The sequence below is a fragment of the Brevibacillus aydinogluensis genome, from assembly GCF_961514395.1.
Taxonomy (GTDB): domain Bacteria; phylum Bacillota; class Bacilli; order Brevibacillales; family Brevibacillaceae; genus Brevibacillus; species Brevibacillus aydinogluensis.
In genome coordinates, this window is sequence record NZ_OY569118.1 from 3,424,096 (window position 1) to 3,654,781 (window position 230,686).

A 230,686-nucleotide genomic window follows, 5' to 3' on the forward strand; every position below is an offset into this window, starting at 1 on the left:
CAGCAGACTTCAGCACAACAGCAGTAACCGACGCACATTGAGCCAGGGACGACAGGTCTCTGGCTTTTTCTGGCTACATTTAGCACCTGGTGTCAAGAGGTAGTAACATCCATCTTTTCTACGCTGACGCGGCTTGTCCGTGCGGGTGCCAGGAATCTGTCCCCCGCATCAGGACGAACCGTGATATTATGATGAAAGAAACAGGACCAGAACACATCTGGTGACTGGGGGAGAGTTCCGGTGAAAGACCATGTTTTGATAGTGGACGACAATGAGGAAATTCTCGAAATGCTGGAAGATATTTTGGGAAGCGAAGGATACGATGTGTCCACGGCAGTAAACGGTGAGCAGGCGTTGGAGCTGTTGAACGCAGGCACCAAGCCCAATCTGATTCTGCTTGACATCATGATGCCCGGCATGAGCGGCTATGAGCTCTGCTCGCAGATTCGCCGCGAGTGGGAACTGCCCATCCTTTTTCTCAGTGCCAAGGGCAAGGCGGTAGACAAGGTGGTCGGCTTTGAGATCGGAGCCGACGACTACATCACCAAGCCGTTTGACACGGAGGAATTGCTTGCCCGCATCCGCGCCCACCTGCGCCGCTACGAACGCATTCGCCGTTACAGTGAGGAGGCGGCAGAGAAAGAGAGAGCAGCATCCTCCATTACTGTCCTGAAGTTCAAGGGGCTGGAAATTCACAAGGAAACGTACTCCGTTTACGTCAACGACCAAAAAGTTGATCTGTCCACCAAGGAGTTTCAACTGCTTACCTTTCTGGCCGAAAACGCGGGCATCGTCTTTACGCGGGAGCAGATTTACGACCGCGTCTGGGGCTACGGATACGGCTCGCTCAATACGGTTACCGTGCACATCAAGAACCTGCGCGAAAAACTGGAGAAGGATCGCCAGTTCATCAAAACGCAATGGGGGACGGGGTACGTGTTCATCGGGGAGAAAGTGTAGATGAGCATCCGAAAGAAGCTGTTCCTCTCGTTTATCGGCTTGATCACACTCAACCTGCTTTTGTTCAAGTTCGTTTTTGAAGACATCATCGTCGAGCAGTTGAAGACGGACCGGCACAACCAGTACCGGTATGAAAAGGAAACGGCGGAAAAGGTGCGGGTCAATCAGTTGTTGAACTCGAGCGTGTTCAAGGACCCGTCCGAGCGTCGGGAGCTGGAGACACAGCTTCCGGAAGACCTGATGTACAAAATGGTCGTCACGGATGCGGACGGCAACGCCATTTACATCAAGACATCTCAGGCTTACAACCTGAAAAACCCGCATACATCCAATCCCGCCGCCCAGGAGAAAAGCGATCTGAAAGTGGTGGCGGAATACCACTTTCAGCACGAACCCCCGCGTCAGGGACATACCATCATCTACTTTTACACGGATGAATCGGACATTCTCGCCACCAAAGGCGTCTCGATGATGCTGTGGTTCATCTACGGCAGCATCGCGCTGGTCGGCCTTATTCTGCTCACCTTCTTTGTCCGTTGGATCTTGCGGCCGGTCAGCGAACTGTCCCGCGTGACCCAGGAAATCCGTGAAGGCAAGCGCTACGTCTCGTTTAGCTACCGCTCGCAGGACGAGTTTGGCCAGCTGTTCGACTACTTTTCCGACATGGTAAACGAGCTTCGCGAGGCCGAAGACCGACAGTCCGAACTGATCTCGGCCATCGCCCACGACTTTCGCACGCCGCTGACGACCATCAAGGGCTATGCCTCCTACATCGGCTCGGGACGCGTCACCGATGTCAAGCGCATTCAAAAACAGATGCGCAAGATCGAGGAAAAAACGGCTGATCTGGAAAAGCTGCTGGACGAGCTGCAGGATTTTAGCCAGCAAAGCTTGGAGATCAAGCTGAACATCAGCCGCATCCACGTAAAAAGTTTTGTCAAAGGCGTCATCGAAGACTACCTGGTGCGCATCAAGGAGGCGGGGCTGTCGTTTCAGTGGAAGCTGCGCGTCTCCAACGAACTGCACATCGAGGCGGACGAGGCCAAACTGCGCCGCGTGCTGGAAAACCTGCTGAACAACGCCATCTACTACAACAAGCCAAATGGGTCCATCCTGCTTACCTGCGATCAGCGGGACGGGCACGTGCTCTTTTCCGTGATCGACAAGGGAGAGGGCATCGCGCCGGAGGACCTGCCCAAGGTGTTCACCAAATTTTACCGCGCAGAAAAATCACGCAACCGGAACAACGGCGGCACCGGCCTGGGTCTGCCCATCTGTCAGAGCATCGTCCAGCGCCACGGCGGCGTGATCACCGCAAGCAGCGAGCTGGGCGTGGGCAGCTGCTTTTCCTTTACGATCCCGTTTTTTCAACCATAATTTATTTCAATTTATTGATGGTTAATATTCACTTTATTTTTATCTGATACAGTATCTCTTGTAAGCAAGCATGTTGCTTTCCGTGATAAATAACCCCCATTTTTGGTATCTGACATCAAGCGGTCATGCTCGGTGGAAAGATGCCTCTTTTTTTATCCCCCTTTATTTCCGCACCTCCAGCCGCATCTTCAACCCGTTTTTCGGACGCAAGGTAACCAGCGGCTCCGGCTCCACCCGCTGTCCCGGTTCGGCCAGCCGCAGGCGGAAGCGCTGGGCGATCGTGGCCAGCAGCAGCGCCGCCTCCATCAGCGCAAAGTTGTTGCCGATGCAGATGCGCGGCCCGCCGCCAAACGGAAAGTAGGCGAATGCGGGAATTCGCTTCAGCAAATCGCCGCCGAACCGTTCCGGGATGAATTGGTCCGGGTTGTCGAAATAGCGGCTGCTGCGGTGCATCACATACTGACTCATCATCAGCGTCTCACCCGGACGGTACACGTGCCCTCCGATCTCCACTTCGTCCACCACTTCCCGGTTAATCACCCAGGCCGCGGGATAAAGCCGCAGGGTTTCGCTGATGATCTGATTGGTATAGACAAGCCGCGGGACATCCTCTGCCGTCGGCAGCCGTCCGCCCAGCACCTCGTCCAGTTCTGTCCACAGCTTTCGTTCCGCTTCGGGATGGGTGGCCAGCAGGTACCAGATCCACGACATGGTGTTGGCGGTCGTCTCGTGGCCGGCGACAAAAATGGTCATCACCTCGTCACGTACCTGCTCGTCTGTCATGCCCTGCCCGTCCTCTTCGTCACGCGCGGCCAGCAGCATGGCCAACAGGTCGTTCCGTCCTTCCCCGCCATTCCTCCGCCGTTCCTCGATGATCTCGTATATGGTTTTGTCCAGCGTCTTCGCCGCCTCCTGAAACTTCTGGTTTTGCGGCGTCGGCACGCCGAGCGGAATGTCGATTATCGCCGAAGCCTTGTTCGACACGTACTGCAGCCCGATTTCGATGGCGCGGCCGATCTTCTCGACACCTTCCGTCAACCCTTTGCCGAACATCGTCTCGGTGATAATCGCCAGCGTTACTTTCATCATGTCTTGGTGCACGTCACGGATATCGCCGTCTTTCCACCGGTCCATCATGGCGAGCCCCTGACGGACCATCACGTCGGCGTAAGCGGCGATCCGCTCCCGGCGAAAAGCAGGCTGCATCAGCCGGCGCTGCCGCATGTGCTTTTGTCCCTCGCTGGTGAGAATGCCGTCTCCCACCACTGCACGCGCCACCTGCAGTCCTTTGGCCTTGCGAAAGTGGGACTGTTTGGTGACCAGCACTTCCTTGATGTGTTCGGGATTGGTCAAGAGATACATGTGCCGGCTGGGACCAAAACGAAAATGGACGACATCGCCGTGCTGTTCCGCAGCCCTCTGCAAAAAGCCGAGTGGATCGCGGCGAAAGGCGAGCAAATGGCCGGATATGGGCAGCCCTTTGGGGGCGGGAATCGTTGTCAGGTTCATCGCAGACATCCTTTCCCAGTATCAGTGCTCGTCTCTAGTATCCATCCGGCCCGGCACCTTATACCACAAACGCCCTTGGGCAGCGTCAAAAAAACAAACCGCCTGAATTATCAGGCGGTCTCTCTTCTGTTTACGAAAGGGTCGGCTTGTCCACCTGCACCAGCCGGTTGGACACCAGCCGCTCGCGCACCTTGATGCCGATCCAGGCGGCCAGCACGGCCTTGATGACTCCCACCAGCAAAAAGGAAACGCCGCCGCTCATGATCGCGGCGCTCCACGGAATGTCCAGCACGTACTTGAGCTGAATCACGCCGCAAACCAGTGTCACAACCATGCCGACGTGGTTGGCCACCAGCGCCCAGCCAATGGAGAATCGGGTTTTCTCCAGGATCAGGCCGGTAATGTAGGCAGTCAGAATGAAACCGAAAATGTATCCACCGGATTTGCCGGCCAGCACCTGGAGTCCGCCGCTCGCCCCCGAGAAAACCGGCAGACCGACCGCGCCCAGCAGCACGTAAATGATCATCGCCAGCGTGCCGTACCGACTGCCGAGAATGGTGGCGGCCAAACCGACCGCCAGTGTCTGTCCGGTAATCGGAATCAGCGGCAGGGGAATTGTGATTTGCGAAAAAACGGCCGTCACAGCGGCAAACACAGCAGATAAGAGCATCCATCTCAATCGTTCGTTTCTCATGGTAACCTCCCGTTTTTGTCAACCAAAACATAAGATGAGTTAACACTTTAATCATAATGCCTGTCCGAACAAATGTAAATGGCAAAACGGGAGGTATTGAGGCACGCCGAATCGTCAGGCAGACAGGCGGGAGGCTCGCGCTTTCCATTCCCGATCGTTTCGGCTATGCGCGGCGGTCGCAGTACGCCTGGAGGTGAATCAGCGAATCGACCGTGTGATCGATCAGGCGGCGCAAGTCCTCTATGTTGCCCTCGTCGATCTTGCGGTGAAAATCGAGCGTGATCTGATTGGCAAAGCGCTGCGGCGGCCACTCCTGCCGATGCTCGTCTAAACGCGCCTTGACCGTCTGCGTGATGTGCGGCCGGTGTCCCCACACCTCGTTGAGAATCGCGGTGATCGCTTCTGTCTCCCGCGGCACGTCGCTGATCTCCAGGAAATAATGGATGCAGATCGTGCAGCCCACATGCTCTGTCAGCGGCTTGTCCAGCTGCTCCGCCGCAATGTCTGCCAGCGAGGTGCGCAGCTGGATCTGCGCCGTCACCGCCGTGTCACCATCAGCCTTACCTGCCTGACGGAATTCAATCTGAAACAGCCGCTCAAATGTAGCCAGGTCCATCACGTCGGAGCGGCCCGTGATGATGATGGCTCCCTCGAAATCCCGATCGTACACCACTCCTTCCAGCACGACCCGGATATTGTCGAACACCAGCGGATGAAACACCTCCGCTCCTCCTTTCCATCCGAATGGCACACGCTACTAGGATGCCCGTCTTTTTTCCGTTTGGCAAGAACGACTTATACTCCATTATCTATACACAATCCATAAACTGGTATAGTATTAAAACAACATCCAGTTATCTGACTGCCTGTCTGCCAACACTACATATTCTGACGAGGAGGTTTTTCATGAACGCTGCTGATCGCATGCTTGATCGCTACGCCGAATTGGCTGTGAAAATCGGCGTCAATGTCCAGCCGGGGCAAACCCTTGTCATCAACGCCCCCCTCTGCACGGCCGAACTGGTCCGCAAGATTGCCAAAACAGCTTACCTGACCGGAGCCAAACACGTGTATACCGAATGGACGGACGATGAACTAACCCGGCTCCAGTACGATCTCGCCCCGTATGAAGCGCTGACGGAATACCCGATGTGGAGAGCAAAAGCGTACGAGGAGCTGGCCGAGAACGGGGCTGCGTTTCTTTTTATCATCGCGACCGACCCCGATCTGCTCAAGGGAGTCAATCCGGAGCGGATCGCCGCTGCCGACAAAGCGATGAGAACTGCCATGTACACGTTTCGCAACTACACGATGAACAACAGCGTCAGCTGGTCGGTGATCGCCGCTCCCTCTCCTGCATGGGCCGCAAAAGTCTTCCCGAACCTGCCCGAAAGCGAGCAGGTGAGCGCCCTGTGGAATGCCATCTTCCGCGCCACCCGGACAGACGTGGACGACCCGGTGACAGCCTGGCGGAACCATCAAGCAGCACTGAACGAAAAGGTGACCTACTTGAACGGCAAGCAGTACCGCTGCCTTCACTTTAAAGCGCCCGGCACCGACCTGTCGGTCCAACTGCCGCCCGGTCACCGCTGGCAAGGAGGAGCCAGTGTGACCGCAAACGGCGTACCGTTTACAGCCAACATCCCGACGGAAGAAGTCTACACCGCTCCGTTGAAAGACGGGGTGAACGGCGTCGTTTCCAGCACGATGCCGTTGAGCCACAACGGCAATCTGATCGAGAACTTTACACTCCGTTTCGAGCGGGGACGCATCGTGGAAGTGACGGCAGAGACGGGCTTTGACGTATTGCAGAAGCTGATCGAGACGGATGAAGGCTCCCGCTACCTGGGAGAAGTGGCCCTGGTGCCGCATCAATCGCCCATCTCCCAGTCCAACCTGATTTTTTACAACACGCTGATCGACGAAAATGCCTCCAACCATTTGGCGATCGGGAATGCCTATCCGGTCTGCCTGGAGGGCGGAGACAACCTCTCCCCCGAGGAAATGGAGCAGCGCGGTCTCAACACCAGCCTCATGCACGTCGATTTCATGATCGGTTCGGCGGAAATGGACATCGACGGGGAACTGGCCGACGGCACACGCGAGCCCATCTTCCGAAACGGAAACTGGGCGTTCTAAACAACATCCTTCCTGCTTCCGGGCCGACGTCGGTCCGGGAGCAGACAAAAAAAAAAAAAAGCCGCCCGGCTGCGGCTGTCTCCCTGCACTTCTCCGCTTGCGCGAAAGACTGATACGGGAACGGCTGCCCTGGCGGCTCTCCTCTCTTAAACGGATGGATGCTTACCGCTTGTTGTAATGGCGCAGGTAGGCATCCTTCGCTATTTTTTCCTGGCAGTCAAAGCACTCGGTCATGTAGGATTCAGCCTGCTCTGTCATCGCTTGGCCGCACACGGTGCAACATTTGGCTTCCAGATTGCGGAAAAAGGTGGCGATCGGCGTCATGATTATAACCTCCCGACGTGTTCGTTGAGGTTATTGTATTATAACAGGGGTTGTTTTATAAAACGTTGTTATAAAACATTACGGCGCATTTTCGCTCGCTTGCTTCTGTTTTCTGTCCGTTTCTCCTGCTTTCGCTGTATTAATACTTTTTTGATTTTTCCGCGCTGTTTTACAACACAAGCGCACCCTGGACATGTTTTGATCAGATCAGCAGGTTAAACAGTGTCGGGTCCTTGGTTACCTCCACGTAGCGAATGCCATGCTTATTCATCCGGTCCACCAACGGCTGATAGTCCTCTCTGCACTTCAGCTCGATTCCGACAAGTGCCGGCCCGTTATCCTTGTTGTTCTTTTTCGTGTACTCGAAACGGACGATGTCATCGTGCGGCCCCAGCACTTTGTCGATAAACTCGCGCAGCGCTCCGGCCCGCTGCGGAAAATTGATGATGAAGTAATGTTTCAAGCCTTCATACAGCAGGGAACGCTCCTTGATTTCCTGCATCCGGTCGATGTCGTTGTTGCCCCCGCTGATGACGCAGACGACGTTTTTCCCTGCAATCTGCTCGCGGCAGGCGTCAAGCGCGGCAATCGGCAGGGCCCCGGCTGGTTCGACGACGATGGCGTTCTCGTTGTACAGTTCCAAAATCGTGGTGCATACTTTTCCTTCCGGCACCAGCACGATGTCGTCCACGATCTCTTTGCAGATTTCGCGGGTGAGCTGTCCCACCTGTTTGACCGCCGCCCCGTCCACGAACTTGTCGATCTCCTCCAGCGTGACGACGTCTCCCCTGGCCAGCGCCTCCGTCATCGAGGGAGCGCCGGCCGGTTCCACCCCGATTATGCGGGTGGACGGACTGACTCCCTTCACGTACGTGCCGACGCCCGCAGCCAGTCCCCCGCCGCCGATGCTCACAAACAGGTAATCGATCGGCTCCGCCATATCGTTCATGATTTCCGCTCCGACCGTGCCCTGTCCGGCAATCACCAGCGGATCGTCAAACGGATGGACGAACGTCATGTTCTGTTCCAGACAGTAGGACATCGCCTCCGCAAACGAATCGTCAAACGTGTCGCCGACCAGCACTACGTCGACATACTCACCTCCGAACAGCTTGACCTGCGACACTTTCTGCCGCGGCGTCGTAGCCGGCATGAAAATATGGCCGCGAATCTGCAGCAGCCGGCAGGAGTAGGCCACGCCCTGCGCGTGGTTTCCGGCGCTGGCGCAGACCACTCCCTTTGCCGCTGTTCATCCGAAAGGTGGCGGATCAGGTTGTAGGCGCCGCGAATTTTGAACGAGCGCACTACCTGCAAATCTTCCCGCTTCAAGTAGACGTTGCAGCCATACCGCTCGGACAGGAGCTTGTTTCGCTGCAGCGGCGTTTTCTCGATTACGTCTTTGAGCAAATGGTTGGCGACGATGATGTCTTCCATGTTGACAGCAGGCATGTGTTTTTTGCTCCTCCCCTGATGGTGATATCGGCAGCGCGGAACATGCAAAAGCCCCCGCCTCCAGCCTTCGGCGCATCGCGCACGACTGGCTGAGGCGAGGGCATCGCGGTACCACTCAGCTTCTCTGCTTTCCTCGCGAAAAACAGACTCGGCGAGTTCCCCTGAGCAGAACTCCCGCCCGGTAACGGGGGCGTGACCGTTGCCCTGTACTCAAATCGGCGATCCCGTTCTTTCCAAGGCACAGCTCCAAGGTGATATTCAAAACAGGCCAGCGGCTGTCCTTTCAGCACGAGGGACAGCTCTCTGTGCGCCGCTTCTGTTTTTACTCGTCCTTTTCCGCGCTGTTCAACCAAAAAGAACTATTTAAATTAGTAAGAAATTATAGTCATTTTGCCATGCATTGTCAATGCTTTGCCACTTCCCCCGCCAAATAAAAAAGCGGGGTCCGCCGTCCCCACTTGGTTTTGCTAAGATAGTTACACCGCTTCGTAGATCGCTTCGTAGCGCTTGCCGATCTCCTCATCGCTCATGCCGGCATCGCGCAGACGCTTGATCAGCGCAGTAGCCCAGATTTCCGAACGCTGTGCCATCTTGGCGTACTTTTTCGCCTCTTTTTCCTTGCGCTTGGCGCGATCCTCGCCGTTGGACTTCAGGTTGTCGAGGATGAACAGCATGTGCAGCGTCTCGTCCTCGTTCAAACTGGTCCAGTTGTCGTTCAGAAACGCAACCACTTTCTTATAGTATCCGTCAAACTCTTCAAAGGAAATCTCCGTATCCATGTTCAGATATTCCTTCATTTTGTCAAACAGCTCTTGCATCTTTCGTCACAACTCCCTCGTTTTTTTCTGCCCTATTATAGCAAAAAACGGGACAAGGGAGAAAGCCGCATCATGGTCAGATTGGCGGCGCTGTCCCTTCGGATTGTGATGACAAAAACGGGACGGAAAAATTCTGCCGGAAAAGCAGGTGTGGAGCGAATTCATTTTGGCACAGGTCCAGGCAGCGGTATAATGAAGGGACAACCACCTGTGAAGGAGATCGGCACGCATGAACAAATCGTCGCAAAAGGAAGCCGCCATTCGCGTCGGCCAGCAGATAACCCTGACGATCAAAAGTCTCGGCATCAACGGCGAAGGCATCGGCTATTACAAACGAAAAATCGTCTTTGTGGATAAGGCCTTGCCCGGGGAGGTGGTGCACGCCGAAGTGACGGACGTCAAGGAAACGTACGCCATCGCCCGACTGGTGCGCGTGGTGGAGCGCTCCCCTGCGCGGGTCGAGCCGCCCTGTCCGGTCTATGAGGAATGCGGCGGCTGCAGCCTGCAGCACATGGATTACCAGGCCCAATTGGCCAGCAAGCGGGAGCTGGTGATCGAATCGCTGCGCAAGTACGCCCGGCTGGAGAATCCGCCGGTGGCGGAGACGATCGGCATGGACAACCCCTGGGGCTACCGCAACAAGGCGCAGTTTCAGGTAGGACGGCAGAACGGCCGGCTGGTGGCCGGCCTGTACCAGACCGGCAGCCACCGCCTCGTTGACCTGGAGGAATGCCGCGTGCAGCACGAGGCGACGAACGAGATCGTCCGCACGGCGCGGCAGATCATGGAGGAGCTGGGCATTCCCGCGTACGATGAACGAAAACGGACCGGTGTCATCCGCACCATCGTCGCCCGCGTGGCCTTTGCCACAGGCGAGACGCAGCTCACGCTGGTGACGGCGACCGAGGAGTTTCCGCGCGTCAAGGAACTGATCCTGGAACTGCGCACCCGTCTGCCCGGCCTGGTCAGCATCGTGCAGAACGTCAATCGAAAAAAGACGTCGCTGATCTTCGGCGACTCCACCCGCCAGCTCTGGGGAAAACCGTCGATCGCGGAGCAGTTGGGGGAGCTGTCGTTTGACCTGTCGGCCCGCGCCTTTTTCCAGCTGAACCCGGAGCAGACGCGCAAGCTGTACGAGGAAGTGAAAAAAGCCGCCGGGCTGACCGGCAGCGAACTGGTGCTGGACCTCTACTGCGGCACGGGGACAATCGCCCTCTGGCTGGCGCCGTACGCCCGGGAAGTCCGGGGCATCGAATTGATTCCCGATGCAGTCGAGGATGCCCGCCGCAACGCCGAGAAAAACGGGGCCGCCAACGCCACCTTCCACGTCGGCCGCGCCGAGGTGCTGATGCCGAAGTGGGCCAAGCAGGGCGTAAAACCGGACGTGGTCGTGGTTGACCCGCCCCGCACCGGACTGGACGACGCCCTGATCCGCTCCCTCCTGGAGGTGCAGCCACAGCGGATCGTCTACGTCTCCTGCAATCCGTCCACTCTGGGCAAAGACGTGGCGAAGCTGCTGGCCCGCTATGAGCTTGTCAGCGTCCAGCCGTTGGATATGTTTCCGCATACGAGTCATGTGGAGAGTGTGGTGTTGCTTACTTTGAGAGGGGCAAAAGAGTAAGTCCGTTGTTTTTCTGACACCCCTGATACCAAGGGGCTGTTTGCCCCCTGCCCGCGTCGCGTTTTGGTGCGGACGCGATCTGCTTCTTTGCGGGGCGTCAAGAGAGCGAGCAGTCCCTACCACCCATGCGCCATGGACTTTGTCTGCACACGGAGACACGGAATTGCTGTTCCGTGTCTTTTTGCTGTAATTACAACGTTTTATATTAAATAACGGTTGCATGGAGTTCCCCGTTTGCTGATTGGGCGTATCGAGGGATTCGTCCCGCTTCGACAAAACCGATCGACGTATAGAGGTAATTGGACCGATCTCCTTCCCTCGTGTCGAGCATCAAAAGCGAGCGGCCTTCCTGTATTGCCCGCTCTTCCGCTTTTTGCATGAGCGAGCGGTTGCTATACTCTGGCAGCCCATATTTCGATTTCAATTTTAATTTCAGGCAAGCCCAGTGCAGTAATATAGCCAACGGTCATCGCAGGATAGTCATTTCCGAATAACTTGTCCCACTCGGCGTAGAAGAAATCCCAATCAAGTTTTTCCGTGGCCCAGATATTCACTTTAATAATATGTTCGCTTGTCAAGTTTTCCGATTCCAGAATTGCCTTGATATTGGCAAATGTATGAACCACCTGCTCATTCAAAGCCGCTGGTATCTCCCCTTGAGGGGTTACGCCGATTTGTCCTGATGCCACAAACAGTTCGGCACCTCTCGGGATTTTGGTGATGTGCGTGTACTTCCCAACTGGCGCCGGGACAGTTGCGGGATTGGTTCTGGTAATTTTTCCGCTCATTACAGCAACACCTCGTCATGTTGGATTGTTTACCGTGATGACACGCATGTTCGCGATCTCTATTTTGAGTGCGGACACTCCCTTTCTCTTAAAAAGTAAGTTTTCTACAGTATACATAAATCATGGGGTATAATAAACAATCATCTGCCAAAAAATGCCATATTTTCAAACCTTACACCGCTGTCGGCATTCATGGAAAGACGGCAATGAAAAAAGAAAGGAGTGGTACTGTGCATGAAAAAAAGAAAACCCGCCTGGTATAAATGGGCGGCTCTCACGGCTTGTGTCGCATTGCTGGTTGGCATTAGTCTTTTGGTTCCCAAACCAGGCAGTGAACAGCCTCGTACAGGCGCCATCTTGGATGTCGTTTATCCCAAGGCTTATGCCTTTGACGACCATGACACATGGAGTGAGGTTCGCGAGCAAAATCCTGTTGCGGATGATTTTATTGAGGCCGTCAATGAATTCGCGTATAAGACTAGCCCCCATATCCTGAATAACGGCGGCAAAAACGTAAATTACTCCCCTCTCTCGCTCTACTTTGCGCTGTCGCTTGCCGCATCCGGTGCTAAGAACGAGACACAGGCACAATTGCTTCATGTATTGGGTGTTTCCGATCCGGCATTTCTTTTGGAACAGTCAGGAAATTTATACCGCACGCTTTACAGGGACAATGACATTGGCAAGCTGAAAATCGCCAATTCCATCTGGATGAATCAAGAGCACGATGGGAACCCGGTTCAATTCAAACATGACTTTGTAAAACACGCAGCAGAACATTTCTATGCAAGTTCCCACATTGTCGACTTTGCCAAGGAAGAAGCCGGAAAAGCGATGGCTGCCTGGATATCAGCCAATACGAACGGTACACTGTCTCCCAGGCTGGAAACGAGTCCGGATCAAATCCTGTCAATCCTGAATACCGTATACTTCTATGACGAATGGGTTGATCAATTTGATAAAGAGAAAACAGCCGTGGATGTGTTCCACCTCGCAGATGGTCATGATGTACACGTCGAGTTTATGAATCAGACGTTTGGGACCGGAAGCTATGCAAAAGGAAAGGGGTTTACTCGCGCCGGCCTGGGGCTCAAAAATGGGGGACAAATGGTATTTATCCTGCCGGATCGCGGGGTATCTCCGTACGAGTTGCTTTCATCCCCCGAGCAAATGCGGAAGACGTTTGAAGAAGGCGAGGACAGCTATGGGCAAATCATCTGGAAAATCCCCAAATTCAGCTTTCAGTCAAACCTTGACCTGGCCAACGTTCTCAAAAAACTTGACGTGATTTCAGCCTTCACACCCAGGGCAGACTTTAGCGGTATTACCGAATACACAGCGTTTTTTTCTAGAGTCCTTCAAGGAACACATATCGCGATTGACGAAAACGGCGTGGAAGCGTCCGCCTATACGCTGATCGCCTATGCCGGTTCTAGGCCGCCGGAAAGCCGGGCAGAAATGATTCTTGACCGGCCCTTTATCTACGGGATTACGGCGCCAAACGGCAGCCTGCTGTTTGTGGGGATATGCGAAAATCCTGCTGAATAACAGCGATTCATTTGCTCCTTTCGAGCTGCGTGGAACGTGTGGCACTGTATGGATTTGTCTGTTTGAAGCCAGATTGTTAAGATAGTACCAACGTCATAATCAGGAGGCTGCCAGATGTTGAACATCATTATTACGAGTGTATTGGTTGACGATCAAGAGAAGGCATTGCAGTTTTATACAGAAACACTGGGGTTTGTCAAAAAGCAGGACGTTCCCATGGGGAAATTCAGGTGGATCACGCTTGTTTCTCCCGATCAGCAAGACGGTACCGAGCTGTTGCTCGAGCCAAATGATCATCCTGCCGCCAAAGCGTATCAGCAGAAGATCTATGCCGATGGCATCCCCGCAACCATGTTTGGCGTTGCAGATATTCAGAAAGAATACAATCGATTGGTGGAACAAGGCGTGAAGTTTACGAAGGAGCCGACCAAAGTCGGTGACGTCACAATCGCCGTCTTCGACGATACATGCGGCAACCTTATTCAACTGGTACAGAAGTAACTGTGTTAAACGAACGGGCCGCACCATCGCTGGAGTGGCTTTCACTAGACCCTGTGTTTTACCAACTACCAGATGAAAGTCGCGATCGTCGGTGATTTCAGCAGCTACCAAAGCAACAGCCTGAACGCCTTCATGTACGAATCCAATCAGGGAAACATGGTCTTATTCAAGGAGACCGAATCCGACGCCCTAGAGGCACTTCACCAGATATCAGCGTGAAAGCCAAAAAGTGGGAGAAAGAATATATTGAAGTGGAAAAAGCCGGTTTGAAAGTGAATGTGAAACAGAATGCAGAACCACGAACGGGAGCATGTGCAACACAGGCTCCCATTTTTTCGTGTAAAGCAGGGGGGCCCGCATGGCCAGACGCAAAAAAAGGGCCTAATAGCCCCTTTTTTGCGTCTCATGATTCACCGGCCGTGTCAGCGCAGCTTGGCCGGGTCCACCTCCGGCACAAGACCTTCCGCCGCTGCCCGCGTGAGCAGAGCGGTGACCGCCTCATACCCTTCTTCGCCCAGGTCGGCGGTAAACTCGTTTACGTACAGGTTGATGTGCGCTTTTGCCACATCGGGGTCCATCTCTTGCGCGTGGTGCAGCACGTACTCACGCGACGCTTCCGGGTGAGCCCATGCGTATTCGACTGACGCGCGGATCCAGCCGGCGATGGCCTTTTGATCGAGCGAACGGCGAGCGATGATCGCCCCCAGCGGAATCGGCAGGCCGGTATCTTCTTCCCACCAGCTTCCCATGTCGGCCAATAGGCTGAGTCCGTACGAGGGGTACGTAAAACGCGCCTCGTGGATGACCAGTCCGGCGTCGATCAAGCCGTCACGCACCGCCGGCATGATTTCGTGAAAGGGCATCACTACGATCTCGCCAACACCTCCCGGCACGTTGCGGGCGGCCCACAGGCGGAACAGGAGGTAGGCGGTTGAGCGTTCGCTGGGGACCGCCACGCGACGACCGGACAGCACCCCCGGATCGTTGCTGCCAGTCTTGGTCAGCACCAGCGGTCCGCACCCCCGGCCCAACGCCCCTCCGCACGGGAGCAGCGCGTACTCGTTGAGCACCCACGGCAGGGCTGCATACGAAATCTTGAGTACGTCCGGCCCGTTGGGTGCCGCTGCCAGGCCGTTGGTAATGTCGATGTCGGCGTATGTGACATCCAGCTTGGGTGCGCCGGGGATCAGGCCGTGCACCCAGGCGTGGAATACAAACGTGTCGTTGGGACAAGGCGAAAAGGCAATTCTCATCGTAGCACCTCCAGGAATACTGAGCTTGCTGCCTCCAATGCGTTCAGCGCCTCCGCGATGCGCCAGGAGGCACGGTCACGCGGTCCGACCGGGTTGGAAATGGCACGGACCTCCAGGACGGGGAGGCCGCATTGACGGGCGGCAACAGCCACGCCATAGCCCTCCATCGCTTCAGCAGCCGCCCCGGGCACACGCACGCCCAATGTACGAGCGGTCTCAGCGGTGCCTGTCACAGTCGTTACCGTCAGGACGGGGCCGGTGCTGACGGGCAGCCCCGCCTCGCGCAGCGCCTCAGTCACACGGGCCGCCCACTCAGCGGGGACCTGGATGCGGGCAGAACCGAATCCCAGCTCGTCCACGCTCAAGAAGCCGTCCGGAGTCTCCGCCCCCAGGTCTGCGGCGATAATCTCGTTCGCCACCACCAGGGAGCCCACTTCCGCCCGTCCCGTAAATCCGCCGCCGATGCCGGCAGACACGACCAGGTCGTACTGGCCAACAGCCAGGGCCCGCGCCGTACTGGCTGCCGCTGCCGCCGCGCCGACGCCCCCTGCCAGCACGTCAAAGCGGCGGTCGCCGCGCAGTCCGCGCAAGACCGCGTCTCTCTCTGCCGGAACAGCGGTCATCACGAGCACGCGCATGTCCGCTTTCCGCCGTTCGTGACCGATACCTTCAAGCGATCCCGTTTGCGGGTCCATCTTCATCTCTCTGATCTCTCCTCATTCATGATGCGTATATCCTTCCAACCTTCATGCACGTTCACACTCTTCCTCAACGTTATCGCTATCTCGTCTTCCTGTAAAGTTGTTTGCCAAAAACGATGTGCTCGGCCAGCGGTACGATCAACGCCATCAAGTCTTCCGTGAAACATGTGCCGAACCAGGAAACGATCACCATAGGACACAAGACCCATCTTTGCCGTTTTTTGCAGTCCGAAAGCAACGAATGTCTCTCTCAAACGTCTACTAGATTGGTAGATTTCTTCCGCCTACACGGCAGATCGTGTACGGGAACATTTTTCACGCAATAAGGAGGATTGTGAATTGAAACGATACCGCTTGCTGATGAGTCTGCTCCTCCTGCTGTTTGGGCTGCAGCCGATCGCAACGGCAGCTCAGCCGCAGACGAGCACAGGGGTGACCGCCAATGCTGCCGTCAGCCAATCGATTCCCCCGACAGCCCCGCCGGACATCGTCAATGGAACGGCTCCGCAACCTGTCATCAATCCGAACGCCGGTGCCGAGGGGAGCAGCACCGCTGTGAACCAGTCCCAGCAGGAGATGCGCGCCGCATGGGTGAGCACGGTGTACAACATCGACTGGCCGTCGAAACAGGGCCTGAGCATCGACGCGCAAAAACAGGAGTACATACGCTTGCTGGACGAGCTGAAAGCGACCGGCATGAACGCCATCATCGTCCAGGTGAGAGCGGAATCGGACGCCATCTACCCTTCCGCTCTCGTTCCCTGGTCCAAATGGCTGACCGGCACGCAGGGAAAACACCCGGGCTATGATCCGCTCGCCTTCATGATCGAAGAAACGCATAAGCGCGGCATGGCGTTTCACGCCTGGTTCAACCCGTTCCGGGCCAGCACGAACAAAGATCCGGGAAAACTGGCGGCAAATCACCCCGCCAGACTGCATCCGAATTGGGTCGTGCCTCACAATAACCAACTGATCTTCAACCCGGGCATTCCGGAAGTGAGGCAGCACGTGATCGCCACCATTCTGGAAGTGGTGAACAAGTACGATGTTGACGGCGTGCACCTGGACGATTATTTTTATCCGTACGGGCAGGAAGCGTTTAAGGACGATGCGACGTATGCCGCCTACAATCAAGGGAGATTTGCCAATAAAGGCGATTGGCGCCGCGACAACATCAACACCTTCGTCCGCGACCTGTACCAGTCGATTAAACGCGTAAAGCCGCAGGTGGAGTTCGGGATCAGCCCGTTCGGCATCTGGCGCAACGCGAAGGACGACCCCACCGGTTCGGACACGAACGGCCAAAGCTCCTACGACAACCTGTACGCCGACGTCCGCACGTGGATTCGCAGCGGCTGGCTCGATTACGTAGCGCCTCAGCTCTACTGGAGCATCGGGTACAAGCCGGCCGCGTACGACAAGCTCGTCCACTGGTGGGCGGCGGAAACAAACGGCACCCCCGTCAAACTCTACATCGGTCACGCCGCGTACCGCGTGGGCAGCAACACGACCGACTGGGCGACCAGCGATGCGCTGATCAAGCAGCTCCAACTCAACAAGGCGTATCCCCAGGTAAAAGGCAGCATCTTTTTCAGCGCCAAAACGCTGCTGAACAATACCGCAGGGGTGGGTTCCAGCCTGAAACAGTACTATGCGGCGCAAACCCCGTAACAACGGGCCAAGAGCCGAAGCGGCGCGGTTCACGTCACCTGCAGCCGACGGCTTTGCTGACACACATAGTGCCTCTGTAGACAACCTGCGGAAAAATCAACAAGGATCGTGCGGACATCCCGCAACGATCCTTGTTTTTTGACGGGAACGGCGGTTGCCGCCCCCCTAGTGATAGCCCCGTTCGCCAAACGGCTGCAGCTTTTCCATCCAGGTTTCCTCCAGCTTTTTCAGCTTGTCCTTGGTCTCCTGGTATTTGTCCTGCTTCACTTCCAGGCGCTCCACCACCTCAATGTCAAAGGCGTCTTTCCCGTATTCGTTCCACTCCTGCTGCAGCTTACTGTTTTTGTGACTGCCGTAATTCAGCTGGAATTGCGTGCCGTTTATGGTCTTCAGGTTCATGGTGCTGCCGATGAACACTTTCCCGTTTTGTCGGTTGGTAATCCGGTAGACACCCGCCTCAGTCTTCATTTCCTTGTACAGTTGTTTCAGTTCCGCTCGTCGATCCATCGGTATCTCTTCCTTTCCCTCAAAATCACGCTTTCAGCCAGTATTGGCTGCCGTCGTCCTTTCGATCCAGAAACCCGTAGTCGATCAAATACCGTCTGACGGTAACGTAGTCGTCATACACCGCCTGCAAGATCTGATTGACTTCTTTTTCCGTGTAGATGCGCTCAGGCTGAAACCGCTTGGCGATTTCCCGCAGCACCACCAGTCTGTGTTTTTCCTTCGAGGGGAAAGTCTTCAATGATCCATCGGTTCCTGCCGGGAAGTACTTTTTCAATAACTTGTCGTACTCGTCCAGCGTCACATTGTACCGATCGTCCACCATTCTGGCGGTGTGATGCACATCAATGAAGGTCGGCGCGTACTTGTCCCGTTCTTTCAACAGCTCCATCAACGTCAAAAACACCTTGGCCTGACGCTCCTTCTCCTTCAAGGCAAAGCGGTGATTCCGGATCGTGGAAGCGCTGCCGATGCCCAGCTCCTTCTGCACGTCCGCGTCGCTATTTCCCTGGTAAAACAGGCGCAGCAGACGGTTTTGATGGTCCGTCAGGCCGGTCAGCTTTTTGTCCAGCCGGATCAGGTAGTCAAACACGGACTGATGCGCCTGTTCAATGTGAACGCGCATATACCGCTCCGCTTCATAGAAAACGCCGTCAGCCGGATAGACGACGCCTTTCTCCAGCCGCTTGCCGCAAAGCAGGCATACAACATGGTCGTCCTGCAGAATGTACCCGCGTTTCAATTCCTCCAACGAGGCGTTCCAAAACAGTTCCGATACGCCAATCACACAAACACACCCTTGTTTTGTTTATATTTTTATAGACATTTTATTGTTTTGTCTATAATTTTGTCAAGGTGTGCTTGTATCCATTCGCAGGCTGACGGAGAAAAGATCGTGTCTCCGTCTATTTTTTCTATTCTGAACATATCTGAAAATGCGCAAGCGATTGGACAGTTAATGGTATAATAAAAACATAATTATTATCGTAGGAGGGGAATGAATGGAAGAAACGCTCAAACAACATGCCACTCATAAAAAATTGACCCTCGGCAAACTGCTCAAGAGGGCGCTGTTCATCCTGATCGGGTCTGGCCTCGTCTCCGTCGGGCTGGAAATCTTTCTGGTCCCAAATCACATCATTGACGGTGGAATAGTCGGGATATCTATCATCTTGTCCCACTTGACAGGCTGGACGCTCGGGTTGTTCCTGTTCCTGCTCAATCTGCCGTTTTTGATCGTCGGCTATAAACAAATCGGAAAAACGTTTGCAATTTCAACGCTGTTGGGCGTTACAGCCATGTCGATAGGAACCACGATGCTGCACGACGTTCGTCCGTTGACGGAAGACCCGCTCCTGGCAACCGTATTTGGCGGCATCATTCTCGGCATTGGTGTGGGCTTGGTCATCCGCTACGGAGGATCGTTGGACGGCACGGAGATTGTGGCGATCCTGTTTAACAAAAAGACACCGTTTTCCGTCGGTGAGATCGTCATGTTCTTCAACGTGTTTATTCTCGGAAGCGCCGGTTTCGTGTTCGGCTGGGACCGTGCCATGTATTCGCTGATGGCGTACTACATCGCCTTTAAGATGATTGATTTGACGATTGAAGGGTTTGAAGGCTCCAAATCGGTCTGGATCATCAGCGACAACTACAAGGAAATTGGAGACGCCATCGTCGCCCGGCTGGGACGGGGTGTAACGTACCTCCGCGGAGAAGGCGGATATACCGGCGACGACAAAAAAGTGGTGTTCTGCATCATCACTCGCCTGGAGGAAGCCAAGCTGAAGCTGATTGTCGAGGAAGTGGACCCCGGCGCATTTCTCGCCGTCGGCAACATTCACGACGTTCGCGGCGGGCAGTTTAAAAAGAGGGATATTCACTAACCGTTTGACAGGAAAACCGTGCCTGCTGGTGCAGAGGGGCACGGTTTTCGTTTTTTCCTGTCTTGTATTCTTTATAATTTGATTTGTAAGTCCGCCCGTCTTCTGCGGCAGCATCGACACCACCCGGCTCGCCTGTTCCAATGCCTGCGGAGACAGATTCAGCATCCAGAGCGGATCACCCGCTCCTGTTTCACCTCGTCCCGTTCCTTCAGATCATCGGCGGGCGGAAACAGCATCGCCACTGTCGTCCCCCTGCCCGGTTCGCTCTCGACGCGTATCTTTCCACCGTGCGCCAGCACCAACTGCTTGGCAATCGCCATGCCCAGGCCGGACCCGCTGGCGTCTTCCTGCGTGTGACCTCCCCGGTAGTACCGTTCAAACAGGTTTTCCTTCGTCTCTTCGTCCATTCCCGGGCCGTCGTCTGCCACCTTCACGACAAACCCGCCGCCGCTGTTTGGTCCGACTGACACCAGCACGTTGGTTCCGGGCGGCGTATGCTTCACCGCGTTGGCCAGGACGTTGGCGACGATCCGCCGGAACCATTTGCCGTCCACCTGCCCCAACAGCGACGCCACCTCCGGTTGAAAGCGGATGACGTGCCGCTCCGCCCCGGGGTCGTTGACCGTATCGACGACGATGCGCCGCACCTGTTCCACGATCTCCGCTGTTTTCTTCACCATCGGCAGGGCGTTGTTCTTGAGCCGGTACGTCAGGTTCAAATCCTCGATCAACCCGGTCATGTAGTCGGCCTTTTCCCGAATAATCCCGCCGAACCGGCGAATCTCGCCGGGCCCCCATTCGTACTGGTCCGATTCCAGGATGGCCGCGTAGCCGTAAATGGAACTGAGCGGCGTCTTCAAATCGTGGGACAGGCCGGTGATCCACTCTTCCCGGGTCCGTTCCATGTCCTTTCTCCGCCGTTCGCTGTCGCTCAGGACGACCGTCAAATGCTGCAGAGCGTCAAAGATGTCCTGAAACACGGCAAACGACTTCTTCCGCCTGCCCCTGCGTGTGGTGCCCACGAGCCTGCCGTTTCGGCCTGTCGGTTCTTGATAGCGTCCGTTTGCCAACTGTTCCAGCCAGTTCATCATGTGCAAGAGCGGCTGACCCACCCTGCGCCCGTACCACAGAGCAGCTGCGAGCACAACCAGCACCAGGATCAGCACGATTTTTAACAACGCCTCCTGCACCAGGCGATCGCTGTTCTCGGCGGCGGAGGTGCCGGGGCGGTAGAGCGGATTGGGGACGCCGACAACAAACGTGCGGCCGGTAGCCTCATCGTAGCGGCTGATGATATTGACCGGCCGGCTTCTCCGCTCCTGTTCCGCCTGCAGTATCTCAGCCGCCTCCAGCCGTTTGGCCGCCTGCGGATTGTTCCACTGCTCCACAAGGCTCCCCTGTCTGTCGTACACGGCCAGCCAGGCGTTGTGTTGGCGAAACGCCTCCTGCACTTCGCTCCCTGGCGCCGGACGGGAGACAGCATTTTCACCGGCCTCCCGCGGCAGCACCAGATGCAGCAGCCGAACCTCCGGCGCCGGGGTGCCGTACAGCACCAAATAGCTCTCCTCTCCCGACCGGATCGTCCAGATACGGGTGTGATGCGGAAAGCCGCTTTCGGGCTGAGCAAGCCCCACCAGTTCGCCCGGCGTGTACCGGCGCGGCACATCAGGCGGACAGTTGTAGGCGTAGACCGCTTCGCCGTTTCTGTCGATGACCTGCAGCCAGCCGTTTTGATTTTTTACGCTGTGCTCCACGTCCTCGTCGACGCGGACGCCATTTTTGTCCACAGCAATGAAGAACAAGGACAAGTCGCTGGCGCTGAGGAGGCTTAAATCGGTTGCCATTTCCCTTTTTGTGAGCTGGTAGCCTAACAATGCGAGCGAGATCACCAGCACGACGATCAGCACCACAAAAAACAGGAGCAGCTGGCGGAAGTGATGGACGATCATTTTGCGGCGCAGCCTCATCGCTTCCTCCCGTCAGCCACCAGTTTGTAGCCCAAGCCTCTTACCGTGACCAAGTATTTCGGCTGGCTCGGATTTTCTTCAATTTTCTGCCGCAGCTTGTGAATGTGGACCATGACCGTGTTTTCGTCAAAGAAGCCGTACTCGTTCCAGACGTGCTCGTATATCTGTTGCTTGGTGAGGACGCGGTTGGGACGCTCACAAAAAAAGAGCAGCAGGCGAAAGACCTGGGCGGAGCATTCCACCGGCTTGCCGTCGACGATCAGTTCGGCCGCCGCGACGTTTACCTGAAACCGGCCGAAATCGTATACGCGGCCGGAATCGTATGGCTGCTCCCTGGACTGGGACAGCGTCCGGCGCAAGTGTGCCTTCATCCGCGCCACCACTTCCAGCGGATGAAACGGCTTGGTGATGTAATCGTCCGCTCCGTACGCAAAGCCGCTCAGCTTGTCATAATCGGAGTCGCGGGCGGTCAGGAAAAAAATCGGCGCCTGCGTTCGCTGCCGTATCGCGGTGCACAGCTCAAACCCGCTCCTGTCCGGCAGCATCACGTCCAGAATCAGCAGGTCGTAAGCCTTCTTCTCGATGAGCCGGATGGCCTCTTCCGCACGCGTGCAGGTGTCCACGTTGCGGAACCCCTCTTTTTCAAGCACGGTTTTGAGCATCTGCAAAATCGCTTCTTCATCATCGACCAGCAATATGTGCGCTTGGTGTTCCACAGCCGTTCCCTCCTTGTGTTTTCATCATACCACGTGATGGAGCGCGGGCGGGTGACGACCGACATGTTTAAGAAAACGATAAGGAAGCGATTGGGGAGAAATAAGGCTCTCCTTTTACACTGAATCGTGAAAGGAGAGGAATCAACATGTGGGCAGTTTGCTTTCAAGAGTGTACCCGTCTGTTGCGGAGCGTGAAGTCGCTCATTACCGTCGCTGTGATCGTCGGGATCTCCTATTGGGTCTCCGATCTGGTCAATCAGGTAGCAGACATATTCTCGGAAAAGGAGCTGGCGCACGGACATGCGCTGGGCGTGTTCGTGCTGGTGATGCTTTTCGGGCCGCTGTTTGTGTTTGGCCTGTCCCATGACATCATGAACCGGGAACTGTCCAGCCGGACGATCCGGTTTTTGCTTACCCGTACCTCGCGGGCGAGCATCGTGCTCGGCAAATGGTTCGGTGTCCTGCTGTTCTGGACGTGCTGCATGCTGGTCACGTTTGGCGTCCTGTTCGCCTCCGTCCGCACGTTTGACGCCAACACGCTGTGGCAGTGCATGACACTGTTGGTGTACAGCACGTCCCTCGCGCTGTTGATGTCCATCGCGGTGCCGCGCCCCAGCTACACGATGTTTGCGGGGATCGTCCTGGGGTTGGGACTGCCCTTTCTCGGCCTCTGGACGCTCGTCTCCTCCCATGCCACGGCGAAGTGGATCGGCTATCTGACCCCCTACTTCTACATCGAAAAAGGGGGCGCGTTCACCGGCGTCATCTGGCTGTACGCACTGCTCTTTCTCAGTGCGTCCGTCTATCTGTTTCAACGGAGGGATTGCTAGTGGCACTCGTGGAAACCAACCAGTTGACCAAGCGTTTTGGCGAGCGAACGGTCGTCGACGGCGTCACCCTGTCCGTAAACGCCGGCGAAATCTTCGGGTTTTTGGGAAAAAACGGGGCTGGCAAGTCGACGTTCATCAACATGCTGACGGGCATTATCCGCCCCACTTCCGGTACGATCCGCATGTTTGACGGCGTCGGCCAGCCGGATGACTGGAAGCGGCGGATCGGCGTCCTGCCCGACTACTCCACCTTTTACGACTCACTGACGGCTCTGGACCACCTGCGCTATCTGGCACGGGTCAAAGGCATCCGTCTCAGCAAAAAGGAGTGCGAGCGCATCCTGGAGGACGTCGGTCTGGCGGAACACGCCGGACGAAAGGCAAAGACGTTTTCCTTCGGGATGAAGAAAAAGCTGGGCATCGCCCAGGCGCTGGCGGGCGATCCGGAGCTGCTGTTTCTCGACGAGCCGACCTCCGGCGTGGACGTGGAGTCGGCGCTGCAGATTCAGCAACTGCTGCTCAGGCTGCACAAGCAGGGAAAAACCATATTCATGACCTCGCACAACCTGCATGAGGTGGAAAAAATCTGTACGCGGATCGCGATTATGAAGGCGGGGAAGATTGCCTCCCTGGGCAGTCTGGCTGAACTGCAGGCGGCGCATCGCTCCTGGCGCACCGTCCGTGTCCGCCACTCCCAATTGGCCGCAGAACAGAAGCCCGAGCTGGTCGCCTTCGCCGAATGCATCGGCCGCCATCTTCAGTGGGAAGAGGGCCGGTTCTCCCTGCAGGTGGACGACGACCAGAACGTGGCTGCGCTGGTGCGGGCGCTGGTGCAGGCCCGCGTGGACATTTACGGCGTCCACGTGGAGGAGCCGTCCCTGGAGCGCATTTTTCTCGAGGAATGACGAAGGAGAGGGATTATCCCTCTCCTAACGTTTGCTTTATAAAGACCGGCAGATGAAAACACTGATGGATGATGCCCTCATCGACATACCGCGTATCCTTTCCGGAGACGCGCCCGGCTACCGGCTGATCGTACGTCTTCGACCCGAGGGTAAAGCTCCACAAGCCTCCCGGGTACGTGGGCACAACTGCCGTGTACATGCGGGTGATCGGAAACAGTTGGCTGATGTTGCGGTACGTCTGCCCCATCACATCGGCGTGAAAGATGGGGGACTGGCTCTGGCAGACCATCAGCCCGTCCGCTTTCAGCGCCTGTTGCACATGCTCGTAAAACGAATAGGAAAACAACTGCTCCGCCGGGCCGATGGGATCGGACGAATCGACGATGATCACGTCGTAGGTATCTTTCATCTCGCGGACAAACTCCACCCCGTCGCGATACAGGAAACGGACGCGGGGGTCCGACAAGCCGCCCGACACTTCGGGCAGATGCTGTTTGCACACCTGCACAACGCACTCGTCTATCTCCACCAAATCAACCTGTTCCACTTCCGGATATTTGCACACTTCACGGGCCGCCCCGCAATCTCCACCGCCAATCACCAGAACGCGGCGAGGCTGGGGATGAAACGCCAGCGGCACATGGGCAATCATTTCATTGTAAATAAATCCATCCATTGATGTTGTTTGCACAACTCCGTCCAAGACAAGCATCCGGCCAAAATCGTAGGAATCGAGAATCATCACATGCTGAAACGCTGACTGTTCCTCGTGGATCACTTCACGAATCCGGTAACGAATCATCAGGTTCTCCCGTTCGTTCTCGGTCAGCCAGCACGAACCGGCGCTGTTTTGAACAAACTTGGGCAATACGCTCATTTCTCACCCTCCTGAAAAACAAATAGAATCATTATCACCCTATCGAAAAATCGAATGATTTTCAAGGATGCGCGCGCTGCCCCCCCTCAGGCGACAATTTCCCAAAGCTCTTCCAACCGTTTGATCACAGCGAGGGGCTTGTGATCCGTAGCAGGCGGCACGCCGGCGGGATTCAGCCATACTGCCGAGAGGCCTGCATCCATCGCGCCGGCGATGTCAGCTGTCCAGTTGTCCCCGACGAACAGCGCTTCCGCCGGGGAAGCCCCCAAGCGCTCAAGTACAGCCGCGAAAATGCGCCGGTCCGGCTTGTGCCAGCCAATCTGCTCGGAGACGAACACCCTCTCAGCGGGAAAGAGGGGGGTGAGCCCCAGGCGTTCAATTTTTTCAAACGCCATGTCCGCAGGTCCATTGGTGACAATTGCCAGGGTGTACCGTTCTTCAAGCTGCGTCAGCAGCGACTGAACGGCGCGGTCGGGAACGACGGCTGCCATGCAGGCGGCCACATACTGCTCCTGAAAGTCGTCCAGCCGGTCTGTCTCCGCCCGGCGCCCAAATTCGGCGAGGGTGCGCGACAGCCGCAGGCGGCGCAGTTGGTCAAAGTTGATCCGCTTCTCCCGGATGTCCGCCCACAAGGCGTCGCTGTGCCGCTGCAGCGCCTCGTACACGGCATCGGGGTCAAGCCCGATCGTCAGCGGGTGGGATGCGATCGTCTGCCGCATGCCCTTTTCCCAGCAAGCTGAAAAATCAAACAGCGTGTCGTCCAAATCAAACAAGATCAGCTGAAAGTCCGGCATGGCCCTCCTCCTTTGCAAGCGTTTCATCGATGCGCCGGTTGTGCGCAAAAAAACAGCCCCCATCTTACCCATTGTAGAAGAAAAACGGGTAAAATGGAGAGGCCATTGTTGTCAGGCTGACCATGTTGTTGGTTATCCGCTGGTCTGCCCGCTCGGCATCGCCTCAGCCAGCGCGCGGGCCAGATCGTCCGGCAGCGGGACCGAGCGTCGCGCAACCGTGTCGATCATCACCATCGTCACGTCGGCGTCTGCCGCCCGTTCGTCCTGCTGATTGTACAGCTCCTGGCGGATGACGAAACTTTTCTCCCCGATTTTCACCACGGAAGTGCGCACCTGCACCTGCTCCAGCATCCGCAGTTCCTTGCGGTAGTTGATCTGGATGCTGACCACGACCGGCATGATCTGCCGCCGCTTCAGCTCCTCCAACGTAAACCCCTGCTGAAACATCCAGTCAAACCGGGCCCACTCCATGTACTCCAGGTATTTGGCGTTGTTGACGTGCCCGATCACGTCGATGTCGGTCGAACGAACGACCAGATCAAACAGATGCAGCATCCCCATCGCCCCTCTCTTCCTTCGCCTGTCTTTTTTCCAGTATAGCGAATGACCGCCGCTGAGTGAATATTCATTCGCAATATTCAGAAGGATTCTGCTGTTTTTTCTTCTCACATTCCTTATAATGAAAGCGTACAGACACATGAGGGAACCGCACGCTGAAAGGGACCTGATCCCTGTCAGGCGGGCGTTGGGACAGCTTGGTTACCACACCGGTTGCACGCCGGCCGGATCGGCGTGATGCGCCGGTGCGCAGGCAGCCGGACGTTTTCCCATCTTCCGGGAGGTGAAACACAATGGCACGTACCCTGTTTGAATGCGATGTACCCGGCGTTCCCCTCACCTAGCCGGTGCGGGAACGATCCTCGGATGTCCCCCCGGCACGCGACACGCAACACACCACATTTCCGGGAGGGGCTAACATGATGAATCCACAGTGGAAACAGCAGTTGATTGGAGGCGTGTGCCTCACGCTTGCCGCCGCTATCTGGGGCGGCGTATACGTCGTCAGCAAAGTGGTATTGGATGTAATTCCGCCGTTTACGCTCCTGATCATCCGCTTCACCATCGCGCTGGTGGTACTGGGCGCCTTTGTCGCAGCGCGGCGGGAGTTTATTGCGAGACGGGATTTTCCGCTCATCATGACCGTCGCGTTTGTCGGCGTCACGATTTCGATTGCCGCCCAGTTTGTCGGCACCAAACTCTCTACCGCCCACATGGGAGCGCTGATTACCTCGGCGTCGCCCGCCTTCATCGCCCTGTTTGCCGTCTGGCTGTTGAAGGAACGGATAAATGGACGGCAGTTGACCGGCATCCTGCTGGCCACCGTGGGCGTGCTGATCGTGATCGGCGTCCCGGACGAGGCTGATGCCCAATCGTCCCTGATCGGCAACCTGATACTGCTGCTGGCGGCGGTCAGTTGGGGATTGTACACGGTGTTGAGCAAAAAGGCGACGCTCCGCTACTCATCCCTGTCGGTGACGACTTACGTGGCCTTGTTTGGCATCATCTTTACCAGTCCGTTGATGGTGTGGGAACTGTCGGTGACGCCCGTCACCTGGGGGTTCGGCTGGGAGATTTGGGCCGGCGTGCTCTACATCGGCATCATCTCCACGGCGGGGGCGTTTTACCTGTGGAACAAAGGATTTGAGCTGATGCAGGCGGGCAGCGGGGCAGGATTTTTCTTCATCCAGCCAGTCGTGGGCGCGCTGCTCGGCTGGCTGCTGTTGAACGAGCATCTGGGCCTCGGCTTTTTTGCGGGAGCCGCGTTCATCTTTGGCGGCGTCGCCCTGTCCAACCTGCAGCAAGCGGAATCGTACGAGAAAAACGAAGGCACACCCCATTAGGGTGTGCCGCTTGTTGTTTCCTGGTATTTCGCGCCCCCTGGCTGACGAACGCATCCCACGAGGAAGCCGATCGCAGCTCCGCATACTGCGGGGAGCAGCCAGCCGATGCCTTCGTTGTAAAGCGGAAGGTGTGCAAATACCGACGTGATCCCGTCAAGCGAAAGCCCGAACTGTTTGAGCCCATCGACGATGCTGATAATTGCGGTAGCGATGGTGGCTCCGACGTACACTTCCGAGTATCCGCGGAACAGGCGATGCAGGAAGGAGAGCAGCATCAGCACAATCGCGATCGGATAGATCATCAGCAGCACGGGAACGGAAATGGCAATCAACTGGGTCAAGCCGACGTTGGCCACTGCCGCGCTGAACAGGCTCAGGATCAGCGCCATGGTTTTGTAGGACACGCCCGGCAGCCGTTCCGAAAAGAAATGGCTGCAGGCGGTCACCAGACCGACCGACGTCGTCAGGCAGGCGAGTATGACACCGGCTCCGAGCAGCAGCAGTCCCTTCCCGCCAAACAGGTGCTGAACCACCGTTGTCAGGATTTGCCCGCCATTTTCAGACTGACCCAGCGAGTGGCTGGTCACCCCCAGGTACGCAAGGGCGAGATAGACCAGCGCCAATCCGGTGGCGGCGATCACTCCCGCCTTGACAGTGGCCCACCCGAGCTTTTTGCGTCCGGTGATGCCGCGGTCCTCGATCGCGGACGTGACAACGATGCCGAACACCAGCGCAGCCAGGGCGTCAAGGGTGAGATACCCTTCCACGAAGCCCTTGAAGAACGGCGCCGATTGGTACGCTTCGGCAGGCTCGCCCGCTGATCCAATGGGATGCAGGAACGATTGGACAAACATCACGGCAATGATCAGCAGCAGGGCCGGCGTCAGCACCTTTCCGATGCGGTCCACCAGTTTGGAAGGACGCAAACTCAGCCAGAAGGTGACGGCAAAATAGACCAGTGTGGTGAGAAACAGCGGCACCCAGCTCGTCTTCGCGCTTTCAGGGAGAAACGGCAGCACGCCCATCTCGAAGGCAACCGTTCCGGTCCGAGGAATCGCCAGAAACGGCCCGATGGCCAAATAGACGACAACGGTAAATACGGCGCCAAATACCGGGTGAACCCGGCCCGCCAACATCTGCAAATTTCCTCCGCTCATCCCGGTGGCAATGACACCCAGGAGCGGCAACCCCACACCAGTGATGATAAACCCGGCCATGGCCTCCCATGCATGGGTACCCGCGGCTTGCCCCAAGGCCGGCGGGAAGATCATGTTGCCCGCTCCGAAGAACAGGGCAAACAGCATCAGCCCGATGGTCAGGGTTTCTCTATGGGTTAATTCTCTCATGGTTTTCCTCCCCAACTCTCAGGTAAATTGAAATTTTTTGAAATTTTTTAAAGTCCCTGTGAAACGCTCAGGTATCACACGAGTGTTAACTATATACCTTACGTTCGTTTTTTTCAAGTCCAAATAATGACAAAAAAAGACGCCCAGAGGCGTCATGCGTTCTGATCTTCCTTTCGTTTGACAGCGCCGACCGCTTCCCACACATAAAGCGACACATAGCTGCGCCAGGGTGCCCAGCTCTCGCCAATCCGGCGGATTTCCTGTTCGTCCGGCTTGCCCGGCAGGCTGTACACCAACTGGATGCCGTTGCGCAGTCCAATGTCGGCCGCGGGGAGCAGATCCGGCCGGCCCATGCCAAACATCATTAGGCACTCCACCGTCCATCTGCCGATACCGCGCAGCGGTGTGAGATATGCAAAAATCTCCTCGTCCTCCATCCTCCACAAACTGTCCAGATCGACACGGCCATCCACTACGGCGCGGGCGAAGTCGATGATGTATTCCGCCTTGCGCTGACTGAACTGCAGCGGCCGCAGTTCTGCCGGCTCCAGGCGGGCGACCGCCTCGGCCGTGGGAAAAGCAAAATAAGTGCGGCCTTGATCGTCCTGCAGCTTCTCTCCCGCCAACTCCAGCAACCGACGGGTCAAAGCAGCGGCAAACGGCAGATTCACCTGCTGTCCGATGATCGTCCGGACCATCGACTGAAACAAGTCGGCGTCCAACAGAAAGCGAAGCCCGCGAAAGCGCTCCGTCAGCGGGCGCAGGACATCATCCTGCCGCATGTGCCGGTACAGCGGCTCCAGGTCCACGTCGACACTGAACATGTGCCGGATCGTCGCTTCGAGCGCCATCTTTTCACTGGCGGTCAAGGCTGCATCCGTCCGCCATGTGATCGCCGGTTGTTCCACATCCCCGGTAAAATGCAGGGCCGCCACCACGGGCCGCTGTCCGACGCGAAACACGCGGCGGATCATTCGCGCTTCCGCCTCCACCTGCATCTGCGGGTCCGGGTGCGTTTCCAGCCTCTTCAGCAGCCGTTCAAACGAATACGGCGGTTTCACGGCAATTATGGAACCATCCATCGACACACATCGCTCCTCTCTGCGCGGACATCCAGCCCGTCGTGCTTGTATCCAGCCTACACCAAAAAAGGCCGTATGTCACACGGTTGGTGACAACACGGCAACAAAACGTAAAAGGACTCCTGAACCATGCCTGTGGGAAAAAACATCCTCGCCCGCCCAACGCGGGGCAGGCGAGGATCGTTTGGCGGCTTCTTACTTGCTGAACAGCCCTTTGATCACAAACGCCACGTTGGCCGGACGCTCGGCCAGACGGCGCATGAAGTATCCGTACCAGTCGTTGCCGTACGGCACGTAGACGCGCATTGTGTATCCTTCGCGCGCCAGCTCGATCTGGGACTGCGGACGAATGCCGTAGAGCATCTGGAACTCAAACTGCGTGCGCGGAATGTTGTACTCTTTTTCCAATTGCTTCACGTAGGCAATGATGTTGTCGTCGTGCGTGGCGATCGCGGCGTAGCAGCCGTTCAGCAGGTGCTGCTTGATGATCTTCTTGTAGTTTTCATCGACGTCTGCCTTGTTCGGGAAAGCCACTTCCGGCGATTCCTTGTACGCCCCTTTGACCAGTCGCAGGTTGACCTTCTTTTCTTTCAGCTTTTCGACGTCTTCGCTGGACTTGTACAGGTAGGCCTGGATGACGGTGCCCACGTTGTCGTAGTCTTCCAGGAGTTCGTCCAGAATCTCCAGCGTCACTTCGTTGTGTGCGTAGTCCTCCATGTCAATCCGCACGAAAATGTTGCCGTTTTTCTTGGCTGCGTCCAAAATCCGCCGCATGTTGTTCATGCACAGATCGCGGCTGATGTCCAGGCCAAGCTGGGTCATTTTCAGCGACAGGTTGCAGTCCACGCCGGATTGGTGAATCGCTTCCAGCGTTTTGATGCAGTAGTCTGCCGACTCGTTGGCCTCTTCCACGCTGTAGACGAACTCGCCCAGGTGGTCCAGCGTGCAGACAAGCCCCTTTTGGTTCAACTGGCGAACGGTTTTGATCGCTTCGGCAATCGTTTCACCGGCGACGACGCGGCTCGCGCCGAACCGCAGGCCCCACTTTTTCGCCGCAGCGTTCAGCGTCTTGTTTTTGGACAGGAACAGGAAAAAGTCTTTCATGAGTTGTTCCATGAGAAATCGGTCTCCTCCTCAACAGGGATCTGTGTCCATATACCTAGCAGGAATCGTGCCAAACGGGATGAACAGGACAGATGCCAGCGATTCAGCTTGCTGACACACAGGAAATTACACACATATGTACAGATTGTGTCCATTCTTGTACACTTTTGATTACAAGGTAAAACACTGCCCATCCGGTGGTTGGCCTGTACCATGCGTGTACTTCTTAGTTTGGATAGGAAGTGATTTTTTGAAACCGTTATTTTCTCTCGATTGTCCATTGGCTTGTCTGGCCGAGCCAATCGGCTCCGCTGCTGTCAGTATACGTGATGGCGAAACGGAAGGTGTGCTGCACCTCGGCGATCGCGACGCTGCTGTTCTCGTCGTCCCGGAGAAGGAGACGCTGCTGAAGGCGGGTGAACAGCTGCTTGCCTGGAAACGCCCCTCTGTGCCCGATCTGGTGACGCTCAACGAGGCAAACACTCCCTCCGGCCTGGTGACTGCTCATCGGCTGTTCAGCGCTTTCGTCACGTTGGCGCAAAACCAGTCCGCCCTGCTGCACACGCTGCTGGACACGATGAGCGAGGCCATTACGATTGTCGATATGCACAACGTGGTTCATTACTGGAACAAGGCTGCCGAGAACATTTACGAAATCGACCGCGCGCAGGTGGTGGGCACGCCGCTGGACGCCCATTTCGACAGCGAGTCCATCCGCCTTCTGGACGCGCTCAAGCAGGGCACCTCGGTGCAGCGGGTCTACCACATCCCCCGGCCGGACCGGCACGTGCTGATCAACGCCGCCCCGATCCGGCAGGAAGGGGATATTATCGGCGCGATATCCATCGAACAGGATATTACCGAACTGGTGCGGCTCAACGAGGAACTGTCCCACACCACCGCCCACCTGCACAATCTGCAACAGGAGATGAGCCGCTTTCAGGCGGCCGACGACCCGTTTTTCACGATCAAGGGACATTCCGCAGCCATTCAATCGGCGATTCAAGCGGCGCGCAAGGTGGCTCAGACGGACGCTACCGTCCTCATCTACGGCGAGAGCGGCGTGGGCAAGGAACTGTTCGCCCAGGCCATCCACCAGGCCAGCCGACGGCGGGAGAAGCCGTTTATCGCCATCAACTGCGGGGCCATCCCGGCTGCGCTGTTTGAAAGCGAGCTGTTCGGCTACCAGGGCGGAGCGTTTACCGGAGCGGAGAAAAAGGGAAAGCCCGGCAAGCTGGAACTGGCCCACGGCGGAACGCTGTTTTTGGATGAAATCGGCGAACTCCCGTTGGAACTGCAGGTCAAGCTGCTGCGCGCCCTGCAGGAGCGGCAGTTTTACCGCGTGGGCGGCACCGAGCCGATCACCGTCAACACCCGGATCGTCGCCGCTACCAATCGCCAGTTGGAACACATGGTGGCGGAGGGCCGCTTTCGCGAAGACCTCTACTACCGTCTGAACGTCTTTACGCTGGAGATTCCGCCGCTTCGGGAGCGGCGTGAGGACATTCCCGAGCTGGTGCAGTTGTTCCTGCACGAGTACGCCATCGCCAACGATCAGCCTGTCCCGCGCATCACTCCGGACGTGATGCAGGCCCTGATTGACCACACCTGGCCGGGCAACATCCGCCAGCTTCGCAACGTCATCGAGCGCCTGTCCATCCTGCAGGAAGGAGGTGTCATTCTGCCGGAGCACCTGCCTTCCGCCATCCGCTCCCTGACGTTGGCAGCGCCGCCTGCCGTGCCGCTGACACCCCCGTATGCGCCCGTTTCCCAGACTTCACCGGCGGGCTACCCGTTCGCTCCAGACTCGGCCCTGTCGGAACGGGAACGCATCCTGGCCGCGCTTGATCGCACCTACGGAAACAAAAAGGCGGCGGCCGACCTGCTCGGCATCTCGCGCGGCACGCTGTACAACAAAATGAGAAAGTACGGGATCAGCCATGAGCGGTAAGGGGACGCTGCAGCTTAGTACCTGTTCATGATCGCATCTGCTTGCCTGCTGCAAAAAGAAACGCCCAATCATAAACGATTGGGCATCAGACTGAAGACAAACGGTTCATTGAGTTAGCGTCCACAAAAAATGATTTCCAGGCCGAAAGGCCTGCCCATTCATCAACCGAAGCGGAAGACAATGTGCATCGCATGGCGGGATGGGCCAAGCGAGCTCCTTTGACGACCTACTCAGCGGAAAAACGAAGACGCGGGAATCAACAGGGGACACAAGTCTCACTTCCTCGAAATACCCAGATGTTTGTCCCCTGCCCGCGTCTCGTTTTGGAGCGGACATCATTCGCTTCTGTGCTGGGCGTCAAGCGAGCGAGCGGGCCCGCTCTCCCATGCGCCGCGGACTTGTCTACACGCTGAACGCCCAATCATAAACGATTGGGCATTTTTGTCGATCATCGCCGCACCGAAGCAGCTAACGTCCAGGTCTCAGCCGAATGATGCGGTCGTCTCCGGGCCCAGGCTCACCGCGTCCATCCCGGTTGCTGGTCAGGAGGTAAAGCGAACCGTCCGGCCCTTCCACGACATCGCGAAGCCGACCGTATTTGTTTTGGTAAAACACCGAAAACGATTGGACGACAGAAGGGTTCCCCGGGTCCAGGGCGACATTCAGGAGTTGTTCACCGCGCAAATTGGCGACCAACAGCCGTCCTCGCCACGGGCCTCTGGTCACAAATGTCATTCCCGCAGGGGCCCAGGTGGTGTCGCCGCTGTGCAGGATCGGCGCTGTCATACCGGCAGCCTGCTGATCCCCCTGGATGACCGGCCAGCCGTAGTTGCCCCCCGGCTCGATCAGGTTGAGCTCGTCGTGAGCGAAAGGGCCGTGCTCCGAACTGTACATGCGGCCAGAGGACGGACTCCAGCCAATCCCCTGCGGATTGCGGTGACCCCAACTGTACACCGGTGATTGCGGAAACGGATTGTCTGCCGGTATCGTACCGTCCAGGTTGAGGCGCAGGATTTTCCCCGCCAGACTGGAGAGGTCCTGTGCCCGTTCCGGGACGCGGGCATCGCCGGTGGTGATGTACAGCCGACGGTCCGGGCCGATTTTCAGTCGTCCGCCGTTGTGAATCACGTCCCCCGGAATCCCGTCGATCAGCACCTTGTCCACCCGTGCCCGATTGTTCTCCTCCCGCAGCCGCACGACACGGTTGTAGGTGCTGTCTCCCTGACGATAGGTGTGGTACACGTACAGCCAGTGGTTGGCGGCAAAATCCGGATCGACGGCCAGCCCCAACAGACCGCCTTCCCCTTCGCTCGTGAACGGCGCGGGAAAGGTGATAAGCGGTTCCGGAAGCAGCCTGCCCTGCTGGATCACGCGCACGCTCCCTGGCCGTTCTGTAAAAAGATGCGCCCGTCCGGGGCGACGTCCAGCGCCCAGGGCACGTTCACGTTGTCTGCCAGCGTCTCCGGCGTATACGGCACCTCCTCATCCGCCAGCACCGTGGGACGGGGCGCCGCGACGACCGGTTCCACAGCTGGTCTTTCCTGCCGTTCTGCGTTATTTGCTTCACACCCGCCGGCAGCCGTCAAGGCGATAGCCGCAGCAGCTGCCATCATCCACTTCCTCATCTCATCCCTCCGACAGCCATCTTCTCAGTCAGTTTGGTCATTCCGCCTCCTGAACAAAACTCCCGCAGGCTTTTTATACTTTTTTCCAGCCTTTTCTGCTACGCTCCCTTTCGGAAGGAGCGTGATTCATGGTGCATTCCTGCTTCTACTTGGTGCGGAAAAGTCGTCTTCCCCGCTATACGCGCAAATTGATCCGCCTGCGGATTCCGTTTGTGCTGGAAGAGACACACCGCATCATCAGCATCCCAGACGGCTACGTAGCCCTGGTGTTTCCGGAGTTGCCCGCACGCCAATACCAACTTGTTTTCCGGACATTCGGCTTTGACGGCCTTCCGTATCCGCATGTGTAATGACCTCTCTCTCGGAAAGGAGGTGATTGCCATGACGAAGCATCTGTACTTTGCCGTTCGTCTCCAGGACGCGGTGCACTTCATCCGGGTGTTGACCAGCCACGGCATTACGCGTTACCATCTGGAGCCGCACGAGGATCACGTTGCCTTCGTGTTCCGCAGCGTCTCTGCTGTCCGGTACACCATGCTCCGGCATGTCTTTGGTGCAGATGGCAAGTCTCGTCAAAGCCGTTGACAAGCGGACCGGCGTTCCCATGAGGGGCGCCGGCCCCCTAACCTTCTCTTTTAGGCAGACAGAAAAAAATTGGTTCCCTGTCAGAACCAATTTGCATTCCGCTATTCCGGTTGAGCCACCCTCCGTTCTGCCAACTGCCGCTGCAGCAGGTACTTGCGCAACGTGTGAAAATATCTGGAGCCAATGCCGACAATTTTGCAGCCGTAGAAGTAATGCGGTCCCTCGACACGCTCGTGGATCACCTGCAGGTCAGCCTGAACGATGCCATCGGCGCGATTGCGGCCGTACAGCTCCACGTAGAAGCACAGCTTCCGTTCGTCGGGAACGGGCTTGTTGGCGCGGATCGCCAATCCCCCCAGACTCAGGTTGACGAGATTCACCTTTTGATAGAAAAAGGCATTGGGCGCTGCGGAATCGACGGACTGATACTGGACCCATCCCTGGACGTCCATGTCAAACCGCGGATATCGACGGCGCTGCTCGCGAAATTCCATGACGGTCGGCGAGTGGAACAGAAAGAGACGATTGCGTTCTTTTGCCAGCACCACCGCCTCAAAATTGTTGATGGTGTCGTAGTCGCTGGTTCGCACACAAGGCAGTTGGTCCCCCACCGTCACGTCCACCTGGTCGGGAAAGACAGCCTCGATGAGGTCGCCCTCTTCATAGATAACGCTGCCTTCAAATAATTGCTTGCCTTTTCGAATTTGCAAGATGCATTCCATCTGCAGTCTCCACCACTTCACACAAAAATTTGCCGGCTTTTCCGGAAAGACTCACGCGATCGTTTTCACGGAAAATGAGGTATAATGGGAACATTGACAGATAGGAGGTTACAGAACCCATGAGTCGTTATCAATGGATTACATTGGCGTTGGCACTTGCCGTGGCCGCATGCTTCATCGGAGTAGGCGTGGCCATCAGTGAACGCAGTTGGCTCGGCGTGGTGGTCGGAATCGTCGGGGCGATCGTCCTGATGGGACTCGGCTTTACCTACAAGCGCAAACACATGCGCTGACCCTATGGCCTCAACGCCGAACGAGCAGGCTGTTCACGTAAAACAGCACGGAAGTAAACCCCTTGGCCTGTTTCAACAGCTCTCTGGCAATGGTGTAAATGTGCGGCTGGCTCCGGTTTACCTTGCGATCGGCGAGGTAAAAGGCGACCAAGCCGTCTACGATCATACGGTGAAACGCAGGATTGGGCAAGTGGTCGACGCTTGCCTTTGCTTGTTGTATAAAGTACCGCATCCGCTCCGTCGCTTCCTGCTCCGAGGCGTAATAGCTGACAAAATTGAGATCGCCGCCCAAGCGATCCTCTTCCAGATCGATCAGGTAATCCAGCAGGATGTGCAGCCCGCACACCCATGGAAAGTAAGCCGCGGTGACCGCCTCGATCTCTTCGTCCGGGACGTGCGGCTCCGTCGCCAGGCAAAACAGGGCAAAGATGCCGATGGTCGATCCGGTAACGGCGGCAAACTCCTGCCAGTACAGATCCCGGTGCCGCTCCTTGTGCCCGTCCCACCAGGCGAGCAGTTGTTTCTCCCGCTGATCGGGAGCGATGTGCTTGTACACCTGCAGGTCGCTGTAAAGGCGGGACAGTTCCAGCACGCGCGGCATGATTTTGCTGTAGCCGGGAAGCTGCCGGGCATGGCGCTGGCTGGTCAGCACGAGGTCGGCCAAAAAACCCCCGTCGTCCTTTTCCTTGTGAAACCGGTAGTAATCCTGCAGCGGAGCACCGGGTGTCAAGGCGTCCTGCATGGACAGATGAAGCTGCCGGAAGTCTTCGGGATCGAGCGACGTGCTGCGGTCGCAGAGATTGTCCAGGTAATCGCTGATCGTTTGGTAGGCTACGATGAGCGGTACGACGACCTCAACGTGAGGGACCACCTGAGCGGCGTAGACGGACCCGCCCTCGCAGTGGAATTTTTTGGTCTCCATGCTGGACAGCGCCTGCTTGCGGAGTTCCGGGTCCGGAATCGTCTGCGCCCGCCGGTACCAGGCGGCAAACTCCCGTTCCAGCACAGGACGAACATGACGGTAGATCCTGTACAACAGCTGCCACGGATGTCGTAGTTCCCTCACGTCATTCCCTCCTTATACACATAGCACTATCTTACCACAAATACCCTCTCTTCTCCTCATTGTTGCCGCGTGCGTGCCAATTTCTTCACACCTTCCGAAAAGAAGGGGAACACCTTCTGCCACCAGGCATGAACGGAAGAATGGACGGAGGAAAGAACGCCATGCGGGGAAAGGCAAACTATCCGATCAGCCGTTTGGCCTCCAGATACAGCACCAGGATGAATTTTTTTGCGTTGATCCGGATGGACGACGGAGCCGGTTCGATATGGGTCTCCAACTCCTTCATCCGTTTGCGCACTTCGGTAAAGTCAAAAAAGGTAGTCGCGTAGCTTTCAAACTTCGGGTGGGCGTAGTCGGTCAACCCGAGTGACGCGAGGTGGGTCAGCGCCTGATAGATTGCCCGGCGCACCCGCTGTTCCGCAGCCTTTACCTCTTTTTGCACGTCGGCGGCCGCCGCCTGCCAGCCCAATTTCTCCGCAGCCACGCTGGCAAAGATGTCTTTCAGGGCGGGAAACTTGTAATCGCCGGCTTCTTCTTTTTCCATCCGGTAGAGGTAGTCCAGCATGTCCAGCAAATCCTTGCTGCCGCTTTCCCCGATCATCCCCAATTCCGTCAGCAGGAATTTGCCCGCCGTGCGGATCGTCCTGTCCGGCACTGGCTGCTCTTTTCGCTCGCCGCCCGCGCCTTGGGTCAAGACACTGAGCGATCGCTGGATGCCCTCGATGGAGCGCTGCAGCAGGATGCGCTCCCGCACCTTTTGCAGGACGCTGATCACCTCCAGTCGGTTGATTGGCTTGGTGATGTAGTATTCGATGCCCTGGGAGTACGCCTCCGCAATCATGTCTTTGGATTCGACCTGGGAAATCATCACGACGCGGCCGGAAAAGCCGGACAAGTGGCGAACCGTCTCAATCCCGTCGCGGTTCGGCATCAACAGGTCGATCAGCAGGATGTCGACTCCCTTCAACTCCAGGTAGTTTTTGTCTATCAGCGAACCGTCCTCCGCTTCACCGGCCACTTCCCCCAGATCTGCATCCTCGATGATGTGAGCCAGCATCGAACGGATGGCCGGATCGTCATCTACAATAAAATAGCGCATGTCATCATCCTTTCTGCACGAGATGGGCCGCCGGCAGGCGAATGATAAAGACAGTGGCGTACCCGTCTGTGTTTTCGCAAATCTCGATGTTTCCCTGCAGGGTTTCCACCACTTCCCTGACATACGAAAGTCCAATTCCGGTGGACGGATGGCCCGACACATCGTACTTCGTGGTAAATCCGGGCTTGAACAGCAGTTCCTTGTCTTTGACAGCAATGCCCGGGCCGTCGTCGCTGACCGATAACCGCAGCCACTCCTGCCTCTCGTCCATTGTGGCGGAGACGGCCACCGTGCCGCGCTCCCGGATCGCTTCCACGGCGTTGGCAACGAGGTTGTTCACCAACGACAAGGTCGTGTAGATGTGACAGGATAAATGGGGCATATCCACGCGAGCCTCGAAGCGGATGTCCTTGCCCAGCAGGCGGGCATACTTTTCGTTGGCGCGGACGATGATGTGGATCAGCTCTCTCAGCGGCAGGTAGTCCCTGGCGTTTTCATCGGAAATCAGCTTGGACAGACCGGCGTAAATCCGCTGGTTGTCCTTTTTCACCTCGTGCACCTGCCCGGCGATGCGCAGCGCCTGCCGGGCGAAGGCCTCGTCGTTCTCGTCGCGGGCGGTGTCCTTCATTTTGCGGTACAGATCGTAACACTCCCGCGTGATTTCCTCCACTTGCTGCAAGGTTTTTTTCAGATGAATCGACTCCTCGTACAGGCTGGCGATCAGCATCAGCATGCGCTCGCTGCGGATGCGCTGCTGCTCCTCCATCCACTTCGCCTGACGGAGCTGGATCACGTTGAAAAAGCTGAGCACGAAAAAGCTGCGAATCAGCGCAATCGCCGACACCGGCCAGATTACCGAAAGTTGAAGCACCGCCTCCCACGACGACGCGCGAAACCAGAGTTCCACCAGATTGCCCCCAATCTCCGCCAGCGTCGCCAGCCCGCCGACCAACAGCGGGCGGTGGTGCCATTCATTGACACGAAACAGGGAGAAGAGACAGGAATACGTCACGTAAAAGAAAAAGGCGGGCAGGTGCATGTGAATGGAGGAAACCAGATCAAACCGATCGGACACAGCCCAATCCAGTGCAACCCGAAACAGCACCACCAGGCAGCCCGTCAGCCCCCCACTCACATACGCCGGAACCTTGCGCAGCCACAACAGGAAAAAGAAAAAAGCAGTCGTGCCAAAACTCACACGAAAATCGTCCTGAAACGGATGAAATTTCAACTCGCCTGCGATTGGCACGGCGATCAGCATCAGCATCAAAATGTATACGCTTTCTCTCATCGGTTTTCCACTTTCGTTGCAAGAAGGTTTCGACATTATTTTATTTTACTATAACTTTTGCATAGATTTTTGTAGTTTTTTGTAGGGAAGCGCTTACACTCGTGGGTAGATAGTCCCTTTCATCCCGCAAAATGATTGTATTCTGACAAAAAAAGGGTACTATAAGGTTATGGAAAGACTATTTGCATAAGGGGGAATTTTCATGAAAAAACGCAGTCTGCTTCTCTCGCTGACGCTGCTCCTCACGATGTCGCTCGTGACGGCATGTGGCGGCGGGAACAATGCGCAAGGGGGCCAGGACGGCAATGCCGGCGGTGGCAGTAGTGATCCGAGCCAACTGATCATCGCAACCGGCGGTACCGGCGGCACCTACTATCCGCTTGGCGGGGGCATGGCCGATCTCATCAAGAAAAACACCGGGGTAACGGCCACAGCGACTGCAACCGGCGCTTCGGCAGAAAACGTCCGTCTCATCCGCGACAATCAAGCAGATATTGCTTTTATCCAAAACGACATCGCCGAATACGCAAGCCAAGGCACCAACATGTTCCAGCAGGACGGCAAAATCGACAAGTTCCAGGCGTTGGGCGCCCTCTACAACGAGACCATTCAGATCGTCGTCGCCAAAGACAGCAACATTAAAAGTGTCGCTGACCTGAAAGGCAAGCGCGTCTCCGTCGGCTCTCCGGGCAGCGGAACGGAAATGAACGCCCAGCAAATCCTCGAGGTGTACGGCCTGACTTTTGACGATCTGAAGCTGCAGCGCCTCTCCTTTGCCGACTCTGCGCGAGCCATTCAGGACGGCCAATTGGACGCCGCGTTCCAGACGGCCGGCACACCGACTGCAGCCATTACCGAACTGGCCGCTACGACAGGCGTGACGATCATTCCGGTTGACGATGACAAGATTGACGCACTGATCCAGAAGTATCCGTTCTACGTAAAAACGACAATCCCGGCCAACACCTACCAGACCGTACCGGAAGAAGTCAACACCGTCTCCGTCAAGTCGATGCTCATCGTCCGCTCTGACTTAAGTGAAGACCTGGTGTACAAGGTGACCAAGGCGATCTTTGAGAACACGGACAAACTGGGACATGCCAAGGCAAAAGAAATCAAGATTGAGGACGCGCTGAAAGGCGTCAGCCTGCCGGTACACCCGGGCGCGAAAAAGTTCTTTGACGAAAAAGGCGTACAGTAAGACCCCATGTTTCTGCACAACCAGGTAGGAACCGGGAAAGGGCGGACGTCGTTCCGCCTTTTCTCCTTCCTTTTATTGACCACTGTGATTCTGGCGACTCTCATCCCCATTTTCCCCGCTCTGGTCATCCGCGACACGGAGACGAACCGGCTGGTGTGGAGCAGCCAAATCGCCGACGACGGCACATTTGCCATACGCTGGACTCATTCCATCAACCGCACGCCCGTCGTGGAGACGTACCGCGTCCAAAACGGGCAGATCATTTTATCCGAATTGACCTTTCAGGATTACGGGATCGGCATGGAAACCCAACTGGCTGACGATGAACAACTGATCAGCGAAAATGGTTTGTTTCGCATCGTCAACATGCACCGCGCCTACCCCGCCCTCCATCTGTTCATCGGACAGGTAAGGGCTAATCATACACTGCTTTTTTCCGGACGGGAAATTCCGCTCGCCGACGTGGACAATCCCGGCGCGGCGGTAACGATCCGGGTGGAGAAGCGCTCCATTTTGCAAGCGATTGGAGGGTACTAGATGAGCACGCAACAGATGAGTCAACAGGAAATGGAACGATTGATTGCTCAGTACGACAAGGAATCCGCCGTGCGTCAGCTGTCCGGGCCGATGAAATGGATCACCTTTGTCCTGCTGGTTCTGTTTTCCGTCTACCAACTGGTCAGCACGCTCTTCCTGACGCTGCCGCCGCAAATTCACCGCCCCATCCACCTGGCGTTTGGCCTGGGGCTGGTCTATCTGCTCTACGCCGGACGTTCGAAAGGGCAAGCTGACGGCAAGGTGGGAATCGTCAACATCATCCTGTCCATCGTCGCCGTCCTGGTGTCGCTGTACTGGGTTTTCGACTACGACGGGCTGGTGTTGCGCACCGGGAACTACACCACGTTTGACCTGGTAATCGGAGGCGCGGCCATCCTCCTGGTGCTGGAGGCCGCACGCCGTGTCGTGGGCCTGCCCATCACCATCATCGCCGCTTTCTTTTTGCTGTACACCTACTTCGGGCCGTACATGCCCGGCTTTTTGGAGCACCGCGGCAATGACGTCAGCCGGATTATCGGTCATTCCTTCTACACGCTGGAAGGGATTCTCGGCACGCCGCTCGGGGTGTCGTCCACGTTCATCTTTCTCTTCATCCTGTTTGGCGCCTTCCTGGAAAAGACCGGCGTAGGCGAATACTTTAACGATCTGGCGCTCGTCATCGCCGGGCGCCGCATCGGCGGACCGGCAAAGGTGGCCGTCTTCTCCAGCGCCTTGCAGGGAACGATCAGCGGAAGCTCCGTCGCCAACGTGGTGACGTCCGGCGCCTTCACCATTCCGATGATGAAACGCCTGGGCTACCGCTCCGAGTTTGCCGCCGCCGTCGAAGCGTCATCCTCCACCGGCGGTCAGATCATGCCGCCGATCATGGGCGCCGCCGCCTTCCTGATGGCGGAGTTCATCAACGTTCCGTACATGGAGATCGCCAAATCGGCTGCGCTGCCGGCAATTCTGTTCTTCACCGGCATTTGGATCATGACGCACTTTGAAGCCAAGCGCCTCGGGCTGCGCGGTCTGACCCCGGAAGAGCTGCCGAACAAAAAAGAGGTGCTGAAGAAACTGTATCTGCTGCTGCCGATTCTGGTGATCATCGTCGTACTGATGATGGGCGTCTCTGCCGAGCGTTCCGCCATCATCGGAATCGCGTCCACAATCGTGGTCAGCGCATTCCGCAAAGAGACGCGCTTGTCGCTTGCGGACATTCTGGAAGCGTTCGCTTCCGGCGCCCGCACCGCTCTGGGTGTGGTGGCGGCAACGGCTTGTGCCGGCATTATTGTCGGGATGGTCACGCTGACCGGTATCGGGCTGAAACTGGCCAACGGCTTGATCGACCTGGCGGGCGGCATTCTGCTGCTCACCCTGTTCTTCACCATGATCGCGTCGCTGATCCTGGGGATGGGCACACCGACCACGGCCAACTACATCATTACATCGACGATTGCCGCTCCCGCCCTCATCCAGATGGGTGTGCCGGACATCGCCGCGCACATGTTCACCTTCTACTTCGGGATTATTGCCGACATTACCCCGCCAGTTGCGTTGGCGGCGTTCGCTGCGGCCGGTATCGCCAAATCAAAACCGATCCAGACTGGGGTGGAATCAACGAGGCTGTCCATCGCAGCCTTTATGGCGCCCTACATCTTCGTCCTGTCGCCGCAGTTGCTGTTGATCGACACCACGTTTTGGGAATCGGTGTGGGTGTTGATCACCTCCACGCTCGGCATGATTGGCGTTGGCGCCGGTCTGATCGGCTTCTGGATGTCGAAGCTGAATCCGCTGGAGCGTATCCTGGCTGTCGCAGGCGGCGTTTTGGCCGTAATGCCCGGACTTGCCACCGACTTGTCAGGTTTCGCCCTGCTGGCGCTCGTGTTTGGTCTCTCCTACTTCAGGGGGCGCAAGGAAAATCAGCAGATTCAGATCGCTTCCTAAGCCAGGTGCTAGATGGTTTTATAAAACTACAGGCTGTCGATGCCATTTCGACAGCCTGTTTCTTTTTTACGCGAAGCAGTCAAAAAAATAGCTCTCCTCTTATCCCAGACGGGCCAAGTCGGAGAGCTACATTTTTTTATCACGCTGCATCAGTATTGTCCAATGGGGTGAGACTTCGTTTCCCTTTTTGACTACTTTTCTTCCGGTTGGCCGTCAACAAACCATTCCTTACCGTTGTCGCCAGTCTTGGACTTCAATTCTATTTTCACTGATGTTTTGTCGTCCCCACGTTGGAAAAGGATCGTTGTTTGGGTTACATCCTTATCGACTAACAAAAGAGGCTCATAGTCGCCAATCTTATGGTGAGACATTGCTTGATGCAATGCTTCCGTGTAGCTGACCTGTTCGCGCGTATCAAGTTTGTCCCAAATATGATGGTTGTCCGCATAATCTACCTGCTCCAAGCCATTTGTATCGATGTTGAATTTTTTCATTGCGGTATTCCAGGTCTTTTCCAGCAACTTGTTTGTCTTCTCTGATCGATGATTCTTTATTTTGTCTTCATGTTTGATTTTTTTGCTTTCCTTCTTTTGCGCTTCAACATAGTAGGGTGCAATTCCAATTCCGACACCTGTTAGTATTGCCACTGTGAGCAGTGAAGGTAAAAGTACCATGCGCTTTTTCAACGAAAAAACCTCCTCTTTTCTAAGTGATTTCACGAAATTTGCCTAACTGTCAACGCCGACTTTATTTTGACCCACCATCGCCGGTTTAGAATTGACCCACCCGGCGATTTTTTGTTGGTTAGGTGGTAGAGGGGGAGCCGTAGGCTCCAGTCCTCATCTTCTCACGAAGGCGGTAACTATTCCCCCTAATGTTGACGATGTGGGAATGGTGTAAGAGTCGATCCAGAATAGCTGTAGCAAGGATCGGATCGCCCATCAGTTCCCCCCATTCACCGAAACTCTTGTTGCTGGTCAACAGAATACTCCCTTTCTCGTATCTTGCACTTACTACCTGGAAAAAGAGGTTAGCTGCCAAACTGTCAAACGGTAAGTAGCCAATCTCGTCAATAACGAGGAGCTTTGGTCGAATATAGATACGGATGCGTTTATCCAGCCTGTTTTCCGTGTAAGCTTTTCGCAGATCTTCGATGAGTTGCGAGAGACTGACAAAGTAAACGGATATCCCTTGCGAGATGGCTTCTACAGCCAACGCCACCGCCAGATGACTTTTTCCTACTCCGGGAGGCCCTAAGAACAAGACATTCTCGTGTCGGGTTACAAAAGTCATCGTGGCCAGCTCTCGAATCAACCGTTCGTCAATGCTGGGTTGGAAAGCAAAATCAAAATCCTCCAGCGTTTTTCGGTAAGGCAAGTGTGCAAGTTTGGTGCGTACCTCCATATTCCGTTTTTGACGTTCCGCTATCTCGGCATCAAGGAGCGTGTTGAGAAAGGACAGATAGGTGGGCTGTCCATGACTTGCCGCTTCCAAGTGAGCATCCAAGAGTAGAGCCGCTTGCTGAAGTCCAAGTTCCTCGAGACGTAGCCGTGCCTGTTCCAGTTCGATCATGCTCCCACCCCTGTTAGCTGCTCATAGACATCCAGCGAACGCACTTCCACTTGCTGCGATGAAATCTGTCGGGCTTGCGGACGCGGATAGGCATATCCTTGAGCGGTCGAAAGACCTGCATACTGGTTTTCACAAAAAACAGTTGCGCGGGATCGATAGGCCTTTTGGTGTCGAGCAATACATGTGCCGTCGGCCCAGATTTCCACCCACCCATTCACTTCTCGAACGGTTACCTCACGTCCACTGTACCTCCATGGAACTCCATATCGCACACCATCGTAGCTAACAAATCCGTCTCGGCTGACCTGTCTTGGTTCATGCAAGTATTTTTCCCATCGTTCAGCTGAAGGGATAGGCGACAGATTTTCCTCACGGAGTCGGTCGATGGGACGTTCGCCGGTTGTTCCATGAATACGGCGGTTAATCCGCTCGCACCAGTGTAGGGCTTGTTGATTGAGATCCTGTAAATCAACGAAGCGTTTGCCAGGAAGAAAGTTGTTTTTTACGTATTGAACGCCTCGTTCCACTTTTCCCTTTGTTTCGGGGCGTCGAACTTTGCATACTTTTGGAACAAGCCCAATCGCTGCAGCAAAGTCGGCAAAAAGCGGATGCCAGCGAGGTTTTCGATCGTCTCCCATACCAAGTACGACGGTTTTCATCTGATCAGTCAGCATTACCTTTGGGATGCCTCCAAAATATTCAAAAGCATGAATCAAGCAACGAAGAAAGCTGTAGATGTCACAACGTTTTGTAAACTCGATATACGTAGCACGAGAGTACCCCAATACCATGACAAATACCGGCACTTTCCGGACGTTGCCGTCCAAATCTACGTAATCACACAGTCCCCAGTCGACCTGTGCATATTCACCAGGTTTCGTCTCGTAACGAAGAACAGCGGGAATGTGTTTGGGAGGACGGAAGTTCTTCACATAGTCTTTCAAGATGGTGCGTCCACCGGTGTATCCCTTTTCTTGTAGAAGATCGAATAAAACCTCGCAGTTATAGATACCTTCTTGAAGACGTTCCTGCAGGAACGGTTTATACGGATCAAGCTTGGAACCACGAGATTTACGGGTTCCCTTTTCGGGGGAGGATTCACCCCGGAGATATCGGCGAACTGTATTTCGAGAATGTCCAGTTAGACGGGCAATTTCACGAATACTCTTGCCTTCTGCCCTCATGGTATGTAACGATATCACTATCCCACTCCTTAGCATGTGTCTCCCTCCGAAATTAACTTGCCGGTTAAATCCGAAGGGGATATATTCGCTAAGGGTGGGTCATTTTCATTCCGGCGAACCTGGGTCAATTATATCCCGGCGGTGACACTAACTAAAGTTCTGTTCGATCCGACGTAGTAATTGAATCAGCGTCACTAGAAGACCACCAAATTCTATGATTCGATGTGGCATAAGTGTCATCCAATCCAATTGGGCAGTATGCACTAGCATAAGCTGTTGTCCCTGATTCTTTCTTGCTTTCTTTGTATCCTCGCTTTTTACCGCCCCCCCATATTTCTGTATAGGCTCTAGCATACTTTGTCCCATACGAACCAATGGTAACTGCATCACTTCTCCATTGTGTATTATCACTGTCGTATGAGATACTAACTCCTGTTCCCTGTTCAAAATAAATATTGGCCGCATATGCTGAAGTAGCTACGACACTGGTTAGACTTATGGCCAGCATCATCATCTTCATTTTTTTCACATAAACCCCTCCAGTATTTTTACAAAATTTACATATAAAAGGTTATCACATCCATGATGAGTGTGTGAATCCTATATTTTCAAAATAACCAAAAATTTGTAATTTGTTTACGACACCGTTGCCGTCTGTACACATCCTCCAATGGAACTAGATGTACCAATTTCTGGATCAACAAAGCAACGATTCGATATGTATTTCTTTGATGCAAAGGGGATTCTGAAAAATGTGTTCGCGAAATGTTTCCGGGACAGGGAACAAAAGCGGAATGTACAGCTTGTGGAATGAGAGACATTCATTTAGGTTCCAGGTGCATCCTTTAGTGCGATACTATTTACAATTTTTGACGGACACAAGACCACTTTCGTTTCATCATAAGTGTGTGATGCCTGTCTTTCTCCATCTACAGGCGCGTTTCGGGGGATCATCCTGTTTGCAGAACCACCACAATTTACACCCGACATGGAAAACGGGTCCCCTCTCCAGGGACCCGTCCAGACTGAAGACAAACCGATTGTGCCGAAGGAGAATCACGTTTCCAGACAGAGCGACTTGTGAGCCCTACCGAGCGGAGCAGCGATTTGCGGAAAAAAGGAGCGCCACCTCTGAATGGGCCGCGTAGTGATGCGGCTTTGGCGCTCCCCCGCAAATCGATGAGGAGCGTGCAGTTTGTGCTTCCCCGCTGGGCGAGCACGGGCCCCGCCGAACGCGAGCATTAGCTTGTGTTCGGTGGGTAAAGCACGGAGCGAATGACGGAAACGTGTTCTCCCCGCAACGGACATTTTGTCTAATCGAGTAGGAGGGGGTGGCTAACCCCCGTCCTCTCACACCACCGTACGTACCGACCGGTATACGGCGGTTCACCAAGCTTGACGAAGTGTGAAATATCGCTGTATCAAACTCATCAGCCCTTGTTGTTGCCAGTAGGCAATACCAAGGGCTTTGTGCATGTGCGGGGATTTTGTTGTCCGCCATGCCCCCTTTCGGGTGTTTGCGATTTCCAGTGCTCTTTTGTGAGAAAGGCCAAGCGAACGAAGTTCGCGGTACCTCGTACGAACTCGTTTCCACTGCGTCCATAGACAGAGTCGGAGCCTTCGGCGAATCCATTCCTCTATTCGCAGGAGATGGGTTTTCGCCTCGGCTAGCGCAAAATACCCGATCCATCCCATGAGGTACTGGTTGAGTTTTTGAATCCGCTCCTGCATGGTCATGCTCCAATGTGGGTTGGTTAATTGGCGAATCTGTTCTTTCAACCGGGTGATCGATTTGGGGTGCAGGCGTATCCGTGCTTTCTTTCCCAGAGTAAAGCTAAAGCCGAGAAACTTCCGATTGCACGGGCGATCCACCGCACTTTTCTGTTGATTTACCTTGAGTTTGAGAACCCTGGTCAAGTATCGCTCCACGCTTGCCTTTACACGTTCACCCGCACGTTTGGAGCGGACATAGATGTTGAATAGCTCTCCTCTTATCCCAGACGGGCCAAGTCGGAGAGCTACATTTTTTTATCACGCTGCATCAGTATTGTCCAATGGGGTGAATAAGGGTCTTGGATTTCCCTTCATGTTTCACGGGGTGGTTTGGCCAAATCGGAAGCTGAAAACGGTTAAACACAGCTTGTTACTCTAACATTTGCTCAAGAATTTTTTCACCTTTTTTATAAACGGATCCGTCGAGTGTAAATCGGTACAGAACCATCTTTTTGCTCTTGGTGTCATATATCCATAAAAACCTGCTGCCATCTTCCAAAGTGGAATGCAAGATGACAGCATCACCACTGGACAACGCCCCATCCTGAGCGAAGAGCGGCTCTGATAACTGCGGTTTCGTCTGAAGATGATAGATGATTTCTCTTGACGTCTCTTTTGCAGTCTCTGCAATCGAAACAATTCCGTAAACAACCGCCACTGTAAGTATCGAAAGTAAAATACCTACCCATATTTGAAACCAGTTGCTTTTCATTGCCAACCTCCTCCTCTCGTGGTCACTATTAAAATATCAAAATTTGTAATCTATTCCATTAATGAATTTTTCCGGGGGGGTATGACTTTTATGAAATGTCCCGAATGCAGCTACGAATTGAATCTGAATGAAAAACATTGGAGTCATGAGGGGGAAAATGTCTACGTTATACACTCACAGTTGCATCATGAAACGATGTACCACGAAATCGTTGAGCATTACTTGGCGTTGCCTGGCAAAGCTCCCGATGGGAACCGCTCATACACTCACATTATCATTGATGATGGTATGTCGCAAATTTGCGGTTGCTCTACCTGCTTTATTCAGAGCCACAGAGTACAAAGCAGAGTGGAGAAGCTCTATAGCGAACAGAATATATATTTTGGTTTTACTTTTTGACAATGTATTATCGCACGGCGGGATGGGCCAAGCGAGTCGCCCCCATCACCCCATGCACCACGGACTTCGTCTACACACTGACGGGCCCCTGTTTAGGGACCCGTCTTTTTACTTGCGAATCAATCTTGTCCAGCCTTCGTCCTGCTCCACCTTTTGCTCCTTCATCAGCTTGCCCAGGGCCCGCTTGAAGGCTGACTTGCTCATCGCGAACTTCTCCCGGATGATGTCGGCCGGGGTGTCGTCCGTGTACGGCATCGCTCCGCCCCGGTCGATCAGGTAGTGGAGAAGCTTGTCCGCGTCTTCTGCGTACCGGACTTCCTTGCGCGCATGCATCGAGCCGTTCAACCGGCCGTCTGCGCGCACGTAGCTCACTCGGCAGCGGACCGACTGCCCCAGGCGAAGCGGTTCCGTCATCTCGTCGCGGTGGACGAACAGCACGTGCTCGTCGTCCGTAAACAGGAACGCTCCCTCCTGGATCACTTTGTAGACCGTGCCTTCCACCCACTTGTTGTGCATGTCGTTGTCGGCCGGGACCGCAATCCGGCTGATTTCCTCCTCCGACACCGGCCTGGCCAGCAGACGTCCCTGCTTGTCCCGCTTCAGCGTCACCAGCAGGCGGTCACCCGCGCGAGGCCATTCCTGCCGCATCTTGGGGAGATCGTCCACGAACAGCAGCAGGTGCTTCTTGATGCCGTTATCCAAAAATACGCCCAGGCGCGGGGACACATCCACCACTTCCAGCCAGCCGTACTCGCCCCACGATACATAGGGCATCTGCATGGTAGCCGCCAATCGATTTTCATGGTCGTGGTAGAGAAAGACGTCCACCTCTTCACCGACCCGGAGCGGACCGTCTGCTTCGCTCCGGTGGAGAAACACCTCCGCCTCTCCCTCGTGAAGAAAATAGCCGAAATCCGTCTGCCGCGCCACCGTCATCGTCACGGTCATGCCCGCCTGGAGGTGGGTCAGAGCGGTGTGCACCCGGTTTTTGTTGTGCCTCTTGTTCATTTGCGTCCTTTCCTCTCTCTCCTGTTTGCATCCTAACTATACCCAACCGGCGGCAATCCATTCCACACCTTTTTGCCCATCCCGCAGAAAATTCGGCTAATCAGGCAAGTCCGGCCGACGGTTGCAATATGTATGGATTGTACCGGTTGTACCTGTTTTGATGTGTAACCAACTGATGACGACTGTCGTAATTACCAGCAGTTATTTCCAGTCTAAATAGATGGGAGCGACTCGTGATGCTTGTGCTTCTGGAACATATCATTCTCGGCATTGTTCAGGGGTTGACGGAGTTCCTGCCGATTTCCAGCACTGGTCATCTGGTGCTGTTCCGCAAGCTGTTCGGTCTGCAGGAAGCCGGCCTGCTCTTTGACACGATGCTTCACTTTGGGACGCTGATCGCCGTCGTCATTGTGTTTTGGCCGGAGATTCGTCACGTCCTGATTAACCCGACCGGCAAACTGGCCCGCCTGCTGGTCGTCGGCACCATTCCCACTGCCGTCATCGGCCTGACATTTGAAGACTATTTTGAGGAGATTTCCCGGACCGGTGTGACGATCGGGTGGGAGTTTCTCGCCACCGGCGTGATTATCTGGGGAGTGGAATCAATGCGCAGGGGGACGCGGAAGTTCGACGAGATCAACTACACAGACGCCCTGATCATCGGTACGCTGCAAGGCGCCGCCATCCTGCCCGCCATCTCCCGCTCCGGCCTGACAATTGCCGGTTCGCTTATGCGCGGCATCAATCGCGCCGATGCAGCTCGCTTTTCTTTTTGCTTTCGCTTCCGGCCATTCTGGGAGCTACCGGACTGCAGACGCTCAAGCTGGTCAGGCAACCGGTGGAAACGGACGCGATGATTCCGATGCTGGTGGGTACGATGTGTGCCGCCATCGCCGGATACGTGGCCATACGCTGGATGCTGAAGATCATCAGCACCGGCTCGATGAAAGGCTTTGCCGTTTACGTCTGGATCCTGGGCATTATCATCCTCGGCATGCAGTATTTCGGCGGATAGCCAAACAATAAGCCGGCGCTGCCGCCGGCTCTTTCACTTTATGTGCTCCTTGTCTCCGTACCGGCTGGCCACCAGTTTGGCCACCAGCAGCACGAGGCCGTAAAACGCCGTAGCCAGGAGCGATGTGGCCAGCCAGGTGGCGGTCCCCAATAACAGGTAGAGCAGGACGTGAGCAACAAAAATGCCCAACAGCCAGATCCCGATGTTCATCCGGTTGATAAAGGCGACCAGACTGCGCAACCAACAGACACCTCCCACTTGTGCAGATACTGTTGTTATTGCCCCTGCGGCCGCTTCTTATCCCCGTCCGGCCAAACTTCCGGGTCCCGCTGTCGGTCCTGCACCTGAAAGCCCGCCCGCTCCAGAATTTCGGCCAGCACATCCAACGGTGTGTTGGCCACCTGGGCAAACATCCGCCTTGTATGCAAATGCTGGGCGTGGGGAAAATCGTCCGATAGCTGCCTGCGCAATTTTTTTCCGCTGTGGTCCTCATCCGTAAACACGTACACCTCGTCGGCCGTCTCCAGTTTTTCCGCAAGCCGCCCCGCCTTGTCCGCGCTGTACGACCCGTATGTGCAGTAAATCAATACCGGTTCGGCCAAAACCTGCAGAAGCCGCTCCCTGTCCGTTTTTCCCTCGACAATAATGACACGTTCTTCCACGCGGCCACGCCTCCTTTTCCAGCGAGGTGATACGTTTAGTATACCCGTTCCAAAAGCGGCCGGAAATAGACCGCCGGGAACATCTGGCTGCGTAACACAGACGCCTGCCGGGGGAAGCTAGAGGTGAACCAGGGGGAAAGGAGCGTGCACCATGGCACAGTGGAAAAGCGCCAAAAATTTGAACCAGAAAGGCTTGGCTGTCACCGGCCTGACGAGCAGCACAATCGCTGACGACACGCACACGGAAGACAACCAGGGAACTTCGCAGCAGCGCAAGCAGAAGGAGCAGCCCGAGCCCCGGCCCATGTAAGGACCGCTTGTCTCTCAAACAGCCGTCTTATACAAGGCGGCTGTTTTGGTACCGAGGGAGCGAATCGCTTCCCGCAGTTACCCGGTTTGTCAGCCTTCCCACACCCTGCTGACCTCCCGCAATTCTGTGCCGTCAAATGACAATCGGTAGATATCGGGCATGGAAAGTTGTTGCCAGAATGCTCGTCTTCCCACACCCGTGCGACGGCGTATTGAAAATCCTCCACGGGTTTTTCAGACAAGATTCTTTCCTTGAACCCTTCCTCGATCTCCACCGCTTTCCCAATGGAATGGGCTATGCCTTCGACGGTTTGAATCGCTCGTCTGTACGGACTTGATATGACATGATCGACGTTTTTCCGCTTGAGCAATTCGGTTACTTTTTTCGCGTCCAGGCAGCCGCGCTCGGACAATGGCCGGTTTCTTTCATCCGGCGTATAAACGGAATGGGCGTGCCGCACAAGATACAGATTGGTTCCCATCAGATGCTCCCCCCAGGGATTCCCATATTTTGTTTTATTGTATCATTTCGAATCCATCTTGACGTGTACCTTAACCCGACACCGACATGTTCGTCCCGGACGGTGCAGTGATTGTCATCATTTCATTTCTTTGCAGAGATGTACGAGCCTTGCGAAAAAATGATTGCATTCCACCATCTCACGTCATATAATCTAACATAAAAATTAACATGTCAGATTATCTGACACAGAAAAGGAGTGGATTGCATGGAACCGACACTGCCTCTTCTCGCTTCCGCAGTGGATGCCACCTGGGTGATGGTCTCCGCCATTTTGGTGATCTTCATGCAGGCCGGATTCGCGCTGTTGGAGGCTGGGTCGACGCGCATGAAAAACGCCGGACACATCGCCGGCAAGACGGTCCTGACGTTTGGAATCTGCACCTTGGCGTTTTGGGCCCTGGGCTTCGGCCTGACGTTTGGCAACGGCAATTCGTTCATCGGACTGACCGGCTTTTTCTTCAACGGAACGGAGGAACAGGCGGCTGCGGCCTACGAATCCCTTTCCTTCGCCAACATTCCGGTCGGGATCAAGTTCCTGTTTCAACTGGCTTTTGCCGGCGTCTCCCTCTCCATCGCCTGGGGCGGCTTCGCCGAGCGCGCCAAACTTTCTGTCTACGTCGTTTTCGGAATATTGTATACGATCTTAATTTATCCGGTTGTCGGCCATTGGATCTGGGGGGGCGGATGGCTGGCGGACCACGGCAAACAGGATTTTGCCGGATCGACGGTCGTCCACCTGACCGGAGCAACCGCCGCTCTCGTCGCCACCATCCTGCTCAAGCCGCGCCTCGGCAAGTACAACAAAGACGGCAGTTCCAACTTGATACCCGGTCACAATCAGGTCTACACCACGCTGGGGGTCATCATCTTGTGGATTGGCTGGTTTGGCTTCAACGCGGGGTCTGCGTTTGGCTCCGTCTCCGGCCTCTTTGGCCATGTGGCGCTGACGACCAACCTCGCGGCCGCGTCCGGTGCGGTTGCCGCTCTGGGCATCGCGTGGGCTGTCACGGGGAAAGCAGACATCCCGAGCATGCTGAACGGCGTGCTGGCCGCCCTGGTGGCAATCACCGCTTCCTGCGCGTTTGTGGAACCGTGGGCTGCGATTGTCATCGGGTCCGTGGCAGGTATTCTTACATTCTATACTGCCATCTGGTTTGATCGGATGGGCATTGACGATCCAATCTACGCCTTCTCCGTCCACGGCATCGCCGGCATCTGGGGAACGCTGTCCAACGGCTTTTTTGCCGCTCCCGCCCTGGTAGAAAAAGTGGGCGTCGGGATGCCGGGCCTGTTCTACGGCGGCGGCTTCCACCAACTGGGCGTTCAGGCGTTGGGTGTATTTGCCGCGCTGGTGTATGTGCTTGTCGCTTCGTACGTCATTCTCGCCATCATGAAGAAAACGATGGGACTTCGCGTAACCGAAGAAGAAGAGGTGATGGGCCTTGACCTTAGCGAACACGGGGGATACGGATATCCCGAACTGCTGCAATCGGAACGCCCTTACGTTTCCGCCCCACAAAGGCGATCCACTCATTCTCTCACTTGAGGATTGTCACCGCATCGCGGACGCCGGTTCGTTTCAGGAACTGCTCTCCCTGCGCCGGGAGCTCTTGAACCTGTCCCGGTTGGAAGGGATGAATCGGGCCGGGGAAATGGCACCGTACGCCGTGACTGTCAATCTGATCCACGACAAGGTGATCCGCCAGGGCGTGCTGCTCGCCGTGCGCCACCTGGCGAAAATGGGCGTAGGCACGCCGCCCGTCCCGTTCGCCTTTCTCCAGTTTGGCAGCGGCGGGCGAAGCGAACAGGCCGTCATCAGCGATCAGGACAACGGACTTGTCTACCGGATTCTTGACGGCATGGACAAACGGGAGATGGAGCGTGTGGAAAACTACTTTCACCTGCTGGGGGCTGCCATCGTGCAGGGCTTGGAACAAGTAGGCTATCCGCCCTGCCGGGGCAACGTCACCTGCGTGTCGGCCCGCTGGCGCGGCAGCACGGACCAATGGATGGAGCGCCTCGCCGCCTGGGCTGCCGATCCGGTGTGGGAGCACGCCCGCTATCTCCTGTTGGTGGGCGACGCCCGCATCCTCTGGGGGGAGCCGGATGTGGTCGCCCCGCTGATCAAGCAGTACCGGAGGCTGCTCGCCCACAACCCGATTCTGATCGGCAGGCTTGTGAGCAACACCCGCTTCCACCGGATTCCGCTCACGTGGCTGGGCCGGATCGCTCCGGACATCACCGGCCGCTACCAGGGCGCGATCAACCTAAAATACGGCGTGTATCTGCCGATCGTCAACGTCGTCCGCCACTTCGCCCTGGCTCACGGCATTCACGCCGCCTCCACGCTGGAGCGGCTGGCTGCCCTGCGGGAAGCAGGCATCTGGCCGGTGGCGTTTTGCCGGGAGGTGGAGCACCACTTCCGGCTGCTGCTGGGCCTTAGGCTGATCGCTCCGCTGCACTGGCGGGACGGCACCTACGCCAGCAACAGCTACGTCAAACTGTCGGAGTTGTCGTCGGATACGCTCTCAATGCTGCGCGAGGCAATGAAGCTGGCGCTGCGGTTGCAGAAATGGACAAAAAAAATGCTGGCCGCGTACCCGGAATAGGGAGGTGCCGGCATGCACACCAGAGACCTGTGGGAACGCTTGCGGCAGATGAGCCGGGCCGCTGAGACAGTTCGAATGCCGTCAGCGGACCGGGACCTTGGCAATCCGGGGCTAATCGCCTTTCTCCGCTCGCTGCGGCGCGAACGAAAGGAAGCGGAGGGCCGGCTGCCGCTCGCCGATTTGGAAGTGGTCGTCGTCGATCTGGAGACGACTGGCTTTTCCCCTGACCGCGGTGACACCATCCTCTCCATCGGTGCCGTGGCGATGCGGGGAGACCAACTGCTTTTGGGAGAATCATTTTACAGCCTGGTCGACCCCGGCCGGCCGATTCCTCCCCACATCGCCTCCCTTACCGGGATACGCGACGAGATGGTTCGCACCGCGCCCGATCCGGCTGCCGCGCTCCAGCGCTTTTTCCAGTTTGTCGGCGACCGGCCGCTGGTCGCCCACCACTCCCGCCACGAGCGGCAGTTTTTTCGGGCGGCGTTATGGAAACATGGCCGCCGGCGGTTTACGCATCGGCTGCTGGACACCATGCTGTTGGTCCGCGTGTCGGGCGAGGTGATCGGCAACAGCTCGCTGGACGCCCTGTGCGCCGCCCACGGCATTCACATCTCCCGCCGTCACCACGCCTACTGCGATGCCGTCGCCGCCGCCTCGCTCTGGGGGATCTACCTGAGAAAGGCGATTGAGCAGGGATATACCGATTTGGGGGAGATCTACGAGGAACTCAGATAAAAAGGCTGTCCGTCAGTCTTGTCGGACAGCCTTCCGTCATGGTTCTTCCACAAATACCTCGTCGCCTTCCGACACCCGCCCCTGGGTGACGACGGACGCGTACACGCCGAAGTGGTTGCGGTGCCGCTTTACCACCGTTTTCAGCACAGCCGGATGCAGCTCCAGCGTATCCGGGTCGATGTTGATGGAGATGCAGCGTTCGCAAGGCTTGTTCACCTGCAGTTCCACGTCATTGATGCGCAGCCGCCTGCCCAGCCAGGCATCCTCGGCAAACGGCGTGTCCTCATCCAGCACGACTACAAAATTGGCCCGAAAGCGGCGAGGGTCCAGACTCTCCCGGCCAATCAGGCGGGCGATCTCCCGCAGCGAGGCATCGGTCACCAGCAGGATGTGATCTTCCCAGTTTTCTCCGCCTTCACGCGGTGTGCTGCGCACAGCAGTCACCGGCCGTCCCGTCGTCTCAGCCACCCTGGCGAACAGCGTCTCCTCCCAGCCGTACACGGTACCGTCCGGCGCGGTCACGCGCACCTCCGGATAGGCGTCCTCGCCGCTCTCCGCTGCCAGCCGGGCGGTGAAGCCCAAGACGCCCGGAACTGCATCCGCACTGAGATACTTGCCGTTCCTGTCCCGGAAGTAATAGCCCCGGTCGCCGTACACGCCAAATGCGTCCACGCGGCACGTCGTCAGCCGCTCGCCGCCCATAGCCTTGACGGGATGACGAAAAATCGCCGCAAGCGTCCCCGCTTTTTTCATCCCAGCCGCCTCCTCCGCCTGTTTTCCAGCGTTTCTCTATCCCGTAATGAACGAATTGCGCACCCGGCTCCAAAACGTGAGCCGCTTGTAGCGGGCAAACTTCACTTTGTCCACGCCGACGCGGCAGGTGATGGAGCACACGTCCTGCCAGACTGCCTGCTCCCGGTCCAACCCGATCATGATCTGTGGATTCATCACGATCAGTTCGACCTCGTGGTGCTTGGGCAGCACCAGCGAGCTGTTGATCGTCCGGTAGGCCTGATTGTTGATCGATGCGATCTCCGAGAGCTGAATCGCTTCGATGGAAGGATGGACGAGCGCTCCGTTCACCGCTTTGTTGTACGCCGTGCTTCCAGACGGGGAAGAGACGATCAGGCCGTCTCCGCGAAACGTCTCAAACTCGTCGCCGTTTATGTACACACAGGCCACCAGCGTGGACAGGGACGCATTGCGGATCACCAGTTCGTTGAGCGCCCATTTGTGAATGATGCGGCCGTCGCGGGTCAGAATGCGGCACGAAACGGTGGGGTATTCGGCGACAAACGGCTTCGTCTGCTCTTTGAGAGCCTGTACGAACGCATCCAGCTCGTTTGGCCGCCAGTCCGCGTAAAAGCCCAAATGGCCGGTGTGGATGCCGACGTATGTCGGTTCAAAGCCGTATTGATGCACCGCTTCCAACAGCGTTCCGTCCCCGCCGATGGAGAGCACGAGATCAGGCGTCTCGCCCTCTTCCCGGACAAAGCAGTACGGGCTGTCCTCGCCCAGCAGTTTTTCCTTCAGCTCCCGTTCTACCTCCCGGGAGTAGTCGTCATTCCGCAGTACGGTGGCAATTTTCATGGTGGTCTACCCTCACTTTACGCACATACATGCCTGCTATTCACAATGTTACAGGAACACTCCGGTGGCCGGGATGCCGACGCGGGCTACCAGCGCTCCGCCGCAAAACGGCCGGAGCGAAACTCCTCCAGCCGCCGCCTCGTCGCAGGCGACAACTGCTCCGGCAATTCTGACCAAGCAAAAAAGCGCATATCCGCCACTTCCGGGTCAGACTTTGGCCGTTCATGCTGGCGGTACCGGGTGACGTGGAACAGCGCGATGTGATCCCGCTTCCCTTCCCGCTCGCTGTAGTAGAGGTGGCAGATCCTCATCTCGCTCGCCTCTATGCCGCACTCTTCCCACAGCTCACGCCGGGCCGCCTCCAAAAACGTCTCTCCCTTTTTCACTCCTCCGCCCGGCAAATACCATCCGCTCACATACGTGTGGCGCACCAGCAGCACGCCTTTTTCATCGTCCGTGACAATCAGCCGGACACCCAGCGTCAGCGGCCTGCGGATACGCCAATACAGTTTGAGCAGCGGGTAGTACCAGGCCATCGTTTTCCACTCCCTGTGATTCCATTCCTGTTGCTACCATTCTACACTACCGCGAAATCCACCGCCATAGCAGGCACACGGCAGGTCAGCGCAGTGCCAGATGGCAGAATCAGGAATTGCAATCCGGTGTTATTCGCAAAAAAACGGGCCCTATTCTGGGCCCGTTAATGCTAGGCAAACCGTTTTTCCAACTCCCGGACAATCGCCTCCGCCTTGCGCATCCAGACCTGTTCCACAGGTGCGTCCTTGTCCACCGGCTCCTGAAACTGGTTCATGGCAGCCGAGGCGACAGGCGAGTAATATCCGATGTCTTCCTCCACACCGGTCTGGTAGACGTGTTTCAGCACAAACGGCGTCCCCAGTTCCAACCAGGCGTCCGGGCTGTCCAGTTCCCCTTCCATGACCGTCACCGGCAGCCGCAGATACACCATCCCCTGATCGTCCAGCTTGCGGTCAAAATACCCCCGGTGGTAATCCCAGTTGGCCAGGGTAAAGCCGTCCGGTTCGAGCGATTCGCGAAAGAATCCAAACGTGCCTCTCGTACCCGCCAAACTGCTTTCAATCGGTTGCATCTCCATCCCTGCCTTTTTCGGATTCTACCCGGTAGTGTGCGACAAACGGCGCGGTTGTACTCAAACATCGGTGAAAATGGAAAAAGCCTCCCGCCGGATACAGCCCGGCAGAGGCTTCGTGCTGGTGTTATGGTCAAATGAGGGAAATCGACAGCAGGGTAAACAGCGCCAGAGGAATCACCTTGCGGCGGCAACGGCGCTTTTTCTTCTTGTGAACAGGCACTCTGAACACGCCGAACGGAACAGGGTAGAAGTATGGATAGCTGGGGTATGGGTATGGACTGAAATCAGTATACGGGCTTACCTGGGAATACGGGTTGCCGTACAAATTGATGTTGTTTTGCAGCGTGACGTTGCCCTGGGGTCCAGCGGTTTCGTAGGGACTGACCGCTTCGTACGGACTTACCATTTCGGCAGGTTGTTCAAACGGTGCGGTTTGCTCGTAGGGGCTCACCACTCCCTCAGATTTGCCGGACGGACCGGCTGACTCAAAGGGACTCACCATCCCGTACGGACTCTCAGCGGGGCCGGTCTCGTAGGGACTTACCATCCCGTACGGACTGACGTTGGGCCCCACCTCGTAGGGACTTACCATCCCGTACGGACTGACGTCAGGCCCCATCTCGTATGGGCTTACCATCCCATATGGACTGACATTCGGCCCCACCTCGTAGGGACTCACCATCCCGTACGGACTGACGCCGGGCCCCATCTCGTAGGGACTTACCATCCCGTACGGACTGACGTTGGGACCTGTCGTACCGTATGGACTGACGGCACTCTCCCGAGGCGGACATCCGTCTTGCGGTCGTGATTTTTGCGGATACCGGCTGGAGACCGGCTCCACAGCTCCCATAACATCGGCCGGCCCCTCATCGTTTTCCTCAATTTCCACGTAGACGTGGAAATCGTCAACATCGAGAATTTTGCCCTCGTACACGCGGCCGTCCATCGCTTCGATCCGTACCTTTTGCCGCGCGTGCTTCTTGCAAATCTCCTGCACGGTTTCACGCATATCCTTTAACATGCTGACCGCCGCCGGTTCAGCCTGAAACAGTTGTTTTTGCGACGACTCCATGAAAACTCCTCCCCTTTTGTCGTTTCTGTATTACGATATACGCCTGCGTGTGGGGAGGTGTCTATTTTTCCAGGCAAGTCTAGCCCATTTTGCGGCCTTGTGACACGACACTCGTAAAGCGTTCGGGCAAAAACGGTTCCAGCCGTTCTGTCCGTCCCTGTTCCAGATAATCCGCCATCAGCTTGGCTGTGATCGGAGAAAGCAGAATGCCGTTGCGAAAGTGTCCGCCGGCGAGCGACAATCCCGACCATCCCGGCACCGGCCCCAACAATGGTTTGCCGTCGGCGGTAGCCGGGCGCAGTCCCGCCCATGCTTCCAAAAACGGGGCCGATGAGAGCGCCGGCACATACGGCATCACGCCGTTCAGCACGCCGGTCAAGCCTTCCAGCGTGACCTCCCGCTGGAAGCCGGCCTCGTCTTCCGTAGCGCCGAGGACGATTTTGCCGTCCCGTTTGGGCGTGATATAGCCCGTGCTGCCAAAAATCACTGTCTGCAGCGGAATCCCCGCCGAGTCGACCGCTGCGATCTGTCCACGCACCGGGAGAACGGGAATGGACAGCCCCAGCCAGCCCATCGCGATGCCGGCCCACGCCCCGGAGGCGATAATGGTTTCGTCGGCAAAGAGCGATCCCGCAGTCGTCTCGACGCCCACCACCCGGCTTCCTTCCGCGACGAAGCCCGTCACCACGCAGCCGGAAAGCAGCGTCACGCCCCGCCGCTTGCACGCCGTCACCAGTGCCTGCAGCAGCATCCGGTTGTTGACATGCCCTTCGGATGGCGAGTGGATCGCCGCGATCGCCCGATCCGTCAACAGCGGTTCAACGTCGCGGATGGCCGCTCCGGTCAGCCAGCGGACATCGTAACCGCTCTCCCGCTGCCAGGTGAACTTTGCGCGCAACTGCTCCGCTTCCTCTTCCGTCAACGCCACGGTCAACAGCCCGTCGATGCAAAGCTGCACATCTCTGCCCGCCTCTGCTTCCAGCTCCGCCGCCCATTCCGGGTAGAGGCGAAGCGACTCGATGCCCAAATCAAGCAGCGGGCCTGGCTGGGAAAATTCCTTGAGCGGAGCCAGCATGCCGGCCGCTGCGGAAGACGCCTGGCCGCCCCACGCCCCCTGCTCTGCCACCGTGACGGACAACCCGCGCCGCGACAGCTCGTAAGCCAAACTTAATCCGATGATGCCTCCGCCTACAATCAAACAATTCGTCATGGTTCTTCCTCTCCTCGATGGAACTGCGCCCCGCCCTGCTCAAGCGGCGAAGCCTGGGTAAACGCGCTGTTCTCCTGCCACCCCGCTGATGCCGCCCCACCGGACGAAAGCATGCAAAAAGCCCACCTTCCCCGGCAGGAAAGGTGGGCCGATGCACATCCGCAAACACAGACAGCTCTTTTGCTTGCAACCACTTCCCTGCGCCAGCATGATCTGGATCAGGTGCAAAGGGTCGACGGTCATCGCTTCCGTCCTCTCAGCCCTGCGTGATGGACTCCCCCAGTAGCTTTCCGTTATGTCGTTTACACCCTTCAGTATAGACTTGCGGCCGCTCCCTGGCAAGAGCGCGGCGCTCAGTCCTCGTCTTTCACATCGTAGCTTTCAGGAATGGGCTCGTTTCGGGTCGCCTCCTCCCATTCCCTCAGTTTGCGGATCTGTTCCAGATGATGTTGAAACTGGTCCTTGTTGATCAGGTATTCTTCGCCGTTGTGAACGGCACGGATGCGTCCCTCGCGGATTTTTTCCAGAATAAACGTCTCCGGCAGTTCCAGGTAGGCAGCGGTCTCGGACACAGTCAGGTACGTCTTATTGCTTTCCACGCAGTCTCGCTTCCAGTGCTGCTTTTTGCTGTTCATACCCCGGTTTGCCCAGCAGGGCGAACATGTTCGCCTTGTAGGCTTCCACTCCGGGTTGGTCAAACGGGTTGACCCCGAGCAGATATCCGCTAATGCCGCATGCCTTTTCAAAGAAGTAGATCAGCTCACCGAGATGGTAGGCCGTCGCTTCCGGAATTTCCACCACGAGGTTGGGCACGCCGCCGTCCACATGGGCCAGGAGCGTTCCTTCAAACGCTTTTTTGTTGACGAAGTCCATGCCCTTGCCTGCGAGAAAATTCAACCCGTCGAGATCGTCCGGATCTTCGCTGATCGTAACGTCCACCGCCGGCTTGGACACAGCCACCACTGTTTCAAACAGGTGGCGCATGCCGTCCTGGATGTATTGTCCCAGCGAGTGCAGATCGGCGGAGAACTCGGCAGATGCAGGAAAAATCCCCTTGCCGTCCTTGCCCTCCGACTCGCCGAACAGCTGCTTCCACCACTCGGCAAAATAGCGGAACTGCGGCTCGTAGCTGACCAGCAGCTCGACGGTTTTGCCTTTGCGGTAGAGCGCGTTGCGGACAGCCGCGTACTGGTAGCACGGATTGTCTTCCAGAACAGGCGTCAGGTAACGCTCGCGGGCAGCAGCAGCGCCCTGCATCAGTGCATCGATATCGGCGCCGCTCACGGCAATCGGCAAAAGACCTACTGCAGTCAGCACGGAGTAGCGTCCGCCGACGTCGTCGGGGATGACGAACGTTTCGTACCCTTCCTCGTCAGCCAGCCGTTTCAACGCGCCTTTCGCCTTGTCCGTAGTCGCGTAGATGCGTTTTTTCGCTTCCTCACGTCCGTATTTTTTCTCCAACCAGGCGCGGAACAGACGAAACGCGATGGCCGGTTCCGTCGTGGTGCCCGATTTGGAGATGACATTAATGGACACGTCTTTCCCTTCGAGAACATCCATCAGATGGGAGACGTAGACCGGGCTGATATTGTTGCCGACGAAGTAAATCTCCGGCGTGCGCCGTTTGGACTTGGGCAGCAGGTTGTAAAAGTGGTGGCCCAGCACATCCACGACGGCTTTGGCCCCCAGGTACGAACCGCCGATCCCGATGACCAGCAGCACATCAGACTCCGCTTGAATTTTCGCGGCTGCCTGTTTGATCCGTTCATATTCATCCTTGTCATAGTGAATGGGCAAATCGACCCAGCCGAGAAAATCACTGCCAGCCCCCGTCTTGTTGTGCAACAACTCGTGTGCCTGTTTGATTGCAGGGGCAAGCTGTGTCCATTCGTGCGGCCGGACAAAGCCCAGAGCATTCGAGCAGTCGAAACGAAGAACTTGGTTCATGGTTCCCTCCATAAAAAGACATGTTTGTATCTGTTTCTCATCTTATCATGTTTACCTTTGAGCCGGCAGAGAAAGAAGTCGGATCTGTCCTGCGGCGAAGAAATCTGCCGCATAATTGTGAACATTTTGTGAACGATTCCAACCCAATTGTTACCTTTTCCCTTCAGCCGCGTAAAACCATTCGAATCTTATCATTTGAATCTTATATCATGATGGATCAAGGAGACAGGATCGTATGAAAAAACGCTGGTGGATCGTCGGCTCCGTCGCTGTCGTACTGGGCGTGGGAGCCGCAAGCATGGCCCTGTTGGGCTCACCGCAGGGAGCAGGAATGCCTGTAAGCGTGGGAAAGGTCACCACGGCCGCGCTGGAGACCAAGGTACTCACCTCCGGGATCGTCACTGTCGCAGACAAGCAACGGGTATACGCCAATGTCAGCGGAATCCTGCGCGAGTTTGCCGTGAAGGAGGGGGATGTCGTCAAAAAGGGACAGGTCATCGGCAAGATCGACACGTCTGACGTGGAAAGCCGGATCATGGAGATCGACGCGCAGATCGAACTGGCCCGGGCCAACCTGTCCAAGGCACAGGCCGGCAGCGAACCGGAAGAACTGGCGCAGGAGCGGGAGCGCGTCGCCCAGGCGGAGCGGGATTACGACAATGCCAAACGGGAGTACGAGCGCATCCGGCAGCTGCATGAGTCAGGCGCCACTACCCAGCAGGAGCTGGACAAGGCGAAGGCGCAGCTGGACTCGGCGCTGTCTCAACTCAACGTGACCAGGCAGCAGTACGCGCTGAAACAAAAAGGGCCGCGCAAGGAAGAGATCGCCTCCCTGCAGGCACAGATCAACTCCCGCCTGGCGGAGAAGGCCCTGTTGGAAAAAGAACGCGTGCAAAGCGTGCTGGTCGCCCCGACCGACGGCACAGTCATCGACCGGGCCGCAGAAAACAGCCAATACGTGAACAAGGGAACGGAAATCCTGACGATCGCCAATCTGAACCACCTGTTGATCGAAGCGGACATCAACGAGTCCGACGTCAGCAAGATCAAACTCGGGCAGACTGCGGTGATCGAAGGCAGCGCGCTGGGCAAGCAAAGGCTGAACGCCAAGGTGATCCGCATCTCCCCGATCGCCGTCACGACGCCAAACAGCTCGGGACAAGGAGAAAAGACCCGGGTAAAAGTGACGCTGGAACCAAGCGGAGACTTGTCCGCCTTGAAACCTGGCTTTCACGTCGACATCGACATATCCGTGCAAAAGATCGACAACGCCCGGCAGGTGCCGATCGAAGCGGTGCAGCAGGAAGCGGACGGCAGCACGTTTGTCTGGGTGGCGGAAAACGGCGCGGCGAAAAAGCGGAAAGTGACCGTGGGCGTGGAAAACGAGCTGTTCGCTGAGATCACGTCGGGATTGAAAGGGGACGAACAAGTGATTCTCGGTCCGTTTGACACCCTCCAGGAGAACGCACCGGTCCTCCCATCCGAGGAACCGCAGAATTCGGGCATCTAACCTGTTCGGAAGAAAGGAGGTCGACCGATGCTGCACGTCGAAGGCCTGACAAAATCGTACAAGACGGGCGAGTCGGTACTGCCCATCCTGAAAGGTGTCTCGCTCACCGTGGAAAAAGGGGAATTCGTCGCCATCATGGGGCCGTCCGGCTCCGGCAAATCGACATTCATGAACATGCTCGGCTGCCTCGACAGACCTGATTCCGGCACCTACACGCTGGACGGGATTGAAGTCAGCAAACTGTCCGACAAGCAGCTCGCGCAGGTGCGCAATCAAAAAATCGGCTTCGTCTTTCAATCCTTTAATCTCCTGCCCCGTTCCACGGCGCTGCACAACGTGGAACTGCCGATGATGTACGCCGGTGTAGGACGGTCGGAACGGCGAAAACGGGCACTGGAAGCGCTGGAGCGGGTCGGACTGGCTGAACGCGTCCACCACAAGCCGACACAGCTCTCCGGGGGGCAGCGGCAGCGCGTGGCCATTGCCCGCGCGCTGGTAAATCGGCCGTCCATCCTGTTGGCTGACGAGCCGACCGGCAACCTGGACAGCCGCTCCGGCACCGAAATCATGGCCATGTTTCAGGAACTGCACAGCCAGGGCGTCACCATCATCCTGGTTACGCACGAGCCGGACATCGCCCAGCACGCGGAACGCATCGTCACATTCAAGGACGGCGTCATCATCCGCGACGAACGGGTGGAAAACCGGCTGATTGCCGTTCCGTCCGACGAGGTGATCACGACATGAACGTCTGGGAAAGTTTTCGCACCGCCCTGGAAGGCATTTGGGCAAACAAGATGCGCTCCGGCTTGACTATGCTGGGGATCGTGATCGGGATTACTTCAGTGATCGCCGTCACCGCCCTGGGGGAAGGCGGACAGAAAGCCATCATCAGCGAGATGGAGAAATTCGGTCAAAACTCGTTCAACGTCTTTGTTGATTACAACAGCAAGCAAGAGCATGCGCCGGAAGACCTTACGGTAGAGGACGCCGACGTGCTGAGCAAAATCAGTCCCAACATCGAACACATCGTGCCGATGAACCAATCCATGGCAATGCTCAAGGGACCAAAAAAGGAAGAGCGCGTCAACCTGTATGCCACGACGGCCGATTTTCCCAAGGTGCAGCCGACCATTAAAGTGTCCAAAGGACGTTTTTTCAGCGCCGCCGATGACAAGGAACTGCGGGCGGTGATCGTTCTGGAGGAAGAACTGGCACAGAAGCTGTTCGGCCAGATGAACCCGTTGGGCCAGCGCGTCCGCATGGGCAGCACCTCGCTGGTGGTGATCGGCACGTTCAAGGAAGACAAGTTTCGCTTTGACGTGGAGCAGTCCTACAGCGCCTACCTGCCCATCCGGTTTGACCAGAGCCGCTACGAAGAGCCATGGGTCAGCTACCTGATCGGCAAGGCCACCGACAAGGAGTCGGTCAATGCCGCCATGCAGCAGGCGATCCAGTACCTGAGCCGCAAGCACCAGAAAGAAAGCCACTACCGGGCCGTGAGCATGCAGCAGCAGGTCAGCCAGTTCAACCAGGTGACCGGCATACTGACGACGGTGTTCAGCGTGATCGCGGGCATTTCGCTGGTCGTCGGCGGCGTGGGCGTCATGAACATCATGCTCGTCTCCGTCACCGAGCGGACCCGCGAGATTGGCATTCGCAAAGCGCTGGGAGCGCGACGAAGTGACATTCTCGTCCAGTTTCTGATCGAGTCGGTGATCGTCTGCCTGATTGGCGGGCTGATCGGCGTCCTGTTCGGTCTTGGCACCGCCGCGCTGATTTCCTACTTTGCCAAACTGCCGCCGCTCATGTCCTGGAACAGCGTGTTGATCGCCTTTGCCTTTTCCAGCGCGATCGGCATCTTCTTTGGCCTCTACCCGGCCAACAAGGCCGCCAAGCTGGACCCGATCGAGGCGCTGCGATACGAATAACGACGCCTTCGCGGGGCACTTTCGCCCAACCGCACGGAAGCGTCCGCCTGCCTGATGGACATATCCCGAATCGAACGCAAAAAAAGCACCTGTAAGCGCTGAAGTGCACTCCATATTGCAGACTGATCAGATCAGCATGTCTCGCCGCCGCACGAAGAACGTCTTCAGCTCAACAAAAAAGCAAACGCCTGCAGCGTACAGGCGTCAGCTTGCTGCCCAACGGCAGGGCGTTTCTTCATGTCTGCATCTATGGGAGTTTGACCATAGCGCTTGCAGGTGCTTTTTCAATAGAGCGCCGGAGTGTCCGTGACCAGTTTCAGGAGAAAAAAGAGCGTTATCCCCACGCTGGCCACCGTCCACCAGAGCCATTTGCTTTCGGGCTTGCCCTCCTTGTATATGCCGATCAGCCGCCAAGTGCCTACCGCCACGCAGAAGATGCTGACAAACAGCAGGATTGTCCCCATGGGGCTCCCCCCTTCCCTTCTTATAGCTATATGGGAAAGGCGGGGAAAAAATCCCTGTACGCCTATCTGTCCTTTTTCCCCAGTCGGGACAAGATTTCGCGTCCCCGCTCCTTGAGTGATTCATCCTTGAGTGTGAGCTGCCGCTTTTTCATCAGGCCGTTTTTCGACGTGTCCGGCCGCTGCCTCCGTCCGTCCGCGCCCGCCGTCAATTGTACTTGCCTCCGCCTTTTTTCTCATACTCTTCCAGCAGTTCGGCAAAGCTCTTGTTGCGCTCCCGCTCTTCCTGCTCCCGCCGTCTGCGCTCCGCTGCTTCCTGTTCTTCCCGCTCGCGGGCCGCTTTTACCTCCCGCTCCAGCATTTTCAGCTTGTCTAACGCTTCCTGGCTCAGCATCTCTTTCAGGTTCAGACCCGTTTTCACCTCCGCGGCAGCCGGTTGTGCCGTCGGCCGCTGCGGTTGGCGCCGCTGTTTCTTCGCCATGGTCCATTCTCTCCTTTCACCGTTTGCTTGTTCATCATTACTGCTGCTTCCGGTCATACTAACACCAAGCGACACAAGAGGAGGGCAGATGATGGTACGCAATAAGGAAAAAGATTTCGGCAAGTCCCCCGGAATCAGCAGGCCGAAAGCCCAGTCCGAAGCGATCCGCTCTGACGGCTCCATCAATAGTGAACCACAAGAGCGGCTAAAAGAAAACCGGTAAGAGCAACAGGCGCAAAACCTTCGCCCGGAGGAGATGCTCACGATGGACCGCAAGCAAAAGACGGAACAAAAGACGGAAGTGAATAAAGACGTCTCGATCGATGGCACGCTTCCCCATCAGATTAACGCACCTGATTTTAAAAACTCGACCCGCTCCATGCAAAAACCGTTCGTCAACGAACACGGCGTCGTGATCGGCGACAGCTTTTACAATTCACCCGAATCGCCGCTCAACCAGTGGAGCACAGAGACAGACCCGTTCGTCATGGCCGGCGACAAATGGGTTCACCCGACCAATGACATCGGCTGGAATACGACGGAAAACAAGGAGCTGCTGGAAGACAAGCCGCCCAAAGGAGTGCCGTTCATGCACCCGACTCACGACGTCAGCATGGGCAAGGATTGACGAGAACATGCGCCGCTGTGCCATCAGCGGCGCTTTTTCCCGTATATGGTACAATAGATGGACATGATCTGTGAGAGAGGAGTTCCATCATGAGCATCCACGTGACCATCGAACCGGCGTTTGCCCAGGCCTACCAGCGATACGCTGGATTCCGCCCCGGCGACACGCTGCGCTTGTACGTCCGCACGGGCGGTCCCGGCACCGGCGGCCTGTTTTATGCGATTGAAAAAGACGAGGAGCAGCCGGGCGACGCAATCTTTGAGGTGGAGGGTATGCGCTTTGTCATTCGCCCGAACGACTTCTGGTACTTTGACGGCGCCGAACTGCGCTACAACGCCTTGTACGGGGAATACGGCTTTACCTTTCACAATCCGCGGCTGGACACATAGACACTTCAGCAGCCGCCCGACCGGGCCCGAGATCAGCCGCCCCCTTGCCGGGAAACTTTTCCCGCCGTTGTACGTATACCGAATAGAGTCTAGCATTACCGTTCGGGAGGAACTGGCATGAACAAAACCAGGTCAGCTCTGGTAATCCTTGGCGTTTTTCTGCTGACCAAACTGAAATGGGTTGTAGGACTGTTAAAATTTTCAAAGTTCGGCACGACGCTGCTGTCGATGCTCATCAGCCTGTGGGTGTACGCCTGGATGTACGGGTGGAAATTCGCAGCGGCTCTCGTCTATTTGATATTTGTCCATGAAATGGGGCACGTCATCGCTGCCAAACGCAAGGGGATCAAGGTATCGCCTGCGGTGTTCATTCCCTTTGCCGGCGCGTTTATTGCGATAAAGGACCAGCCGCGTGACGCCGCCACTGAAGCGTATTTGGCATACGGCGGACCGCTGGCTGGCATGCTTGCCTTTTTGCCTGCCCTTCCCCTTTATTGGTGGACGCATGATCCGTTCTGGGTGCTGGTCATCTATCTCGGTGCGTTGCTCAACCTGTTTAACCTGCTGCCCGTATCGCCGCTGGACGGCGGACGGGTCGTCTCTGTGCTGTCCACCAAAATCTGGTTGATCGGCCTGCTGGCGCTGGGGTTCATGATGTTTGTCAGCCCCAGCCCGATGATCGTCATCATTTTTATCTTCGGAGCGATGACCTGGTGGAGCCGTGCGCGGGAAGGGTACCGGCAGCGCGTGCTGCGTTATGAAAAGGAAAAGCTGGAAGGCGTACTGCAGGAGATTGCCCACTGGCCGCAGCTCGACTCGTCGATTGAGACCCGGGAACGGCTCAGCGCCGAAAAACAGAAGGCTTTTGCCATCCCGGTTCCCAAAGGGTTCGCTATCCCGTTTTTGCAGGATGACAAACGTTTTGTCCGCGAACGCATCGCCATGGACAAAGAGTATGCGGAGCGGATCTGGGAATTGTTCCGGAAGTGGGAGCACGAACCGGTGCTGTTTGTAGACGGTGATCCGTCCCGTCCCGCTCCCTCTCCGCTGCTCACCGAAGCAGAACAGACCACCCGCCAACAGCTGGCCCGGGTGGAGGAGCAGCTGCACCGTCTGACCACGTATTACGAGGCACCTGCCTCCACCAAGTGGAAAGTGCTGGTCGCCTATCTCGCCCTGGCCGGCGTACTCTCCGCCTTTTTCGTCTACGGCCAGCACCTGCTGGGCGTGCGCTGACAAGCTGCTTTTTTCCGTACAGGCCTCTGCGGTCGGTTGCGGGAGCAAAAACGGGTGAGACGGCCACCTTACCGCTGTTTTTTCCGGACAGCGGGTCCCCAGGGGGCGGAATGACGGTTTTTCGGCTTTGTGCATCAGGGTTCCAATTTTGTAACATAAAAGTATACATCAAAATATTCCAGAGAGGATGACTGTTTACTTGGAGAGTATTCCGCTAGTGCTGAACCTTTTGCTTGTCGCTTTTCTCGTCTTTCTGAACGGTTTTTTCGTTGCGGCTGAATTTGCCCTCGTCAAAGTGCGCCAGACGCGTTTGACCCAACTGGTCAATGAAGGACACAAACGGGCCGGCTTCGCGCAAAAAGTGACGCAACAGCTGGACGCCTACCTGTCCGCCTGCCAGGTGGGAATTACGCTGGCCTCGCTTGGACTGGGCTGGGTCGGGGAACCGGCCATTGCACACATGATTGTCGAGCCGCTGCTGCACAACTTCGCACTGCCCGACTACGTCATTTCCGCGATTTCGTTCGGCGTGGCCTTTGCCTTCATCACGTTCCTGCACATCGTATTGGGCGAACTGGCGCCGAAATCGCTGGCCATTCAGAAAGCGGAAGCGACCTCGCTGTGGGTGGCAGCACCGTTGATGCTGTTTTACAAGATAATGTACCCGGCCATCTGGGTGCTGAACGGAACGGCCAACCGGCTGCTGAAGTGGGCCGGACTGGAACCGGTGTCCGAACACGAAGCGGCCCACACGGAAGAGGAGATTCGCCTGCTGGTCACGCAGAGCCATCAAAGCGGCCACATCGACCAGACCGAACTTTCGCTCGTGGAGCACGTGTTTGACTTTTCCGAAACCCTGGCCCGGGAAGTCATGATCCCGCGCATCGACATGGTTTGCCTGTATACCTCCAACACGTTTGAGGAAAACCTTGAAATTATTCGCACGGAGCGCCACACGCGCTTTCCGGTGGCGAACGAAGATAAGGACAACATCATCGGGTTTGTCCACGCGACCGACTTTTACCTGGCCGCCCTGGAAAACAAGGACGTGCGGCTGGAGAATTACCTCCGCCCCGTGCTGACCGTGCCGGAATCGATGGAGATCAGCCATGTGCTGCGGCTGATGCAGAAAAGACGCTCGCAGTTGGCAATCGTCATCGACGAATACGGCGGGACGGCGGGTCTGGTCACCATGGAAGACATCCTGGAAGAGATTGTCGGCGACATTCAGGACGAGTTTGACACGGATGAACGTCCCGACATCGAAAAAACGCCGGAAGGCCTGTCCGTCGCGGGAAAAACCCTGTTGGCTGATCTAAACGATCACCTGCCCTTTGAACTGGTGTCCGATGACGTCGATACCATTGGCGGCTGGCTGTACAGTCAGCTTGAAGAGGAGATTGCCGTCGGCGCTTCCGTCGAGTGGGAAAACCACCTGTTTACGGTGACCGACATGGACAATCACCGCGTGACGCGGATCGCCATCACACAGTTGGTTCCCCCCGAAGCAGACCAACAAGAATCGCCATTGACCGCAGTGTAACAGCATACGACCGAAAGCCGGCATCTGCATGTGACAGATGCCGGCTTTTTCATGGGGACAGACGTATTCGACCGGATGGATAGCGTGTATGTGTCGCGGGATGCTAAAACAGCAGGAACCCCAGGCTGATAATCGCGCCGGTGACGAACAGCATCATCAGGCAGTACCCCATGATGTCCCGCGCCCCCAGCCCCGCCAGGGCCAGTACCGGCAGCGCCCAGAACGGCTGGATCAGGTTCGTCCAGGCATCTCCCCAGGCGATCGCCATCGCCACTTTGGCATGGGAAACGCCCAGTTCCGTGGCGACCGGCATCATGATCGGCCCCTGCACTGCCCACTGACCGCCTCCGGAGGGGATAAACACGTTGAGCAGACCCGCGCTCCAGAAGGTAAACAGCGGGAAAGTGGCTGGCGTGGAGATGCTGATGAACCACTGGGAGATGCTGGCGGCCAGCCCCGATCCGGTCATCATCCCAATGATGCCGGCGTAAAACGGAAATTGCACAACGATCCCGGCGGTCGCCTTGACCGCTTCGTTCATGGCGTCGAGAAACTTGCGCGGTGTGCCGTGCAGCAATATGCCGAGGAACAAAAATCCGAAGTTGACGATGTCCAGGTTGAGTTTGAAGCCGTTTTTCACAAAGTAGGCAATCAGGAAGATCAGACCCAACGCGGAGACGAGCATGGACACGATGCGGCTGTTCTCCAGCCTGGCGGCGGGGCTGTCCATTGCTGTCGCATCAGACGCGGCTGCCGTCTCCTCATGATCGATGCCCGGCCCTTTGTACACCACCGTATCCTCTTTCGCCGGCATCATCATCCGGTTGATCAGCGGCAGGGCGATCATGATCGCGATGACGATCGTCAGGTTCATCGGCGAAAAGAGCGTTTCCGACGTGGGAATCACGCCGATGACGTCCTGCAGGCTGTGGTTCTCCGTGGCCACCGTCAACGGGACGGAGCCGGACAGTCCGCCGTGCCAGACGACAAAACCGCCATACGCGCTGGCGATGAGCAGACGGTAATCCACGTTTTCCACCCGCCGGGCGATTTCCCGGGCCAGCAGAGCGCTGATGACGATCCCGAATCCCCAGTTGATCCACGCCGCCAAACAGGAGATCAGGCTGGTCAGAACGATTGCCTGCCCCGGTGTTTTGACCGAGGAAGCGACCGCGCGCAATCCCCGCTTGCACAGGTCCGTGCTGGCCAAGGTATGACCGGTGACAAGAATCAGCACCATCTGCATGGTGAAGCTGAGCAGTCCCCAGAAGCCGTCTCCCCAGTACGTTACCATCTCCAGCGGCGACTTTCCGTTGACAGCCATCCCGGCAAAAAACACGACGAATGTAAGGATGATGGCGAAGATGAAGGCGTCGGGCAGGTAGCGCTGCACCAATCGGACCGACGCGTTGGTCAAGGCTTGAAACACGTGACGTTTCCCCCTTTTCAAAAGAATTGGCTGCCTTTCATTTTTGGAAGTAGCAAAAGACATGCCAATCGTCAGGGAGGACAGGAGCCGCAAAAATGTATGCGCTTTCATAACGATGCTTGCGCATCATTGACTACTTTTTGCACACATTGACTCCAGTTTGCACAGTTCGTGTTTGTAACGGTGCAGCCCGTGTGCATGCGGTCGGCGCTCTACTCCCACTCCTGACCGTCCAGCCCATACGCTTCCAGCTTGTACAGGAGCGCGCGACGGGAGATGCCCAGCCGTTTGGCCGTCCGCAGCCGGTTGCCCCGCTCTTTGCGCAGCGCGCGGACGATCGCTTCCCGCTCCACCTCTGAAATGATGTCCCGCATCGTCCGATTCTCGATGCGGATCGCGGTAAGCCCGTCTGCTGCGCCGACCGGTTCGTTTTCCATCGGGTGCACCTCCACGTGCTCCGGCAAGATGGCCGAGCCGGCGGCCAGCACCAGTGCGCGTTCGATGGTGTTCTCCAGTTGGCGGACGTTGCCCGGCCAGTCATACGCCATCAGGACGTCCAGCGCAGCGGGCGAGAGATAACAGCCCTCCTTGCCCAGTTCCCGACCGTATTTGGCGAGAAAATGCTGCACCAACAGCGGGATGTCTTCCTTGCGTTCCCGCAGCGACGGCATGTGAATGGGAACAACATTCAGCCGGTAGTACAGGTCTTCGCGAAACCGCCCCCGCCGAATCAGCTCCCGCAGGTCCCGGTTGGTGGCCGCGATGATCCGGACGTCGACCGGCACGGGTTCCACGCCGCCCAGCCGAACCAGCGTCCGATCCTGCAGCACGCGCAGCAGCTTGACCTGCAGCGGCATGCTCAGTTCGCCCACCTCGTCGAGAAACAGCGTACCGCCGTCCGCCAGCTCAAACAGCCCCGGTTTGCGGCCGGCCGCTCCCGTAAACGCGCCCCGTTCGTACCCGAACAGTTCGCTTTCCAGCAGGGTTTCCGGGATGGCGCCGCAGTTGACGGGAATCAGCGGCTTGGCCGCGCGTGGGCTGTTGGCGTGTATCGCCCTGGCGATCAGCTCCTTGCCCGTTCCGCTCTCTCCCTGGATCAGCACTGTTGCTTTGGTCGTGCTGACCCGCCCGACCAGCTTGTACACCTCCTGCATCGCCGGACTCAATCCCACCAGCCCCGGTTGGTCCGTCCGTTCCTCTGTCTGCCTCCTGGCCACCCCTGCCGATTCGTTCGGCTCGCGCTGATGCATCGCCCTGGCCACCACCTGCTTGATCCGGGCCACGTCAAATGGCTTTTGCACGTAGTCAAACGCTCCCAGCTTCATCGCTTCCATCACGTCTGCGGCTGACCCGTAGGCGGTCATCATCACCACGCTGGGACGCGGCCCATCCACCTGCTGCAGCCGCCTCAGCGTCTCCATGCCATCCGGCTCCGGCATCCGCAGATCCAGGAGCATCACCTCGGGCTGAAAGCTGCGCACCAGTTCCAGCGCTTCCGCTCCGCCAGACGCTTCTCTCGTCTCGTACCCCGCTCTGCGCAGCGCCGTCGTCAGCGCCTTTCGCACATTGGCCTCGTCATCCACCAGCAGCACCCGTTTTTTCATTCTCTTCCTCCTTTCTGTCGGTCCCCGGCAGCATCACAGTAAACCGGACGCCTCCCGGCACGTTGCCTGCGCTGATCTGTCCCCCGAACGCCTGGACGATTCGTTGGGAGATCGCCAACCCCAGCCCCGTCCCGGCCGGTTTGGTGGTAAAAAACGGCTCAAACACGGACAGCAGGTGTTCTTCGGCGATGGGCGGGCCGTCGTTGGTTACGTGAATGCGCGCCTCCCGCTCGTCTCCCTCCGCCTCCACCCTGAGGCTGCCGCCGTTTGGCATCGCCTGTTGTGCGTTGATCAATATGTTGAGAAACACTTGTTTCAACAGTTCGGGCGAGGCCAATACAGCCGGCAGCGAAGCGGCGTACGACTTTTGTACCGAGATGCCCTGCTTGGCCATGCCCGGCTCCACCAGCGCCAACGTCTGGTCCAGCACGTCGCACACGGACGAGGGGACGTGCCGCTCTTCATTGGGGCGGGCGAACAGCAGCAGTTCGTCGGCAAATCGGTTCAGCCGTTCCACTTCTTCCACGATGATACCGGTGTACTCGCGGTTGTCGTGTCCGGGCGGCCATTCTTCCTCGAGGATTTGCGCAAACGCCTTGATCGAGGTCAGCGGATTGCGCACCTCGTGGGCGATGCTGGCGGCCAGCTCCCCCACCACGGCCAGACGTTTCGCCTGCGCCAGTTTGGCCTCCATCCGCTTCCACTCCGTCCGGTCGTCCAGCAGTGCGATGGCTCCCAGCATCTCTCCGGCCGGGCTCCGCCAGATGGAGGTGGTGACGTTGACAACCTGTGCTCCCTGCCCGCTGCGGGCGGGCCGCCACTCCGCGTCCCGGACCGTCCGACCGTGATGCAGGGCATCGGTCAGCGCAGCCACCAGCACCTCTTCCTCGGCAAAGATGTCCGTATAGGTCTGCCCCACCGCCTGCTCTACTGCCAGTCCCGTCATCCGGGCTGCGGCACCGTTCCAGGCCGTGATCCGTCCGCAATGGTCCAGGGCGACGATGCCGCTGTCCATGCTCTGCACGATCGTCTCCGTATGGCTGCGGCTCGCCTGCAGGTCACTGGCCAGCTTGTTGATCGCGTCAGAAATCTCCCCCGGCTCTCCGTCCAGCCGTTTCATGCGAAAGGACAGGTCAAACCGCAGCCGCCTCAATCCCGCCTTGATCTCGGCCAGAATCGTTTCCAGACGGTGCATGAGCAGGCCGCTGGCCGCAGCCGCCACCACGCAGCCGATCCCCAGAATGGCGTAGATGCTCCTCCGCATGCCTGCCAGCTGCACGTCGATGCTGCTCATCAGTTCGTTGGCCCAGGCGTATCCGATGATCCGGCCGTCACGGATCAGGGGAAGCATCGCGTTCATGATGTTTCCCCGCACCTGTTGGCCGACCGCCACCTCGATGACGCCGTCGCGCAGTACCCGCCGCCCGGGGTGGTCGGGAGGGATCGGCTCGCCCACGTAACGACCCGTCTCCTCGCTGGGACCGTACGTCACGATCGCATCCAGGCCCGCCGCGTAATAGCCGACCCCGACCCCCGGATGTGCAGCGGCGAGGCGGTCCGTCAGGGGTGCCAGCGCCCGGTTTAACGCTTCGATCTGCTGCTCCCGCGGCGCCGTCAGCATCCCTCGTTCCCGGAGCACGGCGTCAAAATCTTTCGACAATACGTAGTCGAGCTGTTCCGTTACCGCGATCAGTTTTTGCTTTTTCTCCTCCAGCAGCGCCTGCTCGGCCGCTCTCAGCAGCACCGCACCGGTAACGAGAATCGGCAGCACGGTCACGGCGATGACGGAGGCGACAAAGCGGATCCGGTACAGGTATGCTTTCACGCATCAATCACGTCCCTTTTTGCTTTTGCCTTTGGTGTGATCCTATTCTATCATAACAACTGTATCGGAGATTGAGATGCGCGAAAGGAGTTTGTCCATGATTCGAGTCTTGTTTGTCTGTCTCGGCAACATCTGCCGTTCGCCGATGGCGGAAGCCGTCTTCCGCCGGCTGGTGGAGGAGAAAGGGCTGGCGGAGCAAATCGCCATCGATTCGGCAGGCATCGGCGGTTGGCATGCCGGTGAGCCGCCGCACGCCGGCACACGCAAAGTCCTGAGTGAAAAGGGCATCCCGCATGACACCCTGCGGGCCCGTCAGATCACGCCAGCAGATTTTACTGAATTTGACTATATCGTCTGCATGGACGAGGAAAACCTGTCCGCGCTGAAGCGCATGGCCCCGCCCGGCAAAGCTGTTTACCGTCTGATGGACTTCGCGCCGCACCTGCCGGAGAGCGACGTGGAAGACCCGTATTACACCGGCCGGTTCGACTACGTCTACCAGCTGGTGGAGGCAGGCTGCCGCGGCCTGCTCGACCACATCCAGGCAAACGAAAGCCCCTCTGAGTGAGGGGCTTTTGCCTTTATACGGGTTAGTTGCACGTACAGAAACAATTTCCATTTTTATCCGTCCTAACTGGTGAATGGGATTCAAAAGGTGGTCAATTCCAGGCTTTTAATGATTGTTTGCACAATACATCCCTGATCTAATTAGACTTGTATTTTGAAAATAAAAGTATTGTAATTATATACCATTTTTGTTAATATGCGGACGAAAGTGTGTTGTTAGGAGGTAGAATATGTTCAAGAGAAAATCTTATAATTTTGCACTGTCGGGTAAAAAATTATTATCTATATCTATAGTTGCTGGATTGATAATTCTTGCAAAAACGGCAAATGCTTATCCTTCTACATATTCATTGGATGTACCGAATATAAAACAAGAAAAAGATCAATGGTGTTGGGCTGGAACTTCAGTGTCTGTCTTAAAATATTATGGAAAAAGTATCAGCCAAACAAGTTTCGTGAATAAGGTGAAAGGAGCTACTCTAAATCTGCCTGCAACGATGTACGAAGTGAAAAGAGGGCTCAATGCCTACGGGGTAAATTCAAGTGTATCCGAATCTCCAATGTCTTTTTCTAGCCTGATCTCCAATATCTATAGCAATGACAATCCTGTCATGGCACTAATTCAATGGACAAGTGGCGGTGGACACTATGTGAATATCGATGGGTATGACGAGGGATCAACTGATTATATCACTTACATGGATCCATGGTATGGAGATCATTTTGTTAAGTCTTACAAATCTTTTAAAAGTAGCAGTTCTCAAACATGGTATGGTCAAGTATTGTCAACGCCGACTTTATTTTGACCCACCATCGCCGGTTTAGAATTGACCCACCCGGCGATTTTTTGTTGGTTAGGTGGTAGAGGGGGAGCCGTAGGCTCCAGTCCTCATCTTCTCACGAAGGCGGTAACTATTCCCCCTAATGTTGACGATGTGGGAATGGTGTAAGAGTCGATCCAGAATAGCTGTAGCAAGGATCGGATCGCCCATCAGTTCCCCCCATTCACCGAAACTCTTGTTGCTGGTCAACAGAATACTCCCTTTCTCGTATCTTGCACTTACTACCTGGAAAAAGAGGTTAGCTGCCAAACTGTCAAACGGTAAGTAGCCAATCTCGTCAATAACGAGGAGCTTTGGTCGAATATAGATACGGATGCGTTTATCCAGCCTGTTTTCCGTGTAAGCTTTTCGCAGATCTTCGATGAGTTGCGAGAGACTGACAAAGTAAACGGATATCCCTTGCGAGATGGCTTCTACAGCCAACGCCACCGCCAGATGACTTTTTCCTACTCCGGGAGGCCCTAAGAACAAGACATTCTCGTGTCGGGTTACAAAAGTCATCGTGGCCAGCTCTCGAATCAACCGTTCGTCAATGCTGGGTTGGAAAGCAAAATCAAAATCCTCCAGCGTTTTTCGGTAAGGCAAGTGTGCAAGTTTGGTGCGTACCTCCATATTCCGTTTTTGACGTTCCGCTATCTCGGCATCAAGGAGCGTGTTGAGAAAGGACAGATAGGTGGGCTGTCCATGACTTGCCGCTTCCAAGTGAGCATCCAAGAGTAGAGCCGCTTGCTGAAGTCCAAGTTCCTCGAGACGTAGCCGTGCCTGTTCCAGTTCGATCATGCTCCCACCCCTGTTAGCTGCTCATAGACATCCAGCGAACGCACTTCCACTTGCTGCGATGAAATCTGTCGGGCTTGCGGACGCGGATAGGCATATCCTTGAGCGGTCGAAAGACCTGCATACTGGTTTTCACAAAAAACAGTTGCGCGGGATCGATAGGCCTTTTGGTGTCGAGCAATACATGTGCCGTCGGCCCAGATTTCCACCCACCCATTCACTTCTCGAACGGTTACCTCACGTCCACTGTACCTCCATGGAACTCCATATCGCACACCATCGTAGCTAACAAATCCGTCTCGGCTGACCTGTCTTGGTTCATGCAAGTATTTTTCCCATCGTTCAGCTGAAGGGATAGGCGACAGATTTTCCTCACGGAGTCGGTCGATGGGACGTTCGCCGGTTGTTCCATGAATACGGCGGTTAATCCGCTCGCACCAGTGTAGGGCTTGTTGATTGAGATCCTGTAAATCAACGAAGCGTTTGCCAGGAAGAAAGTTGTTTTTTACGTATTGAACGCCTCGTTCCACTTTTCCCTTTGTTTCGGGGCGTCGAACTTTGCATACTTTTGGAACAAGCCCAATCGCTGCAGCAAAGTCGGCAAAAAGCGGATGCCAGCGAGGTTTTCGATCGTCTCCCATACCAAGTACGACGGTTTTCATCTGATCAGTCAGCATTACCTTTGGGATGCCTCCAAAATATTCAAAAGCATGAATCAAGCAACGAAGAAAGCTGTAGATGTCACAACGTTTTGTAAACTCGATATACGTAGCACGAGAGTACCCCAATACCATGACAAATACCGGCACTTTCCGGACGTTGCCGTCCAAATCTACGTAATCACACAGTCCCCAGTCGACCTGTGCATATTCACCAGGTTTCGTCTCGTAACGAAGAACAGCGGGAATGTGTTTGGGAGGACGGAAGTTCTTCACATAGTCTTTCAAGATGGTGCGTCCACCGGTGTATCCCTTTTCTTGTAGAAGATCGAATAAAACCTCGCAGTTATAGATACCTTCTTGAAGACGTTCCTGCAGGAACGGTTTATACGGATCAAGCTTGGAACCACGAGATTTACGGGTTCCCTTTTCGGGGGAGGATTCACCCCGGAGATATCGGCGAACTGTATTTCGAGAATGTCCAGTTAGACGGGCAATTTCACGAATACTCTTGCCTTCTGCCCTCATGGTATGTAACGATATCACTATCCCACTCCTTAGCATGTGTCTCCCTCCGAAATTAACTTGCCGGTTAAATCCGAAGGGGATATATTCGCTAAGGGTGGGTCATTTTCATTCCGGCGAACCTGGGTCAATTATATCCCGGCGGTGACAAGTATACAACTTTAGATCCTTTTAGGTTTGGAAATATTTAAAATAAGGAGGTACAAATGTGCGAAAAATCCTTTTCACATCTGTAATCGTATTGCTCGCTATTGGCTTCTTTGCAATCGGTTATGCCTCTGACAAACCGGAACAGCAGGCGTTGAAGGATTATCAACGTATTCAGAAACAATTTGAAAAAAGCGTGTCAGCGCAAGCATCAATAGACAATCTGAAACTGTCCAACTTTTCGATCCCCATTTTCTTCACACTCACTGCGGAAGAAATCGCTTCATACGAGGGAAAGGAACTGTCAGATATTCTACAGCCATCGGACCAGTGGCTGTGGTTTATGCAGGACAACGGTGAGACAAAAGGTATCGTAATTGCGGACAGCAAGGAGCCGATTCAGATGGGGGGTGAAAATTACAGTAAAGACTTGATGAAATTGTATAAGGCGATTCAACAAAATGATTCAAAAGACAATGATGTTCGTTACTTTGAATTCCAGGGCGGCGGAATCTTTTTGAGCGTCGACAAGAATAAAGAGGAAGTGTGGTTGACCAGCCGGGCAGCCGAGCTATTGAACTTATCACCGTACAAAAAATTGTCACCGGAGACGGTCTTGAAGAAGATGAAAGAGCGAATCACAAATACAAAAGATTTATGGGAAGATATATGGGTAAACTCAAGCGAACAAGAGGGCACTGGCGAACAGTATGAATGAGTTCGGGTTACCATTTTCCCCGTCAGCCTCTTCTTCCAACCGTGCTGTCACTTCGCCCGATTTTGCTGTGTCGGCTGCCGCGGCCTGCTCGACCACATCCAGGCAAACGAAAGCCCCTCTGAGTGAGGGGCTCAGCGTGTAGACAATGTTCGCGGCGCATGGGAGATCGGGCCCGCTCGCTCGCTTGACGCCCAGCACAGAAGCGGATGAAGTCCGCTCCAAAACGAGACGCGGGCAGGGGACAAACATCTGGGTGTTTCGATGAAGTGAGACTTGTGTCCCCTGTTGGTCCCCGCGTCTTCGTTTTTCCGCTGAGCCGGTCGTCAAAGGAGCTCGCTTGGCCCATCTCTCCATGCGATGTACGTTGTCTACAGTTTCGGTTGATGAATGGGCACGCCTTTCGGCCTGGAAATCATTTTCTTATGGACGCTTATTCAATGAACCGTTTGTCTTCAGTCTGAGCCCCTCCAAGTGAGGGGCTTTTGCCGATTGTCCCTTAGTGTCCGACACCCGTATCTAGTCGGTGCTGCCCTTTACAGAAGAAAATAAATCACGAGGGCAACAAGATACAAGTAAACAACTCTTATATTGAATCTTTCGCAAACCTTTTGCAACCAACCTGATACGTATTTGTCGACGACTTTCACCACAAGATACAGGATTGCTGCTGCTATTGTTATACTAATAAATCTATTTTGAACTATGAAATCGAACCATTCATGGGACTTAAACGTTACCAATAAGGAAGCAAAATACAAAAACTTGAAATATGGTTCTTTTGCGTTTTCCATTATTTGAATTTGTTTTAATTCCTTCCTGATCTTCTTCTACCGAATGTTTTTGTAGCAATTTATAGAATTCTTCTACCACTTTTCAGAAAGAGGTGAATTACCTGAAAAGTTAATGCCCTTGTAAAAGTAAGAATATTTTTGTTCTATTTGTTGTTCATTCTTCTGAGATGTACTTACTTTAGAAACTGCAGGGGTAGCATTCACAACAACTGGTGCTGTGAGAGAAAATACCGTTATTAAGGTTAGCACAGATAATGAAACTGTCTTTTTCAAAACATTCCCTCCTTATTTTGGGATTTTTCCATTCCAAATTGTATATATATTACAATAATTTGTAAATATCTTGGTAAGTGGATTTACAATTTTGTCATACCGTTAAACACTTGCGGTCATCAGAAAACCGACGTCAGCTTGCTATTAGTCCGCGATGATGGTCAAGACTCAGGTGGTACTGCTCATCACAAAAAAGGACAGGACAGCGTGTTTTGACGCTGTCCTTTCTCCTGCGTGTCTATCAGGAAGCTTGTACCTGTTTGATAAACTCTTTCATCAACTGCGGCAGATCGTTCCAGGCATGGCCGGAGATCAGGTTGCGGTCCACATGGAAGCGGGTTTCCACGTAAGTCGCCCCGGCTGCTTCCACCTCCGGACGGCAAGCAATGTAGGCGGTCATCTGACGCCCCTTGATCTGGTCAGCGATCACCGTCAAGGCCACGCTGGCGTGACACAGAATCATGATCGGCTTATCCTGTTGGAAGAAATGACGGGCGATGCGGGGAAAATCCTTGTGCATCCGGATGTGTTCCGGAGCGCGCCCGCCCGGAATGATCAGCGCGTCGTATTCTTCCGGGTTGATCTGTTCAAACGAAGCGTGGGCTTCCACCTGGTAGCCCCGTTTTTCCGTAAACGTCTGCCAGTCTTCAAAGTCGTGCACGACAGTATGGAGCACCTTTTTATCCGTAGGGGAAGCGATCGTTACCTCAAATCCTTCCTCCAGGCATCGATAGTACGGGTAGTACACTTCCAGTGCTTCGACGGCGTCACCGGTCAGGATCAGCACTTTTTTCGACATTCTGGCTCCACTCCTTTACAATGTGTTTATGTGACAAGCAATATTATAGTCACGTATGCCATACGTCGAAAGCATGCACTTTTTCGTGCGATGGTTACAAAAAGGATACTATTGACGAATTTCAAGCAAACGAGGAGAAGGACATGTCTGACATTCGCAAGGAGATTCAGGAGAAGATCCGCAACGGAGACTTTAACTGCGAGAAGGAACTGACGCTGTCCATTATCAGCGGCAAGTGGAAAATCGTCATCCTGTGGCATCTCGGGGTAGAAGGGCCGCACCGCTTCAGCGAACTGCAGCGGCTGTTCCCCAAAATTACGCACAAGATGCTGACCAACCAATTGAAAGAACTAATCGAGGACGGCATCGTTCATCGGGAAGTCTACCCGGAAGTGCCTCCGCGTGTGGAGTATTCCATGACGGAGCTGGGGATGACCCTGCTGCCCATCATTCAGATGATGTACGAATGGGGGAAAAAACGCATGGCTGCGATCAAAAAAGAGATGGGGCTTGCGGAAGCGGAAGCTGAAACTGAAGAGGTGTCAAAAAAGGGATAGACGCTTGTCGCGCTATCCCTTTGCCTTTGCTTATGGTGATGGTGATGGCTGAACACTGTTTTTCGGCGGTGCCATCAGGTCGCGCAAAATGGCCACTTCCACCCGTCTGTTTTTGGCCCGTCCTTCCGGTGTATCGTTGCTGGCCACCGGATGGTACTCGCCCATGCCGGTCGCGCTGAACTTGCGCGGATCGAGCTGTTTGTTTTCCAGCAGGACTTTTAGGAAGTTGACTGCCCGTTTGACGCTCAAATCCCAGTTGGAAGGAAACTCCGCGCGATGAATCGGGACGTTGTCCGTATGTCCGGTGACGGTCACCTTTTTGGGGTGAGGCACCAGCATCGCTGCCAGTTCCGTCGCCAGCTTCCGCGCTTCCGGCTTAAGGTCGGCCTTGCCGGAATCAAACAGCGCGTTGTCCAGAATGGTGATCAGGAGCCCTTCTTCGGTCATTTGGGTCTGCAGCTTGTCTCCCAGCTTGTTGCTGATAATGTACGCTTCCATCTGCTGCTGCAGCTTTTTCAGGTCTTCCGTTTCCTTGTGAAACGCCTCTTCCAGCTTTCGCTCTTCTTCCGTCTTGTTACGTTCGGCCTGCTGCCCCTTGTGCAGCGTCTGCTGGGGGAGGGTGGGATCGAGCGGCACCGGGCTCGGCTGATCCAGTACGCTGATCCCGCCGTTTAGTGCGACGTTGAAGGAGCGGACCAGTTGGTCAAATTTTTGCGCATCCAGCTTGCTGGACGCAAACAGGACAATGAACAGCGCGAGCAAAAGCGTCAGCAGGTCTGCATACGGAATCAGCCAGGTTTCGTCCATGTGCTCTTCGTGACGTACCTGACGTTTGAGTCGTCTAGCCATTTACCACGGCCTCCTCCTCCTTCTTCACATCCCTCGCCTCCACGCGTTCCTGGGTCGGGATGTAGACCAGGAGCTTTTGCTCAATAGCCGCCGGGGATACGCCCGCCTGAATGGAGAGCAGCCCCTCCACCATGATTTTCTTAATTTCGATTTCCTGTTTGGATTTGCGCTTCAGCTTGTTGGAGAACGGGTGCCACAGCACGTAACCCGTAAAAATACCGAGCAGCGTAGCGACGAACGCCGCCGCGATGGATTGCCCCAGCACATCTACGTCGCTCATGTTGGTCAGCGCGGCAATCAGGCCGACCACCGCCCCCAATACCCCGAGAGTCGGGGCGTAGCTGCCCGCCTGGGAAAAAATTTGCGCGCCCGCTTGATGGCGCTCCTCGATCGAATGAATTTCTTCATTGAGCACGTCGCGAACAAACTCCGGTTCGCCACCGTCAATGATCATCTTCATGCCGTTTCTCAGGAACGGATCTTCAATCTCGTCGGAGGTGTTTTCCAGCGCCAGCAGGCCTTCGCGGCGGGCAATGGATGCCCAGTGCATGAACTGGTCGATCAACTCCCGCTTGGACGGCAGCTTTTGTTCGGTAAACAGCACGCGAAACAGCGCCGGTATCCGTTTGATCTCCGACAGGGGAAACGCGTTGAACACGGAGGCAGCCGTACCCACGATGATAATCATAAATGCTGCCGGATTGATTAACGATGTCAGGCTGGCGTTTTTCAGCACCATTCCGACACCAACTGCGAGGATGCCTAGTACAATACCGATCCAGGTCGACTTTTCCATGGTGACACTCCCTACTTCCCGTAATCAAAAATCTCTCTATATATGGTTTCGGTATTTCTGCTCCGGGTTGTGAGAGGAAGTTGAGGAAAAATCGAAACTCTTTGTTACACCGCTAACGCAAAACGGCTTTAGGCAAACCACTGGGTCAGCCCGATCATGACCAGGAGGCCGAGAATAAACGAAAAGGTGGCCGACCGCGCGTGCCCGTCTCCATGACTCTCGGGAATCAGTTCCTTGTAGACAATAAACAGCATCGCGCCGGCGGCAAACGACAGGCCGTAAGGGACCAGCCCCTCCACAAGCGCCGTCAGATGGTAGCCGACCAAGGCAGAGACAACCTCCACCGATCCGGTCAGCGTGGCGAGCAGGAACGCCTTGAAGCGGCTTACCTGCTGATTAATCAGAAACAGCGCGACGAGGAAGCCCTCCGGGGCATTTTGCACCCCGATCGCAAAAGCGATCAGACCGCCCAGTCCGGGATGCTCGGCAGAGTAGCTCACTCCTACGGAGAGCCCCTCCGGTATGTTGTGCAGCGTGATGGCTGACAGAATCAACACCGCCTGCGTATCCATCGAGATGTTGACGCGCGTGTGCTCCAGGTCAATGTGCGGAATGAGGCTTTCCAGCACGGTCAGCACAAGCGTTCCGGTCAACACGCCGAGACAGACGACGACAAACTGCTCGTTCGCCAGCGCCTGCGGAATGAGACTGAAGGTGGCGGCCGCCATCATGATGCCCGCTGTAAAGGCGAGCAGGATATCTCGCCAGCGGTGTGTCACCGAATGAAAGAAGAGAATCGGCAAGGCTCCTAAACCCGTCGCCAACGCCGACAGCAAACTGCCGATGACCAGTTGTTCCATTCCCACTCCTCCAGCGCTTTGAGTCCACGATACCCACATGATACCACGGAGAGCGGACCAGAAGGAAACACTTGGCTGCCCGTCAATCCCGGGTCCTCCCGGCTCCCGCTTGCAGGCAGAAACAGCGCCGTAATAACGGCGCTGTCAGCGTGTAGACAAAGTCCGTGGTGCATGGGTAATGGGGCCCACTCGCTCTCTTGACGACCAGCAACGAAGTCGATAGAGTCCGCTCCAAAACGCGACGCGGGCAGGGGGCAAACATCTGGGTATTTCGACGAAGTGAGACTTGTGCCCCCTGTATTCCCCGCGTCTTGCGTCTTTTCGCTTTGCAGGTCGTCAAAGGAGCTCGCTTTGCCCCATCACCCCATGCCATGTACTTTTTCTCCACCTTCGGTTGATTAATGTGCAGGCCTTGCGGCCTGGAAACGATGGGAAGATCGGTTCCTTGGGAAACTACATCATAATAAAAGCAGTTTGTCTTCAGTCTGACAGCCCCGTAATAACGGCGCTGTCAGTGTCCGAGAGCAAGTATCTGCTGAATCCGCGATTCTTCGTTCAAAAGCGGGCAGGTGTAGCAGTACCGGCCGCTCGCCAGGCAGTGCTGGAAGCAGCATTGGCGGCGAATGCGAATCTGCCGGTCCGGCTGCTTGGGATGCGAGACGACGGTAAAGTTGGTGTCAAGCGGATTGCCTGTGGTGAGGCCAAACAGGTCCGGCCCGGCTTGACGGCACAGAAAACGAAAATCGGCGGCAAGCTGACCGCGAAGCGCAGCCAGTTCTTCCCGCTGCTGCCACTCCTCGTAATAGTAGTGCACGATGTAGGCGGTATGCGCCCACAAAACCTTGGCGTGAATGCCGGTAACCGCAGACAGGGTCGCAATCAGCGGGTGAATTGTCTCCGCAAAAAAGCGGCGCAGCACCTGTTCCCGCCAGACGTCCCGCCCCTGTCCGCCGGGCGTGCTGACACTCCCATCCCGCAGGACAAACCGGGGAAGGGCCCAGTTTTTCTCAGCAGTCAAAAGAATGTTGCCCAGCGATAAATCAAGCCCGGCCGAATAGACGGACATGGCGTACAAGCCGCCGCACAGTACGGTCAGGAAGCGTTTGAAGAAGATGGACGCGGTCACCACGGGCGTGGGGGAACCGATCTGTTCACCCAGCTGGCGCAAAAACGGCTTGACGGTCTCTTTCTGCAGCAGACCGTCTGCGGCAAACACCAGCGGCGCAGTCACTTCGCCTGCGATCGAGAGGCGGTACGTTTGTTCCAAGACGGACAGATTCAATTCGGCGGACATGGGCGACTTCCTTTCGTGTTCTCTCCTTGGCATTATATTCAGCTATAATGATTTTCATTATCATCTTTCTTGCTGACATCCATTATAAGCCGCCCCCCCTCCCGGCACAAGGGCACGACGACGAAATCAGCACAATCGATGCATACGATTGCCATATACCGCCAGAATAACAATGTAAGCACGTAAAGGAGGGTTGTTATGTCACTGATTCCTTATGAACCATTTCGCCATCTGGAGAACGTGCGCCGCGAGCTGGACCGTTTCTTTACCACCGGAATGCCCGGCCTCTTCGCCGGCACGGAGGGGTTCCTGGCCACTCCCCGCATTGACGTGTACGAAACGGATACGGAAGTGGTCGCGACGTGTGACATCCCCGGTCTGGAAAAAAAGGAAGACGTGCAGATCGATATCGAGAACAACGTCCTGACCATATCCGGCAGCATCAACAAGGTCAACGAGGTGAAGGAAAACCGGATGCACCGGCAGGAGCGGTTCTCCGGCCGCTTTTCCCGCTCCGTCACGCTCCCTGCCCGTGTCTCTTCCGAAGGGGTAAAAGCCACCTACAAAAACGGCGTCCTGGAAGTGCGCATTCCCAAAGCGCATCCGGATGAGAAGCGGCGCATTGACGTGGAGTTTCACTAGGTCCCGCCAGCATGGAAACACGCCTCCCCGCACAGGGAGGCGTAGTTTTTTGGACCAGGCACTCTTTTCAGGAGGCGGAAAACTGTCACGGGAAGTCGTGATGTGCGGCGTACGTTCGTTACATCATGTCTCCGACCGGTACGTTTCCCCCAGTTCCGCATGAGCCCAAATAGTGGCGGAAACTGTTCTTTCCACTACTCCCGCCTCTCCCCACAGATAATCACTGGGGCGAAAGGGAAGCTCGACCTGCGCGCGCTTGTGTAGGATAATGGAACAAACACAAAAGAGACAAAGAATTGCGAAACAGGGTAACGGGAAAAGGAGGAACCCATCGTGCGACACTACGACGCGATTGTCATCGGAGCCGGTTCAATGGGCATGGCAGCGGGGTATTACCTTGCCCGGCAGGGAGTGAAAACACTGCTCCTGGATGCCAGCGATCCGCCTCACCAGTGGGGGAGCCATCACGGGGATACCCGGATCATCCGGTACGCATACGGCGAAGGCAGGCAGTACGTGCCGCTGGCGCTGAGGGCCAAAGAGCTGTGGACTGATCTGGCCGAAGAAACGGGAAAGCGCCTGTTCGTGCAAACGGGCGTACTCAGCGCGGGGCCTGCGGACGCGCCGTTCCTACGAGAGGTGCAGGAGAGTGCAGCGCAATACTCGCTGCCGCTGGAAGTGCTGGACGCGGGGAATGTCGGACAGCGCTGGCCGGGCATCCGTCTGCCCGCAGAGTTTCTCGGTTGTTTTGAACCGACAGCGGGCGTTCTCTACAGCGAAGAGTGCATCCGCGCCTACCGCAATCGGGCGCTGGCTGCCGGAGCGGAGCTGCGCACCGGCGAGCGGGTGACCGGCATTCAGGCAAAGAGCGACAGTGTCAGCGTGCAAACGCAAACCGACACCTACAGCGGGAGCGCGCTGCTGATCAGCGCCGGCGCCTGGAGCGCAGGGCTTTTGGCCTCGCTCGGCCTCTCCCTGCCGCTCACTCCCACCCGCAAAACCGTCTCCTGGTTTGCTGCGGACGAACAGCTGTACAGCAGCGACCGCTTTCCGGCCTTCCTTTTCACGCTGGCCGATTCGATGTTTTACGGTTTTCCCATCCTGGACGGCGCGGGGGTCAAGATAGGGCGGCACGACGGCGGGCAGCCGGCCGACCCGGACCAGCTGGACCGGACCTTTGGCCTTTATCCCTCGGACGAAGCGCATACGCGGTCGTTCCTGGAACGGTATATGCCCCAGGCTGCCGGACCGCTTCGCCAGGGCAAGGTCTGCCTGTACACCTATACGCCTGACGAACACTTCATCATAGATCGTCATCCCGAATATCCCCATATCGTCATCGCCGCCGGTTTTTCCGGTCACGGCTTTAAATTCGCCAGCGCCGTGGGAGAAGCAGCCAGCCAGTTGATCACCCGGGGAACATCAGAGATCGACCTGTCCCTGTTTCGAGTGACCCGCTTCTGAACAAATTGCACGCAAACAGCCTCGCCCAAGTCAGGGGCGAGGCTCAGCGTGCAGACAGCTACACCTCCCAAACGGACGAGCCGATCCGAGCGATAACCAGCTCCCATGCCGGCAGCGGCTCTGCATGTGAAGCCTGGGCGAACGAGCTGCCCTCAAACTGGGACAGGTACGCAAACCCGGGCCGCGTCACCAGATCAGACAGGAAGGCCGACCGGGTGGCGCCCGGTCTCCGCTGCCGGTTGAGATGGCGAATGAACATCTCGGCGGGACCGATGCCGATGCCGTGACCGTAGTACTCCCCTCCTCCCAGCACCACTGCATTCTCTCCCTGCCACTCCGGTGTGGACGGATCGAAGTCGGGATTTTCAAAATACACAATGTCTCCCGGCAGGAAGGACCTCGTCCGAACCGTTGTCAACCGCAGGTCCTGGTCATACCGCCAATCGTACAGAAGCAACCCGGAAAACAGCCGGTCAAAGTCGGACCGCCGTATCGATTGCAGCACGGCGTAGTAGATTATGACCACCATCGCCGTGGCGCATTCCAGCGCGTAGGCCCGGCCGCGGCGGAAAATATCCTCGATGGCGACGGACGGCGGCACGTTTTCCCGGAGCAGGCACCCGCCGTACTCGGTTTTGATCCAAAACTCCTCGTTGCACCTCGTCCGTTCGAAAGTGGCGAATGCCAGTCCGCTGTGGGCAAGTGCCACTGCTGATTTCACCAACCGCTCGCGCAACTTCAGTTCAAACCGCAAGACCTGGGCAGAGGGATAGGCGTATACGTCCCGGCTGCGCGCCATGGCCGTCACCACTTCCCGCTGTCCCCCGGATAACGACCACGCTCCCAGTAACTCGGACGGATCGACCGGCGAACCTGCGATTGTAATCATGCGATCACCCCTCTCTTACCGGATCCTTGTAAATGTCTATGCAACGAGACGGTGAATATCACCCCCATCTCTGCTGCGGATCACAAGTCGAGGAGTGCATTCTCGCTAGGCGAGCCACATCTGAATGGCCGGCAGCAGGAGAAATACCCACACGACCGAGATGAGCGCGCCGGCGATTACGGCCAGCGTCGAGGAGCTTCCCGCCAGATCCCCCCGCTCAAACGCCTTGACCATGCCCAGCACATGTGCCCCCATGCCGTACATCAGCCCGATCGACTCGGGCCGGTTAAGCGCGCAGCGTTTGATGATCATCGGTGCCATAAAAACGCCCGCATAACTGGTCAGCATGCAAAACACGGCTGTCAGCGACGGCACTCCGCCGATCGCCTGCGACAAGCTGACGGCGATCGGCATGGTGACGGAACGGGGGATCACGCTGATGGCCGCCGTTTCCCCCAGGCCCACGAGCATCGTCGTCGAGACACCCGCGATGATGGACACCAGCGATCCGGCAGCCAGACTCAATATGATGATCTGCCAGTTGGCGGCAAGAATCGGCCAATTCCGGTACAGAGGGACGGCAAACGCCACTGTCACGACACCCAGCATTTCGTGTAAAATGGAAGCGTTTTCAATGTACACCTCGTAAGGAAGACCGGAGACAGCCAGCACCCCGATCACCGCCGCCGGAGTCAGCACGGCGGGAGAAAACAGCAGGCCCGGTCTGCGTCGATTTATCCGCTTGCTGAGCCAATAAAAGAGAACAGTCAGCGGCAAACTACACACGCTCCACGCAATCACGCCGCTTCCCCTCCCTCATCCGGTGCAGCCGTTCCGCTATGACACCGGTGGAAACCATCACCAGTGCGGTTCCGCTCAACACGACGAGCAGCACCAACAACCCCTTTGTCCCCAACAGCCACGGGACCTGCACAATCCCGACGATCGTCGGCACAAAGAACAGGATCATCTCGCCAAAGAGCAGCGCCGCTCCCGCTTCCACCCACGTGAGCCGCACCCATCCCGCCTGCAGGGCAACAAACAGTAGCATCATCCCGATCAGGGAGCCGGGCACGTGCAGGTGAAATACCGCCGCGACCGCCTTTCCCAACCAGGAAAACAGGAGCAGAAGCAGCATCTGCGGGATTGCTTGCAGCCATTTTTTCATCGGGACCGCCTCCTACGGACATGCCACATTGTTACGTTCATTCTACGCCGTCCCGATTTCATTCGTACAATACATAATTGTCATCAAATCCATGCCTTGTGGTTATGATGCAAGGTGCTGTTGAACAAAGGCGACAAACGCCCGTGCCGCGCGCGACAAATAGCCGTCCTTGCGGTAGATCAGTGCGTAATGCCAGTCGATCGGCGGCGAAGAGATGCGGACCATTTTCAAAAGACTGTTGTTGAGCCGTCTGGCTACGGAGCGGGGAACCAGTGAGATGCCCAGTCGGGTCGCGACCATTTCCCCGACGAAATCCCAGAGCGAACTCATGTAGGCGACCTGCGGTTCAAACCCGGAGCGCCTGCACGCCTGCCGAACCACATCGTGCAGGGCGTACTCCTCGGTGAACAGGATAAACGACTCGTCCTTCAATTCCGCCAGACTGACCGACTCCCTGGCGGAAAGCCAATGCTCTCGGTGAACGATGGCAACCAGGTCCTCCGCCGCGAGCGGAACGGCGACAAATGATTGCGTGTTGACCGGAAGCACCGTCAGCCCGACGTCGATGTGCCCCTGCTCCACCTGCACCTCCAGCCGCTTGGCGCTGTACTCCCTCATCTCCAGGTCGATGCCGGGGTATTCCTGTTTGAACCGAGCAATCACCTGGGGCAGCAGCAGGGATCCGACCGTCGGCATCATGCCGATTTTGACCCTGCCCCGCTGCAGGTTTCTCATTTCGGCCACAGAGGCATAGAGGCTCTCCATCAGCTGAAGCATTTTGGTCGCATGCTCGTACACCAATTCGCCTGCATCGGTCAGTTTCATCTTCCGGTCGCTTCGCTCCAGAAGCGTCACCCCGAGCTCCGCTTCCAGACTTTTGATCACCTTGCTGATGGACGGCTGGGAGACGTGCAGGACCTCCGCCGCCCGCGTAAAGCTCCGCTGCTTCACCACTTCGGCAAAATACTGAAGCTGCCTGATGTCCATCGCTCTGCCCCCTCTTCGCGCAGCTTGTCTGTCCTTCCAGCTTACCACACATGTCAGCGCGCGCAGAAATCCTCCCGCTCCCGCCTCCAGGTCCGCATCCGATTTCCCGGGGAACTGTCGCGATCTGTCCACGCCCCCAAAAAAGAAACCACCCGCAGTCCGGATGGTTGGCGTCTTCCGGCGCTAGCGGATGGCGTTCCAGTCGTATGGCGTCTCCTGGTAGACGTAGTAGTTGAGCCAGTTGGAAAACAGCAGATTGGCATGGGCACGCCAGTTTACCACCGGCGGCTGGCTGGGATCGTCGTTGGGGAAATAGTTTTTGGGAATGGCGATGTCCAGGCCCTTGCTGCGGTCGCGCTCGTACTCGTCACGCAGCGTCCCCTGATCGTATTCCGAGTGGCCGGTGACGAAGATCTGCCGGCCGTCCTTGGTGGCCACGATGTAAACGCCCGCTTCTTCCGATTCGGAAAGGATCTCCAGCTCGGCCACCTTTTCGATGTCCTCCCGCCGGTTTTCCGTATGGCGCGAGTGGGGGATGTAGAACACGCTGTCAAATCCCCGGCACAGCTTGACGTTTGGCTTGTTTACCGTGTGCGCAAAGACACCGAACAGCTTCTCGGGCAGCGGGTGCTTGGGCACGCCAAAATGATGGTACAACCCCGCCTGCGCCCCCCAACAGATATGCAGCGTGGAGGTGACGTTGGTCAGCTTCCAGTCGAGAATCTGCTGCAGTTCCTTCCAGTAGGTGACCTCGTGAAACGGCAGTTGTTCAACCGGCGCGCCGGTGATGATCATGCCGTCAAACTTTTCGTCCTTGATCTCTTCAAAAGTCTTGTAAAACGTGGACAGGTGCTCAGCCGGGGTGTTTTTGGAGGTGTGGCTGCCGGGATGGAGCAAAACGATTTCCACCTGCAGCGGCGTGTTCCCCAAAAGGCGGAGCAGCTGGGTTTCCGTCGTCTGTTTGACCGGCATCAGATTCAGGATGACGATGCGCAGCGGCCGAATGTCCTGCGTAAAGGCCCTGCTTTCCTTCATGACAAAAATGTTTTCTCTTGCCAATATCTCTGTTGCCGGCAGTTCGTCAGGTAATTTGATTGGCATGGTTCTCCCCCTTCCATCCGTCGCAGTGATGTCCGCAAGACAGTAATCCGACAAATTCGACAAGTATACTTTTCTTTCCTGCTTCCAGAATAGGTTCAAGGAAAGAAAATGATGACAATTTGTGCAGCAAAAACCCCCAACCACCAGCGGGTCAGGGGCAGATGCCATGTTCGTGTGCAATCGCGGGTTCCTTGTCTCTGTGCGGCCGGCCTGCGTGCCTCACGCCTCAGCCGGCAGCTGTTTCGTTTCGTTGTACACGTCATAATCCAGCTCACCGGTCACTCTGCTGGTAAGCAGGCCGGCCGTCATGCTGCCGCTTACGTTGAGAGCCGTCCGGCCCATGTCGATGAGCGGCTCGACGGAGATCAGCAGCCCGACGATCGCCACCGGCAGATTCATCGTCGACAGCACCATCAGAGCGGCAAATGTCGCACCGCCGCCCACGCCCGCTACGCCGAACGAACTGAGCGCAACGACGAGAATCAGCGTCAGAATGAACGACGGCGAAAGCGGATCGACGCCGGCAACAGGAGCCGCCATTACGGCCAGCATCGCCGGATAGATTCCCGCGCAGCCGTTTTGGCCGATGGACAGACCAAACGACCCGGCGAAGTTGGCAATGCCCTCCGGCACTCCCAGTTCGTCCGTCTGCGTCTTGACGTTAAGCGGCAGCGTACCCGCGCTGGTCCTGGATGTAAAGGCGAAAGTCAGCACAGGGAACGCCTTTCTCACAAAGGTGAGGGGATTTAATCCCGCCAGAGCCAGCAGCAGCAAATGAACGGCAAACATGACGAGCAGGGCCGCATACGACGCCACGACAAATTTGCCCAGGTTCCAGATGGCTTCGTAGTCACTGGTGGCGGTCACCCGTGTCATGATCGCCAGCACGCCGTAGGGCGTCAGACGCAAGATGAGCGTCACCACCCTCATCAAGACCGTGTAAAACGTGTCGACGATGCCGGCGAATTGTTCGGCATGGTCAGGATGCTTCCGCTTCACTCCCAAAAACGCCAGGCCAATGATGGCGGCAAAGATGACGACGGCGATCGTCGATGTCGGGCGTGCTCCCGTGAAATCCTGAAACGGGTTGGCCGGCAGCAGCTCCAGGATTTTTTGCGGCAGCGTCATCGTTTGCAGCTCGCCCAGCTTCTGCTCCACCTGCTCGATGCGCGCAGTCTCCGCTGCTCCCTGCTGCAGCTGCACGCCGTCCAGGTCAAACACGAATGTGAAGCCAATCCCGATGGCTGCGGCCACTGCGGTCGTGCCCACCAGGATGACGAGAATCAGCGTGCTGATCCTCCCGATGTTCGCGGACAGCTTCATTTTGGTAAAGGCAGCCAAAATGGAGAGAAAGACCAGCGGCATGACAATCATTTGCAGCAGTTTGACGTAGCCTTTCCCCACAATGTTGAACCAGTCGATCGACGTCTGCAGTACGTCCGACTTGATGCCGTACACAGCCTGCAGGATCAGACCGAAAACGATCCCTGCCCCCAGAGCGGCAAAGACGCGTTTGGAAAACGACACATGCTTCTTCTGCATGGCATACAATCCGGCCATCAGAAGCAGCATGAACACAATGTTTACAATGGACAACAACGTCAGCATGATAATTCCCTCCGATTGTCCGGCATGACTTCCTGATTCCGCTCCGATGCGGAACAATACATTTATATGATACAAAAACCGATAGGTCAAGTAGGATTTACACTTACATACATACGCAACACCAGACGCCTATGTCATTATCTCATCTGGCACATACCAGATTGACAGCAAAGGTTACCATCGGTTATTTTATAACCAACGGTTACTAACCATTGGTTATCATATGTCCAATCACATGAAAGGAGCGAGAATTCCCATGCCGAACAGACAGGAAATCCGTTCCGAGGAGACGCGACGGGCGATATTGGCAGCAGCCGGAACGCTGTTTGCCGAACGCGGTTTTGACGCCGTGACCATGCGGGAGATCGCCAAACAGGCTGGATGCTCCCACACGACCATCTACCTGTACTTCAAGGACAAAGAGGCGCTCCTTCACCATCTCTCCATGGAACCGCTGCAATCCCTGCACCAGCAGATGGAGGCCTTCCTGCGCGACCAAACGCTCGCTCCCGCAGACAGCCTGCAGGCAGTCACCCGGACATTCGTCCGCTTTTGTCTGGCGAACCGGAACATGTACACGATTTTTTTCATGGCAAAAGCGTCCCGCGTTGACGAAGAGACGCCGGCGCTGGAGGTCCAGCAGATTCGGAACCGGTTGTTCGGCCTGCTCAGGCAGGCGGTCCGGGCGTGTCTGCCGCCGGATACGCCGGACGATCGGGTGCTGGCCTACACCCGCATCTATTTCTTTACCCTGCATGGAATCATCGGAACGTACACCCACTCCGCCGAGCCGCTCGACCACCTGCTGAAGCGGCTGGAACCCACGTTTGACCTCGCCTGGGACGTCCTGCTGGCCGGATTTCACCATACCGCGACAAAAGGAAGTGGTGCGTAGATGAAGGCGGAACAAATCTCCGAGCACATTTGGAACCTCAAGGCGTGGCTGCTGATCCCCGTGCGCGTCTGGGTCGTTACCGCTGACGACGGCGTCACGCTTGTCGACGCCGGCCTGCCGTTCATGACCGCCGGCATTTTGCGGTTTATCGACAGGTTGAACGCCGGTCCGCTGCGGCGCATCCTGCTCACGCACGGCCATTCCGACCACGTCGGGGCGATCAGGGGATTCTGGACAAATACGCCGTTCCCGTATACGCACACCGCATCGAGATTCCCTACATGGAAGGAGCGCTGCCGTATCCCCGCCGCAAGAAACCGGAGCGCAACGTTGCCGCAGGACTGGCGGCACCGCTCGCCGAAAGCGCGGACGGACAGCTCCAACCCATCGCCAGCCTGAAGCCGTACCTGACCCCCGGCCACTCCCCCGGTCACGTCGTCTACTATCATGAGCAGGACCGCGTGCTGCTCGCCGGCGACCTGTTTACCTCCAAAAACGGACAGCTCCGCCGACCAATGCCGATGTTCACGGCGGACATGGCGGAAGCGGTGAAAAGCAGCGCCATCGTGCGGGAGCTGATGCCCAGGCGGCTGGAAGTATGTCACGGCGGACCGGTGTTTTCGGCCGGAGAGCAGGTGGCGGCGTATATGCGCAAGTACGGGTAAAGTCTCGAAAAAAATCATTGGAGCGTCCCCTATCCTCCCAGAGTGCAGACAACCGCACCTTGCCATCCACTGCAATGCAGCTCCGCTCGCTTTCTGGCAATTACAGGAATTAACAGCTATAATAGGATTGTCCCTATGCGGTCTATATGTCTATATATGGAAAGCAAGCGAGAGGATGATTCCGATGAAAAAATGGGTAGCGGCTGCATTGTGCGCCTCACTGGCATCTGTCGGCGGTTGGGCACTTGCGAAAAACACGGATAACATCACATTGATCGTCAACGGCAAAAAAGTAGAAACGGATGTGGCCCCGCAGATTATCAACGGACGCGTCATGGTTCCCGTTCGCGCGGTGTCGGAGGCGATGGGCGCTGAAGTGAACTGGGACAGCAAACAAAGGTCGGTGATCGTCAGCAAACCGGAGGGGCCAACACCGATCGCCCGTTTGCCGCATGAGCAGACCACGCTCTATGCCCTGAAACAAAAAGATGACCTGTATACTCCGCTGTTGGCAGAACACCAGGGCCAATTCAAGCTGTTTGACTGGAAAAGCGTAACAAACCCCAGCTACGCGCCAACGATCCAATCCAAAGACCTGACGGGTGACGGAAAAGACGAGCTGATCTTCATTCTGACGACCGGATATGGAACCGGGGCACTGACCCAGGACGTCCACGTCCTCCAACCGGACACATGGGAGGAACGAAAGGTGCCTGATCCGGTCGAGACGCTGAAGCAACACATGACGAGCAAGGTCACCAAGGACCACGTCGAGATTTCAATTGACGGAAAGACAACGGTGATCCCCGCAGACAAAATCCCTGCGGAACCATCCAGCTGGTTTTCGTCTCTTGGAATCGGCGGCATCGTGACCTATGAAACGCAGGGAGACGCGCTGCTCGCCCGTGTTCCCGCCCAGTTGTCACCGGCGCATGTCGTGGGCCAGTTTCACATCACCTATCAGTTTGCCAAGGATCAATTCCAGGTAAAGACTATCGAATTCGTGCAGGACTAGCCTGGTCAAACGAAGTTAAAGAAGAAGTGCTAGAGGACAACATCACCCATGACACCACAGACTTTGTTTACAGACTGAACCGGACAGCGTTTTGCTGCCCGGTTTTGGTTTTTTTAATAGCCCTCCACCCGGAAGAAGGTGTGGTTGCCAATCACTTTTTTCTCCACGACCTTCCTTGCAGTGGAACCAGGGAAGGTGAAGTATTCGACACCGTTATTGTATGACACCCTTGTCGCATAGTACGAGTTGGTCACAAACCACAGGCAGTTGCCGATCGGATTGGGCGTCGTGGACATGTTCATGGCGATATTCAGCGAATCCTTCCAGGCCTGCGAGGAAAGATCCGGCTTCCGAGCCGCTTCCGTCGTCATTCCCTCAAACTGATACTTCTTCAGCAGCACCCCCTCGTACGTATTCCCGCCAAACTCGGAAAGGTTTTTGGCTTTTCGGTTTTTGGCCACGTGCGCACAACCGCGCTTTCCTTCAAGCGATTCCCCACGCGCCTCGGCATATACCATGCGGGCGAGCAAATCAACGCTGTCGCGCCCTTTCATTTCAGTGAGATCCCACGGATCACTGCCGATATTCGTCAACGGTTCACCATACGGATACGCCATGTCTGATACCCCTTTCATGTTTTGGATTTGAAAGAAACGAAGGGGTGTTCAACTTAAGCGGCCCCACCCCAAGCCGCTCTGTTGAATTTCGTTTCATCTCCATAGGCAGGAACAGGGACGAAAATACAACCCTGGCTGCAAAAAAGAAGGAATCTCTGCCCGGCGGCGAAAAAAAAGCCCTCTCCCCTGAGAACAGGCGTTTTTCGCGCATGTGTGAAAAGCGTATCAGCAACAAATTGACGAGTGCGATTCATTCCTGAATAATTATACAAAAACGCATAATAGTGAATCATACGGCAAGCTCAGTGCCTGATGAGCGCACACCATCGGCATCTATTCAAGAATGGATAGGGACAGGGCAAAGGGGGACAGCGACGTGAATGACCAACACACGTGGAGCGAAGATTTGGCCATCCTGCAGTCGCTCAAGGACGATCTGCTGGTCACGAATACGGATGGCATCATCGTGCGGGCCACGGAAAAAACCGGGGAGATTTACGGTGTGGACACGAAAGATTTGATCGGCAAGTCGGTGTACGACCTGGAGAAGGAAGGGCTGTTTACGCCGATTGTCACGCCGATGGTCATCAAGGAACGCAGAAAAGTCACCGTGATACAGACGACAAACAAGCGGAAAAAGCTGCTGGTCACGGGCATTCCGGTGTTTGATCCCAACGGCGAACTGATCTTTATCGTCAGCTACTCCCACGACGTGACCGAGCTGATCAACCTGCAGCACTACCTGCAGGTGCTGGAAGAAGACATCGAGCGCGTGAAAAGCGAGCTGGACATGCTGCGCAACAAGCATCTGCATGCGGACGGAATCATCGCCAACAGCGAGGAAATGAAAACCGTGATCGACACGGCGCTCAGGGTGGCCGAAGTGGACGCCACCATCCTGCTGCTCGGTGAATCCGGGGTGGGCAAATCGCATGTCGCCAAGTTTATTCACAATCACAGCGGACGCGCCAAGGGACCGTTCATCGAAGTAAACTGCGGAGCGATCCCCGATGCGCTGTTTGAGGCGGAACTGTTTGGCTACGAGAGCGGCGCCTTTACCGGGGCCAATCCGAAAGGAAAGCTGGGGCTGGCCGAGCTGGCTTCCGGCGGGACACTGTTTCTCGACGAAGTAGGCGAACTGTCGCTGATCAACCAGGTCAAACTGCTGAAATTGATTCAGGAGCGTCGGTTCTTCCGGCTGGTCGGCACCAAGGAACGGGAGGCGGATTTCCGCCTGATTGCCGCCACCAACAGGGACCTGGAAGCGGCCGTGAGCGAAAAGACGTTTCGCGAAGACCTCTACTTTCGCCTCAATGTCGTGCCAATAACCATTCCGCCGCTGCGCCGGAGAACGGAGGACATCCTGCCGCTGATCCAGCACTTTTTGCGGCAGTTTGAGCAAAAGTACAAGCGAAAACGGACGCTGGACGAAGCCGTGATCCACCGCCTGATCTACTACGAGTGGAAAGGAAACGTGCGGGAACTGATCAACGTCATCGAGCGACTGGTCGTCACCTCTTCCTCCCCGGTGGTGACGGTCGATCTGCTGCCGGCGTACCTCAATCGGCGATACGATCAGCCGCTGTTCGATGTGCATGAAAATCGGCCGCTGCAGGACATCCTGGATCAGGTCGAACGGCAGGTCCTGCTAAAGGCGAAACGAACGCACAAGACCACGGTGAAAATGGCGCAGGCGCTGGGGATCAGCCAGCCGTCCGTGGTGCGGAAATTAAAAAAACACGGAATCACGTAAGGGGTTGGAACGAAACTTGCAGTTCACTCCCGGCAGACAAACGAGGAGGGTTGCTGCATGTCAAGCGATTGGAGTCATTTGGTTGGTCAGATGCATACCTTGCTGGCGCCAAGCATGGCCAAAGACCACCCGAATCTGCCGGTAGTCAAGGCGGAAGGCGTCTACTACTACGGATTGGACGGCAAGACCTATCTGGACTTTACATCCGGCATTGCCGTCGCCAATACCGGTCATCGCCATCCGAAAGTGGTGAAGGCAATCAAGCAGGCGGCGGACCAACTGGTGCACGGTCCGTCCGGCGTAATCATGTACGAGTCGATCCTGCGGCTGGCCAAGGAATTGACCACCGTGCTCCCGGCTGGACTGGACTGCTTTTTCTTTGCCAATTCCGGCACGGAAGCGATCGAAGGGGCCATCAAGCTGGCCAAGCACGTGACGAGGCGCCCCTACGTCCTCTCGTTTCTCGGCTGCTTTCACGGGCGTTCGATGGGTTCCCTTAGTGTGACGACATCGAAAAGCAAGTACCGAAAATTTCTGCAGCCCAGCGGCTTGTCCTACCAGCTCCCCTACGCCAGAGTGGATGAAGTTCCGCCAGGGGCCGATCCTGACGTATATTGCGCCGAACAACTGGAAAAGGATGTGGCGACACTGTTCGCCCATCAGGTAACGCCCGAAGAAGTGGCCTGCGCAATCGTCGAGCCGGTTCTGGGCGAAGGCGGCTATATTGTCCCGCCCAAGGGCTGGCTGAAAAAGCTGAGGGAGATCTGCGACCGGCACGGAATCCTGTTGATTTTCGACGAGGTGCAGACCGGTTTTGGCCGCACCGGCAACTGGTTTGCCGCCCAAACCTTTGAAGTTACCCCTGACATCATGGCGATCGCCAAGGGGATTGCGTCCGGCCTGCCGCTCAGTGCCACGGTCGCTTCCCAGGAGCTGATGAAGCAGTGGCCGCTGGGCAGCCACGGCACCACGTTTGGCGGCAATCCGATCGCCTGTGCGGCAGCTCTGGCCACGCTGGAAGTGATGAAAGAAGAGAACCTGGTGGAAAACGCGCGCGTGATGGGCAGCTACGCTCAGGAACAGCTTTGCCGCCTGCAGCAGAAACACCCGACGATTGGCAGCATTCGCGCCGTCGGACTGATGATCGGCATCGAAATTGTCGATCCGCGCACGAAGGCTCCCAATGGAGAGGGATTGCTGACCATCCTGAACAAGTGCCTGAGCAAAGGCGTGTTGTTTTACCTGTGCGGGAACCGCGGTGAAGTCATCCGCATGATTCCTCCGCTCACGGTGACCAAGGAGCAAATCGACGTTGGCCTGCGCATGCTGGACGAAGCCATTACGGAATACGAACAGGAAATACTGTGCATCGGCAGCAGTGCCGTGTAACCAACTTTCACAGGAGGAGGCCGTCTATGGTAAGGTACAAACCCAAGGATTCATCCCAATCCCCCCGCTTTTGCGGCGTGCGCACGTTCATGCGGTTGGAACAGGTGCTGACGACGGACGGTGTCGACTTTGCGGTGGTGGGCGTCCCTTTTGACACGGGGGCGTCCAACCGAACCGGTCAGCGGTACGGCCCGCAGCATATCCGGAACGCTTCGGTGCTGCTTCGCCCGTACAATCCCGATCAAGACATCCATATCTTTGAATACTGCTCCGGTGTTGATTACGGCGATATCGACGTGGTTCCATTCAACATTCACAAGACGTACGACAACATGGAGCGGGAGCTGTTTTCGCTCATCGCCAACGACGTGACCCCGATCATTTTGGGCGGGGATCACTCCATCTCGCTCGGCAGCCTGCGCGCATTTGCCAGAAAATTCGGTCCAGTCGCCCTGATTCACTTCGACTCCCACGGAGACACATGGGACAGCTATTTTGGCGAAAAGTACACACATGGAACGCCGTTCCGCCGGGCGGTGGAAGAAGGATTGATCGATACGTCCCATTCCATCCAGATCGGGATGCGTGGACCGCTCTACGGACCGGAAGACATCAACGACGCCCGGGCGCTTGGCTTTGAAGTGATGCCGATGAGCGAACTGCGCGCCATCGGCGGTGAACAGGCAATCCGCCGCATTCATCAGCGGGTGGGAAATCGGCCGGCGTACGTGTCATTTGACATTGATTTTGTCGATCCCGCGTACGCGCCGGGCACGGGAACCCCGGAAGTCTGCGGGCCTACCAGCTACGAAGCGATTCAACTGGTGAGAGGGCTGGACAAGCTTCAGCTGGTCGGGTTTGACCTGGTCGAAGTCCTGCCGTCGCACGACCCTGGCGAAATTACAGCCGGACTGGCCGCGGCCGTAGCCTACGAAATGATCAGTCTGATCGCGTGGAAGCACCGCCGTAAACAGGTACATCAGGAGGGATAATGGATGAACAGCATCGATACGATCGTCATTCTGCTGTATTTCGCGCTGCTGATTGCGGTGGGCGTCATCGGCTCCAGGCGCGCCCGGACATCGGAAGAGTACGCATTGGCGGGACGCAATCTGGGCATGTTCATGTTTCTCGGCTGTTTGTCCGCCGTCATTTTGGGCGGAGCTTCCACCATCGGCACGGCGAAGCTGGGCTACACATACGGCATTTCCGGCATCTGGTTTGTCACCATGATTGGTGCTGGCATCATGCTCCTGGGCGCCTTGTTCATCAAGCGGATCTCCCAGTCCAACGTGACGACGATCAGCGAGTTTTTGGGCAAGCGTTACAATGCCGAAACCCGGCTCGTGAGCGCCCTGGTTGCGGCAATTTACACGCTAATGGTAGCCGTGACGCAGGTGATCGGGATGGGCACCATCATCAACGTGCTGCTGGGGTGGGACATGACTCTCTCGATGGTTGTCGGCGGCGGAATCGTGCTGTTCTATACGATTTTGGGCGGCATGTGGAGCGTAACGATGACGGACATCATCCAATTCATCGTCATGACCGTGGGCGTTTTCCTGGTCATGCTGCCGATGAGCCTGTCGCATGTCGGCGGGTGGGATCAACTGGCATCCAGACTGCCGGCCGCCCATTTTGATCTGACTTCCATCGGCGGCGAGCAAATTTTTCAATATTTCCTGCTGTACGCGCTCGGCATGGTGGTCTCCCAGGATATTTGGCAGCGCGTCTTTACCGCCCGCACGATGCAGATTTCCCGTACCGGTTCCGTTTTGGCCGGTGTCTACAGCATGTTGTATGCGGTTTCATTGACCATCATCGGAATGTGCGCATTCGTCGCCTTCCCTCAACTGGAAAACCCGCAAAATGCGTTCACCACCATGGCCATTTCCATTCTGCCCAATGGCGTGCTGGGCCTCGTGCTGGCCAGCGTCTGCTCGGCGCTGATGTCGACCGCCTCCGGGACGCTGCTCGCCTCCTCCACATTGCTTACTCACGACATCATGAAGCCGTACTGGTTTCGGGACATGGACGATCGGCAGCTGCTGCGGCTGTCCAGGGTAACGACGCTGTTCATCGGCGCGCTCGCCATTGTCTTTTCAATCTGGATTCAGGACGTGCTGGTCGCGCTTGACGTGGCGTACGCCATTTTATCCGGTGCGATATTCGTTCCGCTCGTGGTTGGATACTTTTGGAAGCGGGCGACAGCGAAGGCGGCCTTTTCCTCGATCATTGCCGGCACCGTCGTCGTGCTGGCCGGATTGGCGATCGAAGGTCTCAGCTCGACGAATCCGATCATGTACGGCATCGCCGTCAGTTTGGCCGTCATGATCGGCATGTCGTACACAACCGCCCCGAGCGTTTCCGACAACGTCCATTCAATCAAGTGACGGGGCACTTCCACCCGCGAGCCTGCGGCGACGGGACCCGGGACAAGCTCGCCGCGAACGGATATAAATGAGCCACGAGAGAATATGAGGCTGACATCCTCCGTGCATCCGGAGATGTCAGCCTCCTTGTTTTCCGGGCGATGCCGGTTTGTCGTATCAGCGCTCAGGCGCGCTTGCTTTCAACTGAATGGTGGCGGTTCGTTTCTGCTGATCCCACTCGATTTTCCCATCCAGCAGTTCCGCCACCAGCCGGAGCGGGACCATTTCCGTACCGGCAATTGTCCGCTTATCCGCCGACAGGGGCAGCGCCTTTCCATCGCGAAACACCTTGCCCTGTTTCGTGATCCGGATGACCGTGCCCTCTATGGCTGCCACCAGTGCGCCGTCCTGCTGGTCTATGTGAACGGCCGCCCCCAGTTTCTCAAAGGCCTCCATAGTCGGAACGTAGATGCTCCCGCGGATCAGTACGGGCGGCGTGAGGAAGGAAATCTTCTCCGACTGCCGCATGACCTGGATGGGAGCGACTTTGCGGGGGACGACCACCAGGGCGTTGCTCAATTCCCTGCCCGGCGCCGTCAGCAGCTTGCCATGCGCGTAAAGGCCGGATGACGCTCCGCCGTCCAGGTTCATCGCCGCCACCAGCCCCATCGACTGGCAGATGCCGGCCAATTGGGCCAGGGTGACATTGGGGACCGTTCCCATCACCAGTTGATTGTTCGCCGTGTAGCCAATAAACGAGCGCTGCCCGCTTGCCTTGGTCAGCTTGGGATCATTCATTCCCTCTGCGACCGGATTGACGACGATTTTCCCGTCCTTTACCAAAGTGGGGCCCGCACTGGTGACGTGTTGAAACGAATTTGCATCAAACCGGGAGGAACGGTCGATCACCGGCAGGGCGTTTCCGTTGAATCCGATGGACGACCCGCTGACGCCGTCGTGTTTCTTCTCGTAGTCGATGACGATCAATCCCCAGGGCGGCTTGTAATCCCCCTTGTTGTAGGCCATGAAAAACGTTCCGTTAATCGCAGCCAGTGCTCCCGTTCGTTTTGCCATCCCCGCCAGGCTTTCCGTCCGGCCCAGCTCGTCCCGCGCCAGTACCGGACGGACTTCCAGCCGGGGATCGTTCAGATTGATCGTGACGAACTGGACGGTTCTGCTTCCGGCAGACGTGGAAACCTTTTTGCTGCCCGCCATCACACTTTTGGATACATCCTGTGCCGCTCCCTGCGCGGCCAGATGAGCCGGCAAGGCAAGCGCGACGAGCAACACGATGGATATTAGCCATTTCCCTATTTTCATTTCACATTCACCTGTTCCGAAACGTATGTATTTCTGATTAAATTTTATCATAATTTTCCATCGACGAGCAGCGCGTATGACATCCTCTATGTACGCATGGGACGGGCTTGGTTATAATGAAACTCATCATCCGCCGGACACAGAAAGTTCAGGTGATCAATCATGCTGTCGATTCGGGTCGTACGCATGCCGGCCAATCTGCCGCCGGACTACGTGGATCTGTTCCTGTCCAGGGTATCCGCAGAACGAAGGCAGAAAATCGCCCGGTTTGTTCGCAAGGAGGACGCTTACCGCTCCTTGCTGGGCGAGGTGCTGGTCCGCTCAACCCTCTCCGAGCATACCGGTGTGAGGCCCGATGCGCTTCAATTTGTCTACAATCCCTATGGAAAGCCGTTTTTGCAAAACAACCCGGATGTGGGCTTCAATCTCTCCCACTCCGGGAACTGGATTGCCATGATCTGGGGCGACAGCTCTTGTTGCCCGGGTATTGATGTGGAGCGGATCGTGCGCATGGATCTGCACATCGCCGAACACCTCTTTACCCCGCAAGAAAACCGGATGCTTGCCTCCAAAACGGGAGATGCCCGGTTGGAGTATTTCTATCGCGTATGGACGTTGAAGGAAAGCTATGTGAAAGCCGTCGGCAAAGGCTTGTCCATTCCGCTTGATTCGTTTTCCGTGGTGTGTACGGAAGAACAGACGTGGTATTCCCCGGAGGCGGACGGTTTCCATTTTACAAGCATCAGCTTGGACGAGGAGCACATCCTGTCGGCCTGCTCGTGCAAGGCTGCGCTCCCTGATCACGTCCAGCACGTCTCCCTATCGTCCTTGTACGAAACCCTCCTGTAGGGAAATGCAAAACAGCCGGATTGCCTTGGCAACCGGCTCAGTGTGTAGATAATGTAGCTGTTGCGAGGAGAACACGTTTCCGTCAGCCGCTCCGTGCTCGCCCAGCAGGAAAGCCCAAACTGCACGCTTCGCATCGATTTGCGGGGGATCGCCAAAGCCGCATGGCTACGCAGCCTGTTCAACGGTGGCGCTCCCTTTTCCCGCAAATCGCTGCTCCGCTCAGTAGGGCTCACAAGTCGCTCTGCCTGGAAACGTGATTCTCCTTCGGTACAATCGGTTTGTCTTCAGTCTGACAGCCGGATTGCCTTGGCAACCGGCTGTCAGTGTGTAGACGAAGTCCGTGGCGCGGTGGAGGCGCGCCCCATGGAAGCCGGAGGAATGTTGGCGAAGGCGGCGATCTGCACCGCTCCGACCGTATGGCCCGGGAAAACGCCGACGCCGAACAACAGCGTGCGAATCAGCCACGGGTTGGTGCCAGCCCGCCACGTATATGACGCACACGACTGCTTTCGGGTTCAGACGTGCCTTCATTGTCCTTGTCCGACAACAGCCCCTGACCCGGCTTGCAGGCTGCGGGGCCGCAGGTCGGTCCATTGTGAGCGGATGTAGTCCAGGCATTCCTGACGCGTCTGCGGCCCCAGCACAACAGTCCAGCCTTCAGGCACTGCGATGAATGCCGGCCACAGGGAATACTGCCCCTCGTGATTGATCAGCACCAGAAAGGTGCCATCCGCTTTTTCAAAAGGATTGGTCATCGAATCATTCCCTCCTCGAGTGTCCGGATGCCGGACGGTCCAAGGCCTTCAGCTTGGCCGCCAGTATCTGGCCGATTTCGGCAAGCGGGCCGGGCTGACACAAATCCTTGTGCCGGCACGCGATGTCATGCCGTTCGATCCGTCCGCTTACATAGGGAATCCACATATCCGGTTCAATCGGATCAAACCAGTCCGGGATGATCGTGGAGCGGAAAAACAGCAGGTCTCCCTCGTATCGCTCCGGTACATACGCTCCCAGAATGCGGACCGAGTTCACATACGTTTGTTTCAGATTCATGATGGTCGATTCATCCAGGCTGGCCAGTGCGCTGGCGTCGCTGCGGAGGATTTCGAGCGCGCTGGCCATGGTGAGCGGGCCGCCACCCAGGCTGTCCGGATCATAGCCGCCCAAGGCGAGCAGCGCGATCAGGGCCTCCTCTTCATCCGGTTCTCCGCGAAGCGGCAGGAGGTGGCTGGGGTACGAATCGAGCATGGCCAGGAACGAGACTTCTTCTCCCTCTTTCTGAAGCTGCACGGCCATCGCATGCGCTACATTGCCGCCAAACGACCAGCCCAGCAGCCGATACGGACCGGCAGGCTGAACGGAACGAACATGTTGAAGGTAATCGGCCGTCATTTCTCCCAGCGTTTTCGGAAACTCCTCGGTCCGGGCAATGCCTCGGGCCTGCAGGCCGTAGATCGGATATTCCGTGCCGAGATGTTTCATCAGCCCGGCATAGCACCAGCTGAGTCCGCCTGCAGGATGTACGCAGAACAGCGGGAGCTGCTCGCCGTGGGCGCGGAGCGGCAGCAGCACCTGGAGCGCGCTTTTTCCCGTGTCCATGTCAAGCCGTTCAGCAAGCCCGGCAACAGTAGGCGCCTCAAACAGCACGCCGATGCCGATGTCCCGGCCCATGGTCTCGCGGATGCGGCTCATCAGGCGAACGGCCAGCAGCGAATGGCCCCCCAGCTCGAAAAAGCTGTCATCAATACTTACACGCTGCAAACCCAGCACCTCGGCAAACAAATTGCACAAGACCTCTTCCTGCGGCGTTCTGGGGCCGCGCCCGCCTGAAGTCAGGGAGAAATCGGGCGCCGGAAGCGCCTTGCGGTCCAGCTTGCCATTCGGCGTGAGCGGCAGGACATCCATTTCCACGATCGCTGACGGCACCATGTAATCAGGCAGACTGGAGGCGGCAAACCGGCGCAGTACAGCAGGTTCGACGCTTGTGTCCGCGGCCGGAACGACGTAAGCCACCAGGCGTTTGTCTCCCGGCTGATCCTCCCGCACCACTACCGCCACCTGGGCCACAGCGGGATGTCTGGCGAGCACGGCCTCGATCTCGCCCAGTTCGATGCGGAACCCCCGAATCTTCACCTGCTGGTCGGCACGGCCCCAATACTCTAAAGACCCATCGCTGAGCCGCTTGGCAAGATCGCCGGTGCGATACATCCTCGTACCGGGGGGACCGAACGGATCGGCAACAAACCGCTCCGCCGTCAAATCCGGCCGTCCCCCGTAACCGCGGGCCAGTCCGGCACCGGCGACGTACATCTCCCCCGTCACTCCCGGCGGAACAGGCTGCAGGAAATCATCCAACACGTACACCCGCAGATCCGGTATCGGGCGGCCGATCAGGCTGTTGGCACCGGAAGCTGCATGGTGACGGTCAAGCTCGATATAGCTGACATGCACGGTCGTCTCGGTGATACCGTACATGTTGATCAGCTTGGGAGCATCGTCCGGATGGCGCTGATACCAGTCCGCCAGACGTCCCAATTCCAGCGCCTCGCCGCCGAAAATCACGAAGCGCAAGGAGAGCATCTGACCCAGGTCAGGATGTTCCCGATCAGCCTGCATCAATTGATAGAACGCTGACGGCGTCTGGTTCAATACCGTCACGCCCTCCCGCACGAGAAGCTGGAGGAACTCTCCCGGCGACCTGCTGATCGCATGGGGCACCACTACAAGACGTCCGCCATGCAGGAGCGCTCCCCAAATCTCCCACACCGAGAAGTCGAAGGCATAGGAATGGAACAGCGTCCACACATCGTCAGAGCCAAAGCGGAACCAGTGATCGGTGGAAGCAAACAATCTCACCACGTTCTGATGCGGGATGACGACGCCCTTGGGCCTTCCCGTGGAGCCCGAGGTGTAGATGATATACGCCGGGCTGTGTGCAGACAGACGTCCGCGGCGTTCACGGTCACCAGGATTGGCAGGAGAATGCTGCCTGAGCCGCTCTTGCGTCTCCGGTTCATCCAGCACGATCAGGGGCAGACCGCCAGCATCAGGCAGTCTGGTGACCACCTGCGTGCTTGTAATAATGGAAACCGGTCTTGCGTCCTCCAGCATATATGCCAGCCGGTCGGCCGGGTAATCCGGATCGAGAGGCAGGTAGGCGGCTCCGGCCTTCAGCACGGCCAGCACGCCGACAACCATTTCAAACGACCGCTGCAGCGCCAGGGCCACAACCTGCTCCGGACCGACCCCCTCTGCAATCAGCAGATGCGCGAGCCGATTGGCCCGGGTGTTCAGCTCATCGTAGCTCAGGGAGACATCCTCATGGACGACGGCCACAGCCTCAGGACTTCGGACAACCTGTGCCTCGAACAACTCCGGCAGCACGGTCTGCGGCACATCGTTTCCAACCGCGCTCCATTCCTGCAGCATGCTTTGGCGCTCTTCCGGCATCAGAATATCGAGTTCTCCGATCGACTTGCCCGGATCAGCAGCCACAGCCTCCAGTACTCGCAGGAACCGGCCCGCCAATGTTTCAGCCGTACTGCGTTTGAACAGATCGGCGCTGTATTCCAGAATGCCATCCAGACCCGCAGGAGTGCCATCCGCCGAACGGCGCTCCTTCAACTCCACGGTCAGGTCAAATTTGGCCGTGCCCGCACTTTCAATTGTCAGGCTGCTCTCCACACCAGTAAGTTCCAACGCCGCATCAGGCGTGTTCTGGAGCACCAGCATGATCTGAAACAGCGGGTGTCTGGACCGGGAGCGGACGGGGTTCATAACCTCCACCAGCCGCTCGAAAGGCAGGTCCTGATGCTCGTACGCAGCCAGATTTACCTCACGGACTCTGGCCAGCAGTTCTCGGAAGCTGGGGTTTCCAGACGTGTCGGTACGAAGCACCAGCGTGTTGATGAACAATCCGACCAGGCTGTCCAGCGCATCGTCGGTCCGCCCGGCAATCGGACTGCCGATCGGAATATCGGTGCCTGCGCCGAGGCGGGTGAGCAAAGCGGCGAGGGCAGACTGCAGGACCATGAACAGGCTCGCTCTGTTTTCACGGGCCACTTCCAGCAGTCGGCCGTGCAGTTCCTCGCTGATGTGGAACGGAATGACACCGCCCCGGTAGCTGGCTTCTGCCGGTCTTGGATAATCGCACGGCAGTTCCAACTGATCCGGCAGGTTGGCAAGTGTCCGCGTCCAGTACGCAAGCTGTCTGGCGATCAAACTGTCGGGATCGCGCTCACTCCCCAGAAGCTGTTCCTGCCAAACCGCGTAATCCGCATACTGTACCGGCAGCGGCGGCCATGACGGGAGCTCGCCCCGGCAGCGGGCTGCGTAAGCGGTGGAGAGATCGCGGGCCAACGGGGTCAGCGACCAGCCATCTCCGGCGATATGGTGCAGCAGCAGCAAGAGTACGTACTCGTTTTGTCCAAGTACGAACAATTGGGCGCGGAGTGAAGGCTCCGATGAGAGTTGGAAGCTGTAGCGCACGGCGTCGGCAAGCAGCCCGGGCAGTTCAGCCTCGTTCGTTTCCGTCACAATCAGCTCAGGTCGAGCGTCGGCTGCGTCCAAAACCAGCTGGTGCGACGCGCCCGACTTGTCGGGAAAGATGGTGCGCAGGGTTTCATGGCGAGCGACGACATCGCCAATCGCCTCCTCCAGCGCCTGTACATCCAGTTCGCCGGACAGGCGGGCCACGAGCGGAATGTTATAGGCCGGATTGGGTCCATCCAGTCGGTACAGGAACCACAAGCGGCGCTGGGCAAACGAAAGCGGCACTGCCTCCGGACGCGCGACCGGCCGCACAGGCGGTCTGACATCCCGCGCATGATCGAGCCGCTTGACCAGCCCTGCTACCGTGGGTGACTCAAAGAGGCTGCCAATGCTCAATTCGACACCGAAGACATCGCGGATACGGGCGATTACCCGTCCGGCAAGCAGGGAGTGACCGCCCAATACAAAAAAGTCCTCGTCTATCCCCACATGAGCCAGGCCGAGCACTTCGGCGAACAGGTCGCACAACATCTCTTCCTGCGGCGTCCTCGGTCCGCGCCCTGTAACCGTATGGAGATCAGGCGCCGGCAGTGCCTTGCGGTCAATTTTTTTATTCGGCGTCAACGGCATTTCGGCAAGTTGGACAAACGCGGACGGGATCATGTAATCGGGCAGTTCGGCGGAGACATGCCGGCGCAGCTCGGCTGGGTCTATGCCGGCGGATGCATGCGGGACCACATATGCCACCAGCCGTTTGTCCCCTGGCTGGTCTTCCCGGACGACTACTGCAACCTGGGCGATCGCAGGATGCCGGGACAGAAGCGACTCGATCTCGCCGAGTTCGATCCGGAACCCGCGAATTTTCACCTGGTGATCGACACGGCCCACGTACTCAAGGGAGCCGTCCGGCAGCCATCTCACCAGATCTCCCGTGCGGTACATCCGGGAGCCCGGCGCGCCGTACGGGTTGGCCACGAATCGCTCGGCCGTCAGCTCCGGCCGTCCCAGGTAGCCGCGAGCCAAGCCGGCACCGGCAATGTACAGCTCTCCCACCACTCCCGGCGGAACGGGCTTCAGTCCGCCATCCAGCACATACACCCGCGTATTCCAAATCGGCCTGCCAATCGGGGGTGTTCCCGCTCGCTCATCGCCAAGGTGCATGGCAGTGGAATAAATGGTGGTTTCCGTCGGACCGTATTGATTATGGACATCGCACCCCAGTTCCTGCAGGGCGAGTTTGAGCCCGCTGGGGAACGCCTCGCCTCCCGTAATGATGCGCAGGCCGTCAAATTTGTCGGGCCTGCTCGCTGCCAGCTCGTGCCACAGGGTCGGCGTCGCCTGCATGATCGTCGTGCCGGTCTCGCGAATCATTTTCGCCAGAGCCGACGGGTCCATGATCGTATCCTTCGCGGCGATGACAACACGGGCCCCGCTCGTGAGCGGCAGGTACAGCTCCAGAACCGAGATGTCAAATGAAATCGTGGTAACCGACAGCCACGCATCCCGTTCGTCCAGCGCAAACCGATCCTGCATCGCCAGGATCAGGTTGGTCAGATTGCCAAACGTGACCATGACCCCCTTGGGTCTTCCGGTCGAACCGGAGGTGTACAGCACGTAGGCAGGATGAAGCGGCGACAAGCAGTTTGTTCGATCAGCATTGCCGGGATTGTGAATCGCTTGCCGCATCAGCCTGTCGATGGTTTCCGGCTCGTCAAACACGAGTCTTGAGCCCGTACCACAATCCGGCAGCCGATGGGCAACCTGTCTGGATGTGATGACGCATACGGGTCTGGCGTCCTCCAGCATGTAGGCTAACCGGTCGGACGGAAAGTCCGGGTCCAGCGGCAGGTACGCCGCTCCCTCCTTGTGAACCGCCAGTATGGCGACGACCATCTCCGGTGAACGCGGCAGCGCAAGCGCGACCACACGCTCCGGTCCGACACCGTGCGCCATCAGCAGATGGGCAAGCTGATTGGCTCGTTTGTTCAGCTCGGCATAGCTGAGCGAAACGCCTTCAACCTCCACGGCGACAGCCTCAGGCGTGCGGGAGGCCTGCTGCTCAAACTGCTCGTGCGCGCTGGTCGTCGGCAGGTCATGAGCGGTTTCATTCCATTCAAACAGCACCTTCTGGCGTTCCTCCGGCAGGAGCAAGTCAATCTGCGAGACTGGTTGGCCGGGGTCAGCCGACGCCATATTGTCCAGAAAACAAAGAAAGCGCCGCTGATGAACCGCCAGCTCGTCGGCGCCGTAAATCGCCGGATTGGCGTCAAAATTGAAATGCAGCCCGCTGCCGTCTGATCTGTCGTAGACGTTTATCGTCAGGTCGTCCACGGGGCCGGCCGACAGGTTTCGCGTTGTCGCGCGATGGCCGGCAAAGCGCACATCATAGTCAAACGGCATCACATTGATCATCGGACCAAACAATCGCCGGTTGTCCCCCAGCAGTTTCAGATCGCGCCGCAGATCTTCATGCCGGTAACGCTGATGCCGTCTGATCTCGCGGATTTCCTGCGAGACCTGCTGCAGGAGAGCTGCCAGACTCATGTCCGGCCGCACCGTCAACCTTAGCGGCAGCACGTTCATGACCATTCCCGGCACGCGCAGCGATGCAGAGCCGAGTCGGCACATCATGGGCAAGCCGAGAATTACATCGTTTGCGCCGGTCAACCGCTGGACATAAGCCGCCGCAGCGGCAATCACGACGTCAGACCAGGTTGTCCCCGTCTGGCTTGCCAGCCCTTTTAGCGCAGTCATGCTGGTTGGCGGAAGCTGTGCCGACTGACGCAAAAAGCCGCGGGATGTCCTCGCCGCCCTGTCTCCCAGACTGACCACCTCGGGCTCATCGGCGAAGCGTGACAGCCAAAACTGCCGATCCCGCTTTATTTGCTCCGAGCTGCGATAGGCTGCCTCTTCCTCCAGGATGGAGTGAACAGACCCAAAGGCCGCCTCGTCGTACGGCCGGCCATGGACGAGTGCCGTATAGATGTGTGCCACCCTTTGTGCCAACAGCGAATAGCCAAAGCCATCAATCGCAATATGATGGATGCGCTGATACCAGAAGAACCGGTCAGGCGCCAATTTCAACAGCGCTTGTGCAAACAGGGGACCGCGGGTCAGATCAACCGGTTGGGCCATGTCCTGCTTCATCCACGTTTCTGCCGCTTCCTGCGGATCTTCATGGCCGCTGACGTCCTCGAAATGCAGCGGCCAGTCAGCAGACGGGCAGAGGCTCTGCCACGGACCATTCCAATCCTCGCCGAAGCGCAGATGCAGCGTTTCCGCCTCCGTCACGGCCCGGCGCAGGGCAGCCTCGAACAGCGCAGGATCGACGGGGCCATGGATTTCGATGCACTCGGTGGTGTTGAAGATCGGATTGTCCGGGTCGAGCTTTTGTGCAAACCAAATGCCATTCTGCGCACCCGACAAGGGCCAGCGTACATCCTGATGATCCGGCATGAACATCACCTCTTTCATACGACGAAGTAATCCTGATTGGGCAAACTCTGCTTCAATCGTGATGACAACAGCGCCCACCAGGCGGCCAGTGTCGGCTGCTCAGCCAGTTCCACAAAGGTCACCTCTGCACCGCTGCGGCGCCATCTCTCCACCAGCGACATGATCCTGACGGAATCAAGCCCCCACACGTTAATCAGGTCGTCGTTTTCCCCAAGGTTTGCCGGCAGTTCCTGGAGCAAATCAGCTACTTGCGCGCGGATCGCTTCCTGCGTGATCGGCTGCGGGTCACTTTCACGGGCGGCCGGCGCTTCAGCCTGCACGCCGCTCAGCTGATCGATCAGACGCTGCGTCGTGATCGTGACCGCGCAGCGCTCAGCCGCGTAGGTCAGCGCCATCATGTGCTTCTCCCGAGAGAAATCCGCTACCGCATCTGCAACGAAGAACGGCTGCACATCTTTCATGAACGCTTCGCACGCGGTCATCAGGCAGCCGATATGGGCGTAGATGCCGCACACGATAAGCTGATCCCGTCCGCGCTGCTGCAACATCTCCAGAAAATTGGTCTGTTGAAAGGCGCTGTACCGCCACTTGGTCAACACCAGATCCTGCCCGCCCGGCGCAAGCTCATCGACGATCTTCTGCTGATCGGCGCACTTCGTCAGTCCCGGCCCCCAGAAATCCTGCAGCAGTCCGCGCTGCTCTGGGGACTGTTTGCCAGGCTGCGCCGAATAGATGACGGGGATTCCCTGCTCGGCGCAATAGGCTTTGAGCTTTTGGATATTGGCCAGAAGCTCCACGACCGGAGACTCCGTAACGGTGAACGCATTCAGAAAATACTGCTGCATGTCATGAATCAGCAGAGCCGCCCGCTTCGGATCAGGTGTCCACGCCACCCTGTTCTTCGGCAGGTCAGACTCTACAGGCATCGGATACGGCAATATGGCGGGAATCGCCATGCTAACTCCTCCCTTGCTTGTGTTGGTGCGTACGCGACTGCAATTGCTGGGCGATGCGTTCACGCAGCATTTTTTTGCTGATCTTGCCGACTGCCGTCATGGGGAACGAATCGACAAATTCCACTCGATCCGGTATCTTGTAAGCCGCCAATCCACGCTCCCGCAGGAACGCTTTGAGTTCGGCCGCTGTGGGAGCCGGATGATGCGGAATCACGAAGGCGCACGTGCGCTCGCCCAGATAATCGTCCGGCATGGCGACCACGGCGGCGTCATGTACGCCGGGATGAGCGAGCAGATGGTTCTCCACTTCTTCAGCCGCCACCTTGTCTCCGCCCCGGTTGATCTGGTCTTTGGCACGTCCCTCTACGACCAGATGACCTGTTGGAGTCAACCGTGCCAGATCGCCCGTGCGGTAAAAACCGTCAGCAGTGAACGTCTTGGCGTTGTGCTCCTCGGCCTTGTAATAGCCGCGAATGGTATAAGGTCCCCGGGTCAGAAGGTGTCCCACCTGGCCCGGCTCGACTTCGCGATCATTGTCGTCAACCAGGCGAATCTCATCATACGGCGACATGGGTCTGCCCTGGGTGTTCACGATGATCTCCTCGGGATCATCCAGCCGCGTGTAATTAACCAGTCCCTCCGCCATCCCGAACACCTGCTGCAGGGTGCAGCCCATCGTCGGTTTGACCATCCTGGCAGCCTCAGCGGCGAACTTGGCCCCGCCCACCTGCAGGACCTGCAGGCTGGACAGATCATGCCTTCGCGATGCCGCCGCATCCAGCCAGACCAGGGCCAGCGGAGGCACTACGGCCGTAATCGTGACCTGCTCCCGCGCGATCAGCGGAAACGCCTCGTCCGGGCTGCCGCTGCGCGCGAGAACCACTCTGCCGCCGGCGTACAGCGTCCCGAGTACGCCGGGCGAGCTGAGCGGAAAGTTGTGGGCAACAGGCAGTACCGCGAGATACACGCTGCTCTCATCAAGCTGGCAAATCTCGGCGCTGACCCGCAAACTGTAGATGTAATCATCGTGCGTCCGGGGAATCAGCTTGGGCAGTCCGGTGCTGCCGCCGGACAGCTGGAGAAACGCCACATCGCTGGCGCTCGGCCCTTCCGGCAGACTGACGGAATCTGTGCGCATTTCATCCAGCGCGTCAAACTGTCCCGGGTCGCCCGCCACAATCACGTGACGCAAGGTGGGAACGCTCTCCTTGACATGAGCGGCAAGCTCGCGGTAGTCAAACCCCGCTTCAACGTCTGGGATGACGTACGCAACCGCTTCGGTGAACTCGCACAAATAGGTGATCTCACTCTTTCGATGCAGGGGGAGGGCAAACACAGGCAGCGCCCCCAGCCGAAACAGTGCAAAAATCACTTCAAAAAATTCCGGGATATTGGGAAGCTGCACGACGACCCGGTCCATCGGCTTGATTCCCAGCTTCTGAAACCCCGCTGCCAAGCGGTCGGCCCGGGCGTCAAGTTCCGCGTAGCTGATCCGCCTGTCACCGCTGACGATGGCGATGCGGTCCCCGTAAGCGGCGGCACGCTTCCGCAGCATCTCACCAAACGTCTCACCCTGCCAGCACCCTGCCGCCCGGTATCGATCGGCAAATTCCTTGGGCCACGTTGGGCATCCTGACAGCATGACTTACCCCTCCTTTCTTCCGGCCAGCACCGGCTGGTTCAGCCCCATGGCCAGAAGCATGGTGCGAAACTTCGCAGATGTTTCCAAAAGTTCTGCCTCCGGATTTGAGCCGAGGACGATACCTGCTCCCGCAAACAGACGAATCACGCGCCCCTCCACTTCGGCGCAGCGGATGGTGACTGCCCACTCCCCATCGCCGTTTGCATCGCACCATCCGACCATTCCCGTAAAGAACCCTCGATCAAACGGCTCCAACTCCTGAATCACCGCACGCGCCTGATCGACAGGCGTTCCGCATACAGCGGGAGTCGGGTGAAGCGCTGCCGCCAGCTGAAGCGACGAGGTGGAGGGATCGATCAGCTCCCCGTTTATTTCCGTGGAAAGATGCCACATGGTGTTGGTCTGCACCAGCGAAGGCTCCCGGGGAACGTCCAGATGCTTGCAATAGGGACGGAGCGCTTCGACGACTGCCTCGACGACCACCGCATGCTCATGCCGGTCCTTGGCGGAAGCAAGCAGCGAAGCCGCGCGCCGCTCATCCTCGCGGGGATCGTCACTGCGGGCCGCAGAACCTGCCAAGGGATTGGCCATGATGTACGGCCCTGTCTTGGCCACGAGCAGTTCCGGGCTGGCGCCGATCAACGTCCGCGATCCTTCGCTGTCCGCCGCAGCGCTGCGCACGCCCTTTGGCGTCAGGTTTGCCGCGAATGTGTAGCCGCGCGTGTTGTGCCGGGCCAGGTTGCGGAGCAGTTGATGGATATTCACGGAGTCAGAGGAGGTCAGGTGCAGCGATCTCGCCAGCACCACCTTCTGAATGTCACCTTGTTGAAGGCGCGCCAATATCCGGTTTACGCCCTCCTCATATTCCGCCGGCGCCGGTATTTCGCGAATCTCAAAGGCAGATGCAGCGTTCTGTTCAGCCAAAACGTCCGGTGTGAATTCAAGCGGTCCTGCCCATTGGAGGGTTTGCGGCACGACGAGTTGGGCTGGCTTCGTGTGATCAAACGGAACCGCGCCGACTGCGACCGACGTGCCGTGCCCGGACCGCTCGGCGCTGGCAAGCAGCTCGGCAACTCTTCGGGCCAGGCTTCTCAACGCATCCGGTCCCTCGTACTCCGGCAGTCTGGCCCATTCTCCCTCTGCCAGCAGGGTACGCTTGGGCGAAGAGAAAAAGAAGGCGGAGCCCGCTTGATATGCTTCGAGCAGCGCTGTGGCGCTTGCCGCGGAACCAGCAACTTGTTTCAGCATTCATCGTCATCTCCCATCCATTTTTACATTCCCAGGGTTGCACCGCCGTCGACGCACAGGTCGTGCATCGTAATATGCCGCGCCTGGTCGGATACCAGAAACAGCACCGCATCGGCAATGTCCGAGGGCTGGGCCATCCTTCCAAGCGGTATGCCCAGGCGGTACTGCTCCAAATTGCCGGCGATGACAGCCTGCGCGCCATGGTCATCCGCCCATAATGCCCGCTGCATGGCTGTGTCGGTTGAGCCGGGCGATACCACATTGCAGCGGATATTGTACCGGGCGTACTCCAACCCCAGGCACTTGGTGAACATCGTCGCAGCTGCCTTCGAGGCCGCGTAGGCCGACATCTGCATGCGCGGCACCCCAGCGGCGTTTGAAGCGACGGTCACAATCGCACCGGATCGGCGGGAGGCCATGCGCCTGACGACCGCGCGGGAAACATAGAACACTCCGTTTGCATTCACCGCGAACGTGGCCGCCCAATCCTCGTCGCTGAGCGATTCGATTGGCCCTGTGCGCAGCACGCCGGCGACGTTGACCAGTATGTCGATCGGACCGAGCTCCTGTTCGATTCGCTCTACCATCGCTTCGACGGCGCCGCTGTCACGAATGTCTGTGGGAAAAGCTGCTGCCTGATGACCGCCGGCACGCAGTTCTTCCACGAGTGCTTGGACGCCTGCGGCCTGCTTGTCTGCCGCCGCAACCAAGGCTCCACGCTCGGCCAGGGCCGCTGCTACCGCTCTCCCGATCCCCTGCGCGGCTCCTGTGACCAAGGCAACTTTACCCGTAATTCCCGCAATCTCCATAAAGGTCTCTCTCCTCTTACTCCCATCGGGGCTGCAATGATGCGGCGCACTCTCCACTCGTCACGCGCCGCATGGCCTCGTTATTTCTCTGGATACAAGGCAAAACGCAGGGCCCTGCTGATCAGGACCGGCAGCACCGATACATGGTTTTCGTCCTCAAACTCTTTGAACACCACCTGCAGCCCACGTGCAGCATGGGCGGACAGACGTTCTGACAACTCCCGGGCATGATAGCAATTTTGGGATACGTGATCTTTTTCCATTTCTCCGAACCCAAGCAGTACCTTGATGTTCAGCGATTCCTGCTCCAGGCGGGCTGCGAACTGCTTCTCCGCCTGCATCAGATGCTGCCGGTTCCAATGGATCGAGGGGCTGCCGGCGATATAGCACTGAAAGGCATCCGGCTTCGTAAACAGCACGTGCAGGGTGAACAGTCCGCCAAGGGAATGGCCGAAGAGCGTTTGTCTGCTGCGGTCGATCTTGAATTCCCGTGCGATCCGCGGCTTCAGCTCTTCTTCAATGAACTGCAGGAACGCTTCAGCTCCCCCTTGCGGAGGCAGGGCAGCCCCGTTCGGAAGTTGCGTAAATTCCGTGGTGGGCATGGGCGTCAGATCGTAATACCGGGCCGGGGCAAACGGGCCGTCCGTTTCATAGCCGATGCCGACGACCAACGCCGGTACAACCCCTGTCTTCTCCGGGCGGCCGCTCTGCAGGCGAACGGCCTCCACCATCGTTCCGAAAACGGAATTGGCATCCAGCACGTAAATGACCGGATATCCCGAGGGAGGCGGCGCTTCCGCCGGGGTGGCCACCATGATCTGATAGCTGCGGTTTTCCGCGCGCGACTGCATGATCCATCGTTTGGAACGGGGGATTTCCGCCTTGCCGCTCGCGGTCTCCTCGAGCGAGACAGCGCGCTGTTCAGGATGATCGAAAGACATGGATGACATTTCCTACCTTTCTTCACTTACATTTACATCTGGACGGCGTGAAAATCTCCCTTCCAGGCTGCAAGGTGGCCCCATCGATGTGATGTCGTTTCACTTGTTTGCCATACAGGGAGACGTTCAGACATGCGTTTGCTTCCGCTTATTTGGCAAGCAGTTTGACCGTATCGTCAATAATCTTTTCATAGGCGATCAGACCGCTGCCAAGCCAGTACTCGTCGTTCACCTCGTACACGTGCCCCTGCTTCACCGCCGGGATGCTCTTCCAGATGGAACTTTCCGTCATCTCCTTCATGCGCTGTGTCCCTTGACCATACGCATTGATGACAAATATGTAGTCAGCGTCAAGATTCGATAACGTCTCCAGCGTCACGTTCGCACTGTTTGCGTTCTCCACCAGCTTGGACTTTCCGACCCCCAACTGCTGGTGCACAACATTCCCGCACAGATAATTTGCTCCCATCAGGCTGACGCCTTTGGCAGCAAAGCGCATAATCGCGACCTTTTTTCCCCCGACCGCCTGATCCAGCTTTTCTTTGGCCTCCTGCACTTTCTGCCGGTACGCTTTCAGCGCTTGATCGGCTTCGGCAGATTTGCCGAGCAGCTCTCCCAGCGTGACGAGCGACTTTTCGACGTCGCCGGACGCATTCTGAAACACGTAGGTCGGTGCGATCTTGGCATAGTTCTCATAGGTGCCATTGGCGGCGTACGTCGCGGTGTGCAGGATGATCAAATCGGGATTGTAGGACATGATCACCTCTGGAGACGGCAGTCCTCCCGAGAAGTCCAGCTTCGGCACATCCTTCAGCTCCTCTTGCAGATACGCGTGTGCCATGTTGCCGTTGGACCATTGGACCACTGGCTTGATGCCCAGCTTGAGCAGCGAATCCTCGAGATAAGGGGCAAATACCCGCTTGGGTTCCGCTGGCACGGTGATTTCATGGCCAAGTTCGTCCTTGACCGTTCGCTCACCAGACGATGCGGGAGTGTTTGCTCCCGTTGCAGAAGTATCAGCGGCAGTTGACACCGATTGCGGCTGTTCGGACGACTCCGCACGTTGAGCCTGATCGGAGCCGCAGCCGGTCAGCAAACTGACTGCCAGCACCAGGCACAGCCAGACGGTAAACGGAAAACGAAAGACAGTGCCAAACCGATTGGCCAGATGAAACATGGTGTTCCTCCTCTTGTGATAATCATTCTCACCGAGAATGATTATAGATGATGCCGCTCAAGCGTCACCATGGGTTCTATCCAGAAGAACATTTGGACATTTTCCCGTAAACAGGAGCATGGCTTCATCCAGCATCCGGAGAATGGACATCGCCGAGTACTCAAACCACGGATCAGCAGAGATCAGGTGCACATTCAGGTTTGTGACTGCTTTCAACTGGCGCCAGGCCGCCTTGTGCTGCAGCGCCAGCCAGTACGCCCGCGACGATGCCTCGGGACACACCACCAGCAATATCCGGTCAGGATCAAGCTCCGCCACCTGCTCCAGCGTAAGCTGCGCATGTTCGGACGGTTCCGGCCGAAATACGGTCCTGATCCGCAGATCCCGGTGCAGCACGTCCTCCAGCCCGCGGTTCCAGTAGGCATGGATCGCCTGGCCGTAGATACGCAGCACCAGAATGCTGTCGTGTCCCAGCTTTGCCTCAATCTGCTCCCGGGCCGACTGAACCCTCTGTTCATATCGCCGGATCCACATCTCCGCCTGATCCTCCCTGTCCAAAAAACGGGCGATCATGCGGAGCTGGTCTCTCCACCCCAACTTCTCTGTCGGAACGAAAAACGAAGACGCCATGTCCGTCAATTTGTCTTTCTCGGCGGGCAGCAGTTGGTCGGTTCCGACAATGGCGTCCGGTCGAATTCGTATGATCTTGTCCAGGTTTGATTCAAACTGCCAGCTCGTGTACGGGTCGGTCAGCGTTAAATGCGCCTTGATCTGCGTGCGATAGGCGTTGTAGTAATAGGGCGTCCACTTGGGGTCCAGCGGCGCTGCAATCGGCACCACGTTCAACGCAAGCAGATGACCCGTAACCGCAGCGGAGCACGCAGCGATGCGTTTCTTGAAATGTTTCGCGAAATCGGACGGTGATACGCCCACTTCCTTTTTAAACTTGCGGCTAAAGTAAAACTCGTCGCTATACCCAACTTTTGCGGCGATATCCCGCAAGCGCTCCCCGGATTCGGCCAAATAGCGCTTCGCCCGGTTGATGCGCAAATCCGTCAAATATTCCATGGCGCTCTGACCAAATGTCTTTTTGAAAAGATCCACAAAATACTTGGGACTGATGTTCGCCATCTGCGCAAGCTGCTTGATCGAAAGAGGTTCGTTGTAGTGCTGGTCCATGTATTCCTTGATTTTGGCCAGGTTTGCTTTGGGATTCCGTCTCGGCCTGCACGAGCTGATGTCCGCTGCCTGTCCGTTGTCTGTACGCATGAGACGCCTCCTCCTCCCAAACACCAATAATGAGAATCATTATCACTAAAAAGGTAGCACAGGCGGCTCTTCCAGTCAATCCCATTATGGAAAATGAATCATGTGCACCACTGTCTGGACAGCAAAAAAGGCACGGAGCAACTGTTTCCGTGCCTCAGACTGAAGACAAACTGTACTTTTTCATTGAAGTTCCGCAAGGAAACGATCTGTCCATCGTTGTCAGGCCGAAAGGCCTGCACATTCATCAACCGAAGATGGAGAAAAAGTACATCGCATGGAGTGATGGGCCAAGCGAGCTCCTTTGACGACCGGCTCAGCGGAAAAACGAAAGACGCGGGGAAAAACAGGGGACACAAGTCTCACTTCGTCGAAACACCCAGATGTTTGTCCCCTGCCCGCGTCGCGTTTTGGAGCGGACATCATCCATCTTCTATGATGGGCGTCAAGCGAGCGAGCGGGCCCGATCATCCATGCGCCACGGACTTTGTCTACACGCTGAGGCACGGAGCAACTGTTTCCGTGCCTTGTTTCATCTGCTTTTACTTCTCCAAAAGCCGTCCTCCGGCCACCACGACGCGCCCTTTCTTGATCACCGTGTCCACGTGGTTGATGCCGAAGTGATACGGCACATACGCCAGGTTTTCGGCGTTGAACAGCACCAGGTCCGCCAGCTTTCCGGGCTCAAGACTGCCCACCTGGTCTCCGCGGCCAATCGCATAGGCTGCGTTGATCGTCATGGCAGTAAATACTTCCTCCGGTGACATGTTCAGATTCAGGCATGCCAGGGTCATCACCAGCTGCAGCGATTCCGTGGGCGAACTGCCCGGATTGTAGTCAGTGGACAGCGCAACCGGCACTCCCAGCTCGATCATGGTTCGGGCCCGAGCGTGGGACTTGGCGCGCAGGTTGAATGACGTTGCCGGCAGGCAGACGGCGATCACGCCCGCATCCCGCATCGCCTTCAATCCTTCATCGGTAGCGGCCAGCAGATGCTCTGCGGAAATGCAGCCCATCTCTGCGGCCAGCTGCGCCCCGCCGAGCGGTTCAATCTCGTCGGCATGCAGCTTCAACCCGAACCCCAGCTCTTTTGCGGCGGCGAGAATCGCCCGCGACTCATCCACCGAAAACACCCCGTGCTCGCAAAAAACGTCGCAAAACTCGGCCAGTCCCTGCCGCTTTACCTCCGGCAGCATCTCCTCGATCACCAGCTTGACGTATTCGGCGGAGCGGCCCTTGTACTCCGCCGGTACGGCGTGTGCCCCCATAAACGTCGACACCAGGTCGATCGGATGCGTTTCATCCAGCCGCCTGGTCACACGAAGCTGCTTCAGCTCGTCTGCCAGCGTCAGTCCGTAGCCGCTTTTTGCCTCTACAGTCGTCGCCCCGTACAGCATCATGATATCCAGACTCTTCCGTGCCTTTTCGTACAGTTCGTCTTCCGTCGCAGCCCGTGTAGCCCGCACCGTGCTGAGAATCCCGCCGCCCTGGGCGAGGATGTCCAGATACGACATGCCCTTTAGTTTCAACACCAGTTCGTTTTCCCGGGAACCACCATGCACCAGATGGGTGTGCGGGTCCACCAGGCCCGGCGTCACCAGACGCCCATTTGCATCCAGGCTCTGCTCGATGGGCAGCCCGGCGATTTCCGCCCGGACGTCCGCTTCCGCACCGGCGGCCACGATTTTGCCATCCGCAATCGCCACAGCTCCGCCCGTCACGAGCCCGACATCCGACATCTCGACTCCCCGTCGCGGCCCATGCTTGCCGCCCATCGTCACCAGCACACCGATGTTGTGTACCAACAGATCAATCCGTTCCGGCTTCACGCTTTCTCTCCTCCATGGAAGCATCCCGAGGAAAACCTCCCTCGGGATGCCGCTTTTTTCGCGTTGTTTCGCTCGTCTTTCCCCAGACGGTCAGATGTCCAGCATCGGCACGCGAACACCGCGCTCCTTGGCCGTCTGGATCGCCTTGTCGTACCCGGCGTCGGCGTGTCGAATGACCCCCATGCCCGGGTCGGTGGTGAGCACGCGGGAAAGCCGCTCTTCCGCTTCCTGCGAACCGTCAGCCACTACCACCATGCCGGCATGCAGGGAGTAGCCCATCCCCACGCCGCCGCCGTGGTGCACCGACACCCAGCTGGCGCCTGCTGCCGTATTGACCAGCGCGTTGAGGATCGCCCAGTCGCCCACCACATCGCTGCCGTCTTTCATGCTCTCCGTTTCCCGGTTGGGAGACGCCACCGAACCGCAGTCGAGGTGGTCGCGGCCGATGACGATCGGTGCGGATATTTCTCCGCGTCGCACCATCTCGTTGATGGCCAGACCCATTTTGACCCGCTCGCCGTATCCCAGCCAGCAAATGCGCGCAGGCAGGCCCTGGAAGGCCACTTTTTCGCGGGCCATGGTAATCCAGCGGCGCAGGTGCTCGTTTTCCGGGAACAACTTGAGCACCAGTTCGTCCGTCTTGTAGATGTCTTCCGGATCGCCGGACAGCGCTGCCCAGCGGAACGGGCCTTTCCCTTCGCAGAACAGGGGACGGATGTAGGCCGGGACGAAGCCGGGGAAGTTGAACGCGTCTTTCACCCCTTCGTCGTAGGCCACCTGGCGGATGTTGTTGCCGTAGTCGAATACGACAGCTCCCATTTTTTGCAGGTCAAGCATCGCCTGCACGTGCACCGCCATCGACTCGCGAGAAAGGCGGACGTACTTGTCGGGATCGTTCTTGCGCAGTTCGGCCGCCTCTTCCAGCGTAAAGCCGCGGGGCACGTACCCGTTGAGCGGATCGTGCGCGGATGTCTGGTCGGTGACGAAGTCCGGCACGATGCCGCGGCGCACGAATTCGGGATAAATGTCGGCAGCATTGCCAACGAGACCAATGGACAGCGGCTTGCCCTGTTCCTGCGCCTCCCGGGCCAGCTTCAGCGCTTCGTCCAGGTCGTGCACCATCACGTCGCAATACCGGGTGTCTATCCGGCGCTGAATGCGGGACGGATCGACGTCGACGCCAATTACCACCCCTTCATTCATCGTAACGGCAAGCGGCTGAGCTCCACCCATGCCGCCCAACCCGGCTGTCAGGGTGAGCGTCCCTTTCAGCGTGCCGCCGCGGTGCTGGCGGGCCGCTTCCGCAAAGGTTTCATACGTCCCCTGCAGGATGCCCTGAGTGCCGATGTAGATCCAGCTGCCGGCGGTCATCTGGCCGTACATCATCAGCCCCTTTTGCTCCAACTCCCGGAACGTTTCCCAGTTGGCGTACGCCGGCACCAGCACGGAGTTGGAAATCAGCACGCGGGGCGCGAGCGGATGCGTTTTGAAAATGCCGACCGGTTTTCCCGACTGCACCAGCAGGGTCTCATCCCCCTCCAGGTTTTTCAGGCACTCCACGATCTTGTCAAAGCACTCCCAGTTGCGCGCCGCTTTTCCGATCCCCCCGTACACCACGAGGTCTTCCGGACGCTCCGCCACTTCCGGGTCCAGATTGTTCATCAACATCCGCAGGGCTGCTTCCTGCTGCCATCCTTTCGCGTTCAATTGGCTGCCGCGGGGTGCGCGGATGATGCGTGCCTTGGTTTCTGCCATAGGGTCCTCTCTCCTTTTCCTCATTGTTTTCTCGTCATGACGCCTGCCATGAACGTAAGGATTACGTGCAGCGCCGTACGAACCGTCGCCCGGCGCGGGTCCTGCAGGGGATCAATGCAGACCACGTCAAATCCTTTAACTTTCGGGTTTTGGCCAAGCAGGTACACAGCGTCGAGCAGCTGCCACGACGTCATGCCAGCCGGCACCATGGCCGGGACACCCGGTCCAAACGCCTGATCCAGCACGTCCATGTCCACTGTCACGTAGATGGCGTCCGTGCCGCTGCCGGCAATCTCCATCGCCTTGTAAATCAGCGGCTCGATCCCTTCCCGGGCCACCTGCCGGGCGGTAAACTGGGTAATGCCCTGTGAAACCGCGTATTCCCTGTACGCCTTGGAGTTGGCAAAGCTGTGAATCCCCACCTGGGCGATGTGCTTCCCTTCCACCGTCCCCGACTCCAGTAGGCCGCGGATCGGAGTGCCGTTGGTCGGTCCGCCGTCTTCCAGATTCCGTACATCCATATGCGCGTCAATTTGCACGATGCCCACCTTTCCGGCAAACCGCCGCTTAAACGCCTTGACCGACGGGCAGGTGATGGAGTGGTCTCCTCCCGCGATGATCGGGAGCAGGTCGGGCAGCGCTTCGTAGACATTGGTCAGCGCCTGCTCGATGTTGGCGTGGCATCGGTACAAATCCGTAGGATGCATCTGGACGTCCCCCAGGTCGCGTGCCCGCAGCGCCGTCAGGTCGATGTCGTAATCGATGCTGTACGTCGTCACAGTGGGAAACAGCTCCCGCAGCGCATTGGGCGTCATGGAGGCCGCCGACACGCTGATCGACGTCTTGGAGAGCGGCACGCCGATAAACCCGACGTCAATCGGCTCCTCTCCGTCCCACGGTGTCAGCCACTGGGCCACTTTGGTCTCATAGCGGTCCCGCCAGTTGGACTGGCGCACCAGTTCCGGAGGATTCATCAAAGCAATCCTCTTTTTCAATAAAACCCCTCCTTGTCTCACCACGATCCAGCACTAGCCACCGAGATACGCTTTTTTCACGATGCCCTGCTCCTTTAGCTCCTCAGCCGTTCCGTGGAAACGGATCTCCCCGTGCTCCAGGACGTAGCCGCGATCAGCAACAGAGAGAGCCATCGTCGCATTTTGCTCGACCAGGAGGATCGTCATGCCTTGCCGTTTAATCTGCCGGATCGTCTGAAAGATGTCTTTCACTACGATCGGCGCCAGTCCCATAGACGGCTCATCCAGGATGAGCAGACGCGGTTTGGCCATCAGTGCCCGACCGATCGCCAGCATCTGCTGTTCGCCCCCGCTCATCGTGCCGGCGAGCTGGTCTTTTCGCTCGGCCAGCCGGGGAAACAATTCGAACACGCTCTCCATCTCCCGCTCCAGTTCTGCTTTGGAAGCCCGGCGCGAATACGCCCCCATCATGAGGTTATCGGCGACGGTCAGCCTGGGAAAGACCCGCCGTCCTTCTGGCACCATCACGATTCCTTCCTGCACGATGCGGTGGGTGGGAACTCCGTTTAATTCGTTCCCGCCATAACGGATCGAGCCCTTGGCCGGGAGCACCCCGCAGATCGCGTTAAGCGTCGTGGTCTTGCCCGCCCCGTTGGAGCCGATCAGCGTCACCACCTCGCCTTCCTCGACGGAGAGCGACAGGTCGCGCACGGCGTGAATGCTCCCATACCAGACATTCAGCATGTCAATGTGCAGCACCGCTGTCCACCTCCTCTCCCTCTTCCTTGCCGATGTACGCTTCGATTACGGCCGGATGGGAGACCACCGCCTCCGGCACATCGTCGGCGATCTTCACCCCGTGGTCCAGCACGGCGATGCGGTCGCACAACCCGACAACCATGGAGACGTTGTGCTCGATGAGGATGACAGTCGTGCCCTGCTCGCGGATAAGGCGGATGAGCCCCATCATCTCCTGCACTTCCTCGGCGTTCATGCCGGCGGTCGGTTCATCGAGCAGAAGCAGCTTGGGCCGGGAGACGAGCGCACGGGCGATTTCCACCCGCCGCTGGTTGCCGTAAGACAGGTTTCCCGCCTGCTCGTGCTCGCAGCCCGCCAGTCCGACTATCTCCAGCATGCGCAGGCTTTCTTCCGTCACCATCCGCTCTTCGTCCCGGGCGGAACGAAGACCCAGGATCGACGCCCATAGCCCGGCGCCGGTTTTGTGGAACATCCCCACCTTCACGTTGTCCAGCACTGTCTCTTCCTTCAACAGCCGGATATTTTGAAAAGTTCGAGCGATCCCGCACCGGGCGATGCGATAGGGACGCAGCCCTTGAATCTCCCGTCCTTCGAATGCGATCGTTCCTTCATCCGGCTTGTAAATGCCCGTCAAAATATTGAAAAACGTCGTTTTCCCTGCGCCGTTGGGACCGATGAGCCCGACGATTTCTCCCTGGCGGACCTTGAGGCTGACATTGTCCACCGCCGTCAATCCGCCGAACCGCTTGATGATCCCCTGCATATCAAGCAACCCGATCACCGCCTTTGTCCAAGGGTTTGACCGCTGACCGGCGAATATTCACAAGTTTTGCGCCGGTTTTGCCAAATAACCCTTTCGGCCGGTACCGCATGATCAGCACCATGAGAATGCCGTACAGCATCATTTTGTAGGTGTCGAGGTACTTCGGATCGACGAGTTCGAACTCAAAGAGCCGAAACATCTCAGGCAGCATGTACAGGAGCGTTACCCCAAAGAAGGTACCGAAGATGCTGCCAAGCCCTCCCAGCACCACCATGCTCAGTACCGTGGCCGAAACGGTGAAGCCGAATGATTCGCCACTGATAAACGACACCTTGTGAGCAAACAGCGCCCCGGCCGCTCCCGCGTAGGCCCCGCCAATGGCAAACACCAGCACCTTGTAATACGTCGTGTTGATGCCCATTGACTGAGCTACCGTCTCGTCCTCACGAATGGTCATCCAGGCCCGGCCAATGCGCGACCCGGTCATCTTTTTCATGATGACCACGGCGGCAATCAGCACAACCGTCACCAGCAGCAGGTACCCTGTGTTTTTCAGCGCTGTCCCGAACAGGGAAGGCGCCGGGATCGCGTCAATTCCGTAGGCCCCGCCGGTGATCTCCGCGTTCTTGAAGAAGGACTGAGCGATCAGCCCGAGCCCGAGCGTGGTGATCGCCAGAAAGTCTTCCCGTACCCGCAGGCTGGGAAGCCCAAACAGCGCGCTGATAAGGAAGGTGACGACCACGGCGGCTGCCATGGAAAGCCAGGCATTCCACCCGTACTTCACAGACAGGATGGCGGAGGTGTAGGCACCGATGCCGTAGAACGCGGCGTGCCCCAGCGACACCTGTCCTGCGTAGCCCGTGATCAGATTCAGGCCCAACCCGAGCAGCAGGTAGATCATCCAAAAGACAACGATGTCAACGTAATAGGGATTGAAGAGATCGTCCATCGCCACCACCTACACTTTCTCCACGTGCTTGCCGAACAATCCGGACGGCCTCAACAGCAAGATCAGAATCAGGATCACAAAGGCGATCGCATCCTTGTCGACGACCATTTTGGTCATGAAACCGTCGCTAAGCGATTCCACAATACCCAAAATCAGGCCGCCGGCGATGGTTCCCGGGATGGACCCCAATCCGCCGAGGACGACCACGCAGAATGCCTTCAGCCCGGGGATTGCCCCCATTGTGGGAAAGAGCGAGTTAAAATTCCATGCGACCAGCACGCCAGCGACCGCCGCCAGTGCCGATCCGATCATAAACGTTACCGACACCACGCGGTTGACGTTGACGCCCATCAGCGACGCCGCTCGCATGTCCTGAGCGGCTGCCTGGATGGCGATCCCCATTCGGGTACACTTCAGGAACGCGTACAATAGTCCCAGGCCGATCAATCCGGCCAGAATGATGAACAACTTCACGTTGGTAAACGTGACCGATTCCGTTAACGGGATGACGGACACCTCGACACCCGTCTCGGGAAACGCCCGGGTATCGGAGGTGAAGATCACCTGGAACAGGTTTTCGAGGAAAATGGCAACACCTACGCCGCTAATCAAGGTGGCGATGGGATGGGCTCCCCTAAGTGGCCGGTAGGCAAAGCGCTCGACCGCCACTCCGGCCAGGGCAGCCACCGCCATGGCAAACAGGATGGCAAGGATAAACGGCAGGTGCAGATACGTGATGGCAATCATCGCTGCAAACGCGCCGACCATGTAAATGACCCCGTGAGCAAAGTGGAGCAGTTTCAATACCCCGTACACCATGGTCAGCCCGACGGACACCAAAATGTAGATAAAGCCGAGCGCCACTCCGTTCAAAATTTGCTGTGCCAGCACCCGTCTCACTCCTTTCCTGGCGAGAGTCAACGTTGTGAGAAAAAAAGGAGGACCACCGGGCGATCCTCACCTGCATATCACACCAAACCTAAACTCAGACAAAACGATCAGTTAGTGGTACACCTTGGATGTGACAAACTGGAACGTGCCATCCTTCACCGTCATGAAGATGACCGGCTTGATCACCTCGTGATCAGGGCCGAAGGAGATCTTGCCCGACGTGCCCTCAAAGTCCTTCGTCTCGTTGATCGCTTGTGCCAGTTTCTCGCGGTCCGGGCCCGCTTTCTTGAGCGCCTCAAGAATCACCATGGCGGCGTCGTAGCTTTGCGAGGAAAGCATGTCCGGTTCTCCCTGATACTTCTCCTTCCACGCTTTCACAAACTTCTGCACGACCTCGCGCTGGTCGGTGGTGTAGAACGACGTCGTGAAGACCGAATCTTCCGTATTTTCTTTTCCGAGCTCCAGATACTTGGGCGAATCAAACCCGTCCACCCCGAGCAGTTGGGCGGTGATCCCCGCTTCCCTGGCCTGCTTTACAATCGCGGCCGCCTCATTATAGTACCCGACGATATACAAGGCATCCGGGTTGGCTGCCTTGACCGCAGTCAAAAGAGAGCTGAAGTCCTTGTCCCCCATCTTGAACGGACGGTCAATGACGATGTCCGCCCCCAGTTTCTTCGCCTCTTCCTTGAATGCGCCGAAGATGGACTGGCCGTAGTCGATGTCCACATACAGCACAGCGAACTTTTTCTTGCCCAGATCGTTGACGGCGTAATCAGCCATAGCTTTCCCCTGGATCGGGCCGGTGTAGATGATCCGGTTTACGTAATCCCCGCCGTTGGTAATCTCCGGGTGAACTGCGTACGCAACTGTCATGGGTACTTTCGCTTCCTGTACCTTGGGCGCTACCGTCTTCGAGGGGCCGCTGTACGCTCCTCCGACGATTGCCACCACCTTGTTGCTGTTGATCAACTTTTGCACAGCTTTGAGCGCCTCTTCCGGCTTGCCCTGATCGTCTTCAGCAATCAGTTCCACCTTTTTCCCGTCAATCCCGCCTGCCGCATTGACCTGCTCCACAGCAAGCAACGCGGCATCACGGCTGTGCGTCCCGTCGGTCGCTGTGGGGCCGGTCAGCGGGCCGAACCAGCCGATTTTAATCGTGTCGCCACCGCCGCCAGAACCTCCTGTGCCGCCACTGCCAGAACTGTTCCCTCCGCAAGCGCTTACAATCAGAGCCAAACTTACCAATCCCGTCAGCAACAACGAAGCTTTTCTCAAACTCACGCGACCCCCTCTATTGTTTTCCGACAACTCGCCCTACTGCGAATTATCTGAGTCTTACGCGATGTCGTTATCTCGTATTCTACTGCATTGATTGGGCCTCTCCACTAGGCGATATTGTCAACTGTTAGCACAATTTTGCTCGACGGTAGGCAGTGGGGGAACAGTTCGCGTACTTTTTAAACGTCCGGGTAAAGTAGTTGGCGTCCTGAAAGCCGACAACAGCCGCGATCTCCTGGATGGTGCAGTCGGTCGAACTCAGGTAGTACTTGGCTTTTTCCACCCGCAGCCTGTTGAGAAAGTCGATTGGGCTCATGCCTGTCTCCCGCTTGAACAGGCGGCTCAGGTGATACACACTGACGCAGCAATATTGTGCTACTTCTTCCAGCGTGAGCTTCCGGCGCAGGTTTTCTTTCAGGTAGCGGACGGCCTGACGAATGATCGGCGAAACATCGCTCAGGTCGTTTTGCTCCATGTACGCTGTCAAGCGACGGGCGTATTCGCATACTTTTTGCACGAACTTGTCATACCGGATGGTCACGTACAAATCCTGAATAAATCTGGCGTTTTCCGACAGGATGAGGGCGGCATTGGCCCCCGAATCCAGCACCTGACGGGACATCGTAATCACCAATTCCACCGCTTCCGATTTGAACATGTTCACGTCATGGCGGTACGTCTGCGCCATTTTGTCCAGCAGCGCCCGCAGAGAAGCGACCGTTCCCTCTTCATCGCCGATCCGAAGGCGTGCGACCAGTTCCGCCCGCTCTGCCGGCGTGAGCGGCGAGTCCCAGCCGGCTTCCCGTCCCTGCTTCTTTTCGTAGTGGAAAATGAGGGCGTTGCCCTGAAAAAACCGGTCCACCATGGCCTCTTTCGCTTCTTCGTAGGAAAAGTGAAGCTGGTAGGGGTTGTCGTAATAGCTGCCGATCCCGATCGATACGTTTACTCCGCGCTTCTTGCACCGTTCTTGAATCTGTCGGGCTATCCGGCCGGTGACCTGCCGGAATCCCGACTCCTTAGGAGAGTGCAGCGCCAGTTCCACCAGGACTGCGAGAACGCCCTCGGCCACCCACACCCAGACAAACGGTTCGCTGATCGCCTCGCATACGCCTTCCACCACCTGCTGGCCGATCTCCATGCTCCAATGAAACGGCTTGCCGATCACCAGATCGGTATAGCGGTCGATCGAGACCACCATCACCACCTGCGGGTGCACCCGGATGCCGAACGATTCCTGCATCTCTTCAAAACTGCCTTCGTGCACCAGCGTCCCCGACAACAGCAGGTGAGAAAACGTCGCCTGTACAGGGTCCTGTTTCATTGCGCTCACTCCTCGCTTTAGACTGCGATTGTGGCTCGGGCGTGGACCGGTGAACCGTGCCTGCAGCCGCAATCAAGGTCTTAGCCCTATGGTACAGTATTTCCGGCATGTTTGAGGATCGGGAAGCATTGAAAAATCCTGCCAATCGCCAGCCGGAAAGCTTGTCTCCACCGTCACCAACCCCCGTACGACATTCTGTCACACGGGGGTTGGTTTGTTTGCAGTCGCGTTATTTTTCGCGCTTTCTTTTATACTTGTTCAGGAATTCCAGAATGAGGCTTTATAAGTTTCTTATCAGCTTTTCAGCCTTGATATCTTTTTTCACTTCAAGATTCGCATTCTTATAATCGGACCACGATTCCAAAATAATTCTTGGTTCCGCTTCTATGATGTCCTTGGCTTTCTCCAAATCGCCTTGCTTGAACGCATTGATAATTGCGATTAAATCCTGACGATCTAACAATTTTACGTGATTGATGCCCGCTAACGTTTCACATGAAGTTGTGAAACTGGTTGACGCAATCACAATAGACTTTTTTGCTTTGTAATATCTCATTGAGGAATAGACCTGTTGGACAGCAGCGATTCCAACTGGATTATTGATATCTTGGCGCTTAGCCTGAATCACGTTTCGGACTCCGGAACGATCCGTGAAAACAAGGTCAGCGCCAAAATCTCCGCTTCCTACCGTCTTATAGACTCCCGTATACCCCAACGCAACAAAAAGGCGGTAGAGATACAGTTCGAATTCATGACCATCTGTCATCTTGTCAATATCTTTTATATCGATGTTTAACGGGTCAAAATCCTTCTGCACAGGAATAGAAAACTTCTTTGAACCAAATAGTTTGGCACCGGCAATAAAGATCATCATGAGAACAATTACAAAGATGGCTAAGATGGAATAAAACATGCTTCCTCCAAAACTCCTGCTAATTGCTCGTCTTTTCGACAATCAATTCCTTGAATGACCTTATTCCGTTACGTACTATCACATTTTTACGATTTCCGCCAAAACGTTGAACAGTCTGCTTTATCCCGAATGTTAAATTCAATGATTTTCGCAAGCAGATCGTAATGGACCGGCTTATTCCACGGGATTCGAAACAATCCCTTGGTAGCACTGTAGCCGGCCTGTGCAATCTCATCGGCAAACCGCGCAATGCCCGCTTCTTCCGGTGAAACGCTTAAATGCTGCTTCGCTGTGGAAAAGGCGATGATAAATGTGCCGTGATCGGTAAACATGGGCGTATTCCACTTGATATGCGGTTCCAAATTGGGGAATGTATTCGCAACCCACGCCAACACTTCCTTTGTCCGTTCACGGTGGTCAGGGTTATCAATGCCTGCCAAATACGCTGCAAAAACCTCCATGCGTCTGCCTCCCATCATCATGTCGTGCAACGTACTCCAACTTGCCTGTTGGCGTTATGATTGCCGTCAGTCTCACATGTTATGTTCAGCAGAAATACGTCATAAACGTCGACCAACTGGCAGCGATGACATTCGCCTGCTGTACGCCGCCTTTTTAGTGATCGGCATACACATCGCGGTACCTAGAACAAGAGAGGGAGCAGGATCACTTGATTGATGACGTGCGTAGTGACATGTCCGAGCATCGCATATGCCAATCCATGCTTCCAATATAAATAGCCGAACCCAATCCCCGGCAAAACGTTGAGCAGCATCGTACGAGTGACAGTTACCATGCTTACCCCCAGCATTTGTGCATTTGCGGGAAGATGCCCGACAGCAAACAGAAGCGCGGCGATGACAATTCCCGCCACGTACATTCCGCTGCTGATTGCAGATCTCGTCATTTTGCTGACAAGCCATACAATGAGCGTCATTAGTCCGAACCGCAGCAGTATTTCTTCAATGATGCCTCCGAACAATACGCTGCCCAAAAAATAAAGCCAGGAAAATTCAAACTTCTCATCCAGTCCCAACGCTTCGGCAAAGACCAGCTTTTCCGGAATGGCGATCAAGCAGGCAGACAAAAGTCCGATGGCGGCTGCCGCGGCAAGGCTTTTGCTGTTATAAACAAACGGTTTGTTCAAACCTACTTTTGGCGAAGCCCACAAGCCTGCGATCGTGGCAATCCCCGCCAATACTGCTGTTTGCAGCATCGCCACGATGATCATGACGTTTTTTGACCCCAGTTTGGCGACAATTTCTCTTTCCATTTCAGGCGTTAACGACATGACTTGATGGGCGCCGATCACCCCACCGGCCACCAACCCTAAAATGAAAACAGCGATCACTTTTTTCATCGTTACCCTCTCCCAATAATCCCATCGCGCGGCGTTCCTGCTCGATGCCCCCGCAACAAGATTTGATACCTTGCCATATCCTCTGTTGAGTTGCAGCCGCCATAGATGTCGCATACGCCCATTTTGTCATATATTACCTGTATAAAGCAATTCGCGAATGAGAGACTGCGTTACATACGCTCCCGTTCGTTCAAAGGCTTAATCATGCAATCCCTTACCGTTGAGAATATGCGGCACGTATTTTTCAATCCTTGACTCACGCGTTTTGGATTGTTTGGGTTTGGAAAAATAAAGAATGTATGCTCTTTGCCGTCCCGGCGTCAATGCTTCAAAGGCAGTTTTCAAGGCAGGCATTTCAGCAAATTTCTTTTGCAGTTCCTCAGGAATGGTGAGTTCTGCCTTCTTGCTGCCATCCACTTTCAAGCCGGCTTTTTCCACTTCAATCGCTTCATGAATATAGGCTTTCAAGATGGGTTCCATCTCGATGATTTCTTGCACATTGGTGAAGCGAATCTGGCGCGCCGCCTGTACATGTTCCGTTTGTCGGATGAGAATGCCGTGAGTATCCTGCAGCAATGCTCCTTTGTGAAACAGCAGCGCACAGTATTCTTTAAATCCATGTATGAGAACTACGTTTTTGTTCTCATACGTGTAACAAGGATGCATCCACTTAAAATCTTCGGTCAGGCCGCAGTCTAGAACGATATTGCGCAGCGCCTCAAATTCTGCCTTCCATTTCGTCGCGTTCCTGATAAATTCATCGACTTTCGGATTCATGCTGCTGCTGGTCATGAAGTACACCCCTTTTCCATGTTTGATCACTATTGTCCGTTAGTTTCATCCTTTCCGTCAGTCTAACAAGTTATTTGTCCCCGGAAATGTGATAATTTTCGAGCACCTGGCAACTCACTTGTGATCAATTTCTGTACCTCTTTCCCGTGATCAACAGATAAAAAAGAAAACCCTTGAGACATAAGGGTTTTGCTTAAGTGTCAGCAACGCCACACTCTCATGTGGGCTCGATAATAAATAAGGCATAAATACAACATGTATTGAGTTGTTAATTAAGACGGCTTATACATAATGTGCTATCAATAATTTAATCATTGAACTCTTAAACTATTTTATCTTTGATACTCTTACATAATATTGTCAACAATCAATTATATATATCAAACTGATGTATTTTTGAGGCTAATTCTACACGTTGAACAATGATAGTATCAATATTTCATAAGAATTGCTCTCGGTATCCACTAGACTTATTAAATACTAGTGCCCATCCCTCTCGCCACTCATGCAAGTACTTTTCGAAATTACTTTCATATTGTTTTATTGTTTCTGTAAGAGTAAAAATTTCTTTTGGCTCAATGACAACCTCCCTTGAATTGTCATGAAGAGTGGCTTCGAAAAGAGTAAAGTAAAAAACCGGAGTGTTATCACCTGGATCGTGAGCAATACGCTCCATTCGAGCTTGAATTAACTCTCGAAACCGCATCTTCTGTTGCGCATCCATACGAGCCCCAAGTATGACCCCCACTAGTTGATTGGGCAAATAGTAGAATAATCTTTCCTGTTGGGTTAGCTCAACATTCTCTCCAAAAAGCCATGAATCGGGAGAGTCGAGAATTAGTCGAGACTCTTGTTCATAGCTCCAACAATTATGTTTCAACAGATACTGCTCAGACTGCTTTTTATCTAGCTCTAATTTCTCTTGCTCTTCAAGTTCCCTTCCAACAACATATGAGGGAAAATAGTAAAAGGCATTGTTGTGGGTTGTATCTGGGCTATATATTACCTCCTGAAATGGAAATCGATCGGGAAGCGAGAAACTCATTGATTGACCAATGCCTGCTGGAGTATTCCTTCTAATAGCATTTTTCTTTCTTCGCGGACACTGATAGAGACAACCATCAACGGCTTTAAAAATTAGACAGTGTCCTCGATGCATTGAGGCATAATGTGACCACATAAGAATATTATTGCAACTACGCGATAACGAGACAAAGTACTTATTCCTTGGCTTGTACAAGTTTAGAAAACGTTTAATCTGTGCATCGAGAAACATTGCAACTAGTGGTTTTGGTGGAAAAGAAAGCGATCTTAAAATTTCATTGTAATTAAGTCCAAGGGCAGTACCGTAGGTTATTGGTGATATACTGGCCAAGTACTCCGAGAGTTGTTCTTCCCATGCTAATTTGTTTGCAGCGTCAAATCCTTTCCATGCACACTCTAGTAGACGTCTCCATTTTTCCTTATCCGCTTCAAATGATAGGAAGACCTTTCCATCAAATGGATCATTACACTCTATAGCTGATGAGAAGTATATCTCATCGTACATGAATTCCTTAATGGCAAGTTCGCTATAAGGTCTAAAGCGATAATACAGCAACTCTTCCCCTCCTCGACTTACGAGATTGATCATATATTGGTAAGTATTCCTCAAAAATGTTTTTTGTTTAAATTACGTCAATTCTCTCTGAATTTTATCAATATCAAGATCTTTGTAGTTTGTTTAGACATTCATTACCTTCATTGTTCTTGTAAACAATCTTGTACTTCTCATCTAACAAATTAGGTATCTTTTGCATTTCATTAAAACTAAAGTTTTCTATAGCTTTTGCTAATGAATTCGCAAAGGGGTTATCTGCAACTGCTATTGTTGTTTTTTTAGCTACATTTTTTAGGGCTTTATTTTGCAAGATATCATAATCAAGCCCCTTATATAAAAAGACATCTTCAGAATAGCTAAAGATAATATAATTAATGGCTTTTAATTTTTCGTCTTTCGATAGTTTCCTGAACTGTTTAAAAAAATTACGATATCTTTTGTCTCCATTTTTAGTGAAACAAATAATTATACTTTTATCTTTCAAAGGAAACACACATAAATGGAGATCACTCAACTTATAATCTGGTGAAGCATTATATATGTTGTTTATTACGTTGCCTTCAAAATCTGCAACCAATGCAATGCTACTTTGAAACGCTAATGGCACAACGTAATCCAAAATTTCAAAATAGTTAATGAAATAGTAATCATTCCACTTTGATTGGCTAGCTTTTTTGGCATAACTAAACTCTTTAATATACTCATTTAAATCCAAACGATTAATAAATTGGAGAATGCTTAATTCAGAATCTATTTCTTTCTCCAAATTCTTGTACAATACAATTTCCAACTCTCTTTTGGCAATGTTTTTTAAGTAATTTTTCATTGCAATCTGCGATAACATTTTATCAGTTGGATTATTTGAGTAATTATTGGGATTTTCGTAATCACAAAATATTTGGCTGTCACACTCTCTGCAAATTAATTTAAAAGTTCCAGCTTCATTAAGTCCTTTTTCTCTCTCAAACAATGGTATATCAATGAGATTCCCTGAATAATACAAATATCCGTTTAATGAAATATTTTTTAAACAAAACTTAGGGATAGAATGCGAATTACAAAAACTGGAGCACTCTTTTCCACAACAAATACAATGAGTTCTTTTCGCTTCTAATTTACTTTTTTTTACAAAAGAATTAATCAGCATGTTATACGCAACCTTATTTGACTTATATCTCTCAATTTCAGTTTTTGAAAATCCTAAATGAAGCATATGAACATCTTTTTTCATCGTGTAAGACACCTCTAATACTCGATAAGGAATCATAAGATTACTGTCTAATCTTTTCGTTTTTCGGTATTGGGGTCGCTTTAATTCCTAATTCTCTAGAAGGAAAATAAATATTATTATAATTAAGTATCTGCAATATTTCGACCTATTGGTTTGATTTTCCTGCAAATTTATCACTCCAATAATACCATATATATACATATCTCATATATTCTCTCCACTATTTGATGTATTTTTGAATGATATTTGTCGCCTCGGGGGCAAAACCAGCCAAACACGAAAAGGATTGAGCTTCGCCCGAGGCAAAGTTCAATCCCCTCATAGCTTTTCATCTAAATTGACAGACCGCCATCGACAGGTATGACAGCGCCATTGATATAGCTGGCCTCATCACTGGCCAGGAATACATACACATTCGCGACATCCCTTGGTTGTCCCAGCCGTCGGAGAGCGATTTTCTCCTTCATGCCTTGAAGTACAGATTCCGGCATTTTGTCTGTCATCGGGGTCACGATAAAGCCGGGAGCCACAGCGTTCACGAGAATTCCCTTCCTGCCAAGCTCTTTTGCCCACGTTTGGGTCATGGCGATCACCGCTGCTTTCGATGCGGCATAATTCGTTTGTCCGAAATTCCCCATCCTCCCCACAATGCTGCTGGTATTGATGATTCTGCCGGCGCCTTCCCTGATCATATGGGGTACCACCGCTTGCGTGCAGTGAAAGACACCGGTCTGGTTAATGGAAATCACGCGGTCCCACTGTTCCTGCGTCATCTTTACGAGCGTAGCGTCCATGGTGATTCCGGCATTATTGATCAAGACATCAATCTTTCCATAGCGGTTGATTACTTCACTGACCATCCAATCCACTTGCTCGCGGTTGGATACGTCAACGGCCAGTCCGAGGCCATTCACCTCGTTTGCCACTTTATCCACCTGCTGCGGATCACGGTCAACGACAACAACATGTGCCCCTTCGTTTGCAAATATTACACTCGCTTCTTTGCCTATTCCTCCTGCTCCTCCCGTAATGATGACAACTTTCCCTGCCAGTTTCATGCACGACACTCCTCATCACATTTTTGAATCCATTCCTTATGAGTTGCAATCAATTTGTCAAAATTATCCGAACATCATGTCCAATGCCAAAACGCCGAGTATGCCGTAAATCGCGACAAGGGTGTACATGAAACATACAGATTTGATGGTTTGTCCAATCGTCAAATTAAAATACTCCTTTGTCATCCAGAACGAGACATCGCTCGGCGGAGCCCAGGCAATGGAAGCACTTCCGATGGCAAGTACCATCAATTCAGGGCTCACACCTGTTTCTTGGACGATGGGCAGCATAATTCCTGCTGTCGTTAACACCGTTACGGTTGCCGATCCTACAGCCAACCGAATGATCAGCGCAATCAACCATGCCAGGATAAAGGGAGAAATATCCCATCCGTTCGTGACATCGGCAATGTATTGTGCCATGCCGCTGTCAAGGATTACTTGCTTGAAGGCACCGCCGCCACCGAGGATAAAAATGATTCCTCCCATGGAGATCAGTGCACCTTCGGCAATTTTCATGATTTCAACCATCGTCTTTCTCTTTTTACGCAGCCCAAACACGTATACGGCGACAAGCAGGGAAACAAGCAGGGCGATATCCGCATTCCCGATAAAGGTCAGGGTTTGATTGATGATCGACTCTTTCGGAAATGCGAACTCTGCAATCACCCCGATCAAGATCAAGATAACGGGTAACAACGTCGTGAATACTGACGTTGCAAAGGATGGGACCTCAGCCATGTTAAATTCTTTCTTGGTGACCAAATGATTGGGGATGTTGATCTCCCAATTCCGATACAGCTTGGCAATCAACGGACCAAAAATCACCGTAGCGGGAATGGCCAGCAAAAATCCGTATCCCAACACAACACCCAAATTCGCCCCTAACGCAGCGGAGATTGCGGTTGGTCCCGGATGCGGCGGCAAGAAGACGTGGGTAATGGAGATTGCAGCCAGAAAGGGTATGCCCACCTTCATCAACTTCACTTTTGCTTCATTGGCGATTGTATACACGATGGGAATCAGCAAAATGTAACTGACTTCATAAAACAAGATTACCCCCAACACAAATGATGCGATACAAATCGCCCAATCCACCCGTTTTTCCCCGAAAATCTCAATCAAGGTAGAAGCAATTCGGTTCGCTCCGCCGCCTTCCGAGATGATTTTTCCAAAAACCGCTCCCAATCCAATAATAATCGCCAGATGCCCCAGCGTACCGCCAAGTCCCGCTTCAATGGATTTTACGATCGCTAACGGCTCCATTCCCAGGAAAAGTCCGACGAAGATTGCGGACAACATGAGCGATAAAAACGCATTGAACTTGCATACGATAACGAGCAGAAACAACAGGACAATCCCTAAAAACAATGCGACAAGCGGCATACCCGTACACTCCTTTCCATTTTCGAGGATTTCAACATCAGGGGCTTTTCCCGCTTTCCTATAGACGCGAACCAAAATAGACAATATTGTCTTCGAATTTCGGAGGTCTGCCCTTTTTCTCCGCTTCTTTCACCAACTGAACGACCAAATCGTTGTACGGCGTTTTAAGCCCTGCCTCCCTTCCTTTTTTGCTGACGAAGCCGTTGATGTAATCAATTTCTGTCGGTCTCTGTTTCTCCAAATCTTGCAGCATGCTGGCTTTTGTATTGCTGTGCGGTCCCCATACTTCCCGGTAAAAGCTCATTTTATTAGGGACGTCATCGTGATCCCGCAGCTCAAGAAACTCCATGTCTTTTCCCTGCATCGGCTCCAGGCGGATTCCGTGCGCATGTGCCACCTTGATCGTTTCATCGGCGATATGGGCCAAATGAAACATCGCTGCCTCATTCCTCAAAATGTCACCGAAACGGCAGCCCAATGCCGCCGACATTCCGCTAAATGTGGCATTCATCAAGAGTTTTGCCCATTTGATTCCCTGAATGTTGGCTGAAATATGACAATGCCCAACGAGATCCAGCACCTTCTTTACTTCCTGGATGCGAGGCGTTATCGATCCGTCCAGTTCTCCAATGTCAAACGCATAGTTTTGCATCGTATGTACTTCCGTCGCCAGCTCTGAAATCCCAGGTCCCAACCATGTCGCCCCGAACCCGACCACGCCTCCAATCGTTCTTTCGCGCCCGATCACGGACGAGACATAATCTTCAGGCACACCATTTTGCAGCGTACACACGATGCTGTCCTCAGACAGATGGGGGAGCAGTTGTGCCAGCGTCGTCTTGTTATAAACCTGCTTGGTCAGCAGAAAAACCAAATCATACGTACCTGTCATTTCGCTCGGCACAATCGCTTTTACGGGTACACACAGATCCAAAAAGCCGGTAATTCTTGCTCCTGAATTGTTGAGTGCGTCCACATGCTCCTTGTTAATATCGATTAACTCTATCTCTCGCCCCCCTTTCGTAATCAGCGCTCCGATGATCGTCCCCAACGAACCCGCACCCATAATTGCCATTCTCATCTGTTCTCCTCCTCACTCGCTGATTCTCTTCATTGGTCTGGTGTGAAGTCTGGTCCGATGTGAAATCGCTTACATTTTTTCGTGTAAGATCGTTCTCATAACGTGCTCGCTGTTAGTGTTTTGCTGCACGTTTCGATTGCTTCAAGCCCAAAATCTCTCTCGCTTCATTGGGCGTTGCAACGTCTCTCCCCAGCATGTTTGATAACTGGACGATTCGTTCCACAAATTGCGCATTCGTCTTTGCCAGTTCACCCTTCCGAAAATAAACACTGTCCTCCATGCCCACGCGGACATGTCCCCCCAACAGAATGCTCATGGTATTGATCGTCAGTTGATCTTTGCTGGCCCCGATTGCTGACCACGTGGAACCAGGGGGAAGGCTTTCAACCAAAAACATCAGATTTCTCGGGGTAGCCCGCATTCCTCCCTGTATGCCCAGGACAAATTGAAAATGTGCGGGCAAATCAATCAGACCTTTTTCCGCCATCCTCAACGTATTCTCCAGCATGCCGACTTCAAATATTTCAATTTCCGGCTTGATCTGATGTTCTTTCATTTTTAACGCCAACCGCTCCAGAAACTGTGGAGTGTTATAAAAGACATGCGAGCCAAAATTCATCGTACCGGCATCAAAGGTCGCCATCTCCGGTTCCAATTCACAAACCTTCAGCCTGTCTTCATCGTTCATAAACAAACCGCCAGCCGTCGTTAAGTTGATAATGATATCGCACTTGTCCTGAATGCGAGCGACGACTTCCCTGTACGTATCCAAATCCAAGGTATTGTTTCCGTTTTCATCTTTCACATGAATATGTGCGATTGATGCGCCCGCTTGCCAAGCCTCATAAACGGAATCGGCGATTTCTTTCGGAGTAAGCGGCAGATAGGGCGTATGCTCACGAGTCGTCTGAGAACCTGTGGGAGCAACGGTGATAATCAATTTTTCCATCGCAATTCCTCCTCGCATCGTTTTTGAATGCTTGCTCGCCAAAAAGCCTCATCGAAACGTTTCGATAGAAAGCGTAAAAAAAGACGTGAAACCCCTGTGATTTTCAGTCTCACATGTTTGTGAACAAAGTGAAAACATGGATGTTTACTTCTCTTTTTCACTGTTTTCAGCAATCCTCATCGACGGACAGACACTACACTTCTGGCGAAACGTTTCGCTGCTTGTGATTCTGATTATAATGACCACTATGTATAAAATCAATATTTTTTGCAGAAAATTTTTATAATTTCTACTACAACCACAAAAAAACCATTTTCACTTTCACCAAGAAAGGAAAATGGTTAAGACTGAAGACACACAGATTGTTCGAAGGAGAATCACGTTTCCAGGCAGAGCGACTTGTGAGCCCTACCGAGCGGAGCAGCGATTTGCGGGAAAAAGGAGCGCCACCTTTGAATAGACGGCGTAGCAATGCGGCTTTGGCGATCCCCCGCAAATCGATGCGTAGCGTGCCGCCTGGCTTCCCTGCTGGGCGAGCACGGGCCCCGCCGAACGCGAGCGTTAGCTTGTGTTCGGTGGGTAAAGCACGGAGCGGATGACGGAAACGTGTTCTCCCCGCTACGGCTACTTTGTCTACACACTGACCATTTTTCTTTCATAAAGAAAGGAAAATGGTTATTCAGCTCATTTTCTTTTTTGTGCGCCGCAGCTTTCACGGATGACCAGGGATGGCGTGAGGATAATTTGCCGCGCCACCATCTGTTCCTTTTCCTGTATCATCTGCAGCAGCAATTCCATCGATAGTTTCCCCATCTCATACGTGGAGTGATCGACGCTGGACAGGGGGACCAGGAAATTTTCCGAAAAGGAGCTGTTATCATTGCCGATAACGGCAATATCCTCGGGTACGCGAATACCCGCTTCTCTCAGCCCCTTGATCACCCCGAACGCGACAATATCGCTCACCGCACAGATTGCCTCGGGCAATTCCTTCACCTGTTCGAGCATCTTTTTTACATTCCGGTACCCCGATTCCATGGAGTATTCCCCGTCATACAAAAGCATGGGGTCTACCTCTAATCCGTGTTGAGCCATACATGCGATAAATCCGTCTTTTCTCTCCCGTGCCGTGTTGATTTCCAAATTGCCGCCAAAATAGGCAATTCGTTTGTACCCCAGTGAAACCAGGTGATTTACGGCTAATTCAGAGCTGAGCGGATTGTTGATTCCGACGAAATTTTTATCATACCCGGGCGGCTTTCGGTTGATTAACACATACTTTAACCCTGTTTTTTCAATTTCGTTTAAATCCTTTGCTGTAGCAATATTCGCCAGAAGAATGCCGTCGACCTGTTTTTCGACCATCAGCTCCAAATATGCCTGAATGCGATTTCGGTCATTAGAGATATTGCATAAAATTACGTTGATGTTATGGTCAAACGCCACATCTTCAATGCCTTTGATCATCGGCGGGTAAAAGGGATTTAAGATATCTGTCACGATGAAGCCAATGGTATTCGTGGACTTCTTTTTCAGGCTCCGCGCTACTGCATTTGGCCGATAATTCAGTTCCTCAATCGCCTGCATCACTCGCTTCGTCAGTTCCGGACTCACATATGCGGATTGATTAATGACGGCCGAAACGGTCGAAAGTGACACTTTCGCTCTCTTGGAAATGTCCTTCATCGTAGCCATGTGAACCCTCCACGAAAACGTTTCGATACTGTTACTGTATACGAAATGTAGAACAATTGCAATTTTAATACGGTTAAAAAAATACAGTACATGTAATCAACCAGAAGCATTCGTTATGGATTAATGTCAGCATGATTTGCTTTTGAATCCTTTCCTTGGGTGCAGATCACCTATTCAAACCCAAAAAAGACAACCAGAAGACACTCACGGGGAAATCCCCCTGCACGTGCTTCGAGTTGTCGCGTAAGTGCGGATATTATATTGAAGATTTATGTAACGCATCCGGCTATGCTGGATTCGGAATGAGTCCAAGGCTGCGGACCCGCTGTCTGCGCATCCACTGCGTTGCGACCCATTTTTCCCCTCGAACAACGGGAACGCTGCTGTGCAAGGTCAAGTCGTTCAAGGCTTGGTCGCGGTAAAAATATTCAAAGTACACCGCAGAGCCGCGTTTTGGTTTCACCGATAACCGCAGTAACGGAAAGACTGTCTCTCCCCCTTCTTCCACATCGTTCAAATAGATGACCAGCGTGCTGATCCGATTATTCTTGGCCGAAGGAGTATTTGGACGGAAAAAGTCATGATGAGCCTTGTATTCTTGACCGGGAGCGTAGTGAAGCACTTGTAATCCTTCTGCGTGTTCGATCGGCACGTTCATCAATTCGGAAATTCGCCTTTCAATGCGCCGAATCAACGGGTTTTCCTCTTCTTCAAAAAACATCCCGCGGCTCGAGCGAATCTGGCTGACCACCTTGTTGACAAGTCTGGATTCTTTTAGACGGGAGGCGGCTGCCTCAATCAACTGCTGGCATTCGTCGTCACTCAGCACCGGTTCAAACCGCATGACCAACGGCACTTTGTTGAGGAGCTCTGCCGCTACGACGCAATCATTGAGGGAGTAGAACGATTGAATCGGCAAGATGGAAATCTCATCGCTCATATCTCTCACCACTGCTATTCTGAACAGATTGAGATAACGAACTTGCATCAATGATTATACATCAGCAAAGGTTTTTCTGATAATATCCCCTTTTCGTTGATTTTTTCGCATAACGCTGCAGGAACACGCGATTGTAAGCCTCTTTCCCGCATAAGTGGTAATTGCGTTGTGCAGACCGGCGCGGACTTTTGCAGCGGGATGGGCGGATTGCCGTTATCCGTTTTTCCAGATGTACCTCGGCCCCTCAGCTCCAATCACTCCGCTCGGTATAAACCCCGCTTTTTCAAGCACTCTTTGGGAGGCAATATTGTCCGGCTCTGTCTCGGCTTCTATGGATAACACGCCTGGCTGTTTCGATGCCCAGCGAACCGCTGCGGATACTGCTTCCGTCATCAACCCTTTTCCTTCGTATTCCGGATTTATTCCGTAGCCGATTTCAACCATTCCATTGTCGTTCAGTCCTTTGAACGACAAACTGCCAATAATTTTCCCGCTTCCATCGTTCAGCTGCAACACCCACAGCGCATGCCAAATGCGCTGCTCCGGATTCTCCAGGCAACCGGCAAGCATTTCTGAATAGGCGGCTTTCAGCGCTTCGTTTGATTCGTTTTGAATCACGTCACGCATTTCTTCATCAGAAAGCGGATAAATGTTCAGTCTCTCTGTTTGAATCATTAATATACTTCCCTTTCTATCGTTTCATTCAGGGTTATGATGGTTGGCAAGAAACTGTTTCGTTCAAGTATAACGTTACATATAGGATCGTCAGTCCAAATCTCATTACGAACCCAGATGCAGCTTTACTGCATAGATGGCATCATCCCATTCTGCTGGTACAGTGCCTATTTCTTTCCAAACTGTGAGAGCCTTGCACGGGCATCGGCAAAGTCCCCTAGACTCGAATAGCCGTATAGCGTCTCCAGTCTCAGTGCGTCGTCCAATGGGCGTCCGATCAGTTCAAGGATGGTCTCCTTGGCGGAACGAACGGCATTGCGGCTGTTGCGCCGTATCATGTGCGCCGTCTCCTCGGCGGTCTTCATCAGTTCTTCAGGCGGCACGACGCGGGTGACCAGTCTTAGCGCGAGCGCCTCCTGTGCCGAGACCTCCCGTCCTGTCAGGGTGAGATCAAGCGCCACGCCGATTCCGGCTACCGCCACCAGGCGGACAAGGCCGCCATCACCTTGGTGCAGGCCATAGCGCACCTCGAAGATGCCAAATTTGGCCTGTTCGGAAGCGATGCGGATATCACAGGCCAGGGCGATTTCCAGCCCGGCGCCGACGGCATAGCCGTTGATCGCAGCAATGATAGGCTTGTAGATACGGTGCTGCCCACGAGTCAGCCCACCGCCGAGGCCATGGGGGATATTCTTGCGGATATCCAACATGTTGGCCCCCTCCCACTTGGGGATAAAGGTCTTCAGATCGGCGCCGGCGCAAAAAGCCCGCCCACTGCCGGTGAGAATGGCCACATCCACGGCATCGTCGGCGGCGAAATCCCGCCACACTTCCGCCAGTTCTGCGTTGGTGGCCTCGTCAATGGCATTCATCGCCTCGGGGCGGTTGAGGGTGACATAGGCGATGCCATTGCTTTTTTCATAGAGAACATTGCTCATAAGGATGTACCTCCCGGCGTCCCCTGCAAGGGGACATCAACATTTTTTGTCCAGCTTCGCCTTGGCGATGGTCAGGCTGACGTGGGCAACGGTCTTGCCGTTCATACTGCAATGTCCACGGAAGACGCGACCTCGGTGAAAAAGCACCGTGCATCCAGTAGTAATGTGATGATCTCCCCAGTAATGCTACAAGACAGAAGATTGACTATTCAGATAATGAAGTCCCTATAATTTTAAATCCCGCTGGTTTTGTCTGCAACACACACAACCATTTTAGAGATAAAAAAATAAAAACCCTTGATACACAAGGGTTTTCTGCTCTATTTCAGGGTCAGCAGCGCCACACTCTCCACATGCCCCGTATGCGGGAACATATCCACCGGCTGCACTTCCTTCAGCTCGTACAGCTCCGCCAGCACCTTCAAATCCCGGGCCAGCGTCGACGGGTTGCAGGAGACGTACACCACCCGCTGCGGTTTCATCTGCAAAATGGTTGTCAACAGCGCCTCGTCGCAGCCTTTGCGCGGCGGGTCGACGACGATCACGTCGGGGCGGATGCCCTGGTCTTTCCACGCAGGGATGACCACCTCGGCCGGGCCGGTTTCAAAGGTGACGTTGGCGATGCCGTTCAGTTCGGCATTGCGCTTGGCGTCGGCGATCGCTTCCGGCACGATCTCCACGCCGTAGACGTGACGGGATTTTTGCGCCAGAAAGAGCGAAATTGTCCCGATGCCGCAATAGGCGTCGATCACCGTTTCTGTCCCGGTGGCGCCGACGTACTCCAGTGTTTTGTTGTACAGCACTTCCGTCTGCACCGGATTCACCTGGTAGAACGAGCGGGCAGAGATGGCAAATTTGATCGGGCCAATGTAGTCGTAGATCACGTCGCTGCCCCAAAGCGTAATCGACGTTTTGCCGAAAATGACATTGGTCTTGTCCGGGTTGATGTTTTGCACGATGCTGGTCACACCCGGCACCTGGGCGCGGATGGACTCGATCAGCATCTCTCGCTGCGGGATGAATTCCTCTGTCGTCACCAGCACCACCATCACTTCGCCTGTACGCGCCCCCACCTTGGCCACCACATGGCGCAGGAGGCCGGTATGGCGCACTTCATCATACGGCTGGATGCCCAGCCGGGCGGCGATCCGCTTGACGGCGGCGACCGCTTCGTCGTTGGCCGGGTGCTGGATCAGGCATTCGTCCATGTCGACAATCTCGTGGGAGCGCTCGGCGTAAAAGCCGCCCACCAGCGCCCCATTCTGCTCGCCGATCGGCACCTGGGCTTTGTTGCGGTAGCGCCACGGATCGCTCATCCCGATCGTCGGATGGACGACGACCGCTCCTTCCCCGTCCACGGGAAAGCCGCCAATCCGGCGCAGGTTGTCTTTGACGATCTGCTGCTTGTGCCGGATCTGCTCCTCATAGGCGAGGTGCTGCAGCGAACAGCCACCGCAACGGTCATACACCGGACAGGGCGGCTGGGCGCGGTGCGGACTGGCTTCGATCACGTCCAGCAGCGAGGCAAAGCCGTAGCTTTTTTTCACGTGCTCTATCCGTGCACGCACCCGCTCTCCGGCCAGCGCTCCCTGCACGAACAGGGTGTAGCCGTCCACCCGGCCGACGCCTGCACCTTCGTGATTGAGTCCGGTTATCTCCACTTCTACGGTTTGTCCGAGGCGGACCGGCAGGTCAAGCTCCGGCTTGACCGCCGTTCCGCGTCGCTTCTTTGCTGTCTTGGCCACTACTGTTGCTCCTTTTCACTTTCATACTGAAAAACAGAAGGGGTTCCCCGCCGCCTTTGACCGCGTCATGGCGAGGGGCCTGACCTCACTGGCTCACGGTACAAACAATTCGAGATGCCCTGGCAGCGCTTCGCATACGCACGGAAGCTCGCCGCCCAGTTCCCCGTCCAGATTGAGCTGAACCGTCTCGCCTGACGGGGATGTCGCCTTGATGTAGTCGGTTTGAAAATACAGCAGGTTGGGGTCTTTTACATGCTCCCCTCGTATAGCCTGTGCCGCCAGGCGGATAAAATCGCCCAGGCCAACTTTTTTGACGACGATCAAATCCAGCTTGCCGTCGGAGATGTCGGCGTTGGGGGCAAGCCGGTCGAAACCGCCGACCGAATGGCTGTTGGTGATCAGGAAAATCATGATTTCTTCGTCGACCAGCACTTTGTCCCGCGTCTCCAGTTTGACGCGGATGGGATGAAGCGACGGCAGCTTTTCCAGTCCCTTGACATAGTAAGCCAATTGGCCCAGAAGGGTTTTCAGCTTGCTGGGCACTTCGTAGGTCAGGTTGGTCAGCGACCCGCCGCCGGCGATGTTGATAAAATACCGGTTGTTGATGCGGCCGACGTCCACCCGCTTCCGCTTTCCTGCTGCGATGATCTTGCAGGAACGAGTAATTGATTTGGGAATGCCGAGAGCACGCGCAAAATCGTTGCTCGTTCCGCAGGGGATGATGCCGAGAGCGGGCCGTGCGGGCTTTCCGGCCATGCCGTTCACCACCTCGTAGATGGTGCCGTCTCCGCCGGCGGCGATGATCACGTCAAAGCCGCGCTTGACCGCCCGTTCCGCTTCTTCGGTGGCGTCGTCTTCCCCTTTTGTCGCGTAGCACGACGTCTCGTAGCCGGCAGACTCCAGCAGTTCCAGAATGTCCGGCAGCCGCCGGCGCACGATTTCCCGGCCGGAGCTGGGGTTGTAAATCAATCTGGCACGTTTCAACGCATGTCCCTTCTTCCTGTACTCGCTCATGGCTTCTCTCTTTTCATCATATCCTGTATAGCCATTTTTGGGAATCGCTATGCTGTACCCGACATGTTATCATAAGAGGATAGGAAAAGATTACAATCGGAGGAGATAGGAGGAGCTTGTGTGAAACCCATCATCGTAGGCGTTGACGTAGGAGGAACAGCAATCAAAATGGCCCTGCTCGACACGGAGGGCAACATCCTTGCCAAAACCCAGGAGCCGACACCCGTGGCGGACGGCGAAGACAGCGTCCTGCAAAAAGTGGTGGACATGGCAACGAGCATGTTGCACCAGCATGGCTTTTCCAAGGAACAGGTGGCCGGCATCGGCGTAGGGATTCCCGGTCCGGTCGACGCGGCCAACGGCATCGTCTATCAAGCGGTAAACCTGCACTGGAAGCGCCCCGTACCGCTGCGCGACAAACTGCAAGCGCTCATCGGCCTGCCGGTGGCTGTCGACAACGACGCCAACACTGCCGCGCTTGGCGAGATGTGGCGGGGGTCCGGACAGGGTGCCAAAGATATGGTTCTGATCACACTGGGCACTGGCGTTGGCGGCGGCGTGATCCTGCACGGCAAGGTGGTCAACGGCATCCATGGCGTAGGCGGTGAAATCGGCCACATCACGATGGTGCCCGAGGGAGGTCCGGCCTGCAACTGCGGCAAGACCGGCTGTCTGGAGACGTACGCCTCCGCCACCGCGATCATCCGTGAAGGCCTAAAAGCCGCGCAAGAGGGGACAAGCCCGCTCCTGGCAGAAACACTCGCCCGCCAAGGCGACATCAAGGCCAAGGACGTCTTGGATGCTGCCAAGGCGGGAGATGCTGCCGCCCTGGCGATCACCGACCAAGTCGCTTTCTATCTGGGTCTGGCCCTCTCCCATCTGGCGGCTACACTCAACCCGGCCAAGTTCATTATCGGGGGCGGCGTCGCGGCAGCCGGCGAGTTTCTCTTTTCCCGGGTGCGCGAGTCGTTCCGCCGGTTTGTTCCGTTCTCTCACGTAGCGGAGTCGACCGAAATCCTGCCCGCAACGTTGGGCAACGATGCCGGTGTAATCGGCGCCGGTTGGCTGATTCGCGACTCCCTGGTGATAAGCGACTCCGTGGTTAAGTAGGCAGCATGCCGTATCCCCTCTCACCGCAACTGCTGCTGAACGGCGAAGACAAAAAAGGTGCGCCGGGCCAAGCGAACTGCCGACATTGAACGGCATCCGCCGCCCGGCGTCAATATCTCACGAACTATCTCACGACCGCTCCTTCCCGGCGGAACAGACGGGCGGTCGCGGCGATGATGGCGGTCACGTAGAGCAGCGACGTCCCCAGTCCGATCAAGGTGTGCAAGGGATCGACCTCACCGTAAAACGCCTCCTTGCACAAGGCCACCCCGTTGAAGACCGGCAAGACGTAGTACAGCGCAGGAATGTCTACAGGGTGGATGGGCATCAACATGTAGGACGGAATCATCGCCAGGATGACGACGCCGGTCATGTAGGTCTGCCCCTCCTTAAACGATTTGGCGACGGTGCTGAGCGTCAGCTCCAGCCCAGCGAACAAGGCGGCCAGCAGCACAATGGTCGCCGCCAGCACTGCAAGTGAGGCCGGGGACAAAAAGCCGAAAGAAAGGTCGGTCCCGTCCACCTTCAGAGGTCCCCACCGAAACACAAACGAGAGGGACAGCAGCGAGGCGGTGGCGCTGATGCAGCTCATCACCATGACCGCCAGCAGCTTGGCCGTCAGGATCTGGTTGGCAGCAATCGGAGTGGTCAACAGCGATTCCAGCGTGCCCCGCTCTTTTTCGCCGGCGACCAGATCGGTGGCGGCCGCCACCCCGCCGGAAGCGAGCGACAGCACCACCATCAGGGGAATGATCCCGGCCAGAATGCCGCCGGTCTGCCGTTCGTCGGACGCAGCGTTTTCGTACGTCGTTTCAATTGGCTCGATCGCTTCCACAGACAAACCCGCCTGCCTGAGCCGCATGCTGACGATGTCGGAGCTGTACTGCTGCACTGCGCTGTCGATCACGCTTTTTGCGTACACCGACTTTTGGTTGGTGTTGTCGTAGGCGACATGCAGCTGGACTCTCCCCCGCTCCGCAGTACCTGGTCGAAATGATCAGGGATGGTCACAATTGCCCGCAGTTCTCCCGCCTTCAGCGCCTCCATCGGTCTGTCCGGCGACAGGATGCGGACGCCTGGCTGAGAGCGGAGATGATCCACCAGTTTCGACGTGCCTTCAACGGCGATCGGTACGTAGGAGCGCGCTTCCTTTTCCACGTTGCTGTACGACATGCTGAGCAAAAAGAACACAAACGGTATCACGACAAGCGGTATGAGAAACGTGCCGATCAAGGTCTTGCGGTCACGCAGCAGATCGAGCATCTCCTTGGCGAATATGGTCCACACGACATTTTTGTCCATCAATGTCTGCCCTCCTCGACCATCGCCATGAAGATATCGTCCAAGTCATTCATGCCGCAGCGCTCTCGAAGCGCTGCCACCGTACCCGCATAGCGGATGCTTCCCTTGTGAATGATCGCGATGCGGCTGCACAGCTTTTCAATTTCCCCCATATTGTGGCTGGAGAACAGGATAGTCTTTCCCTCTTCCCGGAGCATCGTCACCATGCGCCGAAACATGTTGGCCGCCGTCACATCCAGTCCGGTCGTCGGTTCGTCCAGCAGTATCACGTCAGGATCGTGCACCAGTGTGCGGGCGATCGCTACTTTTTGCTTCATCCCCCGGGAAAACCCGCCGACCCGCCGATCGATAAACGCCTCCATTTGAAGCATCCGGCTCAACTGATCGATGCGTTGGTCCAGGCGCGGCCCCGTCAGACCGTACAGCCTGCCGAAATAGGCGATGTTTTCCCGCGCCGTCAGCCGGTTGTACAGGCCCACGTCACCCCCGAACAGAATGCCGATACGCCGGCGAACTTCCACCGGCTGGGTGCGGACAGAATATCCCCCGATTCGAATATCTCCCTCGGTTGGCTGCAGGATGGTCGCCATCATGCGCATCGTCGTCGTTTTGCCTGCGCCGTTTTCACCGAGCAGCCCGTACACTTCGCCGGAGGAGACGGAAAACGTCACGTTCCGCACTGCCGCGACGTTGCCAAATCGTTTGCTGACCTGATCTACTTCGATCACTGACTGCTCTCCTTTCTGATCCACTAGCAACACCACGAGAATATTTGGCTTATCATCCATTATATATGAAATCAACTGGCCGATGTCCCCTGAGAGTACGGTATACGGACAAATAAAAGAAAACCCTTGCAAGTTACGCAAGGGATAATCCAACGTGTTTTCGTTTGAAATCTTCCAGCGAAAATCCGGCAAACAGCGACAGAAACTTGTCGGTGTCGTTGATGTAGTGGCGGTTTCCCCGCTCATCCGGGTGTTTTTCCAAGAAGAGCACGGCCACCAGCCGGTTGACCGGAATGCCCTCCGCATCCTGATCGTAGATGCCCCGCTCGGCCAGCACCTTTTCAAAGTAGCGAACGTAGGTGACGGTGACCGTTCTCTGCTGTCCGTTCACCTCACAGGTCGCGATGGATCGTTCAAATGTATCGGCAGGCGACCCACCTTTGCTCGGCGGCACGCTTTCTCCCGTGACGGACACGATGTTCATTTCCATGCCCTCCTCCTCCACACATTGTCCCTTTTCATTATAGGGGAGCGGGCACAATCTTACAATTCAAACAAGGACTTCCTGCCTTGACGGCAAACGCTTGTATCAACACAACAGCAGCCGGTCTGTCAGAGATGCTTCTCAGGATTGAAAACGCTCCTCGTTACTTTTTGTTTGCTTTTTTATTATCCAGCCTTGATTTTATGTTAAGAATCAACACAAACAGAAATAGAATTCCGCCGACTGTTCCTGTAATCAGTTGATTGTCAGTCGAAAAATTAACGATCGTCACGATTAACAGGCATATGGCGCCTACCAGGGATAAATTGTCTTTCATTACAAATATCCTCCTTTTCTGTATAATATTATACGAAAAACTCTTGAAAAAATTCTATTTTTATTGATATGTTTAAGTTACGCAGAGTAATAATTTTTAGTAAGGGAGAGAAGGCTTTTGCAGGTTAAAAAGTTTCTGTTGTGTTTCTTGTCATTTTGTCTCTTTGTTACTGTAGTTCCTAACGTTGCCAATGCGGATGAGAATGAAAACCTGCCAGCAGAACAGTTAATTGATAATGAAGTCTTTGATCAAACCACTGTTATTCTTCAAGCGATTGAAGATATTCCACAAAGTGTTTTGGATCAAGGCCCTCAAGCAACTGCGATATGGTTCCAGGAAACAACCGGACTATACGTTACTGTAGACAGTGAAGATAATTTACACTTTAGCGAGGTAAAACCAAATCTTAAAGTTTCCAGAAGCGTTGCAGGATGTATTGCTGCAGTGGGAATAGCTTTGGTAACCAATGCATTTTCATTCACTAAAATAACAAAAATTAAATCAGCTATCAAAGCTCTTGGGGGAACTACAAAAGCAGTAAAGACGATAAAAAAATATTATGATGAATTCCGGTACAATGGTTTTTCCAGAAAGAAATCAATTTCAAAAGCTTTGGACAAAGCTTCTGAAGGATTATCTAAATCTGTGAAGGATGCATTATTAGATTTCTTTAATCTCACGAATGTAGTTGCTAACTGTTTTTAGCATCAAATAATAGGTTCATCTGTAAATGAACGAGAAGGTCCATGCATGCCCTTGATTTATGATTTGTTTACCCGTCGCTCGATTTGATTAAAAAGCACCCAATTAACGGGTGTTATTTTTTTGGGTGAATACTGTTGGATTCCAAAGCGTTGCACACCGACAGGGTCCCGATGATATACATAATGGTTTTCACCTTTATCCTACGATTAACTACTTCTGCCCAGGTGCAAAATGCCCATCGGTCGCTGACAAAATACCAGGAGCGGATCTCTGTTCCCGCGCAACAAAAAGGGACACGCTCCTCAATGAGAAAGCGTGTCCCTGTTTTGTCCGTCTGTATCTTACGCGTTTTGCAGCACTTCCCGCAAGAGCTTGTTGACCATCGGCGGGTTTGCTTTGCCGCGGGTCTGCTTCATTACCTGACCGACGAAAAAGGCGACGGCCTTCTCGTTGCCGGCCTTGTAGTCGGCGACAGCCTGCGGGTTGGCGTTGACCACGTCCTGGACGATCTGGCGCAGGGCGCCTTCGTCGCTGATCTGCACCAGCCCTTTTTCCTCGACGATCTGTTTCGGCTCCTTGCCGGTCTCCACCATCTCCTTGAAGACGGTCTTGGCGATCTTGGAGGAAATCGTGCCGTTTTCGATCAGCTTGATCATCTCGCCCAGTCCGTGCGGCGTAATTTTCACGTCGGCCAACGTCAAGTTGTTGGCGTTCAAATAGCCCAGCAGTTCCACCATCAGCCAGTTGGCGGCCGCTTTGGGATCAGCGCCCGTCTTGACGGTTTCGTCAAAGAAGTCGGCCGTTTCCTTGGACATGGTGATGACGGCGGCGTCGCTTTGCGGAAGGCCGTATTCGTTCACGTAGCGAGCCTGGCGAGCGTCAGGCAGCTCCGGAATGGAAGCCCGCACGGCTTCAATCCACTCTTCGGAAATCTGCATCCGCACCAGGTCCGGGTCCGGGAAGTAGCGGTAGTCGTGCGCCTCTTCCTTGGACCGCATGGAGAGGGTCTTCCGGTTGGTTTCGTCCCAGCGGCGGGTTTCCTGCACGACCGTGCCGCCGGAGAGAACGACCTGCTTCTGCCGCTCCACTTCGTACTCCAGTGCCGCCTGCACGTTGCGGAACGAGTTCATGTTTTTCAATTCCGTCTTGGTGCCGAATTCCTTTTGGCCCACCGGACGGATGGAGACGTTGGCGTCACAGCGCAGCGAGCCCTGCTCCATGCGCACGTCCGACACGCCGGTGTACTGCAGGATGGCCTTCAGCTTTTCCAGATACGCCTTTGCCTCTTCAGGCGAGCGGATGTCCGGTTCGGAGACAATCTCCACCAGCGGCACGCCGACGCGGTTAAAGTCGACCAGCGTATCGCCGAAGTCGCTGTGAGTCAGTTTGCCCGCGTCCTCTTCCAGATGCAGGCGGGTGATGCCGATCCGCTTTTTCTCCCCGTTGACTTCGATCTCGATCCAGCCGTTTTTGCCGATCGGCTGGTCAAATTGGGAGATCTGATACGCCTTGGGCAGGTCCGGGTAGAAGTAGTTTTTCCGGTCAAACTTGGTTTCGCGGGAAATTTCGCAGTTGAGCGCAAGCGCTGCCTTCATCGCGAACTCCACGGCCTGCTTGTTGGTGACGGGCAGGACGCCGGGATGCCCCAGGCAGATCGGGCAGGTATGGGTATTCGGCGGCGCACCGAACTCTGTCGGGCAGCCGCAGAAGATTTTGCTGTTGGTGGAAAGCTCGGCGTGTACTTCCAGGCCGATGACGGTTTCAAACTGGCTCATCTCTCTTACCCCCTCACCCGTTCCGGCTTGCGCAGATAATGGCCGGCAGCCTGTTCGTAAGCGTGGGCCACGCGCAGCACGGTGGATTCGTCAAACGCCTTGCCGACGATCTGCATGCCGATCGGCAGGCCGTTTTGGGCAAATCCGCACGGCACGCTGATGGCCGGCAGCCCTGCCAGGTTGACCGGTACGGTGCAGATGTCTTCCAGGTACATTTTGACCGGATCGTCGATGTTTTCCCCGATCTTGAAGGCCGTGGTCGGTGTGGTCGGGTGCAAAATCACGTCAAAATCGGCAAACACGTTGGTGAAGTCCTGGATAATCAGGGTGCGAACCTGCTGCGCTTTTTTGTAGTAGGCGTCGTAGTAGCCCGACGAGAGCGCGAAGGTTCCCAGCATGATGCGCCGCTTCACTTCCGGTCCGAAGCCCTGGCTGCGCGACTCCTTGTACAACTCGATCAGGTTGTCGGCGTTTTCGGCGCGCACGCCGTAGCGCACCCCGTCAAAGCGGGCCAGGTTGGACGACGCCTCCGAGGACGCGAGCAGGTAGTAGGCCGGCACGGCGTACTCGGTGTGCGGCATGGAGACTTCACTCCAGGTGGCGCCCATGCTCTCCAACTGCTTCAGTGCAGCCAGCACTGCTTCGCGCACCTCGGGGTCGATGCCCTCGCCGATCAGCTCCTTGGGCACGCCGATGCGCAGTCCTTTCACCTCGCCGGTCAATGCGGAAAGGTAGTCAGGCACCTCGACGCTGGCCGACGTGGAGTCGTACTCGTCGTGGCCGGCAATCGCCTGCAGCACGTAGGCGGCGTCTTCCACGTTTTTCGTAATCGGTCCGATCTGGTCCAGCGACGACGCAAACGCCACCAGCCCGAAACGGGAGACGCGGCCATATGTCGGCTTCAGTCCGACGACACCGCAGAAAGCGGCCGGTTGGCGGATGGAGCCGCCGGTGTCAGAGCCGAGCGTGAAAAAGAAGTGGCGGGATGCCATGGCGGCAGCCGAACCGCCGCTGGAACCGCCCGGCACGTACTCGGTATTCCACGGGTTTTTCACCGGGTAAAAGCCGGAGTTTTCGTTGGAGCCGCCCATGGCGAACTCGTCCATGTTCAGCTTGGCCACAATCACAGCGTCCGCTTCCTTCAGCTTTTTCGTGACGGTGGCGTCGTAAATCGGGTCGTAGTTGGACAGGAACTTGCTGGCACAAGTGGTGCGCACGCCTTTGGTGACGATGTTGTCCTTCAAACCGGCAGGCAGGCCGTAGAGCAGGCCCAGCTCCTCTCCTCCCTTGGCCAGACGCTCGTCCAATGCTTTGGCTTGAGCCAGGGCCCCTTCTTCGTCCACGTACAGAACGGAACGGATGTCTTCGTCGTGCTCCTTGACGCTGGCGATGGACGCCTGCACCAGGTCGGTGACGGACAGCTCTTTTTTGCGCAGAGCGCTATGTATTTCCGACAATCGCTTGTCAAACAGCGACACAATGGTGTCCTCCCTTCTCCTGTATGTCTGCGGTTATTCAAATACAGCCGGTACCTTGAACTGGCCGTCTTCGTGGTCGGGCGCGTTTTTCAGCGCATCTTCGCGCGAGAGGGACGGACGGTTCACGTCCTCGCGCATGACATTCTTCACGTCGGTCGCGTGGCTGGTCGGCTCAACGCTGGACGTGTCCAGCTCGTTCAGCTTGGCGGCGAATTCCAAAATGGCGTTCAGGTCTTTCGTGTATCGCTCCGCTTCTTCTTCGGTCAGCTTCAAGCGGGCGAGGTTGGCTACATGCTCCACTTCCCTGCGGGTAATGGCGCTCATCCATTCCACCTCCGAAACTATCACATAACTTTGATCTTACTTGAAAAGAGCAGGTTCAGTCAATTTCAGCCGGGATTTTTCGATTATGAGCGGAGATCATATGAAAAGACAAACAAACCCGAGAGCGTGCTCTCGGGCTTGCGTTTAGCATTCACTGCCTGGTTATTCGCTTGCTTTCAGTTGTGCCAGCTTTTGTCCCATCAGCACCGTGCTGCCGATGGAAACGTTGTCCGCCCATTCCAGCTGTCTGGATTCAAACAGCAGGATGACGGTGGACCCGAATTCAAACCAGCCCAGTTCGTCTCCCTTGTCGAGACAGGGCTCTCCCTGGATCGGACCGCTCGTCTGCCGGCCGTGTTTGACGTTGGTCGTGGCGGTGTTGTACACGACTTTTACGCTGCCGACAAACAGGGCACCCACCTTGACCAGCGCGACGCAGCCCATCTGTTCCGTCTTCATGTAGGTGACGAGGCGCTCGTTGCGGGCGAACAGCCTGTCGACGTGTTCAATCCCCAGTTGGTTGACCGGATACAGGCGCCCCGGCACGTACGTGTAGCGGAGCAGTTTGCCTGTCACCGGCATGTGGATGCGGTGATAGTCACGCGGACTCAAGTAGATCGTGATGAACCTGCCGCCGTAGAAGCGTTCCGCCATTTCCGGAGCGTCGCCCAACAGCTCGGCAAGGCTGTACTGCTTGCCTTTGGCCTGAATCAGCGTCCCCTCGCGAATGTCCCCCATTTGCGATACCGTTCCGTCCACGGGGCTGATGACGACATCCGTTCCCGGAGCAATCGGACGGGCCCCCGGTTTCAGGCGGCGCGTAAAAAATTCCTTCAGCGTGCGATATTCATGAACCGGCTTTTCCATAATGGTCGGATCGATCTTGTAATGGCGGATGTAATGGCGAATCGCCAGCCGGCTGAAACGGGATGCGGTGATTTTCCCCATCGTCCGCGACAGCGCATTCTGCGGCAGGCGGTGTATCAAGCCGGGAAGCAGCTTCTTACGCATATGACAACTCCTCATGGTTCCGTTCAAAGGTCATAACCCTACTGTACCATTTCTTTACACGGGCCGTAAAGCCCGGACTCCGACCATGGTCTCATCATTTTGAGGTGGGCGATTGCTATACTATAATGGCGGTACAAGCTTACCTACAGGAGAGACCGGGGCATGGGACAACAAGACATTGAGGTGCTGATCAATCAGTACGGCAGCGTGCTGACCCGTTTTTTTGAACATATGTCCGATATGGTATTTCTCATGGCAGTCGAAGAAGGACCACGTTTTCGCTACGTGCTGATGAACCCGGCCGCCATGCAGGCGGCTGGTCTGACGGAAGCGGCATACGGAAAGCTGATCGAAGAGGTCAATCCGGAAGAAAAGGCAGCCGTCCTCAACAGCATGTACCGGCAGGCGGTGGCGAGCGGAACGGCAACCCATTTCACCACCTACGGCGAACTCGTCGGTGAAACCATCCTCACCCCGATCTGCGACAGCAATGGCGTTTGCACCCACGTGTTTGCCGTGACGCGGGACATCACTGAACGCAAAAAACTGGAATCACAGCTGGCGCACATGGCGTACCACGACATGCTCACCGGCCTTCCCAACCGACGCTTGCTGCTGGATCGCATGCAGCAGGCCATCGCCAAGGCAAAGCGTTCGAATCAACTCCTGGCCGTCTTGTTCCTCGACTGTGACAACTTCAAGGATATCAACGACACCTGGGGCCACGACGTCGGCGACCAGTTTTTGCAGGTGATGGCCAAACGCCTGACATCGTGCGTACGGGATGTGGACACGGTCGCCCGCCTCGGCGGCGATGAATTCGTTATCCTGCTGACATCCCTGGAATCGGAGACAGAGGCGGCCAAAGTGGCAGCCCGCATCCTGGACGTGCTCCAGCAGCCGTGGTTGATTGCCAAGCAACAGTTTTCCATCACCACCAGCATCGGTATCGCCTTCTTTCCCCACGACGGCACTGACACGGATCAACTGCTGCGCCACGCGGACCAGGCTCTGTACAAGGCCAAGAGCAGCGGGCGAAACAACTATCGCTTCTACTCCCCATCCAAAAAGTAACATGAACAATCACAGAGACATCATTGAAAATGCCAAAATTTTTGGCATCTATGCAAAATAAATGGTCACCAGCCACTCTTTCGTCCGTTTTTCAACGGGCTTGTTTTATTTGCGGGCGAAAAGAGCGGCTGGAGCAGCAAAAAGGCTGCCCCGTATGGGGGCAGCCTTTGTCGTCTCGTTGATTACAGTTTTTCGGAAACAAGTTTGGCCTGCGTAAACAGCAGCAGGTAGTCCGGACCGCCCGCTTTGGAGTCCGTACCGGACATGTTGAAGCCGCCGAACGGATGCACGCCAACCAGAGCACCAGTGCACTTGCGGTTGAAGTACAGGTTGCCCACGTGGAATTCGGTGCGTGCTTTTTCCAGATGCGCGCGATTGCGGCTGATTACGGAGCCGGTCAGGCCGTACTCGGTGTTGTTGGCGATTTCCAGCGCGTGGTCAAAGTCACGTGCCTTGGTAAAGGCCACCACCGGACCGAAGATTTCTTCCTGCATGATGCGCGCCTGCGGATCAACATCGGCAAATACGGTCGGCATGATGAAGTAGCCGCTGTCCGGTCCTTTTTCGCCGCCGACCATCAGCTTGCCTTCCTGTTTACCGATCTCGATGTATTCGAGAATCTTGTTGTATGCTTTTTCGTCAACAACCGGACCGGTGAAGAATTCCGGATTGCGAACATCGCCGACGGTGAGCTGTTTCGTCAGCTCCACGACGCGGTTCAGCACCTGGTCATATACATCCTGGTGAACGATCGCCCGGGAGCATGCGGAACATTTTTGACCGGAGAAGCCAAACGCGGATGTCACGATGGCTTGCGCCGCCAGTTCCAGATCGCAGTCGTTGTCTACGATGATGGAGTCTTTACCGCCCATCTCGGCAACGAGGCGCTTGATCCATTTTTGGCCCGGACGGTGTTTGGCCGCCAGTTCATTAATGCGCAGGCCCACATCGCGGGAACCGGTAAAGCTGATGAAGCGGGTCAGCGGATGCTCCACGAGGAAGTCGCCGATTTCGCTGCCGGAACCAGGCACGAAGTTGACGACACCCGCCGGAACGCCTGCGTCTTCCAGGATTTCCATGAACTTCGCAGCGATGACCGGCGTGGTGGATGCCGGCTTCAGCACAACCGTGTTGCCCGCTACGATTGCAGCCGTGGTCATGCCCACCATGATCGCCAGCGGGAAGTTCCACGGCGGGATCACGATGCCAACGCCCAGCGGGATGTAGTACAGTTCGTTGTCTTCGTCCGGAATGCGGGTCAGCGGATGGCGTTGAGCCAGTTTGTCCATTTGGCGTCCGTAGTATTCCATGAAGTCGATCGCTTCCGCCGTGTCAGCGTCGGCTTCTGCCCAACTCTTGCCTGCTTCCTTGACCAGCCACGCAGAAAATTCGTGTTTGCGGCGGCGCAGAATGGCAGCTGCTTTGTAGAGGTAGCGGGAACGCGCTTCCGCCGGAACAGCTTTCCAGCTCTCAAAGGTTTGAGCGGCAACCTGAATCGCTTTTTCCGCCAGGGCCTGATCGGCCTGGGAAACGATCCCGATCACTTGTTCTTTATTGGAAGGGTTGATGGAGCGGGATTTCTTTTCCGTTTTGATGCGCTCGCCGCCGATGATCAGATCGTACTCGCGGCCCAGCTCGCTTTCCACTTTGGCAAGCGCTTCTTCAAACGCCTTCTTGTTCTCCGGCAAGCTAAAATTGGTAAACGGCTCGTTTTTGAATTCCACTTGCATCTGTGACGCCTCCTTATCATGTTCTCCAAATTGTCATCACAAATTATATGCAAGGATCATACCAACCTTGTACGACCTGCAGACCACTATAGTGTTTGCATTTTTACCGAAAAGCAACAGTCCGTAAATGGAATTGGATATGAACAAAAATGTGCAATTATCTGAACACACGTAGACAAAAGTGTCTCCTTATTTACTTCACTTGATATCTTCATCATGATGAAGTTGCTGCTTGCGAAAACAGAAGCCGGTCATCCCCGTATACGCGGGAAAACCGGCTTTTTCATTTTCATATATGAAGTATTTCTCGCTTTCTTGCCAATAGACAGGACGTTTTTACTGACGATAGATGTGCATGTACGGCTCTCCGCTGGCCGGCCGGATGTAAATCGCCAACGGCCGGTTGATCGACTGCACGTACAGATTGACGTGCACGCTTTTGTCAAACGCCTCATCAATCGCAGCTGCAGCAAATTGTGTGAACTGCAGCACCTCTGTTCGTGAATCGTACTCGGCTGTTGCGGTAATGGTGAGTTCCGTCAACTTGCCGCCCATGAATCGACCAAGTCCGGTCATGCCGATGTATTCTCCGAAGAAGTTTTGCGTTTGCCGCTTAAACTTGTCGAACTGCAGCGATTGCTGTGCATAATTTTTCTCCGCAACATCGCTGGGGAACAGGAAGTATTCCTCGTTAATGGGCTGCCATTTGGAAATGGCAGTCTCATTGGCGTTTACGGTTCCCGACATGATGAAATGGCCCGGCACCAGCGTCGAGTTTTTGTCCGGCACCTGGTAGAGCGCGAGCACGATCGGGATCTGCGGATTGTCTGCGCGGACCGCCTGCACGATGCGGGCGGCCACCTGCTGCCCTTTGGCGCGCAGTTCATCCGTATTGTAGGTCTTCTCCTTGCCCGTCGCGTCCATGTAGATCGGCGACAGGGAGATGCCGAGCACCATGCCGGCCAACTGCTTCTGCTGCTTCTCCAGATAGTCGTGCTCCAGCACATTGACGAGCAAGCCCGTCTTCTTTTTTCCGTCCGGGGCTTTGATATTGTACTGCGCAATCCATTCGCTGACCTGTTCCGCTTTTATCTGCTGCCCTTCCTGAAACAGGTACTCGTCCGTGGGAAACGTATCACGGGCAATTTCCATCAACCCCAGCTCCAGACGGCTGAAATCGATCCGGTAGCTGTTTCCTGCCAGCATGCCGCGTGTCTGGTTGGGTTTGTAAGGAACGATGCTCCCGTAGTAATCTTCCGACACCGCCACCACCGAAGTGATGGTGGGATTGGGCGGCAGGTTGTTTTTCTGGCCGCCCCCGGGCCAAAACGAGCAGCCCGCTGTGACAACCGACAGGAGTGCCGTCAACGCCAGTGAATAGAACTTGGACTGTTTTTTCATTTTCATAACCAGTACTCCCTTGTATTTGCAAACAGGCATAACGCCCTTGTTTCTCGCCTGGGTGGTCAGTTCCACTTCGTCCACTTGTCATCAGTGAGTGCGTACACAAAGGCAGATTCGCCGATGCCCACCCACCTGTACGGGCCTGCTCCGGGCGCAACCACGATCAGCTTTTCCGGAGCCTTGGCCGCAAGCGGTCGCCACTCTCCGTCCTCTTTTTCCATGATGCCCTGTTCGGTGGCTACCGCCAGTATCCCCGTCGTCCGGTCGACGGCCAGACAGTAAATCTGCTGCACATTCGGTACCGTTTCCGTGTACCACTGCCCGCTCTCGTGATAGAGCAGATTGTATTGCGCAGCCACGTACAGGCGGTCTTCCAGCGGATTGTAATCCATCGCGTACACTTCCTGATCCAGCGGCAGCCACATCTTCCACTGGTCACCCTCGTCAGACGACTGGTAAATGCCCTCGCCGGTGACAAAGGCAAACAACCGGATCTGGTCACCCTCACGTGTGCCGATAAAACTGCGAATATTGGCCGGCTTGGGAAGCCCTTCGTCCGCCCGATTCCACGTCTCTCCCCCGTCTGTGGAGCGCATGACCCCGTCACTTCCGGCCATGAAGATCTGCCGTGGGTTCTGCGGATCGACATACCAGCCCGCTACGTCCTCCTGCTCCAACTGCGGGAAGAGAAGTCCCCACAAACCGCCGCCGGCCGAGCTGTACAGACCGGAGTGGGTCCCCACCCAGACCTGCCGGGCATCCGCTGTCATCGCCAGGTTGTGCACCACTTCCCCTTTTTGCAGAACGTCTTGGTAGGTCAAGTCACCCGGTATGGCGGCCGCTGTCACTGCAGGGGTCACCGGCTTGCTCCGCTCGTTCTCGCTGCAGCCTGCCAGAAGCGCCAGCGCCGTTATGACCATTCCCGCACGCAGCAAGCGATACATGCTTACCACACCCTTTCCCGTTCTCAAACACAGGTGGCCGCTGTATGGCTACTTGTTGTTCCCTTCCAAAAGCTGCAAAAAGCCGGCCTCGTCCATGACGGCCACACCCAGTTTTTCCGCTTTTTCCAGTTTGGAGCCTGCCTTTTCACCGGCAATGACCAGGTCGGTCTTTTTGCTGACACTGCCCGTCACTTTGCCGCCCAGGCGCGTTATCGCTTCTTCCGCTTCCTGGCGGGTCATGCTGGACAGCGTGCCGGTGAGGACAATCGTTTTACCGGCCAGCGGCAGGTCGGCTCCGCTTTCCGCCCGTACGCCCTTGTAGGTCATGTTGACGCCTGCCGCCTTCAGCCGTTCGATCACTGCTTCGGCCTGCGGCTGCCGGAAGTAGTTGACGAGGCTGGCAGCCATTTTCGGTCCGATCTCGTTGATCTGCGTCAGTTCTTCCTCACTGGCGCGCATGATGGCGTCCATGTCGCCGAAGTGTTCGGCCAGGACGCGCGCCGCCTTGGCTCCGACGAGGCGGATGCCGAGGCCAAACAGCAGCCGCTCCAGCGAGTTTTCCTTGCTGGCTTCGATTGCCGCCAGCAGGTTGTCGACCGACTTTTCGCCCATCCGCTCCATGCCGAGCAGCACGTCCCGCTGCTGGTGCAGATAGTAGAGGTCGGCGACGCTGTGAATGATGCCGGCGTTAAACAGCTGGGCCACCACTTTCTCTCCGAGCCCCTCGATGTTCATCGCCTGCCGGGAAACGAAGTGGATGATGCCTTCGCGAATCTGCGCCGGACACATCGGATTGATGCAGCGCAGGGCCACCTCATCGTCCAGGCGAACCAGTTCGCTGCCGCATTCCGGACAGTGCGTCGGCATGGAAAACGGCACTTCCCCGCCGGTTCGCCGTTCGGGCAGGACGGCCACAATCTCGGGGATGATGTCCCCCGCCTTCTTGACCACCACGTGGTCGCCGATCAACAGCCCCTTTTCCCGGATGATGTCCTCGTTGTGCAGGGAAGCCCGTTTGACCGTCGTTCCCGCCAGGCTGACCGGCTTCAGCAGGGCGGTCGGAGTGACTGTCCCCGTGCGGCCCACGGACACCTCGATGCCCTCCAGAATCGTGACCGCCTCTTCCGCCGGGAATTTGTAGGCGATCGCCCAGCGCGGGCTTTTGGCGGTAAAGCCCAGTTCCTGCTGCTGGGCGTAGCTGTCCACCTTGATCACCATGCCGTCGATGTCGTACGGCAGGTTCCGCCGCTTGTCCGTCCAGCCGTGGACGAATTCGATCACATCCTCGATGTTGTCAAACACCCGTCGCTCCGGGTTGACCTTGAAGCCCAGCGACTCCAGCAGGTTAAGCCCTTCGCTGTGCGACTCCACGCTCTCCCCCTGCAGCTCGCCGATGCTGTAGATAAACGTGTCCAGTTGGCGGGACGCGGCAATTTTCGGATCGAGCTGGCGCAGCGAACCGGCCGCCGAGTTGCGCGGGTTGGCAAACAGCGCTTCCCCCCGCTCTTCCCGCTCCCGGTTCAGCTTTTCAAACGCGCTGCGCGGCATGTACGCCTCGCCCCGCACCTCCAGTGTCAGCGGCCGGGTCAAGCGCAGCGGGATGGACCGGATCGTCCGGAGATTCTGCGTGATGTCCTCTCCGGTGGTGCCGTCACCGCGGGTCGCCCCCTTGACGAACAAGCCGTTTTCGTAGTGCAGGGAGACGGCCAGCCCGTCGATTTTCAGCTCACAGACGTAGTGGACGGTCTGGCTGCCCACCGTCTGCCGCACGCGCCGGTCAAAGTCGCGCAGGTCCTCGTCGTCAAACGCGTTGCTCAGGCTGAGCATCGGCGTCTTGTGCACCACTTTTTCAAAAAAGGGCAGCGGTTCGCCCCCGATCCGCTGTGTCGGCGAATCGGGCGTCACCATGTCCGGGAACAGGTCTTCCAGATCCTGCAGTTCCCGCATGAGCATGTCGTATTCCTGGTCCGTAATTTCCGGTCGGTCCTCTACGTAATACAGACGGTTATGCCGCTCGATTTGTTCCCGCAGTTCGCGAATTCGTGCTTCTGCCGTCAATCGGTCCATCTCATTCATCCTTTGCTATACCGTTTCATATTTCACTTTTTGTTAAGCTCGTTCAATCGGGGCAAACTTAGCCAGCAGTTTCTTGATGCCGATCGGGCTGGGGAAGGCGATGTCCAGCTCCATGTCGTCTCCGCTTCCCTTCACCTTGACCACTGTTCCGATGCCCCATTTTCCGTGCTTCACCTTTTCGCCCACTTTCCAGTCGATACCTGCGGCCGCGCCGTGACCCGGCAGCTTGGCCGCAGACTGCGCAGGCCGGCCAAACGGCGAGGCACCCGTCCGCATGCCTGTCGCGGATCGCAGCCCCGTCTGTGTCTGCGCGCCAAACGGCCGACCAGCCGCTTCCCGCTGGCCGAACACCCCGATACGGGCAAAGCGTCCCTCGATCACCGGGCTGCCGTCCAATAGTTCTGCGGAAATTTCCTGCAAAAAGCGGGAAGGGGGATTGTTCGTGGTCCGGCCAAACAGGGTGCGCATCCGGGCGCAGGTCAGGTAGAGGCGCTCTTCCGCCCGGGTGATGCCGACGTAGGCGAGGCGGCGCTCCTCCTCCATTTCCCCTTCGTCAAACAGCGCCCGGCTGTGCGGAAACACCCCTTCCTCCATGCCGACCAGAAAGACCACGGGGAACTCCAGCCCCTTGGCGCTGTGCAGGGTCATCAGCACGACCTGGCCTTCCGCGGAGGGGTCTTCTTCTGCTGTCCCGTCCTCCGTCAGCGTGTCAATGTCGGCAATCAGCGCCAGGTCGGTGAGGAAGGCGAGCAGGCTCTTGTCGTCGTTTTTCCGCTCAAACTCCTGGGTAACGGACAACAGCTCCTCAATGTTTTCCAGACGGGCGGTCGCCTCCAGCGTCTTCTCCTCTTTCAAAGCCTCCCGGTAGCCGGTCCGCTTCAGCACCTCTTCCACCAGCTCTGTCACCGTCAGGTAATCGGTCATCTGCATCAGGTTGGTGATCAGCTCGTTAAAGGCGAGGATGGCGTTGGTCGTGCGCGTCGGCAGCCCCATGTAGCCCACTTCCTGAATCGCACCGTAAAGCGACAGGCCGTGCGCGCTGGCGTAGTTCTGCAGTTTTTCCACGGTCGTCTCCCCGATGTTGCGCTTTGGCACATTGATGATCCGCGCCAGGCTGATGTCATCGTCGGGGTTGGAGATGACCCGCAGATAGGCGAGAATGTCCTTGATTTCCTTGCGATCGTAGAATTTCGTGCCGCCCACGATCGTGTACGGAATGTTCGATTTGATAAACACTTCCTCGACCACGCGGGACTGGGCGTTGGTCCGGTAGAGCACGGCGAACTTGTCGTAGCGCTTGTAGGCGGGCATCAGCTTGTTGATCGTGTCCACGATGAAGTACGCCTCGTCGTGCTCGGAATCACCCTGATAGCAGCCGATCTTTTCCCCGGTCGGATTTTCCGTCCAGAGCTTTTTCTCCTTGCGCATGACATTGTGGGCGATTACCTGGTTGGCCGCCTGCAAAATCGTCTTGGTGGAGCGGTAGTTTTGCTCCAGTTTGATCATTTTCGCTTCCGGATAGTCCTTTTCAAAGTTCAAAATGATGGAAATGTCCGCGCCGCGCCACTTGTAAATGCTCTGGTCGGCGTCCCCGACGCAGCAGACGTTGCGGTAGCGGTCGGCCAGCATGGAAATCAGCATGTACTGGGCCCGGTTGGTGTCCTGGTACTCGTCCACATGGATGTAGCGGAACTTTTTCTGGTAGTATTCCAGCACTTCCGGCACTTCCTTGAACAACCGGACCGTCGTCATGATCAGGTCGTCGAAGTCCAGCGACTGGTTGCTCTTCAGCTTTTTCTGGTACGCCTCGTACACCCTGGCCACGACCTGGCTGTACGGATCGGCCGCCCGTTTGGCGTACGCCGCCGGGTCCGTCAGCTCGTTTTTCGCTCCGCTGATTGCCGCCAGGATGGCGCGCGGTTCGTATTTCTTCGGATCGAGATTCAATTCCTTGAGGCATTGCTTGATGACGGACAGCTGGTCGCCCGCGTCAAGAATGGAGAAGCTGCGGCTGATCCCCAGGCGGTCGATGTCCCGCCGCAATATCCGCACGCACAGCGAGTGGAACGTCGAGATCCAGATGTCCTCCGCTCCCGCGCCGACGATGGACGCCACGCGGCTCTGCATTTCCCGCGCCGCCTTGTTGGTGAAGGTAATGGCGAGGATGCTCCACGGCGCCACCTGTTTTTCGCTGATCAGGTAGGCGATGCGCTGGGTCAGCACCTTGGTCTTGCCGCTGCCCGCACCCGCCAGAATCAGCACCGGCCCCTCCGTGGTCAGGACCGCTTCCCGCTGCTGCGGATTCAGTCCAGCTAAAATTCGGTCAATTGTTGCCATATGTATACGTCCACCTTTCTTGCCTGTCAAAGCGCTCCCGAACGAAAGCATATGTTCCTATTTTCGCACAGATCGAAGGCAAGTTCCAGTTGAATCCGATCCCTCGCTCATGCAATCCCTGCCAACGGAAAGACCGCCGTACCCGCGCAGGAGCAGCGGCGGTCCTTTTCATGGCGCATCCAATATCACCGGCAGTCCATAACGTCCCCTCGCATCGCTGTCAGCGGGATTGCTGGGACGACAGCAGCGGTTCGTACATCATCATCGCGCGATTTTCCGCGATAAATTCGTCATCGAGCCATTCTCCGTCCAGCGTGTACACCCGGCGGTGCAGGACATTGGTTCGCTCGTAGCCTCCCCAGATGGCCGGGGTAATGGCATGCTCCTTTTCGTACACTTCGTACCGCCGCGTGGGAGGGTATTCGGCTCTCCACTCGCCGACGAGGTGAGTGTCGGTGAGAAACACGTGCAGCTGGAACGATTGCTGAGTCTGGTTGGCGATTTGCAGATCGAGGTAGTTGTAAAAACAGGTGGCCCCGCTGCCGAACGGCTGGGTCCGGTTGGCGTCGGGAAACACGTCATAGCCGTGCCGATGCCGCTCCGTGACCGTCAGCGGAGTGTGCAGGGTCATCCAGTATACAAGGTTGGACAGCTGGCACAGTCCTCCCCCCACACCGGATATGACGCGGCCGTGTGACAACAGCATGCCCTCCACGTACCCTTTCCTACGCGTCGGCTTGCCGATCAGCCGCCAATAGGAAAAGGTTTCCCCGGGACGAACGATCACCCCGTTCAGCCGTTCGGCAGCCAGGCGCAGATTGATGATTTTGTTGTGCTGCATCCACATGTCCACATTCTTGAGCCGACGCAGGAGCGGCGTCTGATGACGGATGTGCAGATGGGGCAAGAGTTCGCTTTGCTTTTCACGCGAATACTGCTTTCCCCCCAGCAGCCACTCTGCGTACCGTTTCAGGCGGTAGAAGCACACTCCCGCCGCCAGCCGCAACCGACTTCGCGCAACAGGTCTCATTTGCTACCTTCCTTTCCGGCAACTCTTTGGATCATGCACACACGATTACGGATTCGTGTGTGAACAGAATGGGCGATACATTTCTTCCCCCTGCAACCAAAGACCCGCACATTCACATACTGATAATCTAGGGAGGAGATGCGCATGTTTCGCACGGGAATCACCTTGTCCGCCACCCTGTTGACGGCGCTGCTTCAGCCGGCTGCCGTTTTGACCGTCGCATCCGATTTTTCGTACCACCGGACGGAAACGATCGCACACCGGGGGGCTTCCGGCTACGCACCGGAGAACACCATGGCCGCGTTTCGCAAGGCGGTGGAGATGAAGGCGGATTACATCGAGCTTGACGTGCACGTCAGCAAGGACGGTCATCTCGTGGTCATCCACGACAATACGGTCGATCGGACGACCAACGGCACCGGCCGCGTAGGCGCCCTCACCCTCAAGGAGATGCTCAGGCTGGATGCGGGCCGTTTCTTCCACTCCGCCTTTGCCGGGGAACCGATCCCTACCCTTGACCAGGTGCTGGACGAATTCCGCGGCAAAATCGGCATCCTGATCGAGCTGAAGTCGCCGGAGCTGTATCCCGGTGTAGAAAGCAAGGTGGCCGACGCCCTGCAGAAGCGCGGCATGGATAAGGCACGCAGCGCAAAGGTTATCGTGCAGTCCTTCCATTTTGAATCGCTGAAACGGTTTCACAAGCTCCTGCCGGACATACCGATCGGTGTGCTGACCAACAAGGCGAGTCATTTGACAGACGCGATGCTGGACGAGTTTGCGACCTACGCCAACTACGTGAACCCCAGCCGCAATCTGGTGACCGCCGATCTGACCGACCGCATCCACGAACGCGGCATGCAGGTCTTCGCCTGGACCGTGCGCAAACGGGCCGAGGTGAATCCGCTGCTGATTGCGGGCGTTGACGGCATCATTACCGACTTTCCGGATTATGTGCCCTCCAGCCATCGCAGATAAGCGCCATCTGCCACACCCGGCGTCGGGCAAAGCAGACAAAGGGTCGCCCCACGGAATACGGGCGCCCTTTTTTTGGTGCCGGACGGCATTTTGTCTAGTTCATAATCGGCACTTCCCCAATGGAAACACACAGATTTTGGCCGTTTGCCGTTTACCAACATCGTAACACAAAAGTTTGTTGATTATTGGAATTTTTTCCACATTTTCAGGTGAAATAAAAAACCATTTCGCGAGTCCGGCTATCTAATAAATGGGAGGAAGGAGGCAACGAGATGACAGATTTCATCGAGAAGGCAAAAAAAGGAGATGGTGAGCGGACGTTTCTCGTACAAAATCGAACAGGCCCGGATCGTCGGCAAGGAAGAGCGCATGCAGACCGCGATGACAAAGGCTGATCAGGAATTGGTCGAACCGGAAAAGCAATTTTCGCCAGGAACGGCTTACCTTGTCTATCAACGAACGGATCGTCCGGATATGGAATCCCATTACTACCAACAAAAGAGCCTGGTCATTGCCGATTTGTCCGCATTCCAGGACCAGTTGGGCCTGTTTGCAGAGATTCCGGAAGTATTGGCGGGCGGTTACCGATTTGTCGAAGGGTCACTGGACTTTGAAATAGACCGAGCGGGTTACGATGAGCTCCTTTGACGACCTGCCCAGCGGAAAAACGAAAGACGCGGGAAAAACAGGGGGCACAAGTCTCACTTCGTCGAAACACCCAGATGTTTGCCCCCTGCCCGCGTCACGTCTTGGAGCGGACATCATCCACTTCTTTGCTGGGCGTCAAGAGAGCGAGCGGGCCCGATCACCCATGCGCCACGGACTTAGTCTACAAACTGAAAGGAGACTCATCAATGAGTCTCCTTTTCCCTTACCGCTGCTTCTGCACGCCTTTGACAGCGGCAACCGTCGCGAGCGCCGCCTGCAAGTCGTCGTAGATCACGTTGCCCACCACGACCGTGTCGGCGATCGCCGCCATCTCCGCCGCCTGCTGCGGTGTGCGGATGCCGCCGCCGTAAAACAGATGCGCCCCTTCGGCTCCCGCCCGGCACGCCCGGACCAGTTCCGGGTCGCCGTAGGTGCCGCTGTACTCCACATAGACGATGGGCAGGCGGCAAATGTTTGCCGCCACCTGGGCATATGCTTTGGCCTCGTCGCTGTCTGCGATTGGGCGGGCCTTGGTCAACTGCGCCACGCTAGCCTCGGGGTTGGCGATCAGGTAGCCTTCCGTGAAGATCTCTTCCCAGTGGATGTAGGAACCGTACGCCTTCAGGCCGGAGACATGCGGCGCAAAGATCCAGTCCGGATCGCCCGCGTTGAGCACCAGTGGTATGAAATAGGCGTCAAAGCCGGGCACTACCGCATCCAGCGAGGAGATTTCCAACACGGCCGGGACCGCGTAGCGGCGGACCCGTGCCATCAACTCCAGCGTGTTGTCGTACGTCACGCCATAGGTGCCGCCGACGATGATCGCATCCGTCCCCGACTCGCACAACGCTTCCAATGCCTCGTCGCCAATCGTTTTGTCCGGGTCCAGTTTGAAGGTATGGCGCCAGCCACGATAGTCAATCACCGATGTCTGCCTCCCACTCTACTTGCCGATCCGCTCCAGCGCCAGTTGGTAGCCGTCGTTGCCGTAGTTCAGACAGCGCTTCACACGGGAGATGGTCGCCGTGCTCGCTCCTGTCTCCGCTTCGATCTGGTTGTACGTGTACCCCTTGCGCAGCATGCGGGCCACTTCCAGGCGCTGCGCCAGCGACTGCATTTCGTTCACGGTACAGAGATCGTCGAAAAAGCGATAGCACTCCTCGATGGTTTCCAGGGAGAGAATCGCTTCAAAAAGCTGCTCGATCCCTTTGCCTTTCAATTTTTCCAATTGCATCACAATCACCCCATCATTTCGCAGGGAATGTTTTTCACTGTAAAATTTTCAAGCACTAAAGCCCTAAGGCTATTCTAATCTTAGAAGATATGGCGCCACTTCGCAAGCCCTTATTGGTATTTCACATAGTGGGACAGCGATGGTGCGTTGGGGACGATCTCCACCCACGTGTTGCCCGGCAGCAGCGGCAGTTCCTTGGTCATGGCCGCGTCCTCATACGCGCGAATGATGCCGCCCTGCCGCTTCCACTTGATCTTGCGCGCCATTCCCTGTTCAAACAGATAGCCGTCACCCGGGCCGACTACATCCACCTGGCGCCGTCCTTCCTTGTCCAGCACGCGGTGTCGGGCGGCGATAACCAGCACGTTGGTGGCGGATAACTGCTCGCCGGTTGTCAGGTCGAGGTGCGGCTTGCCGTCGGTCAGACGCAGGTATTTTTTCTTTTCATTGTCGTACTGAAAAGCTGCCTTGTTCAGGCGATGGAACGTGATGTCGATCTGACTGGCCGGCTCTCCCCCGGTAATCTCAGCATCAGCCGGCAAAAAGGACATCCGCGGCAGATCGCTGTTCGTCCGCATGCCCTTGTCGCGGATCGCCTGCTCGATCAGGTCGGGCTTGGTGTAGAGATTATGCGGCGGGTTGCGAAACGTTTCCCGCCAAAAATAACGGCCGTTGGGAATCTCGTCCAGATGACTGTAGTCGGAACGTGCCAGCGTCGCCAGTGCTTCCGGGCTGCCGCCCGCGTGTACGAGCACGGCGTCCAGGCCGACGCCAATCTCGATAAAATACTGGCGAATGCTGCGTACCGGGCCGATCACGTCCGGCCGCTGGCTGTGAAAGACAGCGAGAAAACGGGTCATTTCCCCCTCCGCCAGCACCTCGTACACCAGGTCTGCCTGATTCAACCCGGACTGCGGACGCGCAGCCGGCGCGTTGTTGATCATCACCATGATCGGCCGCTGTTCCAGCTTCACCGGGCTTCCCAGACCGGTAAACGGGGCGGTGTAAGCGTATTTCGGCTGTTCGGTCGGAGGTGTTTCTACATGGGGAGCGGGCGGTTGCTCCGGCTGGGGCGTGGTGTCGCCCGGTTTTCCGGTACACGCCGTGAGCAGCGCCAGAGTCAGCAGCGTCAACATGAATGGTGTGCGTCTTCGCATGGGAGCGCTCCTTTCCAGTTTTCTCATTGCCTTCCTCTCTTTTCTGCGCGTGACAGGAGAATCCTGCTTCCACACGTTTTGCACGATTCTCATACGCCCCTCCCACACATCACCAACGGCGCTGTGCTACAATGTTACCAAACGACTGAGGCAAAGCGAGGAATGAACCATGCAGACTCCCTACCTCGTCTATCTCGTGGACGACGAAACCAATCTGCTGGGGCTTTTGCAGTCCTACCTGGAAAGCGCCGGTTTCCGGGTCAGGGCGTTTTCCAGCGGGGCCGACGTGCTGCCGGTGCTGGACGAGCCGGAACAGCCCCACATCTGGATTTTGGACATCATGCTGCCCGACATTGACGGATACGAGCTCCTGCGGTTGATACGCAGCAAATCGGACGTGCCGATCATTTTCATCTCCGCCCGGGATCAGGACATCGACAAAATCATCGGGCTGGAGCTGGGCAGCGACGACTATCTGGCCAAACCGTTTTTGCCCCGGGAACTGGTCATCCGGGTGCAAAAATTGCTGCAGCGCACGTACGAAAAAGGGCCAGTCCTCGCAGCAGCCCAGCCGCAGGCGTACCAGGATTGGGTCGCGGTAGGGCCGTACCTGATTTCGGAGAAAGGCCGGCTGGTCAAGGAAGGGGACAACCTGATCGAGTTGACCACCAAGGAGTTTGAACTGATCATCTACCTCCTGCACAACCAGGGGCTTGCCCTGAACCGGGAACAAATCTTGACGGCCATCTGGGGAGAGGATTACATCGGATCGGACCGGGCGGTGGATGACCTGGTCAAACGCATCCGCAAAAAAATGCCCAAATTCCCGCTGGAGACCGTCTATGGCTTCGGCTACCGTTTGACCCGGCCGTGATGAATCCCATGATGAATAAATTCCGTTTGAAAAACCTGCCGCTCTCCCGGCAGATATTGATCTTGTTCATGCTGCTGACCAGCGTGCTGGGGATCGGCGTGGGCATCGTCTATCCCTTTGCCGTCAAGCATTATCTGGTCAACAACACGTATGCCCTTTTGGAGGAAGAGTTCTACACCCTGTCGGAACACATCGCCTTCAACGAGCACAACGAGCTGCTCCCCGTTCCCGCGGCCGCTCCCTACTTTTTGCAATTGCTCCTGTCGCGCTATGAATACTCGTTTGACATGATCGTCTTTTCCGCGGACGGCCATGTGCTGGGCAAGCGCTTGACAGACAATCTCTCCTACGAGGACACAGTCGACCTGTTCAGGGGGGCGTCCTCCTTTCCCCGGAACCGGCTGCAGCACGGCACGCTCGAACGGGGCGGGGAGGACTACCTGTTTGTCAGCAAGCTGATGGATTACCACGGCTTTCCCTACTACCTCGTCCTCTTCTCCAAGGAGCGGGAACTGAACCAGATCAATGCGCTCTTGACCCGCCAGTTTATGATCATCTTCATTATTCTGCTGCTGGTGAGCTGGCTGTTGGCTGTCTGGTTCAGCCGCTATCTGAGCAAACCGCTGCGTACCTTGGACGAGTCGTGCCAAAAGATTGCCCGCCGGCAGTTCGACATCCCGCTGACGATGGACCGGGAGGACGAGATTGGCCAGCTGGCCCGCTCGTTTGAGTCGATGAAAAGCCAACTGAAGGAATACGACGAGTCGCAGCGCCACTTTATCCAAAACATCTCGCACGAGTTGAAGACACCGATCATGGCGATACAGGGGTATGCCCACGGCCTGCTGGAAGGCGTGTTTAAAGGCCCGCAGGCGGAAAAAGGGCTGGAGATCATCATGGAAGAGAGCAAGCGGCTGGAAAAGGTAGTAGGTCAGCTCCTCTACCTGACGAAGATCGAGTCGGTCTCCCAGATGATGCAGATGGGGCGCGTCGATTTGGCGGAAATGTTCAGCCTCCTGCAGCAGCGCCTCTCTGTGCTCAACCCGGCCGTCAACTGGGAACTGCGTCTGCCTGCTGCGCTGGTGCTGGAAGGAGACGGCGAACAGCTCAGCACGGCGTTCGTCAACATCCTGGAAAATCAACTCCGCTACGCAAACAGCCGGCTGACGATCACCGGTACCCAGACGGGCGATACGGTGACCGTCACCATCTCCAATGACGGGCCGCCCATCGAGGAAGCCCTGCTGCCCCATCTGTTCCAGCGTTTTCGCAAAGGCAAATCGGGCAAGCACGGCCTCGGTCTGGCCATCGCCCGCGCCGTCTTCGAAGCCCACGGCGGAAGCATTTCCGTGCGAAATGAGGCGGACGGCCCCTGTTTTACGGTGACGCTGCCGGTTGACAGAAAATAGACTTCCGGAATGAATTGAAGTCCCGGTCATCCCGGGACTTTTTTGCTGCGCGCCGACCGTTTATGTCCAAAACAATTTCCATTTTCACACAATACGGAATATTCATTGACGTATATGCTATATCCTGATATGTTAGAGAAAAATATATTTCTCACAAATGATATGGGGGTTACGTCATGAAATCACAAACCGTTCGCTTGTTGCTTGCCGGATTGCTGGCAGGTTCGCTCGTTGCCGGCTGCGGCGGGGGCAATTCCACTTCTTCGGGAGGCAATGAAGGCAGCGGCGGAAACGCCGGCTCCAACGTTATCAAAATCGCCACGCAAAGCCCGCTGTCCGGCACGCAGTCGCTGGAGGGCGACGGGATCAAGCTGGGGGCGCAGTTGGCCGTCCAGGACCGCATGGAAGACTTCAAAAAGCTGGGCTTTGACCTGCAGCTCTTCCCGCAGGACGACCAGGCAGACCCGAAAATCGGCGTCTCCAATGCGGAAATGCTGATCGCCGACCCGGATGTATACGCCGTGATCGGCCACTACAACACCGGTGTCGCCATCCCCTCGTCCGTCAAGTACGAGGAAGGCAAACTTGCGATGATCTCTCCGGCCAACACCGGCGTTGAACTGACGGAAGCAGGCAAAAAGAGCGTAAACCGCCTGGTGGCGCGCAACGACCAGATCGCGCCGGCAGCAGCCAAATACGCCAAGGAAAAGATGGGCATTACCACCGTCTTCATCGCCCACGACAAGACCGCGTACGGACAGGGGCTGGCCGATGAGGTGCGCAAGGCGTTCAAAGAGCTGGGTGTGAAAGAGGTGGCCTATGAAGGCATCAACCCCGGCGAAAAAGACTACAGCGCAATCGTGAACCAACTGGTGGCACACAAGCCCGACCTCGTCTTCTACGGCGGCATGTACGCCGAGCTGGGAATCATCGCCAAGCAGGCCCGCGAGAAGGGCTACACGGGCCAATTCATGGGCGGTGAAGGGCTGGAGTCGAACGACATGTACAAAATCGCCGGACCTGCCGCAGAAGGCATCGTCTACGCAACCGTGGTCAGCGACATCCGCTCCCAGGAGGAAGGCAAGAAGTGGGTGGAACGGTTCAAATCGGCATTCAACAAGGAACCGGGCGCATTTTCTCCGTTTGCCTATGACGCAACCCTGGTCGCTCTGAACGGCATCGAGCAGGCGATCAAGGAAAACGGCGGCAAAAAGCCGACGCGCGAACAGGTGATGAACGCCATCCGCGCCACAAGCGAATTCAACGGTTTGTTTACCAAAGTGAGCTTTGACGAAAAGGGAGACAACAAGCACTCCCAGGTGTATATCTACAAGTTCGGCAAAGAGAAAGCCGAGTTTATCGGCGAAGCGGGACAATAACCCGCTTTCCGGCGCCTGCGCACAGCAGGCGCATTTTTTTGCCTCTGCCGGCTTGCACACAGCAAAATACCCCTTTGCGCTCGCAGCCGGACATAGCCGGCAGACGCTGCGCAAAAGGGTTGTCCATCAACAAACAGGCTTGTTCCTCGACATGTGCTACACCTCTTCGATCAACCGAGCCAGCAGGGCAGCGCGTCTGGGAATCTCGTCCAGCTCCACAAATTCCTCCGGCGAGTGGGCAAACCCGCCTTTTGCCCCCAGCCCGTCAAGGGTAGGGAGACCGCAGGCGGCGGCGAAGTTTCCGTCGCTGACGCCGCCGGTGCCCGACTCCCGCAGCGACATACCCAACTCCTCTGCCCCAATCTTCCGGGCCAGGGCAAACAGGGCGGCGACCTGCTCCGTCCGTTCCATCGGCGGACGGCGGATGCCGCCGGACACCGTCAACCGCGCGCCGGACAGGCTGGGCGTCAGTCCCGCAAACAGCCGCTCAATTCGCCGCGCTTCCTCCAGCGTCCTCACCCGGACGTCCACTTCTGCTTCGGCGTAATCGGCCACCACATTGGAGCCGATTCCCCCTTTGACCAGCCCCACGTTGACGGTCGTCCCGCTCGCATAGTCGGTCAGTCCGTGCAGGTACTGCACCAGCCGGGACAGCTCCTCAATCGCCGACACTCCTTTGTCGTGGTCCACCCCGGCGTGGGCGGAAACGCCGTGGACGTGCAGAGTAAAGTGGGCGCTGCCTTTGCGCCACGTCTTCAGCGCGCCGTCCGGCTCCATCGGCGGCTCCAGCACGAAGCCGGCCAGGGAACGGGACGCCTCCCGTTCGACGAGTGCCCGCGAGGTAGGGCTGCCGATTTCTTCGTCGCTGTTGAGCAAAAGCACCACCTGCTTGTCAGCCGGCAGACGGTTCAGCTCCGCCAGCGAGCGCAGCGCAAACATCGCCTGCAGCACGCCCGCCTTCATGTCGTAGACGCCCGGGCCGTATGCTTTTCCCTCCCGGATGAAAAACGGACGACGGGCTGCTTCCCCTCGCGGCCAGACCGTGTCGTAGTGGCCAATCAACAGGACTTGTCTGCTGCCGCTTCCCAGCACGCAGCGGACCTGGTCGCCGTAGACGCTGTTGGGGATTCGCTCCGCCCTGCCTCCGGTCAGTTCCTCGAAGCAGCGGGCAAACCACTCCGCCATCCGATCCCCCGCCTCCTTGTCGCGTGAGGGGGAATCCATGTTGACGCAGGCTTCCAAGAGCTGGATCAGGTGTTGGTGATGTTGTTGCAAATACGAGTGAATTGACATCGTGCCTCTTCCTTAATGGGATTGGGAATTGAGTCCAAACAGGCGCTCCAGCCCGTACACCTTTTCCAGCAAGACGATAAACACCAGGCTGAGTAGGATGACGACCGCGGAGATGGAGGCCACCAGCGGGTCCAGCGTCTCCTGCATGTAGGTGAAAATAGCCAGCGGCAGCGTTGTCGTGTCGGGCGCCACCAAGAAGAGCGACACCGTCACGTTGTCAAACGAGGTCAGAAACGAAAAGATCATACCCGACACGATGGCCGGCCGCAAAAGCGGCAGTGTGACGTCCCAAAACACCCGCAGCGGCCGGGCTCCCAGCATGTAGCCCGCCTTTTCCAGGGTGTAGTCGAACGTGCTGAGGCCGGTCAGCACCAGCCGCACCACGTACGGAATGGAGATCAGCGTGTGGGCCAGGAGCAGGCCGGTAAACGTGCCTGCAATGCCGATCCGCGTAAAGAACAGCAGCGCGGCGATCCCGATGATCAGCGACGGCACGGTCAGCGGCGACAGCAGCAGGCCGTTGATGACCCCGCTGCCGCGGAATTTGTACTTGCTCAAGGCAAAGGCCGCCAACGTGCCGATCAGCGTCGCCAGCACGGCCGTAATCGCGGCAAGCTGCAGGCTGAACCAGAACGACTCGATAAACTCCGGCCGATCCAGAATCTTGTCGTACCACTGCCAGGAAAAGCCATCCGGCGGAAACGACAGGTATCCGGCCGCGGTAAACGAGCTGGGGATGATAACCAGAAACGGTAGGTTGACCAGAAGCAGCACAAAGAAGGTGATCAGTCCGAACCCGTTCAGCTTTTTCATGACGCAAACACCTCTTTGTATCGCTTGGTTTCAATCAACCGCGTGTACAGAGTGACCAGCAGGATCGTGCTGCCCAGCAGCAGGAAGGACAGTGCCGCTCCCAGCGGCCAGTTGAGCGTCGACATAATCTGTTCGTAGGCGATGACCGGCATTACTTTCACAGAGGTGCCCCCCATCAGCGCCGGCGTCACAAACGCGCTCATCGACAAGCTGAACACCAGTGTCGTACCGGCGATAATACCCGGCAGGGTGAGCGGCAGCGTCACGGTGAAAAACGTCCGCAAGCGAGACGCTCCCAAAATGGACGCCGCCTTGGACAGCGGCGGATCAATCGCATACAGGCTGGTGGCGATCGCCAGCACCATGTAGGCGATAAATGAATCGGTCAGGCCAATGACCACGCCCAGCTCGTTGTACATCAGGCGCAGCGGTTGGTCGATCACGCCCAGCCTCAGCAGCGTTTCGTTGATCCAGCCCTTTTCACCGAGTACAACCACCCAGCCGAAGTTGCGGATCACCACGCTGATCAGATGCGGCGCCAGAATCAGTATGGTGACGACGCCCCGCATCCGGCCTGAAGCCTGCGCCATGAACATGGCCACGGGAAAGCCGAGCAGGAGCGTGCACAGCACCGTCCAGAGGCTGATGCGGATGGTCCGCCAGAGAATCTCCAGGTAAAACGGGTCCTGGATGAACAACAGGTAGTTTTGCAAGCTGAACGCCTGCGTGTCGTCCTGAAAACTCAACAGGAGCATCAGCAGCATCGGAATCAAAAACACGCCCAGGAGCACGATCATGCTCGGCGCCGTCAGCAGCAGAATGGAGATACGCTTGCTCATCGGCTATCCCCTCTCCGCCGGCATGACCAGCACGTCTTCGCTCTCCCAGCGGCAGTTGACCGCCCTGCCGGGGGTAAGCTGCATCCCCTGCCCGTCCATCTGCACCTTAACGGACAGGGTATGACCTCCCACCTTCACCTCGCACTCGGTAAAGGCGCCCAAAAATGAGGCAATCATCAACTGGCCGCTGACGTGATTGACCTCACTCGCTGCCGCTCCGTCCGCCAGCCGGATTTTTCCGGCCGCACAAACACCGCCACTCTTTCGCCAGGAACAAACACCCGCTGCTGCCGGGCCGCCCTGACGATGAGGCCGCCCATCGTTTTCACAGTGAGACTCTCTCCGTCCTGAGCGAGTACGACTCCTTCCAGGCGATTGGTCTTGCCGATGAAGGTGTGGTCGAACTCGGAGGCGGGACGGTTGTAGATCTCCTCAGGCGTGCCGATCTGCTCGACGCGGCCGTGGTTCAGCACGACGATTCGATCCGACAAAGAGAGCGCTTCTTCCTGGTCATGGGTAACGAAAATGGTGGTCACGCCGATCTCCTGGTGCAGCCGCTTCAGTTCGTCGCGCAGTTCTTCGCGCAGCTTGGCGTCCAGGTTGCTGAGCGGCTCGTCCAAAAGAAGCAGCGACGGCTCGATCACCAGTGCGCGGGCGATCGCAATCCGCTGCCGCTGACCGCCGGACAACTGCTTGGGATAGCGTTCGGCCACATGCGGCAGCTTGACCAATTCCAGCACCCGCTTCACCCGCTCCTGCATCTCGGCTTTGCCCACCTTGCGCAGCTTCAGCCCGTAGGCGACGTTTTCCGCCACCGTCATGTGCGGAAACAGCGAATAGGTTTGAAACACCATGCCCAGTTCGCGCTTGTAAGGGGGGACGCCGTTCATGCGCCGCCCTTTGATCAAGAGCTCCCCTTCGTCCGGGTCCAGAAATCCGGCGATCATGTTCAGCGTGGTCGTCTTGCCGCAGCCGGACGGCCCGAGAAACGAGACAAACTCTCCCTGCTCCACCTGCAGGTTGAAATCCCGAACCACGACGTTATTCTGGAACTTCTTCATGATGTTGCGCAGTTCGACGTCAATTACCTTGCTCAAAGGGACACCTACTTTCCTGTCAGCGGCGCGATCTCTTTGTTGAAGCGATCGAGCCACGCGGACATTTCCTTGCTGATCGTGTCGTAGTCGAAGTTCACCACTTTACTGCGGTCAAACTCCAACTGCTTGGCCACGTCTTCCGGCAGCTTCACGGCCGTGGCCGGGTTGTAGTAGAGCTTGGTCGCGTACATGATCTGCACCTCGTCGCTCAGCAGGAAGTCGATAAACGCTTTGGCGGCGTTGGGGTGCTTGGCCCCTTTGACCAGCGTGGCGACGTTCGGCACGATGTTTCCGCCCTCTTCCGGGAAGACGAATTCCAACGGCAGGCCCGTCTCTTTTTGCGTCAGGCTGCGGGCCATCGTCCAGGTGGTGTAGGCTGCACTTTTGTTTTGCAGGTTTTGTTGGAGTTGGGCCGCGCTCTTGGCAAACGTCGGCATGTAGCTCGCAATCGTTTTCATTTTTTCAAAGCCGGGCTCGATGTTTTTCTCCGAACCGCCGTTGGCGTAGGCCAGCATGATCATCGTGGAGCGGCCGAAGTTGCTGGCCACGTCGGTCATTGTTATATAGCCCTTCACTTCCGGTCTGGTCAAGTCGTTCCATGACTTGGGCACCGGCAGGCCTTTTTCCTTGACGAGCTCCGCGTTGTACGAGATGCCCATCGGCGTAAAGTTGACGGTTACTCCGCTGTTTTCCGCGACGCGCAGGTCCTGCGGAACGTTTTTCATGTTGGGAATGTCCGTCTCGGAAAGCGCCTCCCACAGCCCTTCCTGGCGCCCTTTTTCCTGTTCGCCTCCCTCGACGATGGTGACGTCGATCTGCGGCGCGTTTTTCTGCGCTTTTACCTTGGCCACGATATCGGTCGAGACGCCGGAGACGTAGGTCATCTTCACGTTCGGGTACTTCTCGTTGAACTTCTTGAAAATCTCGTCTTTCATTAGCTGTTCGACGGTGGCGCCGTTGCCCGCCACGACCAACGTGTCCTCCAACTGCGCCTGTGCCTGGCTGCCGCCCTGCCCCACAGGCTGGCCGGACGCGGTTGACTGCCCGGCGGAAGACCCACAGCCGGCGAGCAATGAACCGGTTAAAGCAAGAATGGACAGTACCGATAATGCCTGTTTCTTCACGTGTTCATCCCCCGCTATGTGTATGTTTATTGGCAAATCGTTCACGAATAGAAAACACAGTTTCCTATTCGAGAACTATAGTGATATACTATCATAAAGGAGACTGACAATTCAAGGTAGTCTGAGTAAAGGGATGATTATCTCTTTTCGAACCGTAAAGTCTTCCCGGTTATGGTAGACTAATTCTAAATGTGAGCTTTGGAGGAGTCGTATCCATGGATCATTTTCTGTCTTCCGTACGCAACAGCTGCCGGCTCTTGAAAATCTTCCTCGACGCGCCCAAGGAGCTCGGCGTGACGGAATTGAGCAAGCGGCTGCAGCTCTCCAAGGGAGCGGTGCACAAGCTGCTGGCGACGCTGGAGGCGGAAGGATTTATCCGCCAAAACGAAAAAACCAGGCAGTACACACTCGGCTACACGCTGCTGGAGCTGGGCAACAAGGTGCTGAAAAACCACGACATCGTCGACTTTGCCGCTCCCTATATCAACCGCCTGGTATCTCGCACGCAGGAGCTGGTCGTGCTGTGCCTGCAGGACGTCACCGACGCCATCTACGTCACCAAGGTGGATTCGCCTCACCCGATCCGCTTTACGGTCGAGACGCACCGCCGCTTCCCCCTTTATTCCACCTCCGCGTCCCGCGTGCTGTTGGCCTACAAACCGGAATCGTTTCAGGACGAGGTGCTGGCGGAGGGAATCCGGACATACACGCCCTACTCGTACACGTCAGCCGACGAGATCAAGCGGGCGCTGCAGGAGATCAGGGAACGGGGCTACGAATTCAGCTCCGACCGGCGCAACGTGGGCGTTACCGGGATGGCGGCGCCGCTGTTTGATTCCACCGGTGAAGTAGCCGCATCGGTCAGCGTGATCGGCCCGTCCGACCGCGTTCTTCCCCAGAAGGATGCGATCCTCAGGGAACTGCTGGAGACCGTGCGAGAGATGTCTGCAGAATTGGGGTACCGTCCGTGAGCACTGCCGATGCTGTGCCCGGATCAGCCATTTGGTCTGGTCCGGGCTTTTTTGTGCACGCGGCTGGCCCATATAAGCGGAAAACAATAACGTTTACGTTAACGTTACCGTTTTGTATCATAAACCTTGTCTGTTTGTCGTCGTGCCATTACACACGCGTATGGGAGGGAGCCCGTTGTACCGCATTGAGGAGGCAGCCAAAAAAACCGGCCTTACGAAAAGAGCGCTTCGCTATTACGAGGAATTAGGGCTGGTCAATCCGTCCGGGCGAACGGAGAGCGGATACCGCATGTACACGGATGAGGACATCGCCCACATCCTGCACGTCAAAAACACCCGCGACCTGTTGGGAGCGTCGCTGCAGGAAATCAAGGACATGATGGACCTGTCCCACAAATACGAGCTGTTGAAGCAGGGCTATTACCAGGAAGTGTCCACCGAAGATAAGCTGAACCTGCTGACCGAACTGGAACGGACGCTCCTGGCCAAGCGCGGCTTCCTGCAGGACAAACTGAACAAACTCTCGGAGCTGCTGGCCGACTACGATGAGAAGCTGACCCGCATTGCCAGAAAAAAACAGGAACTGCAGACAGAAATCGAAATCAAAAAGGAGGATTCCTAATGGAAAGTCACGCGCATGCCTGGCGCATCATCATGCAGCAGCCAAAATCAGCCTGGGCTGTCGCGTTTGCCTGTGTGGTCGCTTTCATGGGGATCGGATTGGTCGACCCGATCCTGCCCGCGATTGCGAGCCAACTGAATGCCACGCCCAGTGAAGTATCCCTGTTGTTCACCAGCTACATGCTGATGACCGGCTTGACAATGCTGGTCACAGGATGGGTCTCCAGCCGGATCGGACCCAAGGCGACGCTCCTGGTCGGCCTGGCGGGCATCATCCTGTTTTCCTTTCTCGGCGGCATGTCCGACTCGGTGATGCAGATCGTCTGGTTCCGCGCCGGCTGGGGAATGGGCAACGCCTTTTTCATCTCCACCGCCCTGGCGGTGATTGTCAGCGTGGCCAGCGGCGGCACAGCGGGAGCGATCGTCCTGTACGAAGCGGCCATCGGTCTGGGGATGTCCGTGGGGCCGCTGCTTGGCGGGCTGCTCGGGGGCATCAGTTGGCGCGGGCCGTTTTTCGGCGTCGCCGTGCTGATGGCGATCGCGCTGCTTGCTGTCTTCGTACTGCTCAGCGACGTGCCCAAGCCGAAGCGGCGCAGCTCGCTCCTTGATCCGTTCCGCGCGTTGCGGCACCGCGGCCTGTTTACCATGGCGCTGACGGCGCTTCTGTACAACTTCGGGTTTTTTACGCTGCTGGCGTTTTCTCCGTTTGTGCTGCACATGGACGAACACAGCCTGGGATACGTGTTTTTCTTCTGGGGCGTGATGCTCGCCATCACCTCGGTGATCGTGGCGCCGAAACTGCAGGAGCGCTGCGGGTCCGTCCCCACGCTGTTCGCCATGCTGCTGCTGTTGTCCGCAGACCTGACGGCCATGGGATTGGGCGTATCGTCGCAAGTGACGCTGGTGCTGGCTATCGTCCTGGCCGGCGCGATTTTGGGCATTATCAACACCGTCCTGACCGCATCGGTGATGGACGTCGCGCCGGTGGAGCGTGCCGTCGCGTCTTCCGCCTACAGCTTCGTCCGTTTTGTCGGCGGCGCGATCGCGCCCTGGCTGGCGGGCAAGCTGGCCGAGTGGTACTCGCCGCACGTCCCGTTTTACGCGGGCGCGCTGGCCGTTCTGTTCAGCATGATGGCGCTGTACGCCGGCAAAAAACAACTGGCGAGCCTGCATTGATGCGCAAGCTCGCCTTTTTTTACACGCTCTTCCCGATCTTCAGAAAAGGGCCCGCCACAGCACAATCGCCCCCACCCCGGCCAACAGCGCCCAGACGACCTGCTTTCTCCACAGGCCGACGGCGAGTGAAACCACCCCCGCCGCGAGGTACTCCGGACTCCACTGCCCGTCTTTCCCATAAAAGAGAATGGGCGGCACGGTCAGCGAACTGAACACCCCCACCGGGACCATGGCCAGTCCGCGCCGGAGCCAGTCGGGGATCTCCCAGCGCGAGCTGATCAGCAGCATGGGAAACCGCGTCAGATAGGTAATCACGGCCATCAAGACAATGATCAGCAGCACCTTATCGTTCACGGATCACCGCTCCCATCACCACTGCCGTCAGCGTTCCGGCAATCACCGCCGCCGTCCCGCCGCCTCCCCAGTACGCGAGGCAGGCGACAGCCGCAGCGCCGGCCGCCACCTTCACATGAAACGGGGAGAGCAGATTAATTGCGAGAAAGCCAAGGAACGTGGCCACAAACGCAAAGTCCAGGCCGTACGCCTCCGTTTCCGTAAACACCGCGCCAAACCAGGCGCCGGCCAGCGTGCTGGCGTTCCAGATCAGATAGTCGACCGCGCTCGCACCGGCAAAAAAGGAGAGGCTGGGCTTTTGGCCGGACGCCAGATAGGTGGATGTCAGGGCGTACGTCTCGTCGTTCAGGCCAGCCGCCATCAACGACAGCTTCCACGGTGGCGTCCCGCGAAAGTGGGGCCCGAGCGACAGGCCGTACAGCAGGTGACGGGCGTTCAGCAAAGCCGCGGAGACCAGAATGGGCCAGCCCACAATCCCCTGCGAGATCAGGCCGACGGCGGCAAACTGCGACGACCCTGCGTTGACGAGGAGTGAAAACAGCAAGGCTTCCGCGATGCCGAGACCTGCCTGCCGGGCGAGGATGCCAAACACAAGCCCGTCCACGATCCCTGCGGCGGCGACCGGGATAATTTGAATCATGCCTGTGACAAACAACGTGCGCGCAGAGTTCACTCGCTTCCCCCTCCATACACTGCTATACTCTACGCTTGTCAGTAAGTTCTGTCAAATGCAGGAGTGCATGTACGGCTTTTACACTCCGTATAGCAGCCGCAGCCCCGCATCCATCTCCTCCACCGACAAGGCCAACCAGTATTCACCTGGCTGGCCGCCTGATACCATGCTATTCCAAGCCCAACTCTTCCATGGTTTTTACCTGCAGCCCCTTTTCTACGCCATTGGGCGGTTGTACTGTCTGACCGTCTGTTACAAATTTCCCTTGATACACTCCCGCTATTACATAAGCGTCATCAGCAATCGGCCCTTCGTACTTTTCCAAAAAGACAATCGCCGTCTCCTTTTCCGTAAATGCCTTGTTCCCTTCAAACGTGTATTCCTTTCCATCCTTATATCCGCCGGTTTCGAGAATCTTGACGGTTTCTCCGTTTTGGACCTCTCCTTTATAGACATGCAGCAGTTTCGCTTCACTCAACGTAAACACAACGTGTTTGTATTGGAAGCTGTCCGCCTTTTCAATTTCAACCTCTGCAATCAATTGAGAGTTGTCCTTCAACTGTTCGATACTGGAAAAACTCTCATTAACATCTCCTCTTACATCTACCGCAGTTCCCGCCTTCTCCTTTTGTTCAGCCCCGTGAACGTTTTCGTGCCATTGAGTTGCCTGGTCGGATGCAGGTTGATTGGCATTTACGTAAAGGTATCCGCCGACAGCGACACTGGCAGCGGCTATCACAGACAACATGACGGTTTTTTGGTACATCATCGGCATGCACCCTTTCGCGTGGACCGTTTTTGGAACAGCCATATTCCTCACGACTCACATCGTTTGCAGAGAGGTACGTTCCAACTCTGATGTCGAATCGTCCTGCAAACCTGTGCGTCTATACGAGGAGACGAAGAAATTTCCATTTCGTTACAAAAAACACCGATGGAGTCATTAGACTCCATCGGTGCTTCACTTCTATGCAAGGTACGCTTCCCGCACCTGCGGGTTTGCCAGCAGGGTGGCCGCCTCATCCTGCAGGATGATCTCTCCCGTCTGGATGACGTAGCCGCGATGGGCCACGGAGAGCGCCTGGTTGGCGTTTTGCTCCACGAGCAGGATCGTCATGCCCTCCTTATTCAGCTCCGTGATGATGTCAAAAATCTGTTCGACCAGAATCGGCGCCAGCCCCATGGACGGCTCGTCCAGCATCAAAATCTTCGGCTTCATCATCAGGCCGCGTGCGATGGCCAGCATCTGCTGCTCCCCGCCGGACATCGTGCCGCCCTTTTGGTTGATCCGCTCTTTCAGCCGGGGAAAGTAGCGAAATGCCCGCTCAATTCCTTCCTCGATCAGATTCTTGTCCGTTACGGAGAAGGCGCCCATCTCCAGGTTCTCCCGCACGGTCAGCTTGGGGAAAATGCGCCGCCCCTCCGGCACGTGGGCGATACCCAGCAGGGCGATTTCATGCGTGCGCATTTGGGTGATGTCCTTGCCGTCAAAGAGGATTTTGCCTTCCCGTGCGCGCGTCTGGCCGCAGATCGTCTTCAGCGTGGTCGACTTGCCTGCCCCGTTGGAGCCGATCAGCGTCACCACTTCCCCTTGGTTGACCTGGATGCTCAGCCCCTTTAACGCGTGGATGCCGCCGTAATAGGTGTGTACGTTATGCAGTTCCAACAATGCCATCTGTGATTCCTCCCCCGCTTACGACACTTCCGACGCGCTTTTGCCCAGGTACGCCTCGATGACTCTGGGATTGTTGCGGATTTGCTCCGGCGTTCCCTCGGCGATTTTGCGTCCGTAATCCAACACGTGGATGTATTCGCTCAGGCCCATGACCAGCTTCATGTCGTGTTCAATCAGGATGATGGTCAGTTCCAGTTCGTTTTTCAGCCGGCGGATAAACTCCGTCATCTCCGCTGTTTCGCGCGGATTCATCCCCGCCGCCGGCTCGTCCAGCAGAATGATTTGCGGATTGGTCGCCAGCGCGCGGGCGATCTCCAGGCGGCGCTGCAAGCCGTACGGCAGACTGCCGGCCTCTTCGTTGGCGACGTGGGCGATCCCGACGTATTCCAGGAGTTGATAGGCCTCGACGCGGGCCCGCTCTTCCTCTTCGCGCACCCGCTTGACGTTGAACAGGATGCCCAAGAGTCCTGCCGTCAGCCGGCTGTGCGTACCCACCATCACGTTTTCCAAGGCGGTCATCTGCTTGAACAAGCGGATGTTTTGGAACGTGCGGGTGATGCCCCGCTCGGCAATCTGGTCCGGCCGCAGTCCCTTGATGCTTTTCCCGTCCAGCAGGACATCGCCCTCGTCCGGCTCGTAAAAGCCGGTGATCATGTTGAAAAACGTGGTTTTCCCGGCCCCGTTCGGTCCAATGACCGCCGTAATCGTCCCCTTCTCAATCTTGACGGTGACGTCCTGATTGGCGACCAGACCGCCGAAGCGCTTTGTCAAGCCGATTGCTTCCAACAGTGCCATAATGATGCTCCCTCCTTGTACGCTACGACTGGTTGCCCTGCGACAGCTTGCCTTTCGCCAGCCTGCTCAGGATCCCCAGACGGTTTTCGCCCAATTTGCTTGTCCGGATGGCGTCGAGATCGGTCTTCTTGCGCTTCGCCGGAATCAAACCGTTGGGACGGTAGAGCGCCACGAGGATCAACATGATGCCAAAGATCAACCGCTGGAACTTGGACGGATCCAACTGGTTCGGCAGATTGATGACGCCCGCCTGTTGCAGCGAGTGGAGGAAATTGGAGAGCTCTTTCAGCAGCTGCACCTGCAGCACCGTGACGAATGCCGCCCCCAATACCACGCCAGGGATGCTTCCGCTGCCGCCGAGGATGACCATGACGAGAATCCCGATCGACTCCATCAGCGTAAACGAGGTCGGATCGATAAACGTCTGCTTGGCGGCAAAGATGACGCCGACCACACCGGCGAAGGAAGCGCCCGTGGCAAACGCGGCCAGCTTGGTGTTCAGCAGGGAGATGCCCATGGACTGGGCCGCCAGTTCGTCTTCCCGCACCGCGATCCAGGCGCGGCCGATGCGCGAGTTTTCAAAGCGAAAGTTGGCCAGGACGATAAAGGCGATGACGACTAACACGATAAAATAGAAGTGGAACGGCGTGCCCATCTTCATTCCCAACAATTCCGGCTGCGGGATCGGAGTGATCCCCTGCGGGCCGTTGGTGATGTTGATGGGTTTGTCCAGGTTATTGAAAATAATCCGAATAATTTCACCAAACCCCAGCGTGACAATGGCCAGGTAGTCCCCTTTCACCCGCAAGACCGGTAGACCGAGCAATATCCCGAAGATTGCCGCCACGATCAAGCCGACGATGAGGAACGGCCAGAACCACTCGCCCGACAGCGGAAACAGGTCGCCGGGGATGAACTGGTTGGCCTGGGACGTGGAAAAAATCGCGTACGCGTACGCACCGGCGGCGAAAAAGGCGACGTAGCCGAGGTCAAGCAGTCCGGCAAATCCGACCACGATGTTCAGGCCGAGCGCCATGGCCACGTAGATGCCCACCTGCGAAGCCACTTCCATGTAGTAGCGGTTGTCCCCCGCCACCAGCGGAATGATGATTAACAGCACCAGTGCTCCGATGAGCATGCGGACCTTGCTGGAGGCGTTGGTGTAGTAGATCAAAACAATGGAGGACAAGATTCCCAGAAACGCGATGACCGATTTGTCCAAGAAGTGCAGTGCGGCCGAAAAGCCAGCGATCCAAATCAGCGTAACCGGAAGCGGAATCCCTTTGAACGACTTCCATACCATGTTTGCCATGCGTTTCACCTACACTTTCTCTTTTACGGCTTCGCCAAACAGGCCTTCCGGTTTGAACAGAAGCACGAGAATCAAAATGCTGAACGCAAACACGTCTTTGTACTCGGCGCCAAACGCTCCGCCGGTCAGCGGACCCATGTACGCGCCGGACAGGGACTCCAGCAAGCCAAGCAGAACACCGCCCACCATCGCGCCGCGGATGTTGCCGATACCGCCGAGAACGGCTGCGGTAAACGCCTTGAGACCGAGAATAAAGCCGATGTAGGGGTCAATCGTGCCGTAGTTCTGCGCGAACAGTACCCCGGTTGCGCCGCCCAGGCTGGAACCGATCAAAAAGGTAAGCATAATGACTTTGTCCACGTTAATGGTCATCAGCGACGCTGTTGACTGGTCCTGCGCAACAGCCCGCATGGCGATACCCCACTTGGTCTTGTTGATGAACAAGGTCAGCGATATCATCATCACAATGGCGAGCACGATGACGATCAACGCCTTCGTCGGAATCGCGGCGATGCTGCCCAACGGGATGGAACCTGAAAAAAGAATGGGACTGTTCAGATAAAATTCGTTGCGGGCAATCGCTTCCGTAAACCGGACGAGATCCTGCAGCAGGAACGACACGCCGATCGCGGAAATCAGCGGAACGAGCCGCGGCGCACCGCGCAACGGACGGTAGGCTACCCGCTCAATCCCGACGCCGAGGGCTCCGGTAATGGCCATCGCGATCAGCAGGGTTATAAACAGTGCGACAAACGGATTCATCCCCTGAAGCGCCCCCAGGGCGTCCGTAATCAGCAGGACCTCCGTCCCCACAAAGGCGCCCACCATGAAAATCTCACCGTGCGCGAAGTTGATGAACTCCAAAATCCCGTACACCATGGTGTAGCCGAGCGCAACGACGGCGTACATGAAGCCCAGCGTCAAGCCGTCAACCAACACCTGAGGCAAAATGTCGAGCAGCATACTTTCCCATCCCTCATTCCTTTGTAAACTTGCGGTAATTGTAAATTTTCTGTATTCGGCGATCAAAAAAACAACTTGCCGCCCGGCGGCTGTCGGGACAACCGCTGCTTTTTTGCCTGACGCGCTGTCTTTGTGTGAGCGGTCGTACCGTCAGCGAAAGGCTTGTCCGCGCACTGGACAACTCCTCAAACAGAAAGGGCGCACACCTGAGTGTCGCCCCGGGTTGAAAGAGGCTTGTTCGGTAGTCTGCGATGTCTGGCCCTATTTAAGCAACGTATCCTGCGATACCGGAGCCGGCTGCTCATTTTGGATCGACGAATACAACGATGAAACCGTCCCCTTTTCCGTCACAGGTATTCTTTTCTCGAGCAAAGCACCCCTTCCACGGCGGGACAGGTTAACATAATCATATCAGAACCACCCGTCCACCGCCACCCATGAAATCACTTGGCGGCCCGTAAAACGTCCACCCAGGGAGGATACCCGACATGGGCCAAACGTCTCACAGGACCGTTCCTGTCTGGCCTTTCTTAATTGTAAAATATATCAGGAATTTTACAAGAGATGAATAATGGTATTTTCAATAAACATATTTTTTATACATATAACAGCGTAAAGATGAAGCTGTATTAAATCCAAATAAATATATCAATACTTTACTAAGGTGAAGTAATTGATGTTTGCGAAGACATTCCTTTGCCGAAAACATGTTTTCCTCATGGAAGGGGAATGGGCGGCACCAAAACGGCCCCCGACTTCACATCGACGATCCCCTCGGCGGTAAGCCGGGCATACGGCAAATGGGTGGCGGTAAAAAACAGCAACGAATAGAGCGGGTCCAAATGCGCGTACCCCTTGTCCCGCAACAGGTCGGTCAGCGATTCCGCCATGCGGATGACGTCGTCCATCGGCGCGGGAGAAAACTTTCCGGCGAGCGGCAGCGGACATTCGCAGATCACCCGTCCCCCGTCGATCATGACCACGCCTCCGCCAATCTGCCGGACGCGCCGCAGCGATTCCGCCATGGCCTCCGGGTTGCGCCCGATGACCAGCCAGTCGTCGGAGGCCGTGTAGGTGCTGACCAGTGCCTCCAGCGAACGGCCGTATCCCCTTACCAGCGCCTGTGTCAGCCGCTCCCGGTCAGGATTGAGACAGCAGATTACCGCCAGCTCGGGATCGTTCTCCAGCGAAACGCAGCCATCCCGGTCTGCCGGCAGTTCCTCCCGCTCCAGTGTGGTAATGACCGCATTGCGCATGTGCAGGACCGGCAGCGGTCCGCCCGTGTGGCGAAGTCGAAACGCGTCCGCTCCCACGTCCCTGCCCAGCCGGTCGACGGGCGGAAACTCGTACTGCTCCCAATGAGGCAGCACCGTGGGCACCAGCAGCCGCCCTTTTTCCGCCGCCCGTCGTCCGTTGGCGATGACCAGCTCGGGCGTCGGCTCCTCCGGACGAGTAAGCAGCAGAACGTCGGCGAGTCGGCCTGGGGCAATCCCCCCGATTTCGGCGTCCATGCCGTAGTAGACGGCAGGATTGAGCGTCGCCATCACGTAGGCCTCTTCCGGCGGCATGCCCGCTTCGATCGCCACTTTTATCGTGTAATCCATCAGGCCGTGCCGGTGCATCGGCGGCGTGCTGCCGTCCGATGTCAGCATCATGCGGGGCGACCAGGGCAGTCCCATTTCCAGCCAGCCGCGAACCAATTCCGGCAGGTCCGGCCGGATGGAGGAGTGGCGCAGTGCGACATACATCCCCAACTGCAGGCGGCGCAACAACTCCTCCGCCGTGATGCTCTCGTGGCAGGCGGTGATCCCGGCGGCAGCCGCTGTGTTCAGGGTCTCCACCGACGCTCCCGGATGATGTCCTTCGATCCGTTTGCCAAGATCGCGGGCGTGCTTGAGTCCAAACAGCAGGGTCTCGTCTTCGTTCAACACGCCTTGCCAGTCGGTCAGTTCCCCGCCCTGGACGACCAGCGGATGCTCCAGCATTCGCGCCAGCCCTGCCCGGTCAAACGGCGGCTCTGCATGTGACCGCCTCCGCTGCGGATCGAGCCGACCCCAGAAAAACTGCTTGACCGGATGGGCCGACAGCCGCTCCATGATCTGTGCCACCTGCGCAAACGGCAGGCTCATCAGCATCATCGTGTCAGACACCAGGGTTGTCGTTCCCCGCTCCAGTGCGAAGTCGGCCAGCGAGAACGGATTGTACCACTGAAACGGATGGGCGTGCGGCTCCATGTACCCCGGCACCGCGTACATCCCAGCTGCGTCTACCACAACCGTATGTTCGGCCACCTCCGGCTCCTTTTCCCCCACATAGGCGATCCGTTCTCCGGCGACGACGACATTCACCTCCCGCCATTCCTTGGTATACACCTGCAGCACCCGCGCTCCCTTGATCCACATGTCGGCAGGGGCCTGCCGCTTCGCCACCCGTAACAGATGCAGGTAAGCCTTTTCGTTGATCGGACGGACTCGCATGGTATGCACTCCTTTCCCTGTTTGGCGCACGGATAGAGAATCCTCTGCCACAGCAACCATTTCCTAGCGAACGCTCGCTCACTTCCTGTGTACACTTCTCCGTTCGCCTACCGGTCTCCTGTATCCAACCCCTCTGTTAACAACAATTCCCTCGCGTGATTTTTTCCGCCCGGCACACACTACCAACAGGAACTGTTAGGACAGGAGGAACAACCATGCAAAAAAACGTCGGAACCGTGGATGCTCTGATCCGCATCACTGTCGGCCTGTTGGGGCTGGCCTACGGCGTCGGCAGGATGAGCCGCCGCCCGTACCGCACTCCCTGGCTGTTAATGGCGCTGTCAGCCATGAAGGTGGCAGAAGGCGTCACCCGCTTTTGTCCGATGCTGTACGCGATGGGTGTCAACAGCTGCGATCGCGCCGGAATGCAAAACATGCTCAGCAAAGCCAAGGACATGAGGAACCAGGCACGGAAACCGCGCAGTGGCACGGCTCCCAAGCAGGAGCAAACCAAACTGTCGGCCGAAGACAAACAGCTCGAAGCGGCTGTTAAGGAGTACGTCTCCTACCGCCAGGCCGAGGAAGCTTCCCGCAACGAAGAGCGCGCCAAAAAAACGGACGACCGCCACAGCCGCGACGAACATCTCGAGCCAACTTATTCCTAGGAGGGACAGCCCATGTCACTTGTCGGACCTCCGCTATACGAATGGTTTTCCCACAATGCGTTTGTCTTTGCCTTGATCATCGGCTGTGTCGCCGTCATGGGCTACTTTATGTACGCTGCGAACAAGAAGAAAGGGAGATACCGTCAATAACCGGACGGATCTCCCTTTTTTGCCATACAGGTCGCGATTGGCACGAATCTAGCGTCTGCGCAGCGCCCTGTCTGCGATGTCCCGGCGGTAATGCGCACCCGCGAAGCTGATCTGCTCAACGGCAGCGTATGCCCGAGCACGCGCATCTTCCAGCGTTCGTCCTGTCCCGGTCACGCCGAGGACACGGCCGCCGCTGGTGACAATGCCTTGCTCCGTCTGTTTGGTGCCGGCGTGGAACACGGTGACGGACTCGCCCGCCTTTTCCAAGCCGCTGATCAGCTCGCCCTTGGGGTATTCACCCGGATACCCGGGAGCGGCCATGACGACGCATACCGCACTTTCCTGCTTCCACTTTACGTCGACCGATGCCAGTTCCCCCTGGATGGCAGCCGTGCAGATGTCTACCAGATCGGTCTCCAAAAGCGGCAGGATCACCTGCGTTTCCGGATCGCCGAAGCGGGCGTTGAACTCCACGACCTTCGGCCCCTCGTCCGTGATCATCAGGCCCGTGTAAAGCACGCCCCTAAACGGGATGCCGTCCTGTGCCATGCCGCGGGCCATCGGTTTGACGATCGTCTCCACGATCTGCTCCACCAGCTCTGCCGACATGTGCGGCACAGGCGCATAGGTGCCCATGCCGCCGGTGTTGGGGCCCTGGTCACCGTCAAAGACGCGCTTGTGGTCCTGGGAAGTCACCATCGGCTTGACCGTTTCCCCGTCGACAAACGACAGCAGGGACAGCTCTTCGCCGCGCATGCACTCCTCGATCACCACGCGCGCCCCCGCCTGGCCAAACACGCCTTCCTTCATAATCCGGTAGAGCGCCGCTTCCGCTGCTTCCAGCGTTTCCGCAACGACCACCCCTTTGCCGGCTGCCAGTCCGTCCGCTTTGACCACGATCGGCGCCCCCTGTTCACGCACGTAGGCCAGGGCCGACTCGTAGTCGAGAAACGACTCGTACCGGGCCGTCGGGATGCCATAGCGCTTCATCAGATGCTTGGCAAAACTTTTGCTGCCTTCGATCTTCGCTGCCTGCGCAGTCGGCCCGAAGATCGGCAGGCCGCGCTCCGTGAAAAAGTCGACGATTCCGCCCAACAGCGGGTCTTCCGGACCGACCACTGTCAGGTCAACCCCCTCGTCTTTGGCAAACTGGGCCAGGGCGGCAAAATCGTCAACGGGAATCGGCACGTTTTCCGCCAACAGCGCCGTACCGCCGTTGCCAGGCGCGCAGAAAATCTTTTTCACCTTGGGACTTTGCGCCAACTTCCAGACGATGGCGTGTTCGCGGCCCCCGCCGCCGATTACCAGTACGTTCATGCGTACTCCCTCCTGTCAGCGGTTCTGACAAATCCGCTTTTCTCTTTCGCTCTCATCAATTCGTCAGCGATTAGTGTTTGAAATGGCGTACACCGGTAAACACCATCGCGATGCCATGGCGGTTGCAGGCGTCAATGGAGTCCTGGTCGCGGACCGAACCGCCCGGCTGAATGATCGCTGTAATACCTGCCTTCGCTGCCGCTTCTACGGTGTCCGGCATCGGGAAGAAGGCATCGGAGGCCAGCACAGCCCCTTTCGCTTTTTCTCCCGCCTGAGCGATGGCAATGCCGGCAGCACCGACGCGGTTCATCTGGCCAGCGCCCACGCCGATCGTCATGTTATCCTTGGCGAGCACGATGGCGTTCGACTTGACGTGCTTGACGACCTTCCAGGCGAATTTCAGCTGCGCCAGTTCTTCGGCGGTCGGCTGTTTGTCGGTCACCACGCGGATATCGGCATCGTCCAGTTGTTTCACGTCGTAGTCCTGCACCAGCGCTCCGCCCGCCACCGGCGCGATGCGGAATCCCTGCGCGGCTTCCCGGGACTCGTTCAGCGAGGGGATGCGCAGCAGGCGCAGGTTTTTCTTCTCGGTCAGCACGGCCAGCGCTTCTTCGGTGAAATCAGGCGCGAGGATGATTTCCAAAAACGTTTCTTTCATCAGCAGGGCAGTGTCGCGGTCCACCGGACGATTGGCCGCCACGATGCCACCAAAGATGGAAACGGGATCAGCCTCGTACGCCTTTTGGTAGGCTTCGCGAATGTCGGCACCGATGCCTACGCCGCACGGGTTGGAGTGTTTCACCGCGACCACGGCAGGTTCGGCAAACTCGCGCACGATGGCCAGAGCGGCGTCAGCGTCGTTGATGTTGTTGTAGGAAAGCTCTTTGCCGTGAAGCTGTTGGGCACGTGCGATGCTGGCTCCGCCTGCCAGCGGCTCGCGGTAGAATGCGGCCCGCTGATGCGGATTTTCGCCGTAACGCAGATCTTGCGCTTTTTCGTAGGTCACTGTGTAGCTTTCCGGCAGGAAGTCGCCCACCTGTTCGCTCAGATAGCGGGAGATCAGCGCGTCGTACGCAGCCGTGTGGCGGAACACCTTGGCGGCCAGACGGCGGCGCGTATCCAGGGACGTATCCCCATTCTGCTCGATTTCCGTGGCTACCTGCTCGTAGTCGGCGGCGTCCACCACTACAGTGACGTACTGGTGGTTTTTCGCAGCCGCACGCAGCATGGTCGGCCCGCCGATGTCAATATTCTCAATCGCCTCCGCAAACGTCACGTCCGGTTTGGCGATCGTCTGCTTAAAAGGATACAGGTTGACAACAACCAGATCAATCGTTTCAATCTGCAGGTCGTTCAGCTGCTTCCGGTGGGCTTCATTGTCGCGCACAGCCAAGAGGCCGCTGTGGATGTTCGGATGCAGCGTTTTGACGCGCCCGTCGAGAATCTCAGGGAAACCGGTCACTTCGGAAATGCCGATAACCGGAATGCCCGCTTCTTTCAGCATGGTCGCCGTACCCCCGGTGGAGATGATCTCCACGCCGGCATCAGCCAAACGGCGCGCAAACGGAATCAACCCTGTCTTGTCGGAAACGCTGATCAGTGCCTTTTTCACACTCACGGATAGAACCTCCTGATATTATTGGAAAGAATATAGAAAACACGAACATTATAAGTTAATTAAAACATAATTGTACGTTTTTATCAAGGTTTCCTCCCAAAAAAACGAACGCAGCCGCATCGTGCCAAGGCACGCGAGACTGCGCTTCGTTTGCATTACACGTCTATCGCCTTTTCTTTCTCCCGTCCTGCCATTTTCTCAATCGTTCGGCAAGCGGATCGCTTTTCACTTTTGCACTGGCATGCGACACCTCTTTCTTCGGGGTGTTTGTTCCCTGTGCCTGCCTGTTCGCCAGCGCGCTGATGGATTCGAGCGATGGGGGTTTACCGTCCTTCAACTGTTCCTTCACCTTCACCCGCGTTTCCTCGCTCAGATTGAGCCCCATGTCTGACAGTTCGTCAAACACTTCATCCAGGTTTCCATTCCCTCCCTTCGGCAGCTTTTGCGCCAGCCGCACGATATCCTCCATCGTCCAGTTCCGTCCTGTTTTCTTGCTCAGCTTACCCAGCAGATCGGATATCAAATCGCCCATGTGGGCCCCCTCCTTTTTTCCGCTTTCGTACTACTGTATGTAGCAAACGCCCGGGTGGGGACCGTTTTTTCCAAAATAGCCCGGTGTGCAGACAAAGTCCGTAATGGGTGCATCATGGGTGTACGGGAAGGGAATTGTGCATACCGTAAAGAATTAACAACTTTTACTGCGTACACTAATGGAAGTACCGGAGATGAAACGTCTGGAGGAATCCTTTCATGACCAATCGTGATGACGTCGCTTCCCGTCCGCTACCCACGGGAAACATGCTGCTTGTCGCGGGCATCATTCTCGTCGCCTTCAACCTGCGCCCCGCCCTCACCTCCGTAGGGCCGCTGATCGGCTCCATCCGAACGGATACAGGCCTGTCCGGCAGCATGGCGGGTTTTTTGACCACGCTGCCGCTCATCGCCTTTGCCGTCCTGTCCCCGATCGCTCCAAAGATCGCAGAACGCTACGGGAATGAACGGACCATCTGGGCGGGACTGTGTATCTTGCTCGTCGGCATCATCCTCCGCTCGCTCGGGGGGACTGCCGCGTTATTTGCCGGCATGGGCCTGATCGGCTTGGGAATCGCCATTTCCAACGTGCTGCTGCCGGGGCTCGTCAAGCAGCGGTTTCCGGACAGGATCGGACTGATGACGAGTGTGTACACCACGGCGATGGGCACCCTCGCTGCGCTGGCGTCCGGTCTTAGCGTCCCGCTGGCCCAGGCGCTGCGTCTCGGATGGCAGGGAGCGCTGGCCTGCTGGTCCCTGCTGACCCTCGTCGCGCTGGTTGTGTGGCTGCCGCAGCTCCGTGCATCCGTCCACATCACAGGCGACCAGGGCAAAGCGTCCGACAGCAGCCGACTCTGGCGTTCACCGCTGGCCTGGCAGGTTACCGTATTCATGGGATTGCAGTCGTTTGCGTTTTACTGCACCATTGCCTGGCTGCCGGAAATCCTCCATCACCACGGCATGAGCACTTCCACCGCCGGTTGGATGCTCTCGATCCTGCAGTTTATCAGTCTGCCGGCCACATTCCTGGCACCGGTGCTGGCCACCCGCATGACCAACCAGATGGGCATGGCCCTGGTGATCGGTCTGTGCTTTCTGGCCGGATTCGGCGGGCTGCTGGTCGGTGAAAACAGCCTGCTGCTGTTTGGATCACTGGTGCTGCTCGGCATCGGGCTGGGAGCCAGCATCAGCCTGGCGATGACGATGATCGTCCTGCGAACAACGGACACGCATCAGGCTTCCGCTCTGTCCGGTATGTCGCAGTCCGTAGGGTATTTGCTGGCCGCCGTCGGGCCGATCCTGATCGGACTTTTCTACGATTGGACCGGTTCGTGGACGTTCCCCCTGCTGACGCTGCTGGCGGTCAGCCTGCTGATGACGATCGCCGCTGTCGGGGCGGGACGGAACAAATACGTATAAGTAGGCCCCTATGGCACGAAACAAAAAAGGCCCTCCGCCACGGGAATCACACCCGTCGCAGAGGGCCGCTGTTATTTCTCCAGCCGCACGTGCCGCCCTTCCAGCCTCATCCGGCCGGTCAGCAGTCGTCCGATCACGTCGACCAGCAGTTCGTGCTCCACTTCATGAATCCGGGCAGCGAGGCTTTCTGCCGTATCCGTCTCGTGCACCATCACGGGAACCTGCGCGATGATCGGTCCGGTATCCAGACCGGCATCGACGACATGTACCGTTACTCCCGTTACCTTCACCCCGTAGGTGAGAGCCTGCCCGATCGCATCCTTGCCGGGAAAGGCCGGCAGCAGCGAGGGATGCAGGTTGATGATCTGTCCTTCATAGGCGGACAAGAGCGTCGGCCCCACCAACCGCATGTACCCGGCCAGCACGACCAGCTCGACGTCCCGCCTGCGCAGCTCGGCGACGATTTCTGCCTCAAACGCCGCCTTGTCCGGGTACGCTTTCGGCTCAAACGCGAACGCTTCCACGCCCAATCGCGCCGCCCGTTCCAGCACTTTGGCTCCCGGCTTGTCACAGACGAGCAGTACCACTTCCGCGCCTTCCAGCCGGCCGTTTTTCGTCGCCTGCACGATTGCTTCAAAATTGGAACCGCTGCCCGAGGCAAAAATGGCTATCCGTTTCACCACGTCACCCCGTTGTAGACGACGCGCCGCTCGCCCGCCCGAATTTGACCGATCAGGTACGGCTGTTCACCCATTTGCTGCAGCGTGCCGATCACGTTGACGACGTCGTCCTGTTTGACGACCAGCACCATCCCGATGCCCATGTTGAACGTGCGGTACATGTCGGCCGGGTTGATGCTGCCCGCCTCCTGCACCAGCCGGAAAATCGTCAGCACCGGCCAGGAACCGACGTCGATCACCGCCTGCGTTCCCTCGGGCAGGACGCGCGGAATGTTTTCCGTGAAGCCGCCGCCGGTGATGTGGGCCATCGCCTTGATCTCATAAGACTGGAGCAGCGAAAGAATCGGCTTGACGTAAATCCGGGTCGGCGTCAGCAGCTCTTCCCCCAGTGTTTTGCCGAGCTCGTCCACATGGTCGTGTAGCGACATTCCCCGATCCGCCAGCAGCACTTTGCGCACGAGGGAAAAGCCGTTGCTGTGCACGCCGCTGGAGGCAAGCCCCACCAGCACGTCACCCGGCTTTACATCAGCACCGGTGATCAGCTTATCTTCGTCCGCGACACCGACGGTAAACCCGGCGATGTCGTACTCGCCTTCCGCGTACATGCCCGGCATTTCCGCCGTCTCCCCGCCGATCAGCGAGCAGCCTGCCTGGGTGCAGCCGTCGGCGATGCCCTTGACGATTGCCTCGATCTTTTCCGGAATCACTTTGTCGCAGGCCAGGTAATCGAGGAAAAAGAGCGGTTCCGCTCCCTGCACGACTACGTCGTTGACGCACATCGCCACGGCGTCGATGCCGATTGTGTCGTGTTTGTCCATGGCAAACGCGAGCTTCAGCTTGGTGCCCACGCCGTCCGTGCCCGAGACGAGCACCGGTTTTTTGTACCGGGACACATCCAGGCGAAACAACGCGCCAAATCCGCCCAAATCAGTCAGCACCTCGGGACGGAACGTCCGCTTCACATGCTTTTTCATCCGCTCTACCGCTTCGTTGCCCGCCTCGATGTCGACGCCTGCTTGCTTGTATGCTTCGCTCATGGTTTCACCCTCTTAACACTTGTCTGCCGGCAGTGCCGCCTCAAATTCAATCTCCGTGGGATACTGGCCGGTGAAGCAGGCCAGGCAGTGGCCGTTGTTGGGAGCCGCGTCCGTACGGCCGATCGCTTCGATCATGCCCTCCACCGACAAAAAAGCCAGCGAGTCCGCGCCGATGATGCGGCGAATCTCTTCGACCGATTTGGTGGCGGCGATCAGTTCGTCCCGGGTGGATGTGTCGATGCCGTAGAAGCAGGGATTTTTCACCGGCGGCGAACTTACCCGCACGTGCACTTCCCGCGCCCCCGCCTCGCGCAGCATGCGGACAATGCGGCTGCTGGTCGTGCCGCGCACGATCGAATCGTCGATCATCACCACCCGCTTGCCTTCCACCACCTTGCGCACGGCGGACAGCTTCAGGTGTACGGCCCGTTCCCGCAGTTCCTGCGTCGGCTGGATAAAGGTGCGTCCCACGTAGCGGTTTTTAATCAACCCGATCTCGTAGGGAATGCCGGTCGCCTCCGCGAAGCCGATGGCCGCCGAGATGCTGGAATCGGGCACGCCCGTCACCACGTCGGCCTCCACCGGCGCCTCCAGCGCGAGCTGCTTGCCCAGCCGCTTGCGGGCCATGTGCACGTTGATCCCGTCGATGTCGCTGTCCGGACGGGCGAAGTAAATGTACTCAAACGTACAGATGGAACGGACGGTTTTGTCCGTAAACGTCGTCTCGCGGATGCCGTCCTCGTCGATGATGATCAGCTCGCCCGGCCGGACGTCGCGCCAATACTCTGCGCCGATGATGTCAAAGGCGCACGTCTCGGAGGCTACGCAGACGGCGTCGCCCAGACGGCCGAGCGACAGCGGACGCAGACCGTTCGGGTCGAGCGCAATAATGAGCTGCCGCTCGTTCATCACCAAAAGCGCATATGCGCCCTTGATGTGCTGCAGCGCTTCCCTGACCGCTTCCGCCAGATCGCGGCTTTGCGAACGGGCGATCAGGTGGGCGATCACTTCGGTGTCGCTCGTCGTCTGGAAAATGGAACCCTTGGCCTCCAGCTCTTTTCGCAGCACAGAGGCGTTGACCAGGTTGCCGTTGTGGGCGACGGCCATGCTGCCGTGCGCGTAGCGGAAAAAGAGCGGCTGCGCGTTTTCGATCTTGCTCGCCCCGGCCGTGGTGTAACGCGTGTGGCCGATGGCGATATGGCCGCGAAACTTCTCCAGGTCGCCCTTGCCAAACGCCTCCGAGACCAGCCCCATGCCGCGGTGCTTGTACCACTTTTCACCGTTGGAGGCGCAGATGCCCGCGCTCTCCTGGCCGCGGTGCTGCAGGGCGTGCAGCCCCAGATAGGTCAGCGGGGCTGCTTCCCGGTGGTTGTAGATGCCAAAGACGCCGCATTCTTCGTTCAGTTTGTCCCAGATCAACCGATCAAACATGGAATCGCATCCTTCCAAGCGGCTTTCAAATCGGCAAGCGGCGCATGGATCACTTCCGTTCCGTTGACGTTCACCACCAGTCGCTTGCCGCCAGTCGTTCCAATTACCTGTGCCGGCACACCCCGTTCTTTTGCCAGCGCCAGCACGGCGTCCGTTTGTTCTTGTGCGACGCTGAGCAGAATGCGCGATTGCGACTCGCTGAACAGCAGCACGTCACTGCGCAGGTCGGACTCAAGCGAAACGGTTGCGCCGATCTCGTTGCCAAAGCACGATTCCGCCAATGCGACGCCAAGTCCTCCTTCCGACAGATCGTGCGCAGATTTTACCAGCCCCTGGCGAATGGCGTCGTACACCAGTTTCTGCACGGCCGCTTCTTTTGCCAGGTCAATGTGCGGCGGACGTCCCGAGATGGAGCCTGTCGCCCATTTTTGATACTCGCTGCCGCCCAGTTCGGCGTAGGTCTCCCCGAGGAGGATAATCGCGTCCCCTTCGGCCTGGAAATCCTGGGTGGTGATGTGATCGACGTCCGCGATCAGACCAACCATGCCGATGGTCGGCGTCGGGTAAATGGCGTCGCCACTGCGTTCGTTGTAAAACGACACATTACCGCCGATGACCGGTGTGTTCAGCGCGAGGCAGGCTTCGCTCATGCCGTCGACCGCTTTTTCAAACTGCCAGAACACCTCCGGCTTCTCGGGATTGCCAAAGTTGAGGCAGTCGGTGATCGCCAGCGGTTCGGCACCGGAACATACCACGTTGCGGGCCGCTTCCGCCACGGCGATTGCGCCGCCCACCTGCGGGTCGAGGTAGACGTAACGGCCGTTGCAATCCGTGCTCATCGCCAGTGCCTTGCGGGTGCCGCGAATCATTACCACGGCCGCGTCCGAACCCGGTTTGACCGCGGTATTGGCGCGGACGATGTGGTCGTACTGTTCGTATACCCACGCCTTGTTGGCGATCGTCGGCTGAGACAGCAGGGCTTTCAGCGTTTCGTTGGCGTCAGCCGGTTCGGGGATGGCCGCCACCGGATCGACGTTGGCGTTCGCTTCGTAGTACGCCGGCACAGCCGACGGTCTGTGGTAGACCGGCGCGTCATCCGCCAGGGTCTTGACCGGCACTTCCGCCACTACTTCGCCGTGGTGCAGCAGGCGCAGCATGCCGTCGTCCGTCACACGGCCGACAACTGCCGAAGCCAGGCCCCACTTGTCAAAAATGGCGATCGCTTCTGCTTCCTTGCCTTTTTCCACGACGACCAGCATGCGCTCCTGGGATTCGGAGAGCATCATCTCGTAAGCGGACATGCCCGCCTCCCGCTGCGGGACCAGGTCGAGGTTCATCTCGATGCCGTTGCCCGCCTTGGAGGCCATCTCCGCGCTGGAGCAGGTGAGACCAGCCGCGCCCATGTCCTGAATGCCGACGACGATGCCGGTGTCGATCAGCTCCAGGCATGCTTCCAGCAGCAGTTTTTCCATGAACGGGTCGCCTACCTGTACAGCCGGCCGCTTTTTCTCCGACTCGTCGTTCAATTCCTCGGAGGCGAATGTCGCGCCGTGAATGCCGTCCCGGCCGGTGCTGGCCCCCACGTAGATAACCGGGTTGCCGACGCCCGTCGCCACCCCTTTTTGAATCTTGTCGTGGTCGATCAGGCCGACGCACATCGCGTTCACCAGCGGGTTGCCCTCGTAGGTGGCGTCAAAGTTCACTTCGCCGCCCACGGTCGGGATACCGATGCAGTTGCCGTAGCCGGCGATGCCCGCCACCACGTTTTCAAACAGGTATTTCACGCGCGGCGAGGTCAATTCCCCAAAGCGCAGCGAGTTCAAAAGCGCCACCGGTCGGGCGCCCATCGAAAAGACGTCGCGGATGATGCCGCCCACCCCGGTTGCCGCCCCTTGGTACGGCTCGATGGCGGAGGGATGGTTATGGCTTTCGATCTTGAAGACGACGGCCTGGTTGTCGCCGATGTCGACGATCCCGGCCCCTTCGCCCGGTCCCTGCAGCACGCGCGGCCCGCTGGTCGGAAAGCGGCGCAGCACCGGCTTGGAGTTTTTGTACGAGCAGTGCTCCGACCACATCACGCTGTAGAGTCCTGTCTCCGTCCAGTTCGGCTTGCGGCCGAGGATGTCCACGACGCGCTGATATTCTTCGTCAGTCAAGCCGATCTCCCGGTACAGGCGCTGGTCGGCGATTTGATCAGCGGTCGGTTCGTTACGAGTGAGCTGTGACACTGTTTTTTTCCCTCCATGTCTTCAGAATCGAGGTAAACAGGCGCCGGCCGTCGGCGGAACTCATCCATTCGTGCACGGCCCGCTCCGGGTGAGGCATCATGCCGAGCACGTTGCCCCGTTCGTTGCAGATGCCGGCGATGTCATCTATGGAACCGTTCGGGTTTTCCCCTTCGTAGCGGAAGACGATCTGGTTGTTGGCCTGCAGCCGTGCCAGCGTCTCGTCGTCGCAGTAGTAGTTGCCTTCGCCGTGAGCGATGGGAATCCGGATCACTTCACCCGCAGCGTAGTCGCGGGTAAACGGCGTGTCGTTGTTGACCACGCGCAGCGGCGACAGCTTGCAGCGGAACTTCAGCGAACGGTTGCGGAGCAGGGCGCCCGGCAGCAGTCCGACTTCGGTCAGGATCTGGAAGCCGTTGCAGATGCCCATCACCAGCTTGCCGTCCTCAGCTGCCTTGACCACCTGTTCCATCACCGGCGAAAACCGGGCGACGGCCCCGCAGCGCAGGTAGTCGCCGTAGGAAAAGCCGCCCGGCAGCAGGATGACATCGTAGGCGGAGAGGTCGGTCTGTGCGTGCCAGACGTAATCCACCGGCACTTCCATCACGTCTTCAACGGCGTTGTACAAGTCGATGTCGGCATTGGAACCGGGAAAGACGATTACGGCTACTCGCATGGCTCAGCCCTCCACGATGTCAAAGCGGTAGTCTTCAATCACGGTGTTGGCCAGCAGTTTTTCACACATCGCGCGGACGCGCTCCTCCGCCTGCGCCCGGTCGGCCGTGTCCAGCACCAACTCCATGTACTTGCCGATGCGCACGTCTTTTACTTCGTCAAACCCAAGGGTGTGCAGCGCTCCCTTGACCGCGTGTCCTTGCGGGTCGAGCACGCTTTGGCGCAGCGTCACGTATACAACAGCTTTACACATGTGCTTCTCCTCCCAATCGTTTCAGCATTTCCCGATACGCTTCTTCCACATTGCCGAGATCGCGGCGGAAACGGTCCTTGTCCAGTTTCTCCATCGTCCCGGCATCCCAGAACCGGCACGTATCCGGCGATATTTCATCCGCCAGAAGAATCTCTCCCTCCGGCGTGCGTCCAAACTCCAGTTTAAAGTCGACGAGAATCACGCCGCGCTCGCGCAGGTACTCCTGCAGCACCTCGTTTACCTGCAGACCGATACGCTCCAGCACGGCCAGGTCGTCTTCGCTGGCGACTCCGAGCACCTTGATGTGCGAGTGGTTGACCAGCGGATCGCCCAGTGCGTCGTCTTTATAGTAAAACTCCACCACCGGGTGCGGCAGGGCCGTTCCCTCCGCCATCCCCAACCGCTTGGCCAGGGAACCGGCCGCGATGTTGCGGACGACCACTTCCAGCGGAATGATCTCCACTTTGCGGACCAACTGTTCCGTGGGCGACAGCAGGCGGATAAAATGGTTGTCGATGCCCCGCTCTTTCAACAGCGTGAAAAAGATGGCGGTGATGCGGTTGTTCAGTTCACCCTTTCCGGTGATGGTGCCTTTCTTTTCCCCGTTGAACGCGGTCGCATCGTCCTTGTACTCCACCCAGTATTGATCGGCCAAAGACGTACGATAGATGCGCTTTGCCTTACCTTCATAGAGTTGTTCCCGTTTTTCCACTTCCGGAGTCACCTTCCCCGAGCAAAGGTTGCGTAATGCGTAATATACACGAACATTTCAACTCAATTAAAACACAATTATACGCATTTATCAACGAAAATGAGCAGATTAGCATTCGACAAACGTTCGGGAATTTATGTAATTTTCCCCGACCACTCAAATTTAACATTCGGTAAACAATCATGTACGCCATATTCTTTCCCTGTCCGGGGAGGTTCAGTCTGCGCTCCGCCCTCAAGAGAAGCGAAGCCAATCAGCCGCTGGCTGCCGCAGCAGAAAAGAAGAAAAGTCCGGATTCCCGGACTCAGACTAAAGACAAACGGTTCATTGAGTTAGCGTCCACAAAAAATGATTTCCAGGCCGGAAGGCCTGCCCATTCATCAACCGAAGCGGAAGACAATGGGCATCGCATGGAGGGATGGGCCAAGCGAGCTCCTTTGACGACCGGCTCAGCGGAAAAACGAAGACGCGGGGACCAACAGGGGACACAAGTCTCACTTCCTCGAAATACCCAGATGTTTGTCCCCTGCCCGCGTCTCGTTTTGGAGCGGACTTCATCCGCTTCTTTGCTGGGCGTCAAGCGAGCGAGCGGGGCCGATCTCCCATGCGCCGCGGACTTTGTCTACACGCTGAGTCCGGATTCCCGGACTCAGACTAAAGACAAACGGTTCATTGAGTTAGCGTCCACAAAAAATGATTTCCAGGCCGGAAGGCCTGCCCATTCATCAACCGAAGCGGAAGACAATGGGCATCGCATGGAGGGATGGGCCAAGCGAGCTCCTTTGACGACCGGCTCAGCGGAAAAACGAAGACGCGGGGACCAACAGGGGACACAAGTCTCGCTTCCTCGAAATACCCAGATGTTTGTCCCCTGCCCGCGTCTCGTTTTGGAGCGGACTTCATCCGCTTCTTTGCTGGGCGTCAAGCGAGCGAGCGGGGCCGATCTCCCATGCGCCGCGGACTTTGTCTACACGCTGAGTCCGGATTCCCGGACTCAGACTAAAGACAACCTGCATTTTCTCATTAATATTTTGCAAGAACCGATCTTCCCATCGGTTCCCGGCAGGGCACCATCACCATGACACCGCGTTCACTCCATTTTCAACCGCTCTTCACGCATTTCGGCAACAGATTTCGCGTCGCGATGTTCAAGCGCTTCGCCATACTGCAGCGGCGGTCTGATCTCCACCATCGGAGCGGCGCTTTCGTTCTCCAGCGGGCTCATCTCGGCCGGATCGCCGACATTTCGCATGGCGGGCGGAAACCGGTTTTCCGCAGTCATCTGCAGTTCCCTCCAGTCTTCATGGAATGCTGTTACGATGTAGGATGACCAGCTTGACGAAAAAAATCCAAAATCCCTGATTTTTACATCTGGTGCACAGCCGCCCCCCAGGTCTGAAGTGGTACAGAGCGACTTGTCTCAGCTTGAGGGCAGCCGGGTGACTTACGCTTAAACTGCGGCGGCTTTCCTTTTTTATGCTACACTGGTAGAGGATAAATTTATCGGGGAAAGGATGAGTCCACATGTTTCCGTTTGAGGTATTATTCCCGACCCGGATTTTCTTTGGCACCGGCGAAATCGCCCGGTTGGGGCGGGAAGCGAAAGCGCTCGGCCGCAAAGCGCTGCTCGTCACCGGCGGCCGTTCGGCCAAACGGACCGGTCTGCTGGACCGTGTGCAGTCGCTTCTGGCGGAAGAACAGGTGGAGTACGTGCTGTTTGACAAGATAGAACCCAACCCGCGCACCACTACCGTCGACGAAGGAGCTGCGCTCGCCCGCGAACACGGCTGCGACTTTGTCATCGCGCTCGGCGGCGGATCGGTGATGGACGCCTCCAAAGCGATTGCGACGGTGGCCCTCTCCGGCCGACCGATCTACGATTACCTGCGCGGCAATCCCTCTGGTACGGCCAAAGAGCTGGTGCCCGTGCAGGAAGCCCTCCCGCTGCTGACAGTGCCCACCGTGGCAGCGACCGGGTCGGAAGCGAACAACATCAGCGTGCTGACCCACTGGGAAACCCACGAAAAATCGTCGATCAACGGCCCGGGTCTGTATCCGAAGGTGGCGATCCTCGATCCGGCGCTTACCTACACGGTGCCGCCGCACGTCACCGCGGAAGCGTGCGCCGACATCTTCGCCCACCTGTTTGAATCGTATCTGATCAGCGCGGAAGGCACGCATGTGCAGGACGGCTTTACTGAGACGCTGATCCGGCTGGTTGCAGAACACTCGCTCACAGCCATCCGCCAGCCCGATCACGAAGAAGCGCGCGCCACGCTGCTGTGGGCAAGTACGCTGGCGATCAGCCCGTTTACCCTGTCGGGGCGCGGAGCCGGCTATCCGCTTCACGGCGTAGAGCACCCGCTGAGCGGCTATTACGACATGGCCCACGGGCGGGGATTGGCCATCTTGTCCCTGCCGTACTTTGAACAGATCATTCTGCCCGACCGCCCGGAGCGGCTGGCGCGCATGGGGCGTCAGTGCTTCGGGGTCACGGAAACAGACGACCATGCCGCCGCACGGGCGACGATCCAAGCTGTCCGCAGCTGGTACGAAGCGATGGGCATCACGCAGCGCCTCTCCGACTTTGGCGTCACCCACGACGCCCTGCCGGAATTGGCACGGGATGCAGTGCAGATCGGCGGTCGAGGTGCCGGCCATCTGGCAAGCTCCCGTCCGCTGCGTGAGCAGGATGTCATCGCCATCTACGAAGCCTGCCTGTGACACTTGGGCTGCGTCACCTTTGCGAAGCGGTCCGCCTCCCCTCCCGGACGACTGCCTGGCCGAATGCCGGTCTGGCCGGACATTCGGGCGGTTGACCGTGTGCGTTCATCCAATCAGCCAGCCCCGCCATGCATGTGGCGGGGCTTGGCTTGCATGCAGACGGAAGAAAATCTATACTTGCAGATATAGTAAAAAAATTTTTACTACTGGAGGGTTCCACACGATGGCAGATCCACGGATTAACGAACTGGCCAGCCGTCTCATCCGCTATTCGCTTAATTTGCAAAAAGGAGAAAAAGTGCTGATCGAAAATATCGGCGTGCAGGTGCCGCTGGTGCGCGCCCTCGTCCGCGAGGCGTTTGCCGTAGGCGCCCTCCCGCTGGTGACACTGAAGGATCAGGAAGTGCTCCGGGCGCTGATCCAGGGGAGCAACGAGGAACACATGGAACTGATCGCCAAACACGAGCTGACGCGCATGCAGGACGTCGACGCATACATTGCGGTGCGCGCGTTTGAAAACATCAACGAGTTTTCCGACATTCCCGAAGAAAAGATGGGCCTCTACTCCCGCATTTACTACAAACAGGTGCACTTCGGCGAGCGCATCCCGAAAAAACGCTGGGTCGTGCTGCGCTATCCCAACAAGTCGATGGCGCAGTTGTCCAACATGAGCCTGGAGGGTTTTGAAGATTTCTACTTCTCCGTCTGCAACCTCGACTACGCAAAAATGTCCAAGGCGATGGACCCGCTCAAGGAACTGATGGAAAAGACCGACCGCGTCCGCATCATCGGCCCGAAAACAGACCTGCGCTTCTCCATCAAGGGAATCCCGGCTATCAAGTGCGACGGCAAGCGGAACATCCCGGACGGTGAAGTGTACACCGCGCCGGTTCGCGACTCCGTGGAAGGCACGATTTACTTCAACACACCGACCAACTACCACAGCACCTCGTTTACCGACGTGCAGCTTACGTTTAAGGAAGGCAAAATCGTCGAGGCGACCAGCTCCAACACCAAAGCCCTGAATGAAATCCTCGATACGGACGAAGGCGCCCGCTACATCGGCGAATTTGCCATCGGCTTCAATCCGCACATCCTGCACCCGATGCAGGACATCCTGTTCGACGAAAAAATCGCCGGCAGCTTCCACTTCACGCCGGGCAGCGCCTACGACGTGGCCGACAACGGCAACCGCTCCTCCATCCACTGGGACATGGTGCAGATCCAGCGTCCGGAGTACGGCGGCGGCGAAATCTGGTTTGACGATGTCCTGATCCGTAAAGACGGCCGGTTTGTCCTGCCGGAGCTGGAAGGACTCAACCCGGAGAATCTGGTGTAAGCATGATGAAGACCGCAGGTGTTTGCACCTGCGGTCTCAGCGTTAGACAAAGTCCGCTGCGCCTGGGAGATCGGGCCCGCTCGCTCGCTTGACGCCCCGCACAGAAGCGGATGAAGTCCGCTCCAAAACGAGACGCGGGCAGGGGACAAACATCTGGGAATTTCGAGGAAGTGAGACTTGTGTCCCCTGTTGATTCCCGCGTCTAGCGTTTTTCCGCTGAGCCGGTCGTCAAAGGAGCTCGCTTGGCCCATCCCACCATGCGATGCCCATTGTCTTTTGCTTCGGTTGATGAATGGGCAGGCCTTCCGGCCTGGAGATCAATTTTTGTGGACGCTAACTCAATGAATCGTTTGTCTTCAGTCTGCGACCGCAGGTGTCTGCGCCTGCCATCTGCAAATAAAAAAATTCGCTCAAAAGACTCGATTGCAAAGCAACTCACCGAATAATAGAGTGCCAGGGTGATCTTTCTTTCTTACACAGCTCATTTCGTCATCGTACAGGTCTGGCGTCATACCAGTATCGAAAATAAGCGATTGGCTCTTCTGATCTATACGACCATTGATCCCATACGCTGCTCTTTTCATCGGTCCATTTGGTTATCACCGGGCGGTATTCACCGGGCTGGACAACGATGGGAAGCGATGCAATCGTGTCCAATGATTCCTTCCGGTCATCAAACAATTCAATCTTCAGCCGTACTTTCATCGGCTCGTCTGTATAGTTTTTCACCATAAACAGATGGCGGTAATCTTCGCTGGAACAGTTCCGCCAACACGGTAGCGGAGAGGAAAACACCAGTTCTACACGTATCTTTCCATCCCTGATGTTCTCGTCCTTCGCAAACACTTTCTCGGCGTGCTTCAATATGTTGACATATTCCCATTTACCGGACAAAGGATACATGAGAAATCCCAACACACCCAAGTGTGCAAGTAAACCCAATATGAACAAGGCACCCTGTTTGGTTTGGTGAAACCGTTCTGGGTGTTTAAAGTAATCATGGATTAAACCGAAGAGTACAGCAACTAATAAAAAGAAGCCTAACAACATAAGCACAAGAGCCATAATCGCCATTTCTGATGGAGAAGAAAAAAAGGGAGTCCATAGACGGATTGGAAATGCCAATGGGCGGAAACAACGATCCCCAGCATGGCCAGGTACAAATACAAGCCGATGCGTTTCAGTACACGTGACGAGTACTTAATACCAAAAACTACAAACAACAATGGAATTGAAGAGGTTATGCAGACAATAAACTGTTCCATTTTGACCATCTCCGCTATTCTATGTAAGTGTGACGCGACCAACTGCTTTACTCTCCCCGGTATTTTCGCTCAATTTCCTCCTTCATCTCTTCAAACGATTCCTCGGTCAGGTTAAGCAGATAGTCGGTCAGCTCTTCCTTTGAGCGGGTGACCAACGCCTCGCGCTCCTGCCGCATCCGGGTCAGGTACGTTTTTGCCTGGCTGCCAATCTTCCCGGTGGCGGCCAAATACTCGATTGCCGCCCCCACGTTCAGACTTTCCCGCCAGTTCTTTTCATACCAATCACGGTCGTACATATCGATCCACTTGTGCCTGTCGATGCGCACAGCTTCCGCCTCTGTCAGCGCGTCCCGCTTCCACATATCCCACTTCTCCGCGATCTCCCGGGCTCTCTCCAGCTCCGCCTGGAACTGCTCCTGATTGGTCACATTCGCGTACAACCCTTCGGCCGCCTGGGCAATTTGCTTGAGCTGTTTCTGCCCATCGGCATTGACGTCGAACCCGATGACATTCAAAAGTGGCATGACATGCGAGTTGGAAAGTTCCTTGGCCGCGGCAACCGGATCGCCGTCACACGTCTCAATCCCGTCACTGACCAGATAAATCACGTTGGTATTGTTCTCGGCTCCGTACGTGGCCAGATCCGCCTGTGCCAACTGCAAAGAGCGGGCAATCGAGGTCCAGCCGGTCGGTTCAAACTGCTGCAACGCCTCCTCCAGCCTCTGCGCATCGAACGGCTGCAGCGGATAGACCAGCTCGCTGCTGCCGCACGAGAGCTGTTTGTGCTTATCAGCATTGCTGCCTTTATGTCCATAGACGCGCAGGGAAACCCTCGCTCCCTCAGGGAGGCTTTCGGCAAATGCTTGAATTGCTTCCTTGGCCAACTGCATTTTGGTCTTTTCACCGATTTTTCCGGCCATGCTTCCACTCGCGTCCAAAATGATCTCCACGTTGAAATGCTCCTTGAACTGGAGCCGGGTATCTTCTATGTCGGGGTTGCCGAAAGACGCCACACGCCAACGGTCCACAACAGTCTGGGGGCTCGCGTAGTCTTCGGCAAACAGGGCAAGCAGTTTCTCCCCGTACACTTGCACCATCGCTTCATCCACACCGTCTACCAGGAGGGGCAGGCGATCCAGTATCTTCGCGATGTCACTGTGCTGAGGATGGTTGGTCAGATAAAAATGGGTGCCGGCCAGCGGGCCCGGTTGTGCGGCAATCAATTCCTGCGTCGTCTGCGGCAAGCGGGAAGTGTCCGGCGCTGAGCCTGTAACGGCCGTCCCCCATGAACAGCCGCCAAGGGACATAATCAGAATCAAGCCGCCCAGCATACGAGTCCATCTGTTAATGAACGTCATGTAGTGATTCTCCTCCCCGGCTTTTGTAAGTCTGCTGTGTCGTCATGCTTACAAGGTGATGCGTTTTCCGCCCCATCCCATTACTTCGGCAAAAGCGATCCGCCTGCTTTTCGCCGTCTGCTTCACCTTTTCCGTAACCGTGTTTAGAAATGCCAATCCAAAAGTATCGCTCTGGTACCGGACCGATGTCTCCACCTCAATCCGCATGTCGCTGTCAAACATGGTGACGACCGATCCGCTGCGCGTCGCACCGTTGGCTTGCAAAATTTCTCCTGCTGCTTCGCGAATTTTCCGTTGTGCAGACTCCAAACCTTGATAGAGATAACCATACAGCACACCATTTGCCGGTACATGTGAAAGCAGCACGTTATCAATGGCACGGTAGCGGACCTCGCTTTCCGACCAATCAGGATGAATGCTGCGCAGCCGCATCGTTTCCAAATCGACTTTCACCATGATAAAGTCCGGGTCCAGCATGCCAGCTATGGAACTGTCGTATTCACGGATGGCTTCCTCCGCCTCTTCGTAAATGATTTGCACGGCTGCGATGCTCGCCTGCTGCGCGCTGTTGGCTGCCACTTCCTTGTCCACAAAGATCGTGGACATGTTGAAAAGCAGCGTGAACATGACAAGAGACAAAAAGAAAAAAATCGTCAGAACAAAAACAGTCATATTACCCCGTTGGTTGCCAAGCAGCTGTTTCACCTGTTCCATTCAATGAACCACCCGTCCCCGTACCTCGCGGCCAAGCGAAATGACTTTGTCTTTCTCCGCCATGTGCTGTTTGATTACGTCAGGAATGAAAAACAGGTCGAGATTGACACCGATTCTCGCCGTAAAGTAGCTGCCTTCATCGGAAATGTGTGAATCGCCGCTGTCATAGGAAATGCCCCCTCCAGCAGAACGTACAATTCGCTCCGCTGCGCTCATCGCCTCGTTTGTATTTCTCGTGACAGCATATACTTTGGCCGCCTCATTTGCAGCCGACTGGGCGATGATGACGGCGTAGACACCGGTTAAAAACTGCCAGAGAATCAGCAGAATGAGAAAGACAAGCGGCAAAATCCCGAGAAACTCCACGGTGACAGAGCCTTTTACATTGTTCAGACAGCGGATTGATTTCCTCATTTGTAATGTCACCTCCGTTTGCTGGCTGCTGCCTTCGCACACCTTTGTTCTCCCGTCGATTTGTTACTGTGCCTGCACGTTTTTGCTGTACTGCTGGTTGATCGCCTCAATGGCTTCTTTGTGTGTTTTGTCGTTCGATGATTCCGAATCCGGGTTTTCGATGTTCGGGAATTGCCGCAGTACCTTTTTGATTTCCTCACTTTGATGGCCATACGGGACTCCGGCAAAGCGTCCCGGCGGCAGCTTGTAAAACTCCTCCGCTGTCTCCGGGAGTTTGGTCAGGCCTTCCGGGATCATGGATTTTAGCAGCTGTATTTTTTCCTCTCGGCTTTTTGGCGTGTCCACTGTAGATTCCCCTGTCTGATGATCCGCAGCAGAATGGTGCGTGGGGGCACCTGACGTTTTGGGATCAGCTGGTTTCTCCTGATCGGATGAGCAGGCTGACAAGACAAGCAAACACGCCAGGAGGGCAGAGAGCAGCTTATTCGCGTGTGCCTTCATAGCCGAAACCTTCCTTTTTTCGCAAAAATCAATCAGCAGTCCGCTCCCCTCTTCCCTTGATCACACCGTTTCAGTCGTTGGCGAATCTAGTTTGTCGCATGTTTCTTTTTGACGAGATTCAGGTGATTTCGCTTGATAAACGGCAACACAGCCGCAAGAATGAGCAAATCAAGGGGAAATTCTTTCCGGATAATCGCCATCAAAGCAGTGGCGGGAACGATTAAGGCATAAAAGTAGATCACCATGAACTTCCAAAAACGCTGCCAGTTTTGTACCGACTTGGACATGTTACACACCTTCCCTCCGCAATGATTGGAGCATTATCACTGCGCATTTTTTCGGCGAAGCTGCTCCATAGCCGACTGTTCAATAAATGGAAAGGTTATCCAGATTGCAAAGAGCGCGAATGGAATCGGCTCCCCCAATACGATAAAGAGACAAGAAAGCGGCAGCATGACACCATACATGATGACTCCTGCAATGTTCCAAAACCGCTGCGACACGACATTTCGCTCCTTTCACCTAATTGATGCTAGCCTTCCACTGGTTCCAACCCTTTTACCTCGCTTGGTTCGCTGATCCATTGATGGGTATACATGGTGAAAATTACGGTGATCAGCGGGAATACGATCACGTTGAGCAAAAGCTGCGTAAACCAGACCGCCCCAAAACTGGTCGTAATGTAGATGACGGAGGCAAACCCGGCCATGCTGATCAGCCACTGGACGGCACTTGCCAGCAGAATCAGGCCGAGAAGCGGCACAAAATGCCGCTTTGCCAGTTCAAAGGAGGAACGCATGCATTTCCAGGGGGATCTCTTTTTCAGCACGACCAGAAACGGCGTAAGGCAAAACAGGATCAAGAGAACCACCCCCGGCACGACAAACAGCACCATCCCCAGACACACTGCCAGCGCATAGACGATCCCGAACAGAAACACGGAGAAGCCGTTCTCAAAGAAGGTACGGAACGCATGGCGAAGCGGCCGTTCCTCCCCCTCCAGTTGGCTTTTCACGTATTGGACAAACACAATCTGCACAACGGTCAAAAACACAAGCATCAGAAATAAGTTGTAAAAACTGGACACGACCGGGGCTCCGGCCAGCGCAGCCAGAAAACTGACGTAATTGATCGTAACATTATGAACCAGCAAAAACGGCAGCAGAATCACACCCGACAGAAGCAGCAGCGCTTCGATATGTCGCGCGTAAAAGCGTATGCTTTCTTTCAGCGGATTCATTGAACTGCACCTCCTGTGTTCCTGTCCGCTTAAGGGATGCGCAGTATGGCAAATACTTCATCCTGCAGAATCTCCCTGTTTTTCTCTTCAAAAGCTTGTTTCATTTTTTACATCGGTCATTGAGCAGTGCCGCTTCCTCCGTTAAGAGGAAAACCATCCAAGTACCTTGCCAATACCTTTGCGAACCGAGCTGATGCGTTTTGACAGCGCTCCTCCCGAGGCTTTGTTGTACCATTTCACCAATCGGGCTCCTGCCCAGAGTACGAACCCTGTCGCGACACATGCAAATGCTATTGCCTGCCATCCAGGAATAGTGGAGGTGATCACCCCTATGTCCATCAATGTGCTTCCCAGGTTGCCTATCCCGTCCACAAACTTCTCATTCTGCTTTTCCTCACCCAAATCGGGATCGTACGCCTGCCTAAATTGGCCGACCATGTTAAAGAAGTCAAATGGCAAACTGATTGCTGCAACAGCGACGTTTAAGCCAGTTACAACGCCAGGCACTCGTACAGTACCAGCATTAGCGGGTGCATATCTTTGAAAAACAAATTTGTAACTGTCATACGCCCCTTTGGCATCCAGACCATCCAACGTGAGTCCAGGCAGATCGCTATACGGTGTATCCTGGAGGGCGATATCAAGTCCTTTTACGCCAACTCTGAATAAAACTTTGCCATAGCTGGCTCCTGCCTGCCCAGCCGTTACCGTTCCTCTTTCCACTAGTTCTTTGGAATAGTTGAGAGTCCCGCCAATGATCTCCTTGTAGGACAACTCCGCCAACTTGTATGCTAATGTCTCGGTAAAGGGCTGGGGTTTAGCTGACCGCCCGTCCTGCTTCAGACTGTGGGGCGTTAGGTCAGGCACGCTGATGTTAGGCGGGCGGAGATCTGGCACATCCATGGTAGGAGGCTTCAATGTGGGTACTGTGCCGTTTCGCGGCTGCAAGTCAGGTACGTCCCATCGAGGTGCTTCCAATTTCGGCACGTCCAGTTGCGGTACGTCCCATCGAGGTGCTTCCAATTTCGGTACGTCTAATTGCGGAACATCCCAATGCGGTGCTTCCAATTTCGGTACGTCCAGTTGCGGCACGTCCCATTGCGGTGCTTCCAATTTTGGCACGTCCCATTGGGGAGCCTGCAAATCGGGAACTGGCAGTTTGGGAACATCATACGTTCCCCCTCCCAGGTTTGGTACGTACGGCCGCGCCACTGCAACCACTGGGAATACATTCATCAACAGAATCAACAAGGCGAAGATACCAGCGAACCAGGCTCTTCTTCCTCTACTCCTCACAAACTTTGCTCCTCCTTGCATCAGTTCTTTTCTTTTACATTTGCGTTATATTTCTGGTTGATCGCGTCAATGGCTTCTGTGTATGTTTTATCGTTCAAATTTTTAAGGAACGTCTCCAATTCGAGCCCTCGCTGCCGACTCAATTTGTAATGTGCTTTTTCCATCTCTTCCAGTTTGACAATGGTGCTTTTATCCAATATTTCTTTTCCTTCCATGTATAAAAAGGCAGAGGAAAAATTATTGCTTTCCCGATTTGCCTTTGAATTCCAGGCCAATCCAAAACGAAGAATTTCCTTTACTTGAGAAAGATGTTTGGAAAAGGCATCATGAGAGGCGCCATTTTTCCACTTCCACCATTTTCGGGCAATATCTTTGGCCTGCTCAAATTCCTTCTCCAATTCCTTTTGATCCTGGATCAGCACATAACGGCCTTTTGCCGCTTCTGCCACCGCTTTGAGCTGGCGCTGTGCTTCGCCATCCACTCCGAAGCCAACAACGTTTACGATCGGCGTCACGTCAGAGTCAGCCAACTGTTTGGCCACCTGTACCGGATCGCCGCCGCACGTCTCAATCCCGTCGCTGACCAGGTAGATGATGTTGGTGTTCCTCTCCCCTTTGTACGCCTGCAAATCTTGCTGCGCCTGCTCCAGGGCGAGAGCAATCGGCGTCCAGCCCGCCGGCTTGAACTGCGCCAGCGCACTGTCCAGCTTTTGCTTGTCGTACGCCTGCAGGGGATACATCACATCGCTTTTGCTGCAGGAGCGCGCTTTATCTGCTTCCGATCCCGTCCCCTCATGGCCGTAGACCCGTAACCCTACTCGCGCACCGTCAGGCAGGGAGGCGGCAAACGAGCGGATCGCTTCCTTGGCTGCTTCCATCCTCGTCTTGCTCCCCGCCATATGGCCCATGCTGCCGCTTGCGTCCAGCACGATCATCACGTTGTACTGCTCCTTGAACTGATAGCGCGGATCATCCATGTCCGGGCTGCCAAACGAGGACAGCTTGATCTGGTTGATGATTTCCTCCGGTTCCGGGTAATCTTCGGCAAACAGCCCGAGCAGCGCGAGGTAGTACAGCTCGATGATTTCCGAATCGGGGTTTTCAATGTTCGGGAATTGCCGCAGTACCTTTTTGATTTCCTCACTCTGCTTACCGTACGCGACACCCGCAAAACGCCCCGGCGGCAGCTTGTAAAACTCCTCCGCTGTCTCCGGGAGTTTGGTCAGGCCTTCCGGGATCATGGATTTGAGCAGCTGTATTTTTTCTTCCCGGCTTTTTGGCGTGTCCACTGGTGATTCTCCTGTCTGATGATCCGCAGCAGAATGGTGCGTGGGATCATCTGGCGCGTTGGAATCGGCTTGTTTCTCCTGATCGGATGAGCAGGCTGATAAGACCAACAAACATGCCAGGAGAGCAGATAGAAGCTTATTCGCTTGTGCCTTCATAAATAGCGACCTTCCTTATAGCGTTTAGATAATGTCCACAGCGCTTGGGTGATGGGCCAGCTCGCTTGACCCATCACTCCACGCCAGGTACTTTATTTCTACCTTCGGTTGAATGTGCAGGCCTTGCGGTCTGCAACCGCGGGGGAAATCAGCTACTCTTCTTTTACATTTTCGCTATATTTCTGGATGATCGCCTCAATGGCTTCTGTGTATGTTTTATTGTTCAAATTATCAAGAAACATTTTCAATTCGTCTCCTCGCTGTTGGATCAATCGATTTTGTGTTTTTTCGATCTCTTTCAATTTGTCAATGGTGTTTTCATCTAAAACCTCCCTACTCAGGTAAGAAAAGGCGGAGAATAAATTAAAGCTTTCCCGTCTTCTCCTTGCATCCCAAGTAAATCCAAAATGAAGAATCTCCCCTTCTTGAGATAGATATTTAGAAATTGCATCATGAGTGGCACCACTTTTCCACTTCCACCACTTGTTAGCAATCTTTTCGGCCTGTTCAAATTCCTCCTCCAGTTCCTTTTGATCCTGAATCAGCACATAACGGCCTTTTGCCGCTTCCGCTACCGCTTTGAGCTGACGCTGCGCTTCTCCATCCGCTCCGAAGCCGACGACGTTTACGATCGGCGTCACGTCAGAGTCCGCCAACTGTTTGGCCACCTGTACCGGATCGCCGCCGCACGTCTCAATCCCGTCGCTGACCAGGTAGATGATGTTGGTGTTCTTCTCCCCTTTGTACGCCTGCAAATCTTTCTGGGCCTGCTCCAGAGCGAGGGCAATCGGCGTCCAGCCCGCCGGCTTGAACTGTGCCAGCGCACTGTCCAGCTTTTGCTTGTCGTACGCCTGCAGGGGGTACATCACATCGCTTTTGCTGCAGGAGCGCGCTTTGTCTGCTTCCGCCCCCGTCCCTTCATGGCCATAGACCCGTAACCCTACTCGTGCACCGTCAGGCAGGGAGGCGGCAAACGAGCGGATCGCTTCCTTGGCCGCTTCCATCCTCGTCTTGCCCCCCGCCATATGGCCCATGCTGCCGCTTGCGTCCAGCACGATCATCACGTTGTACTGCTCCTTGAACTGATAGCGCGGATCATCCATGTCCGGGCTGCCAAACGAGGACAGCTTGATCTGGTTGATGATTTCCTCCGGCTCCGGGTAGTCTTCGGCAAACAGACCGAGCAGTGCGAGGTAGTACAGTTCGATGATTTCCGAATCTGGGTTTTCGATGTTCGGAAATTGCCGCAGTATCTTTTCAATTTCCTTATCTTGCTTGCCATACGGGAGACCGGCAAAGCGCCCCGGCGGCTGGTTGTAAAACTCCTCCGCTGTCTCCGGGAGCTTGGTTTGGCCTTCCGGGATCATGGATTTGAGCCGCTGTATTTTTTCCTCCCGGCTTTTTGGCATTTCCGTAACTGTTGATTCTCCTGTCTGATGATCCGCAGCAGGTTGGTGCGTGGGATCGTCTGGCGCGTTGGAATCGGCTTGTTTCTCCTGATCGGATGAGCAGGCTGACAAGACAAGCAAACACGCCAGGAGGGCAGAGAGCAGTTTATTCGCATTTGCCTTCATAACAGCGACCTTCCTTATAGCGTGTAGATAAAGTCCGCAGTGCATGGGTGATGGGCCCTTTCGCTCGCTTGCAGACCAGCACCGAGGTGGATCTGTCCGCTTCAAAACGCGACGCGGGCAGGAAACCCATCACTCCACCCCAGCACTTTATTTCCACCTTTGGTTGAATGTGCAGGCCTTGCGGTCTGCAACCGCGGGGGAAATCAGCTACTATTTCTTTACATTTTCGTTATACTGCTGGTTGATCGCCTCAATGGCTTCTGTGTATGTTTTATCGTTCAAATTTTTAAGGAACGTCTCCAATTCGTTTCGTCGCTCCTGAATTAATTTGTCTTGTTTATTTTTGATCTCTTCCAGTTTGGTAATGGTGCTTTTATCCAATATTTCTTTCCCTTCCAAGTATAAAAAGGAAGAGAAAATATTATAGCTTTCTTGCCTTCCCTTTTTTCCCCAGTCAAATCCAAAACGAAGAATCTCCAATCCTTGAGAAAGATGCTTGGAAAAGGCATCATGAGAGGCGCCATCCTTCCACTTCCTCCACTTGCGGGCAATCTCTTCGGCCTGCTCAAATTCCTCCTCCAGTTCCTTTTGATCCTGGATCAGCACATAACGGCCTTTTGCCGCTTCCGCTACCGCTTTGAGCTGGCGCTGTGCTTCTCCATCCACTCCGAAGCCAACAACATTTACGATCGGCGTCACGTCAGAGTCCGCCAACTGTTTGGCCACCTGTACCGGATCACCGCCGCACGTCTCAATCCCGTCGCTGACCAGGTAGATGATGTTGGTGCTCTTCTCCCCTTTGTACGCCTCCAAATCTTTCTGCGCCTGCTCCAGGGCGAGGGCAATCGGCGTCCAGCCCGCCGGCTTGAACTGTGCCAGCGCACTGTCCAGCTTTTGCTGGTCGTACGCCTGCAAGGGGTACATCACATCACTTTTGCTGCAGGAGCGCGCTTTGTCTGCTTCCGCCCCCGTCCCCTCATGGCCGTAGACGCGCAGTCCCACCCGCGCACCGTCCGGAAGGGAGGCGGCAAACGAGCGGATCGCTTCCTTGGCCGCTTCCATTCTCGTCTTGCCACCCGCCATATGACCCATGCTGCCGCTTGCGTCCAGCACGATCATCACGTTGTACTGCTCCTTGAACTGATAGCGCGGATCATCCATGTCCGGGCTGCCAAACGAGGTCAGTTTGATCTGGTTGATGATCTCCTCCGGTTCCGGGTAATCTTCGGCAAACAGCCCAAGCAGCGCGAGGTAGTACAAATCGAGTATTTCTACATCCGGGTTTTCGATGTTTGGGAATTGCTGCAATACCTTTTCGATTTCCTTATACTGGTGACCATACGGGACACCGGCAAAACGTCCCGGCGGCAGGTTGTAAAACTCCTCTGCTGTCTCCGGGAGCTTGGTCAGGCCTTCCGGGATCATGGATTTGAGCAGCTGTATTTTTTCTTCCCGGCTTTTTGGCATTTCCGTAACTGTTGATTCTCCTGTCTGATGATCCGCAGCAGGTTGGTGCGTGGGATCGTCTGGCGCATCAGCTGGTTTCTCTTGATCGGATGAGCAGGCTGATAAGACCAACAAACATGCCAGGAGGGCGGAGAGCAGTTTATTCGCGTTTGCCTTCATAACAGCGACCTCCCTTTATCTGCAAAAATTAAAAAGTAAAGCCTCATTATGTATAGATAGATGCAGGCATGAAGATGTCTTGCCTGCACCTTCACCGCCTGATCCGTTATTCACCAATTTTTTTAATGATATTGGACAGCGTTTCGGAAATAGCATTCCCTACGCTTGTTTCACCTTTATTAAAATACAACTGAATTGCCGCAAAAATCGCCAGAATCACCCCGGCCAGCGCAATCCACTCAATTGCCTGGGCCCCTTTTTGGTTGTTCAGGGAAACCAGCATTTTGGCATACCATTTTTGAATCGTGTTTGTCAGCATGTTACAAATCCTCCTTCATGGATATAAAAGATTTTGATTCCGCATACTTGCAAACTTCCCGATTATTTACACTGCCAGACTGAGAAAGGGATCACCCCCTTTAAAGGCCATGTGTTATTTGCTTACCATGCGGAAAACATCGTGGCGTTCTCCAGGATGTTTAGCACCATCAAACCGCCGATCAGGGCGATCGCGGTGGGCGCGACGACGAATGTGGTGATCAGGGTTACTTTTGGTGAGGCTTTCGCCGCTTTCTCCTTGATCAGTTCCTTGCGTATGCGCCGCATGTTCTCGGACTGGATTTTGAACGTGACCGCGATCGGAACGCCGAGGCGCATCCCTTGTATCAGCGCTTTGATCAGCATTTGAAACTCCGGGTTGTCATTGCGCCGCAGCAGATTCTCGTACGCTTTTTCCCGCGGCACCCCCAGATCCAGCTCCTGATTGAAACGGGCGAACTCCTCCTGCAGCGGCCCGGGAAAAAACTGGATTACCGAGCGCAGCGATTGGTCCAGACTGACGCCCGCCTGCAGCGTCACGCTTACCGTGTCGAGAAATTCGGGCAGATCGTAGCGAATCTGCTCCTGCCGCTCCCTCGCCTTTCTTTTCAGCAGGATGATCGGCAAAAAGTAGCCGACCATCGGCCAGACGACCAGGCCGTAGGGGGCGAGCGGAAAGCCGAGGACAAAGAACACGGTGCCGACGATGACGCCAATCAGGGCGAGCAGGATTTTTGTCCCCTGGAAGCGTTCCACACTCAAATCCAACGGGCGGCCCGCTTTCAGCAGCCACTCCTCCACCTCGTGCGACTCGCTGAAGAAGTTGATCCTCTGCCCCAGTGCCGCGTAATCGTCGCTGTACTGCAGCAGTTTTTTCAACCACTTTTCGGAAGTCGTTTCCCGCTTGCGGATTTCGTATCCCGGCCTTCCCGTGGTTTCGTGAATGTGGGTGAGCAGCTTTTCCCTCTCGACGGAATAGCGGTAGGATTCTTTCAAAAAAATGGCGAAAAAAAGCAAACATAAGAACAAACAGGTGACCATGAGCGCGTCCATCGTCTCACACCTTTATATTTGTTACTTTTCGGACCAGCAGATAGGACAGGATCGTTCCCAGGATAAACACGGCCAGCAGGATCAGTCCGAAGCCGGAGAACAGCGGATCGATAAACCCCTTGTTGATCGTGTTCATCATCAGCACCAGGGCGATCGGCATGATCGGTACCAGAATGGAGACGTAGCGCTGTTCGGCGGTCATCGTCTTGATCTCCTGGTTGACGATTCGCCGATCCTCCAGCGTTTGTGCCATCTCCTGCAGCACTTCGCTGAGGTTCCCGCCGGCGCGCCGCTGGATGTACAGCGTGGCCGCAAAGATCCGAAAATCCCGGGTCGGAATGCGCTTTTCCATATCGGCGAGCGCCTTGTCAAAATTGACGCCCAACCGCATTTCACGCGCCATGCGCGCAAACTCCTGCCCGGCTGGCTGCGGGATTTCCCTGGCCACCAGTTCGATCCCCTGTGTCAGCGTCAGCCCTGCGCGCAGCGAGTTGGCAAGCAGGCGGCACACCTCTGACAGCTGGTCGTTCAAGCGCTCCTGGTACTTGTTTCGCCGCACGAGAAACAGCAGCTTCTGCAGCAGGTACATGCAGGCAGAGCCGGCGGCGATATTGTAAGGAAACGGCAGCCCGACGACGTTGTTGAAAAAGAAGGCCAGCCCGAACGCGCCAACCAGCAAAATGCCGTAATACTCGGAAGGCGCAAGGGGAATGTTTGCTTTGATCAGCTTGCTTCGTATCTGCTTGGCATGGGGGGTACGGTCGAAGCGATCCCCCCATTCGAGGAGAAAACTTTTGCGCTGGGATTTGACCTCGTACCACTCTTCCACCCGTTTTTTCCATTCCGTCTTTTTCGCCCGATAGCCCAGGTATTCATAGATCCCCCATATTCCGAGCAGAACGGAGAGACTAAACAGAATAGAGATGCTCACGTCGTTTCACCTCTCCTGCCGCAAACAGCGACTCGTCTATCTCGATCCCAAACGTTCTCAGCCTTTCCAGCGAACGGGGCACGACGCCGGTTGCGGTAAAGTACCCCAACACTTCCCCCCTTTTTCCGATGCCGGTGCGCTGAAAGCGAAAGATTTCGTTTACTTCCACGCGTTTTTCTTCGGTTTTTACCACCTCCGAAATGGAGACGATCTTGCGCTTCCCGTCTGAGAGACGCATCACCTGCACGATGATGTCGAGGGCGCTGACAATGTACTCCCGAATGATGGAAGACGGCAAATCCATGCCGGCCATCACGACCATGCCCTCCAGCCGGTTAAACGCATCCTGGGGCGAGTTGGCGTGAACGGTGGTGAGCGATCCTTCGTGCCCCGTGTTCATCGCCTGCAGCATGTCAAACGCTTCGGCGCCCCGCACCTCCCCGACGATGATCCGGTCCGGCCTCATCCGCAGGGAGTTTTTCACGAGCTGGCGAATCGTGATCTCCCCTTTTCCCTCCATGTTGGGCGGGCGGGCCTCCAACCCGACGCAGTTGGGGTGGGCCAGCCTCAGTTCTGCCGAATCCTCAATCGTGATGACGCGCTCATAGTGGGGGATGGCGCAGGCTACGGCATTGAGCAGCGTCGTCTTTCCGCTCCCGGTGCCGCCGGAGATGAGCACGTTCATTTTCGCTTCCACGACCGCCTGCAGAAAGCGGGACATCGCCTCGTTGAACGAGCCAAACCTCATCAGGTCATCCATGGTGTACGGCTCTTTGCGGAATTTCCGGATCGAGACCAGCGTGCCATTCAGGCTGATCGGCGGAATCACTGCGTTCACGCGGCTGCCGTCTTTCAGCCGGGCGTCCACCATCGGCGAGCTTTCGTCGATCCGCCGTCCGAGCGGCGCCACGATCCGGTCGACGATGTGGCGCAGATGCTCCTCGTCGCGAAACTTCAGGTCGGTCAGTTCCAGGCGGCCGTTCCGCTCGACGTACACCTGGCTGTGGCCGTTGATCGAAATTTCCGTGATCTCCGGGTCGTTCAGCAGCGGCTCCAGCGGGCCCAGACCGACGGATTCGTTGATCAGGCGGGTGAGCAGCAGTTCCTTTTCGTTTCGCGGGATGACGACCTTTTCTTCGGACATGTATTGGGATACCAGGCGCTCAATCGCCAGGCGCATCTCGCTCGACGGCAGGCTGGTCAGCCGTTCCAGGTTGGTCTCCCGCAAGAGTCGCGCCTTGTAATGTTCCGCCAGTTCGTCCAGGTACGGATTGCAGGAAGGAGCCGCAAGCGAAGATGCGATGGTCCGGGGCGCCTCATCGCCAGGCGGAGTCTTTTCATCCCTGCGTCGGAATAATGCCATCTAACTCCCCCCTTACGACAATTTCCTGAGCACCCATTTGCGAATGTCCTTCGCCGCAGGAGACAGCTTTTTCTCGTTGGCTTCCTTTTGCAGCGGCTTGCCCTGATTGACGGCCGCCTGAACGCCCTGGTGATCCCTGCTGATTTCAGCGGTGATCGGGGCGGTGATCAACCCCTTCAGGTCGGAAACGGCCAGTTCGTTGTCCCTGCCCACCTGGTTGACGACCACTTCCAGCCTGCCTGCGGTATCGATCCGAAGCCGTCGGAACAACTCTTCCGCGAGCCGGTAGATCTGAACCGAAGGCGTGTCGAGATTCATCACGTAGCAGATCAGGTCCGACTCCGTCAGCGCCGCGTAGGTCAGCTCGTTCATGTGCGCCGGCAGGTCGACAATGACAAAATCGTAGCTGCGGCGGCTGGCGCGGATTAACCGGGTGATAAATTCCTCCGGGATCTGCTCTGCTATTTCCGCATCACGCGGACTGACCAGGACTTCCAGCTTGGAATGGAGTTCCCGCTGTGCCACATTGCGAATGTGGTTCTCGTTCATCTCGTGCATGACCGGCATCAGATCGGCCAGCGTGCGATTGCTGTCCAATGAGAGAAAGGTTTCCACACCGCCGTACTGCAGGTTGAGGTCGATCAGCAGGGCGCTGGCGGTGGATTCCAGTTTTAATGCCTGCGCAAAGCCGGTGGCTAGCAGCGTGCGGCCGCTGCCCCCTTTTCCGCTGTAAAAGGAATACACTTTTCCCCGGCCGCGGACCAACGCCTTGCCGGACGCGTTCGCTCCCTTTTTCCGCTGCTGTATCTGCGCCAGCTCGGAGATTTTCTCAAGCCGGTCCGTCAACAGCGCCAGTTCGTCAGGCATCACGATGTACTCAATCGCACCGGCGCGGACGACATCCCGTAGCAGGACGAAATCCTGCTCTTCCGTGAGAAAGATCACAATGCCCTCGGGCAGCTCGGCCTGTATATACTGGACCAGTTCCACGCCCGACCCGTCCTCAGGCTGCACGAGCAGGACGATATCGGGGCCAATCCGGTCAATCTCTTTCTTCACTTCCAGCGATGTGGTGTACTGCACATGCTCGTAAGGAGCGAGCCATTCCCGCAACAGGTCTTTCACCGAATCGTAATCGGCTACGACGAGAATGTTGAGTTCCGTTTTCATGCCTTACCCTCCGGTTTTGGTTCCTGCTTGCTGCATCGCGGGCTGTCCCGCGTTTGGCGACGGCGCAGGAGGTGTCTGCGGCGCCTGTGCCCCCGGTTTTACCGTCGGACTTTCGGCCGGTTTGGTTTCGGGCGCAGCGCTGTCGCCAGGCGTCTCCTCCTGGCCGGGTTTCGTTTCTTGAAACGGCTCGGAAATGGCCGCTCCGCCTTTGCCGACATTGGCCTTCAGGATCCGCATGAGCTCTGCGTAGTTCTGCTGATGGATGAACCGGGGCACGTCCTCAAACGGCAGTTCCAACGCCACTCCTTTAAACTTGCCCTCTGACTTGGCCACCATCGCCACCAGCACATCTTTCATGAACACTTCCGTCACCGGCTTACCGTTCACCTGGTGCGAGATGATGACATCCACGCGGTCAAGCGCCTCCAGTTCCTGATCGAAGACGACGTTTCCCCCGGCATACACCGTAATCAGACGGTGATTTTGGTCCCGGACGATGTTGGCGGGCTTGAGAATGTTTTTGGTAATGACGTCGCCCTTGGACAGGGGAACGACCGTCACCTGGTTTTTCAGGCTCAATTTGTCGGTCACGTAGGACTGATCCGCGTATTTCTTCGGGATGGGCCGCGTCGTCACCTGATCCGGCTGAATCAGCGAGCGGGACGGAATGTCGGCGTTCGCCACGTAAATCTCCACCATTTCCCCCAATTCCGCGTTCATATCCTTGATTTTTTTCAGAAACAGAAAGCCCGCCAGAACTGCAAGCAAAAGGGATAATGTGAGAAAAATAATGGCACGTCGTTTGGATTCCAGCATGCAGATGATTCCCTCTCCTTGGATAGTCGAAAGATTTCGGAAGCAATTATAAAATTACAAAATAAGGAAAATGCTTGCCGCAACACGGCGTCTCCTCGGGTGGATCAGACAGCTGCTGCCGCCATGTACAACAGAATCGTCCCCCCGGCGATGAACGGAGCCAGCGGAACCTCTTTCCACTTTTCTGCTGCCGCCCGCCTTTTTCTGATCGCCCACAGGGGTATGGCGACAAATCCCGCGATGATGTAGGAAAGGCCCATAATCAGCAGCCCGGCCTGCCACCCCACAGCGGAACCCACAAGCGCAAACAGCTTGATATCCCCTCCCCCTAGCTGGCCGTTGCTGACAACTGCCATGACTAGCGAAATCCCGCCCAACACGATCACGCCCAGCGCATATGTCATCCATTGACCGGGGTGGGCGATGGCATGAACGACGAGGAAGTACGCGATCCCCGGCAGCGTGAGCCAGTCGTAAATCATGCGTCGGCGAAGGTCCGTGTAGACGGACACGGCCATGATGAGAAAAACGGGAACGGTCACGAACGGGGACAGCAATGCATGCCCTCCTTTCCAAAAATTAATTGTGATGGATGTTTTCACCATTATCTACGGAATTTGCAAGTGTCAGTTTCAAGATTTCATAATTTTTTTGGTTGCAAAGCCCCAGGTTTTTTTCACGCCGCCTCCATGTTCCTCTGGCCATCTGTTAGGGCCGCCATGCCCCGCTCGCGTCCAGGATGCAGTTCGTGAAGAAAACATGCGTTCGACTTTTGTCGTTCCCGATTCCCAATAATTGGGGTGGGTGTTTTCTCCGTCATTGACGGAATTTGTAAGCAAAAGGTTGCAAAGTTTGCCAAAATTTTTGGTCGAAAAGACCCAGAGACGTTTTTTTGCGTCCGGCTGCTGGAAGGTTCGGACAGCCCGGAGGATTTGCCAAACAGCGGCCTGTATCGAAAAAAAAGCCAAAAGAACAATGCTGTTCTTTTGGCTCAGATTGCAGACAAACCGTTTATTTAGTAAGTGTCCACAGGGAAGTAATTTCCATTTTTTCCATGCCGGATGGCCTGCACATTCATCAACCGAAGCTGAAGACAACGTACATCGCATGGAGGGATGGGCCAAGCGAGCTCCTTTGACGACCTGCTCAGCGAAAAAACGAAAGACGCGGGGAAAAACAGGGGGCACAAGTCTCACTTCGTCGAAACACCCAGATGTTTGCCCCCTGCCCGCGTCGCGTTTTGGAGCGGACATCATCCACTTCTTTGCTGGGCGTCAAGAGAGCGAGCGGGCCCGATCACCCATGCGCCACGGACTTTGTCTACATGCTGAAAGCCAAAAGAACAATGCTGTTCTTTTGGCTTTGTTATCGCTCCACGCGATCTTCGCCAGTCTTCTGTTATCTGCCGGTTCCCGCCTGTCCCAAACGCTTACCACGCAGCAACGCAGCCGTCCGTGCGCATGTCGGTGCCGCCGATCAGCACGCCGTTTTCGTCCCGCCAGATGATCTGGCCGCGGCCGAAGTTGCTCGAAAACGATCCCCACTTGATCCGGTGACCCTTTTGTTCCAGGGCGAGCGCGATATGTTCCGGGAAGTGGCGCTCCACCTCCACCGTTTTTCCTTCCAGCCACTGCCAGCGCGGGGCGTCCAGCGCGGCCTGCGGGTTGAGGTGAAAGTCGACCGTGTTCATCACCACCTGCACGTGCCCCTGCGGCTGCATGAAGCCGCCCATCACGCCAAACGGTCCAACCGCCTTGCCGTCCTTGGTCAAAAAGCCCGGGATAATCGTGTGGTACGTCTTTTTTCCCGGCTCCAGGCGGTTGTCGTGAGCGGGGTCCAGCGAGAAGTTGTGGCCCCGGTTTTGCAGCGCGATGCCCGTTCCCGGCACGACGATGCCAGAGCCGAAGCCCATGTAGTTGCTCTGGATAAATGAGACCATGTTGCCTTCCCCGTCTGCCGTCGCCAGGTAGACGGTTCCGCTGGAGCGAGGGTCGCCCGGTTCCGGCATGAGCGCTCGCTCACCGATCAGGTGGCGCCGCTCGTCGGCGTACCGGTCGGAGAGAAGTTCCCCGACGGTCACGCTCATCTTGTCCTGCTGCGTAATGTAGCGGAACCCGTCGGCAAACGCCAGCTTCATCGCCTCGATCTGCTTGTGGTACGTGTCAACTGTCTCTTTTTCCCCGAACGCAAAACCCTTCAATATGTTCAGGGCAATCAGCGCCACCAGGCCCTGGCCGTTGGGGGGAATTTCCCAGACGTCGTAGCCGCGGTAGTTGACGCTGATCGGCTTGACCCATTCCGGCCGGTAGGCTGCCAAATCCTCTTTGCGCAGGAACCCGCCGCACTGCCGGGAAAACGCGTCGATCTTTTCCGCCAGTTCGCCGCGATAGAAGCTTTCCGCTCCCGTCTCGGCAATCTGCCGCAGCGTCTCGGCATGGCCGGGCGACCTCCAGATCTCGCCCGCTTTCGGCGGCCGACCGTCCGGTGCAAAGGTGGCGAACCAGGGGGCAAATTCCTCACCGCTCAGCACCTGGGAATATTTGTTGAAGGCGGCCGCCCAGTAGCGGGCCAGCGTCGGGGAAAGCGGGTAGCCGTTTTCCGCGTACTCGATCGCCGGCTTCAGCACGTCCGCGAGCGGCAGGCGGCCAAAGCGGCGGGACAGTTCCGCCCATGCCGCCGGCGCCCCCGGCACTGTGACCGGAATCCAGCCATAGGCAGGCATGGTCTCGTGCCCTGCCGCCTTCACCGCTTCGATGGAAATGGCCTGCGGCGCGGGACCGCTCGCGTTCAGCCCGTGCAGTTTCCCGTTGGTCCAGACGAGCGCAAACGCGTCACTGCCGATGCCGTTCCCCGTCGGTTCCACCACGGTGAGGCAGGCAGCCGTGGCGATCGCGGCATCAATGGCGTTTCCTCCTTTTTTCAGGATGTCCAAGCCGGCCTGCGCCGCAAGCGGCTGCGAGGTGGCCACCATGCCGTTTTTCGCATACGTCGTCATACGCCGGGACGCGTACGGGTACTCCATTGCGTCAAAATGTGTCATACGTGTACCTCCGATCAACTGTAATCGTTAGCCGATGAAGAAAAACCCGTAACCCATGGAGAGGGCGATTACAAGCGCAGGGTTCAGCTTCCACTTTTCCAGCAGGAGAAAGGAGGCGATGGCCAGGATGCCGGTCTGCATCCAGCCGATGCCCTCCACGGCTCCGAGGAAAAACTCGTACGTCATCGTGCCCAGAAGCACGGTGACAATCGGACGGACGGATTGGGTCATCGCTTTCACCTGCGGCGCGTTGCGAAACACGTTGAGGAAATTGAGCAGCAGGATCATGGCGACAGCCGTCGGCGCTATTGTCGCCAGGAGCGCGACCGCCGCCCCCGGCACGCCGGCCACCTGGTAGCCGACGTAACCCGCCAGCTTGGTGGCGATCGGACTGGGCAGGGCGTTGGCGACCGCCAGCACCTCCCCGAACTCTTTCATCGTCATCCAGTGATAGTGGTCGACCACCTCGTTCTGGATCAGCGGGATGCTGGGCGGCCCACCGCCGTAGCCGAGAATGTTGGAGATAAAAAACGCCCAGAACAGCTGCAGGTAAATCATGCCGCCCCCTCCTTGCCGCCCGGCGTTTTCCGCTTCCGCAGCACCCAGGTGGAATAGGCAAACGAACCGGCTAGGGCAATGCCCACCACAATGCCGGGGTGCAGGTCAAGGAAGAGCAGGGCCACCAGCGACAGGACCAGCATGAGGGCGACGCCGCTCTTGTTGCCCGCTCCCTGCCAGCCCTTCTGCAAAAAATCCCAGGTCAGCACGCCGGTCATGACGGCGATCACCGGCTGGATCGCCTGAACCATCCCGTACACGCCGGGCGCGTCCTTCCACTGGTAAATCACCTGCAGCAGCGCGATCATGACCAGCACGATGGGCAGCACCACCGCGCAGTTGGCCACCAGCGCGCCGCTCCAACCTTTGACCCGGTACCCGATAAACG

At 56.3% G+C, this 230,686-nt stretch carries 221 protein-coding genes, 6 pseudogenes, 1 riboswitch and 1 other annotated feature (2 of these 229 running past the window's edge); of the genes and pseudogenes, 63 read left to right on the forward strand and 164 right to left on the reverse strand.

Annotation, left to right across the window (positions count from 1 at the left end; genetic code table 11):
- The 3 genes from Q7F15_RS16920 to Q7F15_RS16930 all read left to right on the forward strand — a co-directional run.
- Positions 1–27, forward strand: partial view of a C40 family peptidase gene (locus Q7F15_RS16920; RefSeq protein ID WP_304414707.1) — the final stretch only. It extends 504 nt beyond the left edge of the window; only the last 27 of its 531 coding nucleotides appear in the window; the start codon falls outside the window, past its left edge; its stop codon occupies positions 25–27.
- A gap of 213 nt (positions 28–240) precedes the next feature.
- On the forward strand, positions 241–960 hold the full coding sequence (locus Q7F15_RS16925) for a response regulator transcription factor (RefSeq protein WP_171565074.1): 720 nt from the start codon (positions 241–243) through the stop codon (positions 958–960).
- Positions 961–2,337, forward strand: a complete 1,377-nt coding sequence (locus Q7F15_RS16930; protein ID WP_230077791.1) for a sensor histidine kinase — start codon at positions 961–963, stop codon at positions 2,335–2,337. It abuts the gene before it with no gap.
- Between the two features lie 162 nt (positions 2,338–2,499).
- On the opposite strand, the gene Q7F15_RS16935 is transcribed toward Q7F15_RS16930, so the two are convergent.
- The 3 genes from Q7F15_RS16935 to Q7F15_RS16945 form a co-directional block, all read right to left on the reverse strand.
- Positions 2,500–3,846 (reverse strand): cytochrome P450, encoded by a 1,347-nt coding sequence (locus tag Q7F15_RS16935; protein WP_304414708.1) that lies wholly within the window; start codon positions 3,844–3,846, stop codon positions 2,500–2,502.
- A gap of 130 nt (positions 3,847–3,976) precedes the next feature.
- Positions 3,977–4,540 carry a biotin transporter BioY gene (locus Q7F15_RS16940; protein WP_171565077.1) on the reverse strand — a complete coding sequence of 188 codons (564 nt, stop codon included), beginning with the start codon at positions 4,538–4,540 and terminating at the stop codon, positions 3,977–3,979.
- 163 nt (positions 4,541–4,703) lie between these two features.
- Positions 4,704–5,261 carry a hypothetical protein gene (locus Q7F15_RS16945; protein ID WP_171565078.1) on the reverse strand — a complete coding sequence of 186 codons (558 nt, stop codon included), beginning with the start codon at positions 5,259–5,261 and terminating at the stop codon, positions 4,704–4,706.
- A 185-nt stretch (positions 5,262–5,446) separates the two neighbouring features.
- Between Q7F15_RS16945 and Q7F15_RS16950 the strand changes: the two genes are divergently transcribed.
- On the forward strand, positions 5,447–6,679 hold the full coding sequence (locus Q7F15_RS16950) for an aminopeptidase (RefSeq protein WP_304414709.1): 1,233 nt from the start codon (positions 5,447–5,449) through the stop codon (positions 6,677–6,679).
- 162 nt (positions 6,680–6,841) lie between these two features.
- Here the strand turns inward: Q7F15_RS16950 and yhfH are convergent, their stop codons facing one another.
- The 3 genes and pseudogenes from yhfH to Q7F15_RS16965 all read right to left on the reverse strand — a co-directional run bounded on the left by yhfH (position 6,842) and on the right by Q7F15_RS16965 (position 9,273).
- On the reverse strand, positions 6,842–7,003 hold the full coding sequence (gene yhfH, locus Q7F15_RS16955; RefSeq protein ID WP_171565080.1) for a protein YhfH: 162 nt from the start codon (positions 7,001–7,003) through the stop codon (positions 6,842–6,844).
- 202 nt (positions 7,004–7,205) lie between these two features.
- Positions 7,206–8,452, reverse strand: a pseudogene (ilvA, locus tag Q7F15_RS16960) (threonine ammonia-lyase IlvA).
- A 90-nt stretch (positions 8,453–8,542) separates the two neighbouring features.
- Positions 8,543–8,803 (reverse strand) — a binding site (T-box leader).
- 128 nt (positions 8,804–8,931) lie between these two features.
- Positions 8,932–9,273 carry a hypothetical protein gene (locus Q7F15_RS16965; RefSeq protein ID WP_304414710.1) on the reverse strand — a complete coding sequence of 114 codons (342 nt, stop codon included), beginning with the start codon at positions 9,271–9,273 and terminating at the stop codon, positions 8,932–8,934.
- Positions 9,274–9,502: 229 nt separating this feature from the next.
- Here Q7F15_RS16965 and rlmD (Q7F15_RS16970) point away from each other — a divergent pair, with 229 nt between their 5' ends.
- Complete coding sequence (rlmD, locus tag Q7F15_RS16970; protein WP_304414711.1) at positions 9,503–10,894, forward strand: 23S rRNA (uracil(1939)-C(5))-methyltransferase RlmD; 1,392 nt, start codon at positions 9,503–9,505, stop codon at positions 10,892–10,894.
- Between the two features lie 205 nt (positions 10,895–11,099).
- Here rlmD (Q7F15_RS16970) and Q7F15_RS16975 read toward each other — a convergent pair.
- Both Q7F15_RS16975 and Q7F15_RS16980 read right to left on the reverse strand, forming a co-directional pair.
- Positions 11,100–11,282, reverse strand: a pseudogene (locus Q7F15_RS16975) (N-acetyltransferase); the annotation flags it as partial.
- Between the two features lie 4 nt (positions 11,283–11,286).
- Positions 11,287–11,682, reverse strand: coding sequence for a RidA family protein (locus Q7F15_RS16980; RefSeq protein WP_230077788.1), 396 nt, complete (start codon positions 11,680–11,682; stop codon positions 11,287–11,289).
- Between the two features lie 234 nt (positions 11,683–11,916).
- Here Q7F15_RS16980 and Q7F15_RS16985 point away from each other — a divergent pair, with 234 nt between their 5' ends.
- The 3 genes from Q7F15_RS16985 to Q7F15_RS16995 all read left to right on the forward strand — a co-directional run bounded on the left by Q7F15_RS16985 (position 11,917) and on the right by Q7F15_RS16995 (position 13,950).
- The gene (locus Q7F15_RS16985; RefSeq protein ID WP_304414712.1) at positions 11,917–13,230 is read left to right on the forward strand and encodes a serpin family protein; all 1,314 of its coding nucleotides are present in this window, start codon (positions 11,917–11,919) and stop codon (positions 13,228–13,230) included.
- A gap of 117 nt (positions 13,231–13,347) precedes the next feature.
- Complete coding sequence (locus Q7F15_RS16990; RefSeq protein WP_212132683.1) at positions 13,348–13,731, forward strand: VOC family protein; 384 nt, start codon at positions 13,348–13,350, stop codon at positions 13,729–13,731.
- 51 nt (positions 13,732–13,782) lie between these two features.
- The gene (locus Q7F15_RS16995) at positions 13,783–13,950 is read left to right on the forward strand and encodes a DUF4180 domain-containing protein (RefSeq protein ID WP_268255225.1); all 168 of its coding nucleotides are present in this window, start codon (positions 13,783–13,785) and stop codon (positions 13,948–13,950) included.
- Positions 13,951–14,153: 203 nt separating this feature from the next.
- Here Q7F15_RS16995 and Q7F15_RS17000 read toward each other — a convergent pair whose 3' ends face one another.
- Positions 14,154–14,984 carry a 1,4-dihydroxy-6-naphtoate synthase gene (locus tag Q7F15_RS17000; protein WP_171565087.1) on the reverse strand — a complete coding sequence of 277 codons (831 nt, stop codon included), beginning with the start codon at positions 14,982–14,984 and terminating at the stop codon, positions 14,154–14,156.
- On the reverse strand, positions 14,981–15,679 hold the full coding sequence (locus Q7F15_RS17005; protein ID WP_212132682.1) for a futalosine hydrolase: 699 nt from the start codon (positions 15,677–15,679) through the stop codon (positions 14,981–14,983). Before Q7F15_RS17005 ends, Q7F15_RS17000 begins: the two co-directional genes overlap by 4 nt.
- Before the next feature lie 345 nt (positions 15,680–16,024).
- On the opposite strand from Q7F15_RS17005, the gene Q7F15_RS17010 reads away from it, so the two are divergent.
- The gene (locus Q7F15_RS17010; RefSeq protein WP_249179024.1) at positions 16,025–17,356 is read left to right on the forward strand and encodes a glycoside hydrolase family 10-like protein; all 1,332 of its coding nucleotides are present in this window, start codon (positions 16,025–16,027) and stop codon (positions 17,354–17,356) included.
- 165 nt (positions 17,357–17,521) lie between these two features.
- On the opposite strand, the gene Q7F15_RS17015 is transcribed toward Q7F15_RS17010, so the two are convergent.
- Positions 17,522–17,863, reverse strand: coding sequence for a GIY-YIG nuclease family protein (locus Q7F15_RS17015; protein ID WP_171565088.1), 342 nt, complete (start codon positions 17,861–17,863; stop codon positions 17,522–17,524).
- 25 nt (positions 17,864–17,888) lie between these two features.
- Positions 17,889–18,644 carry a DUF2087 domain-containing protein gene (locus Q7F15_RS17020; RefSeq protein ID WP_212132680.1) on the reverse strand — a complete coding sequence of 252 codons (756 nt, stop codon included), beginning with the start codon at positions 18,642–18,644 and terminating at the stop codon, positions 17,889–17,891.
- 217 nt (positions 18,645–18,861) lie between these two features.
- Between Q7F15_RS17020 and Q7F15_RS17025 the strand changes: the two genes are divergently transcribed.
- Positions 18,862–19,746, forward strand: a complete 885-nt coding sequence (locus Q7F15_RS17025) for a YitT family protein (protein ID WP_171565089.1) — start codon at positions 18,862–18,864, stop codon at positions 19,744–19,746.
- A 158-nt stretch (positions 19,747–19,904) separates the two neighbouring features.
- On the opposite strand, the gene Q7F15_RS17030 is transcribed toward Q7F15_RS17025, so the two are convergent.
- Both Q7F15_RS17030 and Q7F15_RS17035 read right to left on the reverse strand, forming a co-directional pair.
- Positions 19,905–21,713 carry a sensor histidine kinase gene (locus Q7F15_RS17030; protein ID WP_304414713.1) on the reverse strand — a complete coding sequence of 603 codons (1,809 nt, stop codon included), beginning with the start codon at positions 21,711–21,713 and terminating at the stop codon, positions 19,905–19,907.
- Complete coding sequence (locus tag Q7F15_RS17035; RefSeq protein WP_268255218.1) at positions 21,710–22,429, reverse strand: response regulator transcription factor; 720 nt, start codon at positions 22,427–22,429, stop codon at positions 21,710–21,712. The genes Q7F15_RS17030 and Q7F15_RS17035 overlap by 4 nt, the downstream gene beginning before the upstream one ends.
- 146 nt (positions 22,430–22,575) lie before the next feature.
- On the opposite strand from Q7F15_RS17035, the gene Q7F15_RS17040 reads away from it, so the two are divergent.
- Together Q7F15_RS17040 and Q7F15_RS17045 are read left to right on the forward strand one after the other, a co-directional pair.
- The gene (locus Q7F15_RS17040; RefSeq protein WP_212132658.1) at positions 22,576–23,259 is read left to right on the forward strand and encodes an ABC transporter permease; all 684 of its coding nucleotides are present in this window, start codon (positions 22,576–22,578) and stop codon (positions 23,257–23,259) included.
- Positions 23,259–24,164 carry an ABC transporter ATP-binding protein gene (locus tag Q7F15_RS17045; RefSeq protein ID WP_171565093.1) on the forward strand — a complete coding sequence of 302 codons (906 nt, stop codon included), beginning with the start codon at positions 23,259–23,261 and terminating at the stop codon, positions 24,162–24,164. Before Q7F15_RS17040 ends, Q7F15_RS17045 begins: the two co-directional genes overlap by 1 nt.
- Before the next feature lie 13 nt (positions 24,165–24,177).
- Here the strand turns inward: Q7F15_RS17045 and speE are convergent, their stop codons facing one another.
- The 3 genes from speE to Q7F15_RS17060 form a co-directional block, all read right to left on the reverse strand.
- Positions 24,178–25,041 (reverse strand): polyamine aminopropyltransferase, encoded by an 864-nt coding sequence (speE, locus tag Q7F15_RS17050; RefSeq protein WP_171565094.1) that lies wholly within the window; start codon positions 25,039–25,041, stop codon positions 24,178–24,180.
- An 86-nt stretch (positions 25,042–25,127) separates the two neighbouring features.
- The gene (locus tag Q7F15_RS17055; RefSeq protein ID WP_171565095.1) at positions 25,128–25,835 is read right to left on the reverse strand and encodes an HAD family hydrolase; all 708 of its coding nucleotides are present in this window, start codon (positions 25,833–25,835) and stop codon (positions 25,128–25,130) included.
- Between the two features lie 132 nt (positions 25,836–25,967).
- Positions 25,968–26,390, reverse strand: coding sequence for an acyl-CoA thioesterase (locus Q7F15_RS17060; RefSeq protein ID WP_368509264.1), 423 nt, complete (start codon positions 26,388–26,390; stop codon positions 25,968–25,970).
- A 422-nt stretch (positions 26,391–26,812) separates the two neighbouring features.
- On the opposite strand from Q7F15_RS17060, the gene Q7F15_RS17065 reads away from it, so the two are divergent.
- On the forward strand, positions 26,813–27,736 hold the full coding sequence (locus Q7F15_RS17065; protein WP_171565097.1) for a DMT family transporter: 924 nt from the start codon (positions 26,813–26,815) through the stop codon (positions 27,734–27,736).
- On the opposite strand, the gene brnQ is transcribed toward Q7F15_RS17065, so the two are convergent.
- From brnQ to Q7F15_RS17080, 3 genes are all read right to left on the reverse strand, one after another.
- Positions 27,733–29,082, reverse strand: a complete 1,350-nt coding sequence (brnQ, locus tag Q7F15_RS17070; RefSeq protein ID WP_304414714.1) for a branched-chain amino acid transport system II carrier protein — start codon at positions 29,080–29,082, stop codon at positions 27,733–27,735. The genes Q7F15_RS17065 and brnQ overlap by 4 nt on opposite strands.
- A gap of 152 nt (positions 29,083–29,234) precedes the next feature.
- Complete coding sequence (locus Q7F15_RS17075) at positions 29,235–30,164, reverse strand: DNA-3-methyladenine glycosylase 2 (protein ID WP_304414715.1); 930 nt, start codon at positions 30,162–30,164, stop codon at positions 29,235–29,237.
- A 195-nt stretch (positions 30,165–30,359) separates the two neighbouring features.
- Positions 30,360–31,280, reverse strand: coding sequence for a proline dehydrogenase family protein (locus tag Q7F15_RS17080; RefSeq protein WP_230077779.1), 921 nt, complete (start codon positions 31,278–31,280; stop codon positions 30,360–30,362).
- A gap of 238 nt (positions 31,281–31,518) precedes the next feature.
- On the opposite strand from Q7F15_RS17080, the gene Q7F15_RS17085 reads away from it, so the two are divergent.
- Positions 31,519–33,219: a sigma-54 interaction domain-containing protein gene (locus tag Q7F15_RS17085; RefSeq protein ID WP_304414716.1), complete on the forward strand. Its 1,701-nt coding sequence runs from the start codon at positions 31,519–31,521 to the stop codon at positions 33,217–33,219.
- 468 nt (positions 33,220–33,687) lie between these two features.
- Here Q7F15_RS17085 and Q7F15_RS17090 read toward each other — a convergent pair whose 3' ends face one another.
- Positions 33,688–34,590 (reverse strand): PQQ-dependent sugar dehydrogenase, encoded by a 903-nt coding sequence (locus Q7F15_RS17090; protein WP_304414717.1) that lies wholly within the window; start codon positions 34,588–34,590, stop codon positions 33,688–33,690.
- The gene (locus tag Q7F15_RS17095) at positions 34,587–34,844 is read right to left on the reverse strand and encodes a hypothetical protein (RefSeq protein ID WP_304414718.1); all 258 of its coding nucleotides are present in this window, start codon (positions 34,842–34,844) and stop codon (positions 34,587–34,589) included. Before Q7F15_RS17095 ends, Q7F15_RS17090 begins: the two co-directional genes overlap by 4 nt.
- Before the next feature lie 128 nt (positions 34,845–34,972).
- Here Q7F15_RS17095 and Q7F15_RS17100 point away from each other — a divergent pair, with 128 nt between their 5' ends.
- Together Q7F15_RS17100 and Q7F15_RS17105 are read left to right on the forward strand one after the other, a co-directional pair.
- Positions 34,973–35,194: a hypothetical protein gene (locus Q7F15_RS17100; RefSeq protein WP_171565103.1), complete on the forward strand. Its 222-nt coding sequence runs from the start codon at positions 34,973–34,975 to the stop codon at positions 35,192–35,194.
- Between the two features lie 31 nt (positions 35,195–35,225).
- The gene (locus tag Q7F15_RS17105; protein WP_171565104.1) at positions 35,226–35,429 is read left to right on the forward strand and encodes a hypothetical protein; all 204 of its coding nucleotides are present in this window, start codon (positions 35,226–35,228) and stop codon (positions 35,427–35,429) included.
- A 101-nt stretch (positions 35,430–35,530) separates the two neighbouring features.
- Here Q7F15_RS17105 and Q7F15_RS17110 read toward each other — a convergent pair whose 3' ends face one another.
- On the reverse strand, positions 35,531–36,151 hold the full coding sequence (locus Q7F15_RS17110; RefSeq protein ID WP_171565105.1) for a PilZ domain-containing protein: 621 nt from the start codon (positions 36,149–36,151) through the stop codon (positions 35,531–35,533).
- Positions 36,152–36,270: 119 nt separating this feature from the next.
- Between Q7F15_RS17110 and Q7F15_RS17115 the strand changes: the two genes are divergently transcribed.
- A complete protein-coding gene (locus Q7F15_RS17115; protein ID WP_304414719.1) occupies positions 36,271–36,444 on the forward strand; it encodes a DUF5325 family protein in 174 nt (57 codons plus the stop codon).
- Between the two features lie 10 nt (positions 36,445–36,454).
- On the opposite strand, the gene Q7F15_RS17120 is transcribed toward Q7F15_RS17115, so the two are convergent.
- The 3 genes from Q7F15_RS17120 to Q7F15_RS17130 all read right to left on the reverse strand — a co-directional run bounded on the left by Q7F15_RS17120 (position 36,455) and on the right by Q7F15_RS17130 (position 39,900).
- Entirely contained in the window at positions 36,455–37,510 is a 1,056-nt protein-coding gene (locus tag Q7F15_RS17120) for a tetraprenyl-beta-curcumene synthase family protein (protein WP_304414720.1), read from the reverse strand.
- 178 nt (positions 37,511–37,688) lie between these two features.
- The gene (locus Q7F15_RS17125) at positions 37,689–38,609 is read right to left on the reverse strand and encodes a response regulator (protein WP_171565108.1); all 921 of its coding nucleotides are present in this window, start codon (positions 38,607–38,609) and stop codon (positions 37,689–37,691) included.
- A gap of 4 nt (positions 38,610–38,613) precedes the next feature.
- The gene (locus Q7F15_RS17130) at positions 38,614–39,900 is read right to left on the reverse strand and encodes a sensor histidine kinase (protein WP_212132653.1); all 1,287 of its coding nucleotides are present in this window, start codon (positions 39,898–39,900) and stop codon (positions 38,614–38,616) included.
- Between the two features lie 202 nt (positions 39,901–40,102).
- Between Q7F15_RS17130 and Q7F15_RS17135 the strand changes: the two genes are divergently transcribed.
- The 3 genes from Q7F15_RS17135 to Q7F15_RS17145 are packed head-to-tail and all read left to right on the forward strand — an operon-like array spanning position 40,103 to position 43,585.
- Positions 40,103–41,101: a TAXI family TRAP transporter solute-binding subunit gene (locus Q7F15_RS17135; RefSeq protein WP_171565110.1), complete on the forward strand. Its 999-nt coding sequence runs from the start codon at positions 40,103–40,105 to the stop codon at positions 41,099–41,101.
- A 6-nt stretch (positions 41,102–41,107) separates the two neighbouring features.
- On the forward strand, positions 41,108–41,638 hold the full coding sequence (locus Q7F15_RS17140) for a DUF1850 domain-containing protein (protein ID WP_212132652.1): 531 nt from the start codon (positions 41,108–41,110) through the stop codon (positions 41,636–41,638).
- Complete coding sequence (locus tag Q7F15_RS17145; protein ID WP_304414721.1) at positions 41,639–43,585, forward strand: TRAP transporter permease; 1,947 nt, start codon at positions 41,639–41,641, stop codon at positions 43,583–43,585.
- A 191-nt stretch (positions 43,586–43,776) separates the two neighbouring features.
- Here the strand turns inward: Q7F15_RS17145 and Q7F15_RS17150 are convergent, their stop codons facing one another.
- From Q7F15_RS17150 to Q7F15_RS17180, 7 genes are all read right to left on the reverse strand, one after another.
- Positions 43,777–44,271: a hypothetical protein gene (locus tag Q7F15_RS17150; protein ID WP_065067756.1), complete on the reverse strand. Its 495-nt coding sequence runs from the start codon at positions 44,269–44,271 to the stop codon at positions 43,777–43,779.
- 118 nt (positions 44,272–44,389) lie between these two features.
- A complete protein-coding gene (gene istB / locus Q7F15_RS17155) occupies positions 44,390–45,157 on the reverse strand; it encodes an IS21-like element helper ATPase IstB (protein ID WP_304414513.1) in 768 nt (255 codons plus the stop codon).
- A complete protein-coding gene (gene istA / locus Q7F15_RS17160; RefSeq protein ID WP_304414514.1) occupies positions 45,154–46,377 on the reverse strand; it encodes an IS21 family transposase in 1,224 nt (407 codons plus the stop codon). The genes istB (Q7F15_RS17155) and istA (Q7F15_RS17160) overlap by 4 nt, the downstream gene beginning before the upstream one ends.
- A gap of 115 nt (positions 46,378–46,492) precedes the next feature.
- Positions 46,493–46,870, reverse strand: a complete 378-nt coding sequence (locus Q7F15_RS17165) for a hypothetical protein (RefSeq protein WP_141669742.1) — start codon at positions 46,868–46,870, stop codon at positions 46,493–46,495.
- An 857-nt stretch (positions 46,871–47,727) separates the two neighbouring features.
- Complete coding sequence (locus tag Q7F15_RS17170; RefSeq protein WP_304414722.1) at positions 47,728–48,258, reverse strand: group II intron maturase-specific domain-containing protein; 531 nt, start codon at positions 48,256–48,258, stop codon at positions 47,728–47,730.
- 226 nt (positions 48,259–48,484) lie between these two features.
- Positions 48,485–48,826, reverse strand: coding sequence for a hypothetical protein (locus Q7F15_RS17175; protein ID WP_230077770.1), 342 nt, complete (start codon positions 48,824–48,826; stop codon positions 48,485–48,487).
- A 507-nt stretch (positions 48,827–49,333) separates the two neighbouring features.
- A complete protein-coding gene (locus tag Q7F15_RS17180) occupies positions 49,334–50,233 on the reverse strand; it encodes a CvfB family protein (RefSeq protein ID WP_171565116.1) in 900 nt (299 codons plus the stop codon).
- 236 nt (positions 50,234–50,469) lie between these two features.
- On the opposite strand from Q7F15_RS17180, the pseudogene Q7F15_RS17185 reads away from it, so the two are divergent.
- Positions 50,470–51,248, forward strand: a pseudogene (locus tag Q7F15_RS17185) (undecaprenyl-diphosphate phosphatase).
- 33 nt (positions 51,249–51,281) lie between these two features.
- On the opposite strand, the gene Q7F15_RS17190 reads toward Q7F15_RS17185, so the two are convergent.
- Both Q7F15_RS17190 and Q7F15_RS17195 read right to left on the reverse strand, forming a co-directional pair.
- A complete protein-coding gene (locus Q7F15_RS17190; RefSeq protein WP_171565118.1) occupies positions 51,282–51,488 on the reverse strand; it encodes a hypothetical protein in 207 nt (68 codons plus the stop codon).
- A gap of 35 nt (positions 51,489–51,523) precedes the next feature.
- Positions 51,524–51,910, reverse strand: coding sequence for a toprim domain-containing protein (locus tag Q7F15_RS17195; RefSeq protein ID WP_171565119.1), 387 nt, complete (start codon positions 51,908–51,910; stop codon positions 51,524–51,526).
- Between the two features lie 151 nt (positions 51,911–52,061).
- On the opposite strand from Q7F15_RS17195, the gene Q7F15_RS17200 reads away from it, so the two are divergent.
- On the forward strand, positions 52,062–52,220 hold the full coding sequence (locus Q7F15_RS17200; RefSeq protein ID WP_171565120.1) for a hypothetical protein: 159 nt from the start codon (positions 52,062–52,064) through the stop codon (positions 52,218–52,220).
- Positions 52,221–52,521: 301 nt separating this feature from the next.
- Here the strand turns inward: Q7F15_RS17200 and Q7F15_RS20655 are convergent.
- A pseudogene (locus tag Q7F15_RS20655) lies at positions 52,522–52,701 on the reverse strand (SixA phosphatase family protein); the annotation flags it as partial.
- 246 nt (positions 52,702–52,947) lie between these two features.
- Between Q7F15_RS20655 and Q7F15_RS17210 the strand changes: the two are divergent.
- Genes Q7F15_RS17210 through Q7F15_RS17220 form a run of 3 tightly spaced genes read left to right on the forward strand, consistent with a single transcriptional unit; the run spans position 52,948 to position 56,089 of the window.
- Entirely contained in the window at positions 52,948–54,288 is a 1,341-nt protein-coding gene (locus tag Q7F15_RS17210) for an ammonium transporter (protein WP_171565122.1), read from the forward strand.
- Positions 54,185–55,351 (forward strand): DUF294 nucleotidyltransferase-like domain-containing protein, encoded by a 1,167-nt coding sequence (locus Q7F15_RS17215; RefSeq protein WP_171565123.1) that lies wholly within the window; start codon positions 54,185–54,187, stop codon positions 55,349–55,351. The genes Q7F15_RS17210 and Q7F15_RS17215 overlap by 104 nt, the downstream gene beginning before the upstream one ends.
- 12 nt (positions 55,352–55,363) lie before the next feature.
- Positions 55,364–56,089 (forward strand): exonuclease domain-containing protein, encoded by a 726-nt coding sequence (locus Q7F15_RS17220; protein WP_171565124.1) that lies wholly within the window; start codon positions 55,364–55,366, stop codon positions 56,087–56,089.
- A 36-nt stretch (positions 56,090–56,125) separates the two neighbouring features.
- Here Q7F15_RS17220 and Q7F15_RS17225 read toward each other — a convergent pair whose 3' ends face one another.
- The 8 genes from Q7F15_RS17225 to Q7F15_RS17260 form a co-directional block, all read right to left on the reverse strand.
- Positions 56,126–56,842, reverse strand: a complete 717-nt coding sequence (locus Q7F15_RS17225) for an MOSC domain-containing protein (protein ID WP_171565125.1) — start codon at positions 56,840–56,842, stop codon at positions 56,126–56,128.
- 36 nt (positions 56,843–56,878) lie between these two features.
- Positions 56,879–57,679, reverse strand: a complete 801-nt coding sequence (locus Q7F15_RS17230; protein ID WP_171565126.1) for an NAD kinase — start codon at positions 57,677–57,679, stop codon at positions 56,879–56,881.
- A gap of 86 nt (positions 57,680–57,765) precedes the next feature.
- Positions 57,766–58,215: an NUDIX domain-containing protein gene (locus tag Q7F15_RS17235; protein WP_171565128.1), complete on the reverse strand. Its 450-nt coding sequence runs from the start codon at positions 58,213–58,215 to the stop codon at positions 57,766–57,768.
- A gap of 170 nt (positions 58,216–58,385) precedes the next feature.
- Entirely contained in the window at positions 58,386–58,787 is a 402-nt protein-coding gene (locus tag Q7F15_RS17240; protein ID WP_171565130.1) for a YugN family protein, read from the reverse strand.
- A 133-nt stretch (positions 58,788–58,920) separates the two neighbouring features.
- Entirely contained in the window at positions 58,921–59,865 is a 945-nt protein-coding gene (locus Q7F15_RS17245; protein WP_212132648.1) for a S1 domain-containing protein, read from the reverse strand.
- Positions 59,866–59,944: 79 nt separating this feature from the next.
- On the reverse strand, positions 59,945–61,075 hold the full coding sequence (gene thiO, locus Q7F15_RS17250) for a glycine oxidase ThiO (protein WP_212132647.1): 1,131 nt from the start codon (positions 61,073–61,075) through the stop codon (positions 59,945–59,947).
- Between the two features lie 178 nt (positions 61,076–61,253).
- Positions 61,254–61,366: riboswitch (TPP riboswitch) on the reverse strand.
- 62 nt (positions 61,367–61,428) lie between these two features.
- Positions 61,429–61,674, reverse strand: a complete 246-nt coding sequence (locus Q7F15_RS17255; RefSeq protein ID WP_304414723.1) for an excisionase family DNA-binding protein — start codon at positions 61,672–61,674, stop codon at positions 61,429–61,431.
- Positions 61,661–63,022 carry a glucose-6-phosphate isomerase gene (locus Q7F15_RS17260; RefSeq protein ID WP_212132646.1) on the reverse strand — a complete coding sequence of 454 codons (1,362 nt, stop codon included), beginning with the start codon at positions 63,020–63,022 and terminating at the stop codon, positions 61,661–61,663. Before Q7F15_RS17260 ends, Q7F15_RS17255 begins: the two co-directional genes overlap by 14 nt.
- A 235-nt stretch (positions 63,023–63,257) precedes the next feature.
- Between Q7F15_RS17260 and Q7F15_RS17265 the strand changes: the two genes are divergently transcribed.
- From Q7F15_RS17265 to Q7F15_RS17275, 3 genes are read left to right on the forward strand one after another with little or no spacing between them, the layout of a single operon-like run.
- Positions 63,258–64,532, forward strand: a complete 1,275-nt coding sequence (locus Q7F15_RS17265) for an efflux RND transporter periplasmic adaptor subunit (RefSeq protein WP_212132645.1) — start codon at positions 63,258–63,260, stop codon at positions 64,530–64,532.
- A 27-nt stretch (positions 64,533–64,559) separates the two neighbouring features.
- Complete coding sequence (locus tag Q7F15_RS17270; protein WP_171565140.1) at positions 64,560–65,279, forward strand: ABC transporter ATP-binding protein; 720 nt, start codon at positions 64,560–64,562, stop codon at positions 65,277–65,279.
- Positions 65,276–66,463: an ABC transporter permease gene (locus Q7F15_RS17275; RefSeq protein WP_171565141.1), complete on the forward strand. Its 1,188-nt coding sequence runs from the start codon at positions 65,276–65,278 to the stop codon at positions 66,461–66,463. The genes Q7F15_RS17270 and Q7F15_RS17275 overlap by 4 nt, the downstream gene beginning before the upstream one ends.
- A 284-nt stretch (positions 66,464–66,747) precedes the next feature.
- On the opposite strand, the gene Q7F15_RS17280 is transcribed toward Q7F15_RS17275, so the two are convergent.
- The 3 genes from Q7F15_RS17280 to Q7F15_RS17290 all read right to left on the reverse strand — a co-directional run bounded on the left by Q7F15_RS17280 (position 66,748) and on the right by Q7F15_RS17290 (position 67,405).
- Positions 66,748–66,927: a hypothetical protein gene (locus Q7F15_RS17280; RefSeq protein WP_171565142.1), complete on the reverse strand. Its 180-nt coding sequence runs from the start codon at positions 66,925–66,927 to the stop codon at positions 66,748–66,750.
- A 62-nt stretch (positions 66,928–66,989) separates the two neighbouring features.
- Complete coding sequence (locus Q7F15_RS17285) at positions 66,990–67,136, reverse strand: hypothetical protein (protein WP_212132644.1); 147 nt, start codon at positions 67,134–67,136, stop codon at positions 66,990–66,992.
- On the reverse strand, positions 67,133–67,405 hold the full coding sequence (locus Q7F15_RS17290) for a DUF3886 domain-containing protein (RefSeq protein WP_171565145.1): 273 nt from the start codon (positions 67,403–67,405) through the stop codon (positions 67,133–67,135). Before Q7F15_RS17290 ends, Q7F15_RS17285 begins: the two co-directional genes overlap by 4 nt.
- Before the next feature lie 88 nt (positions 67,406–67,493).
- Between Q7F15_RS17290 and sspK the strand changes: the two genes are divergently transcribed.
- The 5 genes from sspK to Q7F15_RS17315 all read left to right on the forward strand — a co-directional run bounded on the left by sspK (position 67,494) and on the right by Q7F15_RS17315 (position 71,201).
- Positions 67,494–67,628, forward strand: coding sequence for a small acid-soluble spore protein K (gene sspK / locus Q7F15_RS17295; RefSeq protein WP_230077763.1), 135 nt, complete (start codon positions 67,494–67,496; stop codon positions 67,626–67,628).
- A 42-nt stretch (positions 67,629–67,670) separates the two neighbouring features.
- Positions 67,671–68,033: a DUF3905 domain-containing protein gene (locus Q7F15_RS17300; protein WP_212132643.1), complete on the forward strand. Its 363-nt coding sequence runs from the start codon at positions 67,671–67,673 to the stop codon at positions 68,031–68,033.
- Between the two features lie 89 nt (positions 68,034–68,122).
- Positions 68,123–68,422, forward strand: coding sequence for an iron-sulfur cluster biosynthesis family protein (locus Q7F15_RS17305; protein ID WP_171565147.1), 300 nt, complete (start codon positions 68,123–68,125; stop codon positions 68,420–68,422).
- A 117-nt stretch (positions 68,423–68,539) separates the two neighbouring features.
- Entirely contained in the window at positions 68,540–69,658 is a 1,119-nt protein-coding gene (locus Q7F15_RS17310; protein WP_304414724.1) for a site-2 protease family protein, read from the forward strand.
- A 199-nt stretch (positions 69,659–69,857) separates the two neighbouring features.
- Positions 69,858–71,201 (forward strand): hemolysin family protein, encoded by a 1,344-nt coding sequence (locus tag Q7F15_RS17315; protein ID WP_171565149.1) that lies wholly within the window; start codon positions 69,858–69,860, stop codon positions 71,199–71,201.
- Between the two features lie 103 nt (positions 71,202–71,304).
- Here Q7F15_RS17315 and Q7F15_RS17320 read toward each other — a convergent pair whose 3' ends face one another.
- The 3 genes from Q7F15_RS17320 to atoS form a co-directional block, all read right to left on the reverse strand.
- A complete protein-coding gene (locus Q7F15_RS17320) occupies positions 71,305–72,630 on the reverse strand; it encodes a short-chain fatty acid transporter (RefSeq protein WP_212132642.1) in 1,326 nt (441 codons plus the stop codon).
- 212 nt (positions 72,631–72,842) lie between these two features.
- A complete protein-coding gene (locus tag Q7F15_RS17325) occupies positions 72,843–74,234 on the reverse strand; it encodes a sigma-54-dependent transcriptional regulator (RefSeq protein WP_171565151.1) in 1,392 nt (463 codons plus the stop codon).
- A complete protein-coding gene (gene atoS, locus Q7F15_RS17330; protein ID WP_171565152.1) occupies positions 74,206–76,059 on the reverse strand; it encodes a two-component system sensor histidine kinase AtoS in 1,854 nt (617 codons plus the stop codon). Before atoS ends, Q7F15_RS17325 begins: the two co-directional genes overlap by 29 nt.
- Positions 76,060–76,156: 97 nt before the next feature.
- Between atoS and Q7F15_RS17335 the strand changes: the two genes are divergently transcribed.
- Both Q7F15_RS17335 and Q7F15_RS17340 read left to right on the forward strand, forming a co-directional pair.
- Positions 76,157–76,627: a low molecular weight protein-tyrosine-phosphatase gene (locus Q7F15_RS17335; RefSeq protein WP_230077760.1), complete on the forward strand. Its 471-nt coding sequence runs from the start codon at positions 76,157–76,159 to the stop codon at positions 76,625–76,627.
- Between the two features lie 229 nt (positions 76,628–76,856).
- Positions 76,857–77,432, forward strand: coding sequence for a C39 family peptidase (locus Q7F15_RS17340; protein WP_304414725.1), 576 nt, complete (start codon positions 76,857–76,859; stop codon positions 77,430–77,432).
- 48 nt (positions 77,433–77,480) lie between these two features.
- On the opposite strand, the gene istB (Q7F15_RS17345) is transcribed toward Q7F15_RS17340, so the two are convergent.
- Entirely contained in the window at positions 77,481–78,248 is a 768-nt protein-coding gene (istB, locus tag Q7F15_RS17345; RefSeq protein WP_304414513.1) for an IS21-like element helper ATPase IstB, read from the reverse strand.
- Positions 78,245–79,468, reverse strand: a complete 1,224-nt coding sequence (istA, locus tag Q7F15_RS17350; protein ID WP_304414514.1) for an IS21 family transposase — start codon at positions 79,466–79,468, stop codon at positions 78,245–78,247. The genes istB (Q7F15_RS17345) and istA (Q7F15_RS17350) overlap by 4 nt, the downstream gene beginning before the upstream one ends.
- Before the next feature lie 169 nt (positions 79,469–79,637).
- Here istA (Q7F15_RS17350) and Q7F15_RS17355 point away from each other — a divergent pair, with 169 nt between their 5' ends.
- Entirely contained in the window at positions 79,638–80,294 is a 657-nt protein-coding gene (locus Q7F15_RS17355; protein ID WP_212132639.1) for a hypothetical protein, read from the forward strand.
- Positions 80,295–81,157: 863 nt separating this feature from the next.
- Here the strand turns inward: Q7F15_RS17355 and Q7F15_RS17360 are convergent.
- Positions 81,158–81,358: a hypothetical protein gene (locus Q7F15_RS17360; RefSeq protein WP_171565156.1), complete on the reverse strand. Its 201-nt coding sequence runs from the start codon at positions 81,356–81,358 to the stop codon at positions 81,158–81,160.
- A 241-nt stretch (positions 81,359–81,599) separates the two neighbouring features.
- The gene (locus tag Q7F15_RS17365) at positions 81,600–82,157 is read right to left on the reverse strand and encodes a DJ-1/PfpI family protein (protein ID WP_171565158.1); all 558 of its coding nucleotides are present in this window, start codon (positions 82,155–82,157) and stop codon (positions 81,600–81,602) included.
- Positions 82,158–82,300: 143 nt separating this feature from the next.
- Between Q7F15_RS17365 and Q7F15_RS17370 the strand changes: the two genes are divergently transcribed.
- Entirely contained in the window at positions 82,301–82,714 is a 414-nt protein-coding gene (locus tag Q7F15_RS17370) for a winged helix-turn-helix transcriptional regulator (RefSeq protein ID WP_171565160.1), read from the forward strand.
- Positions 82,715–82,744: 30 nt separating this feature from the next.
- Here Q7F15_RS17370 and motB read toward each other — a convergent pair whose 3' ends face one another.
- From motB to Q7F15_RS17390, 4 genes are all read right to left on the reverse strand, one after another.
- Positions 82,745–83,563, reverse strand: coding sequence for a flagellar motor protein MotB (gene motB / locus Q7F15_RS17375; RefSeq protein ID WP_212132149.1), 819 nt, complete (start codon positions 83,561–83,563; stop codon positions 82,745–82,747).
- A complete protein-coding gene (gene motA / locus Q7F15_RS17380) occupies positions 83,556–84,359 on the reverse strand; it encodes a flagellar motor stator protein MotA (RefSeq protein WP_171565163.1) in 804 nt (267 codons plus the stop codon). The genes motB and motA overlap by 8 nt, the downstream gene beginning before the upstream one ends.
- Positions 84,360–84,487: 128 nt before the next feature.
- Positions 84,488–85,219 (reverse strand): ZIP family metal transporter, encoded by a 732-nt coding sequence (locus Q7F15_RS17385; protein WP_171565165.1) that lies wholly within the window; start codon positions 85,217–85,219, stop codon positions 84,488–84,490.
- Between the two features lie 511 nt (positions 85,220–85,730).
- Positions 85,731–86,513, reverse strand: coding sequence for an IucA/IucC family C-terminal-domain containing protein (locus Q7F15_RS17390; RefSeq protein WP_171565167.1), 783 nt, complete (start codon positions 86,511–86,513; stop codon positions 85,731–85,733).
- Between the two features lie 198 nt (positions 86,514–86,711).
- Between Q7F15_RS17390 and Q7F15_RS17395 the strand changes: the two genes are divergently transcribed.
- Positions 86,712–87,155 carry an Hsp20/alpha crystallin family protein gene (locus Q7F15_RS17395; RefSeq protein WP_304414726.1) on the forward strand — a complete coding sequence of 148 codons (444 nt, stop codon included), beginning with the start codon at positions 86,712–86,714 and terminating at the stop codon, positions 87,153–87,155.
- A gap of 333 nt (positions 87,156–87,488) precedes the next feature.
- Positions 87,489–88,619, forward strand: coding sequence for an N-methyl-L-tryptophan oxidase (gene solA, locus Q7F15_RS17400; protein ID WP_304414727.1), 1,131 nt, complete (start codon positions 87,489–87,491; stop codon positions 88,617–88,619).
- A 58-nt stretch (positions 88,620–88,677) separates the two neighbouring features.
- Here the strand turns inward: solA and Q7F15_RS17405 are convergent, their stop codons facing one another.
- The 6 genes from Q7F15_RS17405 to Q7F15_RS17430 form a co-directional block, all read right to left on the reverse strand.
- Positions 88,678–89,508: a protein-glutamine gamma-glutamyltransferase gene (locus Q7F15_RS17405; RefSeq protein ID WP_171565172.1), complete on the reverse strand. Its 831-nt coding sequence runs from the start codon at positions 89,506–89,508 to the stop codon at positions 88,678–88,680.
- Between the two features lie 105 nt (positions 89,509–89,613).
- Positions 89,614–90,309, reverse strand: coding sequence for an LrgB family protein (locus tag Q7F15_RS17410; RefSeq protein ID WP_304414728.1), 696 nt, complete (start codon positions 90,307–90,309; stop codon positions 89,614–89,616).
- A complete protein-coding gene (locus Q7F15_RS17415; protein WP_171565175.1) occupies positions 90,287–90,676 on the reverse strand; it encodes a CidA/LrgA family protein in 390 nt (129 codons plus the stop codon). The genes Q7F15_RS17410 and Q7F15_RS17415 overlap by 23 nt, the downstream gene beginning before the upstream one ends.
- Before the next feature lie 102 nt (positions 90,677–90,778).
- Complete coding sequence (locus Q7F15_RS17420; RefSeq protein WP_171565177.1) at positions 90,779–91,663, reverse strand: LysR family transcriptional regulator; 885 nt, start codon at positions 91,661–91,663, stop codon at positions 90,779–90,781.
- A gap of 183 nt (positions 91,664–91,846) precedes the next feature.
- On the reverse strand, positions 91,847–92,764 hold the full coding sequence (metA, locus tag Q7F15_RS17425) for a homoserine O-acetyltransferase MetA (RefSeq protein ID WP_171565179.1): 918 nt from the start codon (positions 92,762–92,764) through the stop codon (positions 91,847–91,849).
- Positions 92,765–92,983: 219 nt separating this feature from the next.
- Entirely contained in the window at positions 92,984–94,372 is a 1,389-nt protein-coding gene (locus Q7F15_RS17430) for an L-cystine transporter (RefSeq protein WP_304414729.1), read from the reverse strand.
- Between the two features lie 256 nt (positions 94,373–94,628).
- Here Q7F15_RS17430 and Q7F15_RS17435 point away from each other — a divergent pair, with 256 nt between their 5' ends.
- The 3 genes and pseudogenes from Q7F15_RS17435 (at position 94,629) to Q7F15_RS17445 (ending at position 96,947) form a co-directional block, all read left to right on the forward strand.
- A complete protein-coding gene (locus Q7F15_RS17435) occupies positions 94,629–95,267 on the forward strand; it encodes a TetR/AcrR family transcriptional regulator (protein WP_212132154.1) in 639 nt (212 codons plus the stop codon).
- Positions 95,268–95,932: pseudogene (locus Q7F15_RS17440) on the forward strand (MBL fold metallo-hydrolase).
- A gap of 184 nt (positions 95,933–96,116) precedes the next feature.
- Complete coding sequence (locus tag Q7F15_RS17445) at positions 96,117–96,947, forward strand: copper amine oxidase N-terminal domain-containing protein (RefSeq protein ID WP_304414730.1); 831 nt, start codon at positions 96,117–96,119, stop codon at positions 96,945–96,947.
- 113 nt (positions 96,948–97,060) lie between these two features.
- On the opposite strand, the gene Q7F15_RS17450 is transcribed toward Q7F15_RS17445, so the two are convergent.
- Positions 97,061–97,564 (reverse strand): cell wall hydrolase, encoded by a 504-nt coding sequence (locus Q7F15_RS17450; RefSeq protein ID WP_171565188.1) that lies wholly within the window; start codon positions 97,562–97,564, stop codon positions 97,061–97,063.
- Positions 97,565–97,907: 343 nt separating this feature from the next.
- Here Q7F15_RS17450 and Q7F15_RS17455 point away from each other — a divergent pair, with 343 nt between their 5' ends.
- From Q7F15_RS17455 to Q7F15_RS17470, 4 genes are read left to right on the forward strand one after another with little or no spacing between them, the layout of a single operon-like run.
- Entirely contained in the window at positions 97,908–99,317 is a 1,410-nt protein-coding gene (locus Q7F15_RS17455) for a sigma-54 interaction domain-containing protein (RefSeq protein ID WP_438286229.1), read from the forward strand.
- A 57-nt stretch (positions 99,318–99,374) separates the two neighbouring features.
- Positions 99,375–100,706, forward strand: a complete 1,332-nt coding sequence (locus tag Q7F15_RS17460) for an aspartate aminotransferase family protein (RefSeq protein ID WP_171565192.1) — start codon at positions 99,375–99,377, stop codon at positions 100,704–100,706.
- A 26-nt stretch (positions 100,707–100,732) separates the two neighbouring features.
- On the forward strand, positions 100,733–101,698 hold the full coding sequence (gene speB / locus Q7F15_RS17465; RefSeq protein WP_304414732.1) for an agmatinase: 966 nt from the start codon (positions 100,733–100,735) through the stop codon (positions 101,696–101,698).
- Positions 101,699–101,701: 3 nt separating this feature from the next.
- Positions 101,702–103,099 carry a sodium:solute symporter family protein gene (locus Q7F15_RS17470; protein ID WP_304414733.1) on the forward strand — a complete coding sequence of 466 codons (1,398 nt, stop codon included), beginning with the start codon at positions 101,702–101,704 and terminating at the stop codon, positions 103,097–103,099.
- Positions 103,100–103,255: 156 nt separating this feature from the next.
- Here Q7F15_RS17470 and Q7F15_RS17475 read toward each other — a convergent pair whose 3' ends face one another.
- Complete coding sequence (locus Q7F15_RS17475; protein ID WP_304414734.1) at positions 103,256–104,398, reverse strand: phosphodiester glycosidase family protein; 1,143 nt, start codon at positions 104,396–104,398, stop codon at positions 103,256–103,258.
- Between the two features lie 162 nt (positions 104,399–104,560).
- Here Q7F15_RS17475 and Q7F15_RS17480 point away from each other — a divergent pair, with 162 nt between their 5' ends.
- Complete coding sequence (locus Q7F15_RS17480; RefSeq protein ID WP_230077750.1) at positions 104,561–105,247, forward strand: 4'-phosphopantetheinyl transferase family protein; 687 nt, start codon at positions 104,561–104,563, stop codon at positions 105,245–105,247.
- A 527-nt stretch (positions 105,248–105,774) separates the two neighbouring features.
- Here Q7F15_RS17480 and Q7F15_RS17485 read toward each other — a convergent pair.
- The 34 genes from Q7F15_RS17485 to Q7F15_RS17650 all read right to left on the reverse strand — a co-directional run bounded on the left by Q7F15_RS17485 (position 105,775) and on the right by Q7F15_RS17650 (position 149,132).
- Positions 105,775–106,002, reverse strand: coding sequence for an MbtH family protein (locus Q7F15_RS17485; RefSeq protein ID WP_212132160.1), 228 nt, complete (start codon positions 106,000–106,002; stop codon positions 105,775–105,777).
- Positions 106,003–106,006: 4 nt separating this feature from the next.
- Positions 106,007–113,194, reverse strand: a complete 7,188-nt coding sequence (locus tag Q7F15_RS17490) for a non-ribosomal peptide synthetase (RefSeq protein ID WP_304414735.1) — start codon at positions 113,192–113,194, stop codon at positions 106,007–106,009.
- 14 nt (positions 113,195–113,208) lie between these two features.
- A complete protein-coding gene (locus Q7F15_RS17495; protein ID WP_304414736.1) occupies positions 113,209–114,150 on the reverse strand; it encodes an isochorismatase in 942 nt (313 codons plus the stop codon).
- A gap of 1 nt (position 114,151) precedes the next feature.
- Positions 114,152–115,792 carry a (2,3-dihydroxybenzoyl)adenylate synthase gene (locus Q7F15_RS17500; RefSeq protein ID WP_304414737.1) on the reverse strand — a complete coding sequence of 547 codons (1,641 nt, stop codon included), beginning with the start codon at positions 115,790–115,792 and terminating at the stop codon, positions 114,152–114,154.
- Between the two features lie 3 nt (positions 115,793–115,795).
- A complete protein-coding gene (gene dhbC, locus Q7F15_RS17505; RefSeq protein ID WP_212132164.1) occupies positions 115,796–117,040 on the reverse strand; it encodes an isochorismate synthase DhbC in 1,245 nt (414 codons plus the stop codon).
- Between the two features lie 23 nt (positions 117,041–117,063).
- Entirely contained in the window at positions 117,064–117,849 is a 786-nt protein-coding gene (locus Q7F15_RS17510) for a 2,3-dihydro-2,3-dihydroxybenzoate dehydrogenase (RefSeq protein WP_230077745.1), read from the reverse strand.
- An 80-nt stretch (positions 117,850–117,929) separates the two neighbouring features.
- Positions 117,930–118,790 (reverse strand): alpha/beta hydrolase, encoded by an 861-nt coding sequence (locus Q7F15_RS17515; protein WP_230077744.1) that lies wholly within the window; start codon positions 118,788–118,790, stop codon positions 117,930–117,932.
- A 148-nt stretch (positions 118,791–118,938) separates the two neighbouring features.
- Positions 118,939–119,967, reverse strand: coding sequence for an ABC transporter substrate-binding protein (locus tag Q7F15_RS17520; RefSeq protein WP_304414738.1), 1,029 nt, complete (start codon positions 119,965–119,967; stop codon positions 118,939–118,941).
- A 57-nt stretch (positions 119,968–120,024) separates the two neighbouring features.
- The gene (locus Q7F15_RS17525) at positions 120,025–121,236 is read right to left on the reverse strand and encodes an AraC family transcriptional regulator (RefSeq protein WP_230077742.1); all 1,212 of its coding nucleotides are present in this window, start codon (positions 121,234–121,236) and stop codon (positions 120,025–120,027) included.
- A 539-nt stretch (positions 121,237–121,775) separates the two neighbouring features.
- Positions 121,776–123,008: an imidazolonepropionase gene (gene hutI, locus Q7F15_RS17530; protein WP_249178925.1), complete on the reverse strand. Its 1,233-nt coding sequence runs from the start codon at positions 123,006–123,008 to the stop codon at positions 121,776–121,778.
- A 144-nt stretch (positions 123,009–123,152) separates the two neighbouring features.
- Positions 123,153–124,817, reverse strand: a complete 1,665-nt coding sequence (gene hutU, locus Q7F15_RS17535; RefSeq protein WP_171565213.1) for a urocanate hydratase — start codon at positions 124,815–124,817, stop codon at positions 123,153–123,155.
- Positions 124,818–124,837: 20 nt separating this feature from the next.
- Positions 124,838–125,812 (reverse strand): agmatinase family protein, encoded by a 975-nt coding sequence (locus Q7F15_RS17540; RefSeq protein ID WP_304414740.1) that lies wholly within the window; start codon positions 125,810–125,812, stop codon positions 124,838–124,840.
- Positions 125,813–125,845: 33 nt separating this feature from the next.
- A complete protein-coding gene (locus Q7F15_RS17545; RefSeq protein ID WP_171565214.1) occupies positions 125,846–126,550 on the reverse strand; it encodes an ABC transporter ATP-binding protein in 705 nt (234 codons plus the stop codon).
- Entirely contained in the window at positions 126,537–127,313 is a 777-nt protein-coding gene (locus Q7F15_RS17550; RefSeq protein WP_371808876.1) for an ABC transporter ATP-binding protein, read from the reverse strand. The genes Q7F15_RS17545 and Q7F15_RS17550 overlap by 14 nt, the downstream gene beginning before the upstream one ends.
- A 1-nt stretch (position 127,314) precedes the next feature.
- On the reverse strand, positions 127,315–128,262 hold the full coding sequence (locus Q7F15_RS17555; RefSeq protein WP_171565216.1) for a branched-chain amino acid ABC transporter permease: 948 nt from the start codon (positions 128,260–128,262) through the stop codon (positions 127,315–127,317).
- 9 nt (positions 128,263–128,271) lie between these two features.
- Positions 128,272–129,153: a branched-chain amino acid ABC transporter permease gene (locus tag Q7F15_RS17560; protein ID WP_304414741.1), complete on the reverse strand. Its 882-nt coding sequence runs from the start codon at positions 129,151–129,153 to the stop codon at positions 128,272–128,274.
- Between the two features lie 111 nt (positions 129,154–129,264).
- Positions 129,265–130,431: an ABC transporter substrate-binding protein gene (locus Q7F15_RS17565; RefSeq protein WP_171565218.1), complete on the reverse strand. Its 1,167-nt coding sequence runs from the start codon at positions 130,429–130,431 to the stop codon at positions 129,265–129,267.
- 130 nt (positions 130,432–130,561) lie between these two features.
- Complete coding sequence (locus Q7F15_RS17570) at positions 130,562–131,755, reverse strand: helix-turn-helix domain-containing protein (RefSeq protein WP_171565219.1); 1,194 nt, start codon at positions 131,753–131,755, stop codon at positions 130,562–130,564.
- Positions 131,756–132,035: 280 nt separating this feature from the next.
- The gene (locus tag Q7F15_RS17575; protein ID WP_171565220.1) at positions 132,036–132,668 is read right to left on the reverse strand and encodes a restriction endonuclease; all 633 of its coding nucleotides are present in this window, start codon (positions 132,666–132,668) and stop codon (positions 132,036–132,038) included.
- Between the two features lie 86 nt (positions 132,669–132,754).
- The gene (locus Q7F15_RS17580; protein WP_171565221.1) at positions 132,755–133,129 is read right to left on the reverse strand and encodes an iron chaperone; all 375 of its coding nucleotides are present in this window, start codon (positions 133,127–133,129) and stop codon (positions 132,755–132,757) included.
- A 182-nt stretch (positions 133,130–133,311) separates the two neighbouring features.
- Positions 133,312–134,028 carry a CPBP family intramembrane glutamic endopeptidase gene (locus tag Q7F15_RS17585; protein WP_304414742.1) on the reverse strand — a complete coding sequence of 239 codons (717 nt, stop codon included), beginning with the start codon at positions 134,026–134,028 and terminating at the stop codon, positions 133,312–133,314.
- A gap of 198 nt (positions 134,029–134,226) precedes the next feature.
- Positions 134,227–134,820: a YdeI/OmpD-associated family protein gene (locus Q7F15_RS17590; protein WP_230077738.1), complete on the reverse strand. Its 594-nt coding sequence runs from the start codon at positions 134,818–134,820 to the stop codon at positions 134,227–134,229.
- Positions 134,821–135,259: 439 nt separating this feature from the next.
- On the reverse strand, positions 135,260–136,420 hold the full coding sequence (locus Q7F15_RS17595) for a DUF2971 domain-containing protein (RefSeq protein WP_171565224.1): 1,161 nt from the start codon (positions 136,418–136,420) through the stop codon (positions 135,260–135,262).
- Between the two features lie 103 nt (positions 136,421–136,523).
- A complete protein-coding gene (locus Q7F15_RS17600) occupies positions 136,524–137,651 on the reverse strand; it encodes a hypothetical protein (protein WP_171565225.1) in 1,128 nt (375 codons plus the stop codon).
- Between the two features lie 332 nt (positions 137,652–137,983).
- The gene (fabG, locus tag Q7F15_RS17605; RefSeq protein ID WP_230077737.1) at positions 137,984–138,709 is read right to left on the reverse strand and encodes a 3-oxoacyl-ACP reductase FabG; all 726 of its coding nucleotides are present in this window, start codon (positions 138,707–138,709) and stop codon (positions 137,984–137,986) included.
- Positions 138,710–138,772: 63 nt separating this feature from the next.
- Positions 138,773–140,095: a gluconate:H+ symporter gene (locus Q7F15_RS17610; RefSeq protein WP_304414743.1), complete on the reverse strand. Its 1,323-nt coding sequence runs from the start codon at positions 140,093–140,095 to the stop codon at positions 138,773–138,775.
- 58 nt (positions 140,096–140,153) lie between these two features.
- Positions 140,154–141,176, reverse strand: a complete 1,023-nt coding sequence (locus Q7F15_RS17615) for a ketopantoate reductase family protein (protein ID WP_171565228.1) — start codon at positions 141,174–141,176, stop codon at positions 140,154–140,156.
- 112 nt (positions 141,177–141,288) lie between these two features.
- A complete protein-coding gene (locus tag Q7F15_RS17620) occupies positions 141,289–142,125 on the reverse strand; it encodes a beta-keto acid cleavage family enzyme (RefSeq protein ID WP_171565229.1) in 837 nt (278 codons plus the stop codon).
- A 684-nt stretch (positions 142,126–142,809) separates the two neighbouring features.
- On the reverse strand, positions 142,810–143,820 hold the full coding sequence (locus tag Q7F15_RS17625; RefSeq protein WP_171565230.1) for a LacI family DNA-binding transcriptional regulator: 1,011 nt from the start codon (positions 143,818–143,820) through the stop codon (positions 142,810–142,812).
- 286 nt (positions 143,821–144,106) lie between these two features.
- A complete protein-coding gene (locus Q7F15_RS17630) occupies positions 144,107–144,760 on the reverse strand; it encodes a 2OG-Fe(II) oxygenase (RefSeq protein ID WP_212132255.1) in 654 nt (217 codons plus the stop codon).
- Between the two features lie 213 nt (positions 144,761–144,973).
- Positions 144,974–145,435, reverse strand: a complete 462-nt coding sequence (locus Q7F15_RS17635; RefSeq protein WP_171565231.1) for a GNAT family N-acetyltransferase — start codon at positions 145,433–145,435, stop codon at positions 144,974–144,976.
- A 167-nt stretch (positions 145,436–145,602) separates the two neighbouring features.
- The gene (locus tag Q7F15_RS17640) at positions 145,603–146,373 is read right to left on the reverse strand and encodes an enoyl-CoA hydratase/isomerase family protein (RefSeq protein WP_304414744.1); all 771 of its coding nucleotides are present in this window, start codon (positions 146,371–146,373) and stop codon (positions 145,603–145,605) included.
- A gap of 320 nt (positions 146,374–146,693) precedes the next feature.
- On the reverse strand, positions 146,694–148,118 hold the full coding sequence (gene rlmD / locus Q7F15_RS17645) for a 23S rRNA (uracil(1939)-C(5))-methyltransferase RlmD (RefSeq protein ID WP_212132176.1): 1,425 nt from the start codon (positions 148,116–148,118) through the stop codon (positions 146,694–146,696).
- A 93-nt stretch (positions 148,119–148,211) separates the two neighbouring features.
- Positions 148,212–149,132: a diacylglycerol kinase gene (locus tag Q7F15_RS17650; protein WP_171565234.1), complete on the reverse strand. Its 921-nt coding sequence runs from the start codon at positions 149,130–149,132 to the stop codon at positions 148,212–148,214.
- 120 nt (positions 149,133–149,252) lie between these two features.
- Between Q7F15_RS17650 and Q7F15_RS17655 the strand changes: the two genes are divergently transcribed.
- Positions 149,253–150,242: an ROK family glucokinase gene (locus tag Q7F15_RS17655; RefSeq protein WP_230077728.1), complete on the forward strand. Its 990-nt coding sequence runs from the start codon at positions 149,253–149,255 to the stop codon at positions 150,240–150,242.
- Between the two features lie 124 nt (positions 150,243–150,366).
- Here Q7F15_RS17655 and Q7F15_RS17660 read toward each other — a convergent pair whose 3' ends face one another.
- From Q7F15_RS17660 to Q7F15_RS17670, 4 genes are all read right to left on the reverse strand, one after another.
- Entirely contained in the window at positions 150,367–151,149 is a 783-nt protein-coding gene (locus tag Q7F15_RS17660) for an ABC transporter permease subunit (protein ID WP_368509244.1), read from the reverse strand.
- The gene (locus Q7F15_RS20615) at positions 151,146–151,544 is read right to left on the reverse strand and encodes an ABC transporter permease family protein (protein WP_368509245.1); all 399 of its coding nucleotides are present in this window, start codon (positions 151,542–151,544) and stop codon (positions 151,146–151,148) included. The genes Q7F15_RS17660 and Q7F15_RS20615 overlap by 4 nt, the downstream gene beginning before the upstream one ends.
- Positions 151,544–152,272 (reverse strand): ABC transporter ATP-binding protein, encoded by a 729-nt coding sequence (locus Q7F15_RS17665; protein ID WP_230077726.1) that lies wholly within the window; start codon positions 152,270–152,272, stop codon positions 151,544–151,546. The genes Q7F15_RS20615 and Q7F15_RS17665 overlap by 1 nt, the downstream gene beginning before the upstream one ends.
- A 133-nt stretch (positions 152,273–152,405) precedes the next feature.
- The gene (locus Q7F15_RS17670) at positions 152,406–152,762 is read right to left on the reverse strand and encodes a hypothetical protein (RefSeq protein WP_304414745.1); all 357 of its coding nucleotides are present in this window, start codon (positions 152,760–152,762) and stop codon (positions 152,406–152,408) included.
- A gap of 448 nt (positions 152,763–153,210) precedes the next feature.
- On the opposite strand from Q7F15_RS17670, the gene Q7F15_RS17675 reads away from it, so the two are divergent.
- Entirely contained in the window at positions 153,211–153,798 is a 588-nt protein-coding gene (locus Q7F15_RS17675; RefSeq protein ID WP_230077725.1) for a hypothetical protein, read from the forward strand.
- A gap of 341 nt (positions 153,799–154,139) precedes the next feature.
- Here the strand turns inward: Q7F15_RS17675 and gatB are convergent, their stop codons facing one another.
- From gatB to asd, 4 genes are all read right to left on the reverse strand, one after another.
- Positions 154,140–155,573, reverse strand: coding sequence for an Asp-tRNA(Asn)/Glu-tRNA(Gln) amidotransferase subunit GatB (gene gatB / locus Q7F15_RS17680; RefSeq protein ID WP_171565238.1), 1,434 nt, complete (start codon positions 155,571–155,573; stop codon positions 154,140–154,142).
- Between the two features lie 5 nt (positions 155,574–155,578).
- Entirely contained in the window at positions 155,579–157,051 is a 1,473-nt protein-coding gene (gatA, locus tag Q7F15_RS17685; protein WP_304414746.1) for an Asp-tRNA(Asn)/Glu-tRNA(Gln) amidotransferase subunit GatA, read from the reverse strand.
- A gap of 33 nt (positions 157,052–157,084) precedes the next feature.
- Complete coding sequence (gene gatC / locus Q7F15_RS17690) at positions 157,085–157,375, reverse strand: Asp-tRNA(Asn)/Glu-tRNA(Gln) amidotransferase subunit GatC (RefSeq protein WP_171565240.1); 291 nt, start codon at positions 157,373–157,375, stop codon at positions 157,085–157,087.
- A 162-nt stretch (positions 157,376–157,537) separates the two neighbouring features.
- A complete protein-coding gene (asd, locus tag Q7F15_RS17695; protein ID WP_230077724.1) occupies positions 157,538–158,386 on the reverse strand; it encodes an archaetidylserine decarboxylase in 849 nt (282 codons plus the stop codon).
- Positions 158,387–158,548: 162 nt separating this feature from the next.
- Between asd and Q7F15_RS17700 the strand changes: the two genes are divergently transcribed.
- Positions 158,549–159,460 (forward strand): diguanylate cyclase domain-containing protein, encoded by a 912-nt coding sequence (locus tag Q7F15_RS17700; protein ID WP_171565242.1) that lies wholly within the window; start codon positions 158,549–158,551, stop codon positions 159,458–159,460.
- A gap of 182 nt (positions 159,461–159,642) precedes the next feature.
- Here Q7F15_RS17700 and pruA read toward each other — a convergent pair whose 3' ends face one another.
- From pruA to Q7F15_RS17730, 6 genes are all read right to left on the reverse strand, one after another.
- A complete protein-coding gene (gene pruA / locus Q7F15_RS17705) occupies positions 159,643–161,190 on the reverse strand; it encodes an L-glutamate gamma-semialdehyde dehydrogenase (protein ID WP_212132181.1) in 1,548 nt (515 codons plus the stop codon).
- Between the two features lie 336 nt (positions 161,191–161,526).
- Positions 161,527–162,597: a CamS family sex pheromone protein gene (locus Q7F15_RS17710; protein WP_212132182.1), complete on the reverse strand. Its 1,071-nt coding sequence runs from the start codon at positions 162,595–162,597 to the stop codon at positions 161,527–161,529.
- 59 nt (positions 162,598–162,656) lie between these two features.
- Positions 162,657–163,538, reverse strand: coding sequence for a WD40/YVTN/BNR-like repeat-containing protein (locus Q7F15_RS17715; RefSeq protein WP_171565245.1), 882 nt, complete (start codon positions 163,536–163,538; stop codon positions 162,657–162,659).
- A gap of 48 nt (positions 163,539–163,586) precedes the next feature.
- A complete protein-coding gene (ligA, locus tag Q7F15_RS17720) occupies positions 163,587–165,614 on the reverse strand; it encodes an NAD-dependent DNA ligase LigA (RefSeq protein WP_376717855.1) in 2,028 nt (675 codons plus the stop codon).
- A 33-nt stretch (positions 165,615–165,647) separates the two neighbouring features.
- On the reverse strand, positions 165,648–167,951 hold the full coding sequence (pcrA, locus tag Q7F15_RS17725; protein ID WP_212132183.1) for a DNA helicase PcrA: 2,304 nt from the start codon (positions 167,949–167,951) through the stop codon (positions 165,648–165,650).
- Positions 167,952–168,171: 220 nt separating this feature from the next.
- Entirely contained in the window at positions 168,172–168,981 is an 810-nt protein-coding gene (locus tag Q7F15_RS17730; RefSeq protein ID WP_171565248.1) for a VanW family protein, read from the reverse strand.
- 144 nt (positions 168,982–169,125) lie between these two features.
- Between Q7F15_RS17730 and Q7F15_RS17735 the strand changes: the two genes are divergently transcribed.
- Complete coding sequence (locus Q7F15_RS17735) at positions 169,126–169,956, forward strand: glycerophosphodiester phosphodiesterase (RefSeq protein WP_171565249.1); 831 nt, start codon at positions 169,126–169,128, stop codon at positions 169,954–169,956.
- Between the two features lie 306 nt (positions 169,957–170,262).
- On the forward strand, positions 170,263–170,604 hold the full coding sequence (locus Q7F15_RS17740) for a hypothetical protein (RefSeq protein WP_230077722.1): 342 nt from the start codon (positions 170,263–170,265) through the stop codon (positions 170,602–170,604).
- Between the two features lie 223 nt (positions 170,605–170,827).
- Here the strand turns inward: Q7F15_RS17740 and pcrB are convergent, their stop codons facing one another.
- The 3 genes from pcrB to Q7F15_RS17755 form a co-directional block, all read right to left on the reverse strand.
- Complete coding sequence (gene pcrB, locus Q7F15_RS17745; protein ID WP_171565251.1) at positions 170,828–171,529, reverse strand: heptaprenylglyceryl phosphate synthase; 702 nt, start codon at positions 171,527–171,529, stop codon at positions 170,828–170,830.
- Positions 171,530–171,547: 18 nt separating this feature from the next.
- On the reverse strand, positions 171,548–171,838 hold the full coding sequence (locus Q7F15_RS17750) for a YerC/YecD family TrpR-related protein (protein WP_029100795.1): 291 nt from the start codon (positions 171,836–171,838) through the stop codon (positions 171,548–171,550).
- A 110-nt stretch (positions 171,839–171,948) separates the two neighbouring features.
- On the reverse strand, positions 171,949–172,995 hold the full coding sequence (locus tag Q7F15_RS17755; RefSeq protein WP_230077721.1) for a DUF3048 domain-containing protein: 1,047 nt from the start codon (positions 172,993–172,995) through the stop codon (positions 171,949–171,951).
- Positions 172,996–173,164: 169 nt separating this feature from the next.
- Here Q7F15_RS17755 and Q7F15_RS17760 point away from each other — a divergent pair, with 169 nt between their 5' ends.
- The 3 genes from Q7F15_RS17760 to Q7F15_RS17770 all read left to right on the forward strand — a co-directional run bounded on the left by Q7F15_RS17760 (position 173,165) and on the right by Q7F15_RS17770 (position 176,657).
- Positions 173,165–173,869, forward strand: a complete 705-nt coding sequence (locus Q7F15_RS17760) for a response regulator transcription factor (RefSeq protein ID WP_171565253.1) — start codon at positions 173,165–173,167, stop codon at positions 173,867–173,869.
- 11 nt (positions 173,870–173,880) lie between these two features.
- Positions 173,881–175,278, forward strand: a complete 1,398-nt coding sequence (locus Q7F15_RS17765) for a sensor histidine kinase (RefSeq protein ID WP_212132186.1) — start codon at positions 173,881–173,883, stop codon at positions 175,276–175,278.
- 176 nt (positions 175,279–175,454) lie between these two features.
- On the forward strand, positions 175,455–176,657 hold the full coding sequence (locus Q7F15_RS17770) for a branched-chain amino acid ABC transporter substrate-binding protein (RefSeq protein WP_304414747.1): 1,203 nt from the start codon (positions 175,455–175,457) through the stop codon (positions 176,655–176,657).
- A gap of 156 nt (positions 176,658–176,813) precedes the next feature.
- On the opposite strand, the gene Q7F15_RS17775 is transcribed toward Q7F15_RS17770, so the two are convergent.
- The 5 genes and pseudogenes from Q7F15_RS17775 to Q7F15_RS17795 all read right to left on the reverse strand — a co-directional run bounded on the left by Q7F15_RS17775 (position 176,814) and on the right by Q7F15_RS17795 (position 181,823).
- The gene (locus Q7F15_RS17775) at positions 176,814–177,950 is read right to left on the reverse strand and encodes a M20 family metallopeptidase (protein ID WP_212132189.1); all 1,137 of its coding nucleotides are present in this window, start codon (positions 177,948–177,950) and stop codon (positions 176,814–176,816) included.
- Between the two features lie 12 nt (positions 177,951–177,962).
- A complete protein-coding gene (locus tag Q7F15_RS17780; protein ID WP_171565256.1) occupies positions 177,963–178,763 on the reverse strand; it encodes an ABC transporter permease in 801 nt (266 codons plus the stop codon).
- On the reverse strand, positions 178,760–179,602 hold the full coding sequence (locus tag Q7F15_RS17785; RefSeq protein ID WP_304414748.1) for an ABC transporter permease: 843 nt from the start codon (positions 179,600–179,602) through the stop codon (positions 178,760–178,762). Before Q7F15_RS17785 ends, Q7F15_RS17780 begins: the two co-directional genes overlap by 4 nt.
- Positions 179,603–179,605: 3 nt before the next feature.
- Positions 179,606–180,699: pseudogene (locus tag Q7F15_RS17790) on the reverse strand (ABC transporter ATP-binding protein).
- An 8-nt stretch (positions 180,700–180,707) separates the two neighbouring features.
- Positions 180,708–181,823: an ABC transporter substrate-binding protein gene (locus Q7F15_RS17795; RefSeq protein WP_304414749.1), complete on the reverse strand. Its 1,116-nt coding sequence runs from the start codon at positions 181,821–181,823 to the stop codon at positions 180,708–180,710.
- 215 nt (positions 181,824–182,038) lie between these two features.
- On the opposite strand from Q7F15_RS17795, the gene Q7F15_RS17800 reads away from it, so the two are divergent.
- The 3 genes from Q7F15_RS17800 to Q7F15_RS17810 all read left to right on the forward strand — a co-directional run bounded on the left by Q7F15_RS17800 (position 182,039) and on the right by Q7F15_RS17810 (position 184,591).
- Positions 182,039–182,794 carry an IclR family transcriptional regulator gene (locus tag Q7F15_RS17800; RefSeq protein ID WP_171565260.1) on the forward strand — a complete coding sequence of 252 codons (756 nt, stop codon included), beginning with the start codon at positions 182,039–182,041 and terminating at the stop codon, positions 182,792–182,794.
- A 175-nt stretch (positions 182,795–182,969) separates the two neighbouring features.
- The gene (locus Q7F15_RS17805; RefSeq protein WP_212132197.1) at positions 182,970–183,416 is read left to right on the forward strand and encodes a MerR family transcriptional regulator; all 447 of its coding nucleotides are present in this window, start codon (positions 182,970–182,972) and stop codon (positions 183,414–183,416) included.
- Positions 183,416–184,591 carry an MFS transporter gene (locus Q7F15_RS17810; RefSeq protein ID WP_230077718.1) on the forward strand — a complete coding sequence of 392 codons (1,176 nt, stop codon included), beginning with the start codon at positions 183,416–183,418 and terminating at the stop codon, positions 184,589–184,591. Before Q7F15_RS17805 ends, Q7F15_RS17810 begins: the two co-directional genes overlap by 1 nt.
- Positions 184,592–184,630: 39 nt before the next feature.
- Here the strand turns inward: Q7F15_RS17810 and Q7F15_RS17815 are convergent, their stop codons facing one another.
- The 8 genes from Q7F15_RS17815 to Q7F15_RS17850 form a co-directional block, all read right to left on the reverse strand.
- Positions 184,631–184,945 carry an AzlD domain-containing protein gene (locus Q7F15_RS17815; protein WP_230077717.1) on the reverse strand — a complete coding sequence of 105 codons (315 nt, stop codon included), beginning with the start codon at positions 184,943–184,945 and terminating at the stop codon, positions 184,631–184,633.
- Positions 184,935–185,618: an AzlC family ABC transporter permease gene (locus Q7F15_RS17820; protein WP_230077716.1), complete on the reverse strand. Its 684-nt coding sequence runs from the start codon at positions 185,616–185,618 to the stop codon at positions 184,935–184,937. The genes Q7F15_RS17815 and Q7F15_RS17820 overlap by 11 nt, the downstream gene beginning before the upstream one ends.
- A 169-nt stretch (positions 185,619–185,787) precedes the next feature.
- Positions 185,788–186,387, reverse strand: coding sequence for a hypothetical protein (locus Q7F15_RS17825; protein ID WP_304414750.1), 600 nt, complete (start codon positions 186,385–186,387; stop codon positions 185,788–185,790).
- Between the two features lie 198 nt (positions 186,388–186,585).
- Positions 186,586–187,293 (reverse strand): ABC transporter ATP-binding protein, encoded by a 708-nt coding sequence (locus Q7F15_RS17830; protein ID WP_171565265.1) that lies wholly within the window; start codon positions 187,291–187,293, stop codon positions 186,586–186,588.
- 18 nt (positions 187,294–187,311) lie between these two features.
- Positions 187,312–188,088, reverse strand: coding sequence for an ABC transporter ATP-binding protein (locus tag Q7F15_RS17835; protein WP_171565266.1), 777 nt, complete (start codon positions 188,086–188,088; stop codon positions 187,312–187,314).
- A 22-nt stretch (positions 188,089–188,110) separates the two neighbouring features.
- Positions 188,111–189,400 carry a branched-chain amino acid ABC transporter permease gene (locus Q7F15_RS17840; protein ID WP_171565267.1) on the reverse strand — a complete coding sequence of 430 codons (1,290 nt, stop codon included), beginning with the start codon at positions 189,398–189,400 and terminating at the stop codon, positions 188,111–188,113.
- Between the two features lie 9 nt (positions 189,401–189,409).
- Positions 189,410–190,363 carry a branched-chain amino acid ABC transporter permease gene (locus Q7F15_RS17845; RefSeq protein ID WP_230077713.1) on the reverse strand — a complete coding sequence of 318 codons (954 nt, stop codon included), beginning with the start codon at positions 190,361–190,363 and terminating at the stop codon, positions 189,410–189,412.
- Between the two features lie 716 nt (positions 190,364–191,079).
- Entirely contained in the window at positions 191,080–192,840 is a 1,761-nt protein-coding gene (locus Q7F15_RS17850) for an adenine deaminase C-terminal domain-containing protein (RefSeq protein ID WP_304414751.1), read from the reverse strand.
- Between the two features lie 215 nt (positions 192,841–193,055).
- Between Q7F15_RS17850 and Q7F15_RS17855 the strand changes: the two genes are divergently transcribed.
- On the forward strand, positions 193,056–193,505 hold the full coding sequence (locus Q7F15_RS17855) for a YgaP family membrane protein (RefSeq protein WP_304414752.1): 450 nt from the start codon (positions 193,056–193,058) through the stop codon (positions 193,503–193,505).
- Between the two features lie 12 nt (positions 193,506–193,517).
- Positions 193,518–193,655: an EYxxD motif small membrane protein gene (locus tag Q7F15_RS17860; protein WP_171565271.1), complete on the forward strand. Its 138-nt coding sequence runs from the start codon at positions 193,518–193,520 to the stop codon at positions 193,653–193,655.
- A 48-nt stretch (positions 193,656–193,703) separates the two neighbouring features.
- Here the strand turns inward: Q7F15_RS17860 and purD are convergent, their stop codons facing one another.
- The 3 genes from purD to Q7F15_RS17875 form a co-directional block, all read right to left on the reverse strand.
- On the reverse strand, positions 193,704–194,972 hold the full coding sequence (gene purD / locus Q7F15_RS17865; RefSeq protein ID WP_171565272.1) for a phosphoribosylamine--glycine ligase: 1,269 nt from the start codon (positions 194,970–194,972) through the stop codon (positions 193,704–193,706).
- Positions 194,973–195,042: 70 nt separating this feature from the next.
- On the reverse strand, positions 195,043–196,590 hold the full coding sequence (gene purH / locus Q7F15_RS17870) for a bifunctional phosphoribosylaminoimidazolecarboxamide formyltransferase/IMP cyclohydrolase (RefSeq protein WP_171565273.1): 1,548 nt from the start codon (positions 196,588–196,590) through the stop codon (positions 195,043–195,045).
- Positions 196,591–196,753: 163 nt separating this feature from the next.
- Positions 196,754–197,122, reverse strand: coding sequence for a hypothetical protein (locus Q7F15_RS17875; RefSeq protein WP_212132204.1), 369 nt, complete (start codon positions 197,120–197,122; stop codon positions 196,754–196,756).
- A 218-nt stretch (positions 197,123–197,340) separates the two neighbouring features.
- Between Q7F15_RS17875 and Q7F15_RS17880 the strand changes: the two genes are divergently transcribed.
- On the forward strand, positions 197,341–198,540 hold the full coding sequence (locus Q7F15_RS17880) for a CynX/NimT family MFS transporter (RefSeq protein WP_212132205.1): 1,200 nt from the start codon (positions 197,341–197,343) through the stop codon (positions 198,538–198,540).
- A 71-nt stretch (positions 198,541–198,611) separates the two neighbouring features.
- Here the strand turns inward: Q7F15_RS17880 and purN are convergent, their stop codons facing one another.
- The 8 genes from purN to Q7F15_RS17920 all read right to left on the reverse strand — a co-directional run bounded on the left by purN (position 198,612) and on the right by Q7F15_RS17920 (position 206,835).
- On the reverse strand, positions 198,612–199,220 hold the full coding sequence (gene purN, locus Q7F15_RS17885) for a phosphoribosylglycinamide formyltransferase (RefSeq protein WP_304414753.1): 609 nt from the start codon (positions 199,218–199,220) through the stop codon (positions 198,612–198,614).
- Positions 199,217–200,257 (reverse strand): phosphoribosylformylglycinamidine cyclo-ligase, encoded by a 1,041-nt coding sequence (gene purM, locus Q7F15_RS17890; RefSeq protein WP_304414754.1) that lies wholly within the window; start codon positions 200,255–200,257, stop codon positions 199,217–199,219. The genes purN and purM overlap by 4 nt, the downstream gene beginning before the upstream one ends.
- Positions 200,258–200,269: 12 nt before the next feature.
- A complete protein-coding gene (gene purF / locus Q7F15_RS17895; RefSeq protein WP_304414755.1) occupies positions 200,270–201,688 on the reverse strand; it encodes an amidophosphoribosyltransferase in 1,419 nt (472 codons plus the stop codon).
- Positions 201,673–203,916: a phosphoribosylformylglycinamidine synthase subunit PurL gene (gene purL / locus Q7F15_RS17900; protein WP_171565279.1), complete on the reverse strand. Its 2,244-nt coding sequence runs from the start codon at positions 203,914–203,916 to the stop codon at positions 201,673–201,675. The genes purF and purL overlap by 16 nt, the downstream gene beginning before the upstream one ends.
- Positions 203,897–204,589 carry a phosphoribosylformylglycinamidine synthase subunit PurQ gene (purQ, locus tag Q7F15_RS17905; protein WP_171565280.1) on the reverse strand — a complete coding sequence of 231 codons (693 nt, stop codon included), beginning with the start codon at positions 204,587–204,589 and terminating at the stop codon, positions 203,897–203,899. Before purQ ends, purL begins: the two co-directional genes overlap by 20 nt.
- A gap of 3 nt (positions 204,590–204,592) precedes the next feature.
- Positions 204,593–204,841, reverse strand: coding sequence for a phosphoribosylformylglycinamidine synthase subunit PurS (purS, locus tag Q7F15_RS17910; RefSeq protein ID WP_171565281.1), 249 nt, complete (start codon positions 204,839–204,841; stop codon positions 204,593–204,595).
- Positions 204,834–205,553 (reverse strand): phosphoribosylaminoimidazolesuccinocarboxamide synthase, encoded by a 720-nt coding sequence (purC, locus tag Q7F15_RS17915; protein WP_304414756.1) that lies wholly within the window; start codon positions 205,551–205,553, stop codon positions 204,834–204,836. The genes purS and purC overlap by 8 nt, the downstream gene beginning before the upstream one ends.
- A gap of 1,090 nt (positions 205,554–206,643) precedes the next feature.
- Positions 206,644–206,835, reverse strand: a complete 192-nt coding sequence (locus tag Q7F15_RS17920) for a hypothetical protein (protein ID WP_304414757.1) — start codon at positions 206,833–206,835, stop codon at positions 206,644–206,646.
- 242 nt (positions 206,836–207,077) lie between these two features.
- On the opposite strand from Q7F15_RS17920, the gene Q7F15_RS17925 reads away from it, so the two are divergent.
- On the forward strand, positions 207,078–208,277 hold the full coding sequence (locus tag Q7F15_RS17925) for an iron-containing alcohol dehydrogenase (RefSeq protein WP_304414758.1): 1,200 nt from the start codon (positions 207,078–207,080) through the stop codon (positions 208,275–208,277).
- A gap of 223 nt (positions 208,278–208,500) precedes the next feature.
- Complete coding sequence (locus Q7F15_RS17930; protein ID WP_171567449.1) at positions 208,501–209,616, forward strand: aminopeptidase; 1,116 nt, start codon at positions 208,501–208,503, stop codon at positions 209,614–209,616.
- Positions 209,617–210,105: 489 nt separating this feature from the next.
- Here Q7F15_RS17930 and Q7F15_RS17935 read toward each other — a convergent pair whose 3' ends face one another.
- The 23 genes from Q7F15_RS17935 to Q7F15_RS18045 form a co-directional block, all read right to left on the reverse strand.
- Positions 210,106–210,681 carry a hypothetical protein gene (locus Q7F15_RS17935; RefSeq protein ID WP_304414759.1) on the reverse strand — a complete coding sequence of 192 codons (576 nt, stop codon included), beginning with the start codon at positions 210,679–210,681 and terminating at the stop codon, positions 210,106–210,108.
- A 247-nt stretch (positions 210,682–210,928) separates the two neighbouring features.
- Entirely contained in the window at positions 210,929–212,239 is a 1,311-nt protein-coding gene (locus Q7F15_RS17940; RefSeq protein ID WP_171567447.1) for a VWA domain-containing protein, read from the reverse strand.
- 48 nt (positions 212,240–212,287) lie between these two features.
- Complete coding sequence (locus Q7F15_RS17945) at positions 212,288–212,953, reverse strand: Tad domain-containing protein (protein ID WP_171567446.1); 666 nt, start codon at positions 212,951–212,953, stop codon at positions 212,288–212,290.
- Positions 212,954–213,367, reverse strand: coding sequence for a TadE family protein (locus Q7F15_RS17950; protein WP_171567445.1), 414 nt, complete (start codon positions 213,365–213,367; stop codon positions 212,954–212,956).
- Between the two features lie 63 nt (positions 213,368–213,430).
- Positions 213,431–213,712 carry a hypothetical protein gene (locus Q7F15_RS17955; RefSeq protein WP_171567444.1) on the reverse strand — a complete coding sequence of 94 codons (282 nt, stop codon included), beginning with the start codon at positions 213,710–213,712 and terminating at the stop codon, positions 213,431–213,433.
- Between the two features lie 242 nt (positions 213,713–213,954).
- Positions 213,955–214,155 carry a hypothetical protein gene (locus Q7F15_RS17960; protein ID WP_171567443.1) on the reverse strand — a complete coding sequence of 67 codons (201 nt, stop codon included), beginning with the start codon at positions 214,153–214,155 and terminating at the stop codon, positions 213,955–213,957.
- 36 nt (positions 214,156–214,191) lie between these two features.
- Positions 214,192–214,371 (reverse strand): hypothetical protein, encoded by a 180-nt coding sequence (locus tag Q7F15_RS17965; protein WP_171567412.1) that lies wholly within the window; start codon positions 214,369–214,371, stop codon positions 214,192–214,194.
- A 29-nt stretch (positions 214,372–214,400) separates the two neighbouring features.
- Entirely contained in the window at positions 214,401–215,108 is a 708-nt protein-coding gene (locus Q7F15_RS17970) for a YciC family protein (RefSeq protein ID WP_171567442.1), read from the reverse strand.
- Positions 215,109–215,249: 141 nt separating this feature from the next.
- Positions 215,250–216,404, reverse strand: a complete 1,155-nt coding sequence (locus tag Q7F15_RS17975) for a hypothetical protein (protein ID WP_171567441.1) — start codon at positions 216,402–216,404, stop codon at positions 215,250–215,252.
- A gap of 20 nt (positions 216,405–216,424) precedes the next feature.
- Positions 216,425–217,693, reverse strand: a complete 1,269-nt coding sequence (locus Q7F15_RS17980; RefSeq protein ID WP_304414760.1) for a vWA domain-containing protein — start codon at positions 217,691–217,693, stop codon at positions 216,425–216,427.
- Positions 217,694–218,001: 308 nt separating this feature from the next.
- Positions 218,002–219,423, reverse strand: a complete 1,422-nt coding sequence (locus Q7F15_RS17985) for a vWA domain-containing protein (protein WP_304414761.1) — start codon at positions 219,421–219,423, stop codon at positions 218,002–218,004.
- A 210-nt stretch (positions 219,424–219,633) separates the two neighbouring features.
- Positions 219,634–221,049, reverse strand: a complete 1,416-nt coding sequence (locus Q7F15_RS17990) for a vWA domain-containing protein (RefSeq protein ID WP_171567437.1) — start codon at positions 221,047–221,049, stop codon at positions 219,634–219,636.
- Between the two features lie 106 nt (positions 221,050–221,155).
- Positions 221,156–221,368: a hypothetical protein gene (locus Q7F15_RS17995; RefSeq protein ID WP_171567436.1), complete on the reverse strand. Its 213-nt coding sequence runs from the start codon at positions 221,366–221,368 to the stop codon at positions 221,156–221,158.
- A gap of 122 nt (positions 221,369–221,490) precedes the next feature.
- Complete coding sequence (locus Q7F15_RS18000; protein ID WP_171567435.1) at positions 221,491–222,420, reverse strand: type II secretion system F family protein; 930 nt, start codon at positions 222,418–222,420, stop codon at positions 221,491–221,493.
- Between the two features lie 4 nt (positions 222,421–222,424).
- Positions 222,425–223,351: a type II secretion system F family protein gene (locus Q7F15_RS18005; RefSeq protein WP_171567434.1), complete on the reverse strand. Its 927-nt coding sequence runs from the start codon at positions 223,349–223,351 to the stop codon at positions 222,425–222,427.
- A complete protein-coding gene (locus Q7F15_RS18010; RefSeq protein WP_171567433.1) occupies positions 223,329–224,714 on the reverse strand; it encodes a TadA family conjugal transfer-associated ATPase in 1,386 nt (461 codons plus the stop codon). The genes Q7F15_RS18005 and Q7F15_RS18010 overlap by 23 nt, the downstream gene beginning before the upstream one ends.
- A gap of 12 nt (positions 224,715–224,726) precedes the next feature.
- Positions 224,727–225,884 carry a CpaE/TadZ family protein gene (locus Q7F15_RS18015; RefSeq protein ID WP_212132226.1) on the reverse strand — a complete coding sequence of 386 codons (1,158 nt, stop codon included), beginning with the start codon at positions 225,882–225,884 and terminating at the stop codon, positions 224,727–224,729.
- Positions 225,885–225,887: 3 nt separating this feature from the next.
- A complete protein-coding gene (locus Q7F15_RS18020) occupies positions 225,888–226,700 on the reverse strand; it encodes a flagella basal body P-ring formation protein FlgA (protein ID WP_171567431.1) in 813 nt (270 codons plus the stop codon).
- Positions 226,701–226,804: 104 nt separating this feature from the next.
- Positions 226,805–227,257: a prepilin peptidase gene (locus tag Q7F15_RS18025; protein WP_253264331.1), complete on the reverse strand. Its 453-nt coding sequence runs from the start codon at positions 227,255–227,257 to the stop codon at positions 226,805–226,807.
- Positions 227,258–227,332: 75 nt separating this feature from the next.
- A complete protein-coding gene (locus Q7F15_RS18030; RefSeq protein ID WP_304414762.1) occupies positions 227,333–227,896 on the reverse strand; it encodes a hypothetical protein in 564 nt (187 codons plus the stop codon).
- Positions 227,897–228,129: 233 nt separating this feature from the next.
- A complete protein-coding gene (locus Q7F15_RS18035) occupies positions 228,130–229,740 on the reverse strand; it encodes a gamma-glutamyltransferase family protein (protein ID WP_304414763.1) in 1,611 nt (536 codons plus the stop codon).
- 27 nt (positions 229,741–229,767) lie between these two features.
- On the reverse strand, positions 229,768–230,298 hold the full coding sequence (locus tag Q7F15_RS18040; protein ID WP_171567429.1) for a chromate transporter: 531 nt from the start codon (positions 230,296–230,298) through the stop codon (positions 229,768–229,770).
- On the reverse strand, positions 230,295–230,686 hold the 3' portion of the coding sequence (locus Q7F15_RS18045; protein WP_304414764.1) for a chromate transporter. Its footprint extends 190 nt past the window's final position; 392 of the gene's 582 nt are visible here — the last part of the coding sequence; its start codon lies beyond the right edge, outside the window; it ends in the stop codon at positions 230,295–230,297. Before Q7F15_RS18045 ends, Q7F15_RS18040 begins: the two co-directional genes overlap by 4 nt.

Coding starts and splice junctions, on each gene's coding strand:
- Q7F15_RS16930 (WP_230077791.1), top strand. CDS start 961: ATGAGCATCCGAAAGAAGCTGTTCCTCTCGTTTATCGGCTTGATCACA.
- Q7F15_RS16935 (WP_304414708.1), bottom strand. CDS start 3,846: ATGAACCTGACAACGATTCCCGCCCCCAAAGGGCTGCCCATATCCGGC.
- Q7F15_RS16940 (WP_171565077.1), bottom strand. CDS start 4,540: ATGAGAAACGAACGATTGAGATGGATGCTCTTATCTGCTGTGTTTGCC.
- Q7F15_RS16950 (WP_304414709.1), top strand. CDS start 5,447: ATGAACGCTGCTGATCGCATGCTTGATCGCTACGCCGAATTGGCTGTG.
- yhfH (WP_171565080.1), bottom strand. CDS start 7,003: ATGACGCCGATCGCCACCTTTTTCCGCAATCTGGAAGCCAAATGTTGC.
- Q7F15_RS16965 (WP_304414710.1), bottom strand. CDS start 9,273: ATGCAAGAGCTGTTTGACAAAATGAAGGAATATCTGAACATGGATACG.
- rlmD (WP_304414711.1), top strand. CDS start 9,503: ATGAACAAATCGTCGCAAAAGGAAGCCGCCATTCGCGTCGGCCAGCAG.
- Q7F15_RS16980 (WP_230077788.1), bottom strand. CDS start 11,682: ATGAGCGGAAAAATTACCAGAACCAATCCCGCAACTGTCCCGGCGCCA.
- Q7F15_RS16985 (WP_304414712.1), top strand. CDS start 11,917: ATGAAAAAAAGAAAACCCGCCTGGTATAAATGGGCGGCTCTCACGGCT.
- Q7F15_RS17000 (WP_171565087.1), bottom strand. CDS start 14,984: ATGAGAATTGCCTTTTCGCCTTGTCCCAACGACACGTTTGTATTCCAC.
- Q7F15_RS17005 (WP_212132682.1), bottom strand. CDS start 15,679: ATGGACCCGCAAACGGGATCGCTTGAAGGTATCGGTCACGAACGGCGG.
- Q7F15_RS17015 (WP_171565088.1), bottom strand. CDS start 17,863: ATGGATCGACGAGCGGAACTGAAACAACTGTACAAGGAAATGAAGACT.
- Q7F15_RS17025 (WP_171565089.1), top strand. CDS start 18,862: ATGGAAGAAACGCTCAAACAACATGCCACTCATAAAAAATTGACCCTC.
- Q7F15_RS17030 (WP_304414713.1), bottom strand. CDS start 21,713: ATGAGGCTGCGCCGCAAAATGATCGTCCATCACTTCCGCCAGCTGCTC.
- Q7F15_RS17040 (WP_212132658.1), top strand. CDS start 22,576: ATGTGGGCAGTTTGCTTTCAAGAGTGTACCCGTCTGTTGCGGAGCGTG.
- speE (WP_171565094.1), bottom strand. CDS start 25,041: ATGAGCGTATTGCCCAAGTTTGTTCAAAACAGCGCCGGTTCGTGCTGG.
- Q7F15_RS17055 (WP_171565095.1), bottom strand. CDS start 25,835: ATGCCGGACTTTCAGCTGATCTTGTTTGATTTGGACGACACGCTGTTT.
- Q7F15_RS17060 (WP_368509264.1), bottom strand. CDS start 26,390: ATGCTGCATCTGTTTGATCTGGTCGTTCGTTCGACCGACATCGACGTG.
- Q7F15_RS17065 (WP_171565097.1), top strand. CDS start 26,813: ATGATGAATCCACAGTGGAAACAGCAGTTGATTGGAGGCGTGTGCCTC.
- brnQ (WP_304414714.1), bottom strand. CDS start 29,082: ATGAGAGAATTAACCCATAGAGAAACCCTGACCATCGGGCTGATGCTG.
- Q7F15_RS17075 (WP_304414715.1), bottom strand. CDS start 30,164: ATGGATGGTTCCATAATTGCCGTGAAACCGCCGTATTCGTTTGAACGG.
- Q7F15_RS17080 (WP_230077779.1), bottom strand. CDS start 31,280: ATGGAACAACTCATGAAAGACTTTTTCCTGTTCCTGTCCAAAAACAAG.
- Q7F15_RS17095 (WP_304414718.1), bottom strand. CDS start 34,844: ATGAGGAAGTGGATGATGGCAGCTGCTGCGGCTATCGCCTTGACGGCT.
- Q7F15_RS17100 (WP_171565103.1), top strand. CDS start 34,973: ATGGTGCATTCCTGCTTCTACTTGGTGCGGAAAAGTCGTCTTCCCCGC.
- Q7F15_RS17105 (WP_171565104.1), top strand. CDS start 35,226: ATGACGAAGCATCTGTACTTTGCCGTTCGTCTCCAGGACGCGGTGCAC.
- Q7F15_RS17110 (WP_171565105.1), bottom strand. CDS start 36,151: ATGGAATGCATCTTGCAAATTCGAAAAGGCAAGCAATTATTTGAAGGC.
- Q7F15_RS17115 (WP_304414719.1), top strand. CDS start 36,271: ATGAGTCGTTATCAATGGATTACATTGGCGTTGGCACTTGCCGTGGCC.
- Q7F15_RS17125 (WP_171565108.1), bottom strand. CDS start 38,609: ATGCGCTATTTTATTGTAGATGACGATCCGGCCATCCGTTCGATGCTG.
- Q7F15_RS17130 (WP_212132653.1), bottom strand. CDS start 39,900: ATGAGAGAAAGCGTATACATTTTGATGCTGATGCTGATCGCCGTGCCA.
- Q7F15_RS17135 (WP_171565110.1), top strand. CDS start 40,103: ATGAAAAAACGCAGTCTGCTTCTCTCGCTGACGCTGCTCCTCACGATG.
- Q7F15_RS17140 (WP_212132652.1), top strand. CDS start 41,108: ATGTTTCTGCACAACCAGGTAGGAACCGGGAAAGGGCGGACGTCGTTC.
- Q7F15_RS17145 (WP_304414721.1), top strand. CDS start 41,639: ATGAGCACGCAACAGATGAGTCAACAGGAAATGGAACGATTGATTGCT.
- istB (WP_304414513.1), bottom strand. CDS start 45,157: ATGATCGAACTGGAACAGGCACGGCTACGTCTCGAGGAACTTGGACTT.
- istA (WP_304414514.1), bottom strand. CDS start 46,377: ATGCTAAGGAGTGGGATAGTGATATCGTTACATACCATGAGGGCAGAA.
- Q7F15_RS17175 (WP_230077770.1), bottom strand. CDS start 48,826: ATGAAAAGCAACTGGTTTCAAATATGGGTAGGTATTTTACTTTCGATA.
- Q7F15_RS17180 (WP_171565116.1), bottom strand. CDS start 50,233: ATGAACAAGAGGCACAACAAAAACCGGGTGCACACCGCTCTGACCCAC.
- Q7F15_RS17200 (WP_171565120.1), top strand. CDS start 52,062: ATGGCACAGTGGAAAAGCGCCAAAAATTTGAACCAGAAAGGCTTGGCT.
- Q7F15_RS17210 (WP_171565122.1), top strand. CDS start 52,948: ATGGAACCGACACTGCCTCTTCTCGCTTCCGCAGTGGATGCCACCTGG.
- Q7F15_RS17220 (WP_171565124.1), top strand. CDS start 55,364: ATGCACACCAGAGACCTGTGGGAACGCTTGCGGCAGATGAGCCGGGCC.
- Q7F15_RS17225 (WP_171565125.1), bottom strand. CDS start 56,842: ATGAAAAAAGCGGGGACGCTTGCGGCGATTTTTCGTCATCCCGTCAAG.
- Q7F15_RS17230 (WP_171565126.1), bottom strand. CDS start 57,679: ATGAAAATTGCCACCGTACTGCGGAATGACGACTACTCCCGGGAGGTA.
- Q7F15_RS17235 (WP_171565128.1), bottom strand. CDS start 58,215: ATGGCCTGGTACTACCCGCTGCTCAAACTGTATTGGCGTATCCGCAGG.
- Q7F15_RS17240 (WP_171565130.1), bottom strand. CDS start 58,787: ATGCAACCGATTGAAAGCAGTTTGGCGGGTACGAGAGGCACGTTTGGA.
- Q7F15_RS17245 (WP_212132648.1), bottom strand. CDS start 59,865: ATGGAGTCGTCGCAAAAACAACTGTTTCAGGCTGAACCGGCGGCGGTC.
- thiO (WP_212132647.1), bottom strand. CDS start 61,075: ATGACGAATTGTTTGATTGTAGGCGGAGGCATCATCGGATTAAGTTTG.
- Q7F15_RS17260 (WP_212132646.1), bottom strand. CDS start 63,022: ATGAACCAAGTTCTTCGTTTCGACTGCTCGAATGCTCTGGGCTTTGTC.
- Q7F15_RS17265 (WP_212132645.1), top strand. CDS start 63,258: ATGAAAAAACGCTGGTGGATCGTCGGCTCCGTCGCTGTCGTACTGGGC.
- Q7F15_RS17270 (WP_171565140.1), top strand. CDS start 64,560: ATGCTGCACGTCGAAGGCCTGACAAAATCGTACAAGACGGGCGAGTCG.
- Q7F15_RS17275 (WP_171565141.1), top strand. CDS start 65,276: ATGAACGTCTGGGAAAGTTTTCGCACCGCCCTGGAAGGCATTTGGGCA.
- Q7F15_RS17280 (WP_171565142.1), bottom strand. CDS start 66,927: ATGGGGACAATCCTGCTGTTTGTCAGCATCTTCTGCGTGGCGGTAGGC.
- Q7F15_RS17290 (WP_171565145.1), bottom strand. CDS start 67,405: ATGGCGAAGAAACAGCGGCGCCAACCGCAGCGGCCGACGGCACAACCG.
- sspK (WP_230077763.1), top strand. CDS start 67,494: ATGATGGTACGCAATAAGGAAAAAGATTTCGGCAAGTCCCCCGGAATC.
- Q7F15_RS17300 (WP_212132643.1), top strand. CDS start 67,671: ATGGACCGCAAGCAAAAGACGGAACAAAAGACGGAAGTGAATAAAGAC.
- Q7F15_RS17305 (WP_171565147.1), top strand. CDS start 68,123: ATGAGCATCCACGTGACCATCGAACCGGCGTTTGCCCAGGCCTACCAG.
- Q7F15_RS17310 (WP_304414724.1), top strand. CDS start 68,540: ATGAACAAAACCAGGTCAGCTCTGGTAATCCTTGGCGTTTTTCTGCTG.
- Q7F15_RS17325 (WP_171565151.1), bottom strand. CDS start 74,234: ATGAAAAAACGGGTGCTGCTGGTGGATGACGAGGCCAATGTGCGAAAG.
- Q7F15_RS17335 (WP_230077760.1), top strand. CDS start 76,157: ATGATTCGAGTCTTGTTTGTCTGTCTCGGCAACATCTGCCGTTCGCCG.
- Q7F15_RS17340 (WP_304414725.1), top strand. CDS start 76,857: ATGTTCAAGAGAAAATCTTATAATTTTGCACTGTCGGGTAAAAAATTA.
- istB (WP_304414513.1), bottom strand. CDS start 78,248: ATGATCGAACTGGAACAGGCACGGCTACGTCTCGAGGAACTTGGACTT.
- istA (WP_304414514.1), bottom strand. CDS start 79,468: ATGCTAAGGAGTGGGATAGTGATATCGTTACATACCATGAGGGCAGAA.
- Q7F15_RS17365 (WP_171565158.1), bottom strand. CDS start 82,157: ATGTCGAAAAAAGTGCTGATCCTGACCGGTGACGCCGTCGAAGCACTG.
- Q7F15_RS17370 (WP_171565160.1), top strand. CDS start 82,301: ATGTCTGACATTCGCAAGGAGATTCAGGAGAAGATCCGCAACGGAGAC.
- motB (WP_212132149.1), bottom strand. CDS start 83,563: ATGGCTAGACGACTCAAACGTCAGGTACGTCACGAAGAGCACATGGAC.
- motA (WP_171565163.1), bottom strand. CDS start 84,359: ATGGAAAAGTCGACCTGGATCGGTATTGTACTAGGCATCCTCGCAGTT.
- Q7F15_RS17385 (WP_171565165.1), bottom strand. CDS start 85,219: ATGGAACAACTGGTCATCGGCAGTTTGCTGTCGGCGTTGGCGACGGGT.
- Q7F15_RS17390 (WP_171565167.1), bottom strand. CDS start 86,513: ATGTCCGCCGAATTGAATCTGTCCGTCTTGGAACAAACGTACCGCCTC.
- Q7F15_RS17395 (WP_304414726.1), top strand. CDS start 86,712: ATGTCACTGATTCCTTATGAACCATTTCGCCATCTGGAGAACGTGCGC.
- Q7F15_RS17405 (WP_171565172.1), bottom strand. CDS start 89,508: ATGATTACAATCGCAGGTTCGCCGGTCGATCCGTCCGAGTTACTGGGA.
- Q7F15_RS17415 (WP_171565175.1), bottom strand. CDS start 90,676: ATGAAAAAATGGCTGCAAGCAATCCCGCAGATGCTGCTTCTGCTCCTG.
- Q7F15_RS17420 (WP_171565177.1), bottom strand. CDS start 91,663: ATGGACATCAGGCAGCTTCAGTATTTTGCCGAAGTGGTGAAGCAGCGG.
- metA (WP_171565179.1), bottom strand. CDS start 92,764: ATGCCAATCAAATTACCTGACGAACTGCCGGCAACAGAGATATTGGCA.
- Q7F15_RS17430 (WP_304414729.1), bottom strand. CDS start 94,372: ATGCTGACGTTGTTGTCCATTGTAAACATTGTGTTCATGCTGCTTCTG.
- Q7F15_RS17435 (WP_212132154.1), top strand. CDS start 94,629: ATGCCGAACAGACAGGAAATCCGTTCCGAGGAGACGCGACGGGCGATA.
- Q7F15_RS17445 (WP_304414730.1), top strand. CDS start 96,117: ATGAAAAAATGGGTAGCGGCTGCATTGTGCGCCTCACTGGCATCTGTC.
- Q7F15_RS17450 (WP_171565188.1), bottom strand. CDS start 97,564: ATGGCGTATCCGTATGGTGAACCGTTGACGAATATCGGCAGTGATCCG.
- Q7F15_RS17455 (WP_438286229.1), top strand. CDS start 97,908: ATGGATAGGGACAGGGCAAAGGGGGACAGCGACGTGAATGACCAACAC.
- Q7F15_RS17460 (WP_171565192.1), top strand. CDS start 99,375: ATGTCAAGCGATTGGAGTCATTTGGTTGGTCAGATGCATACCTTGCTG.
- speB (WP_304414732.1), top strand. CDS start 100,733: ATGGTAAGGTACAAACCCAAGGATTCATCCCAATCCCCCCGCTTTTGC.
- Q7F15_RS17470 (WP_304414733.1), top strand. CDS start 101,702: ATGAACAGCATCGATACGATCGTCATTCTGCTGTATTTCGCGCTGCTG.
- Q7F15_RS17475 (WP_304414734.1), bottom strand. CDS start 104,398: ATGAAAATAGGGAAATGGCTAATATCCATCGTGTTGCTCGTCGCGCTT.
- Q7F15_RS17480 (WP_230077750.1), top strand. CDS start 104,561: ATGCTGTCGATTCGGGTCGTACGCATGCCGGCCAATCTGCCGCCGGAC.
- Q7F15_RS17485 (WP_212132160.1), bottom strand. CDS start 106,002: ATGACCAATCCTTTTGAAAAAGCGGATGGCACCTTTCTGGTGCTGATC.
- Q7F15_RS17490 (WP_304414735.1), bottom strand. CDS start 113,194: ATGCCGGATCATCAGGATGTACGCTGGCCCTTGTCGGGTGCGCAGAAT.
- Q7F15_RS17495 (WP_304414736.1), bottom strand. CDS start 114,150: ATGGCGATTCCCGCCATATTGCCGTATCCGATGCCTGTAGAGTCTGAC.
- Q7F15_RS17500 (WP_304414737.1), bottom strand. CDS start 115,792: ATGCTGTCAGGATGCCCAACGTGGCCCAAGGAATTTGCCGATCGATAC.
- dhbC (WP_212132164.1), bottom strand. CDS start 117,040: ATGCTGAAACAAGTTGCTGGTTCCGCGGCAAGCGCCACAGCGCTGCTC.
- Q7F15_RS17510 (WP_230077745.1), bottom strand. CDS start 117,849: ATGGAGATTGCGGGAATTACGGGTAAAGTTGCCTTGGTCACAGGAGCC.
- Q7F15_RS17515 (WP_230077744.1), bottom strand. CDS start 118,790: ATGTCTTTCGATCATCCTGAACAGCGCGCTGTCTCGCTCGAGGAGACC.
- Q7F15_RS17520 (WP_304414738.1), bottom strand. CDS start 119,967: ATGTTTCATCTGGCCAATCGGTTTGGCACTGTCTTTCGTTTTCCGTTT.
- Q7F15_RS17525 (WP_230077742.1), bottom strand. CDS start 121,236: ATGCGTACAGACAACGGACAGGCAGCGGACATCAGCTCGTGCAGGCCG.
- hutI (WP_249178925.1), bottom strand. CDS start 123,008: ATGGGCGGCAAGCATGGGCCGCGACGGGGAGTCGAGATGTCGGATGTC.
- hutU (WP_171565213.1), bottom strand. CDS start 124,817: ATGGCAGAAACCAAGGCACGCATCATCCGCGCACCCCGCGGCAGCCAA.
- Q7F15_RS17550 (WP_371808876.1), bottom strand. CDS start 127,313: ATGCAGGGGATCATCAAGCGGTTCGGCGGATTGACGGCGGTGGACAAT.
- Q7F15_RS17555 (WP_171565216.1), bottom strand. CDS start 128,262: ATGGACGATCTCTTCAATCCCTATTACGTTGACATCGTTGTCTTTTGG.
- Q7F15_RS17570 (WP_171565219.1), bottom strand. CDS start 131,755: ATGAAACAGGACCCTGTACAGGCGACGTTTTCTCACCTGCTGTTGTCG.
- Q7F15_RS17575 (WP_171565220.1), bottom strand. CDS start 132,668: ATGTTTTATTCCATCTTAGCCATCTTTGTAATTGTTCTCATGATGATC.
- Q7F15_RS17580 (WP_171565221.1), bottom strand. CDS start 133,129: ATGGAGGTTTTTGCAGCGTATTTGGCAGGCATTGATAACCCTGACCAC.
- Q7F15_RS17585 (WP_304414742.1), bottom strand. CDS start 134,028: ATGAAAAAAGTGATCGCTGTTTTCATTTTAGGGTTGGTGGCCGGTGGG.
- Q7F15_RS17590 (WP_230077738.1), bottom strand. CDS start 134,820: ATGACCAGCAGCAGCATGAATCCGAAAGTCGATGAATTTATCAGGAAC.
- Q7F15_RS17600 (WP_171565225.1), bottom strand. CDS start 137,651: ATGAAAAAAGATGTTCATATGCTTCATTTAGGATTTTCAAAAACTGAA.
- fabG (WP_230077737.1), bottom strand. CDS start 138,709: ATGAAACTGGCAGGGAAAGTTGTCATCATTACGGGAGGAGCAGGAGGA.
- Q7F15_RS17610 (WP_304414743.1), bottom strand. CDS start 140,095: ATGCCGCTTGTCGCATTGTTTTTAGGGATTGTCCTGTTGTTTCTGCTC.
- Q7F15_RS17615 (WP_171565228.1), bottom strand. CDS start 141,176: ATGAGAATGGCAATTATGGGTGCGGGTTCGTTGGGGACGATCATCGGA.
- Q7F15_RS17620 (WP_171565229.1), bottom strand. CDS start 142,125: ATGGAAAAATTGATTATCACCGTTGCTCCCACAGGTTCTCAGACGACT.
- Q7F15_RS17625 (WP_171565230.1), bottom strand. CDS start 143,820: ATGGCTACGATGAAGGACATTTCCAAGAGAGCGAAAGTGTCACTTTCG.
- Q7F15_RS17630 (WP_212132255.1), bottom strand. CDS start 144,760: ATGAGCGATGAGATTTCCATCTTGCCGATTCAATCGTTCTACTCCCTC.
- Q7F15_RS17635 (WP_171565231.1), bottom strand. CDS start 145,435: ATGATTCAAACAGAGAGACTGAACATTTATCCGCTTTCTGATGAAGAA.
- Q7F15_RS17640 (WP_304414744.1), bottom strand. CDS start 146,373: ATGAGCAATGTTCTCTATGAAAAAAGCAATGGCATCGCCTATGTCACC.
- Q7F15_RS17650 (WP_171565234.1), bottom strand. CDS start 149,132: ATGAGCGAGTACAGGAAGAAGGGACATGCGTTGAAACGTGCCAGATTG.
- Q7F15_RS20615 (WP_368509245.1), bottom strand. CDS start 151,544: ATGGACAAAAATGTCGTGTGGACCATATTCGCCAAGGAGATGCTCGAT.
- Q7F15_RS17670 (WP_304414745.1), bottom strand. CDS start 152,762: ATGGAAATGAACATCGTGTCCGTCACGGGAGAAAGCGTGCCGCCGAGC.
- gatB (WP_171565238.1), bottom strand. CDS start 155,573: ATGAGCCAGTTTGAAACCGTCATCGGCCTGGAAGTACACGCCGAGCTT.
- gatC (WP_171565240.1), bottom strand. CDS start 157,375: ATGAGCGCCATTACCCGCAGGGAAGTGGAGCATGTAGCCAACCTCGCC.
- asd (WP_230077724.1), bottom strand. CDS start 158,386: ATGCGTAAGAAGCTGCTTCCCGGCTTGATACACCGCCTGCCGCAGAAT.
- Q7F15_RS17700 (WP_171565242.1), top strand. CDS start 158,549: ATGGGACAACAAGACATTGAGGTGCTGATCAATCAGTACGGCAGCGTG.
- pruA (WP_212132181.1), bottom strand. CDS start 161,190: ATGCAAGTGGAATTCAAAAACGAGCCGTTTACCAATTTTAGCTTGCCG.
- Q7F15_RS17710 (WP_212132182.1), bottom strand. CDS start 162,597: ATGAAAATGAAAAAACAGTCCAAGTTCTATTCACTGGCGTTGACGGCA.
- Q7F15_RS17715 (WP_171565245.1), bottom strand. CDS start 163,538: ATGTATCGCTTGCTGCGTGCGGGAATGGTCATAACGGCGCTGGCGCTT.
- ligA (WP_376717855.1), bottom strand. CDS start 165,614: ATGAATGAGATGGACCGATTGACGGCAGAAGCACGAATTCGCGAACTG.
- pcrA (WP_212132183.1), bottom strand. CDS start 167,951: ATGGCAACAATTGACCGAATTTTAGCTGGACTGAATCCGCAGCAGCGG.
- Q7F15_RS17730 (WP_171565248.1), bottom strand. CDS start 168,981: ATGAGACCTGTTGCGCGAAGTCGGTTGCGGCTGGCGGCGGGAGTGTGC.
- Q7F15_RS17735 (WP_171565249.1), top strand. CDS start 169,126: ATGTTTCGCACGGGAATCACCTTGTCCGCCACCCTGTTGACGGCGCTG.
- Q7F15_RS17740 (WP_230077722.1), top strand. CDS start 170,263: ATGGTGAGCGGACGTTTCTCGTACAAAATCGAACAGGCCCGGATCGTC.
- Q7F15_RS17750 (WP_029100795.1), bottom strand. CDS start 171,838: ATGCAATTGGAAAAATTGAAAGGCAAAGGGATCGAGCAGCTTTTTGAA.
- Q7F15_RS17755 (WP_230077721.1), bottom strand. CDS start 172,995: ATGCGAAGACGCACACCATTCATGTTGACGCTGCTGACTCTGGCGCTG.
- Q7F15_RS17760 (WP_171565253.1), top strand. CDS start 173,165: ATGCAGACTCCCTACCTCGTCTATCTCGTGGACGACGAAACCAATCTG.
- Q7F15_RS17765 (WP_212132186.1), top strand. CDS start 173,881: ATGAATAAATTCCGTTTGAAAAACCTGCCGCTCTCCCGGCAGATATTG.
- Q7F15_RS17770 (WP_304414747.1), top strand. CDS start 175,455: ATGAAATCACAAACCGTTCGCTTGTTGCTTGCCGGATTGCTGGCAGGT.
- Q7F15_RS17775 (WP_212132189.1), bottom strand. CDS start 177,950: ATGTCAATTCACTCGTATTTGCAACAACATCACCAACACCTGATCCAG.
- Q7F15_RS17780 (WP_171565256.1), bottom strand. CDS start 178,763: ATGAAAAAGCTGAACGGGTTCGGACTGATCACCTTCTTTGTGCTGCTT.
- Q7F15_RS17785 (WP_304414748.1), bottom strand. CDS start 179,602: ATGAGCAAGCGTATCTCCATTCTGCTGCTGACGGCGCCGAGCATGATC.
- Q7F15_RS17800 (WP_171565260.1), top strand. CDS start 182,039: ATGGATCATTTTCTGTCTTCCGTACGCAACAGCTGCCGGCTCTTGAAA.
- Q7F15_RS17810 (WP_230077718.1), top strand. CDS start 183,416: ATGGAAAGTCACGCGCATGCCTGGCGCATCATCATGCAGCAGCCAAAA.
- Q7F15_RS17825 (WP_304414750.1), bottom strand. CDS start 186,387: ATGATGTACCAAAAAACCGTCATGTTGTCTGTGATAGCCGCTGCCAGT.
- Q7F15_RS17830 (WP_171565265.1), bottom strand. CDS start 187,293: ATGGCATTGTTGGAACTGCATAACGTACACACCTATTACGGCGGCATC.
- Q7F15_RS17835 (WP_171565266.1), bottom strand. CDS start 188,088: ATGGCACTGTTGGAAGCAATCGGCTTGACAAAGCGCTTCGGCGGTCTG.
- Q7F15_RS17840 (WP_171565267.1), bottom strand. CDS start 189,400: ATGGCAAACATGGTATGGAAGTCGTTCAAAGGGATTCCGCTTCCGGTT.
- Q7F15_RS17845 (WP_230077713.1), bottom strand. CDS start 190,363: ATGCTGCTCGACATTTTGCCTCAGGTGTTGGTTGACGGCTTGACGCTG.
- Q7F15_RS17850 (WP_304414751.1), bottom strand. CDS start 192,840: ATGCGAGTCCGTCCGATCAACGAAAAGGCTTACCTGCATCTGTTACGG.
- Q7F15_RS17855 (WP_304414752.1), top strand. CDS start 193,056: ATGCAAAAAAACGTCGGAACCGTGGATGCTCTGATCCGCATCACTGTC.
- Q7F15_RS17860 (WP_171565271.1), top strand. CDS start 193,518: ATGTCACTTGTCGGACCTCCGCTATACGAATGGTTTTCCCACAATGCG.
- purD (WP_171565272.1), bottom strand. CDS start 194,972: ATGAACGTACTGGTAATCGGCGGCGGGGGCCGCGAACACGCCATCGTC.
- Q7F15_RS17875 (WP_212132204.1), bottom strand. CDS start 197,122: ATGGGCGATTTGATATCCGATCTGCTGGGTAAGCTGAGCAAGAAAACA.
- Q7F15_RS17880 (WP_212132205.1), top strand. CDS start 197,341: ATGACCAATCGTGATGACGTCGCTTCCCGTCCGCTACCCACGGGAAAC.
- purM (WP_304414754.1), bottom strand. CDS start 200,257: ATGAGCGAAGCATACAAGCAAGCAGGCGTCGACATCGAGGCGGGCAAC.
- purF (WP_304414755.1), bottom strand. CDS start 201,688: ATGTTTGATCGGTTGATCTGGGACAAACTGAACGAAGAATGCGGCGTC.
- purQ (WP_171565280.1), bottom strand. CDS start 204,589: ATGCGAGTAGCCGTAATCGTCTTTCCCGGTTCCAATGCCGACATCGAC.
- purS (WP_171565281.1), bottom strand. CDS start 204,841: ATGTGTAAAGCTGTTGTATACGTGACGCTGCGCCAAAGCGTGCTCGAC.
- Q7F15_RS17920 (WP_304414757.1), bottom strand. CDS start 206,835: ATGACTGCGGAAAACCGGTTTCCGCCCGCCATGCGAAATGTCGGCGAT.
- Q7F15_RS17925 (WP_304414758.1), top strand. CDS start 207,078: ATGTTTCCGTTTGAGGTATTATTCCCGACCCGGATTTTCTTTGGCACC.
- Q7F15_RS17930 (WP_171567449.1), top strand. CDS start 208,501: ATGGCAGATCCACGGATTAACGAACTGGCCAGCCGTCTCATCCGCTAT.
- Q7F15_RS17935 (WP_304414759.1), bottom strand. CDS start 210,681: ATGGCTCTTGTGCTTATGTTGTTAGGCTTCTTTTTATTAGTTGCTGTA.
- Q7F15_RS17940 (WP_171567447.1), bottom strand. CDS start 212,239: ATGACGTTCATTAACAGATGGACTCGTATGCTGGGCGGCTTGATTCTG.
- Q7F15_RS17945 (WP_171567446.1), bottom strand. CDS start 212,953: ATGGAACAGGTGAAACAGCTGCTTGGCAACCAACGGGGTAATATGACT.
- Q7F15_RS17950 (WP_171567445.1), bottom strand. CDS start 213,367: ATGAGGAAATCAATCCGCTGTCTGAACAATGTAAAAGGCTCTGTCACC.
- Q7F15_RS17960 (WP_171567443.1), bottom strand. CDS start 214,155: ATGTCCAAGTCGGTACAAAACTGGCAGCGTTTTTGGAAGTTCATGGTG.
- Q7F15_RS17970 (WP_171567442.1), bottom strand. CDS start 215,108: ATGAATCCGCTGAAAGAAAGCATACGCTTTTACGCGCGACATATCGAA.
- Q7F15_RS17985 (WP_304414761.1), bottom strand. CDS start 219,423: ATGAAGGCAAATGCGAATAAACTGCTCTCTGCCCTCCTGGCGTGTTTG.
- Q7F15_RS17990 (WP_171567437.1), bottom strand. CDS start 221,049: ATGAAGGCAAACGCGAATAAACTGCTCTCCGCCCTCCTGGCATGTTTG.
- Q7F15_RS17995 (WP_171567436.1), bottom strand. CDS start 221,368: ATGCTGACAAACACGATTCAAAAATGGTATGCCAAAATGCTGGTTTCC.
- Q7F15_RS18000 (WP_171567435.1), bottom strand. CDS start 222,420: ATGGACGCGCTCATGGTCACCTGTTTGTTCTTATGTTTGCTTTTTTTC.
- Q7F15_RS18010 (WP_171567433.1), bottom strand. CDS start 224,714: ATGGCATTATTCCGACGCAGGGATGAAAAGACTCCGCCTGGCGATGAG.
- Q7F15_RS18015 (WP_212132226.1), bottom strand. CDS start 225,884: ATGAAAACGGAACTCAACATTCTCGTCGTAGCCGATTACGATTCGGTG.
- Q7F15_RS18020 (WP_171567431.1), bottom strand. CDS start 226,700: ATGCTGGAATCCAAACGACGTGCCATTATTTTTCTCACATTATCCCTT.
- Q7F15_RS18035 (WP_304414763.1), bottom strand. CDS start 229,740: ATGACACATTTTGACGCAATGGAGTACCCGTACGCGTCCCGGCGTATG.
- Q7F15_RS18040 (WP_171567429.1), bottom strand. CDS start 230,298: ATGATTTACCTGCAGCTGTTCTGGGCGTTTTTTATCTCCAACATTCTC.